This window comes from Ideonella lacteola (assembly GCF_038066555.1).
In the GTDB taxonomy this organism is placed as follows: Bacteria; Pseudomonadota; Gammaproteobacteria; order Burkholderiales; family Burkholderiaceae_C; genus Ideonella; species Ideonella lacteola.
The window spans coordinates 1-230686 of record NZ_JBBUTG010000006.1 but is presented as its reverse complement, the minus strand read 5'-3'; the positions used below and the strand labels follow the sequence as shown (position 1 = coordinate 230686).

Sequence of the window (230686 nt, the reverse complement as noted above, 5' to 3'; positions counted from 1 at the left end):
GATTGTCTGTCATACCATCATGGACATAAGAAGCCTCAGAACTAGCCTGTTAGGCTCGGCTACACTCAAAGACACCGGGGGGTTCAACAGCTGTATCGGGGAATCTCAATGAAATACCGCGAAGTCGTGATCTTCAACGGTGACAAGTACACCGTTCCGCAAAACATCCAGCGCATCGACCATCTGGCCACACACGGCTGGCAGTTGCGTTATGGCGGCACCAAGCTCTTCTCGGACCACACCAGTGATGGCAGCGGCGCGGCCGCCTCGCTGGAGGCGGCCACCAAAGAGCTGCTCAAACGCATCGCCAAGCTGCCCGCGCCATCGCGGCTGCAGCAAAAGCCCAACCACAACAAGTCCAGCGACCTGCCGGTGGGTATCTCCGGCCCGATCGTGCGGCAGCGCCGTGGCGGGCGGGTGCGTGATTGCAGCCTCGCCGTGCTGCTACCTCGTTATGGGCAACCGGCTCGGCGGGTGAACGTCTACATCGGCACCGAGAACACCTACACGGTCGAGCGCTTCCAGGAGGCCTTGAGCAAGGCGGTGGAGATGCGCCAGCAGGCGGTGGCGGCCTACGAGGCGGCGACCACCAAGGCCATGCGCGCCGCGGGCCGTGAGCTGAAAGCCGCACTGCGTTGACCGCCCCGGCTTCCAATGCGGCGGCGGCCTCGAAACGGCCGCCCGCCGTGAGACGGGCGCGGCCGGACGACTTCGAGGCGCTGGCTGACTTGTTCGACGCCTACCGCGTCTTTTACGAGCAGCCCTCCGACCCGGGCTTGGCCCGGCGCTTTCTCGCCGAGCGGCTCGAGCGTGGCGAGGCCATTGTCTTCGTCGCGCCCAGCGCCGAAGGCGAAGGCCTGGACGGCTTTTGCCTGATGTACCCGACCTTCTGCTCGGTGGTGGCGCGGCCGTTCCGCTGGTTCAATGACCTCTACGTTCGCCCACAGGCGCGCGACCGCGGCGTGGCTGATGCCTTGATGCAAGCGGCCGAAGACGATGCGCGCGACGCTGGTTGCGCCCGCCTGGACCTGCAGACGGCACACACCAACTTGAGGGCGCAAGGCCTGTACGAGTCGCGGGGCTGGAAGCTCGACGAGGTGTTCCGCGTCTACAGCCTGGCGTTGCCTTGAGGCCGCTGAACGCCCTCAAGTCGGTTCAACGCTGAGGGGTTGAAAGGCGGCCGCTGAGGCGTGCCGCCCCCTTGTGGCGGCAGCGGCAGCTGAGAGGCATGCCGCCCTTCCTTTTGTGACGTCAGCGGCCGAGGTCGCGCGCGGGCAGCACCGTGCCTCGGCATTCCCCAAAGCCAATTCGGCGGGCACCCGCCCGTTCGCAGTAGGCTTTCAAGATCACGGTGTCGCCGTCTTCAAGGAAGCTGCGTTGCTCGCCGTTGGACAGCGTCAACGCCTGCTTGCCCCCTTGGCTCAGTTCGAGCAACGAGCCGCCCTGCTCCGGCTTCGGCCCGCTGAGGGTGCCGCTGCCCAGCAGGTCGCCCGACTGCAGATTGCAGCCATTGACGGTGTGGTGCGCCACCAACTGGGCCACCGTCCAGTACGCGTCGGCATAGTTCGAGGTGGACAGGCGGTCGCCTGCATGGCCGGCCTCGCGCATGGCCGCCGTCTGAAGCCACACCTCGAGCGTGATGTCGATCGCGCCCTGGTCTCGATTGGCGGACGAATCCAGGTAGGGCAGCGGGGCGGGGTCGCCTTCCGGGCGGCGGAAGGGCAGCCGGAACGGCGCCAGCGCATCGAGGGTGACGATCCACGGCGACACCGTGCTGGCGAAGTTCTTGGCCAGAAACGGCCCGAGCGGCTGGTATTCCCAACCCTGGATGTCGCGGGCACTCCAATCGTTGAACAGCGAAAGGCCAAAGACGTGCTCTTCGGCTTGTTCCACGCTGACGGGCTCGCCCAGCGCATTGGGCTGTCCCATGAAGATGCCCAGCTCCAGCTCATAGTCCAGCCGGCGCGACGGGCCGAAATTCGGTGCGCTGCCTTCGGGCGCGGTCGCCGGTCTCGTCTGTCCCCAGGGGCGGTGAAAGTGCTGGCCACTGACGCCGATCGACGACGCTCGCCCGTGGTAGCCGATCGGCACCCACTTGTAGTTCGGCAGCAGCGGGTTGTCGGGCCGGAACTGCCTGCCTACCGTCGTGGCGTGGTGAATCGAGGTGTAGAAATCGGTGTAGTCGCCAATCGTGCAGGGCAAGCCCATCTCGACCGCCGCCTGCGACACCAGTGCGTCGCGCCATGTCGCGGCCTGGGTCGACCCCGCCCGCAGGCCTTCCGACAGCGCTGCGCGAAGGGCCCGGCGTACCTGCGCGGGCTGGCCCATCAGCCGGTTCATGTCGGCCGACTCCACCAAGCCAGCCGCCTGCAGGTCGAGGATCTGGTCGCCGATGGCCACCCCCAGGCGCCAATCGCCACCCGCGCGGCGAAAGCGGCCGAAGGGCAGGTTCTGGATGGGGAAGTCGGTGTCAGCCCGGTTGGCCGAATCCACCCAGCTGCGCAGCGCCGGATCGAGCGTGTCATCGATGCGGCTCATGACGCGGCCTTTCCATCGGCTGGCGACGCGCTGAACTCCTTGGCATGCAGGAAGGCCGCATGCTTGGGCGCACGGCGGGTCTTCGACCACTCTTCCAGCATCTCCCACTTGACCTTGTCCAGCTCTTTGAGCTGCGCCTCTTCATGGGGATCGGGACAAGCCAGTTCGACGCGGTGGCCGTTCGGATCGAAGAAGTAGATCGAGTGGAAGATGCCGTGATCGGTGACGCCCAGCACCTCGACGCCCTGGGCCTCCAGATGGGCCTTGAACGCCAGCAGCTCGGCCCGATCCTTGACCTTGAAGGCGATGTGCTGCACCCACTCCGGCGTGTTGGGATCCCGCCCCATCGGGGGCTGCGTCGGCAGCTCGAAAAAGGCGAGCACATTGCCTTGCCCCGCGTCGAGGAAGACGTGCATGTACGGATCCGGCGCCTTGGTTGAGGGCACGAAGTCTTCGGCGATGGCGAGCACGAAGTCCATCTTCAGCATCTTCTGATACCAAAGCACGGTCTCCTTCGCATCTTTGCAGCGGTAGGCGACGTGGTGAATTCGATCGATTTTCATGAGAGCCCTTCTTTCGATGGGTTCGTCGGCAACGGCCTGGCGCGGCCCGCTGCCGGAAGGAACAAGCGGCCCGCCGCGGCGGCGGGCTTACAGCGGTCGGTGTGGCGAGATCAGGCCGTCTGCAGCACGCCGCGGCGGATCTGGTCGCGCTCCATCGATTCGAACAGCGCCTTGAAGTTGCCTTCGCCGAAACCGTCGTCACCCTTGCGCTGGATGAACTCGAAGAACACCGGGCCCAGCAGCGTCTGCGAGAAGATCTGCAGCAGCAGGCGCGGCTTGCCGTTGGTGGTCGTGCCATCCATCAGGATGCCGCGCGTCTGCAGGCTGGAGACGTCTTCGCCGTGGCCGGGCAGGCGTTCGCCGAGCATCTCGTAGTAGATGTCGTTGGGCGCCGTCATCAGCGGCACGCCAGCCATCGCGAGCTTGTCGATCGTGCTGCGCAGGTCGTCGGTGAGCAGCGCCACGTGCTGGATGCCCTCGCCGTTGAACTGCATCAGGAACTCTTCGATCTGCCCTGAGCCCTTCTTCGACTCTTCGTTCAGCGGGATGCGGATCTTGCCGTCCGGCGCGGTCATCGCCTTGCTGGTCAGCCCGGTGTATTCGCCCTGGATGTCGAAGTAGCGGATTTCACGGAAGTTGAACAGCCGCTCGTAGAACGACGCCCAGAAGGCCATGCGCCCGCGGTAGACGTTGTGCGTCAGGTGATCGATGACCTTCAAGCCGTGTCCCACCGGGTGACGGTCGACGCCCTCGATGAACTCGAAATCGATGTCGTAGATGGACTTGCCGTCTTCGAATCGGTCGATCAGGTACAGCGGCGCCCCACCGATGCCCTTGATCGCCGGCAGGCGCAGCTCCATCGGGCCGGTCGGGATCTCGATCGGCTGCGCGCCCAGTTCCAGCGCGCGGGCATAAGCCTTGTGGGCATCGCGGACACGGAACGCCATACCGCAGGCCGACGGGCCATGCTCGGCCGTGAAATAGGCCGCCTGGCTCTTGGGCTCGTTGTTGACGATGAAATTGATGCCGCCCTGGCGGTAAAGCAGCACGTTCTTCGACCGGTGCTGGGCCACCAGCGTGAAGCCCAGACTCTCGAAGAGGGGCTCGAGCTGGCCAGGCTGGGGCGAGGCGAATTCGACGAACTCGAAGCCCATCAACCCCATCGGGTTGTCGAACAGGTCAGTGCTGGCCGCGTGAACGGGGGTGGCGGCGATGGAGGCTGCGCTCATGGGAATGCTCCTGCAAAAGGTGACGGTCGATGACGAAAAGCGGGTCATGGACCGCACGTGGCGGAGCACCGGGCACCCCCCGCACACTGCGCGCCAAATGGTCGCCAATGACAACCTGAAAGACCGGTGTGCTCATGGGCGAGTGGCGTTGGAGGGGTGGAGCGGCGGGAAACCGTCAGTGTACGGTCGAATTGTCGGACTGCCAAGGGCACCATCGCAGTGCGTCACGGCCAGGCCGAGCGATCACTGTGAAACCAGCGCCCTAGCCTGAGACCGCGCCGGCCGCGCGTCAAGGCAGAAAAAACCATCGCTGCGAGCCGCCCGGCCCGCCGGGCGACTATTCGCTGGCCGCCTGCTCCCGCAGGTAACGGTGCATCAGCGAGAAAAACCGGTCGTAGAACGGGCCGGCCGGGATGGTTTCGCTGGCGACCTTGACCAGCGAATCGTCGCTGGACATGAACGGGATCGACACCGAACCGATCGCCGACACCCCCACGCTGGCGGAGTTGGGGCTCTTCTTCAGCGCGTAGCGATCCTGCAGCGCGCTCACATAGGCCGTGGCGATCTTGCCGTTGGCGCCGTCGGAGGCACACACCACATGGAACTCGATCTGCACGTGCACGTCGCCTTCCGGCTGGAAGCTCTTGGTGCCGTTGATGGCGTCCGGCTTGATCACCGAGACGACGTAGCCCTGGCTCAGCAGCGCACGGCGGGCCGCCTCGCAGGTTTGCTCGACCGGTGCGTCGAACAAGCGCGAGTACGTTTCGGCCGCCTCGAAGCCTTCGCTCTGGTAGACCTTGATCTTGGCCGGCGGGGTGTTGCAGGCGCTCAGCAGCGCCAGCGAGGCGAGCGCCACCCACCGGGGCAGGAAGGACGAGAGATGGGGTCGATGCATCACGACAGGGATTATCCGGGCTGAAATGGACCGCCCGCGTGACGATCGGTTCCCCGGCGCTGGTGGCCTTGGCATCGGCCTTGCTGACAAGTGACACCGCAGGTGGCATGGGCCGCCGCGCCACCGACCAGCGATGGACCTGACCCCGCGCGAAAAAGACAAGCTGCTGATCTTCACCGCCGCGCTGCTCGCCGAGCGCCGCCGCGCCCGTGGCCTGAAGCTGAACCACCCCGAAGCCGTGGCCCTGCTGAGCGCGGCCATCATGGAAGGCGCCCGCGACGGCAAGACCGTGGCCCAGCTCATGAGCGAAGGCAAGACGGTGCTGAGCCGCGCCGACGTCATGGACGGCGTGGCCGAGTTGATCCCCGAGATCCAGGTCGAGGCCACCTTCCCCGATGGCACCAAGTTGGTGACTGTGCACCAGCCCATCGCATGACGCACCCTGATCGTGAACCGCACCACCGAGGTGGCCGATGATTCCCGGTGAACTGTTGACCGACGAGGGCGAGCTCGCCCTGAACCCCGGCCGCCGCACTGCCACCTTGGTGGTCGAGAACGCCTCGGACCGGCCGATCCAGGTCGGCTCCCACTATCACTTCGCCGAAACCAATGCCGGCCTGCGCTTCGACCGCGAGGCCGCCCACGGCATGCGGCTGAACATCGCTTCGGGCACCGCCGTGCGCTTCGAGCCGGGGCAGCAACGCACCGTCGAGCTGGTGGAACTGGCCGGCGAGCGGGTGGTCTTCGGTTTCCGCGGCCTCACTCAAGGGAAGCTCTGATGGCGATGATCGGCCGGCGTGCCTACGCCGAGATGTACGGCCCCACGGTCGGTGACCGGCTGCGGCTGGCGGACACCGGCCTGGTGATCGAGGTCGAGCAAGACCTGACCCTGCGTGCCGGCGGCTACGGCGAAGAAGTGAAATTCGGCGGGGGCAAGACCATCCGCGACGGCATGGGCCAAAGCCAGGTGCCCAACGGGCCGGGCGCGCACGAGGCGATGGACTGCGTGGTGACCAACGCGCTCATCCTCGACCACTGGGGCATCGTCAAGGCGGACATCGGCATCAAAGGGTCGCGCATCGCCGCCATCGGCAAGGCAGGCAACCCGGATGTCCAACCGGGCGTGGACATCGTCATCGGGCCAGGCACCGAAATCATCGCGGGCGAGGGGATGATCGTCACCGCAGGCGGGATCGACAGCCACATCCACTTCATCTGCCCCCAGCAGATCGACGAAGCGCTGGCCAGCGGCGTGACCACGATGCTCGGCGGGGGCACCGGCCCGGCCACCGGCACCTTCGCCACCACCTGCACCCCGGGCCCCGAGAACATCGCACGCATGCTGCTCGCGGCCGATGCCTTCCCGATGAACCTGGGCTTTCTGGGCAAGGGCAACGCCAGCCGGCCTGAAGCACTGCGGCAGCAGGTCGAGGCCGGCGCCATCGGCATGAAGCTGCACGAGGACTGGGGCACCACCCCTTCGGCGATCGACTGCTGCCTGAGCGTGGCGGAAGAGACGGACACGCAGGTCTCCATCCACAGCGACACGCTGAACGAATCCGGCTTCGTCGAAGACACGATCGCGGCCACCCAGGGCCGCACCCTGTGCGCCTTCCACACCGAAGGCGCGGGCGGCGGCCACGCGCCGGACATCCTGAAGGTGGTCGGCGAAGCGAACTTCCTGCCCTCGTCGACCAACCCGACGATGCCCTACACCGTCAACACCGTCGACGAACACCTCGACATGCTGATGGTGTGCCACCACCTGGACGCGAGCATCGCCGAGGACCTCGCTTTCGCCGAGAGCCGCATCCGGCGGGAGACGATCGCCGCCGAAGACGTGCTGCACGACCTGGGCGCGATCAGCATGATGTCGTCGGACAGCCAGGCCATGGGCCGGGTGGGCGAGGTGATCATCCGCACCTGGCAGACCGCGCACAAGATGAAGGCCCAGCGCGGCCCGCTGCCGGGCGACAGCGAGCGCCACGACAACCACCGCGCCAAGCGCTACGTCGCCAAGTACACCATCAACCCCGCCATCGCCAACGGCATCGCGCACGAGGTCGGATCGATCGAGCCCGGCAAATGGGCGGATCTGGTCTTCTGGCGCCCCGGCTTCTTCGGTGTCAAGCCCAGCCTGGTGCTCAAAGGCGGTTTCATCGCGCTGGCCGCGATGGGCGACCCGAACGCCAGCATCCCCACGCCCCAGCCGGTGCACATGCGGCCCATGTTCGGCGCCTTCGGTGGGGCCCTGGCCAGGGGCTCACTGAGCTTTGTCAGCCAGGCGGCGCTGGCCTCCGGCGTCGCCGAAAGCTACGGCGTGCACAAGCGACTGGCGGCCGTTCGCGGCTGCCGCACCGCCACCAAGCGCGACATGATCCACAACGCCTACACCCCGGCGATGCAGATCGACCCCCAGACCTACGAAGTGCGTGCCGACGGGGTGCTGCTCAGCTGCGAGCCGGCCACCGTGCTGCCCATGGCGCAGCGCTACTTCCTCTTCTGAGCTGGCGGGGCGTCGCGGTCGCAGTGGGCACGGCCACGCCCGTGCACCCGCACGCCCGCGCGAAACGCGACTTGCGTCACATCCGAACCGGCCTCGTGCCCGAGACCGCGCGCTCAATTCACCCTCCCGCCGGTCGATAGCTCTGACAGGGGCCGCTGTCTGGCCCATGACGCCCGAGGAGAGTGAGATGTCGTCGTTCAAGAAGATCCTGGTGTCGACCGACCGCTCCGAGCTGTCGGATCGGGCCATCCACGCCGCCATCGAGCTGGCCCAGGAATCGGGCGCCAAGCTGATCGCCGTGACGGTGGTCAAACCCGATCCCTACGCAGGCATGGCCGGCCGCCAGAGCGAAGCCATCGACAGCCACTTCGCCCGCCAGCGGATCGAGGCCGAGGCCTGCCTGCACGACCTGCGAGCCGCGGCCGAAAGCGCCCACATCGAATGCGATGTGCTGACCAAGGAAACCGACACCCCGTGGGAAGGCATCGTCGAAGCGGCCGAAGAAGAGGACTGCGACCTGATCGTCATGGCCACCCGGGCGCGCGGCCTGTGGTCCACCCTTTGGCGGCGCAGCCAGATGCAGGCGGTGCTGGCCAACTCCAAGCGCCCGGTACTCGTCTACCGCTGAGGGCATCCCCGCACGGCTACCATCGGGGATTGTTGATATCCCCCGGGTTCGCCGCATGTTGAACGTCACCAAACTGATGCCGCAAGGTCGAGGCCTGGCCGCCGCGCTGATCAAGCGAGCCGCCACCGTGGAACTCGACTGGGATGTCCGCCAGAAGAGCCGCTTCGAAGCCACCGACAGCCAGGGCCGCACCCTGGGCGTGTTCCTCGGCCGGGGCCAGGTGGTTCGCGGCGGCGATGTGCTGGTGGCCGAAGACGGCAGCCTCATCGCCGTGCGGGCTGCGCCCCAGCCGGTGCTCGAAGTGCGCGCCTGCGCCGAACACGGCAGCCCGCTGGACCTGCTGCGCGCCGCCTATCATCTCGGCAACCGCCATGTGACGCTGGAGGTGCAGCCAGATCACCTGAAGCTCGAACCTGACCACGTGCTGGCGGACATGCTGCGCCAGCGACACCTCATCGTCACCGAGACGCTTGCCGCTTTCGAGCCTGAGGGCGGTGCGTACGCGGCCAGCGGCGCCCACGGCCACGATCATGGTCACGATCACGCACATGGCCATTCGCACGGTCATGGACACGATCACAACCATGGCCACGCCCACGCATCGGCGCCAAGCCAGGCCCGCGGCACGCGCGTGGTGCCGGTGGTCGCGGCAGCGCCCGCCGCCCACGTCCATGGCCCGGGCTGCCAACACGGCCACGAACACGGGCACGACCACAGCCACGCCCATGGGCACAACCAGGACACCGGCCATCAGCACGGGCCCGGCTGCAACCACGGTCACGATCACGACCACGGTGGCCACCGACACTGACACCCCGCCTCCGGCGCCCCTGCCCGCATCCACGCTGATGCGGCTGATGTGGCTGGCCTCGCCGGCACTGCCGGTGGGCGGTTTCAGCTACTCCGAAGGGCTGGAGGCGGCCGTTGAAGCGGGCCTGGTGCGCGACGAAGCCAGCGCCGACGCCTGGTTGCGTGACCAATTGGCCCTGGGGCTGGGCCGTGCCGATCTGCCGCTGCTGGCGCACGCCCACGCCGCTTGGCTCGCCAGCGACTTGCAGCGCGTCGAGACGCTGAACGACTGGCTGCGCACCACCCGCGAGAGCAGCGAATTCCGCCAGCAAGCCGAACAGATGGGCCGCTCGCTGCACGACTGGTTGCGCCAGCGTGCCCCCGACGATCCACGTGTGGCCTTCCTCGGCCAGTTGCGACCCGCGCCGACCTGGCCGGTGGCCTTCGCGCTGGCCGCGTGCCATGCCGGCGCACCGGCGCGGGAAACCCTTTGGGCCTACGCCTTCGGCTGGGCCGAGAACATCGTGCAAGCCGCCTTGAAGGCCGTGCCGCTGGGTCAGAGCGCGGGGCAGCGCATGCTCGACCAGGCGATCGACGCGATCGTCTCGGCGGTCGACACCGCACTGGCCACGCCAGATGCAGAACGCCAGGCGTTCACGCCCATGCTGGCCATCCTGTCGGCGCAGCACGAAGCGCAGTACTCACGGCTGTTTCGTTCTTGAGTGCATCGCCCTCGCCGGCCTTCGGTAAAGCCGCGGCAAGAAGGCAGCAACACGAGGGAAACACCACCGCGGGAACATGCTCTCTGCGCGGGGTGCCTGGCCGCCCCTGGTGCCCCCTCCCTCAACCCTGAGGCGGCCTGGCCCTCCGCGCACCCTTCCGGCCGGCATGCAATCTGCATGCATCATCGGAGCGGCGAATTGCCCGCCTCTTCACTTTGATGCTGCCATGCCCCCATCGCCCACCCGCCGCACCAAACCCCTGCCCGCCTTGCGCGTGGGCGTCGGTGGCCCTGTCGGCTCCGGCAAGACCACCTTGGTGGAGATGCTGTGCAAGACGATGCGTGAGCGCTGGGACTTGGTGGTCGTCACCAACGACATCTACACCAAGGAAGACCAGCGCCTGCTCACCGTGGCCGGCGCGCTGGAACCCGACCGCATCATGGGCGTGGAGACCGGCGGTTGCCCGCACACGGCCATCCGCGAAGACGCCTCGATCAACCTCGAGGCGGTCGACCGGATGCTTGACCGCTACCCCAACGCCGACATCGTGTTCATCGAATCCGGCGGCGACAACCTGGCCGCGACCTTCAGCCCCGAGCTGTCCGATCTGACGATCTACGTGATCGACGTGGCCGCGGGCGAGAAAATTCCGCGCAAAGGCGGGCCGGGCATCACCAAGAGCGACCTCTTCGTGATCAACAAGACCGACCTGGCGCCGCATGTGGGCGCCGACCTGTCGGTGATGGAAGCCGACACGCAGCGCATGCGCGGCACCAAGCCCTATGTGATGACCAATCTGAAAACCCGGGCGGGTCTGGACCAGGTCATTGCGTTCATCGAGCGCAAGGGACTGCTGACCGCTTGATCGGCGGCGCAGGAGGCCAGGGCCACCCCTGCAGTTATGCCGAACACGGATAGCTGGTAGTCCACCCCCAACCTAGCCGGCATGACGGCGGGTTCCGAGAATGGGTCATCCCTCTCGGAACGCTGCGCCCATGCCTTTGACCGCCATTCCCTGCCTGCTGATGCGAGGCGGCACCTCCAAAGGGCCGTTCTTCCGGGCAGATGATTTGCCGGCCGACGTGGCCACCCGCGACCAGGTGCTGCTGGCGGCGCTGGGCTCACCCGACAAACGCCAGATCGACGGCCTGGGCGGCGCCCACCCACTCACCAGCAAGGTGGGCATCGTCAGCCGTGGCACCCAGCCGGGCATCGACCTTGACTTCCTGTTCGCCCAACTGCAGCCGGACAAGGACACGGTCGACACCACGCCCAATTGCGGCAACATGCTGGCCGCCGTCGTGCCCTTTGCCATCGAGACCGGCATGGTCACCGCACAGGGCGACACCAGCACCTACCGCGTGCTGACGCTGAACACCGGCATGGCCTGCGACATCACCGTGCAGACGCCCGACGGCCACGTCGAATACGAAGGCGACGCGCGCATCGATGGCTCGCCCGGCAGTTCGGCACCGATCACCATCAATTTTCTCGACACCGCCGGCTCGGTCTGCCCGGGTCTGTTGCCCACCGGCCAGGTGCGCGACACCGTCACCGTCGAGGCCGATGGCTTGGCGCCGTTCACGCTCGACGTGACCTGTATCGACAACGGCATGCCGCTGGTGATCTTCAACGCCCGCGACCTGGGCCGCACCGGCTACGAAAGCGTGGCCGAGCTGAACGCCGACACCGAGCTGAAGGCCAAGATCGAAGCGCTGCGGCTGGCCATCGCGCCGCGCATGGGCCTGGGCGATGTGAGCCAGAAGCCCTACCCCAAGATGACGCTGATCGCGCCGCCGCAAGCCGGCGGAACTTTGACGACGCGCAGCTTTATTCCTCATGTCTGCCATGACGCCATTGGCGTGCTGGCGGCCGTCACCGTGGGCACCGCCTGTGTTCTGAAGGGCTCGGTATGCGACGGGGTGGCCCAGGTACCCGACGGTGCGGTGAAGAAGGTGTCGGTCGAGCACCCGACCGGTGAGTTCAGTGTCGAGCTGGAAACCGATCCCGTCGGCCCTCAGACCGTGACCCGCGCCGCCCTGCTGCGCACCGCACGGTTGCTGATGCGCGGCGAAGCGATGGTGCCGGCCTCCGTATGGAAAGGAAAACAAGCATGAGCCTGGTCATCGACGTACATGGCCACTACACCACCGCGCCCGCCGCCCTGGGTGCCTGGCGTGATCTGCAGATCGCCGGCCTGAAGGACCCGGGCAACGCCCCCCAGCCCTCGGACCTGCGCATCAGCGACGACGACATCCGCGAGACGATCGAGACCAACCAGCTCAAGCTGATGAAGCAGCGCGGCTCGGACCTGACGATCTTTTCGCCGCGCGCCAGCTTCATGGCCCACCACATCGGCGACTTCCAGACCTCGTCGGCCTGGGCGGCGATCTGCAACGAGCTGTGCTTCCGCGTGTCGCAGCTGTTCCCGGATCACTTCATCCCGGCCGCCATGCTGCCGCAGTCGCCTGGCGTCGATCCGAAGACCTGCATCCCCGAGCTGGTCAAGTGCGTCGAGCAGTACGGCAACGTCGGCATCAATCTGAACCCCGATCCCTCCGGGGGCCACTGGACCTCGCCGCCGCTGAGCGACCGTCACTGGTACCCCATCTACGAAAAGATGGTCGAGTACGACATCCCAGCCATGATCCACGTGAGCACGAGCTGCAACGCGTGCTTTCACACCACCGGGGCGCACTACCTGAACGCAGACACCACCGCCTTCATGCAGTGCCTCACCTCCGACCTGTTCAAAGACTTCCCGACGCTGAAGTTCCTGATTCCCCACGGCGGCGGTGCGGTGCCCTACCACTGGGGCCGTTTCCGCGGCCTGGCGCAAGAGCTGAAGAAGCCACTGCTGCAAGAGCACCTGCTGAAGAACATCTTCTTCGACACCTGCGTCTACCACCAGCCCGGCATCGACCTGCTGACCACCGTGATCCCGGTGGACAACATCCTCTTCGCCAGCGAGATGATCGGCGCGGTGCGCGGCGTGGATCCGCAGACCGGCTTCAACTACGACGACACCAAGCGCTACATCGAAGCGTCGACCCAGTTGAGCGCCGAGCAGAAGCACCAGATCTATGAAGCCAATGCCCGCCGCGTGTTCCCGCGGCTCGATGCGGCGCTGGAGCGCCAGGGCCGCTGAGCCGCCGGCGACAAGCGCCTTCGGGCCCCTCCCCTTTCCATTCATTCGCTGCCTTTGCGGGTGGCCGGGGCCAGTGCCGCGCACCGGCCCATCGACAGGAGATTGAAGATGTACGAGCTGGGTGTGGTCTACCGGAACATTGCGCGTACCGAAGCCAGCGTGGCCGATGGCCTCGCCCGATTCGGCAGCGCGACGGTGCACGAAGCCATGGGCCGCGTCGGCCTGCTCAAGCCCTGCATGCGGCCCATCTACGCGGGGGCGCAGGTCTCGGGCACCGCGGTCACCGTGCTGCTGCACCCGGGCGACAACTGGATGATGCATGTGGTGGCAGAGCAGATCCGGCCCGGCGACATCGTCGTCGCGGCCATCACCGCCGAATGCACCGACGGCTACTTCGGCGATCTGCTCGCCACCTCGTTCGAGGCCCGCGGCGCGCGCGCGCTGGTGATCGACGCAGGCGTTCGCGACGTGAAGACGCTCACCGAAATGGGCTTTCCCGTCTGGAGCAAGGCGATCAGCAGCAAGGGCACGATCAAGGCCACGCTGGGCTCGGTGAACATCCCCGTCGTCTGCGCTGGCCAGCTGGTGCACCCCGGCGACGTGATCGTGGCCGACGACGACGGCGTCGTCTGCGTGCCCCGCGCGATCGCTTCTAAGACGCTGGAAGCCGCCGCCGCGCGCGAAGCCAACGAAGGTGAAAAGCGCGCCAAGCTCGCCAGCGGCGTGCTGGGGCTGGACATGTACAAGATGCGCGAGCCCCTGGAAAAGGCCGGCCTGCGCTACATCGACTGAGCCGATCGACCCTGTTGTGGATGGAGACGACAACAATGACCCGCCTGACCTGCCCCCCTCACCCCACCTCGGCGCGCCGCGCCTGGATGCTGTCGGCCGCGATCGCGGCCCTGGCCACCTCCGTTCCGCTGCACGCGCTGGCCCAAGCGACCGAATGGCCCACCAAGCCGGTGCGCATCATCACCCCCTTTCCAACCGGCGGCGGCCCTGAGGCGGTGGTGCGCGTACTGGCCGAGAAGCTGCAGAAGAAGTGGGGGCAGCCGGTGGTGGTGGAGAACAAGCCCGGCGCCAACGGTTTCATCGCGATCGACGCCTTCAAGCGCGGCGCCACCGACGGTACCGACCTGATCCAGCTGGACAACGTGCACCTGGTGGCCTACCCGCACCTGTTCAAGAAGCTGCCTTACGACCCGGTGAAAGACTTCGAGCCGATCGCGCCGCTGTTTCGCACCTACTTCTTCGTGGGCGTGTCGGCCACCAGCAAGTACAAGACGGTCGGCGACATCCTGGCCGATGCAAAGGCCCACCCGGGCGCACTGAACTACGGCTCTTGGTCGGTGGGCAACCCGGTGCACCTCGGCTCCGCACTGCTCGAATCGATGACCTCGACCGAGATGCAGCACGTGATCTACAAGGAAACGTCGATGCTCTACACCGGGGTGGCCAATGGGGAGCTGAACTTCGCACTCGGCTCGCTTGCCACGGCAGGCCCGCTGCAACGCTCGGGCAAGATCAAGTTCATCGCCGTCACGGCACCGAAGCGTCACCCTGCCTTCCCGGATGTGCCGACGGTGGCCGAGTCGGGCGGCCCCGCCGGCTATGAAATGACGGGCTGGACGACGATCGCCGCGCCGAAGGGTTTGCCCAAGGCCGTGGCCGACAAGATCCAGCGCGATGTCGAAGCGGCACTGGCCGAGCCGGATATCAAGGAGCGCTACGCCACATTCGGCTACGAGATCTTCCCGGCCACGCGCGATCAGTTTCACGGCTTCATTGCCAGCGAATCGACCAAGTACGCCGATGTGATCAAGCGGGCCAAGGCCTCTCTGGATTGACGACCACCCCAAGGAAAGGCCCCCGCATGAACGCGAAGCAATGGCAGGTCGGGCTCGTCGGCTACGGCGAGGTCGGCCGCATCCTGGCCGAAGACCTGCGCGCGCAGGGCCTGGCCGTCAGCGCCTACGACGTCAAGCTCGACCGTGCGGCAAGCTCTGCGGCGATGCGCACCCATGCGCAAACCCACGGCGTGCAGTTGGCGGCCTCTCACACCGCGCTGGCCGCCGGCAGCGACTTCATCGTCAGCGCGGTGACCGCGAGCCAGGCGGTGCCCGTGGCGCAGGCCTGCGCCACGGCACTGCGTCGAGGCGCCTACTTCCTCGACTTCAATTCCGCCTCGCCGGGCGCCAAGCAACGGGCGTCTGACATCGTCGCCGGCGCCGGCGGCCGGTATGTGGAAGGCGCGGTGATGACGAGCGTGCCGCCTTACCGCATCAAGGTACCGCTGCTGTTGGGCGGGCCGCACGCCGCGGCGCTCGCCCCGCTGCTGGCCGAACTGGGGTTCGCACCGCAGGTGGCGAGCGAGCGGCTGGGCGTCGCGTCTGCCACCAAGATGTGTCGCAGCGTGATGATCAAGGGCCTGGAAGCCATGGTCATCGAAAGCTTCACCGCCGCGCGCCACTACGGCGTGGAAGACGCGGTCATCGCCTCGTTGAAAGAGACCTTCCCCGGCATCGACTGGGAGAAGCAGGCCGCGTATTTCTTCCAGCGTGTCATCGAGCACGGCCGGCGCCGCAGTGAAGAGGTGCGCGAAGTGGCCGAGACGGTTCGCGAGGCCGGCCTGGAACCCTGGAGCGCCAGTGGCACCGCCGAGCGCCAGGCCTGGGTGGCCGATCTGGCCGACACCGGCCTCTTCGGCGAACGGGGCCACCCCGGCTTCGCCCGACAAGCCGATTGGCGGGTGGAAGCCGATCGCATCCTGAACCGCCTGCAGAAAGACTGACATGGCCTTCGACAAGACGCCCGGCTGGCTCGACTGGTACGCGAGCCCCTCCACACCCCAGTTTCGCCTGCCGCCCGGCGCGGTGGATGCGCACTGCCATGTCTTCGGGCCCGGCGACGAATTTCCATTCGCCCCGGAGCGCAAGTACACGCCTTGCGATGCCAGCAAGCAGCAGCTGTTCGCGCTGCGCGACCACCTGGGCTTCGCCCGCAACGTCATCGTGCAGGCCACCTGCCACGGGGCAGACAACCGCGCGATGGTCGATGCCTGCCTGGCCTCCCAAGGCCGGGCCCGCGGCGTGGCCACAGTGCGCCGCGACATCACCGACGACGAGCTCCAGCGCCTGCATGCCGCCGGGGTGCGTGGCGTGCGCTTCAACTTCGTCAAGCGCCTGGTCGATTTCACCCCCAAGGACGAGTTGATGGAGATCGCCGGCCGCATCGCGACGCTGGGCTGGCATGTGGTCATCTACTTCGAGGCGCAGGACCTTCCCGAACTCTGGGACTTCTTCACCGCGCTGCCGACCACGGTGGTGGTGGATCACATGGGCCGCCCCGATGTGACGAAGCCGGTGGACGGCGCCCAGTTCGAGCTCTTCGTGCGGCTGATGCGCGAGCACCCGAACATCTGGAGCAAGGTGAGCTGCCCCGAGCGGCTGTCTGTCAGCGGGCCGCGGGCACTGGACGGTGAACGCGCGGCCTACCGCGATGTGGTGCCCTTCGCGCGGCGCATCGTCGAGACCTTCCCAGACCGGGTGTTGTGGGGCACCGATTGGCCGCATCCGAACCTGAAGGACCACATGCCCGACGACGGGCTGCTGGTCGACTTCATCCCGCACATCGCGCCCACCGCGGCCTTGCAGCGCCAACTGCTCGTCGACAACCCGATGCGCCTGTACTGGCCCGAAGAAGCGTAGGGCGTCGCACCCAGGAGTCTTTCCATGCCACTTCACAAACCCTACCTGGACATCCCAGGCACCACGATCTTTGATGCGGAGCAGTCCCGCAAGGGCTACTGGCTGAACCAGTTCTGCATGTCGCTGATGAAGGCGGAGAACCGCGAGCGCTTCAAGGCCGACGAGCGCGCGTACCTGGCCGAATGGCCGATGACCGACGAGCAGCGAGAAGCCGTGCTGGCGCGCGACCTGAACCGCTGCATCGCCGCGGGCGGCAACATCTACTTTCTCGCCAAGATCGGCGCCACCGATGGCAAGAGCTTCCAGTACATGGCGGCCACGATGACCGGCATGACCCAGGACGAGTACGCCGCGATGATGCTGGCCGGTGGCCGCTCGCCGCAAGGCAATCGCGTCATTGGTGAAGACGGTGATGCCCAGCCGCACCGCCAAGGCCGCGCCCCCCACACTCCTTCGTCGAGCACCTGATGGCCAAGATCACCGCCTCCGTCTACACCTCGCACGTGCCGGCCATCGGCGCGGCCCTGGATCTGGGCAAGTCCCACGAACCGTACTGGCAACCCGTCTTCGCGGGTTACGACAACTCACGTCAATGGCTGCGCGAGAACCGGCCCGACGTGATCTTCCTCGTCTACAACGACCACGCCACGGCCTTCAGCCTGGAGCTGATCCCCACCTTCGCGATCGGCTGCGCCGCCGAGTTCAAGCCGGCCGACGAAGGCTGGGGCCCGCGCCCCGTGCCCACGGTCGTAGGCCATCCGGAGCTTGCTGCGCACATCGCGCAAAGCGTGATCCAGGACGACTTCGACCTCACCATCGTCAACAAGATGGACGTCGACCATGGCCTGACCGTGCCGCTGAGCCTGATGTGCGGCGCCCTCGACCCCGCGCGCGACCGCTGGCCCTGCGCCATCATCCCCTTTGCGGTGAACGTGGTGCAGTACCCGGTGCCCTCGGGCCGGCGCTGCTTCATGCTCGGCCAGGCCATTCGCCGCGCGGTCGAGTCCTTCGACCAGCCGTTGAATGTGCAGATCTGGGGCACCGGTGGCATGAGCCACCAGCTTCAAGGCGCCCGTGCCGGCCTGATCAATCGTGAGTGGGACAACGCTTTCCTCGAACGGCTGATCGCCGATCCCGAGGGCTTGTCGAAGATGCCGCATGTGGACTACGTGCGCGAAGCAGGCTCCGAAGGCATCGAGCTGGTCATGTGGCTGATCGCCCGGGGCGCGATGGCCGACGTGGCCGGCGGTCCGGCGCCCACCGTGCGACACCGCTTCTACCATGTGCCGGCGTCGAACACCGCCGTCGGCCACCTGATTCTGGAGAACCACTGATGAAGACACTCAAGGTCGCGCTGGCAGGTGCGGGCGCCTTTGGTATCAAGCACCTCGACGGCATCCGCCAGATCGACGGCGTGGAGGTGGTGTCGCTGATCAGCCGCGACATCGACAAAACGAAGGAAGTGGCGGCGAAGTACGGCATCGCCCACGTGACCACCGAGCTGGACGACAGCCTGGCGCTCAAGGAGGTCGATGCGGTCATCCTGTGCACGCCGACACAGATGCACGCGTCCCAGGCCATTGCCTGCCTGCGCGCCGGCAAACATGTGCAGGTGGAGATTCCGCTGTGCGACAAACTCAGCGACGGCCAGGAAGTGGTGCAGGTCCAGCGCGAAACCGGGCTGGTGGCGATGTGCGGTCACACCCGCCGCTTCAACCCCAGCCACCAGTACGTGCATCGCCGCATCACCGCGGGTGAATTCAACATCCAGCAAATGGATGTGCAGACCTACTTCTTCCGCCGGACCAACATGAACGCGCTGGGCCAGCCGCGCAGTTGGACCGACCACCTGCTCTGGCACCACGCCGCGCACACGGTGGATCTGTTCGCCTGGCAATGCGGCAGCCCGGTGGTGCAGGCCCATGCCATCCAGGGCCCGATTCACCCGACGCTCGGCATCGCGATGGACATGTCGATCCAGCTGAAGGCCGCCAACGGCGCGATCTGCACGCTCTCGTTGAGCTTCAACAACGACGGGCCACTGGGCACCTTTTTCCGCTACATCGGCGACAGCGCCACCTACATCGCCCGCTACGACGATCTGTTCAACGGCAAGGACGAGAAGATCGACGTGTCGAAGGTCGATGTCTCGATGAACGGCATCGAGCTGCAGGACCGCGAATTCTTCGCCGCCATCCGCGAGGGCCGCGAACCCAACGGCAGCGTCGCTCAAGTGCTGCCTTGCTACGAGGTGCTGCATCGGCTGGAGCAACAGTTGAACGCGGGCTGACAAGCTCGATCGGGCGGGCCTGGCCCGCATCGATCAACTACTGTCAATACCGCGAGCCGGGTGGGCGACGGAATGTCGCCCCGGGTGCAACATGCCAGATGGAGGGCGCCGGGCCGGTCACGGCCACGACGCCCCTGGTGTCGCCCCAAGGGATGCGACGAGACGGTTCTGTTGACTGGGAAGCCCGACTCATGACTGGATACCGCAGCACCCCGCGCCGCACTGCCGCGCGCACGATCATCTGGACGCGCACGGCCCTGGCCGCTGGCGTCGCCCTCGCCTGCCTGGGCACAGCCCAGGCCCGGCCGCAGCCGCAAGGCAACCTGGGTCTTGGCCTGCGCGAGCTGGTCGAGCAGCAATCCATGCAGCCCGCGGCCCGCGCCGAAGCCGCCGAGCGTTCACGCGCTCGCACTGCGCTCGCAGTGACCGACAAGCAAGGCCGCGTGCGCGTCAATGTGCACCTGGACGGCAAGTTCTCCCTCGCGCAGGTTCAATCCACCGCCCGCAAGATGGGCATCGAATCGGTGGTGACCAACGCGCACTATCGCCACGGCGTCTTCACCGCCTTCGTGCCGGTGGCCAAGGCCAAGGATCTGGCCAAGCTGCCGGGCGTGAAGTCCGTGCTGCTGTCGACGGCGCCCATCGCGGATGTCGGCCAGGTCACGTCGCAAGGTGCCGCCACGGTGCGTGCCGACCAGGTGAATGCGCTGGGCATCAAGGGTGCTGGCGTCACGGTGGGCGTGATGTCCGACAGCTATGACGCCGCCGCCGGTGCGCGCACCCATGCGGCACAGGACATCGTCAATGGCGATCTGCCCGGCCCCGGCAACCCGGATGGCCACACCGAGCCGGTGGTGGTGATCGAAGACATCGCCAGCGGCACCGACGAAGGCCGCGCGATGATGCAGATCGTGCACGACCTGGCCCCGGCGGCGAAGCTGTGTTTTGCCACCGCCTTCAACGGCGAAGTGGGCTTTGCCGACAACATCCGCAAGCTGGCCGACAAGACGGGCCCCTGCAAGGCCGACGTGGTGGTCGACGACGTCATCTACTTCACCGAGCCGATGTTCTCGGACGGCATCATTGCGCAGGCGGCCGACGAGGTGGTCGCGCAAGGCGTGTCGTACTTCTCCTCGGCCGGCAACCGTGGCTCGACGATGGGCTACCTGGCCGGCTACAACAAGGTCGACGACGCCACCGCCCGCGCCAGCTCGCAAACGGTGAACTTGGGCCTGATCACCCCGGGCAGCTCGGACGGCGGCTTCCACAACCTGGCCACCGACGGGCAGACGATCGATGTCTCACGCACCATCACCTTCGGCGCCACGTCGACGCTGGTGCTGCAGTGGAACGACCCGTTCGACTCGGGCAAGGTGACGACCGACTACGACCTCTACCTCTACAACGCGGCCGGTGACCAACTGGTGGCCGTGTCGGCCGACGACAACTTCTCGACTGACCAGCCGATCGAGGCGGTGCAGGTGCCGGCCGGCACCTACCAGATCGTCGTCGTGCGTTCGGACACGACCACGCCGTCGCCCACCGCCGACCAGGTGCGCTTCGTCACCTTCGGCAGCGTGGTCAACGGCGAGTACATGAACTACACGACGCCGATCACCTTCGGCCACAACTCGGCCGCCGGCGCCAACGGCACCGCCGCGTTCGCGTGGTACCAGGACTACCTGCCCGAGTCGTTCTCGTCGCCTGGCCCGTCGATCATGTACTTCAGCAAGGACGGCACGCGCCTGCCCACGCCGGAGATCCGCCGCAAGCCGGACCTGGGCGCGCCGGACGGCGTGAACACCAGCTTCTTCAGCGGTGACTCGGCCGAAGACAGCGACACCTTCCCCAACTTCTTCGGCACCAGCGCTGCAGCACCGCACGCCGCCGCGGTCGCCGCCCTGGTGGTGGAGAAGGCCGGCGGCCCCGGCTCGATCTCGCCGGCCAAGCTGAGCCAGGTGCTGAAGAAGACGGCCCGCGCGCACGACTCGAAGCCCAACTTCGCCGCCGCGCAGGCCTCGTTCGGCGTCGGGACCGTGCACGTCACCGCCACCGGCGACGGCCAGTCGCGCAGCCAGTTCGACACCGAAGTCTTCCGCGTCGGCCTGAGCGCCCCCGAGGGCTACACGCTGAAGTCAGTGACGCTGGACCTGTCGACCGCCAACGGCCAACGCAAGCTGCTGGGCAACCCGGCGCCTGGCATCCAGCTGGATCCGCGTGTGGGCCCGGGCCTGCCCATCACCCTGGGTACGCTGAAAGACATCAACGCCGCCGACGTGAGCTTCTCGGCGCTAAGCGACGTGGTGCCGTTCAGCAAGACGCTGACCGTCAGCTTCGCGCCGGGCAGCTTCGGCCGCAAGTCGGTGGTGCACTTCGGCGTGGACCGTGACGAGGTCGCCACCGGTGGTGGTGGCAACTCGGCCGACCTGTTGGTCGGCGGCACGATCAGCGGCGTGGTGGCAGGCCCCTCGGGCGACATCCCGTTCACCGGCACCTTCAGCCAGGCGCTGCGCCGGGGCCACTCGACCTCCGAAGGCATGGGCCTGGTCGACGCGCTGTCGGCGGTGCAGTCGCTGCCCTGACGAGACTCCAGCGCCCCATCACCGGAGCGCCCGCATGTGAAGCATGACGAAGGCCGCGACAGTCACCTGTCGCGGCTTTTTTCATCCGAGGTCACCTGGGCGACGTCATCGGACGTCGCCGACGCCGGGCTCAGCGCAACGCGGCCTGGTCATCCAGCGGCAGGGTCACGTCCAGCGACAGGCGCAGGAACTCGGTCGGATCCGGCTCGCCATCGACGCGGCTGCTGCCGGGGTAGTTGTTGTCGTTGATCACCAGCAGCGTGCGCGCGTCCAGCACCAGCACGTCTTCGATCGTGACGAACGGGAAGGTGAAGGTCGTGGCGCCGTCACGGTTGAGGTCGTGCGGGTCCGCAACGTTCATCAGGTCGACCACCTCGGTCTTCGAGACAAAGCCATCGCTGCCCACCTGGTTCAGGTCGATCAGATAGATCTTCTTGAAGCGCGGCGTTTCGGTACCGTTGCGCTCGATGACCAGGAACTGGTGCTCGTTGACCGCCGTCATATCGCCGATGTTGGTGCCCTGCGGCTCCAGCTTGTACAGCCATTGCTCGCCGGTGTAGCGGCCCGCGCGGATGTCGAAACGGTTGATCCGCAGGCTGCCCGCCGCGTCACCGGTGACCGTGCCTTCGAGCAAGGTGAACAGGTGACGGCCAGCGGCGTCGATGGCCATGCCCTCGAAACCCCGTGAGCGGCCCAGGTTCGGCGTGCCACCATTCAAGTGGGGGTTGTCGGGCGACATCACGCCCGGCATCGGCACCTCGGCACGCAGCACCTTGCCCTTGGCGTTGGTCTCGATCAGGAACGGGCCGAGTTCGTCACCGAACCAGAGGTGGCCGCGGCGGTCGACGCGCACCGACTCGATGTCGAAATCGGCGCCGGTCAGCAGGCGCCGCTCTCGGATCTGCGGCGCCACGGGAATGTCGGCGCTGCCCGGCCCCGTGCCGGCATAGGGGTAGTGGTCGCCCTCTGCAACGATGGGGAACCCCAGCAGACGGTCGCTGTCGTTCAGCGTCACATAGCTGCGCTTGTCGAACGCCGTCAGCGACTCACCCGTGTCGCGATCGACGGGCTGCACCGTGCCACTGCCCTGCTCGCCCTGGTCGGCCCAGCGGCGGAAGTCGGGACGCACGGTGTAAAGGCGCAGCAGCGTGTCCGGCGAGTTGGCCTTGGTGCCGAAGCCGTTGTCCGGCATCACTCGGAAGGTGCCCGCCGCCGGACCGGGCAGCACGGCGGAGAAGCCCTGGACAGGCTGGCGATCCACCAGCGGGAGCGTGCGCCCGTTGGCGCTGCTCGCGAACTGGCCCGAGGTCGGGCCAGGGGCAAAGGTGTCAGCCGGCATCGTGGCGAAGCCGTCGAGCATGGCGCCGGCTTGGGCCGCCGTCGAAGCGGAAACAACGAGGGCCGCGGCGATGGCCAGGCGAGCGGGACGGAACATGCGGTACATCGGTAAGTGCCTCGGGTGGGAAAGAGGAATGGGCGGAAGGCACGGATGCTTTCAAGCCACGATGACAGGGCCATGAATCGACGCGATGGCCCGCCACTGCCGCCATCGCCACGCAGCCAGCAGGCGCCTATCATCGAAAACATTCCGACACCCTGGAGACCTTCCCCGCCGTGCCCTCCGCCCTCATCCCGTGGATCAGCTTCGGCGCCAGCATCCTGCTGGTGATCGCCTACGAATGGCGCATTCACCACATCGGCAAGCGCCAGCCCGAGCGTCTCGCCCGCTACGCCAATGCCAAACTGCGGATGCACTGGGTCACATCGTTGGCCGATCGCCCAGGCGCCGAGATCGTCGCCGTGCAGGCGCTGCGCAATTCGCTGATGGCCGCCTCGATCTCGGCCTCGACCGCAGCGCTGGCAGTGATGGGCGCGCTGAGCATGTCAGGCGCCTCGCTGGCGGCCAATCTCGCGCGCTGGTCGGGAGAAAACGCCTTGCACACCGTGCTGCAGGGGATGCTGGTCGGTATCTTGTTCGCCTCGTACGTGTGCTCGGCGATGTCCACCCGCCACTACAGCCACGCGAGCTTCATCATGTCGATCCCGGTGGATCGGCCGGAACGCAACGAGCTGAACACCGCCGCCGCCACCCACGTGCGCCGCGCGGGGCTGATGTACAGCTGGGGCCTGCGTCTGTTCTTGATGGTGCTGCCGGTCGTGGCCGGTGTGGTGCACCCGTTGGCCATGCTGCCGGCGACGCTGCTGCTGATCGGCGGTCTGGTGTTGTTCGACCAGCCAGCGAACGACGTCGAAGTCGATTGAACACCGCGATGCCCCGCCCCCGCCCTTGTTCGGCATCGGTCGCGGCTTGAGGCCTTGTTCTGCCAGGCGTGCGCCGTGCAGATTCAGCGACGCAGAAACGACCAGCCTGCCGACGCTTCACCATGGAAAACGGGGCCCGAAGGCCCCGTTCTCGTTCAGTGCCGAAGCCCTGATCAGTTGCCGCAGCCCAGGCTGGTGATGCGCTTGTGCGCGGCCTTGGCTTGCACCAAGCCGTAGCCGGTCTTGGCGTCGCGGCCGGCCACATCCAGATCCTTGGCCGACTTGTTCAGCGACTGGCGGATCTGCTCGCCCGTGCACTCGGTGTGGTAGCTCCACACCAGCGCGGCGACAGCCGACACGTGCGGGGTGGCCATCGAGGTGCCGTCGAAGTAGGCGTAGTTGGTGGCGTCGACCGACACGGTGGCCGATTGACCCAGCTGGCCCTTCATGGCAGCGCCTTCGGTGTCCGAAGCGGTGACCGACGGGATGGTGGTGGCCACGCCACCCAGCGTGCCAGCGAAGCCGCCGGCGACGTTGTTGTACACCACCGCGCCCACGCCACCCGAGTTCTGGCAGTTCAGCACCTTCTCCGAGAAGGCGATGTTGCCGCGCTGGATCAGGCAGACCTTGCCCGACACCGAGGTATCGACGGCGTCGCCCAAACCGAAGTCAGCCAGTGCCGCCGTGGCGGTCGCCTTGGGCGAGCCGTCCATCGCGCCCGGCGCGTAGTCGGTGCCGCCCACTTGCAGCGACGGCTCCGAGCCCGAACCCATCGGCACGGTCGACAGCACGCCCACGCCCGGAGCGGAGATTTCGACGTCCTTGTTGCGCTGCGAGAAGCTCGCCCAGGCTTCGTTCTCGTCCACCGCGGCCACCGACATCACCGGCACATAGCCAGCGGGGTAAGAGGTCTGGGTGTTGCCACCGTTGCCGGCCGCGGCGATCGACAGGATGCCGGCCGTCTGCAGGGCGGTGAAGGTGTTCTTCTCAGCGGTGTTGGGCAGCGGGCCGCCCAGCGACATGCTGATCACGTTGGCGCCGGCGGCCTGGCACTTCTTGGCTGCGGCCGACAGGGTCGACGAATAGGCCCAAGCGCCGTCATCACCGAACACCTTGACGATGTGCAGCTTGATCTTCTGGTTCGGCAGAACGCCCACCACGCCGACGTCGGCCTGGTTGATGGCGGAGATCGTGCCGGCCACGTGCGTGCCGTGGTGCGAGCCGTCCACGGACCACAGGCCAGCGCCGCCGATGTCGTCGTCACCCGTGACGTTGGCGTTGTTCTGCAGGTCTTCATGACCCTTGCCGTAGCCGGAGTCGATGATGCAGATCATGCGGTTGCCAGCGTTGGTGTCCTTCAGCTGGTCGGCCTGGACCATCTTGATGCCGTAAGGGACCAACTGGCCGAGCTTGTAGGGCTTGCCGGTCGACGGCGTGGTCAGCGACATCGGATAGCGCGGAGCATCCTGCTCGACGCGGGCGATGGACGTGTGCTTGGCCAGGGCCATGGCGGCGGCCTTGGGCAGCTCGACCGCGACGTTTTCGCCGTCGATTTCGAGCTTGATCTTGCCGCCCATCTGGGCAACGGCAGCGCGGGCCAGCTTGGCCGCTTGGCTACCAGGCTTGAAAGTCACGACCACGCGGGTGGTTTCAGCCGCATGGGCCGCACCCATCATGGCAAAGGCCAGGCCCAGGCCGACGCACAGGCGGGACACCGGGAAGCTCGTCTTGGTCATCGTCAACTACTCCAGTAGGGAAGATCATTCTGGGATTCAGCAAAACGTAAGTGCTTGAATCCGAGGTGTGCAGTGTGTATGGCACAGCCCGGTGTGCCCACTACAAAAGCTTCAACGATCCTCATGACATTCGCAGCGGTCGCGGGGAAACCCGGACGACATTCACCGCAACTGGGCGATCGGCCGTGAATAGTTCACGTAGCCAATCACAGCTCATCGCTCCTACAATCCGGCTCAGCAGGAGAGCGCCGGTTTCGACAGGGTCGAGCCGGCCACCGAAGGCGCAAACTCCCATGCACGCTCAGGTACCGTACTGCTGTCATCAATCGCCGTCTGGAGAGCCGCTGAACTGACGATGCCGTCAGGGCCAGCGCACCGAAGGAGCAAGGCCACGCGAGACACGCGCAGGCCGAATCTCTCAGGTACCGAGGACAGGGGGAGCGGCAGGCACGAAGCACTCATTCGTTCGCTTCGTGCCGCTCGCCTCTGGAGAGAACCATGCATGTGGTCGTTCTCGGCGCCGGCCTGCTCGGCGTCACCTCAGCCTATTTCCTTCGCCAGCTCGGTCACGAAGTCACCGTCATCGATCGGCAGGCCACTCCCGCGGCCGAAACCAGCTACGCCAACGGCGGCCAGATCTCAGTGAGCCACGCCGAGCCTTGGGCCAACCCGAGCGCGCCGCTCAAGGTGCTGAAGTGGCTCGCCAAAGAAGACGCGCCCTTGCTGTTCCGCCTGCGCGCCGATGCGCGCCAATGGGCCTGGGTGTTTCGCTTCCTGCGCGAATGCACGCCAGGGCGCACCCGCCACAACATCGAGCAGATCGTGCGACTGGGCACCTACAGCCGCGAGACGCTGCAGCAACTGCGCCGCGAGATCGGCCTCGAGTACGACCAGCGCACCCAGGGCATTCTTCACTTCTACACCAACCCGAAAGAGTTCGACGCGGCAGAAGCCCCCGCCGCGCAGATGCGAGAGCTCGGCTGCGACCGTCGCGTGATCTCGGCCGATGAGGCCGTGCGCATCGAGCCGGCGCTCGCGCACATCCGCCCACAGTTGGCCGGTGCGACCTTCACGGCAGAAGACGAATCCGGCGACGCGAACCGCTTCGTGCATGAACTCTCCCAGCGCTGCGAAGCGGATGGGGTCACGTTCCTGATGAGCCACACCGTCACCGCGCTGCGGGAGGTGGGGGGCCGTATCGACCACGTCGAGGTGACGGATCCCAACGGCCGCTACCAGCGGCTGCGCGGCGAGGCCTATGTGCTGGCCATGGGATCGCTCAGCCCGCTGTATGTGAAGCCGCTGGGCATCGACCTGCCCATCTACCCCGCCAAAGGCTACTCGGTGACGATGCCGGTGAAAGACGCCACCAAGGCGCACCAAGTCTCGTTGACCGATGACGAGTACAAGCTCGTCTTCTCCAGGCTGGGCGACCGGCTGCGTATTGCCGGCACCGCCGAGCTGAACGGCTACGACCGTGACCTGAACCGCGTGCGCTGCGAAGCGATCGTGCGGCGCGTGGAAGAGCTCTTCCCCGGCGCCGGGGACACCGACCGGGCCCAGTTCTGGACCGGCCTGCGTCCGGCCACACCGAGCAACCTGCCGATCGTGGGCCGCTCGAGACTGCCCAACCTTTTCCTGAACACCGGCCACGGCACGCTGGGGTGGACGCACGCGTGTGGCTCGGGCAAGAGCGTGGCGCGCATCGCGAGTGGGCTGAAGCCTGAGGTCGATTTCGCGTTCGCGACCTAACGTCCAGGCTGAACGAAGGAGGACACCGCCGAGATCACCCGCTCCGGTTGATCGCGGTGCGGCGAATGCCCGCACTCGGGCAGGGGCAGCACGGTGGTGGCCTTCACGCGCGCGGCGATGCGGCGGACTTGCGCGAGCGTGCCGTACTCGTCGTCTTCACCTTGGATGGCGAGCACCGGGCACGCGATGGTGCCCAGTTCGTCGCTGATGTCCCACGGGCGAAATGCCGGTGAGAGCCAGGCGTTGTTCCAGCCCCAGAACGCCGAGTTGACGTCGGCGTGGTGCTTTGCCAACCCCTGGCGCAGGGCACCGTGGAGGTAGGCCTCGCGAGCACGGGCGATGCTGGCGAGCGACAGCTCTTCGACGAACAGATGCGGGGCCATCGCCACCACGCCGGCCACCTGGGCCGGAAAGGCAGCCGCATGAAGAAGGGCGATCGACCCGCCGTCGCTGTGGCCCAACAGCCAGGGGGGGTCTCGATGGGCGTCGATGCCGAGCGCCTGCAGCAGCGCGGGCAACACCTGTTGCGCCTGGCGGTGCATGAAGTCGGGCCCCCACGCCTCGTCGCTCGGACGAGGAGTGGAGCGGCCGTAGCCGGGCCGCGAGTAGACCAGGCCACGCCATCCCAGCGCGTCGACCGCCTTCGCAGGAAAGTCCCGCCACATCGACACCGAGCCCAGGCCCTCGTGCAGGAACACCATGAGCGGTTGGTCGCGGCGCTCGGGGCTCAGCCACTCGTGCTCGATCGTGAGCCGCCGAGCATCCACCACGATGTCGACGAACTCGATGGTCATCCCGCGTTGGCTTCGCGCTCACGCAGGCGAAAGCGCTGGATCTTGCCGGTGGCCGTCTTCGGCAGTTCGTCGATGAATTCGATCTGGCGTGGGTACTTGTAGGGGGCGAGGCGATCCTTGACGAAACCCTTGAGCATGTCGACATCGACCTGCTGGCCCGCCTTCAGCACCACAAAGGCCTTGGTTCGAGTCAAGCCATCTGCGTCGGGCACCCCGATCACCGCCGCCTCGAGCACCGCCGGATGCTGCACCAGGGTCGATTCCACTTCGAAGGGCGAGACGTAGATGCCACTGACCTTCAGCATGTCATCGCTGCGGCCCGCATAGGTGTAGCTGCCATCTGCGTTGCGCAGGTATTTGTCGCCACTCTTGGTCCAGGCGCCCTGGAATGTCTCGCGTGACTTGTCTCGCTGGCCCCAGTACATCAAGGCCGCGCTCGGCCCGCGGATGTAGAGGTCGCCGGTTTCGCCGTCAGGCACGGGCCGGCCGTCGTCGCCGCGCAGTTCGATCTCGTAGCCTTCCACCGGCCAGCCCGTGGTGCCATACCGGACGTGACCGGGGCGGTTGCTCAAGTAGATGTGGAGCATCTCGGTCGAGCCGATGCCATCGACAATCTCGCAGCCGAAATGGCTGGTGAAGCGCTGGCCCACCTCGGCCGGCAGCGCCTCACCAGCCGACGAGCACAGGCGCAGGCTCACCTGCTCGCGCGCGGGCAGCTGAGGGGACGCGAGCATGCCGGCGTACCCGGTTGGCGCCCCGAAGAAGACGGTCGGCTTCGCACCACCCACCTCGCCGCGCCAGCGGCGGAACGTGGCGTCGGGCGTGGGGCGCTCGGCCATCAGCACGGTGGTGGCGCCCACGCTGAGCGGAAAGGTCAGCGCATTGCCCAGTCCGTAGGCGAAGAACAGCTTGGCGGCGGAGAAGCACACATCGCGTTCCGTGAGGCCCAGCACACGCTTACCGTACAGCTCGGCGGTCCAGTAGAGGTTGGCGTGGGTGTGCAAGGTGCCCTTGGGTCGGCCGGTCGAGCCCGAGGAGTAGAGCCAGAACCCCGGGTCGTCTGCCCCGGTGGGTGCCGGCAGCGCGAGCGGCGGGTGCGCCTCCAGCACATTCTCGAAGGCGTGGTGCTGCCGCGCCATCTCGCCGCCGGGCGCACTGCGCGAGACCAGCACCGCTCGCAGCTCATGGCCGCCTTCGCATTCAGCCTGCGCAACCGCCGCCTGGAAGGTGGGCAACAGCGCGGCCGACACGAGCGCCGCCTGTGCCCGGCTGTGCCGAAGCATGTAGGCGTAGTCGTCGGCCGTCAGCAGCGTGTTCACCGCCACCGGCACCACACCGGCATAAAGCGCGCCGAGAAATGCCACCGGCCAGTCGATGCCATCGTGCATCAGCAGCAGCACGCGCTCTTCTCGCCGCACTCCGTGGGCGATCAGGCCGGCAGCGAGGCGGCGCACCCGTTCAGACATGGCGGCATAGCTCAGAGATCCGTGATCGTCGACATAGGCCAGCTTGGCGCCCCGGTGGGCATTGGCCTCGATCAGGTGCTGCGCAAAATTGAAGCGCGCGGCAGGCGATGCTGGGAATTCGGCAGAGCGCATCGGAATGCTCCTCATGAACGGCGCGACAAGACTCGCGCGCACATGCACCGGCCGGCGCCGCCCTTTGCCTTTGACCAAAGGCACAGTCCTTGCGAACTCGGCTTGCGGACCCCGTGAGGATGAACTATTGTGCGCGCCGGGACTCTAGGTCCGCCCTTTGAGCATGTCAAGCACTATATTGCATCCCAAGAAGCCATCTGACGATCTGGACGGCCACCACGCCGCCGACGCCGATCCTGCCGACGAGAAGAACCCGTTCCTCGTGGCGCTCGGCGAGCGCGTTCGCTCATTGCGGTCACGCCGCGGCATGACGCGCAAGGCGGTCGCGCTGGCCGCCGATGTCTCCGAGCGGCACCTGGCCAATCTCGAATACGGCATCGGCAACGCATCGATCCTGGTGCTGTTGCAGGTGGCGGGCGCACTGCAGTGCTCGCTGGCGGAGTTGATCGGCGACGTGACGACCTCGTCGCCCGAGTGGCTGATGATCCGCGAGCTGCTCGAGGGCCGCGACGAGAGCACGCTGCACCGCGTGCGCCTGGCGGTGGGCGAGATGCTCGGCACCGGCGGCAGCCACGCCCAGCGCAGCTCGCGCATCGCGCTGGTCGGCCTGCGAGGCGCCGGCAAGTCCACCCTCGGCCACATGCTGGCGGAAGACCTGGGGTTCCCCTTTGTGGAGCTGAGCCGCGAGATTGAGAAATTTGCTGGCTGCAGCATCTCCGAGATCCAGGCGCTGTACGGCATGAATGCCTACCGTCGCTACGAACGGCGCGCGCTGGAAGAAGCCATCCAGATCTACCCCGAGGCCGTGATCGCCACGCCCGGCGGGCTGGTGTCGGATGCAGCCACCTTCAACCAGTTGCTGGCGCATTGCACCACCGTGTGGCTGCAGGCCGACGCAGAAGACCACATGAAGCGCGTCACTGCCCAGGGTGACCTGCGCCCGATGGCCGCCAGCCGTGAGGCGATGGACGACCTGAAGCGCATCCTCGCCGGTCGGGCCGCCTTCTACTCGAAGGCCGACCTCACGCTGGACACCAGCGCCCAGCCGCTGGACGCCACCTTCGCCGCGCTGCGCCGGCTCGTCCGCGACACGCTGCAACTGCCGGCCTGACCGAACAGGCAACATAATTCATTTCATGGCTTGCATGCAAACCAATGCATGCACTATGATTCTTCTACCGCGCGGCTGGTGGTCGCGCCTTAGAGGAGATCGGCCATGAGCAACCCGGATCGCGTCGACTATCAGACCGACCCTTCACGCTATCGGCACTGGCGCCTGAGCGTCGACGGCGCCGTCGCCACGCTGTGGTGCGACATCGATGAGAGCGCCGGCCTGCGCCCCGGCTACAAGCTCAAACTGAACAGCTACGACCTCGGTGTCGACATCGAGCTGGCCGACGCGGTCAACCGCATCCGTTTCGAGCACCCTGGCGTGCGCACCGTCGTGGTCACGAGCGCGAAGGACAAGGTCTTCTGCTCGGGCGCCAACATCTTCATGCTGGGCCTGTCGAGCCACGCCTGGAAGGTGAACTTCTGCAAGTTCACCAACGAGACGCGCAACGGCCTGGAAGATTCGTCTGCCCATTCAGGCCTGAAGTTCCTCGCCGCCGTCAACGGCGCCTGCGCGGGCGGCGGCTATGAGCTGGCGCTGGCGTGCGACGAAATCATCCTGGTGGACGATCGCTCCAGCGCGGTCAGCCTGCCCGAAGTGCCGCTGCTCGGCGTGCTGCCTGGCACGGGTGGGCTCACCCGCGTCACCGACAAGCGCAAGGTGCGGCACGACCTGGCGGACATTTTCTGCACGACCACCGAAGGGGTGCGCGGCCAGAAGGCCAAGGCCTGGCGCCTGGTCGACGACATCGCCAAACCGGCCCAGTTCGCCGCGAAGGTGCAGGAACGCGCGCTGCAACTCGCCGCATCGAGCGATCGCCCCGCTGGCGCACGCGGCGTCTCACTCGGGCCCCTCGAACGGCAGATCGAGCCCGACGCGCTGCGCTATCCGCATGTGCAGGTCGAGATCGATCGGGCGCGCCGTACGGCAACCTTCACCGTTCGTGCGCCGCAAGGCGTTCAGCCGACCGACATCGCCGCCATTGAAGCGGCGGGCGCGGCCTGGTACCCGCTCGCGCTGGCCCGGCAGCTGGACGACGCGATCCTGTCGATGCGCACCAACGAGTTGGACATCGGCACCTGGCTCATCAAGACCGAAGGCGATGCCGCGGCCGTGCTGGCGATGGACAACACCCTCTGCGCACACCAGGGCCACTGGCTGGTGCGCGAGACCATCGGCTACCTGCGGCGCACCTTCAGCCGACTCGATGTGTCTTCGCGCAGCCTCTTCGCGTTGATCGAGCCCGGCTCGTGCTTCGCCGGCAGCTTCCTCGAACTGGCGCTGGCTTGCGATCGCAGCTACCACCTCGCCCTGCCCGACGATGCGGCCCGTGCGCCGAAGATCGTGGTGGGCGAAGCCAACTGGGGCCGCTACCCGATGGTCACCGGCCAAAGCCGCCTTGAGCGGCGCTTCTACGGCGAAGCCGCGCCCTTGGACGAGATCCGCGGGCGGCTGAACCAACCGCTCGATGCCGACGCTGCCTTCGCGCTGGGCCTGGTCACCAGCAACCCGGACGACATCGACTGGCCCGACGAAACCCGCATCGCGATCGAGGAGCGCGTGTCGATGAGCCCGGATGCGCTCACCGGCATGGAAGCCAATCTGCGCTTCAATGGCCTCGAGAACATGCTGACCCGCATCTTCGGCCGGCTGACCGCCTGGCAGAACTGGATCTTCCAGCGCCCCAACGCCGTCGGCGAGAAGGGCGCACTCAAGGTCTATGGCAAGGGCGACAAGGCCGCCTTCGACTGGAACAGAGTCTGACGAATCGAGGAGACACCCATGAGCAGCTTCGACTACAGCGAGAAGATTCCCAACAACGTCAACCTCGCAGACGACCGCACCCTCAAGCGCGCGCTGGAGCAATGGCAGCCCAACTTCCTGAGCTGGTGGGACGACATGGGCCCCGATGGCTCGCAGAACTTCGACGTCTACCTGCGAACGGCCGTCAGCGTCGATCCTCAAGGCTGGGCGCAGTTCGCTCATGTGAAGATGCCCGACTACCGCTGGGGCATCTTCCTGAACCCGGCCGAGCAGAACCGCAAGATCCACTTCGGTGACCACCAGGGCGAAGACGCCTGGCAGGACGTGCCCGGCGAATACCGCGCCAATCTGCGCCGCATCATCGTCACACAGGGCGACACCGAGCCGGCGTCGGTCGAGCAGCAGCGCCACCTCGGCCTCACCGCACCGAGCATGTACGACCTGCGCAACCTCTTCCAGGTCAATGTCGAGGAGGGCCGGCACCTGTGGGCCATGGTCTATCTGCTGCACAAGTACTTCGGCCGCGACGGTCGTGAAGAGGGCGAGGCCCTGCTCGAGCGCCGCAGCGGCCAACAGGACAACCCACGCATCCTGCAGGCCTTCAACGAGCCGACGCCCGACTGGCTCAGCTTCTTCATGTTCACCTACTTCACCGACCGAGACGGGAAGTTCCAGCTCTGCGCGCTGGCCGAGAGCTCGTTCGACCCGCTCGCGCGAACCACGAAGTTCATGCTCACCGAAGAGGCGCACCACATGTTCGTCGGCGAGTCCGGCGTCTCACGGGTGATCCAGCGCACCGTGCAGGTGATGAACGAACTGAAGACCGACGATCCGGCCCGCCTGCGCGCCGCTGGCGTGATCGATCTGCCCACGGTCCAGCGCTATCTGAACTTCCACTTCTCGGTGACGATCGACCTCTTCGGTGCCGACGAATCCAGCAATGCCGCCACCTTCTACTCCACCGGCCTGAAGGGACGCTTCGAGGAGGGCAAGCGGCAGGACGACCATCTGCTCAAAGGCCAGACCTACCGCGTGATGCAGGCGCACGGCGGAGCCTTGGTCGAGAAAGACGTGCCGATGCTCAATGCGCTGAACGAGGTGCTGCGCGACGACTACATCAAGGATTCGGTGGCCGGGGTCGAACGCTGGAACAAGGTCATCGAGAAGGCCGGGATCCCCTTCCGGCTGAAGACGCCGCACAAGGCCTTCCACCGCAACATCGGGGGTCTGGCCGGCCTCAAGGTGTCGCCCGAGGGCCGCGTGCTCAACGAGGCCGAATGGGCGGCGGGCGTGAACCAATGGCTGCCAAGCGCGGAAGACCGCGCCTTCGTGGCCAGCCTGATGGGCCGGGTCGTCGAACCCGGTAAATTCGCCCACTGGATCGCGCCGCCGGTGATGGGCATCAACCGCCAGCCGGTGGACTTCGAATACATCCGCTTCAACTGAGACCATGGCTTCCGCTGCAATGGACCAAGGGATGGGCGTGGATCCGGTTTTGCCGGGCCATGGCCCCCACCCCCTCGGGGGGCAGCGACCTGAAGGAGCGTCGGGGCTCCAGATCGTCAAGCAGCATCTGATCGATCCGGAGATCTGCATCCGCTGCAACACCTGCGAAACGATGTGCCCGGTGGGCGCCATCGCCCACGACGCACGCAACTACGTGGTCGATGCGAGCAAGTGCAACTGGTGCAATGACTGCATCTCACCCTGCCCCACCGGCAGCATCGACAACTACCGCCGGATGCCGAAGGCTCGGGCCTACAGCCTGGACGAGCAGTTAGGCTGGGACACCCTGCCCGCCGAGCTGAGCCGCGAGCAGCTCGCCGAGCTGGCCGGCGGCGACCCCGGGGCCACGCCTGCCGCCCCGTCGGCCGAGGTGGCCACCGCGGCCAGCGCGGCGCAACACAGCACCATCGAAACGCCGGCATTCCAGGCCGCGCGCTACGGTGCCACCACCCCACCGTGGTCGGCCGCGCATCCCTACACCCACCTGTACGGCCCCAAGTCGGCGAGCGCAGTGGTCTTGGCCACGGTGACCGGCAACGTGCGGGTGACGGAGGTTGGCACCGACTACGACACGCACCACATCGTGCTCGATTTCGGAGCCATGCCCTTCCCCGTGCTGGAGGGCCAGTCGATCGGCATCGTGCCGCCGGGTGCCGATGCCAACGGCCGGCCACACCATGCACGGCAGTACTCCATCGCCAGCCCGCGCAATGGCGAACGACCCGGCTACAACAACGTGTCGCTCACCATCAAGCGCGTGCTCGAAGACCACCAAGGTCGTCCGGTGCGCGGCGTGGCCAGCAACTACATGTGCGATCTGAAGGTCGGTGACACGGTGCAGGTGATCGGGCCGTTCGGCACCAGCTTCCTGATGCCCAACCACCCCAAGAGCCACATCGTGATGATCTGCACCGGCACCGGCTCGGCGCCGATGCGGGCGATGACCGAGTGGCGGCGCCGGCTGCGGCAGTCGGGCAAGTTCGAGGGCGGCAAGCTGATGCTCTTCTTTGGCGCCCGCAGTGCACAAGAGTTGCCCTACTTCGGCCCGTTGCAGAACCTGCCCAAAGACTTCATCGACATCAACCTCGCCTTCAGCCGCACCGCTGGAAGCCCCAAGCGCTATGTGCAGGATCTGATGCGCGAACGCGCCGCCGATCTGGCCCCGCTGCTGGCCGACCCGAATGCCTACTTCTATGTGTGCGGGCTGAAGGCCATGGAAGAAGGCGTGGTGCTGGCACTGCGCGATATCGCCACGCAGGCCGGCCAGGCCTGGGATGAGATCGCCGAAGCCCTGAAACAGCAGGGCCGGCTGCACCTGGAAACGTACTGACGGCGACTAGGGCAGCCACGCGCCCTGGGCGCCGCACACCGTCACGGGTGCGTGGCGGAACGGGACGAGTTCCACGCTTGCACGTAGGCCTCAGCGCGCCGGCGGAGTTCGTCCAGCGCCACGCCCGGCTTGTAGAGCGCGCCGCCGATGCCGAAGCCGGTGGCCCCCACCCGCTGCCAAGCCGACAAGCTCTCGGCGGTGACGCCCCCGACTGGCCACAGTGCGGTACCAGCCGGCAACACGCTGGCCAGGGCCTGCAAACCGGCCGGCGGCATGGCTTCGGCGGGGAAGATCTTGAGGGCGTCGGCCCCGGCGCGCAGCGCGGCAAAGGCTTCGCTGGCGGTGAACACGCCAGGCACGCTCAGCATCCCCAGCGCCTTGGTGTGACGAACGACGGCCTCATCGAAGTGCGGCGACACGATCAGCGTGGCACCCGTGGCCGCCACAGCGTCAACCTGCGCGGTGGTCGTGACCGTGCCGGCGCCCACGGCCACCTGCCGGGGCGCCAACGCCACCAGCCTGGCGATGCTGGCGAGCGCACCGTCGCGGTTGAGCGGCACTTCCAGCGCACCGAAGCCTGCATCCAGCAGCACGCGGCCCACATCGTCGGCCTCGCCGGGCGGCAAGCCGCGCAAGATCGCCACCAGGGGCGGCTGAGGTGGCCAGTTCGGCGATGACGACAGGGGGCTCATGGCGTGGTTTCCAACGATCGTTGCAGTGTTCTCCAGGCGGCATGCTGGACAGCGCGCACGTCCAGCACCTCGGCCCGGCACCCCAGCAGCTCCGCGCAATGCACATGAAGCTGCGCGAGAGCCGGCTCACCAATGAGGCGGACCATGTCGCCGCGGTGCTTGCTGCGCGCATGCTCGTGCCATTCGCTGCCGATCAGCAGGCCGCTGACGTAGGCGGAAGCGGCTTCAGCCGGCATCTGCCCGGTGACCACCCGAGCGCGTGCGCCGAACAGCGTGTGGCTGAGCGCGCCGTGGGTCGCGTCTGCCACACCGCGTGCGAAAGCCGGGCGGTCCAACGCGGATTCGGCCGGGGTGGACTTCATGGCGGCCGACAAGGTGCCGCGCTCGCGCAGCAGCGCAAACAGCTCGCCGCTCATGAAGGTGCGCAGGCTCTGCACCACGCCAGCTTCCAGCCGCACCCATTTGCTGTGGGTGCCCGGGAGCACGTAGCCGCCAGTTTCACCGGCCGCGCCCAGCATCTGCGAGGCGCCCAGCAGTTGGGTCTCTTCCCCGCGCATCACATCCACCTGGCCCGAGGCGGCCTCCACCCAGCGCATGCCGGGCACGATCCACCAGCGCGCGCCGGCGGGGGCGTCGCGCACGGGCGCCAGTTGGCGCGCCAGGTCGCGCAGCGGCGTTCGGGCCTCTGCGTAAGGCACCTCTTGCCAGCCCATGGCCGAGCCGACCATCCCGGCCATCACAATCGGCACGTCGCTCGGCAAGCGGCCCAGGCGTTGCAGCAGCGTGCGCAGCGATTCGGCGAACCGGCCGGTGCAGGCCAGCGCGCCGTCGTCATCGTGCTCTTCATGCACGACCTGGCCATCGCCATCCAGCAGGCAGGCACGGCGGTGGGTGGTGCCCCAATCGATGCCGATGAACGACACCGCGTTGTCGAGGGAGAGGGTCATGTCGGGTCAGCGCCCCGCGCGGCGGGAGCTCGTCTCAAACACGCGTTGAAGCAGGCAAAAGATGAACAGCAGACCGCCGATCACGATGCGGGTCCACCAGGAGCTGAGCGTGCCGTCGAAGCTGATCAGCGTCTGGATCACGCCGAGGATCAGCACGCCGAAGAGCGTGCCCGCAACGTGACCGACGCCACCGGTGAGCAGCGTGCCGCCGATCACCACCGCAGCGATGGTGTCGAGCTCGAGGCCCATCGCGTGCAAGCCGTAGCCAGACAGCATGTAGAACGCAAACACGATACCGGCCAGCGAAGAACAAAGCCCGCTGAGCGCATAGATGAGCACCGTGGTTCGCGCCACGGGCAGGCCCATCAACAGCGCCGAGGCCTCATGCCCGCCGATGGCATACACCGTGCGGCCGAAGCTGGTGCCGTGGGCGAGCCACAGCCCGATCACCACGACGGTGAGCGCCAGGCAGGCCCCGATCGACAGCGACGCCCCTTCCCACAACTCAAGCCGCCACTGAGCGAGCTGCGAAAAGCCCTCGTGGCCGATGCTGATCGAATCGATGCTGATGAGGTAGCACAACCCACGGGCGAGAAACATCCCGGCCAGCGTCACGATGAAGGGCTGGAGCCTGAAGCGCTGGATCAGCCATCCCTGCATCAGGCCGAACAGCGTGCCCATGATCAGCACCAGCGCCATCGCGCCTGCCGGTGGCCATCCGTGCCGCTCCATCAGCGTGGCCAGCACCATGGTGGTCAGCGCAATGACCGAGCCCACGGAAAGATCGATGCCGCCGGACAGGATCACGAAGGTCATGCCGACCGCCACGATCAGCAAGAAGGCGTTGTCGATCAGCAGGTTCAGAAAGACCTGGGCCGAAAAGAAGCCCTCGTAGGCGACGCTGCCGTAACCGGCCATCAGCCCGAACAGCGCCACCGTGAGGATCAACGGCCAATGCGCGGCATTGGACACCGTCGCCAACGCGCGCTGTAACAACGTCGGCTCGGCTGAGGCGGAAGACACCATGGGCTCGTCGGGCATGGCGATGATTTTGGCGGGGGTCATGCGGCCCCCTTGGGCGCACCAGGCGCGGCCCGAAACACCCAGGCGTGCGCCTGGCGCCGGAACTCGGGCGATTGCAGCAGCATCACCACGAACACCACCGCCGCCTTCACGACCAGATTCACCTCAGGCGGGACCCCGATCGAGTAGATGGTGGAGGTGAGCGTCTGGATCACCAGTGCGCCGATGACACTGCCCGCCAAGCTGAAGCGGCCGCCATTGAGCAGCGTGCCGCCGAGCGTGACGGCGAGGATGGCATCCAGCTCCATCAACAGCCCGGCGTTGTTGCCGTCGGCGCTCTTGACGTTGGAGCTCAGCAGCAGGCCCGCCACTCCGGCCGCCAGGCCGCAGGCTGCATAGACGCAAACGGTGATCAGGCGCTGCTGCACCCCTGCCATGCGGGCCGCCGACGGATTGATGCCGATTGCCTGGATGAACAGGCCGAGGGCCGTGCGCGTCAACAGCAGGTGCATCGTCAGCCACAGCAGGCCAACGATGAACAGAGAAAACGGCAGCCCCAGCAAAAAGCCGCCGCCCAGGTAGAAGAAGGGCGGGTAGTACACGGTGATGATCTGCCCCTCGGTGATCAGCTGCGCAATGCCGCGCCCCGCCACCATCAAGATCAGCGTGGCGATGATCGGCTGGATGCCGACCCAGGCCACGAGCAGGCCATTCCACAGGCCGGCGATGAGTGCCACGCCCAGCGCGCAGCCCAGCGCCAGTGGCATGGGAAAGCGGCTCACGTAGATCTGCACGCCGTCTTTCATGACCAGTTGCCCGCCGATCATCCAGGCCGCCACGGCGGCGCTGATGGCCACCACCGCACCCACCGAAATGTCGATGCCGCGGGTGGCGATCACCAGCGTCATGCCCAGGGCCACGATGGCCAGCGGGGCCGCGCGGTTGAGGATGTCGATCACGCTGCCGTAGAGGTGGCCATCGCGCCAGTGCAGTTGCCAGAAGCCGGGGTTGAAGCTGGCGTTGACGGCCAGCATCAACACCAGCGTGACCAGGGGCCAGAAGAGCCCATGACGGCTCCAACGTCGAAGGTCGATCACGCTATGCCCCCGCGATCATGTCAAGGATGGCGGCCTCGCTGCTGCCGCCCGGCAATTCGCCAGCCTTGCGGCGCTCGCGCATCACCGCGATGCGGTCGGACAGGCGGGCGATTTCGTCCAGCTCGGACGAGATGAACAGGACCGACAGCCCCTCGCGGGCCAGGTGGCGGATCTGATCCATGATGTCTTGCTTGGCGGCCACGTCGATGCCGCGCGTCGGCTCATCGAGGATGAGCACTTCGGGCTCGGTGGCAAGCCAGCGGGCCAGCAAGGCCTTCTGCTGGTTGCCACCGGAGAGTTGGCCGATCGGCACCTCGGCGTCGGTGGCCTTGATGCCCAGCTGCGCGATGAAGCGATCAGCCAGCGCCTGCTGCCGCGCGCGGCTCAGGCAGCGCCAGATGCCCAGGCGGGCTTGCAGCGCCAGCACCACGTTCTCGCGAATCGACAGCTCTCCCACGATGCCTTCGACCTTGCGGTCTTCAGGACACATCGCCAGCCCTCGCCGGACCGCCTGCGTCGGCGTGGCGAGCGTGCAGCGCTCGCCACGGATCAGCGTCTCGCCCTGGTCGGCGCGGTCCAGCCCGAAGAGCAGGCGTGCCAGCTCGGTACGCCCCGAGCCCAGCAAGCCGGCCAGTCCCAGCACTTCACCCCGGTTCAGTTCGATGTCGACCGGCTGGATGGCCCCGCGCCGCGCCAAGCCCCGAGCCCGCAACACCGGCGCGCCCTCGTGCTGCCCCGCGACGGCCAAGGCCGCAGGCGCCGAGACCTTGAACTCGCGGCCGATCATGGCGGAAATGAGTGCCGGCGCATCCAGCTCACCGGTGAGGTACTCGCCGACGCCTTCGCCATTGCGCAGCACGGTGATTCGATCCGAGATGTCGTAGACCTCGTCCAGGAAGTGGGTCACGAAGAGGATGGCGAGGCCCTCGCTGCGCAGCTGGCGCAACAGGGCGAACAGCCGCGCCACCTCGTCCGCATCCAGGCTCGAGGTGGGCTCATCCAGGATCAGCACCTTCGATTCGCCACGAAGCGCACGGGCGATCGCCACCATCTGCTGTACCGCCACGGGGTAGCTGCCGAGCAGGCGGCCCACATCAATTTGCAGATTCAGGCGCCGCAGCAATGCCTCGGCTTCGCGGTGCACGCGCTTCCAATCGATGCGCCATGCCCCAGCCAGCCCATGGCGAGGGAACTGGCCGGCGAAGATGTTCTCGGCCACCGACAGATTCGGGCAGAGATTCACCTCCTGGTACACGGTGGACAGGCCGATGGCCTGCGCCTCACGCGGGGATGCCGGCCGGATCGCCTGGCCGCCCAGGTGCATTTCGCCGGCATCGGCGGTGTGGACACCGGTCAACACCTTGATGAGCGTCGACTTGCCGGCGCCGTTCTGGCCCATCAGCGCATGCACTTCACCCGCACGCAGGGTCAACGACACGCCACGCAGCGCCTGCACGCCTGCGAAGCGCTTGCTGAGCCCGCGCAGTTCCAGCACCGGAGCGCCATCCATCGTCAGGCCTATTTGTTCTTGTTGTAGACGTCGACGCAGACGGCCGCCAACAGCACCAGTCCCTTGATCACCTGCTGGTAGTCGATGCCGATGCCAAGGATGGACATGCCGTTGTTCATCACACCCATCACAAAGGCGCCGATCACCGCGCCCATCACCCGACCGACCCCGCCCGACGCCGAGGCGCCACCGATGAAGCAGGCGGCGATCACGTCCAGCTCGAAACCGAGCCCCGCCTTGGGGGTGGCCGTGTTGAGCCGCGCGGCGAACACCAGGCCCGCCAGCGCCGCCAGCACGCCCATGTTGACGAAGGTGGCGAAGGCCAGCCGCTCGGTCTTGATGCCCGACAGGCGCGCCGCCTTTTCATTGCCCCCCAGGGCGTAGATGCGGCGGCCGATCGTCATGCGGGTGGTGACGAACTCGTAGCCCACCATCAGCACGAACATCACGATCAGGACATTCGGCAAGCCCTTGTAAGACGCCATCAGCCAGCCCAGCGCCACAATGACCGCCGAGAAGACCACCTGCCGGGCCGAGAACAGCCCCAGCGGCTCGACATCCATGCCGTAGCGCAGTTGCCGGGTGCGTTCGCGCCAACCCACCAGCACCATCACCAGCGCCACCGCCACGCACAGCATCAACGAGGTCACCCGAAGCTCGCTGCCGGCGAACACATCGGGAACGAAGCCGGAGCTCAGCTTCTGGAACTCTTCGGGGAACGGGCCGACGGATTGGCCCTTGAGCAAGGCCAAGGCCAAGCCCTTGAACACCAACATGCCCGCCAGCGTAACGATGAACGACGGGATCTTGAAGTACGCCACGAACCAGCCCTGGGCCGCGCCGATCAACGCGCCGACCACCAGGCACACGAGGGCCGCGGGCAGAAAGTGCCAGCCCATCTCCACCATCAGCACCGCCGCCAGCGCCCCGACGAAGCCGCACACCGAGCCCACCGACAGATCGATGTGACCCGAGACGATGACCAGCAGCATGCCCAGCGCCATGATGACGATGTAGCTGTTCTGCAGCACGAGGTTGGTCAGGTTCAGCGGCTGCAGCAGCGTGCCGTCGGTCATGACCTGGAAGAAGGCCATGATCGCGACGAGCGACAGCAGCATGCCGTACTCGCGCAGGTGGTGCTTCAAGAACCGCATCGCAGAGGGCGAGGCGGCGGCCGATCGGCCGGAGGGCTCGGCGTCAGACACGGCTGTACTCATGGTTCCCGGCATTCACGATGGCATGCATGATCTTTTGCTGCGTTGCGTCGGCCGCGTCGAACTCGGCGACGAACTCTCCTTCATTCATCACATAGAGCCGATCGCACATGCCGAGCAACTCGGGCATTTCTGAGGAAATCATCAGAATGCCGCGCCCCTCTTCCGCCAGGCGGGCGATCAGCGAATAGATCTCGAACTTCGCACCCACGTCAATGCCACGGGTGGGTTCGTCGAGGATCAGCAGGCTCGGGTTGGCGAACAGCCACTTGGCCAGCACCACCTTCTGCTGGTTGCCGCCGGACAGGTTCACCACCGCCTGCTGCACACCCGAGCAGCGGGTGGCCAGCTTGCGCCGGAAGTCGTTGGCCACCGCGTGTTCGCGACCCTCGTCGATCACGCCGGCCTGCGCCACGCCGGGCAGGTTGGCGAGCGTCGTGTTGCGGGTGATGGTGTCACCCAGCACCAAGCCGAGCGACTTGCGATCTTCGGTCACGTAGGCCAGCCCGTTGGCCACGGCCTTCTGCACGCTGCTCAGATCCACATCCCGGCCGTTCATCCGGGCACGGCCGGTGATTCGGCGGCCCCACGAGCGGCCGAAGACGCTCATCGCCAACTCCGTGCGACCGGCACCCATCAGGCCCGCGATGCCGACGATCTCACCCCGGCGCACCGTCAGATCGATGCCCTTGATGACCTCACGATCGGCGTGCACCGGGTGGCGCACCCGCCAGTCGTTCAGCTCAAAGAGTGTGTCGCCAATCTTGGGCGTGCGGCGTGGGTAGCGATCCGCCATCTCACGCCCGACCATGTGGTTGATGATGACGTTCTGGGCCGGCGGGCCGTCACGGCAATCCATGCTGGCCACGGTGGAACCATCCCGCAGCACCGTCACGGCATCGGCCACGTCGGCGATCTCGTTGAGCTTGTGCGAGATCAGGATGCAGGCGATGCCCTGACGCTTCAGCTCGATCAGCAGCCTCAGCAGTGCCTCGCTGTCGGTCTCGTTCAGGCTGGCGGTCGGCTCATCGAGGATCAGCAACCGCACTTGCTTCGCGAGGGCCTTGGCGATCTCGACCAGCTGCTGTTTGCCCACGCCGATGTCACCGACGAGCGTCGAGGTCGATTCTTTCAGCCCCACCTTGGCCAGCAGCTCGCGGGCCCGTTGGTGCGCCTGGCCCCAATCGATCACGCCATGGCGCGCCGGCTCGTTGCCGAGAAAGATGTTCTCGGCGATCGAGAGGCCGGGCACCAGCGCGAGCTCCTGGTGGATGATGATGATGCCCTGGCGCTCGCTGTCGGCAATGCCGGAGAAGCGGCGCTCGGCGCCATCGAAATGGATCTCACCCTCGTAGCTCCCGTGCGGATAGACGCCCGACAGCACTTTCATCAGGGTGGACTTGCCGGCGCCGTTCTCGCCCACCACCGCATGGATCTCACCGGCGCAGACCGCAAGGTTGACGTTGTCCAGCGCGACCACACCCGGAAAGGTCTTCCGGATGTGGCGCATCTGCAGCAGCAAGGGCGGATTCATCGGTGATCACGCGGGGGGGCGGTGACGATCATGCACTCAGCGCAGCTGGCTTTCCTTGTAGTAGCCGCTGTCGACGAGGACGCCCTTCCAGTTGCTCGCATCGACAGAGACCGGCTTGAGCAGGTAGGAAGGCACGACCTTCACGCCATTGTTGTAGGTCTTGGTGTCGTTGATTTCGGGCGTCTTGCCGCTGAGCATGGCGTCGACCATCCCCACGGTCACCTTGGCCAGTTCGCGTGTGTCCTTGAACACGGTGGAGAACTGTTCGCCCTTGATCATGGATTTGACCGAGGGGACTTCCGCATCCTGGCCTGAAACCACCGGACACGGCTGCTGCGGGGTGCAGTACCCCACGCCCTTGAGCGAGCTCAGAATGCCAATCGAGATGCCGTCGTACGGCGAGAGCACGGCATGCACCTTGTCCTTGCCGTAGTAGGCCGACAGCAGGTTGTCCATGCGTGCCTGGGCGGTGGCGCCGTCCCAACGCAGGGTGCCGACCTTGTCCATGCCCATCTGCTTGCTGCGAACGACGAGCTTGCCCGAATCGATGTAGGGCTTGAGCACACTCATCGCGCCGTCGTAGAAGAAGAAGGCGTTGTTGTCGTCGGGCGAGCCGCCGAACAATTCGATGTTGAACGGGCCCTTGCCTTGCTTCAAGCCGAGCTTGTCGACAATCGAGGTCGCCTGCAGTACGCCGACCTGGAAGTTGTCGAAGGTGGCGTAGTAGTCGACGTTCTTCGAGCCGCGGATCAGGCGGTCGTATGCGATGACCTTGATACCCTTGTCGGCGGCCTTTTGGAGCGCGTTGGACAGCGTGGTGCCATCAATGGCGGCAATCACCAGCACCTTGGCGCCCTTGGTGATCATGTTCTCGACCTGCGCCAACTGGTTGGGAATATCGTCTTCGGCGTACTGCAGGTCGGTCTTGTAGCCCTTGTCCTTGAAGTACTTGACCATGTTGTCGCCATCGGCGATCCAGCGGGCCGACGACTTGGTGGGCATCGAGATGCCGACGGGGCCCTTGTCCTGCGCGAACGCGCTGGGCACCGACACGGCAAAGGCCAGCGCAAAGCCGGTCAGCAGCTGGTTGATCGTCGTCTTCAATTCATGTCTCCTGGGTAATGCAAATGCGTGTCGGCTTCCGACTTCTCTCGTGAATGTGCGGGGGCTCTGGAAGGGGTCTCGCAAGCGGGCGGCGCCGGGTGACCGGCTTCGTTCATGTCCCCCGGGACCGGGCCTGAGCCCGCTCCCTCCTCCTTGACTTCACTTCGCCAGTCACCCGCCCCCGCCCGCAGGCACCGTTTGTGGCCCGTCGAGCGTTGAGAAGGCCGTGCCTGACCGGGTGGGTGGGGTGGTCTGCGCAGCGAAGTCAAGGAGGAGCCGACAGCCGGCAGGCTGTCGGCGGGGGACATGAGCGGAGCAGAGCACCCCGCCCACCCGGTCCCGCTGAGCGCCCTATCAGTACTTGCGGTTCGGGAATTCCTTGGCCGCCACCTCCATCGGGAAAACCGATTCTTCGGTGACGATGCGCTTGGGCAGCGTCTTGCCGGCCTTCAGGTCCTTCACGGCCTGCATCAGCTGCGGCCCCAGCAGCGGGCTGCATTCCACGGTGACGTTGAGCTTGCCGGCGATCATGGCCTCGAAGGCGCCCTTGACGGCATCGATCGAGATGATGGTGATGTCCTTCGCCGGCTTCAGGCCGGCTTCCTCGATCGCCTGGATCGCACCGATGGCCATGTCGTCGTTGTGCGCGTAGAGCACATTGATTTTCTTGCCCTCGGCCTTCAAGAAGGCTTCCATCACCTCCTTGCCCTTGGCACGGGTGAAGTCACCGGTCTGCGAACGGATGATCTTGAACTTCGCGTCGGCCTTGATGACCTCCTCGAAGCCCTTCTTGCGATCAATCGCCGGCGCCGAACCCACGGTGCCCTGAAGCTCGACGATGTTGACGTCACCCTTGACGTCCTTCATCTTGTCGACCAGCCAGCGCCCGGCGCGGCGACCTTCTTCCAGGAAGTCCGACCCCATGAAGGAGACCCACAGCGAGTCGTCCTTCACATTGACGGCGCGGTCGGTGAGGATCACCGGGATCTTGGCTGCCTTGGCCTCACGCAGCACCGGCTCCCAGCCTGACTCGACCACCGGCGAGAAGGCGATCACGTCGACCTTCTGCGCGATGAAAGAACGGATCGCCTTGATCTGGTTCTCCTGCTTCTGCTGGGCATCCGAGAACTTCAGCTCGATGCCCGCGGCCGCCGCGGCGGATTTGATCGATTCGCTGTTGGCCGTTCGCCATTCGCTCTCGGCGCCGATCTGGGAAAACCCCAGCACGATCTTCTTCTGAGCCAGGGCGCTCAACGGGAACGTGGCCATCAGCGCGGCACCCCCGAGGGTGGCAAGCGCGGTGCGGCGGCGTGATGTGGTCATGCATGTCTCCTCTATCCGGTCGGTATCGGTGTGTGGCGTGCTCTGTGGCAGCGCTTCGAGGCAGCGAGTCGGCGCCATGCCGCTCACGGTGCCAGGATGGTACGGAGGCGAAGGATAACGATCTAATAGATTATTGGCCGCAATCCATATACGATTTTGGATATGTCTACCCCACCCACCCATTGGTCGATCCGCGCCCGCCTCAAGACGCGCCAACTGCTGCTGCTGGTGACTCTCCAGGACGAGGGCAACATCAACCGCGCTTCGCAGGTGCTGAGCATGACGCAGCCTGCCGCGTCCAAGCTGCTGAAGGACCTGGAGGAGACCCTCGGCGTGCAGCTGTTCGAGCGGCTGCCTCGGGGCATGCGGCCCACCTGGTACGGCGAGGCGATGATTCGCCATGCCCGCATGGCGCTGGCCAGTTTGTCCGAGGCTTATGAGGAGATCGAGTCGCTCAAGGCCGGGCACTTCGGCCAGGTGAGCGTCGGGGCGATCACGGCGCCGGGTTTGACGCTGCTGCCCGCAGCGGTATCGCAGGTGAAGGAAGAGCATCCCAGCCTGCGGGTGTCATTGCAGATCGAGACCAGCGACGTGCTGATGGAGCGCCTGGCCCAGGGCAAGCTGGACATGGTGATCGGCCGCCTCTTCGAGCGGCACGACAAGAGCGCGTTGCGCTACGAGGCCTTGGTCGAGGAGCCCGTTTCCGCCATCAGCCGGCCCGGACACCCCCTGCTCGCCTCACCCAAGCTGGCCCTGAAAGACCTGGCTTCGGGCGGCTGGATCGTGCCCGCCGCCGGCAGCGTGCTGCGGCACCGCTTCGAGCTGATGTTCCAGGAAGAAGGGCTGGACACGCCGGCCAACCTGGTCGAGACGAGCGCCCTCCTGTTCATGACCAAGATGCTGCAGCAAAGCGACCTGATCGGCGTGGTGGCGAGCGATGTGGCGCGCTACTACGCCGAGCACGGCATGGTGGCGATGCTGCCCATCCAGCTGCCCTGCAAGATGGACGCTTTCGGCCTCATCACCCGCAGCGACAAGCTGCTCTCACCGGCGGCCAAGGTGATGCTGCGGGCGGTGAAGAACGCCGCGCTGGCCATCTACGGCACCGCACTCGACATGGCCGATCTCGCCTGAGCCTTCGCTGCCGCGATGCGCGCGCCGGGTGTAGGCAGTGGCGGATCAGCGCCAGCCCGCGTCCACGACGAACTCTTGCGCGGTGCAGGCGCGCGCTTCGTCGGAAGCGAGGAACAGCACCATCGCCGCAATGTCTTCCGGCTGCAATTTGTCGGGCAGGCACTGGTTGCGCCCGATGGCGGCCTCGCCTTCGGCATCGAGCCAGAGCTTCTGCTGCCGCTCGGTCATCACCCACCCCGGTGAGACCGTGTTGACGCGAATGCGGTGCTTGCCCAGGCTGGCGGCCAGACCGCGGGTGAGCCCGTTGACCGAGGACTTCGCGATCGCGTAGCAGGGGTACTCGCTGGCCTTCGTCTGCCAGCCGGTCGAGCCCAGGTTGATGATCGACCCGCCCCCCGCGCGCTGCATGCCCGGCACCACCGCCTGGATGGCGAAAAAGGCGGGCCGCTCGTTGATCGCCATGCGGTCGTCCCAGTAGGCGGTGGTGACGGATTCCAGGCTGTGCCGGTCGTCACTCGCGACGTTGTTGACGAGCACGACAAAGTCGCCCAACTCAGCCGCGGCATCACGGATGGCGGCCTGCAGCGCGTCGATGTCCCGCACGTCGCAGCGGCGCCACCACGGCGCGGGATGGCCGCTGGCGCCGACCGCCTCGGCCAGCGCCCGGCTCGGCGCCTCGGCGACATCGACGAAGGCGACGCGCGCGCCTTGCGCCGCAAAGGCCTGGACCATGGCGGCGCCGATGCCGCTGCCACCCCCGGTGATGAAGACGCTTCGACCCTGCAGGCTGGGGTATCGGGCCAGGCCCGGGCTGAGATGTGATGGGTTTGACATATCGATTTGAAGATATAAGAGAGCGATTTTTCTATTTTTCTTGCATCAGTGTGCGGGGATAGCATCCGCCGCGTCAAGAGCAAGGAGACACGCATGGCGACCAAAAAGCCGGCCCTTCGAAGCCAGGCTTGGTTCGGCCGAACCGACCGAGACGGCTTCGTCCACCGCAGTTGGATGAAAGGCCAGGGCTACCCTGAGGACATGTTCGACGGGCGGCCGATCATCGGCATCTGCAACACCTGGAGCGAGCTCACGCCTTGCAACGGGCACTTCCGCGAACTCGCGGAATTCGTCAAGCGCGGCGTCTACGAAGCGGGCGGCTTCCCACTGGAGTTCCCGGTGATGTCCCTCGGCGAGACGCAGCTGCGCCCGACGGCGATGTTGTTTCGCAACCTGGCGAGCATGGATGTGGAAGAGTCCATCCGCGGCAACCCCATCGATGGGGTGGTGCTGTTGATGGGCTGTGACAAGACCACGCCGGCGCTGCTGATGGGTGCATCGAGCTGCGATTTGCCGACGATCGGCATCTCGGGCGGGCCGATGCTCAATGGCAAGTTCCGCGGCCAGGACATCGGCTCGGGCACGGGCGTGTGGCAGATGAGCGAGGCGGTGCGCGCCGGCGAAATGTCGCAGGCCGATTTCACCGCGGCAGAAAGCTGCATGCACCGCTCCAAAGGCAGCTGCATGACGATGGGCACCGCCTCCACGATGGCCTCGATGGTCGAGGCGCTGGGCATGGCGCTGCCTGAGAACGCGGCCATCCCGGCGGTGGACGCCCGGCGGCACCGGCTCGCGCAAATGAGCGGCCGGCGCATCGTGGAGATGGTGCGCGAAGACCTGCGCATGTCCAAGATCCTCACGCGGCAAGCCTTCGAGAACGCCATCCGCACCAATGCCGCCATCGGCGGCTCGACCAATGCGGTGATCCACCTGCTGGCTGTGGCCGGCCGGATCGGCATCGAGCTGAACCTGCAGGATTGGGACCGCCTGGGCGCCGAAGTGCCCTGCCTGGTTGACCTGCAGCCCTCGGGCCGGCACCTGATGGAAGACTTCTTCTATGCCGGCGGCGTGCCCGTGGTGATGAACCGCATCCAGCATCTGCTGCACCGCGATGCGATGACGGTCAATGGCCGCACCATCGGCCAGAACATTGAAGGCGCCCGCTGCTGGAACGAGCAGGTCATCCGCACCTACGACCAGCCGTTCAAGCCCGCCGCCGGCATTGCGGTGCTGCGCGGCAACCTGGCCCCGGACGGCGCCGTGATCAAACCCTCGGCCGCCTCGCCTCATCTGCTGAAGCACCGAGGGCGCGCGGTGGTGTTCGACAACATCGAAGACTTCCACGCCCGCATCGACGACGAGTCGCTCGACATCGACGAGCACTGCGTGATGGTGCTCAAGAACTGCGGACCGCGTGGCTACCCCGGCATGGCCGAAGTGGGGAACATGCCGCTGCCGCCCAAGGTGCTGCGCAAAGGCATCACTGACATGGTGCGCATCTCGGACGCGCGCATGAGTGGCACCGCCTACGGCACGGTGGTGCTGCACACCTCGCCCGAGGCGGCAGCCGGTGGCCCGCTGGCGCTCGTGCGTGATGGCGACATGATCGAGTTGGACGTGCCCGGGCGCCGCCTGCACCTGGAAGTGAGTGACGAGGAGCTGGCCCAGCGACGCGCACAATGGGCGCCGCCGGGTCCGCCTCAGCGAGGCTGGTACAAGCTGTATGTCGAGCACGTGCAACAAGCGCACCTCGGCGCCGACCTGGATTTCCTCGTCGGCAGCAGCGGTGCCCCGGTGCCCCGCGACTCCCACTGAACCCCGACCGCCATGAGCCTGCCCGCCCCTGCCCTGTTGTCTGAACCGCGTTGCGTGTGGGCCGCCGGCGCCACCCTGGGCGAGGGCACCTGCTGGTCGGAACGCGAGCAGGCGCTGTACTGGGTGGACATCCTGGAGCACCGGCTGTATCGCCTGCAGCTGGGAAAGGGCGCTGCCGATGGCCTCACCGATGCCCGCGACAGCTGGCAGTTCGAAGAAACCATCAGCGCCGTGGCGGAGCGGGCGACGGGCGCCGGGCTGGCGGTCACGCTGCGCCGGGGGCTCGCGCTGTTCGACCCCGCCACCGGCGCACTGCAACGCCTGCATGAGCCCGAGCCCGAGCGCGAAGGCAACCGCTTCAACGACGGCAAGTGCGACGTCGCTGGCCGATTCTGGGCCGGCACGATGGACTTCGCCTGCCAGGCGCCCACCGGAGCGCTCTACTGCTTCGACGCTTCGGGCCGCGCCACGCGCGCCTTCGATGCCCGGTTCCCGGTGACGAACGGCCCCACCTGGTCGCTCGACCAGAAGACGATGTACTTCAACGACACGGCGAACCAGCAGATCCACGCGTTCGACGTCGATCCCGAGACCGGCACGCTGAGCGGCCAGCGGCCCTGGCTGCGATTCGCCCCTGGTGACGGCTACCCCGACGGCATGACCACCGACGCCGATGGCCGCCTGTGGATCGCGCACTGGGGCGCCGCCTGCGTCACTTGCCATGACCCCATCACGGCCGACGAGCTGCTGAGGGTGCCCCTGCCCACCGACCACATCACCAACGTCGCCTTCGGTGGGCCCGATCTGCGCACCCTGTTCATCACCAGCGCCCGCTTCGACCTGAGCGACGATCAGCTTCGCCGCCAACCCTTGGCGGGCGGCCTGTTCGCCGTTGAAACGACGGCTCGCGGGCGCCCGGCCCACCGCTTCGCCGGCTGACGTTCGACCCCGCCTCGCGCACCGGCAGGTGGCGGTGGGGCGGCGTCCTACACGCATCAGCGCCGCCCGCTGACGGCCCCGGCCGGCCGCACCGGCTACCTTGGCAACATCGTTGTCAATGCCGGAGGGCCACCATGCTGTACACCATCGCTGCCATATTGCTGGCGTTGTGGATCGTGGGTTCACTGACCGCGTTCACCGCGGGCGGGCTGATCCACCTGCTGTTGGTCGGCGCCATCATCGTATTGATCTACCAGTTGGTCACGGGACGGCGCGTGCCGTGAGCCGCGGTGCCGATCGGCCGGGTGTCGGCACCACACCCGCACCCCAGCGGCCGCTGTGGAGCGTGGCCCTGCAACTGGCCGCATGGTGCGGCTTGGCGGCGCTCGCGGCGGTGAGCACCGACCAGGTCCTTCGCGTCAAACGCGCCCGCCGCGACGCTGAGGCAACGCGTCTGCGACGCCCGTACCAGTACCGGGCCCTGCGCGCTCAGCGCCGCGTTCTGGTGATGGGAGACAGCACGGGCGTGGGCATCGGAGCCGACTGTGGCACCCAGTCGATCGCCGGTCTGCTGGCCGCGGACTACCGGGGCGCTGAGGTGGTGAACCTCAGTGTGTCCGGCTCGACATTGGCTGACGTGCCAGCGCAGTTGCGACAGTTGCCGTCGGCACCTGACGCCGCCAGCCGTTTCGATGTGCTGCTGCTGCATGTGGGCGGCAACGACATCCTGCACAGCCCGAATCTCGCCGCGATGCGTCGGGCGGCCGAAACACTGTTGCCGATGCTGCACCGGGTGGCGCGCCGCGTGATCTGGCTCGGCCCGGGCGACGTGGGACTGGCCCCATTGTTCCGGCCGCCCTTCAGTTGGTGGATCTCCCGCCGCACCCGACAGGCCTGCGCCATGTTTGCGCAAATCGCCCGGGAGCATGGCACCGAGTTCGTCGGCTTTCATGATGGCGAACACCGCCTCGCCTTGGTGCGAGAGCGGGCTCAATACTTCGCGGGTGACGGTTTTCATCCCAACAGCCACGGCTACCGCTATTGCTACCAGTGGCTCAGCCGCCAGATGGCGATGCCCCCGGCGACGGCCCGCCGGCAACGGGCGCTGAGCCATGCGGAGCACCCACCCCCCATCGAACGCTGGCCGAATGCCCCGTTGCGCGGGAGGGCGGGCACCACGTTGGAGCAGGCCCCGGCACGCGCCAGCCCTGGGCCCGCCCCGGGCGGCCTACTCCCCTAGAACAAGGCAGCCATACCAGGGCCCCTCCCCCGATCGAGGGAGTTACGGGCTGTGTCCCACTCCGCAGAATCCGGCCCTCCTGCAGTACCCCCTATGGTTTTCCGTCCATGCGCACGCTCTTCATCGACAAGTCACGCCCCACCTCGCGCAAGTGGGTGTGGATCGTCGCGGGGCTCGCGGTGATTGAAGCCACCGCGCTCGCGGCTTACGTGTTGCGGCCGGCGCCCAAGGGCATCGAGGTCGACCTGTCCAGCCCGCGGGAGCTGTGCGTCTCCCGAGGTTCAGCGATTTTCGAAGCGCGCGGCGAATGGCCGCAAACGAACGACGGCCGCGATGCCGCCACGCTCGTGGGCGCCCGCTGCACGCTCGACCCCGAGTCGTTCCGCTGACCGCCTGGGTGGCCTGTGCCACCGAGGCAGGTCTGCCTCAGTTCGCAGTGGCGTCGCCGTGACGCGGCATCAGCGTGACGAGCAGTGCCGAATCGAGGCGGGCACTCAACGCATGCCGCTGCTTCGCCGGCAGCACCACCAAGTCGCCGGCTTGCAGGTGCCGGGTGCCACCGGGCATCACCACATCGACCGCTCCCTCCAGGCAATGGAGGCAGCACTCGTCGTCGACATGGTGCTCCGGCATGTCCTGCCGCGCCGGCAACACCAAGTGCAGCAGTTGCAACCGCTCTGTCTTGATCAAGCTGGTGCTGAACGCATCCACCAAGGCCGCCCCCAGCGGGCGGACCCCGATCACGTCCAGCAATTGAGCATGGGGCAGTGCCATCGCTTCGTCCTCCTCATCGGATGGGGCGCCTGATGCCATTGACGGCAATCGGCAAGCCCGGTAGCCGATCACGCGGACAACCACCCGTGAGGCGACGGCGAGGCCCGCGTGGAGATCTGGTAGGCCGTGCTGGGCTCGAACCAGCGACCAAAGGATTATGAGTCCTCTGCTCTAACCAACTGAGCTAACGGCCCGAAGGGTGGCGATTCTAGGCGGTTGGCGAGGCCAGCCCTCAGCGCTGCGAAAGTGCGTGGCCGACCAGGCGGGAGGTGATGTCCACGATCTGGATCATGCGGTCGTAGGCCATGCGCGTCGGGCCGATGACGCCGAGCGTGCCTACCACTTGGCCATCTACCTCGTATGGGGCCGACACGACGGACAACTCTTCGTAGGGCACGACACGGCTTTCACCGCCGATGAAGATGCGCACGCCTTCGGCGCGGCTGGAGGTGTCCAGCAGACGCATCAACTGCGTTTTTTGCTCGAACAGGTCGAACAGCTTGCGCAGCGAGCCCAGGTCGCCAAAGTCTTGCACACCCAGCAGGTTGCGCTCTCCGCTGACGATGACCTGTTCCTGGCTCTCGGTGGCTTCCGTGCCCACCTGGACGGCCGCCTGCATCAGACCGGCGATTTCGCCACGCAGCGCGTCGATCTCGCCCTTCAACCTTTCACGAACCTCTTCGATCGTCAGGCCGGCGTAGTGTGCATTGAGGTAGTTGCTCGCCTCGACCAACTCGGATTGCGACGGATCGTGCGCGGTGAAGATGACGCGGTTCTGCACGTCGCCGTCCGGTGCGACCAGGATCACCAGCACCCGCTTCTCACCCAGGCGAAGAAATTCGATGTGCCGGAACACGCTCTGCTTCTTGGGCGCGGTGACCACGCCGACAAAGCTCGACAGGCTGGACAGCAGCTGGGCCGCCTGCGCAATCACGCGTTGGGGCTGATCGGGGTGCAGTTGTTCGCGGGCCGCAGCCAGCTCAGGCGGCGCCTGGCTCAAATCCATCGGCCGGGTCGTCAGCATCGTGTCGACGAACAAGCGATAGCCCCGCGGTGTGGGGATGCGGCCTGCCGAGGTGTGGGGGCTGACGATCAGACCCAGTTCTTCCAGGTCGGCCATCACATTGCGGATGGTCGCGGGGGACAGTTCCAGCCCCGACGCCTTCGACAGCGTGCGCGAGCCGACCGGCTGTCCGTCCGCGATGTAGCGTTCGACCAGGGTCTTCAAGAGGGATTTGGCACGCTCGTCGAGCATGAATTCATTGTAAGGACACACCCGAAGGCCATCCTTTGCGTGAAAGCCCCTGTGGTGTAATTCCTCGCACCCTTTTGAACCATTGCAGGGCCATGCCCCATCGCTTTCGCCACGCTGCGTTGATAGGCAAGTACCAGGCCCAAGGCATCCGGCCCATGCTGCAAAGCATTGCCGAGTTCCTGATCGGGCAAGGGCTGGATGTGTCGGTCGAGCGAGAAACCGCACTGAACACCGGCTGGAGCGATCACGGTGCCTACACCTCGGCCGAACTGGGCCAGCGCTGCGACATCGCCGTGGTGGTGGGCGGCGACGGCACGATGCTGGGCATCGCCCGCGAGCTGGCACCCCACAATCTGCCGCTGGTGGGCATCAACCAGGGCCGCCTGGGCTTCATCACCGACATCCGCGCCTCCGACTGGGCCGAGGCGCTCGGCCCGATGATGCAGGGCGACTTCGAAGAAGAGCGCCGCGCGATGATCGAGGGCGATGTGCGCCGCGACGGCGAGATCATCTTCGAGGGCCTGTCGCTCAACGACGTGGTCGTCAGCCGGGGCAACACCGCCAGCATGGTCGAGCTGCGCATCGACGTGGGCGACGAATTCGTCGCCAACATCCGCGCCGATGGCCTGATCATCTCTTCGCCCACTGGTTCGACCGCCTATGCGCTGTCAGCCGGCGGGCCGATCCTGCACCCCGCCATCGCCGGCTGGGTGATGGTGCCGATCGCGTCGCACACCCTGTCGAACCGGCCCATCGTGCTGCCCGACGGGCAAGACGTGATGGTCACCATCGTGGCCGGGCGCGATTCGAGCGCCAATTTCGACATGCATCGGCTGGCCAGCCTGCTGCACGGCGACCAGGTGCGGGTGCGCCGCTCGGCGCAGACGGTGCGCTTCCTGCACCCGCGCGGTTGGAGCTACTACGCCACATTGCGGCGCAAGCTGCGCTGGTACGAGGGCGTTTGATGGCAAGCTTGGGGTCGTGCTGCGCCGGGCACTTGCCCGCGCGCCTTGCCGCGCCAGGCCGCGGCGGCCTCTGACTTTCGCGTTTTCCATGCTCAAGAGCCTCACTCTCAAGGACTTTGTCATCGTCAGCGCGCTGGACGTCGAGTTCGACTCTGGCTTCTCGGTGTTGACCGGCGAAACCGGCGCGGGCAAGTCGATCCTGATCGACGCCCTGCAACTGGCGCTGGGTGCCCGCGCCGAAGCCCATGTGGTGCGTGAGGGCGCTTCGCGCGCTGAAATCACGGCAGCCTTTGACCTGCCCCCGTCGCTGTCGGGCTGGCTGGAAGAAGCCGGCTTCGACGCTGGCGACAGCACCTTGCTGCTTCGCCGCATCGTCGATGCCAAGGGCGGCAGCCGCGGCTTCATCAACGGCAGTGCCGCCACCGTGGCGCAACTTCGCGAGGTGGCAGATCACCTGATCGACATCCACGGCCAGCACGCCTGGCAGGGCCTGACACGACCCGCCTCGGTTCGCGCGCTGCTCGATGAGCAGGCGGGCGTCGACATCCGGCCGATGGCCGAGGCCTACGACCATTGGCGTGCGGCCAGCTTGGCGCTGGAATCGGCCCGCACCCGGCAGGGCGAGCTGGCCAGCGAGCGCGAGCGCCTGCAGTGGCAGATCGGCGAGCTGGAAAAGCTCTCGCCCGGCGATGAAGAATGGCCCGAGCTGAATGCCGAGCATCAGCGGCTGGCCCACGCACAGGCGTTGCTCGACGGCGCCAGCCAAGCCGTGCGCTCCGTCTCGGGCGACGATGACGACAACGCGTCGCGCCTGGTCGCGCGGGCGCTGGCCGCGCTGGAAGACGTGGCCGAGTTCGACACGCGCTTGGCGCCGGTGGTCGAGGTGCTGCACGGCGCGCAAGCTCAACTCGAGGATGCCGCGCACACGCTGAACGCCTACCTGTCGCGCACAGAGCTGGATCCGGCACGGCTGGCCGAGGTGGACCAGCGCATGTCGGCCTGGATGAGCCTGGCACGCCGCTACCGCCGCCCGCCGGAAGAGCTGGCCGCGCTGCTGGCCGAATGGCGTACCCATTTGAAGGCGCTGGATGACGCGGCCGACCTCGACGGGCTGGAACAACGTGTCGCTGAGGCGCGCGCGGCCTGGCAGAAGGAGGCCAAGTCAGTCAGCAGCGCTCGGCACAAAACCGCCAAACCGCTGGCGCAGCGGGTGACCGAGGCGATGCAGCAACTCGGCATGGCTGGCGGGCGCTTCGAGGTCGAGCTCACGCCCGCCAATGAGCCGCAGTCCTATGGCCTGGAAACGGTGGAGTTCCTGGTCGCGGGCCATGCCGGCAGCGCGCCGCGCACCCTGGGCAAGGTGGCGTCGGGCGGCGAGTTGTCTCGCCTGGCGCTGGCCATCGCGGTGACGACGGCACAACAGCGGCAGGCCAGCAGCCAAGCGGGCAACCGGCGCGCCGCAGCCGCCGCATCGAGCCCGGCCACCTTGATCTTCGACGAGATCGACTCGGGCGTGGGCGGCACGGTCGCCGATTCGGTCGGCCGGCTGATGAAACAACTCGGCCGAAGCGCGCAGGTGCTGGCGGTGACACATCTGCCCCAGGTGGCTGCCTGCGCAGACTGCCATTTCGTGGTCGCCAAGGCGACCGAGAAGGGCCAGACGCTCAGCCAGATCGCCCCGGTGCACGGGGAAGCGCGCGTCGCCGAGGTCGCCCGCATGCTGGGCGGCGATCGGCAGTCCGGCACGAGCCTGGCGCATGCGCAAGAGCTGATCCAGCGCGCCGTGCATGAAACGCCGCGTGCGGCCCGCGCGAAGCCTTCGACATGAACGATCCCGCCCCGCCCTTGCCCGGCACACCGGCCGACGCCACGCAGCCGCTCACCGACACCGGCGTGGCAGGCCGCGAAGTGGTGGTCGTCACCGGCATCTCAGGCTCGGGCAAATCGGTGGCGTTGCACGCGCTGGAAGACGCCGGCTACTTCTGCGTCGACAACCTGCCGCCCGAATTGCTGCGCGACTTCATCCGTGTGGAGAGCAGCCACGGCGTGCGCAAGATGGCGATCGCTGTTGACGTGCGCACCGCCGGCTCGCTGCCCCACCTGTTGCCGCTGATCGATCAGTTGCGCGCCGAGGGGGTCGACGTGCGCAGCGTCTTCCTCAATGCCACCACCGGCGCGCTGGTCAAGCGCTTCTCGGAAACGCGGCGGCCACACCCCTTGAGCAGCCCGCTCGACGATGGCGATTCGCATCGCGCGCTGGTCGAGGCCATCGAGCTCGAACGAACGCTGCTCGCCGACCTGCACGACCGCTCGACCGTGCTCGACACCTCGCAGCTGCGGCCCGCGCAATTGCGGCTGTGGCTGCGCGAGCTCGTCAATGCGACCGACAGCCGCCTGACCCTGGTCTTCGAATCGTTCGCCTTCAAGTACGGTGTTCCGCTCGACGCGGACATGGTGTTCGATGTGCGGGTGCTGCCCAACCCCTTCTACATCCGCGAGCTGCGGCCGCTCACCGGCCGTGACGAGCCGGTGGCCGCCTACCTGCAGGAGCAGCCCGAGGTGGGCGAGATGATCACCCAGATCGAGAGCTTCTTGCGGCGCTGGCTGCCATCGTTCGAAGACGATCAACGGAGCTACCTGACGGTGTGCATCGGCTGCACTGGTGGGCAGCACCGCTCGGTATATTTCGTCGAACAACTCGCCAAGCGGTTCTCAGGCCGCGTGGCCACCTTGCGCCGTCACCGCGAACTGGATGGCCGCGCATGACGACCGCCGCCCTCACCGTGGACAGCACCAAGCCTTTGCCGCTGTTCCCGCTGCGCACGGTGCTGTTTCCGGGTGGCCGAGTGACCCTGAAGGTCTTCGAAGCGCGGTACCTCGATCTGATCTCCAGCTGCTTGCGCGAACGGCAGCCTTTTGGGGTGGTGTGCCTGCTGCAAGGCAGCGAGGTGCGACAGGCCGGGGCCGCCACGCGCTTCGAATCCACCGGCGTGCTGGCCCAACTGGTGGAGGTGGATGCGATCGGCGCCGGGGTGCTGAAAGTACGGTGCACCGGCGGCCAGCGCTTCCAGTGGGCGTCGGTGCACGAGGGCAGCGACGGGCTGTGGAGCGCCCAAGGGCTGGTGCTGTTGCCGAACGATGAAGCCCAGGCCCCGGGAGAACGCTTCGATGATGCGGTGCAAGCCCTGCAGCGCGCCTACGCGGCAATCTCCCAGCGCCCGGACGCCGACCTGCCTGATGAACACCACTTCGACGATGCGGGTTGGGTGGCCAACCGCTGGTGCGAGCTGCTGCCCGTGCCGATGGCCGCGCGCCAGCAACTGATGGCGTTGCCCGATCCGCTACAGCGGCTCGCCCTGGTCGACGAATTCCTGCGCGGCAAACAGCTCATCTGAGCGCCCCAGCAGCTTAGCGATCGGCGCGGGCAAGCCATGGCGCGCCAGGTCGCGGTAAGCCACCCATTGCCCTTCGGGCCAGCGCGAGCCCAGCTCGGCATCGGCGTTGGCATTGGCATTGGCACCATCGGCCAGTTGATGGCGCACGGGTTCGAGCGACAGATCCAGGTGGGTCAGCACATGGGTGAAGGTGGGCAAGGCCTGGGTCGAACCGGGCCATCCCGCCACCGCATCTTCCAGTGCCTCGACCGAATCAAATTCAGGCAGCGACCACAGGCCAGCCCAGATGCCCGTCGTCGGCCGGCGCACCAGCCAGATGAAGTCGCCGCGCGCCAGCCACAGCAAAACGAGCTGGCGCCGACTGCGCTTGAGCTTGCGGGTCTTCACCGGATAGTCTTCCGGCCTGCCCTGCTGCTTTGCCACGCACTCGCCACCCAGCGGACAGGCGTTGCAGCGCGGTGACCGTTGCGAGCACAGCGTGGCACCCAGGTCCATCAAACCTTGGGTGTAGGCCACCATGCCCTCGCTGTCGGGCAGCAAGCCTTCAGCCAGGGCCCACAGCTGCTTCTCGTGGCGAGCCACCGCGAGGTCATCGCCAAAGCCCAGCGCCCGCGTCAACACCCGCTTCACGTTGCCATCCAGAATGGCCACGCGTTCATCGAAACAGAAGGCAGCGATCGCCGCCGCCGTCGAGCGGCCGATACCCGGCAAGGTGGCCAGCGTCTGCGCGTTGTGCGGAAACGCGCCGCCGTGATCGGCGACCACCGCCTGTGCACAGCGGTGCAAGTTGCGCGCGCGGCTGTAGTAGCCCAATCCGGCCCACAAGGCCAGCACGTCGTCGATCGGTGCGGCGGCCAACGCCGCCACGTCGGGGAATCGTTCGAGGAATCGCTCGTAGTAGCCGAGAACGGTGCTGACCTGGGTCTGCTGCAGCATGATCTCGGACAGCCAGACGCGGTATGGGTCGCGTGTCTGCTGCCAGGGCAGCGCGTGTCGGCCGTGCTGGCGCTGCCAAGCGACAACCCGCTCGGCCAGCGACGGGCCACCGGCCGCGAGGCCGGTGTACTCAGCCACCATGGTCAGGGCAGCGCCAGACCGTCGCCTTGCAGCAACACCGCCGCGCCGCCGGATTCCGTGTCCACCGCGTCGGGCGAGGCGGAAGGCGCATCCGGGCCACGCTCGGCGCGCTGACGCAGCTCGGTGGCCTGCGCATAGGCCCGCTCGATCAGCTCCATCAGCTTGGCGTCTTGCGTTTCGACCTCGGACAGGCGTTGCTCCAGCTCACCGGTGGCCTGCTGGATGCGCTCCAGCGCCTCGCGACGGCGCTTCAGGCTCTTGCGGCGATCGCGGAACTGGCCGTCGATCTGCTGCGAGGCCATCTGGTTCCAGGTCTCGACCTCGGAGCAGGCGTTGTCGAACACCACCCGCAACTTGGACATCAGCATGCGCTGGAACTGCTCGGAGAACGCCGAGCCATTCATGCGAATCGCGCGTGTGACGCTGAAGTAGCGGCTGTAGCCCCGTTCGATGAGCTGCAGCTCTTCACGGAAGTTGCCCAGATCCGGGGGAGGCGTCAAGGCCAGCGAAAAACCGAACTCGGTGTTGAGCTGGTTGAACGATGCCTGCAGCATCTGGTTGATCTCGGCGCACTGATGGGCAGCCTTGTCGACCTGCGCGATCAAGCCGTCACACAGTGCCTGAAAGGCCGCGCGCGCCCGCAGGTTGAACCAGCTCGAGCCGAGTGTGGCCTGCAGGCTGGCCACTGCCTCACGCAGGCGATCGGAAGACAGCGCATGCAAGGCGTCGCGCAGCATGCGCAGGTGCACCGAGCGCAGTGCGGCCAGGCGGGCCGCGCAGCGTTCGAACTCGGCCGAATCGGCTTGCACGCGGGCCAGCATCTGGGCCACGCGGCCCCCGCTCTTGCCGCGCAGGCTGCGCAGTTCGAGCATCTGCTCGGCATTCGAGCGGCGCTGGTCACGCAGCCGGCGCGTCGCGTGCTCGATCAGCGATTGCACGCCGCTGATCACCGCCTTGGCCAGCACCAGTTGGCGCTGCGGCAGCAGATCGGCGTTCAAAGCGGCCTCGAGCGCCGGCAGGCGGCTTTCCTGCAGGCCGGCTTCGTCGCCCGCGAGCCGTGCCGCCAGAGCCTGACGTGCCGACACCGGGAACACACGCTCGCGGCCGATGCCCAGCGTGCTGGCCGTTTCGACACATTGGCGTTCGATGGCCCGTTCGCGTTCGGCCGGCGTGGCCAACGGGTCGGCCAGGGTATCGACCTTGTTCAGCACCACGAAGCTGGCCATGCCTTGACCGCCGAGGTGGTCGTTCCAGATGTCCAGATCGGAACGGGTCACGCCGGTGTCGGCACCCAGCACGAACAAAGCGGCATGGGCGCTGGGCAGCAGGCCGAGCGTCAACTCAGGCTCGGCACCGATCGCGTTCAACCCCGGGGTGTCGACGACGACCAGCCCGCGCTGCAGCAGCGGATGAGGATAGTTGATGATCGCGTGGCGCCAAGCCGGCACTTCGACCCGTCCATCGGCCTGGACCGGGGGGTTGTCGGAGGCATTCGTGTCCGACCACAGTCCCAGAGCGCGGGCTTCGTCGATCGTCACGTGCTGCGTCGCCGTGACTTCGTTGAGTGCGCGCGCCAGGCCCGGCATGTCACTCGGATCCAGCGACAGCCGCTTCCAACGCTCACGCTGCAGACGCCAGTCGGCCAACGACGCTGCTTCGCGACGCGTGCTGATCGGCAGCAGATCGAGCGTGGGCAACTCATGCGCATCCCACGACAGCTCGACCGGACACATCGTCGTCCGGCCCGGCGTGGCGGGCAACACGCGGCGGCCTGCGTCGGCAAAGAAGATCGCGTTGATCAGCTCGCTCTTGCCGCGAGAGAATTCCGCCACGAAGGCGATGACCAGCTTGTCGCTGGCCAGCCGTTGACGCAAGGCCTGCGAAGCGCCGGCAGCAACGGGATCGAGCAGATCGCTGCCATCGAGAAAGCCCTCGAGGGTGGCGAGATCGCGTTCGAGGGCCATCCGCCAGTCCGCGAGCGCGTCGAGCCCGGGCACCAGGAAAGGCTGCATCGCGAGCTGGCGCTCGGCCGCGTTGGTCAGGTGCATGGTGGTCGCGTTCAGGTCGGGCGGTACATGTAAGTGAATGTGCCGTCGCAGCCTGAGCGGCGGCGCACGGCGGACGGGAATCCTAGCAAAGCCCTTCGACCGCTTCGGCGCGGAGTTCAGCGATGCTGACAGCCGGGGCAGAAATATGTCGCACGCTGCCCTTGGACAATGCGACGAATCGTGACACCGCAGCGGGAGCAGGCTTCCCCCGCGCGCCCATAGACCCGCGCCTGGCCCTGGTACTGGCCGACTTCCCCGTGTGCGTTGCGGAAATCACGCAGGGTCGAGCCGCCGGCATCGATCGCCTCGGCCAGCACCTGCCGCACTGCCGCATGCAGGCGCGCGGCTCGCGCCGGGCCGATGCGCGCGCACGGCGTGCGCGGGTCGATGCCCGCTTGCCACAGCGCGTCGCTGGCGTAGATGTTTCCGGCGCCCACAACGAGGTCGCCCGAGAGCAGCGCCTGCTTGATGGCCATGCGCCGGCCCTGCAGCGCCGCATGCAGCGCCTCAGGCGTCCACGTCGGATCGAAAGGCTCAGGGCCGAGGCTCGCAAGCAGCTTCGACGCCGGCAGCTCACCGAGGCCGGGCGACCAGACCACCGCCCCGAAACGGCGCGGGTCGGTGAGGCGCAGCTGGCCACGATCAGTCACAAGTTCAGCATGATCGTGACCACCTCGCGGGCCCAGGTGTGCCGAAAACGCCAATGAGCCGGACATGCCCAGGTGCCACAAGAGGCCGCCGCCGTCATGCCCTGGGGTCTGGTGCAAGAGCGGCAACCAAAGGTACTTGCCGCGCCGGCCAACCGGGCCCACCTGCAGGCCAACCAGCGCCTCCGGCTCGATCCCCAACGGCCAGCGCAGCGGCTTGCCCATGTGCAACGCGAGCACGCGGGCCCCTTCGATGCCACCCACACTGCGGCGTGTGACTTCAACCTCGGGTAGTTCCGGCATTGGGGAATTATCTGGGCGAGCCGCACTCCTAGAATCGACCTGCTCTGCCGGAGATTCGATGCTGCCTCGCCTTGCCCGTGCCCTGACGGGCCAACCCACCCGCCTTTCAACCCGCCGCCGCGCCGCGACCCCCATCAGGCTGGCGTGCGCGGCAGCCCTGGCGAGCTGCCTGAGCCTGCCGGCCTGGGCCGACGAGCCGCCCGCCTCTGCCGATTCGAAGGAAGCCGAAGGCCCCATCGCGAACTCGGCCATGGACGGTTCGGTGTTTTTCGACGTGCTGGCCGCCGAAATGGAAGCCCAGAACGGCGACCTCGGCGAAGCCTTCGGGCGCATGCTGGCCACGGCACGCCGCACCCGCGACGAGGGCCTGTTCCAACGGTCGATCGAGATCGCGTCCCAGGCTCGCGCCGGGGACAAGGCGCTGGCCGCCATCAAGCTCTGGCGAGCCACCGTGCCCGAGTCGACCACCGCCCTGCTGATCCAGCTGCGGGTGCTGGTGCAACTGGACCGCACCAGCGAGTTGTCCGAGCCCATCCGCACCCTCATTGAGCGGGAACCGGCGAACGAGCGGTCGGCGACGATCGCCGCGCTGCCACGGTTCCTCAGCACGATGGCCGACAAACGCAAGGTGCTGACAGTCACCGAGCAAGCGCTCGCCCCCTATGCGAAAGCCGAGGCCACGCGCACCGCCGTTCGGACGGCGCTGGGCCGGCTGGCCATGGCGGCCGACATGCCGGAGACCGCGCTGTCACAGGCACGCCGCGGGATGGCTGAAGACCCTTCGGCACCGGGGCCGGTGTTGCTGGCACTCGAGATGATGCCCAAGGAGCCCGCTGCGGAAGCGCTGGTTCAGGGCTACCTGGCCCGCCCAGATGCATTGACCCCCATTCGACTGGCCTATGCCCGTTCGCTCGACCAGCAGCAGCGCATCGGTGAGGCCGCTGTTCAGCTGCGGGAAGTGCTGGCCAAACAGCCGGACCAGACCGCCGCCTGGCTCAGCATGGGCGCCTACATGGTCGACCTGCGAGAGCCCGCCGAGGCGATCCGATCGCTGGAGCAGTTTCTCAAGCAGGCCAACAACCTCAAATCAGACGCCAACGACGGTGGCGAAGGCGACGACCCGGATGGCAAGCATGACGTCCGCGGCATGGTCGAACTGACGTACCTGCTGATGTCGCAGGCCTACGAACAACGAGGTGACCTGCGCACCGCGGGCCAGTGGCTGGACAAGATCGAGCCCGCACGCGTGGACATGCCCACCTTGACCCGGCGCGCCAGTCTGCTGGCCCAATCCGGCCAGCTCGCACAAGCCCGGGCCTTGGTGCGCGAAGGCGCGGCGCGTGACGAGCCGGACGCGCGCGCCCGCCTGCTGGCCGAAGCGCAGCTCTTGCGCGACCAGCGGCATTGGACCGAAGCGTATGAGCTGATGCTCGGCGGCCTGAGGCAGGACCCCAACGACACCACCTTGATGTACGAGCTGGCGATGGTGGCGGACCGCCTGAACCGCTACGACGACATGGAAGCGCTGCTGCGCCGCGTGATCGCGCTGAAGCCCGACGACCACCATGCGCACAACGCGCTGGGGTATTCGCTGGCTGATCGCAACATCCGCCTGGATGAGGCGTTGGCGCTGGTGAAGAAGGCCTCGGCGTTGGCGCCGCACGACCCGTTCATCGTCGACAGCCTCGGATGGGTCGAGTTCCGCCTGGGCCACCATGACGAAGCGCTGAAGCTCTTGCGCCGGTCGCACCTGGCGCGCCCCCACGTGGAAGTGGCCGCCCATCTGGGCGAAGTGCTGTGGGTGATGGGCCAGAAAGACGAGGCGCTGAAGATCTGGCGCGAAGGCCAAGCCCGCGAGGCCGACAACGATGTGCTGCAGGAAACGCTCACCCGCCTGAAGGTCAAGCTGTGATCCGACGCGGGGCCCTCCTCGCCCTCGCCGGGATGGTCTTGGTCGGCTGCGCCACGGCGCCGCGGCCAGCTGCCGACACACCGACCCTGTCCGGCCGCCTGTTGGTCAAGGTCTCCGCCAGCGCGACCCAACCCGCTCAGAGCCACAGCGGCAGCTTCGAGCTGAGTGGCGATGAACGGCGGGGCCAGATGCGGCTGCTGGGGCCGCTGGGCACCCAGGTGGCACTGGCGCGCTGGGACGAACGCGGTGCGTCGCTGCAAGACGGCCAAGGCAGCCGAGAGTTTCCTGATGTGCCGACCATGACCGGCGAAGCCCTGGGCGAGGCGGTTCCGCTGGGCGCCCTCATCCGGTGGATGCAGGGCCAGCCGTGGGCCGGTGCGCCGCACCAGCCGCTGGCGAGCGCCACGCCCGGCTTCGTGCAACTGGGCTGGTCGGTCGACCTGGGGCGCTGGGCGGACGAAGCCCTGGTCGAAGCCACCCGAGTCGACCCGCCGGGCGTCAGCGTACGCGCCAAGCTCGATCGCCAACCCTGAATCCATGTCTCTGAACGCGCTCTACGACCTGCCCGCGCCGGCCAAGCTGAACCTGTACCTCCACGTCGTGGGCCGGCGCCACGATGGCTACCACCTGCTGCAATCGGTGTTCACGTTCATCGATTGGGCCGATCGGCTGCACCTGGAGCGGCGAAGCGACGGCGCCATCGTGCGACACGACCTGGGGGCGGCGCTTCCCGCGGATGACTTGTGCCTGAAGGCAGCACGCGCATTGCGAGATGCCAGCGGGTGCGCTTTCGGGGTCGACATCTCGATCGACAAGCAGGTCCCATGGGGCGCTGGCCTGGGCGGCGGCAGCTCAGACGCCGCCACGGTGCTGATCGGCCTGAACCGCCTCTGGGGATTAGGCTGGTCACGGCACCAGCTGCTGGCACTCGGTGAGACACTCGGTGCCGACGTCCCGTTTTTCATCGGCGGCCACACCGCATTTGTCGAAGGCATCGGTGAGAAATTGACGCCGGTGAGCCTGGCCGAACAGCACTACGCTGTGCTCAAACCAGGCACCGCCATCCCGACCGCAGGAATTTTTTCGAGCGCGCTGCTGACAAGGGACACAACGCCTGCTATAGTCACAGGCTTTCTTGCACACGCTGAAGCGTTGGTTCAGAAAGAGCAGGCAGGGGTTGATCGACTCGCCGCTTTTTCCGGCCACAACGATCTGCAGCGCGCCGCCGAAGCCTTGTGCCCGGAGGTCGCCGAAGTAGGTCGATGGCTTCAGGCTCGGTTCGGCAACAGCCGGATGACCGGGTCGGGCAGCGCGGTGTATGCAAGAGCCGGCGCAGGCGAGCGGCCTGTGGCGACCATGCAAGATGGCCAGCTGGAAGGTTGGCCTGAAGGCTGGGTCGGTCGAATGTGCCGGGGCCTCAATGTTCACCCGCTGGCCGGGTGGCTGGGCTGAAAGGTTTCAAGGGGGTGGTCTCCATGACCGCTTCCTGTGTAGGGGAGTCGCCAAGTTGGTCAAGGCATCGGATTTTGATTCCGACATGCGAGGGTTCGAGTCCTTCCTCCCCTGCCAAATTTCTTCAGAGACGGCGTGACACACACGCCGTCCTCGTCTTTGTAGACCGCACACGCAGTCCTTCTCCCCAGCCGCCTGCTCACCGGAGTCCCCCGTGCTGTTCAACACCGTGCTCTTCACCGGCAATGCCAACCCGGTGCTGGCCCAGGAAATCGCCACCCACCTGGGCACTGAGCTCGGCAAGGCCACGGTGGGTCGCTTCTCCGACGGCGAAGTCACCGTCGAGATCCAGCAGAACGTTCGCGCCCGCGACGTGTTCGTCGTGCAGTCCACCTGCGCGCCGACGAACGAGAACCTGATGGAGCTGCTGATCATGGTCGATGCGCTGAAGCGCGCCAGCGCGCGCCGCATCACCGCCGTGATCCCCTACTTCGGCTACGCCCGCCAGGACCGCCGCCCCCGCTCGACGCGGGTGCCGATCTCGGCCAAGGTGGTCGCCAATCTGCTGGAAACCGTCGGCGTCGAGCGCGTGCTGACGATGGACCTGCACGCCGACCAGATCCAGGGCTTCTTCGACATCCCGGTCGACAACATCTACGCATCGCCGGTGTTGCTGACCGACCTGAAGGCCAAGGCCTACCGCGATCTCGTGGTGGTGAGCCCGGACGTCGGCGGCGTCGTGCGCGCCCGCGCCCTCGCCAAGCAGCTCGGCTGCGACCTGGCGATCATCGACAAGCGCCGCCCGAAGGCGAATGTCTCCGAAGTGATGCACGTCATCGGCGACATCGACGGCCGCAACTGCGTGATCATGGACGACATGATCGACACCGCCGGCACACTGGTGAAGGCGGCCGAGGTGCTGAAGGACCGTGGCGCCAAGAGCGTCTACGCCTACTGCACGCACGCGGTGTTCTCGGGCCCGGCCATCGAGCGCATCAAGAGCTCGCACCTCGACGAAGTCGTCATCACCAACACCATTCCGCTGTCGGACGCGGGCAAAGCGTGCTCGAAGATCCGCCAGCTGTCGGTGGCCTTCCTGTTCGCCGAAACCATCCGCCGCATCTCAGACGGTGAATCGGTGACCTCGATGTTCGCCGAGCAGAACAACAACTTCTGATTTTTCGCAGACCGCTGCGCCGGACAGGCTCGGCGGTCTTCTTTCGTTGACGGCGCAAGCTGTCATTTCACCAGGGGCGCATCTGGTCGCGGACGCCCCGACTCATTGGAGAGTGCCATGGAATTCGTCGCTTTCGAGCGCAGCAAGCAGGGGACCGGAGCGAGCCGCCGCCTGCGCAACTCGGGCAAGGTGCCCGGCATCGTTTTCGGTGCTGGCGAGCCCGCGATGATCGAACTCGATCACAACGCGCTTTACTTCGCCCTGAAGAAGGAAGCGTTCCACTCGTCCATCCTCGAGATGGAACTGGGCGGCAAGAAGCAGAAGGTGCTGCTGCGTGATTTCCAGATGCACCCCTGGAAGCAGCAAGTGCTGCACGTGGACTTCCAGCGCGTCGACGAGACGACCAAGCTGCGCAAGAAGGTGCCGCTGCACTTCTCCGGCGAAGAAAACTCGGTCGCGGTGAAGACCGACAAGTGCCTGGTGAGCCACGTGGCCACCGAGATCGAAATCGAATGCCTGGCCGTTCAACTGCCTGAGTTCATCAGCGTCGATCTCTCCGGCCTGGTCAAGGGCAAGAGCCTGCACGTGTCGGACCTGTCGCTGCCGGCCGGCATCAAGGCTGTCAAGCACGGCACCCTGAACCCGGTGGTCGTGGCCGTCACCGAGCCGAAGCCGGAAGAAGAAGTCGTGGCGCCGGTGGCCGCTCCCGCCGACGACAAGAAAAAGGGCAAGGGCAAGAAGTAAAGCCCGGCCGGGCCGCGTCCCAGCGGTCTGTGGCGCGGCGCGTGCGTGCCGATGCCCCACCCCACAAAACCCCGCTCCGGCGGGGTTTTTTCATGGGCCCATATGACTTACGGCTGTTGCGATTTCAAGCAATTTACCGGGTGAGCGTGCATCGCATTTCGGTCCCATCTCGATAGCATGACCCTCCCTTTTGAGAGGAGCACACATGCCACGATTCACCCTTCGCGCTGCCGCCGCCGCGACCGTCCTCGCCTTCGTCAGCGCCCCTGCGCTGTCCCAAACCGAACGCGCGGCCTTCCCGGAAATGCGGCTGGCCGAAGCCGGCGCATCGGGCCAGCGCGCGATCGATCTGCTGGGCGACAAGCTCGAGGCCGTCGCCAAGTTCTACAAGCGCAGCCCCGAGGCCCTGCGCGAGATGCTGTTGCGCGATCCGCTGATGCGCCTGGACCGCAACGGCCGCCTGTACGTGGTCGAAGAAATGGACCACCCCCTGCCGTCAGACGGCAAGGACTTCGTCGAAGGCACCGCACCGGCGCCGCTGGACAACACCTTCCTGCTGCACAGCCGCCCGGGCGCCAAGCGCACCATCTATCTGGACTTCAACGGCGCGGTCATCCAGAACACGGCCTGGAACAGCGGTGGCAACACCATCAACGCCCAGGCGTTCGACTTCGATGGCAACGTCAATTCGTTCTCTGCCGCTGAGCTGGAGCGCATCCAGTACATCTGGCAGCGCGTTGCCGAAGACTACGCCCCCTTCGACATCGACGTCACCACCGAGCAACCGTCAGCCGACAAGCTGACCCGCTCGAGCGACACCGACGACGTCTACGGCACCACGGCTGTCATCACCAACCACAACGGCGTCTACAACTGCTCTTGCGGTGGCGTGGCCTATGTGGGCGTCTACGACAACGTGGGCGACTACTACAAGCCCGCCCTGGTCTTCTGGGACATGCTGGGCACCGGCAATGAGAAGTACGTGGCCGAAGCGACCTCGCACGAAGTTGGCCACAACCTCGGCCTGGGCCATGACGGCACCTCGCAAGTTGGCTACTACGGTGGCCACGGCGATGGCGTGACCGGCTGGGCGCCGATCATGGGCGTGGGCTACTACAAGGAAACCGCCCAGTGGAGCCAAGGCGAGTACGCTGACGCCAACAACAAGGAAGACGACTTCGCGGTGATGGTCAGCAACGGCGGCCCGCTGCGCAAGGACGACCACGGCAACGGCATCTCCAAGGCCTCAGCCCTGAGCACTTCACCTGCCGGCTCGAACGTGAACCTGTCGGGCAAGGGCGTGATCGAGACCCGCAAGGACAAGGACGTCTTCTCGTTCTCGGCCAAGGCGGGCTCGGGCACCATCACCGTCACCCCGGATACCCGTTCGGCCAATCTCGACGTGTTGGTGAAGATCATGAAGGCCGACGGCAAGGTCATCGCCAAGGGCAAGCCTGCCGACCAGTTGGGCGCCACGGTGACCTTCACCCTGCCTGCGGCCGGCAAGTACTACGTCGCCATCGACGGCATCGGCTTCAAGACCCCGACCGATGGCTACAGCGACTACGGCAGCCTCGGCCAATACAGCATCACCGGCACCGTTCCGGCACCTTGATGTGAAAGAGATGGGGAGGCATCCGCTTCCCCTCTCTGAAAAGCACAAAGCCCCGCCGCTGCGGCCAGCAGCGCGGGGCTTTCTTGCTCAGGGGCCTACCGGCCCCGCGCCGCGAAAAGCTCAGCCGAGCATCGAGTCAGCCGGCACGTAGGCGTAGCCCAGGTCGCGGGCCACAGCGTCGTAGGTCACCTTGCCGGCGGCCACGTTCAAGCCCGCCTTGAGGTGCGGGTTGTCCTTCATCGCCTGCTTCCAGCCCTTGTCGGCCAGCGCCAAGCCGTGGGCGAGCGTTGCGTTGTTCAACGCGAACGTCGACGTGCGAGCCACCGCGCCCGGCATGTTGGCCACACAGTAGTGCACGACGTCATCGATCACGTAGGTTGGCTCAGCGTGGGTGGTGGCGCGTGAGGTCTCGAAACAGCCGCCTTGGTCGATGGCCACATCCACCAGCACGGCGCCCTTCTTCATGCAGCGGACCATCGAGCGCGTGACCAGCTTCGGCGCAGCGGCACCGGGCACCAACACGCCACCGATGACCAGATCGGACTCCAGCACCTTCTCTTCCAGGGTCTGGGCGTTGGAGTACAGCGTCTTCACGCGGTTGCCGTAGATCGCATCGATCTGGCGCAGGCGGTCGACGTTCTTGTCGAGCACCGTCACGCGCGCCCCGAGGCCGATCGCCATCTGCATCGCATGGGTACCGACGACACCCGCACCGATGACCAGCACGTGAGCCGGCTCGACACCCGGCACGCCACCCAGCAGCACCCCCATGCCGCCCTTGCTCTTCTCCAAATGGGCAGCGCCGGCCTGGATGCTCATTCGGCCGGCCACCTCGCTCATGGGCGCCAGCAGGGGCAAGCCGCCACCCGGGCCGGTGATGGTTTCGTAGGCGACGCAGATGGCGCCGGACTTGACCAGCGCGGCGGTCTGCTCCGGGTCCGGTGCCAGGTGCAGATAGGTGTAGAGGATCTGGCCTTCGCGCAGCATCGCGCATTCCTGCGGCTGAGGCTCTTTCACCTTGACGACCATGTCGGCCTTGGCGAACACCTCGGCGGCATCCTTGACCAGCACGGCGCCAGATGCAGCGTATTGCTCGTCAGCCAGGCCGATGGACGCGCCTGCCCCGCTTTGTACGAACACCTCATGGCCTCGCGAGGTGAATTCGCGGACGCTCGCCGGCGTCAGGCCGACGCGGTACTCATGGTTCTTGATTTCCTTGGGCAGACCGATGCGCATGGTTGTCTCCGTTCGGCAGTTTTGTGATGGAGCGCCGATGTTGAAACGGCCCGCGGCGCCGGCCAAGGCGCATCGACATCTCAGCGGCTACATTAGCCGCTCTGATGGATTTCATTAGCGTTTACCCATGAATGCCTTGGATCCTGCCGGCCTGGATTGCCTGGCGGCGCTCGCCGAAGCGGGCAGCTTCGAGCGCGCCGCGCAGCTGCTGTCCATCACCCAATCGGCCGTGTCGCAAAGGCTGCGTTCGCTGGAAGCCAGCGCCGGCCACCTGCTGGTGGTGCGGGCTCGCCCGCTTCGGCTGACCGAGCCCGGCAAGGTGCTGCTGCGCTATGCACGCCAGATGCAGGCCCTGCGGGCCGACGCCGCCCGTGAGCTGGGCACGACTCTCGCGCGAGACGAGCGGCTGCCGATTGCTGTCAATGCCGACAGCCTCGCAACCTGGGTACTGCCGGCACTCGATCCCCTGGTGCGTGCGGGCCAGCGTGACGGCTACGGCTTGGAACTGATCGTCGATGACCAGGACTTCACCCACGACTGGATGCGCCAGGGCGAAGTGCTGGGCTGTGTGAGCACGGTGTCGCAGGCGCTGCGCGGCTGTTCATGCCAGGCGCTGGGTCACATGCGCTATGTCGCCGTGGCCAGCCCCGCATTCATCGAGCGGGCGATGCCCGACGGGCTGACGCCGTTGAACTTCCCACAGCTACCCTTCATCGTCTTCAACCGCAAGGACGACATGCAGGCGCAATGGGTCGCCAAGGCCTTCGGTGTGCGATCGCCGCGGCTGAAGGAACGCTTCGTGCCCAGCAGTGAAGCCGGCGCCCGGGCCGCGGCCATGGGCTGGGGCGTGGCCGTCCTGCCGGAACTGCTGGCGCGAGCCGACATCGCCCAGGGCACGCTCGTGCCGCTGAAGGCCGACATCACCATCGACGTGGCGCTGTACTGGCACCAGTGGAAGCTCAGCATGGACGAGCCGCGCCCGGCGCCGCCGGCCGCCGGCAACCGTGCGGTGACACCCGCGCACACCGGCCTGATGGAGCAGATCGGTCAGGCGGTGATTGCAGGCGCTCGCGCAGCTCTCGGCTCGGATCAAGCCGCCAAGTCGGCGGCTCGATAATTCCGGCCATGATTCGATTGATCGTCGGCCTGGGCAACCCCGGCCCTGAATACGAGGCCACGCGCCACAACGCCGGCTTCTGGTGGGTGGACGGCGCGGCGCGCCAGCTCAAGGTGTCGCTGCTGCCCGACCGCGCCTACCACGGGCTGGTGGCCCGCATGAATCGCCCTCAGGATTCGGGTGGCCCAGTGTGGTTGTTGCAGCCGATGACCTACATGAATCTGTCGGGCAAGTCGGTCGCCCCCCTGGTGCGCTTTTTCAAGCTGGCGCCGGCAGAGATCCTGGTGGTGCACGACGAGCTCGATCTGCCGCCCGGGCAGATGAAACTCAAGCTCGGTGGCGGCAATGGCGGCCACAACGGCCTGAAGGACATCCAGGCCCAACTCGGTACCGGAGATTTCTGGCGCCTGCGATTGGGCATCGGCCACCCTGGCGTCAAAGCCGAGGTGGCCAACTATGTGCTGCGCAAGCCCCCCGCCGACGAGCGCGACGCGATCGAACGAAACATCGAAGACTCCCTCAAGCTGCTGGATTTGATGTTGGCGGGCGAGATGGAACGCGCCATCATGAAGCTCCACGCCAAGCCGGCGAGGCCCAAGCCCCCCCGCCCGGCCGAGGCCCCCCCTTCACCCTCATCACCCGCCTCCCCACCGCCTGGGCCGCAGACCGGACCGGGGGGACCGACCGGTACCTGACAGGAGACACCACCATGACCACCCTCGATCGCCGCCACCGTTGGGCCATCGCAGGGTTCGTCATCGTCATGGCCGGTGGATGGGCGGCGCCGGGTCAGGCTGCTGACAAGACCGTCTACCGCTGCGGGCAAACCTACCAGCAAGTGCCCTGTGGGCCTGCGACGGCGGCCAGCGCCTCGGCGATCAACACCCAGGACACCCGCACCGCCGACCAGCGCGCCGATGCGAAAGCCGCGGTCACCGCCGACAAACGGCGAGCCCAATCGCTCGCCGCGGAACGACGCGAGCGCAACAAGGCGCTGCAACCCCAGCAAGCGCCGATGGGGCTGGGGGCGCGGGTGGCCGACGAACCGAGCCACCACGCGGCCAGCAGCCCCACATCGGGCCACAGCAAAAAGCGCAAGAAGAAAAAAGAGCCGGAGCCCGAGCGCTACGTCCCACCACCCAAACCGCCGGCAGGGTGAGTCGGCCGCGCCCAGGTCCGCACAGGTCGAAGCGGGGCCGTTGTTCGGCCCTTGACCTGGTCCAGTGACGGACGGTGGGCTCAGTCCGCCGCGTCTTGGGAATCGCCGCCCTGATGCCCGGCTGAGTGCGGCTCGACGCCTCGCTTTTCGGCCATCAGCGCGTGGTACTTGCGCTGCAGTTGCTCGCGAGTCTCGACCACCTCGGGGTTCAGCGGAATGCACTCCACCGGACACACCTGCACGCACTGCGGCTCGGGGAAGTGCCCCACACATTCGGTGCAGCGCTTCGGATCGATGACGTAGTACTCATCGCCCATCGAGATCGCGTCGTTCGGGCACTCAGGCTCGCACACGTCGCAATTGATGCACTGGTCGGTGATCATCAGGGCCATCGCGGCACCTACCCTTTTTGCACTGCCAGAAGCGTCACTCGCGCGGTTGCGCGACACGCTCCTTCAATCGATCGAGCACCGAGGGTGACACGAACTTGGAAACATCACCGCCGAGCATGGCAATTTCGCGAACGAACGTGCTGCTGACGAACTGGAACTGATCGCTCGGCGTGAGGAACAGGGTCTCGACATCCGGCATCAGCTGGCGGTTCATGCCCGCCATCTGGAACTCGTATTCGAAGTCGCTGACGGCACGCAGACCACGCACCACCACCTTGCCACCGTGGTCGACGACAAAGTCGCGCAGCAGGCCGCGAAACGCGATGACCTCGACGTTGCCCATGGGTTTGGCCAACTCGGCCGCCATCTCCAGCCGCTCGGCGATCGTGAACATCGTGCGCTTGTGGTGACCGGCGGCCACCGCGACGATGAGTCGGTCGAACAGGCGGCTGGCGCGCCGCACCAGATCCTCATGACCCTGCGTCATCGGGTCGAACGTCCCCGGATAGACGGCGGTCAGCGGCTGGGCAGTGGTCATCAGAGAACTCCTCGGTGGGGCCTGGACAGGGCGCGTCCGTCGTCAATCAGGGCGGCCAGTGTAGGACGGCGCCGAAGCTGCCTCGTCGTCGGCGCGGAACAGCGTGAAATGGACCGCGCCCGCCCGCCCCTCGCGGTAGCGCAGCAGACCGGGTGCGGCCGTGTCGGGTAAAGGCTCACCCGCTTCGAGGTAGACCCAGCCGCCAGCAACGACCGCCCGGGCCGCCGCGACCAGCGCAGTGGGGCCCAGCCCCGCGCCAAAGGGTGGATCGAGCAGCACCAGGTCATATCGCGCTGGCGAAGCACGCAGGTGCGCCAACCCGTCGCCGCGCTGAACCCGCACCGAGCTGGCCTTCAGCCGCTCTCGTGAGGCGTTCAGCGAGCGCACGAGGTCGCCGTCCTGCTCCATCAGCAAGACCTCGGCGGCGCCGCGCGATGCGGCCTCGAAGCCCAGCGCGCCCGAGCCGGCGAAGGCATCGAGAACGCGCCAACCCGACAAGTCCTGCCCGAGCCAGTTGAACAGCGTTTCGCGCACCCGATCGGGCGTGGGGCGCAGGCCAGGCTTGTCGGCCACCGGCAGCAGGCTGCGGCGCCACTGGCCACCGATGATGCGCACCTGATGGCGTTGCGCGCCGGGAGAGCGGGGGCTCACGCGACGGCGCTCACTGGCGGACGGCGACGCCGGCCTGGGCCATCAGCGCCTTGGCCTGCGCCACCGTGTATTCGCCGTAGTGGAAGATGCTGGCGGCCAGCACCGCATCGGCCCCGCCGATCTGAATGCCGTCGACCAGGTGCTGCAGGTTGCCGACCCCACCCGACGCGATCACCGGTACCGGCACCGCATCGCTGACGGCCCGGGTGAGCTCCAGATCGAAGCCGCTCTTGGTGCCATCACGGTCCATGCTGGTCAGCAGGATTTCACCAGCGCCCGCATCGGCCATCTGCCGCGCCCAGGCCACCGCATCCAGCCCGACGTTCTTGCGCCCGCCATGCGTGTAGACATCCCAGCCGGCCCCCCGAGCAGCGAGATCGTCACCGTGTCGGCGCTTGGCATCGATCGCCACCACGATGGCTTGTGCGCCGTATTTGTCCGACGCATCGCGGATCACCTGCGGATTGGCCACCGCCGCCGAGTTGAAGCTCACCTTGTCAGCCCCCGCATTCAGCAAACGACGCACATCTTCCACCGTGCGCACGCCGCCACCGACAGTGAGCGGGATGAACACCTGCGAAGCCACCGCCTCGATGATGTGCAGGATCAGGTCGCGGCCATCGCTGGTGGCGGTGATGTCGAGGAAGGTCAGCTCGTCGGCACCCTGTTCGTTGTAGCGCGCCGCGATCTCGACCGGATCGCCAGCGTCCCGCAACTCGACGAAGTTGACACCTTTGACGACGCGGCCGCCGGTGACATCCAGACAGGGAATGATGCGTTTGGCGAGCATGGGGCTGGGCGGCAGGCACCGATTGAAGCAACGGTCTGGATTGTCGCAGGCCGCCCTGGTGCAGTGTTTGGCACCGCGGCCACGGCCACGAACCTGCCCCCATCACAGCCGGCTGTTACCACCGTGCGGGCACCCGTTCCCACAATGCACTCAGCCCGCGTCGAGGGCACGCGGGCCCATCCACATTGAAGGAGACGGGCGATGGCCAAGCGAATCTTGATGCTGTGCGGCGACTACGGCGAAGACTACGAAACGATGGTCCCCTTCCAGGCCCTGCTGGCCGTGGGGCACCAGGTGGACGCGGTGGCACCGGACAAGAAGGCCGGCGACTTCGTGCTGACGGCGATCCACGACTTCGAGGGCGCGCAGACCTACAGCGAGAAGCCGGGGCACCGCTTCACGCTGAACGCGAGCTTCGCGGACGTGAAGCCGGAAAGCTACGACGCACTCGTCATCCCGGGCGGCCGCGCGCCCGAGTACCTGCGCATGAACAGCCGGGTGGTCGAGATCACGCGCCACTTCCTGAAGGCTGACAAGCCGGTGGCCGCCATCTGCCACGGTGCGCAGCTGCTGGCGGCCACGGGCCTGATCAAGGGCCGGCGGATATCGGCCTACCCCGCCTGCCAGGTGGAAGTGGAGCTGGCCGGCGCCGAGTACTGCGGCATCGCGGTCGACGCCGCCGTGACCGATGGCAAGCTGGTCACCGCCCCCGCCTGGCCGGCCCACCCCGCCTGGATCGCCCAGTTCCTCACCGTGTTGGGCACCCGCATCGAGACTTGAACCCGACACACGCCGAGCCTACGATCACAGCTTGAACAGCGGCGCGCCACAGGCGCCGCCGCCCACCAAAGGCGTGCGCGGGCCCGGCTTGGCCGGCCCGCCGCGCGAGCCCCCTCGGGGGGCAGCGACCGGCAGGGAGCGTGGGGGCCCCAACATGTGCGAAATTTTCATCAGCGCCGACCCCGCCAGCTACGACAGCCGGACACGGTCGGTGCGCCTGCACGGCGTGGTGACCAGCATCAGGCTCGAGAACCTGTTCTGGACGGTGCTCGAAGAAGTGGCCGAACGGGACGGGCTCACGGTGGTCCAGCTGATCGAGCGGCTGTACGACGAGCTGGTCGAGGCCCGCGGGGGTGTAGGCAATTTCGCCTCGTTCCTGCGCGTCACCGCACTGCGCTATGAGGCGCTGGTGGCGGCGCAGCGCATCCCGGCTGATCGGCAGGTGCCGATCCGGTCGCTCGATGCGCGACAGGTGTTGCGCGAGCTGCCACCCGGCTGGGGGCCAAGCCCTCTGGCGTCATGACGCCATGGGCGCAAGCCGCCTGCCTCTCGTGAACGCTGCTCAGCTGCTGGTTTCGGCCAGCTCGTCGGCCCGTGCCTGAGCCAGTGCGAAATCGAGAGCCCCTGTGTAGATCGAGCGGCCACAGATCACGCCCTCGACGCCTTCGCTTTCGACCGCACACAAGGCCTCGATGTCGGCCATGTTGGACAAGCCACCAGACGCAATCACCGGAATCGTGAGCGCCTGGGCCAGCTTGACCGTGGCCTCGATGTTGATGCCTGTCAGCATGCCGTCGCGGCCGATGTCGGTGTAGATGACGCCTTCGACGCCGTAGTCCTCGAACTTCTTCGCCAGATCAACCACCTCGTGGCCGGTCAGCTTGCTCCAGCCGTCCGTGGCCACCTTGCCGTCCTTGGCGTCGAGGCCGACGATGATGTGGCCGCCAAACGCCGAGCAGGCATCTTTCAGGAAGCCCGGGTTCTTCACCGCCGCGGTACCGATGATGACGTAGCTCAGCCCGTCGTCGAGATAGCGCTCGATGGTGTCGAGGTCTCGGATGCCCCCCCCGAGCTGGACCGGGATCTCGTCGCCCACGGCGCGCAGGATCGCCTTGATGGCGGGCTCGTTCACCGGTTTCCCGGCGAATGCGCCGTTCAGATCCACCAGATGCAGCCGCCTCGCGCCCGCATCGACCCATCGGCGCGCCATGGCCGCCGGGTCTTCACTGAAGGTGGTGGAGGCCTGCATGTCGCCTTGTTGCAGGCGAACGCAATGACCGTCTTTCAAATCGATCGCAGGGATCAGCAGCATGGCTCGACGAGCACGAGTGGACGGGATGGGAGGAATGGATGGACGCGGGGCGAAGAGGGCGGTCGGTCAGCACGGGCGGGTGCGGCGGACGGCAACGTGGCGGATCACGGTTTCCAGTTCAGGAAGTTGCGATACAGCGCCAAGCCATGTGCAGCGCTCTTCTCGGGGTGAAACTGCGTCGCGAAAATATTATCCCGGGCCACCGCGCAGGTAAAGCGCAGGCCGTATTCGGTGCTTCCGGCGGTGTGGCGCTCGTCTGACGGGGCAGCGTAGTAACTGTGCACGAAATAGAAGCTGGCGTCATCCGGCACACCGGCCCAGAGGGGGTGGGCTTGGCCTCCGTGCCGGTGCTGGCGAACCTGGTTCCAGCCCATCTGGGGCACCTTGTAGCGGCTGCCATCCGGCTGAAACTGGCCGTCGAGCTGGAAACGTTTCACCCGGCCCGGGATCAGGCCGAGGCCAGGGGTGTCCTGCTCTTCCGAATGGTCGAGCAGCATCTGCATGCCCACGCACACGCCCATCAGCGGCTTGGCGGCCGCCGCCTCGAGCACGGCGTCTTGAAGGCCGGAATCGCGCAACTCACGCATGCAATCGCGCATCGCGCCCTGGCCCGGCAATACCACCCGCTCAGCCGACCGCACCTCTTCGGGGCGCGAGGTGACCACCACCTCCACGCCCGAGCCCTGCGCCACATGCATCACCGCCTGCGACACCGACCGCAGGTTGCCCATGCCGTAGTCGACCACCGCCACCGTGCGCGTCACAACGAGCCTTTCGTCGAGGGAATCACACCGGCCGAGCGCGGGTCCAGCGTCATCGCCATGCGCAGGGCCCGACCGAACGCCTTGAAGATCGTCTCGCACTGGTGGTGCGCGTTGTGGCCCTTCAGGTTGTCGATGTGCAGCGTCACCAGGGCGTGATTCGAGAAGCCTTGAAAGAATTCATAGGCCAGTTGGGTGTCGAACGCCCCGACCATGCCGGCCTTGAAATCCACCGCCATCTCCAGGCCCGGACGGCCAGAAAAGTCGACCACCACGCGCGACAACGCCTCGTCCAGCGGCACGTAGGCATGGCCGTAGCGCGTCAGGCCCTTCTTGTCGCCCACGGCCCGGGCGATGGCCATACCCAGCGTGATGCCGACGTCCTCGACGGTGTGGTGGCCGTCGATGTGAAGGTCGCCGTGGGCCTCGATGTCCAGATCGATCAACCCATGGCGGGCAATCTGGTCGAGCATGTGGTCGAAGAAACCGATGCCAGTGGCAAGGCGGGCTTCGCCGGTGCCGTCGAGGTTGACGCGCACACGGATCTGAGTTTCCTTGGTGTCGCGCCGAACTTCGGCGATGCGGGGCTCGGTGGTCATGCGTGCAGCTCTTCGAGGGCGCCGCGCAACGCGGCCAGGATTTGCGGGTTCTCTTCGGGTGTGCCGACGGTGATGCGAAGGCAGTTGGCAATCAGCGGATGCAGGCCAGAGACGTTTTTCACCAGCACACCGCGCGCCTTCATGCCCGCGAACAGGCGAGCGGCATCGGGCACCCGCACGAGGATCATGTTGGCTTCGCTCGGGAAGGGATGCACGCCCGGCAGCGCCGCCAGCGCGTCGAACAGCTTGGCACGCTCGGCCCGGATCGTGGCCGCCTGCTTCGCGTACTCCTGCACATGCTCCAGCGCAAACAGCGCCGCTTCGCAATTCAGCACACTCACGTTGAACGGCGGGCGCAGCTTGTCCAACTCTCGGATCAACGCGGTGCGCCCGATCAGGTAGCCGATGCGCACACCGGCCAGGCCGAACTTGCTCATCGTGCGCATCAGCAGCACATGTTCGTGGCGCTTGAGCCGATCGAGCGAATCGCGCGATGCAAAGGGCTGGTAGGCCTCGTCCATCACCACCAGGCCCGGAGCGGCCTCGATGATGGCGTCGATGACGCCATCGTCCCAGAGGTTGGCGGTGGGGTTGTTCGGATAGGCGAGGTAGATGATGGCGGGCCGGTGCTCACGCACGGCCGCCAGCATCGCGGGGCCATCGAGCTGGAAATCGGCCGTGGTGGGCACGCCGACGAAGCCCAGCCCCTGCAGCTTCGCCGACATCTCGTACATCACGAAGCCGGGCACGGGCGCGAGCACCACGTTGCCAGGCAAGTCGGCGGCCAAGGTGAGCAGGCTGATCAGTTCGTCCGAGCCGTTGCCGAGCATCAGGCTGCAACCCTCGGGCATCTGCGCGTGGCGCGCCAGCGCGTCGCGCAGCAGGTCCCCGCGCTCGGCGGGATAGCGATTCAGCGCCACCTCGGCCAGCCGCTCGCCCAGAGCACGCCGAAGCTCAGGCGGCAGGCGGAACGGGTTCTCCATCGTGTCCACCTTCACCAAGCCAGCGCTCGGCTGCACGGCGTATCCATGCATGCCTTGCACGTCGGCACGCAGGTAGCGGTTCATGCGGTCTGAGAGGTTGGACGTCATGGGGCGGATGAATCGATGGTGAGGCTCAAGTCAAAGGCGTATCGGTGTCCAGGATCTCGGGGCCGGCGATGAACGGATTCACCACCTGCACGCTGTCGATCTGCTGACCGTGGGCCAGGCTTTCAGTCAGCACGTAACGGCACCCTTGATGCTGGGCCGCGGCCACGATCAAGGCGCTCCACCAGGGCACTTGAAAGCGGGCCTCGACCGCCCAGGCGGTCTCGACCGTCTGGTGGTCAATCTGCCAGGGCTTCCAGTGCTGGTAGCGGCGCACTTCGGCGCGGGCATCGCCCTGCGGCATCGCAGGCGCCAGCCGCTGGGTGGCGATCGCGTAGTACTCCGTCAGCACCTGGCTGGACAAACGACCCAGACGCCGCGTCCACAGCGCGCGCAGCCAATCGCGGGCACGCTGGTAGCGCACGGGGTCGGCACCGTCGTCGGCGCTGAGCAGCACCCCAGCGTCAACGAAGACCGTCGAGCCGCTCGCCATAGACCTGCTCACGCGTGGGATAGGGGTCGCCGTTCGATGCGAACAACGCGGGTCGCTGGAGCCACTCGTTCATCGCCCGTTCGTAGGCATCGTCATGCCGCATCTTCTCGGCCAGCATCTCGCCGATCAGGCGCGACACGCTGGTGTTTCGCCGCGCGGCCTCCAGCCTCGCCCACTCGGCGACGCTGTCTTCCATCGTGACGGTGACGTTTTTCATCGTGAATCGGATCGAACCAACACGAACTTCGTGTTGCACGATTCTCGTGTTCCACGAAGTTCGTGTCAACGGCGGGGGTTTTTCAACCTCATCTCGGCCGCCCGGGCATGGCCCTGCAATCCTTCGCCGTAGGCCAGCTCCGCGGCGATCACGCCGAGCTTGTTGGCGCCCACTTCGCTCACTTCGATCAGGCTGCTGCGCTTCTGGAAGTCGTAAACGCCCAGCGGTGACGAAAAGCGGGCGGTGCCGGAAGTGGGCAGCACATGGTTCGGGCCGGCGCAATAGTCGCCCAGGCTCTCGCTGGTGAAGGCGCCGAGGAAGATGGCCCCGGCATGCCTGAGCAGAGGCTCCCAGCGATGCGGCTCGGACGACGACACTTCGAGGTGCTCTGGGGCGATGCGGTTGCTGATGTTGCAGGCTTCTTCCATCGAGCGGGTGAGGACCAGCGCCCCCCGGCCTTCGAGCGACGCCCGGATCACCTCGCGCCGAGGCATTTCGGGCAGCAGGCGTTCGATCTCCGCGCGCACGCGGGCGATGTAGCTCGCATCGGGGCACAGCAGGATCGATTGCGCCAGTTCGTCGTGCTCAGCCTGGCTGAACAGGTCCATCGCCACCCAATCGGGCGGTGTGCTGCCGTCGGCCAGCACCAGGATCTCGCTGGGCCCCGCGATCATGTCGATGCCGACTTGGCCGAAGACGCGGCGCTTGGCGCTGGCCACGTAGGCGTTGCCCGGGCCCGTGATCTTGTCGACGCCAGGGATGGTCGCCGTGCCGAAGGCGAGCGCCGCCACGGCCTGTGCGCCGCCGACGGTGAAGGCCCGGGTGACACCCGCCACGTAGGCAGCGGCCAGCACCAACGGGTTCTTTTCGCCGCGCGGCGTGGGCACCACCATGATGATCTCGCCCACCCCGGCCACGTGCGCAGGCACGGCGTTCATCAGCACCGACGACGGGTACGCGGCCTTGCCGCCAGGAACGTAGATGCCGACACGGTCCAGCGGCGTGACCTTCTGGCCCAGCAACGTGCCGTCTTCGTCGCGATAGCTCCAGCCGCGGCCGCAGGCCTCGAGCTGGCGCTCGTGGTACTGGCGCACCCGGGCCGACGCGGCTTCGAGCGCATGGCGCTGCGCCGGTGTGATGGCGTCGAAGGCAGACTTCAACTCATCGCGCGACAGCTCCAAGGCCGCGACCGAATCCACCTGCAAGCCATCGAAGCGCGCGGTGTAGTCGAGCACCGCCGCGTCACCGCGCGCCCGCACGTCGGCCAGGATGGCCGCCACGCGCTCTTCGATGGCGCCGTCGGTCTCGGCCGACCAATGCCGCAGCCGCTCGAACTCGGCTTCAAAGTCTGAATGCGTGGTGTCGAGCTGGCGCAGGTTCAGCATGGCAGGAACAGGAAAACGCTATTGAGGGATGGCAGAGGCGAAAGCGTCGATCAGCGGACGCAGCGTTTCGCGCTTGAGCTTGAGCGCGGCCTGGTTGACGACCAGGCGCGAAGAGATGTCCATGATGTGCTCGACTTCGACCAGGTGGTTGGCCTTGAGCGTGGAGCCGGTGGACACCAGGTCGACGATGGCATCGGCCAGGCCGGTCAAGGGCGCCAGCTCCATCGAGCCATAGAGCTTGATCAGATCGACGTGCACGCCCTTGTCGGCGAAGTGCTGGCGCGCCATCGCGGTGTACTTGGTGGCCACGCGGATGCGAGAGCCCTGCTTCACCGCCGCGGCGTAGTCGAAATCGGCACGCACCGCGACGCTGAGCCGGCACTTGGCGATGTTCAGGTCGAGCGGCTGATAGAGGCCCTCGCCGCCATGCTCGATCAGGATGTCCTTGCCGGCCACGCCCAGGTCGGCGCCGCCGTACTGCACGTAGGTCGGCACGTCGGTCGCGCGCACGAGCACCACGCGCACATCGTCACGATTGGTCGGCAGGATCAGCTTGCGGCTTTTCTCGGGATCTTCGGTCACCGTGATGCCGGCGGCCGCCAGCAAGGGCAAGGTCTCTTCGAAGATGCGGCCCTTGGAGAGTGCGAGGGTGATCATGCGCTGGCCCGTTCGCTGACGCGCTCGATGTCCGCACCAATGGAGCGCAACTTGGCTTCCATGCGGTCGTAGCCTCGATCGAGGTGGTAGATGCGATCGACGGTCGTGGTGCCGTCGGCCACCAGCCCCGCGATCACGAGGCTGGCGGAAGCGCGCAGATCGGTGGCCATCACCGTGGCGCCAGAGAGGCGCTCGACGCCGGTGACCATCGCCGAGTGGCCATCCACTTCGATCTTGGCCCCCAGGCGAATCAGCTCGTTGACGTGCATGAAGCGGTTTTCGAAGATCGTCTCGCTGATCTTCGCAGCGCCTTCGGCGACGCAGTTCACGGCCATGAACTGGGCCTGCATGTCGGTCGGGAAAGCCGGGTACTCGCTGGTGCGAAAGCTCACCGCCGTCGGACGTCGTTCGGCTTGCACGCGGATCCAGTCGTCGCCGGTGGTGATGGTGACGCCGGCCTCGCGCAGCTTGTCGATCACCGCGTCCAGGTGGCGGGCCTGCGCCTGCCGCAACACGACATCGCCGCCAGCCGCCGCCACGGCGCACAGGAAGGTGCCGGTCTCGATGCGGTCGGGGATGATGCGGTGCCCACCCGCCGGCGCGTGCAGGCGATCGACGCCCTGGATCACGATGCGGTGGGTGCCATGGCCCTCGATGCGGGCGCCCATGGCGATGAGCAACTCGGCGAGGTCGGGAATCTCGGGCTCCTGGGCGGCGTTCTCGAGCACCGTCTCGCCCTCGGCCAGCACCGCGGCCATCATCAGGTTTTCGGTGCCCGTCACGGTCACCATGTCGGTGGTGATGCGCGCGCCGCGCAACCGCCGCTGGCCCTGCGCGTTCAACGGCGCCTTGGCCTCGATGTAGCCATGCTCGACGACGATCTCGGCGCCCATCGCCTGCAGGCCCTTGATGTGCTGGTCTACCGGCCGAGAGCCGATGGCGCAACCGCCCGGCAGCGACACGGTGGCGGTGCCGAACCGAGCCAACAGCGGCCCCAGCACCAGGATCGAGGCCCGCATCGTCTTGACCAGCTCGTAGGGTGCCTTGGTGCTGGAGATGTGGCTCGCATCGAGCGTCACCGTGTGCGGATCGGCCTCGGTGCGCTCGACCTGCACGCCCAGGTGGCGCAGCAGTTTCAGGGTGGTGGCCACATCCTGAAGTTTCGGCACGTTGCGCAAGATGGTGGGCTCGGCCGTGAGCAGCGACGCGCACAGCTCCGGCAGCGCGGCATTCTTGGCGCCGGCGATCGTCAGTTCACCGGCGAGGCGGCGACCGCCGCGAATCAGAAGTTTGTCCATGGGATCGGAAAAGGGTGTGCGGGGGCGAGGCGGATGGCGCGCGGGGCCACGGGCGGCGGCAGGCGCGCGTCACGCCGGCCACCCAAGCGGCGTTCGTCAATGGTGCGGTTTGGGCTCGCCGGCGGCCGGCGCGGCAGACTGCTCACGGGCCCATTCGGCCGGCGTCAGTGTCTTCATCGACAGCGCGTGGATCTCTTCGCGCATCCGATCGCCCAGCGCCGCGTAGACCACCTGATGGCGGCGCACCCGCGGCAAGCCCTCGAACTGGGCCGAGACGATGGTGGCGAAGAAGTGCCGGCCGTCGCCATCGACCTCCAGATGGCTGCAGGTCAACCCGGCAGCCAGGTAAGCGTGGACGTCTTGCGGGGTGGGACTGGCCATGGTGCAGCGGTCGGTCGGGGGTGGAGACTCAGCGAAAGCGAGGGGCTATTGTCCGTCAGACCGCCCACCCGCGGGCCGGACGGGGCACCCGGACTGCAGTGGGGGAAGACCACGCGGGGACGGTGGCCCCTCCCCCGAGCCCGGGTTTGACCGCCCCGGACAGCTGCGCCGGCACGTCACTACGGCATCACCGCCGCCATCCGGGCGCAACTGCGCTCGCGCACGCTGGCGCGCAGCACGCCCGGGCTCGCCACCCAGGGCGAATCGTGCAACGCGCCCAATGCGGCCTGTCGGCCCGCGGGGCTGGCGTCCAGGCTGATGACCGTGCCCAGGTCCCAGATCGCGTCCTCCGCGATCTCATTGGAAGAGGCTCGCATCGTGTAGGCCACGACCTTCGAAAAGTCCACGCCGTCGTCGTCCGGGTAAGCCTGCTGGCTCAAGACCCCAAACTCACCCCTCGGCTGGAAGCTGGGCACGCTGGCCGACACGAACGCGTCGGTGCGAATGCGGACGGTTGCCCCCCAGCCACGCCCTGGCATGTAGCGCGACGACTCGACGCGCTGCGCCGTGCCCATCTCTTCCACACGCCACGACACCATCGCCTCGCCTTGCGGGTTGACAGCGACCGACGGCTGGTGGCCGCCGTAGCTGGCACCGCTGAGGCGCGCCGTGGGCTCCCAGCCCTGGCCCGCGAGGTAGTGCGCAGCCAGGACGCGCATCTTGCTGTCGCCCTTGGGCTGCTCCGCCCACACGGCGAAAAGGTCGCCGGCTGGCGTGAGCGCCAGGTCGGGAGACGCCCCTTCCCTGACCTTGCCGGCGTCGAGCAACGGTGTCGTTGGTTGCCAGCCGCCGGCGCTGCGGTCATAGCGGGCCACCTTCGGCTGCGGGCTCATCCAGCTCACCGCGGCATCGCCGACGTCGTTGATCACCGGACGCGGAGCACTGCCGGGTTGAGTGCGCGTATCGCCCACACGGACCACAGCCGACCAGCCCTTGCCGGGCGAGAAGAAGCGCGTCAACACCTGGCCCGGTTCGGCCCAACTGACCAGGCCCTGCCCGGCTCCGTTCACGGCAACGGCGGCAGCCGTCGCCCCCGCGCTCTTCACCGGCAGAGTGGTGGGCTGGGTCCAACCCGCCACTGGGTCGAAGTAGACGACCCGCGGTCCGGCCGGGTCACGCTGGCTCTGGCGCCGCCAAGTCAGCAAGGCATGGCCTGACGCGCCCACCGCGAGATCCAGGTCCGACGAATCGTTCTGGCCGGCGCCGGGGTTGACGCCCACCTGCCAGGGCGCTTGCCAGTGGCCACCCGGCGCTCGCCGGCTGACCAGGATGCGCTCGGTGTTGTCAGGCCCCATTTCGGCCCAGGCCGCCAGCGCCGTGCCGGCGTCATCCATGCGGATCAACGGGTTGCGGCCCAGGAATGGGCCCGGCACATTCAGCTGCTCGACGGGCGACCAGACCCAAGGGCATTCCGCCGTCGCCGCCGAGACGCCTGAAACAGGCATCCAGCCCGCCATCGCCATGGCCACCAGCACCGCAGGCTTCAGCCTCGAAGCCCCCCTCCAAGAACGCTGCTTGGTATGCGTCACGGTCTCTCTCCGGTGTATGTGAATCGAAGGCCGGCCCCGCTCGTTGGCAGGGCTCGGCACTGCATTCCATCACACCGTCAGGGCTGTGCCGTCAATGGCGCAGCTTGTAGCCCGTCTGCAGCAGCCGCAAAGTCACCCCGGCGATCACGATGAAGCTGGCGCCGACGACGGCCAGGCTGACCCACGGGGAGACATCGCTCACGCCGAAGAAGCCGTGACGCAAACCGTCGACCATGTAGAAGAACGGGTTCAGCTGGCTGACGCCTTGCCAGAAGGCAGGCAGCGAATGCACCGAATAGAACACGCCGGCCAGGAAGGTCATGGGCATGACGATGAAGTTCTGGAAGGCGGCCATCTGGTCGAACTTCTCCGCCCACAGCCCTGCAATCAAGCCCAGCGAGCCCATCAGCGCCGCACCCATCAGCGCAAAGACGAGGATCCACACCGGCTGTGCAAAACCTGGCCAGCCGAACCACACGGTCGCGGCCAGCACACCCGCCCCCACCGCCAGCCCGCGCACCATCGACGCGCTGACGTAGGCCACGTACCAGGCCAGCGGGGAGAGCGGTGTCACCAGCAGGAACACCAGGTTGCCGGTGATCTTGCTCTGGATCAGGCTCGACGAGGTGTTGGCAAACGCGTTCTGCAACACACTCATCATCACCAAGCCTGGGATGAGGAAGCGGGTGTAAGCGATCTGGTCGTAGACCTTCACATGGTCTTCGAGCACATGGCCGAAGATCAGCAGGTACAGCACCGCGGTGAGCACCGGCGCCGCCACCGTCTGGAACGAGACCTTCCAGAAGCGCAGCACCTCCTTGTAGAACAAGGTTCGGGCACCCGCCAGCGGGCGTGCGCCCTCGCGGGTCGACGACGAGGTGTTCGACGGGGTCGGTGTCATGCGTGGGCCTCCGCGGTGGTAGCGGCCGCAGCGCCGCCCTGCATGATGCTGAGGAACACGTCTTCCAGATCGGCTCGGCCGATCTCCAGGTCTTCCACCCTCACCTGGCTGGCCCGCAGCCGCGCGAGTATCTGCTCCACCTCGGCGGCGTCGTGGGCCGACACCTGGGCGATTCGGCCGGTCACGCGGGCACGGGCCGCCAGATCGGCGGGCAGCACGTCATCGGTCTTGAATCGCAGCACGCTGCCCGCGGTGGCGGCGAGCAGGTTCGCGGTGCGGTCCAACGCGACGATGCGTCCTTGCTTCAGCATGGCGATGCGGCCGCACAGGGCCTCGGCCTCTTCGAGGTAGTGGGTGGTCAGCAGCACCGTGTGCCCTTGCTTGTTCAGCCGGGCGATGAACTGCCAGAGCGTCTGGCGCAGCTCGACATCCACGCCCGCCGTCGGCTCGTCCAGCACGATCACCGGCGGCCGGTGCACCAGCGCCTGGGCCACCAGCACGCGGCGTTTCATGCCCCCCGACAGCTGCCGCATGTTGGCGCTCGCCTTGTCAGCCAGCCCGAGGCCTTCCAGCAATTCGTCGATCCAGGCATCGTTGCCGCGAACACCGAAATAGCCGCTCTGGATGCGCAGCGCCTCACGCACCGAGAAGAAGGGGTCGAACACCAGTTCCTGGGGCACGATGCCCAGTGCGCGTCTCGCGTCGGCGTAGTGTTCGACCACGTCGTGCCCCATCACCGACACATGGCCCTCGGTCGCCCGCGCCAGCCCCGCCAGGATGCTGATCAAGGTGGTCTTGCCCGCCCCATTGGGGCCGAGCAAACCGAAGAACTCGCCCCGCTCGATGTCGAAACTCACCCCGTCAAGGGCACGCAGCGTACCGCGCGCACCGGTGAAGGTCTTGGCGACCCCCTGGAAGGAAACAGCTGGCATGAAAGATCCTGTTCGGCCGGCGGCGCCAGCGTCAGACCGCGCGAAAGGCCGGGCCCGAGGCCTGGCGGCAGCTGCGGCGGCGGGATTGTAGGGAGCGCCCCCAAGGCCGCGCCCGCGTGGGGATGCTAGTGTCCAGCTTCCGCCATGCGAGCCGTTTCGGCCCGCCGAACAGGTCGGACCGACGGAGTGGTCAAATCCCGGCGGCCCGTATTGCCGAACAGGACATCCACCGTCGCCCATGCCGACCAAGAAGCCCCGCCGCACCGCCGAGCGCATCCTCGAAGTCACGCTCGACCTGTTCAACCGCTTCGGGGAGCCGAATGTGTCGACGACGCTGATTTCGGCCGAGCTGGGCATCAGCCCGGGCAACCTCTACTACCACTACCCGGCGAAAGACGAGCTCATCAACGCGCTGTTCGGCCGCTACGAGACGGCGCTGAACGAGTTGCTCAACGCCGCCGATGGCGTGCGCAACGTCGAAGATGCGTGGTTGTTCTTCCACATGCTCTTCGAGCTGATCTGGAACCACCGCTTTCTCTACCGCGACTTGAACGACCTGCTGAGCAAGAACCGCCGGCTGGAGACTCACTTTCAGTTCGTGCTGAAGAACAAGACCCGCGCGGTCGAAGCGGTGCTGGCCGGCCTGACCCGCGGCAGCGCGATGCGCCTGGCACGCCCGGATGCGGCCGTGGTGGCCACCTCGATGGTGGTGGTGCTGACCTACTGGCTGAGCTACGAGTACGTGCGCGAACCGCGCAAGGCCCTCGAGCCGGACAACGCCGCAGCCACCCTGGCCCGTGGCGCCTGGCATGTGCTGGGCCTGCTCGGGCCCTACCTCGAACCCGCCGCGCGAGAGCATCTGAACGAACTGGCCGGGCCATACCGCAACATGGCCTGACGACAACGCGACAACCCACCCGCTGCAAGGAGACAAATATGGCCAAGTGGACCGCCTTCCCGTACGACGCCGACGACTACACCTACGACGCCGCGGCGTTGAAGAAGCACTGGGCCCGGCTGCATGCCGGCGATGCCGAGCCCTGGCCGAAAGACGAGGCGGTGCAGGCCGCCTGGGCGCTGTTCCACGCCGGCCAGTTTCAAAAGGCAGCGGAAGCGGGCCTGAGGGCCGGGGGTGCCGGCCTCACGGTGGCCAACAAGGCCCAGGCCATCTACGCGAACTACCTGGAAAAGAGCGAGAAGAACAAGCTCGCGCTGTTCCTCGAGGTGGCCGAGCGCGCCGAAGCCCAGGCGCAGGCCGAGCCGAAGAATCCGAACGCCTGGTACTTCATGGCCTATGCCCTGGGCCGCTACAGCCAGGGCATCAGCGTGGCCAAGGCACTGGCGCAGGGGCTGGGCAGCAAGGTCAAGGGCGCACTGGAGACCACCATCAAGCTGCAGCCCAAGCATGCCGACGCGCACATCGCGCTGGGTGCCTTCCATGCCGAGGTGATCGACAAGGTGGGCAAGCTGCTCGGCAAGACCCAGGGTGCCGATGCGGCCACGGGCCTGAAGATGTTCAAGGAAGCCTTGAAGCTGAACCCCACCAGCGCCATCGCGATGGTCGAATACGCCAACGGCTTGGTGATGCTGGAGGGCGACAAGAAGATGGCCGAGGCCGAGAAGCTTTACGCCGATGCGGCCGCCAGCGCCCCACAAGACGCGATGGAGCGGCTGGACGTCGAGATGGCCAAGGCCGAGTTGGAAGACTGAGCCTCGCTGCCGCACCTGCGGCACGCCTCACTTTGCGTGGCCCGCGCATCCGCCTGTTAGGCTCGGCGGATGCCGGCCGATCCGCCTTCTTCCCGCCCCGTGCTCACCCCTGCCCTCGCCGCCTTGGCGATGGCGCTGCTGCTGGGCCTGCAACCCGTCACCACCGACCTGTACCTGCCGGCGCTGCCGCTGCTGACCGTCGAGCTGCACGCCCCCATGTCGGCCGCACAGTTGACGATGTCGCTGGTGCTGCTGGCCTTCGGTATCGGCCAGTTGGTGATGGGCCCGTTGTCTGACCGCTTCGGCCGCAAGCCGGTGTTGCTTGGCGGATTGGGCCTGCATGGCGCGGCCAGCATAGGGTGCGCGCTGGCGCCGTCAATCGACACGCTCATCGCCTGCCGCGCCTTCCAGGGGCTGGGGTTGGCGGCCTCGATCGTCTGCGCCCGCGCGATGCTGCGCGACCTGTACGAACCCCGGCAAGGCGCCCATGTGATGAGCTGGGCACTCTCCGGCCTGGGCGTGCTGGCCCTCGCTTCGCCGCTGCTGGGCGGCTGGTTGACCGCCCACCTGGGGTGGCGCGCGCCCCTGGCGGCGGTGGCCGTCATCGCCGTGGCGACCTGGGCGATCGTCGCGGCGCTCGTGCCCGAAACCAGCGCACAGCGCGATGCGCAGGCGTTGCAGCCCAGATCGCTGGCGCGCAGCCTGGCCTCGGTCGTGTCCCACCCGACCTTCCGAGCCTGGACGGCCCTCAGCAGCCTGACCTATGGCGGCCTGTTCCTGCTCTTGGCCGCGTCATCGTTCGTCTACATCGGCGTCCTTGGCCTGACGCCGTGGGGCTACGGAATGGCCATGGCGTCGAGCTCGTTCTCGTACATGGCGGCCACCTTCTACTGCCGGCGCCTGTTGCCTCGGCACGGCCTGGCGGGCACCGTGAAGCGCGGCGCGGTGTTCACGGTGGCGGGCGGCCTTGGGATGGCAGCGATGTCGCTGTCGGATTCGCCGGCACTGCCCGGCGTGTTGCTCGCGCATTGGCTCTACAACTTCGGGCATGGCATTCACCAGCCCTGCGGGCAGGCGGGCACGGTGGGGCCGTTTCCGCGCAGCGCGGGCGTGGCCTCGGCCCTGGCCGGCTTCTTCCTCGCGATCGTGGCCTTCTTCGTCGGCCTGTGGCTCGGCCAGGCGCTGAACGGCACGCTTCGGCCGATGGGCATGGGCCTCGCCTTCTTCGCCTTGGGCACCGCCGGGATCGCGCTGACGCTGGTGCAACGCCACGGCGAGCACTTCGAGGCCGTGCCGACGTGACCGCCGAGACTTCGATCGACTGGATCGGCATCGCCGGCCCGACCGCCTCGGGCAAGACCGGTCTGGCGCTGCAACTGGCCACCGACGGGCCGGTGGAGATCATCAGTGTCGACTCGGCGCTGGTCTACCGGGACATGGACATCGGGACCGCCAAACCCACGCCCGCCGAACTCGCCAGCACACCGCACCACCTGATCGACATCCTTGATCCGCTCGAGGCCTACTCGGCGGCCCAGTTCGTCCAAGACGCCCAGCGACTCATCCGCGACATCCGGGCACGGGGCCGCGTGCCCTTGCTGGTGGGCGGCACGATGCTCTACTTCAAGGCACTGATCGACGGCATCGACGCGCTTCCCGCCGCCGACGCCGAGGTTCGCGCCCAACTCGACGCCGAGGCTGCCGATCGTGGCTGGCCAGCGATGCATGCCGAGCTTGCGCTGGTCGACCCCCTCACGGCGGCCCGGCTGGCCCCCAACGACGCCCAGCGCATCCAACGCGCGCTGGAGGTCTTCCGGCTCACCGGCCAGCCGCTGTCGGCTTTTCATACCCGCGAGAAGTCTCCATCCGCTCCCGCTCGGCACCGCTTGCTGGCGTTGGAGCCCCGCGACCGGGCCTGGCTGCACGCCCGCATCGGCCTGCGCTTCGAGCAGATGCTCGCGCAAGGCTTTCTCGACGAGGTGGTGCGATTGCGCGCACGAGGCGATCTGCACACCGGCCTGCCCAGCATGCGCTGCGTGGGCTACCGCCAGGCATGGGAGGCGCTGGATGCCGGGCTCGGCGGCCCAGCGCTTCGTGCCGATGTGCAGGAACGCGGTGCCGCCGCCACCCGGCAACTGGCTAAGCGCCAGCTCACCTGGCTGCGGGGCATGGAACGCACGGTGCTGTCGGCAGAAGCGCCAGACGAGGCACTGGCCGCAGCCCGACCGATGCTGGCGGAGGCTGCCGCCGAGTTCACTCGTTAGGCCCCTGCATCGGCCGAAAGTCATACCGAGCCGAGGCGGGCCGCCAGCTCATGGTTCTAGCTTGACAGCGGTCAAGTTATGGCGCGAGCGCGCTTCCTACAGTCGCGCATGCCTGAGATTCTCTACGACCACGACGGGCACCGTTGCCTGATGTTCACCGACTTGGGGACGGCTGGTCCGGACCACCCCGGTGACGAGGCGGTGCAGGCCAACCAGTTCCTGATCGTTGATCAGGACACCGGCGCGATCATCGATCCCGGAGGCAACCTCGCCTACAGCGAGTTGTACCTGTCGATGACGCGTCATTTCTCGCCGCATCGCCTGTCGGCGATTCTGGCGTCGCATGCCGACCCGGACATCATCGCGTCGCTGGACCGGTGGATGACATCGACCCAGGCCACGGTGTATGTATCGACGGTGTGGGAGCGGTTCATCCCACACTTCTGCAAACCGGGCAAAACGGTCGGCCGCATCAAGGCGATCCCCGACCCCGGCATGCGCATCCGAGTGGGCCGCCGTGACCTGATCGCCCTGCCCGCGCACTTCATGCATGCCGAGGGCAACTTCCAGTTCTACGATCCGGTGAGCCAGATCCTCTTCTCAGGCGACCTGGGGGTCTCGTTCGTCGGCGGCGAGCTCGCCAAGCGGCCGGTGGAGGACCTGTCCACCCTGCTGCCGACGATGGAGCGCTTCCATCGCCGCTACATGGTCTCGAACAAGGTGCTGCGGCTGTGGGCCGATATGGTCAGCGATCTGCCGATCCGCCTGATGGTGCCGCAGCATGGCGCGCCACTCAAAGGTGCCGCCATCGGCGACTTCATCCGCTGGATCCGAGAACTGCCCTGCGGCATCGATCTGATGGAGCAGAAGAACTACCGCGTGCCGACCTGACCCAGCCTGGCAGGAGGCTTCAGAAAAAAGGCCGCTCAAGGCGGCCTGTGTGGCTCATGAGAGGGACGGGCTCTGCCCGGCTTCTCGGGCCCCAGCGCTCAGGATGTGACGGAGCGCGTCTCGCCGCTGCGGCGTGGCTGGATGGGCGTGGCGCGCACGCAGTTGCGGCCGGCATCCTTGGCAGCCTGCAGGGCCGATTCGGCGTCCTGCACCAAGCCATCGAGTGAAGCCTGGCCCATGTGAACATGGGCCACGCCGACACTGACCGTCGCCACCACATGGGCGTTTTCCCAGCGGAATGGCGCCGAGGCCACCTGCTGGCGAATACGTTCAGCGGCATCCAGCGCACCGAGTGGATCAGTGTGCGGCAGGAAGACCGCCAACTCGGCGCCACCGAAGCGTGCCAGCAGGTCGGACTGGCGCAGCGTGGCGTTCACGCGGCGGGTCACTTCCAGCAAGATCGCATCGCCACAACGCTGCCCCATGCTGTCGTTGATGCGGCGCAGATGGTCGGCATCGATCAGCAACAGCGCGCCGTCGTCGCCATAGCGGCGGCAGCGCGACCATTCACGCTCGGACAGGCGCAAGAACTGGCGGCGGTTGCAAACCCCGGTCAACTCGTCGTCGACCATCAGCAACTCGCGTTGCACCGACGACTGCGCCAGCGCCCGGGCCAGATGCAGTGCTGCGCCGCCCGCAACGAGCGCCGGCAGCAGCGCGATGGCACCCGCACCGATCGCCACAGGCCACGAACTGCCGTCGAGCCAGACCAGCATCGTGGCCACCGTCATCGCGACGATGAACGCCACGCCGATCTGGAATGCCCACGCCGAGCCAAGGCTGGCACGGCTGGCCCACTGGGTCAGGGTCTGAACCCAGCCTGGATGCGCATCGCGGGTCTCGCGTGCCTCGCTAGAAGCCACCATCGGTTTCCTGTGATTCGGTGAAGGAATTCGAACACAAATCGGCCTTTTTGGGGCCGAGTTGAGGGTTGTTTACAAGCCCCGGCGTGACGGATTCGGAGGCCGGGATCTCCACCGTTGGAGATCTCCGGCACAACCCCAGGTTGGGCGATGAATCGCATCGGCGCCGAGGCTTGGCAGCGCACGACCCCGGAGGATGCCGCCAAGCCTTGACGGCGCCCACAACGATTTGTAAAGTGATATCACTTTGATTTCATCGGAGACACACCATGAGCCGCCCCCTGCGTGCTGAACAGCCCCACCATTCAGCCAACGGCTATGCGATGACGTTGGTGGGCGTGGGGCTGATCGCCTTCGGCCTGTTCTCACTGGTGCGAGGCGTGGCGGGCATCGCCGGGCTGCTGATCGCCCTGGCGCTCATCGGCGCGGGCGTGTTCATGCTGGCCGGGCTCTACATGCTGCAGCCCAACACCGCCGCCATCCTGCTGTTGTTCGGCCAGTACCGAGGCACCGACCGCAGCGAGGGCCTGCGCTGGGCAAACCCCTTCCTGGTGGGTCGCAAGATGTCTCTGCGGGCCCGCAACCTGAACATGCCGACGCTGAAGGTCAACGATCGGCGGGGCAACCCGGTGGAGATCGCGGCGGCGGTGGTGTGGCGGGTGAGAGATACCGCGCAGGCGATGTTCGAAGTCGATGACTACGAGATGTTCGTCAAGGTGCAGGCCGAGGCCGCGCTGCGCCATGTGGCTTCGCAATACGCGTACGACCACGGCGAGGCGGCCGAAGGCAGCGAGATCACGCTTCGCGGCAGCATCGACGAAGTGGCCGCAGCCCTGAAGGCCGAGCTGCAGGCCCGCTTCAACGACGCCGGGGTCGAGGTACTGGATGCCAAACTGACGCACCTCGCCTACGCGCCGGAAATTGCCCAGGTGATGCTGCGCCGCCAGCAGGCCGAGGCGATCATCAGCGCCCGGCAGAAGATCGTCCAAGGGGCGGTCAGCATGGTCGAGGCGGCGCTGAAAGGCCTGTCGGAACGCGAGATCGTCAATCTGGACGACGAGCGCAAGGCGGCGATGGTCAGCAACCTGCTGGTGGTGCTGTGTTCAGACAAGGACACCCAGCCCATCCTGAACGCGGGCACGCTCTACAACTGACCGCACGCAGCGCGTCGCATGGCCAGTCCCGGCAAGAAGAGCTATCCGCTGCGCATCGATCCGGCGCTGTGGGCCGAGATCGAGCGGCTCGCGGCCCAGGAGCTGCGCAGCGCCAACGCGCAGGTCGAGTTCCTGCTGCGTGAAGCCCTGGCCCGGCGCGGCCGCCTGCCCAACCCGCCCGACTCTCCCGCCGGGGAAGACACCGTTGCCGATTGAGGCGAACGCGCCCGCCGCGCCTTTCGGGACGCGCGGTCTGCGGCCTACCTAGGGCGTGTTCACACTACGGAGCCCCGATGCGTTGCCACCAGAACGGGTCGAGCGCAAGGCGCAAAACGAAGCCGGGGTGCGGCCCCGGCGAGGCTTTGCAACGCCGCGGGCGGCTGGTTCTGGTGGCAACCCTTCGGGAACGGGCCGTCCAGGGCGCATGGCGGCGTTGCCCACCTTGCCCAGGCACCAGCCTGGGCGGCGTCGGGCGCCTTGCCCTGCATCCCTGGACAACCCGTTCGCACGGGGCTGCGTAATGTGAACACGCCCTAATGCGCCCCGCCCGCATCCGCCGGCCCAGCCCCACCGATGCGCGGCGGACGCTTGGTGAACCAGATGAGGCCGATCAGCGCCAGGAACAGCAGGGCCGACCCGTAGAAGATGTCGTCGGCCGCGCGGGTGAACGCCTGCTGGTCGATCATCCGGTTGACCTGCGCCATGGCCTGGGATGCGCTGAGGCCGGCCGCCTGCAGCGACGCCAGCACATTCGCCAGCGCGCCTTGCCCATTCGCCAGCGGTTCGGTCAGGTGCGCATGGTGCATCGCAGCGCGGTCGTCCCACAGGGTGGTCGCGATCGAGGTGCCCATCGCGCCCGCCGTGATCCGAACGAAATTCGACAGGCCTGCCGCGGCCGGCATGCGTTCTGGGGCCAGGCCGGACATCGTCAGCGTCGTCAGCGGGATGAAGAAGAAGGCCATCGCCGCGCCCTGGATCAAGGTGGGCACCAGGATGTGGGCCATGTCGGTCTGGGTGGTGAACTGCGATCGCATCCACAACACCAGCGCAAAGACGATGAAAGCCCCGGTGGCCATGCGGCGCGGGTCCCACACGCTCACCTTGCGCCCGACCAGCGGCGACAGCAGGATCGCGAACAACCCCACCGGCGCCAGCGCCATACCGGCCGCCGTGGCGGTGTAGCCCATCCATTGCTGCAGCCACAGCGGCATCAACACCACATTGCCGAAGAACAACCCATAGGCCACGGACAGGGCGAGTGCACCGAAGGCGAAATTGCGGCCCTTGAACAGGCGCAGATCGACCACCGGGTGCGCATCGGTCAGCTCCCACACCACGAACACCGCGAAGGCCACCACGGCCACCACCGCCAGCAGCACGATCTGCGGCGACGAGAACCAGTCCAGCTCCTTGCCCTTGTCGAGCATCAGCTGCAGCGACGCCACCCAGGTGACCAGCAGGCCCAGGCCCACGGTGTCGATCGGCAGCTTGCGACGCGGCGTTTCACGATCGCGGTAGATACCCCAGGTGACCGCCGCGGCGGCCAGGCCGATGGGGATGTTGATGTAGAAGATCCACGGCCAGCTGACGTTGTCGGTGATCCAGCCGCCGAGCAGCGGCCCGGCCACCGGCGCCACCAGCGTGGTGACACCCCACAAGGCCAATGCGGTGCCCGCCTTGGCGCGTGGATAGCTGGCCAGCAGCAGGGTCTGCGACAACGGAATCATTGGCCCGGCCACCAAGCCCTGGAACACGCGGAACACCACCAGCGTCTCGAGCGAGGGGGCAAAGCCGCACAGCCACGATGCGAGCACAAACAGCAGCACACTCATCGTGAACAGCCGCACCGCGCCGAAGCGCTGGGTCAACCAGCCGGTGAGCGGCACGGAGATCGCGTTCGCGACACCGAAGCTGGTGATCACCCAGGTGCCCTGCCCCGGGCTGACCCCCAGGTCGCCCGCGATGGCCGGCAAGGAGACGTTGGCGATCGACGAATCGAGCACGTTCATGAACGTGGCCAGCGACAGCGACACCGTGCCCAGCGCCAGCGCGGTGCCGGTCAGGGGCGGCGGCGGCGCTGCCGGAGCGGGCGCCGCTGGTGGCGGTGCTTCGCTCGACGGCGCGTCCGGCAGGCTGGCGGTAGAGGCTGCGCTCATGACGGCTGGTGCGCGCTCACGGTGCGCCCTTGGGCCAGACTGCTGCGCACGATGCGACGGATGCGCTCGTCCACCTCACGATCGGCCGCGTCGTACACCCCCGTGGCTGCCACGGCTTGGGCGCGCGGCGCATCAGCCAGCGTCTTGCCGCCCTGCTCACCCGTGTCCACATTCACTTCCATCGACAGGCCCACGCGCAGCGGGTTGGCGGCGAGCTCTTGGGGATCGAGCGCGATGCGCACCGGCACGCGCTGAACGATCTTGATCCAGTTGCCGGTCGCGTTCTGGGCGGGCAGCAACGAGAACGCGGCGCCCGTGCCCGCACCCAGGCCAGCCACCTTGCCGTGGTAGGTGACCTTGGTGCCGTAGACATCGGCCGTCAGCTCGGCCGGTTGGCCAATGCGCAGGTCGGCGAGCTGGCCTTCCTTGAAGTTGGCATCGACCCAGAGCTTGTCGAGCGCCACCACGGTCATCAGCGGGGCCCCCGCCTGCACGCGCTGGCCGACTTGCACGGCACGCTTGGCCACGTGGCCTTCGATGGGCGATGGCAGCTCGGCACGCTTGAGCGCCAGCGCCGCTTCGCGGACACGGGCCGCAGCACGCTGCACGTTCGGGTGCTGCTCGACGGTGGTGCCTTCGGTCATCACCTGTCCAGTGGCCAACTGCTCCCTGGCCGCGAGCGCCGCCGATTGCGCCGCCGCCAGGGCACTCTTGGCCGCGGCGAGTTGGGCGGTGGTGTGCTGGTACTCCTCTTTGCCGACGGCGCCGCTGCCCACCAGCGGCGCGCGGCGGTTGACGTCATCCTGCGCCCGCGCCAGATCGGCCTGCACGCGTGCCAGGTCGGCCTCGCGCAGGGCCACTTGCGCCTTCAGCGTGGCGTTGCCCGCGTACAGCGCGCGCACCTCGCGCACGGTCTGCGCGAGCTGGGCCTCGGCCTGTTCCAGGGCCACCTTGGCGTCGGCGGTGTCCAGCTTGACCAAGGCCTGGCCAGACTTCACCGCGTCGTTGTCATCGGCCAAGATGGCGACGACCGTGCCACTCACCTGAGGGGTGATCTGCACCACGTTGCCTGCCACATAGGCGTTGTCCGTCACCTGGTGGTGCCGGCCGTGGAACCAGTGCCAACCTCCCCAGCCGGCAGCGGCCAGGGCCACGGCGGTGGCGATGATCGTCAAGCCACGGCGGCGGCCAGCGGGGTTGGCGGCGGGAGCGGAAGCTGCATTGTTCATGGTGTTCTCTCGATTCGTCTGGTCTGGCGGGGGCTCAATGGGCGGCGGCGATGACAGGCGCGTCGTCCATCCAGCCGCCCCCGAGCGCCTTCATCAGCGCCACGCCGGTGTCCATCTCGCGGGCGCGCAGGTCCACGGCCTGGCGCCTTTGCGCGAGCCACTGGCTTTCGGTGTTGAGCACGATCAGGTAGCTGCCCAGGCCCGCGCGGTAGCGCTGCATCGCCAGTTCATGCGCCTTTTGCGCGCCGGCCAGCGCTTCACCCTGTGCCTGCCGTTGACGCGCCAACGATTGCAGCGAGCTGATCGCGTCACTGGATTCGCGCACGGCGTCGATCACCGCGGCGTTGTACTGGGCGACCGCGGCGTTCACGTCCGCCTCGCGCCCTTTGAACTGGGCACGCAGTCGGCCGCCGTCGAACAGCGGCAGGCGCAGCGCCGGTGCGACGCCGTACTGGCGGCTGCCGCCGTCCAGCACCTGGTCCAACCCGATCGCATTCAGGCCCACGAAGGCCGTGAGGTTGATGTTGGGATAGAACTGCGTGCGCGCCACCTTCGCCTCCTGGGTGGCGGCTTCGACGCGCCAGCGCGCTGCCACCACGTCGGGACGCCGGCCCAGGAGGTCGGCCCCGAGGGATGTGGGCAGCATGGGCATGGCCAGCCGGTCCATCGACGGTGAGAGCGTGTCCAACGCATTCGGCGCTTGGCCACTGAGCGCGGCCAGCTGGTGGCGCGCCAGCGCGATCTGCTCGTCCAGCGCCTCGATCTGGGCCCGGGTGTCTGGCAAGGCGCTGTCGGCCTGCACCAGCTCGACCTGAGTGTCGAGGCCGGCGCTCACGCGCTGCTGGGTGAGCTGGCGCAGTTCCTCGCGCTGGGCCAGCGTGCGCTCGGCCACATCGCGCTGGGCCAGCAGGCGTGTGAGGGCCACATAGCCGCGCGTGACCTGAGTCGCCAGCGCGTTGGCAGCCAAGGCAGCATCAGCTTGCGCGGCGCGCGCCTGCCCCAACGAAGCCTGCAGGGCCGCAGCCTGTTGGCCATACCAGTCAGGGCTCCAGCTGAAGCCCGCCTGGATCGTGCCGGTATTGCGGATCGAACCGGCGATGGGCGGCGGCACCAGGCCATTTTCGGTATAGCGCTGGCGTGCGGCGTCGACGCTGAGTTGCGCCTGAGGCCCGTCGGCCGCTTCGGTGATCTGGGCCGCCGATTGCGCCCGTGCCACGCGGGCTTGGGCGAGCGCGAGGCTGGGTTGGTCGCGCAGGGCCTGGTCGACCAGCCGGGTGAGTTGCTCATCGCCCAGCTGCGCCCACCAGCGCGCCGACACGGCCGCGGTGGCGGAATCGGCCAGCCCCACAGCGGCCGGCGTGGTCTCGGACAGGCGCGGGGTGGGCTCGCCGGGGGTGGCGCAACCGGTGAGCAGCACGGCGGCCGACGCCAGCGCCACCAGCAGGGTCAGGCCGGTCTGGCCCAAGCCTGGCCAGGGCAGGCGCGGCAGGCGCAACATCGAGGGCATGGCCCACTGCGGCATCGATGCCAAGGTCAGCTTCTTCATGAGCGGTTCTTTCAGCTGGAGGACGAGGTCGATGACTGCTGCATCGCCTCGCCGTTGGCCACCATGCGGGTCAGCAATGACACCAACTGCTGCCATTCGGCCTCGGTGAAACCCTTCAGGTGGTTGTTCAGCACCTCGGCCATCACCGGCGGCACCTTCATGGCCGCGGCCCGGCCCTCGTCGGTGAGCACCAGGTTGACGACCCGACGGTCCTCGGTGGAGCGTTCACGGCGCACCAGGCCCTTGGCTTCCAGCCGGTCCAGCGAGCGGGTCATCGCCCCGGGGTCGAGCTCCACCTCGCGGGCGAGCGCCGCCACCGTGTGGCAGTCCTTGACCGCCAGCTTGAACAGCGGCAGCCACTGGGCATGGGTGAGATCCAGCGAGGCCAGGCGTTCGTCGGCCTGCGCCAGCACCGATGACAGCACCCGTTTCATCAGGTAGCCCACGCTTTGCTCGGGCCGGTATTGGCCCGGCACATAGAAGCCTGGACAGGGGTTCTCTGCTTGATTCATGCCCACACTATAATTGCCCATGCAATGATTGTTTTGGCAGTCATTGAATAGCCAGCTATTTCACAGGGGCTTCCGGGAAAGTGTCACGGCCCGCATCCGGCTCGGGCACCGCCCCCGGTTGCCTACACTTGCCCGCCATGTCGTCTGCCACTTCCGAACGGCCCAAGGCCGCCTCGCCCCGCTCCCTGTCCGGACTCGGCCCGTTCCTCAGGCCCTACCGCGTCCGAATCGCCATGGCCCTGGCCTTCATGGTGCTGGCGGCCGTCGCCACACTGGTGTTGCCAATCGCACTGAAATCGTTGATCGACCAGGGCCTGGTGGCCGCCGATCCGGGCGACCGGCTGATGGCGCTGCGCGAACACTTCGGCGCCTTGTTCGCCGTGGGCGCGGCGCTCGGCCTGTTCTCTGCCGCCCGCTTCTACATGGTCACGTGGTTGGGCGAGCGGGTCACCGCGGACCTGCGCAATGCGGTCTACGCCCATGTGGTGAAGCAAAGCCCGGAGTTCTTCGAGACCACCGCCACCGGCGAGGTCATCAGCCGCCTGACCACCGACACCACGCTGGTCCAAACCGTCGTCGGCTCCAGCCTGAGCATGGGCTTGCGCAACACCGTGATGGGCATCGGCGCACTGATCATGCTGATCGCCACCAACCCCTACGTGATGACGCAGGTGCTGGGCGTGCTGGTGTTGGTGGTGCTGCCCACCATCCTGTTCGGACGCCGGGTGCGCAAGCTCAGCCGCGCCAGCCAGGACCGCGTCGCCGATTCCAGCGCCATCGCCGCGGAGGTGCTGAACGCCATCCCCGTGGTGCAAAGCTACACCCAAGAGCAGCGCGAAGCCGGCCGCTTCTCGGCAGCGACCGAAGCCGCCTTCGACACCGCCAAGAAGCGCACCCGAATCCGCTCGGTGCTGGTGGCGTTCATCATCACCTCCACCTTCGCCGGCCTGCTGTGGGGCCTGTACCAGGGCACCCAGGCCGTGCTGCATGGCCAGATGACCGCGGGCCACCTGGGGCAGACGGTGCTGTATGTGATCGTGCTGATCAGCTCGGTGGCGGTGCTGTCGGAGGTCTATGGCGATCTGCTGCGCGCCGCCGGTGCCACCGAGCGGCTGATGGAGCTGCTGGCGGCCCGCTCACCGGTGGCAGAGCCGACTTCACCACGCCCGCTGCCGCCCACCGAGCGTGGCTCGCGCGTGGCCTTCAACGGCTTGCGCTTCCACTACCCCTCGCGCCCGCAGACCGCCGCGCTGGCCGACATCGACCTGGAGGTGAAGCCTGGCGAAACGGTGGCGCTGGTGGGCCCGAGCGGCGCGGGCAAGAGCACCGTTTTCCAGCTGTTGCTGCGCTTTTACGACGCTGAGGCCGGCAGCGTGCGGGTCGATGGCGTGGACGTGCGCGAAGCCTCGTTGCAGTCGCTGCGCGAGCGCATCGGCATCGTGCCGCAAGACAGCGTGATCTTCTCGACCAGCGCGCTCGAGAACATCCGTTACGGCCGGCCCGGCGCCACCGACGACGAAGTGATCGCGGCCGCCAAGGCGGCCTTCGCCCACGAGTTCATCATGGCGCTGCCCCAGGGCTACCAGAGCTTCCTCGGTGAGCGTGGCGTGCGCTTGTCAGGCGGACAACGCCAGCGCATCAGCATCGCCCGCGCGATCTTGAAGAACCCGCCGCTGCTGCTGCTCGACGAAGCCACCAGCGCACTGGACGCCGAGAGCGAGCGCATGGTGCAAGCGGCGCTCGAAGCGGCGATGGCCCACCGCACCACGCTGGTCATCGCCCACCGCCTGGCGACCGTGCAACAGGCCGACCGCATCGTCGTGATGGAGTCCGGACGCATCGTCGACCAGGGCACCCACGCCGAGCTGATCGAACGAGGTGGCCTCTACGCCCGACTGGCAGCGATGCAGTTCGGGCTCGAGAGCCCTGCCTGAACTCGTTTGAGACGGCTTCCCGGCCGCGCCCGTCGGTTGCATCTTGAATCGCGGCCGGCAGGGCCCGGCATAGGCTTTGCCCCTTTCAGTCGTTGGCCAGAAATGGAGCAAAAGCCATGAAACATCTACACCACTTGTCCTGGATCGTCGCGGCCGCCGTGTTGAGCAGCGGCTGCAGCAACATGGGTGCCCGCGAAAAGGGCACCGCCGCGGGCGCAGGCATCGGCGCGGCGGCCGGCGCCATCATCAGCACCACCACCGGCGGCAAGGCGGGCACGGGCGCGGTCGTTGGCGGCGCGCTGGGCGCCGTGGCGGGCAACCTGTGGTCCAAGCGCATGGAAGACAAGCGCAAGGCCATGGAGAAGGCCACTCAGGGCACCGGGGTCACGGTCGATCGCACGGCCGACAACCAGCTGAAGGTGAACGTGCCGAGCGACATCTCGTTCGACACCGGCCGCGCGGACATCAAGCCCGAGCTGCGCCCCGTGCTCGATCAATTCGCTCAGGGCCTGGACCAAACGATGAATGTGCGCATCGTCGGCCACACCGACGCCACCGGCAGCGACGCGATCAACGACCCGCTGTCGGTGGACCGGGCCCGCAGCGTGCGCGAGTACCTGGAAGCGCGAGGTGTCGGCGAGCAGCGCATCGACGTCTCGGGCGTGGGCTCGCGCCAACCGATCGCCGACAACGCCACACCCGATGGACGCGCACGCAACCGCCGCGTCGAGATCTTCCTGCGCGAGCCGCAGAAGGCGTCCTGAGCCCACGGCGCCGACGGGGCGCTCACCCGCCTCATAAAATCGCTCGATGAGCCAGCGCCCCGTCCGTTCCCAGTACGAAGATTTCATGCGCCACGTCTTTGAGACGGGCGCCCTCAAGGCCGATCGCACGGGCACCGGCACGCGCAGCGTATTCGGCTACCAGATGCGCTTCGACCTGAACGAAGGGTTTCCGTTGGTGACCACGAAAAAGGTCCACCTGAAATCCATCATCCTCGAACTGCTGTGGTTCCTGCGCGGTGACTCGAACGTGAAGTGGCTGCAAGAGCGCGGCTGCACCATCTGGGACGAGTGGGCCAAGGACGACGGCGATCTCGGGCCGGTGTATGGCGTGCAGTGGCGCAACTGGCCCACGCCCGACGGTGGCCACATCGATCAGATCGCCGAGGTGGTGAAGCAGCTCAAGGGGAACCCCGATTCGCGCCGCATCATCGTCAGCGCGTGGAACGTGGCCGATCTGCCCAAGATGGCGTTGATGCCGTGCCACGCGTTCTTCCAGTTCTATGTGGCCGACGGCAAGCTCAGCTGTCAGCTGTACCAGCGCAGCGCCGACATCTTCCTCGGCGTGCCGTTCAACATCGCCAGCTATGCGCTGCTGACGCACATGCTGGCGCAGCAGTGCGACCTCGCCGTGGGCGACTTCATCTGGACGGGCGGCGACTGCCACATCTACGACAACCATGTCGAGCAGGTGCGCACGCAGCTGGCCCGCGAGCCCTTCGCCTACCCGGTGCTGAACATCCGCCGCCGACCCGCGTCGATCTTCGACTACGAATACGACGACTTCGAGGTGCTCGACTACCAACACCACGCGCCCATCAAGGCGCCGGTGGCTGTCTGACGATCGCCAACCATGTTGCTCACCCTCATTGCGGGCGTGGCCCGCAACGGCGTCATCGGCCGTGACAACGCCTTGCTGTGGCAGTTGCCGGAAGACATGAAGCACTTCCGGGCCACCACCATGGGCGCGCCGGTCATCATGGGCCGTAAGACCTGGGAATCGCTGCCAGAACGATTTCGCCCCCTGCCCGGCCGACACAACATCGTGATGACTCGCCAAGGCGGTTTCAGCGCCCCGGGCGCCACGGTGGTGACCGATCTCGACGCGGCCTTGGCGGCCGCGCGAGGCGACGGTGCGTCGCGCGCCTTCGTGATCGGCGGCGAGCAGATCTACCGCGAGGCCCTGCCGCTGGCCGACGAGCTGATGCTGACCGAAATCGAACGCGATTTCGAAGGCGACGCGCACTTCCCCGATTTCGGACGCGACGCGTTCGCCGAGGTCTCGCGCGAACGGCATGCGGCCGCCGCCCCCAACGATTTCCACTTCGCCTTTGTCACCTACCGGCGCCGCGCGCCGAGGAGTTGAACCCCGCCATGTCAGGACACGGTTTCCACGTTCACGGCCCGCACGATCACGAACTCGAGCACGCCGCCCAGCACAACCCCGAGGGGATGGCCGGCCAGTTGGCGGTGATCACCGCCATCCTGGCCACCGTGGGAGCGCTCTTCTCGTACGAGGGTGGCGCCACCCAGGCCCAGGCCGGCCTGCTGAAGAACGAAGCGGCGATCAAGAAGACCGAGGCGGCCAACCAGTGGTCGTACTTCCAGTCCAAGAGCACCAAGCAATCGCTGGCAGAGTTCGCTCGCGACCTGGCGCCCGAAGACAAGCGTGCCGCCTACCAGGCGAAGATCGATCGCTACGAAACCGAGAAGAACGAGATCAAGCAAAAGGCCGAAGCGCTGGACGCCGAATCGCACGAGAAAGATCAGGCCAGCGAGGCGCAGATGCATCAGCACCATCGCTGGGCCCAGGCGACGACCGCACTGCAGATCTCGATCGCCATGGCGGCCATCGCGCTGCTGACCAAGCGCCGTTGGCTCGAATGGGCCACGCTGGGGCTGGGTGGCCTGGGGGTCGCGATTGGCATCGCGGCCTGGTTTCATCTCTGACCGGCATCGATCCTGGCACGCGCCGTGAACTGATGCACGACGGCGCTCACGTCGCCAAGCGGGCGGCGTAAGGTCACGCGCCCGCGCCCGACGAATCCAGCACGGCCGACTCCACGGCCGCTGGATTCACCATGCTGATCAAGACCCTCCACACCCTCGCCGCTGCCCTGCTATTGAGCGCATTGGCCCACGGCGCACCGAGCGACGCGGCCACCGCCGGCACCCCGCCGACGCTGAACGGCCGCACGTCCGTCGGCGAGGCCGTGGACCTGGCGAGCTGGCGCGGGCAGGTGGTGCTCGTCTACCTTTGGTCGACCGACTGCCCGGTCTGCCTGGACCGCCTGCCCGAACTGCGGCGCAACCTGGCAGGCTGGAAAGGCCGGCCGTTCGTGGTGCTTGCGGTCAACCAAGACGCGCGCGACACCGACTTCCGCGCCTACGAAAAATCGTTGGACGCGGTGATGCCGCCGTCGGCGCAGATGAAGCTGGTGTGGCGCCGCGACCCGGCGCACCGCGACAACCTGGGTGAGCTGCCGCTGCGCAGCCCCACCACCCTGCTGATCAATCGCCGCGGCGAGCTCGTCAAGGAGATTCGCGGCAGCTGGTCGCCCGAGATCTGGGACGACATCGCCGAACAGGTCTTGAACTGATCTCGTGGCGGCCCTGTCAGGGGGGCGCCTCTTGTAGCATCGGGCCGACCAACCAAGCCCGAGGGCCGACCTTGAAATTCGCCACCTGGAATGTGAACTCGCTGGCCGTGCGCCTGCCGCAACTGCTGGACTGGCTCGCCGCCAACCCGGTCGACGCGGTGGTGTTGCAGGAGACCAAGCTCTCCGACGACAAGTTTCCGCAAGCCGAGATCGAGGCCGCCGGTTACCACGTGGCCTTCCATGGCCAGAAGACCTACAACGGCGTGGCGCTGCTGACCCGCGGCCACCTCGCCGAGAAGGTGGTCAAGAACATCCCGAACCACGGCGATGACCAGGCCCGCCTGATCGCCGGGACGCTGGGCAACATCCGCATCATCGGCGGCTACTTCCCCAATGGGCAAGCGCCAGACAGCGACAAGTTCGTCTACAAGATGAAGTGGCTCGATGCGCTGCGCGAGTGGTTGCGGGCCGAGCTGGCCGAGCACCCGCAACTGGTGTTGATGGGCGACTTCAACATCGCGCCCGAGGACCGTGATGTCTACGACCCGGTCGCCTGGGCCGGGCAGATCCATTGCACGCCCGAAGAGCGGGCACATTTCCAGGGCCTGCTGGGATTGGGGCTGCATGACGCGTTCCGCCTGTTCGAGCAGCCGCCGAAGAGCTGGAGTTGGTGGGACTACCGCGAGCTGCGCTTCCGGAAGAACCAAGGCCTGCGCATCGATCACATCCTCGTGAGCGATGCGCTGAAATCACGCGTCACCGCGTGCACGATCGACAAGCTGCCCCGCAAGAACGAGCGTCCCAGCGATCACGCGCCGGTGGTGGTCGAGCTCGCCTTGGCCTGATTCGCTGGCGGCACGGCCACGGGCCCGGCCCCCGCTCGCGGCTGCCACAGGGCGATCACGTTGCCCGCGAGGGCCAGGGCCACGCCGGCCAGCGTTTCGCCAGTCCACACGAAGCCTTCGAGCCACCACGAGACCAGCAGTGCCACGATCGGCGTCATCACGCCCACATAGCCGGCGCGCGCCGGGCCGATGCGGTGGACCAGGCCGTAGAACGCGCCGAACGCGACGATGGAGCCTGCCAACGTCAAGTAACCCAGCGAGGCCACGAAAGGCACGCTCCATTCGATGGCGAACGATCGCCGGGCCAGCCACGCCGACACCAGCGAGCCGAGCGCGCCGTACAGCATCGCCCACGCCAGCGGCGCCCAGCCCTTGACGCCATCGCGCTGGTAACGCGTGGCGGCTATGGTGGCCACGCCTGACAGCAGCACCGCCGAAGCCGCCAGCACGGCACCGAGCGCTGCGTTCTCCGAGGCCCCCAGGCGCGCGAACTCGTGCGAAAAGATCAGCGCCACGCCGGCCAAGCCCAGCGCGCCGCCTGCCGCCACGCGGCGGGACATCGGCGTGCCGTTGAACAGGCGCGCCATCACCATCACGACCAGCGGTGAGGCCGCGTAGCCCACCGCCACCACGCCACTGACGATGAAGCGCTCGGCATGGTAGATGAAGACATAGCTGATCGAGAACCCGGCCAGCCCCTGCAGGGCGAACCAGCGGTGGTGACGCCATCCGAAACCGAGCGGCAAGGCACGCACGGCACACCAGCCCAGCAAGATGGCAGCCGCCAGCCCGAAGCGCAGTGCCACCCCCACCTCCGGTGCGATGGCGGCGAGTTGGGCGGTGATGGCAAACCAGGTCGTGCCCCAGACGAGCACGCACACAGCAAACAAGAGCAACGTGGGCATCACGCCAGTGTGTCACGCGGCCATCGCCGAACCGGGGCCAGGCTGGTCGGTGCGGTGGCGACGGGCGCCCGCTCGATCTCTTAGGCGAGCGCCGCAGCAGGGTTAATCGGGATGCCACGCAAAGAGTAGTCATCACTATATTTGCGCCACTGACGGCCGGCCGCCGCTTCGCGTGACCTGCCGCCCCACGGTTTGCCCACGACGTCAAGGAGACACGCGATGAGCGCAGACAGGCAGCAGCAGACAAGCCCCCGCGCGCGGACCACCGGCCGCTCGGATCAACCCCGGCGTCGATGGCGCAGCCTCGCTGCGTGCGTGGCCTTGGCGGCAAGTGCCGCAGCGACCACCGCGCAAGCGGGCGAGTTCGAGATCGGCAGTGGCATTTACGACATCACCGGGCCGGTCGCCGAGATCGGCATGTTCGGCTACGCCGCGCAGCAGGAGGTCGATGGCCTGCACCAACGCATGCGGTCGCACGCCTACATCATCAAGGACCCCGCCAGCGCCCGGCGCGTGGTTTTCGTGAGCGCCGACCTGGGCGCCATGTTCCAGTCGGTGAAGCTGGAGGTGGTGAAGGAGCTGCAGAAGAAATACGGCAACCTCTACACCCACGCCAACGTGATGCTGACCGCCACGCACACCCACGTGGGTGTGGGCATGCTGTCGCACTACCCGCTGTACATCCTGGCATCGGCCGACAAGTCGGGTTTCGGCTACGACGATCAGTCGTACTGGGCCGTCGTCAACGGGATCGTCAAATCGATCGAGCGCGCCCACAACAACCTGGGCCCGGGCAGCATCGACCTGGTCGAAGGCGACCTGCTGGGCGCCAGCCGCAACCGCTCGCTGGACGCCTACCGCAACAACCCCGATCACGCGAACTACGCCTACGACACCAACAAGAAGATGACCTTGCTCAAGCTGCGCAAGGACAACGGGCGCGAGATCGGGCTGATCAACTGGTTCTCTGTGCACCCGACGAGCTTCAGCCTGAATTTCACCAAGGTGAGCGCGGACAACAAGGGTTACGCGCAGATGCGCTTCGAGAAGCTCAAGGGCACCGACCATGCGGCTGGCGAAACCTTCGTGGCGGCCTTTGCGAACAGCGACGAAGGCGACTCGGTGCCCACCGATGGCAATGCCTATTCGGCCCCGGGCTACGAAGGCAGCGCCAATGAATACGCGAACGCCGAGGCCGCCGGCAAGCGCCAGTTCGACCGGGCGCTGCAGCTGTACGGGAACACCGGCAAGCGCCTGAACGGCACGTTGGACTATCGGCACCAGTGGGTGAACCACGCCAACTTCACCGTGACACCAGAGTTCACCGGCGATGGCTATCGCACGCTGTGCGCCGCCTCACGGGGCTTCTCGTTCGCCGCGGGCGGCGAGAACGGGCCGTCGAACATCCCGGGCATCTACGAGGGGATGACGAAGGACAACTTCGACTTCGACTACGCCGTGAGCCAGTTCAACCAGTCGCCGCTGGCTGGCTCCATCCTGTTCCTGTTCGGCGCGATCAACCTGTTCGTCGACGATTCATGCCAGTGGCCCAAGCCCAACTTGCTGCCCACCGGCGCGCTGGACTGGGTGCCCGAGGTGCTGCCCTTCCAGATCTTCACCATCGGCCAGCTTGCGATCGTGGCGGTGCCGTATGAGACGACCACGATGGCCGGCCGGCGAGTGCGCGATCGCGTGCAGTCGGTGCTGGCATCGCGAGGCATCACCCACGTCGTGATCGCCGGCCTGGCCAACACCTATTCGGGCTACCTGACCACCAACGCCGAGTTCCAGAAGCAACACTACGAGGGTGCCTCGACCGAGTTCGGGCCCTATGCGCTGGCAGCCACCGAGCAGATCCTCAACGGGCTGTCGCGGGCGCTGGTCGATGGCAAGTCGGTGGCCGACACCGGCACGCCGCCTTACAAGACGAATGAACTGCGCCTGCAACGGCCCGACGTGGTCTTCGACGACAAGTACCTGTGGGAGAGCTTCGGCCAGGTGCTGACCGACGCGAAGGCCAGCTATTCGCGCGGCGGCGAGGTCACTGTGAGCTTCCGCGGGGGCCACCCGAAAAACAACCTGCGCACGCAAGACACCTTCCTGAAGGTGGAACGACTGGTCGACGGCCAGTGGACCTCCGTGGCCAACGACTGGGACTGGGACACCACCTACCGCTGGCGGCGCGAAGGCATCGCCTTCTCGGTGGTGGATGTCACCTGGCGCATTCCCGCAGACGCGACGCCCGGCAAGTACCGCATCCGTCAGTTCGGCGACTGGAAGAGCGGCTGGGACATGAAGGTACGGCCTTACAGCGGCAGCTCGCGGACGTTCACCGTGAACTGACCTTCGCTCCGCGGCATCGCTGTCTGGCCGACGCGAGGGCCTTTCGCAGAGCCCCTCGCCTCGGCCAGGGGCTCAATCGTCGAGCCCCAGCTCCTGGATCTTGCGTGTGATGGTGTTGCGGCCAATGCCCAGCTTCTGCGCGGCTTCGATGCGGCGGCCACGGGTGAGGCCCAGCGCCGTGCGGATCATGCGGGCCTCGAACTCGCGGGTCAGGCCGTCCCAGACATCGTGTTCGCCCGCCTGCAGCCGGCGTCGTGCCTCAGTCTCCAGGTCATTGAGCCAGCGCACATCGGCTGCCGCCACGGGCACCGCGGGGGACAAGGGTTCACTGTCTGCAGGTGCCGCCGGCAACCGGGTCGGCTCGGCAGGCAGGCTGGGGTACGCGACGGGCGCGGTGCGCTCGGGCTGCGGCGCATCTGCAGCAGGCGGCTTGGCGTTGAGCAACTCGGCCGGAAGGTCTTTCGGCTCGATAAGCTGCGCCGGCGCCATCACCGTGAGCCAGTGGCACACGTTCTCCAACTGGCGCACGTTGCCCGGGAACTCGCAGCTTTTCAGCAGCGTCAGCGCCTCGTCGCTGATGCGCTTGGGCTCGACGCCCAACTCCTTGGCGCTCTTCTGCAGGAAGAAGCGCGCCAACGCCGGGATGTCATCGGCGCGCTCACGCAGGGGCGGCAGGCGCAGGCGAATCACGTTCAGGCGGTGGAACAGGTCTTCACGGAACGCCCCTTGGCGCACCCGCTCTTCCAGGTTCTGGTGGGTGGCCGCGATCACCCGCACATTCGCCTTCAGGGGCTGGTGCCCACCGACACGGTAGAACTGCCCGTCGCTCAGCACCCGCAGCAGGCGCGTCTGCAGATCGAACGGCATGTCGCCGATCTCGTCGAGGAACAGGGTGCCACCATCGGCCTGTTCGAAGCGGCCGCGGCGCATCGTCTGGGCGCCGGTGAAGGCGCCGCGCTCGTGGCCGAAGAGCTCACTTTCCAACAGGTCTTTCGGGATCGCCGCGGTGTTGATCGCGATGAAGGGGCCGTTGGTGCCGCCGTCACCTCGCGGGCTGTGGCGATGCAGCGCGTGGGCCACCAGCTCTTTGCCGGTGCCGGATTCGCCGGTGATCAGCACCGTGACATTGCTTTGCGACAAGCGGCCGATGGCGCGGAACACGTCCTGCATCGCCGGAGCCTGGCCGAGGATCTCGGGCGCCGGTTGGTGGCGCTCGTCGTTGATCTCTTCGCGCAGGCTCTCGTCGACAGCCCGCCGGATCAGCTCGACCGCTTTGGTGAGGTCGAAGGGCTTGGGCAGGTATTCGAAGGCGCCGCCCTGGAAGGCCGAGACGGCACTGTCCAGATCGGAGTACGCCGTCATGATGATCACGGGCAAGCCAGGCAGGCGCTCCTTGACCTTGGACAGCAGCTCCAAGCCGGAGCCGCCTGGCATTCGGATATCGCTGACCAGGACCTGCGGCTCGTCGTCGACGAGCGCGGCCAACACCTCGCGGGGGTTGGCGAAACTGCGGACCGGCAGTTGTTCGCGGGCCAGTGCCTTTTCAAGCACGAAGCGGATGGATTGGTCGTCGTCAACAATCCAGATGGGTTTCATCAATGTGTCTTGCCGGTGAGTCAGCGAAGATTCCGCGCCTGGGCTGACTCGTCCCCTTTTGGGGGAGGCCTCCGCAAGCGGAGACCCTGGGTCGAACTCAGGGCAACGGAATCACGATCTTGAAGACCGTGCGTCCCGGCTCGCTGTCGCATTCGATCGTGCCCTGGTGTTGCTGCACGAAGGTCTGCGCCAGTGTGAGCCCGAGCCCCGAGCCGCCGTCCCGCCCCGACACAAGCGGATAGAAGATGCGTTCTCTCAGGTGCTCGGGGACGCCCGGCCCGTTGTCCTGGATATGCAATTCCAATGCCAGTCGATAGCGCTGCTTGCCGATGGTCACCTGCCGCGCGATGCGGGTGCGCAGCGTGATCGTCGCGTCGCCCTGCTCGATCCGCTCGGACAAGGCCTGGGCGGCGTTCTGGACGATGTTGAGCACCGCCTGGATCAGCTGCTCGCGGTCGCCGCGGAACTCGGGGATCGAGGCGTCGTAGTCACGGACCACCTTCAGGCCGCGGGGGTGCTCGACCAGCACCAGTGAGCGCACCCGCTCGCACACCTCGTGGATGTTGACGTCGCCCACCATGTGGGGCTTGCGGTGGGGCGCCAAGAGCCGATCGACCAGCGTCTGCAGCCGGTCGGCCTCATGGATGATCACCTGGGTGTATTCGGTCAGCTCGGGCGAAGGCAGATCGAGGGCCAGCAGCTGCGCCGCGCCACGGATGCCACCCAGCGGGTTCTTGATCTCATGGGCCAGGTTGCGGATCAGCTCCTTGGTGACCTCCGCCTGCCCCATCACCCGTTCTTCCCGCTCCTGCCGCGTCTGCTGCTCGATCTCGATCATCTCGATCAGGATGCGGCCGCCGATGCGCTCGGTCTGGCTGACGATGATGTGCACCGGCAGGGGTTCGGCGTGGCCGACGCCGGCACGCCTGAGGGCGCCTTCGAAGCGGCGGGTGCTGAATTCGTTGCGGGCCACGGCATCGATGGCCTCACGCATCGCTGCCGGTTCACGCAGCCACTCGTGCAGCGGCCGCTTGACCAGGTTGCGTCGCGACTGGCCGATCACCGATTCGAGCTGGGTGTTGGCAAAGAGGCAATCGCCATTCGGGCCCACCACGGCGACCATGGTGGCGAGCAGGTCCAGGGCTTCCAAGCCCTTGGTCTCCGAGCGACGAGCCGCCGATGCGGCACCCAGCAGCTTCACGCCGGCAGCTTGGCGAGTTCGCGCTTGATGGCGGCGATGTCCGCTTCCTGGCGCAGGATCGCGGCCTTCATCTCGGCAACGCGATCCAGGTAGCGTTGGGCATTGCGAGCCTCATCGCCGCGGCGCTCGGGCTCGCCGTTGTTGTAGTCACGCTTGAGGGCTTCGAGCTGTTCTTCGGCGCGCCTCAACTCGGCTTCGAGGATGCGGCGCGCATCGCTGTCACGCGCCCGCTGCTCGGCCGAATCCACCCGGTCGCCCTTGGGGCCAGAAGCCGGGGTACCGCCTGCCACCGGACGCGGCTTCGGGCCGGCGATCGTGGTGGGCTGCTGTGCTTCTCGGGCCTTGCAGCCCTTCGCCTCGGCCTCCTTGGCGCTGAGCGTGTTGGTGAACACGTTGCCAGGGCAGATGTAGTAGACCGACGCGGACTGTGCCCACGCGCCGGCAGCAGCCAACGCGAGCGTACAGCCTGCGATCAGAGGGCGGGAGATGGCCAGAGTCATCATCGGGCGATTGTGACGCTAAACCCGTGCAACGCCCCAGCCCCCTGCGCCGCCGACCGTTGCAGGAATGAAAAAGGCGGCCGAGGCCGCCTTTGCTGTCGTCGATCGCCGAAACCGATCAGAGGGCGTAGTACATGTCGTACTCGACCGGGTGCGTGGCCATGCGGAAGCGGGTCACTTCCTGCATCTTCAGCTCGATGTAGGCGTCGATGTAAGCATCGGTGAACACGCCACCCTTGGTCAGGAAGGCGCGGTCCTTGTCCAGATAGTCCAGCGCCTGGTCCAGGCTGTGGCAGACGGTCGGGATCTTCGCGTCTTCTTCCGGCGGCAGGTGGTACAGGTCCTTGGTGGCGGCTTCGCCCGGATGGATCTTGTTTTCCACGCCGTCCAGGCCGGCCATCAGCAGCGCCGAGAAGGCCAAGTACGGGTTGGCGGAAGGATCCGGGAAGCGCGCCTCGATGCGGCGGCCCTTCGGGTTGGCCACATACGGGATGCGGATCGAGGCCGAGCGGTTCTTGGCCGAATAGGCCAGCTTCACCGGGGCTTCGAAGCCAGGCACCAGGCGCTTGTAGCTGTTCGTGCCGGGGTTGGTGATGGCGTTCAGCGCACGGGCGTGCTTGATGATGCCGCCGATGTAGTACAGCGCGAATTCGCTCAGGCCAGCATAGCCGTCACCCGCGAACAGGTTCTTGCCGTCCTTCCAGACCGACTGGTGGACGTGCATGCCGGAGCCGTTGTCGCCCACGATGGGCTTGGGCATGAAGGTCGCCGTCTTGCCGTAGGCATGCGCCACGTTGACGATGATGTACTTCTGCAGCTGCAGCCAGTCAGCGCGCTGGACCAGCGAGCTGAACTTGGTGCCGATTTCCATCTGGCCGGCGTTCGCCACTTCGTGGTGATGCACTTCGACCGGGATGCCCATCTGCTCGAGCAGCAGGCACATCTCCGAGCGCATGTCCTGGCCGCTGTCGACCGGAGGCACCGGGAAGTAGCCACCCTTGACGGTGGGGCGGTAGCCGGTGTTGCCGTGCTCGTATTCCTTGGAGCTGTTCCAGGCGGCTTCTTCCGACTCGATCTTGAAGAACGAGCCACCCATTTCGTTGCCCCAGCGCACGCTGTCGAACACGAAGAACTCGGGCTCGGGGCCGAAGTAGGCGGTGTCACCCAGGCCCGACGACTTCATGTAGGCCTCGGCACGCTTGGCCAGCGAACGCGGGTCGCGCTCGTAGGGCTTGCCGTCGCCCGGCTCGATCACGTCACAGGTGAGGATCAGCGTGGGCTCTTCGAAGAACGGGTCGATGTTGGCCGTGTTCGGGTCCGGCATCAGCAGCATGTCGGAGGCCTCGATGCCCTTCCAGCCGGCGATCGAGGAACCGTCGAAGGCATGGCCCGCGGTGAACTTGTCTTCGTCAAAAGCAGACACCGGAACGGAGACGTGCTGCTCCTTGCCACGGGTGTCGGTGAAGCGGAAGTCAACGAACTTGACTTCGTTGTCGCTCACCATCTGCATCACATCGGCGACGGTCTTGGCCATCAAAAAGGCTCCTGGCGGATGAATTGTGTCAACGGAAAACGGGCAGTCGATGCCGCGCGCGAGACACCCGCCAGACCCGCCGGTGAGCGCCCCGTGGCGACCACGGCGCGGGCAATGTAGCAGAAACCATGCCCACAAATGGGGAACACCTGCGCCCGCCAGCGGGGCAGCGCGGCGGCGAGGCCGACGGGCGAATCAAGCCGGCGCAGCAGTCCAGGCCAGCAGGCGCAAGGTCTCGTTGTCAGGCGGCATCTGCACCGTGCCTTCGTCCGTGAAGCCCAACGATGCCAGCAGCCTCAGTGAAGCAAAATTGGCAGGCGTGACGATAGCGACCACTCGCTTCAGACCGAACTCATGGCGGCCCCACCGCACCACTGCGGCCGCAGCTTCCCGCGCCAGACCCTGGCCTCTCGCCGAAGGCAAAAAGGCATAGCCGAGATCGACATCAGGCAAGGTGTCGCGCTGAATCAGCCCACACATCCCCATGGGCGTGGCGTCGTCTCGCCGCTCGACCATGAAGAGGCCGAAGCCCAGCCTCTGGCACATCGCCACCGGACCGTCGCGCATGAAAGCCTCGGCCTGCTCGCAAGTGCTCACATTGCGCCGGCCGATATGGGCGATCCAGTCCGGATCGTTGACGAGTTCGATGATGAATCGCTGGTCGACTTCCGAATTCGGTTGGAGCCAGCGCAGACGCAGCCGGGGGGTGAGCAGAACCTCGTTTTGCACCGTCATGGGGCTCAAGCATGCACCAAAAGTGTTCTATCGGTGCGCACCTACTCGGTGCCGAACTCCACCCCCGGCAAGGCGGCCAAGCCGGCTTGCAACGCCGCAAACGCCTGTTCGACCCGCGCCGGCTCGCCTTTGACGCCCAGTTCGATGTGCCGGCCTCGTTGGGGGTGGTCGACGCTGGGCAGGCTGAAGATGCGCACGCCATCGAATTGGGCTTCGATCTGCTCCATCAAGGGCGTCAAGGTCGCTTCCATGCTGCCGCGGACGTACACCGCCCGCTCCGCATGAGCCACGGGGCGAAGGTGGCCGTAGCGATGGTCCAGCAGCCACTCGATCATCGGGTGGGCCATCACCGGGAACCCAGGCACGAAATGCACGTCGCCGAGGCTGAAGCCGGGGATCTTGTTGTAAGGGTTCGGAATGATCGCCGCCCCTTCGGGAAACACGCCCATGTTGAGGCGGTGGATGTTGTCGGGCCGGTCAGGCTCGAAAGGCACCCCTTGTTCCACGGCCACGTCGCGCATGCGCTCTTCGATCAGGCGCTGGGCTTCTGGGTGCAGCGCCAGGGGCAGGCCCGCCGCCGCAGCAGCGCACTGGCGGGTGTGGTCATCCGGCGTGGCACCGATGCCGCCGCAACTGAAGACCACATCACCGCTGTCCATCGCCTCTTTGAGCGCCGCGGTGATCAGTGGGCGATCGTCACCGATGTAACGCGCCCAGGCGAGCTGTTGGCCGCGAGCCGCCAGCAACTCGATCACCTTGACCATGTGCTTGTCCTGGCGACGCCCGGAAAGGATCTCGTCGCCGATGATGATCACGCCGAATTTCATGGATGACCTGAGACGTCAGGGAGTTGCGGGGGAACAGGCGCGGCCGGAGGCATCTCGACCACCGGCGCCGGCGCAGCGGCGCGATGGGCCTGCAGCGCCGCGAGCAGGTAGTGGGTGAACCACAGCGATGAGAACGCGAAGACCAGCGTGTACAGCCACACCGAGACCGCGATGAGCACGGGCGCGAATACCAGCGCCATGGCACTGACCGCCCAGATCATCGAAGGCGCAGCACCAAGGAAGCCGGTGATGATGCCCAGCAACAGCAGTTGCCAGCCGTGCAGCCCCATCAGGGCGCGCCGCTCCTCGCGAGACGCATGCTCGGCCAGCACATCGAAACTCATCACCCGCGTGGTCAACCACCCCCAGATCAGCGGCGGCACGATGAGCACGACGCCAGGGATCAGCCAGAACGGCATCGTGACGAAGGTAGCCACAAGGGCCAGCGCGGTGCAACCGAGCCCCCAGACCGCCCCCTGCCAGAACGAGGCGCCGCGTTTGCGCTCCAGGGTGGAAAAGCGCCGCTCCGCCACCAGGCTGACGATGGAAGGCGTCATCAGCAGCGCGACCAGCAGCAACGAGGCCACGACGGCCACCGGCACCACCGCGGCGACCACGATCAGCGCAGCCAGCGCCACACGGAACTGCGGCCCGAGCCCGCCGTCGATCCACTTCAGCAAAGGCTCGACCAGCGACCAGCTCTCGATCTGGTCACGCACCGCGGCCAGCGCAGGCTCCCAGAAGAACCAGCCCAGCGCAAACAGCGATCCCCCCGCCAGCAACAACGGCAGCAGGGACAGGCCGATCACCCGCGGCATCAACAGATAGGCCAGGGCGCGCCAAAACGAATCGAGCAGCAAACTCATTCGTCGAGCATACCGCCTGGGGATAGGGCCCCCGGCCCGCCCGCCGCATCGCCCGCTGCGCGAACAGGGCGAGCAGCGGCCCCGCCTCAGCGCAGGTTGCCGGTGTGGCCCAGTGAATAGCGTCCAGGTTGCGGCCAGACGGTCAGCCCATGAGGTTCGGCGCCGACCTTCACCTGCGCCACCTCACCGGTGCTGGTGTCGAACCGGTAGATGACATCGTCATAGCGGGCCGCGAGCCACAACCACTTGCCGTCGGCGCTGACATTGCCCATGTCGGGGCTGCCGCCGCCGGGCACGGGCCAGCGGGCGATGACCTTGTCGGTGGCGAAATCGATCACCGTGACACCGCCATCACCCAGACGCGGGCCGTGGATCTTGTGCGAGCCCCGGTTGGCCACGTACAGGTGGCGGCCATCTCGGCTGGGGTACAGCCCATGCGCACCGATGCTCGTCTGGATGAAACCGATCTGCTTGAACGACGCACCATCCACGATGTGCACGCCATCGGCATGCATGTCGGCGATGTAGAACTTCGAACCATCCGGCGAGCTGCGGATGTCCTGCGGCATGCCCTTGGTGACGGTGCAGATCTCAGTCTCGCCCGGCTCCCAGATCTTGCCGGCGGGGGTTCGCGGTTTGCGGGTTTCCTTGAACCGCGTCTCGGGCATCTGCAGCTTCAGGTAGCCCAGCACGGCCCGATCGACCAGGTCGATCTTGGCCAGCGTGCCGCTGAATTCGCAGGTGAAATAGGCGTAGCGGCCGTCGATCGAGAAATCGGCGTGATTGATGCCTGGGCAGCCGGGCACTTCGATCGAGTACTGCAGCGCCATCGTCCGCGGGTCGCGGAAGTCCAGGCGCTTGCGGGCTTCGGCCACCACGATGGCCGACTTGCCATCGGGCGTGGCGTACATGTTGTACGGGTCATCCACCGGCACTTCCGGGCCGGGCTTGCCCGTCTTCGGGTCGATCGGCGTGAGGCTGCCGTCGGTGCGGCCTTCGGCATTGTTGGTGACCCACAGCGTGCGCAGATCCCACGACGGCACGATGTGCTGCGGGCTGCGGCCGACCTTGAACCGATCGACCACCTTCATCTCGCGCGGATCGACCACATAGACGTCATTCGATCGCAGGTTGGGCACGTAGATGCGCTCCAGGTCGCCTGCGATCGCCGGCTGGATCTTGCCCGACGCCGTTTCGCTGTAGAGGTTGCGCGGGTCCACCACCGGTGGCATGCCCGGGACGGTGGCCACCGCCGGCACCGCGGCCGATGCCGCCGATGCCGGAGCACCGGCCACGGCCGGCGCGGCACCGACCGCCACCGACGACTCGCCATGCACCTGATGAACCAGCAGCGCACCGGCACCCGCCAACACTGCCAAACCTAAGCCGAGCGCGCGGCCAGACGTGCGCTTCTTCGTCATGAGAGAAATTCCAAACGAGGATCGAGGGGACCAGAGAACTGAACGTTGCTAGTCCAGTGAAACGGAGAAATCGGAAGTTCGTGGACACCTGCCAGCGATGCAATCAAGGCGCCAAGCGCAGCCGGGTTGGACACCCGGCGAGCATTGGCAACGCCGAGTGCGCCGCTGGCAGGTGCCCACCCTGTGGGCCGGTGTTTGGCAGGGCGCGCCGCGGCGTTGCGACCCTTGCCCAGGCGTACAGCCTGGGCTGCGCGCCTCGCCTTGCCGCGCACCCTGCCAAACACCGGCGAACATTCGATTTCTCCGTTTCACTGGACTAGCGCGGCGGCGGTTGAACGTGGGACGGGTCGGCGGGCAGGCGAGACAGTGACGGAATTCGCTGCTGCAGCACCGACACGGTAGTGTCCACGATGAGCTTGACACCGATCTGTCCCAGATCAGCGCTTGCACGCCTCGGATCGCCATCCACCCCGTCGACTGACGCGCCCGCGCCACGAACCAGCTTGTCGGCACGGACCAGGCCTGGGTTGAGGGCCATCGACAACGCGGTGTCGGCCAAGCCGGCGTGGTTGCCGATTTCGCCTGCGGCAAAGCCTCGCGCGCGCAAGGCATCGCCAAAGTCTGCCTGCGCGGCCCGGTAGTACTCGACCAAGGCGTGCACGCGGCAGGAGGCTAGTCCCTTGCGAAGCGGCTGCCGCTCCAAACGGGCGGCCACCTGCTGCAGGTTGCGCTGGTAGCCCCCGTGGTCACCCAGCAGCACCACATCGCGGAATCCGTGACGGCACAGGCTCTGGGCCGCGGAAGCCACCACCGACTCGAACGCCGCCTCTGGCACCGAGATGGTCCCGGCAAACCGCATGTGCGCCGCCGGCGGGTCGATCGAGCCCTCGGGCACGTAGGCCATCACCGGCGCCACCAGCGTCCGCCCCAGGCGCTGGGCGATCTGCTGCGACAGCGCAGCCACCCTCTGGTTGTGCTTGCCCAGGGCGAGATGGGGGCCGCTCTGCTCGGTGCCACCGATCGGCAGCAGCACGGTCGTCCAGCCATGCTCGATCCGCTCACGCACCTCTGTGGAGGTCAAGGCATCGAGCTCCACGCTGTCGCTGGCGGCCCCGGCACCGCCAGCGCTGGCCGCGCAGCCCCAAACAACAAGGCCAGCCCGAAGGCCGGCCCTCAACGCTCGTCCGAGCACGGCGCTGCGACGATCAGTCGTCGTCGCCACCCAGCACCGCCCCCAGCAAGCCGCCGGCACCAAAGCCGCCCAGCACGGAGCCTTCTTCACGCGATCCGCCGGCCTGCGGCGCCGCCGCGAACACCCGGCTGGCCAGGCGAGAGAACGGCAGGCTTTGCAGCCAGACGGTGCCCGGGCCGCTCATCTTGGCGAAAAACAGGCCTTCGCCGCCGAACAGCGCCGTCTTGATCTTGCCAACGTACTGGATCTCAAAGTTCACGTTCGGGGTGTAGGCCACCACGCAGCCGGTGTCGATCATCAGCGTCTGGCCGGGCACCAGCTCGCGCTTGACGACTGTGCCGCCGGCGTGCACGAAGGCGAGCCCGTCGCCCTCGAGCTTCTGCATGATGAAGCCTTCGCCGCCGAAGAAGCCCACCGACAGCTTCTGCTGAAGGTGCAACCCGATCGACACGCCCCGTGCCGCACACAGGAAGGCATCTTTCTGGCAGATCAAGGTGCCGCCCAGCTGGCGCAGGTCCATCGGCAGGATCTTGCCGGGATACGGGGCCGCAAACGCCACCCGCTGCTTGCCGCTGCCTTGGTTGGTGTAGACGGTGGTGAACAGCGATTCACCCGTGATCAGACGCTTGCCCGCCCCCAGCAGCTTGCCGAACAGGCCGCCGCCTTGCTTGCCACCATCGCCGAAGACCGTGTCCATGGCGATCGAGCCGTCCATGTAGAACAAGCTGCCGGCCTCGCCGACGGCCGCCTCGCCCGGGTCGAGTTCGACCTCGACGAACTGCATCTCCGAGCCTTTGATCTCGTAGTCCACCACATCCATGGCCATCGCGAATTCCCCTGTTGGCGTCGTGCGGCACTTGCCGCGAAGGCGCGAATGGTACTGAAATTCGCAACTTGTGCTGGTCATCGCCAGCGCCCCAGGCGAATGCTGACCACCTGATCCGGCCGTCATGCCCTCCACGCCCCCCGCCTCACGCCGCTGGCCCAAGATGGCTCTGCTGATGGGTGGCGCGCTGGGGGCGTTGGGCCTCGGGGCCGGTTACGCCAGTTGGACGACGCCCGCGGAAGCGGACGCCACCGCGGCACCGCCTCCCGTCGCCGCAGCAGCAGCGCCCAGCGCGGGCACGGCACCCGCGCCAACGATCCCCGCCGCGCGCCCCGACTTGCTCGATGCCGAGCAGTGGGCCCGCCTGCAGGAGGCCGTGGCCCATCAACCCGACCCCGACGGCGAAACCGCCCGGATCCTGGATTTCCTGGCCTACCAGCACACCGTGCAGCGGTTCCGTGCCGAGCGTACCGCCCACCCCGGCGCCCCCACGCCTGAGCTGCTGGCACTGGCGCGCGACATCGACGCCGGGCTGGACGGCCGGTGGGCCCGCGGTGAAGTGAGCGGCCCCGAGGCGCAGCACATCAAGGCCGGCTTGCTTGAGCTTCTGCAGCCCGACCCCGACCGGCGCGCACGCGATCTGGCGGCATGGCGAGAGGCACAAACGGCCACCCGCCCTCGGCAGGTGGATCCACGCGACGCGCAATTGCTGCAGGCGCAACGGGCCCTGGTTACCCGTTGGCGCCAAGAGGCTCCACCGGGCGCCTCGCCGGACGAGCTCGTGGCGCAACTCGACAGCCTGCGCCAACGCATCTACGCCTCCCCCACCACCCCTCAGGGAAACCCGCCATGACAGACCGTACCGTGTCTTCGTTGTTGCGCCGCCTGTTCGCGGCCATGGCCCTGATGCTGCTCGCGCCGATGGCGCAGGCGGCCTGGTTCATTTGGGAAACGATCGAGCTGCCGATGTCCACCGGAGCCTCGTGCGGCAACGGCACGCCGTACCGCTTCTTCGTCAACCGAACGCCGCTGAACAGCCATCTGGCCATCACCTTCGAAGGCGGCGGCGCCTGTTGGGACCAGGATGCGTGTGAAGGGGTGGGCGCCTACAGCGCCACCAACCCGGACGGCATTCCGGGCGACTACATGAGCCAACCCAACTCGGCCGCGGGCGGCTTGGTCACCCCCTTCTCGGCCCGGCTCGACCCGTTCCAGGGTGTGCGCACGCAGGACTGGACGCTGGTCTACATGCCCTACTGCACAGGCGACGTGCACACCGGCAACCTGGTTCGTGTCTACAACGACCAGCGCCCCGATCAGCCGCGGGTGCAGTACCACCGCGGCCAAGCCAACGTGAAGGCCGCCGCCGACTGGATGCGCCGCAACCTGGGCCGACCCGGCCACCTGCTGCTGACGGGCTTCTCGGCGGGCGGGGTGGGCTCGACCGCCAACTACGCGATTGTTCGGGACGCACTCGCGCCCCGGGGCCGGGCCACCTTGATGGCGGATTCTGGGCCCCTGATGAATGCCCCACGCGGCCAGACGAAAGAGCAATCGCCTTCGCTGCCGTTGCAAGAGCTGATCCGGGTCAGCTGGGGCCTCGATTTGCCGGGCGGCATGATCCCGACGCTGCAAGCCAAGCTGCCCACACTGAATGTCGACAACATGGGCAGCCTGAGCGGCGCATTGGCGAGGCAATACCCGAAGGACCGGTTCGGCTACCTGCTGTTCCAGGAGGACGCCATCTTCGCCGGCTTCAGCTACCTGGATTTCTTCCCCGACATCGCCAACGAACCGAATCCGGACAAGCAGAAGCGGATGCTGAATGCACTGTGGCGGCAGGACATTGCCGCCTGGCTGCCGCTGCTGGACGCAGAGCCGAACATCTCGTACCACGTGCCCTTCTTCCGGGATTTCAACGAGTCGCACTGCCTGACGATCGTGGACTTCTCAGGCACCGGCATCCAGGAAAAAGGCATCGCGGACGCTGAGCCCTTCATCAACAACGCGCTCGACCGGAAACCGCCGATGCGCAATGTCGAGCACGATCAGGTCACCGATCTCACCCAGCCCTTGTCGGTGGCGCTGGAGATCCTGGCGATCGTGCTGGACATCTTCGGCTGACGCCCACCCGCCTGCCGCGAATCGGGGGGCGCAGGGGCGCCCCCCCACGGGCAGCATCACGCCACGTCGTGCGCCACCCGGGGCGCCTCGGACGCCGCTTTCGCAGGCTCCGGCGCCGCCGCGGCACGAGGCTGAAGGCCGCCGAAGGTCGTGGCCAGCAGCAGCTCGGTGATTCGCTCGTCGGTGTACGCACCAGACGACTTCAAGACCGCGAGCACTGGATCGCAAGCACGTGCGTACAGGGTGTAGAGGATCAACTCCGGCGGAAACGCCGGATCCAGTTCACCTTGCTCCTGCGCCTGGGTGATCCATTCGCCAAGCTGGTCACTCACTTCCATCAGCTTGCCGAGATAGGCCTGGTCTGACATCAGTGCCGAGCGCAGCGACGAGTTCTGCGCGGGCAGCGCCGGCATCTCGCCGGCCAGCTGTTGCCGCATCGTCCAGCGCACCACCTCTTTGAGCCGCTCCAACGCGCCCAGCGACGTCGCCGCCAGCTCGTCGAGCCTGGCCTGCGCGCGCTCCAGCAACTTGACCATGGCTGCCGCGGCCAGCAGCTCCTTCGAGCTGAAGTGCTTGTACAGCACGGCCTTGGCAATGCCGACGTCGGCCGCCACGGCGTCGATCGTCATGCCCTCATAGCCCCGCTGCGCGAGCAGGCGGTTGACGGAGGAAACGATCGCGTCCTCCCGTGCGCGGAGCACTTGCTCTCGAAATGACACCCTCGACATGCCTGGAGTGTAACCAGCGGTCCGCATGATGACCAACGACTCCAGAAAACATACTAAGTAGTTCCGTTAACGACCACACAGTTGACATCGTGAACTCTGTAGTTCACATTTCGCACCGTCAATTCGCGATCTGTGGATTCACACGGGTCATCCACCCACCTTGACCTCACCGAAGGAGACCTTTCATGCTTGTTTGGATTCAACGCGCCGGCCTGGCCGCTGCCCTGGCCGCCAGCGCCCTGTTGGCGGGCTGCTGGGATGACAACGATTCGGCAGACCCGAAGAACATCGTCGAGATCGCCCAGAGCGACCCGAACCTGAGCACCCTGGTCGAAGCCGTCGTCGCCGCCGGCCTGACCGAAACCCTGAGCGACGAGAACGCCACGCTCACCGTCTTCGCTCCGACCAACACCGCCTTCGCCGCGCTGTTGACCGAGCTGGGCATCACCAAGGAAGCGCTGTTCGCCGACAAGGAGCTGCTCACCGCCGTCTTGACCTACCACGTGCTCGACTCCGAGGTGAAGGCGGCCGGCATCCCGGTGGGCAAGCCGATCACCACCTTGCAAGGCGGCTACTTCAAGATCGACGGTTCACCGCTGGGCATCACCGACGGCCGAAACCGCGTCAGCAGCATCACGCAAACGGACATCGAGGCCTCGAACGGCGTGATTCATGTCGTCAACCAGGTCCTGCTGCCCGCCGACAAGACCGTTGTCGACACGGCGGCCGCGCTGGCTGCGGGTGACCCGGCCGAGTTCACGCTGCTGGTCGAAGCCCTGCAGACGACCGGCCTGGACGCCACGCTGAGCGGCACCGGCCCCTTCACCGTCTTTGCGCCGACCGACGCCGCCTTCGCCGCGCTGCTGGAAGAGCTGGGCGTGAGCAAGGAAGAGCTGTTCGCGGACACCGCGCTGCTGAGCAAGGTGCTGACCTACCACGTCGTTCCGGCTCTGGTGCTGAAGGCCGACGTGCCCGTAGGCACCGCGATCACCACCGTGGAAGGCGAAACCTTCACGGTCGACAGCACGCTGGCGATCACCGACACCCAAGCCCGCAAGGCGCAGATCACCGCGACCGACGTGCTGGCCAGCAACGGCGTGATCCACGTGATCGACAAAGTCATTCTCCCCACCCTCTGACCTTCACCCCTGACAAGGAACTCAAGATGAAAAAGTGGATTGCCGGCGCTGCCGTTTTCGCCGCCGCCTTCGCAGCCCAAGCCAAGGACATCGTGGACACCGCCGTCTCGGCCGGCCAATTCAAGACGCTGGCCACGGCCCTGCAGGCTGCAGGCCTGGTCGACACCCTGAAGGGCCCCGGCCCGTTCACGGTGTTCGCCCCCACCGATGAAGCATTCGCCAAGATCCCGAAGGCTCAGCTGGATGCACTGCTGGCCGACAAGGCGAAGCTGACGGCCGTGCTGACCTACCACGTGGTCGCCGGCAAGGTGATGGCCGCCGACGTGAAGGCCGGCGCGGTCAAGACCGTCCAAGGCAAGGACCTCACCGTCTCGACCAGCTCGGGCGTGATGGTCAACAACGCGAAGGTCGTGAAGACCGACATCACCGCGGACAACGGCGTGATCCACGTGATCGACACCGTCGTCCTGCCGCCGATGTAACGCCTCACCCCACCAAAGCAAACGGCCGCCCTCTCGGGCGGCCGTTTTTCCAAGTGGCGCGCGCGAATCCGGCTGCGCCGGTCCGCTGCGTGGTCTTGCAGACCGCGGCGGGCCACTGGACGTTTCATGTCCGGGCTCTGCCCCCTCGGGGGCAGCCCGCCGGAAAGGGCGTGGTGGCCTTACTTCAGCGCCTTGAAGCGCATGCGGTGCGGGCGAGCACCCTCTTCACCCAGGCGACGCTTCTTGTCCTCTTCGTACTCCTGGTAGTTGCCTTCGTAGAAGTACCACTGAGACTCGTCTTCCACCGCCAGGATGTGGGTGCAAATCCGGTCGAGGAACCAGCGATCGTGCGAGATCACCATCGCCGAGCCGGCGAACTCCAGCAGCGCCTCTTCCAGCGCACGCAGGGTTTCGACGTCCAGGTCGTTCGACGGTTCGTCCAGCATCAACACGTTGCCGCCCTGGGCCAGGGTCTTGGCCAGGTGCAAACGACCGCGCTCACCGCCCGAGAGCGAACCCACCAGCTTCTGCTGGTCGTTGCCCTTGAAGTTGAATCGGCCGATGTAGGCGCGGCTGGGCATCACGAACTTGCCCACCACGATGTTGTCGAGGCCGCCTGAGACGTCTTCCCAGACGGTCTTGTCGTTGGCCAGGCTGGCCCGGCTCTGGTCAACGAAGGCCAGCTTGGCGGTCTTGCCGACCTTCACCTCGCCAGAATCGGCCTGTTCGGTGCCCTGGATCATGCGGAACAGCGTCGACTTGCCCGCCCCGTTCGGGCCGATGATGCCGACGATCGCGCCGGCCGGCACCTTGAAGCTCAGGTTGTCGATCAGCACGCGGTCACCGAAGCTCTTAGTGACGTTGACGAACTCGATCACTTCATTGCCCAGGCGCTCGGCCACCGGGATGAAGATCTCGTTCGTCTCGTTGCGCTTCTGGTATTCGACGTCGGACAGCTCCTCGAAGCGGGCCAGGCGCGCCTTGCTCTTGGCCTGGCGGCCCTTGGCGTTCTTGCGCACCCATTCCAGTTCCTGCTTCATCGCCTTGGCGCGAGCATCTTCGGTCTTCTGCTCCTGCTCCAGGCGCTTTTCCTTCGCGTCCAGCCAGTCAGAGTAGTTGCCCTTGTACGGGTAGCCGTAGCCACGGTCCAGTTCCAGGATCCATTCGGCCGCGTTGTCGAGGAAGTAGCGATCGTGGGTGATGGCCACCACGGTGCCCGAGAAGCGCTTGAGGAACTGCTCCAGCCATTCCACCGATTCGGCGTCCAAGTGGTTGGTGGGTTCGTCGAGCAGCAGCATGTCGGGCTTGCTCAGCAGCAGGCGGCACAGCGCCACACGGCGCTTCTCGCCGCCAGAGAGCTGGCCGATCACGGCATCCCACGGCGGCAGGCGCAGCGCGTCGGCGGCGATGTCCAGCTGGTGTTCGGTGTTCTCGCTGCCGGCCGCCGCGATGATGGCCTCCAGCTCGGCCTGCTCGGCGGCGAGCTTGTCGAAATCGGCGTCCGGCTCGGCGTAGGCCGCGTAGACCTCGTCCAGACGCTTCTTGGCAGCGAGCACCCCGCCGATGCCTTCCTCGACCGCCTGGCGCACGTTCTGGTCGGGGTTCATCTGCGGCTCCTGGGGCAGGTAGCCGATCTTGATGCCGGGCATCGGTGTGGCTTCGCCTTCGATTTCCTTGTCGAGGCCGGCCATGATCTTCAGCAGCGTCGACTTGCCCGAGCCGTTCAGGCCCAGCACACCGATCTTGGCGCCAGGGAAGAAGGACAGCGAAATGTCCTTCAGGATCTGCCGCTTCGGCGGCACGATCTTGCCGACGCGGTTCATGGTAAAGACGTATTGCGCCATAGCGGAGATGTCCTCGAGGGTGCTGCGGATGTCGTGGTGAGCAGGGGCCGGCGCGATGCTGCTGCGGCGGCCCGGGGCTCGCGCGGCGCGCGCAGCACACGGGGTTCGTGGCGGCGCGACGGCGACGAAAGGGCGAATTATCGCCCGGCCAGCGCCTCGGCGCTGCGGCGGTCCAGCGGGACCTGCATCGTTTCGGGCAACTCACCCGGCTCGGGGCGGGAGATGCCCGCCCAGCCCTCGAGGAAGGGCAGGAGGCGCAACAACGGCATCGGCCGGGCAATCAGATAGCCCTGGATGGACTGACAGCCCGCGTGGTTGAGCACCTCGAGTTGCACGGGCTCCTCCACCCCTTCGGCGATGGTGTGCATGCCGAGCGTCGTCGCCAACTGGACGATGGTGCGCACGATCGCCCGCGCGTCGTGGTGGGTCATCAGCTCGCGCACGAACGCCCGATCGATCTTCAGGGTGTCAAAGGGGAACCGGCGCAAGTACTGGAAGGCCGAGTACCCGGTGCCGAAATCATCCAGCGCAATCCGCACGCCCAGCGCCTTCAGCGCATGCAGGTGCGACAGCGCGGCCGAGGGGTCGTCCATGAAGACGGATTCGGTGATCTCGATCTCCAGGCGCGAGGGCGGCAAGCCGCTTTGGCGCAGGGCCTGTTGGACGTGCTCGACAAACCCTTCCTGCATCAACTGCACCGGCGACACATTCACCGAGATGGCGAGTCCGGGCAACGCCGCTTGCGCCTCGGTGCAGGCACGGGCCATGGCCCAGTTGCCGATGTCGGCGATGAGGCCGCACCGCTCGGCCACGGGGATGAACTCGGAGGGCTCCACCGCCCCCAGCTCAGGATGGTTCCAGCGCAACAACGCCTCGGCACTGGCCACCTTCCAGGCACGAACCTCGACCTGCGGCTGCCACTCCAGGCTCATTTCGCCGCGCTCGATGGCCTCACGCAATGCCGCCTCCACCTGGCTGGCGCGGCGGTTGCGCGCGCCGAGCGACGGCACAAACACTTCGAAACGACCTCGCCCGTGCTCCTTGGCGGCGTACAAGGCCAAGTCAGCGTTGCCGAGGATCTCGTCCACCGTGCGCCCGTGCTCGGGGATCAAGGCCACGCCGATGCTGGCGCCCATCGCCACCAAGCGGCCCTGGATCACCGCCGGACGGTTCAAGACCTCGACCAGGCGCTGCGACAGCTGCAGCACTTCGCCATCACTGCGGATGTCGTCGAGCACCACCGCAAACTCATCGCCCCCCAGTCGGGCCAGCAAATCGCTGCTGCGCACCACGCTTTGCAGCCGCCGCGCCACCTGGCGCAGCACGGCGTCGCCGGCCGAGTGACCCAGCGAGTCGTTGATCGTCTTGAAGTTGTCGAGATCCAGGCACAGCAGCGCACTGCGGCGCGGCGGCTCGCCCGACGGCGACAGCGCTTCGTCGAGGCGCTCGCGCAGCTGGATGCGGTTGGCCAGGCCGGTCAGCGAGTCGAAATGCGCCAGGTAAGCCAGCCGCTGGTGCGCGACACGCTGCTTGGTGACATCGCTGATCACACCTCGCCAACCGGTGCTGCGGCCCGCCTCATCGAGCAATGGCTTGGCCGTGACGGACCACCAGGCCGAACCATCGCGCTGCTTGACCCGCAGCACCACGTCGCGGAACGGCTTGTCCATCAGCAACGCGCGTTTGAGCGCTGGCAAACCGCTCGCGTCATCGAGCGCCACGCCGGCACGGCGCTTGGGCGCCTTGGTGCGGGATTGCAGCACCTCGACCAGCGTGCTCTTTTGCAACTTCTCGCGCGGCCGGCCCAACAGCGCCACCAGCCTGTCGGACACGTGAGTGAAGCGTCCGCGCCGGTCGATCTCCCACAGCACGTCGACCGAATGCTCTTCAAAGTCGCGCAGCAACAGGCCCACCACCTGACTCTGCCGCTCAGCCTCTCGCTGCGACGCCAGGCGCGCGCTGAACAGGCGGCTGATCGTCACCACACCCGCCATGATGACGACGGCGTAGACCAGCACCATGGCCGCCAACCCCGTCATCACAGAGTCGCCGGTTCGCAGCAAAGAGATGATGGCGGCACTGCCCAGCACCATGATGTGGATCATGCTGGCCGGCAACAGCGTGGCGAGAACGAAGGCCCCCGCGCAGAGCACACCGCTGGTCAATACCGCCAGCATCATCTGCTGCGACGCCGAGGCTTGCGGCAACCACAGCAGGGGAACCGCGGCCCACACGCCACTGATGAACGCCGCTTGGGCCGTGGCGCGCACGACGGCGCGCGGCGGCATCTGCCGCACCACTCGAGTGCGCCAGCGCCACCAACTGTGCACGGCATAGGCGCACGCGGCCGTCAGCAGGCCCAACCAAATGGCCAACTGCAGCCATGGCACCGTACTGAACAGGAAGACAACCACCAGCACGGCGTTGAGCAGCGTGGCGGTCATCACCAGCGGCGTCATGCGCAACACCGCCTCGATGTGGCGAGCCCGCACCTCGCCGGCCGCGACCTCGGTCGAGTCGTACAGCCACTGTTCTTGTTGCCACAAAAGCCGCAATCGGCCGAGCATGGACGATTCGAGTTCCACGCCGTCCTTTCGTCTTCTGGGTCAGGTGGCCGGCCCCATGGGCCGGGTAGGCGAGCCCCAACGCTCGCCGGTCAACGGTATATCGGACACATCCCTCTCTGCTGTAGCCCCAGGCGGGCAACTTGTTCAACAACCCTCAATTCTGCGCCGACAGCCGGGCCCGCCCCACCCCAGTCGTTACCGTCCGTTGCTCACAATCAATGTGGAACACGGCGTGCTTACCAGACGCCGATTTCGTCACCGATCAACGATGGAGTCAACCCGGAACATGAAGAAGTTTTCTGCGCGCACCCTGATTGCGCTGGCAGCCGTGGCCGCCATGGGAAGTGCCGTGGCCAGCCCGGCCCAAGTCGACGCCGACCTGCAGCGCAGCGAGTTGCGCTATGTGGCCTCCGAGGTGCTGGTGCAATTCCGTGCCGGCCACGCCGAAGCTGCGCGTGATGCCGTGCTGAACTCGTTGGGTGCCAAGTCGGTTCAGCGTCTGCGCGCCGCAGCCGAGGGCGAACTGCACCGGGTGAGCCTGCCGCAAGGCGTGAGCGTGCAACAGGCGATCCGGCACTTGCGCGCCCAGGGCGCCGTGCGCTTCGTCGAGCCGAACTGGATCTACACCCACCAAGCCGGCCCGAACGACCCCTACTACCAGGACGGCAGCCTGTGGGGCGTGTACGGCGACGCGTCGCCGGGCCAGCAGAACCAGTACGGCAGCCAGGCCGCCGAAGCCTGGGCCGCGGGCAAGAAGTGCTCGGGCAAGGTCGTGGTCGCGATCATCGACGAAGGCGTGATGACCACGCACCCCGACACCCAGGCCAACATTTGGGTGAACCCGAAGGAAATCGCCGGCAATGGCATCGATGACGACGGCAACGGCTTCATCGACGACGTGAACGGCTGGGACTTCGAGAACAACGACAACAGCACCTTCGACGGTGTGGGCGACGATCACGGCACGCACGTTTCCGGAACGATCGGGGCGGTGCGCGGCAACGGCATCGGCACCGCCGGCATCTGCGGCAAGGTGAAGATGGTCAACGCCAAGTTCCTGGGCGCCAACGGCGGCACCACCGCCAACGCCATCCTGGCCATCGACTACATCACCGACCTGAAGACCCGCCAGGGCCTGAACCTGGTCGCTTCGAACAACTCGTGGGGCGGCGGCGGCTTCTCGCAGGCACTGAAAGACGCGATCGACCGCTCGGGCGCGGCGAACATCCTGTTCATCGCGGCCGCGGGCAACGGCAACATCTTCGGCGTCGGCCAGAACACCGACAACAAGCCGAACTACCCCTCGGCCTACACCAGCGAGAACATCATCGCCGTCGCGTCGCTCACGAAGACCGGCGCGAAGTCGGGCTTCTCGAACTACGGCCTGACCTCGGTCGACCTGGGCGCCCCTGGCTCAGGCATCTGGTCGACGGTGCCGAAGACCGTCAACGGCGTGCTGACCCCCAGCTACGCCTCGTACGACGGCACCTCGATGGCCACGCCGCACGTGACCGGCGCGGTGGCGCTGTACGCTTCGCTGCACCCGGGCCTGACGGCTGCCGAGATCAAGGCCGCCATCCTGGCCAAGACCGTGCCGACCGACTCGCTGGCCGGCAAGACGGTCACTGGCGGCCGCCTGGACGTCAGCGGCTACTGATCACCGACATCGGATGGCGCGTCACCACGCGCCATCACGTTGGCGATCCGATGTCAATCCGATGTCAATCGGGCCCGTCCTGGACGGGCCCTTTTTCATGGTGCATCCCTGTTCACCGTCCCCCAGGGAGAGCAATACCCCCTCCCTAGGCTGAAGGGTCGACAGCACCGCTGGCCTCCACCAGCATCCAGCTTCCCCGGGCCCGCCGCCGCCAGCGCCCGAGATGACAAGGCTGCCGGCCGCGGCGCACCGTCCGCACCGGCCCCACCTATTGACCGGTTTGAGGAGCTACACCATGCCCCGTTCCACTCCCCGTTTCTCTCGTACCCTGATCGCCACCGCGCTGGCCGCGCTGTCTGGCGTTGCACTGGCTGGCGGCCAGCCGGACAGGGTCGTCGCTGAACTGCAAGAAGCCCATCGCCAGCACGTGCCGGCGGAAATGCTGGTGCAGTTCAAGCCAGGCGTTGCGCAGGCTCTGCGCGAGGCGGCTCTGAACCGTGTCGGCGGCAAGTTCCTGGAGAAGATCCGCGGCGACCTGCACCGCATCAGCCTGCCCCAAGGCGCCAACCTGGCGGCGGCCGTGCGTGCGTTGCACGCCCAGGACGCGGTGGATTTCGCAGAGCCGAACTGGGTCTACCACCACACCGCCGTCTCCGACGACACCTACTACACCAATGGCACGCTGTGGGGCATGTACGGTGACAGCTCACCGCTGCAGACGAACCAGTACGGCAGCCAGGCCGGCGAGGCTTGGAACGCTGGTCACAACAAGTGCAAGGGCGTCCTGGTCGGTGTGATCGACGAGGGCGTGCAGTACACCCACCCGGATCTGAAGTCCAACCACTGGAAGAACCCGGCAGAAATCGACGGCAACGGCATCGATGACGACGGCAACGGCTATGTCGACGACACCCACGGCTGGGATTTCGACGGCAACAACAAGTCGGTGTACGACGGCACGGGCGATGACCATGGCACCCACGTGTCAGGCACCATCGGCGGCAAGGGTGGCAATGCCGCCGGCGTCGCGGGCATGTGCTGGGTCATCAAGATGGTCCACGCCAAGTTCCTAGGCGCGGGCGGCGGCACCACCGCCAACGCGATCAAGTCGGTCGACTACATCACCGACCTGAAGACACGCCACAACCTGAACCTGGTCGCGACCAACAACTCCTGGGGCGGCGGCGGCTTCTCGCAAGGCCTGAAGGACGCCATCGACCGGGGCGGCGCGGCTAACATCCTGTTCATCGCTGCGGCGGGCAACAACGCCAGCAACAACGACGTGTCGCCGTTCTACCCGGCCAGCTACACCAGCGACGCGCTGATCGCCGTGGCGGCGATCACCAGCACCGGCTCGCTGGCCAGCTTCTCGAACTATGGCGCCACCTCGGTGGACCTGTGCGCCCCGGGCCAGTCGATCACCTCGACCGTCCCGACCAACGCCTACGCCTCGTACAGCGGCACGTCGATGGCCACGCCGCACGTCACCGGTGCCGTCGCCCTGTACGCCAAGAACCACCCGGGCCTGACAGCAGCCCAATTGAAGTCGGCCATCCTCGGCACGACCACGGCGACGAGCTCGTGTGCCGGCAAGACGGTCACGGGCGGTCGTCTGAACGTGAGCACGTACTGATCCACACTGATCACGCGACACCCCAAGGGCCAGGGCAACCTGGCCCTTTTTCATTGCATCGATCGCGGCCGAGCCCAGCCGCTGGCGGCCGGCGCGTGGCGTCACCACCCGGCAATAGTCGGCTCGCCGATAGCCTCTTTCTTCGATTGGGGTAAACGCGCATGGCTACAATGCCTCCATCCCCCCGAGGTCCAGCCTCGGCGGCGGCTTGTCAGTCCTGACAGCAAGCTCGGCGTTACTGGCCGACTTGTCCTTTTCCCGGCCGGGCCCCTGGCTGGTGCCCCGAGCCTCATCCAGGCAACTCGCGGGCGGCGGGCCGGCGATTGCTCCCATAGAGCTCAATGACCTTTGAATCTCTCGGCTTGGCCGATCCGATTGTTCGTGCCGTTCGCGAACAAGGCTATTCACAACCCACCCCGATCCAGGCGCAAGCCATTCCCGCTGTTCTGAATGGCGGCGACCTGATGGCCGGTGCCCAGACCGGCACCGGCAAGACCGCCGGCTTCACGCTGCCGCTGCTGCACCGGCTGGCTGCACAGGGCCCCAAGCGCGACGCGAAAGGCCGCATAGCCATCCGCGCACTGATCCTCACGCCCACCCGTGAGCTCGCGGCGCAGGTCGAAGAAAGTGTTCGCCTGTATGGCAAGTTCCTGCCCCTCACCTCGATGGTGATGTTTGGCGGCGTCGGAATGCAACCGCAGATCGACCGCCTGCGCAAGGGCGTCGACATCCTCGTGGCCACCCCGGGCCGCCTGCTGGACCACCACCAGCAAGGCACGTTGGACCTGAGCCACGTGCAGATCTTCGTGCTCGACGAAGCCGACCGCATGCTCGACATGGGCTTCATCCACGACATCAAGAAGGTGCTGGCGATCCTGCCGGCGCAGAAGCAGAGCCTGCTGTTCTCCGCCACCTTCAGCGACGACATCAAGGCGCTGGCCGACCGCCTGCTGAACCAGCCGGCGCTGATCGAAGTCGCGCGTCGCAACGCCACGGCCGACACCATCGCGCAGAAGGTGCACCCGGTGGGCCGCGATCGAAAGAAGGAACTGCTGGCCCACCTGATCCGCCAAGGCAATTGGCACCAGGTGCTGGTGTTCACGCGCATGAAGCACGGTGCCAACCGGCTGGCCGAGTTCCTGAACAAGGAAGAAATCAGCGCGATGGCGATCCATGGCAACAAGAGCCAAGGCGCGCGGACCAAGGCACTGGCCGACTTCAAGAGCGGCGAGCTGCAGGTGCTGGTGGCCACCGATATCGCGGCACGTGGCATCGACATCGATCAACTGCCGCACGTCGTCAATTTCGAGCTGCCCAACGTGCCCGAAGACTATGTGCACCGTATCGGCCGCACCGGCCGCGCGGGCGCCCAGGGCGAGGCAGTGTCGCTCGTCTGCCTGGACGAAGAGATCTTCCTGCGAGACATCGAGAAGCTGATCAAGCGTGAAATCCCGCGCGAGGTCATTCCTGGCTTCGAAGCGCCTCCGGGCGAGCGCGCCGAACCCATCGTGCTGGGGCGGATGACCATCGGCATCGGCGGCACCCGTCGCGGTGGCGGCGGCGGTGGTGGCAACCACCCGCGCGGCGGCCGTCAAGGCGAGCGCAGCGGCGCACCGCGCCCCGAAAGCGCCGGCCGTCATGAGCCGCGTGGCGGCCAGAGCAAGCCGCAAGGCAAACCGGCGGCCGGCGGTCGCCCGGCGAACGGCCACGCACCGCACGGTGGACACAAGACGGCGCACAGCAATGCGCGGCCGGCGAGCCAAGGGGCAGGACACGCGCGCCCCGCTGGCGGCGGCAGCCAGAGCAACGGCTCGAACGCCAAGCCAGCCGCGGCACGGCTGCTGCGCGGCAAGCCCTGAAACACCACCCAGCCACCCCATGAATCCGCCGCCCTTCGGGGCGGTTTTTCATGGTGCCCGTGGTGCTCGCGCGGGCTTGTCGAGCAAGGGGCGATGGTGGAATACTGGGCCATGAACCGTACCGCCCTGATCGATCCCCAGTCCCTCACCTGGCTCGAGCTGGGAGAGGCCCAGCGTCTGCTCATCCAGCAGTTCCCGCGCCTGGCCTTTGGCCTCGACCTGGACGGCCGGGTGCTCTGGATCAATCCCGCGGGTGAGCGCGCCCTCGGCTTTGAGCCCGGCGAGCTGAAAGACAAGCCCCTGATCGGTACCGTGCTGCGGCGCGAAGAGATCGAGGCGCGCGCCGCCATGCTGGCGCGCGAGCTCGATGCTCGCGTCCCCGCCGACGCCAGCGTGTTCAGTGCGCGCTTAAGGCGTGGGCTGGTGGACGAACACGCCTGGGTGCTGCGCACCAAGGACGGCGAACCACGGACGGTTAACCTGTCGCTGGGCACCTTGCGGGCGGCCTCTGGCAGCGTCGTTGGCCTGTTGGCGGTTGAATGCGAAGGCCAACTGCCCCCCGATGCCCCCCTCGCGCTGACCCACCACGACAGTCTCACCGGGCTGCCCACACGCGCCGTGCTGCAAGACCGGGCCGAGATGGCCATGCAACGCGCTGCACGGGCCCAGACCAAAGTGGGCGTGCTGCTGGTTGAGCTGCACGGCTTTGAACAATTGTGCGAACAGCACGGCGCCAGCATCGGCGACGACCTGCTTCGTGCCACCGCAGGGCGCCTGCATTTCGAGTTGCGCAAGACCGACAGCGCCGCGCGTATGCCGGGTGGGCAGTTCGTCGCCATGCTGGTCGACCTGCACCAGGTCGACGAGGCCGAGCGGGTGGCCCACAAGATCGCGGCGGCACTCAGCAACCCGGTGAACACCGGCGTCGAAGTGATCAAGCCACGCTGCCGCGTGGGTGTGGCGGTCTACCCCGACCACGGTGACCAATTGCTGCCCCTGATGGAGGCGGCCAACCAGGCGCTGCGCACCACCGACGGCCAGAGCGAGCTCAGCGTGGCCGTGGCAGCCCCTGTCAGCCGCTGACATGCCCCCGCCGAAGCAGCCCAGGCGGCTGCTGCTCGCGGGAGCCACCGGCCTGGTGGGGCGTGCCGTCCTGCAGTGCCTGGCCGAACAGGCCCAGGCGGGGCATTCTCGCGGGCCCGTGGTGGCGTTGCTGCGCCGGCCCGCGGATGCTGCTCTCAGCGCGGCGCTGGCCCACGCGCGTGGAGAGGCATTGGTCCACCCCCGCCTCAGCGGCGCGATGGCGCTGCCACCCACGGATGATGTGCTGATCGCACTGGGCACCACCATCGCCGTGGCGGGCTCGCCCGACGCTTTCAGGGCCGTCGACTTCGACGCGGTGGTGGCGGTAGCACGTGCCGCCCGGGCCGCCGGTGCCGAGCGCATCGCCGTGGTCTCGGCACTGGGCGCCGACTCCCGATCGTCCGTCTTCTACAACCGCGTCAAGGGCGAGATGGAGGCCGCGGTCACCGCGGTGGGGTTCCCCAGCCTCGTGATCGGGCGGCCATCGCTGCTGGCAGGCAATCGGGCCGCATTGGGCCAACCCGTGCGGACGGGCGAGCAATGGGCCCTGCGTCTGATGCGGCCGATCCAGGGACTCATTCCCCCATCAGTGCGGCCGATCGAGGCTCGCCTGGTCGCGCGAGCGTTGCTCGGCGCCCTCGACGAAGGCGCGCCGGGCGTGCTGGTGCTGCCGTCGGCAGAGATGGCGAGGCGCGGCGCAGGCTGACCCCACGGCCCGCCTGCCCCTGCGGCGGCACACGCGTCAGAAGTGGATGCCTCGCATCATCTGCTGCAGGGCAATCGCCTCGGCCGACAGTTGGGGCTTGCTGCCCTTCTCGCCCTTGGCGGCATCCGAATCGGGGAACATCCGGAAGCTGGTGTTCATCGCGATCTGCGCGACGCGTGGCACCAATGCATGCAGCAGTTGCCCGGTGATGCCCAGCCGTGTGGCGATGCGCACCGGCTTGTAGACGCAGGCCTGGGCGATCATGTCGGCGGCCTCTTCCGGCGACAGCGTGGGCACGTTGTTGTAGATCTTGGTGGGCGCAATCATCGGCGTGCGCACCAGCGGCATGTTGATGGTGGTGAAGGTGACGCCCATGTCGCTGTACTCGCTGGAAGCGCAGCGCGTCCAGGCATCGAGTGCCGCCTTGCTGGCCACATAGGCTGAAAAGCGCGGGGCGTTGGTCAGCACGCCGATCGAGCTGATGTTCACCACGTGACCCTTGCGCTTTTTCACCATCCCCGGCAGCAAGCCCATGGTGACCCGCAGGCAGCCGAAGTAGTTCAACTGCATCGTGCGCTCGAAATCGTGGAAGCGGTCGTAGCTGTTCTCGATGGCGCGGCGGATCGATCGGCCCGCGTTGTTGATCAGGAAGTCGACGCCGCCGAAGGTTTCGGTGATCCAGGTGACCATCTCGTTGCAGCTCTGCTCATTGGCGATGTCGGCCGAGTAGATGTGCACCTGGGCCTCTTTGCCCGCCTTGCCGCGGATCTCAGCCTCTGCCTCCTTGAGCTTGACCTCGTCACGGGCACAGATGATCGTGATGGCCCCCGCTTCGGCGAACTTGATCGCTGCCGCCAGGCCGATGCCCGACGAGCCGCCCGTCACCAGCACGACCTTGCCGCCGACCGTGCCGCGCAGAGAGCGATCGATCATCAGATCGGGATCGAGGTGGCGCTCCCAGTAGTCCCACAGGCGCCAGGCGTAGTCATCCAGCTTCGGACACTCGATGCCCGAGCCCTTGAGCGCAGCCTGGGTGTCCCGGCAGTCGAACCGCGTCGGGTAGTTGATGAAGCTCATGATGTCCTCGGGCAGGCCGAGGTCCTTCATGACCGCATTGCGCACACGGCGCACCGGCGCCAGGGCCATCATCCCCTTCTTGACGCTCTTGGGGATGAAGCCGAGCAGCGCCGCATTGATGAACAGGTTCATCTTCGGCGCGTGGGCCGCCTTGGAGAAAATGTCCAGCACGTCGCCGACGCGGTAGCCCACCGGGTCAACCAGGTGGAAGCACGCGCCCTTGACCGCCGCCTTCGAGTGGCTGATGTGATCGAGCGCGTTCACGACGAAGTCAACCGGCACGATGTTGACGCGCCCACCCTCCAGGCCCACCGCCGGCATCCAGGGCGGCAGCACCTGCCGCATGCGCTGGATCAGCTTGAAGAAGTAGTAGGGACCATCGATCTTGTCCATCTCGCCGGTGGTGGAATCGCCAACGACCATCGCCGGCCGGTAGACCGTCCACGGCACCTTGCATTCCTTGCGGACGATCTTCTCGGACTCGTGCTTCGTCATGAAGTACGGGTGGTCAAGGCCTTCAGCCTCTTCGAACATGTCCTCGCGGAACACGCCCTCGTAGAGGCCCGCGGCCGCGATCGAGCTGACGTGATGCAGATGCCCGGCATCGATCGCCTTGGCGAACTCGACCACATTGCGGGTGCCTTCGATGTTGACCTGGACCTGGCTTTCCTCGTCGGCCGACAGATCGTAGACAGCCGCCAGGTGATAGACGGCATCGATCTGACCCTTGAGCTGCTTGATCACGTCCGTGGCGACGCCGAGCTTTTTCTCGGTGAGGTCGCCGCTGACCGCGATGGCCCGGGACTTGGACACGCCCCAGTCCTCGAGAAGGCCAGCGACCTTGCCCTCGCTGCCGGGGCGGATCAGGAAGTACACCGTCGAGCCACGGCGGCCGAGCAGCTTCTTGACGAGACGCTTGCCGATGAAGCCGGTTGCGCCGGTGACGAAATACTGCATGGGGCCTCCTGGGGTGAATGGGGTTCGGGACTCAGATGTTCGTGCCGATTTTGGCCCGCGCCGTGCGGACCTGGCCTTTCGCGCTTACCCGAGATAGGCGCGCGCACCTAGCGTTTTAGGATGCCGCCTCGAAATCCGGCTTCTACACTGGGTTTTATGAGGGTGGATGGTCCGCCCGCGTAGTCGCCAACCCCGAGCAAGGAAAGAGGATCCCACCATGGTCAAGAAGCTGAAGAAGATGGCTGAGCAGAAGTCGGCCTCCCCCGCGGGTCTGCTGGACAGCCAGCTGGCCGGTGCCGTGAAGGCTTCGGCGCAGCAGATCTGGCTGGCGGGCATGGGCGCCTTCGCGAAGGCCCAGGAAGAAGGCACCAAGGTCTTCGAAGCGCTGGTCAAGGAAGGCGTGACCCTGCAGCGCAAGACCCAGGCCGTGGCCGAAGAGCGGATCGGCGAAGTCACCGGCAAGATGAGCGCGATGGCCGGTGAAGTCACCAACAAGGCCGGCGCCTCGTGGGACAAGCTGGAATCGATCTTCGAAGCCCGCACCGCCAAGGCCCTGGGCAAGTTGGGTGTGCCCACCGCCAAGGACGTGGCCAACCTGACCGAGCGCGTCGATGCGCTGGCCAGCGCCGTTGCGAAGCTGGGCGGCAAGGTCGCCCCGGCCAAGAAGGCCGCCAAGGCTGAGAAGGTCGAGAAGGCCAACGGCACCGCGAAGAAGGCGGCCGCCAAGAAGCCGGTGGCCAAGAAGGCCGCCCCGGCGAAGAAGGCTGCTGCGCCTCGAAAGGCCGCCCCGCGCAAGAAGGCCGAGAAGCCCGCCGCCAGCGAAGCTCCCGCCGCTTGATCGCGCCTGCCTGCCGGGCGCTGGGCCACCCAGCGCTCCGGCCGGATAACGGATGCCACGCTTGAGTTCTCGCCGCCCCACGGTCGCGCCCCACCCGCCGACCGCCCCGCGGATCGCGCTGGCCCTGGCCGGTGGCGGCCCCTTGGGCGCCATCCATGAAATCGGCGCGTTGTGCGCGCTCGAAGAGGCCCTTCCCGGCCTCGATTTCACCCAACTGAACGCCTACATCGGCGTATCAGCCGGCGCCTTCATCGCCGCCGGTCTGGCCAACGGCATGACGCCGCGGCAGATGTGCGCCGCCTTCATCGAAAGCGACGGCGGCACCGACGACCTGATCGACCCCAAGCTCTTCACCCACCCGGCTTGGCGCGAACACCGCCGCCGGTTGCGCCGCTTGCCGCACCTGGCCAGCGAGGCCGCGTGGCAGGTCGCCGCCGGCAAGCTGCCGTGGGTGAATGCACTGGGCATGCTCGGCGGTGCACTGCCCAACGGCCTGTTCGACAACCAGGCGATGCAGGCCCAACTGGAACGGGTATTCGCCGCCCCGGGCCGCAGCAACGACTTTCGCCAATTGCGCCGGCAGTTGGTGGTCGTGGCCACCGACCTGGACACCGGTGAAGCCGCGCCTTTCGGCTTGCCGGGGTGGGACGACACCCCGATCGCCCGCGCGGTGATCGCCAGTGCCGCTCTGCCGGGGCTGTATCCGCCCGTGGCCATCAAGGGCCGCCATTACGTCGACGGCGCCCTGAAAAAGACCATCCATGCCTCGGTGCTGCTCGACCAGGGCCAGGACCTGCTGATCTGCTTGAACCCCCTGGTGCCCTTCGACGCATCGTCTCAAGCCGCCCGCAACAATGCCGCGGGCGGGCATGAGGGGACGATTCCGCACCTGGCCTCGGTCGGTCTACCGGCCGTGCTGAGCCAGACCTTCCGTTCGCTGATCCATTCGCGGCTGGAGCTCGGCCTGAAGGGGTATGCCCACAGCCACCCCGAATGCGACATCGTGCTGATCGAGCCGGACCGCCACGACCCGCAGATGTTCCGCGCCGGCACGTTCAGCTACACCTTGCGCCGGGAGCTGGCAGAACACGCCTACCAGCAGACCCGCCGCTGGCTGCGCACCCGTTGTGCGGAACTGGCGCCGGTCTTTGCCGAGCACGGCGTGCCGCTGGATCTGGATTCGCTGTTCCGCGACCGTCGCCTGCTGCCGAAACTGGCCCTGCGACGGTCTGGCAATCAGCTGACGGAACGCACCCATCAGGTGCTGGACCGGCTCGAAGCCGAGTTGCGACGGCTCAGCACGACCGCCCCATCGGCCTGACTGCCACCAACCTCGGAGGGCGACGGCGCGGCCCCGCCGTGTTGCTCCGGCGATCAGCGCGTCACCGCGCCAGCGCTACAACTTGACCAGCTCCACCCGCCGGTTCTTGGCACGCCCCTCTTCGAGCCGGTTGTCGGCGATCGGCATCTCCGAACCGCGGCCTGCCGCCTGCAGTCGCTTGGCGTCGATACCCTGGGCCACGATCGCTTTCATGACGGCCTGGGCACGCGCCTCGGACAATCTCTTGTTGTCTGCGCTCTGCCCAGCTTCCGGGCCACGCGCTCACAGATACCGTGATTCGAGGTGGGCCTTGAAGTGGGCCGGGTTCAGCGTCTCGCCGCTGGCGTGGAGGGCCAGCTCGTCGGTGGTCCAGCGGCTGCCCTGGCTCCAGATCTTCTGGTCGAGCCAGTCGAACACGGGGCTCAGTTCGCCCTCGTCCAGCCGGGTGTCGAGGTCAGGCATTTCGCGCCGCATGGCGGCGAACCACTGCGCGGCATACATCGCGCCCAGCGAGTAGCAGGGGAAGTAGCCGAACAGCCCCTCGGGCCAGTGCACATCCTGCATGGGGCCATCTTTGAAGTTGCCGCGGGTGTCGATGCCCAGCAACTCCATCATCGCGGCATCCCACAGCGCAGGGATGTCCTCCGCTTCGACCTCGCCTTCGACCAGCGCGCGCTCGATGTCGAATCGCAGCATCACATGCGCGGGGTAGGTCACTTCATCGGCATCGACACGGATGAACCCGGGCTTCACGCGGGTCAGCAAGCGATGCAGGTTGCCCGGCATGAAGGCGGCCTGGTCACCAAACGCCTCCACGAGCATCGGCGACAGCAGCCGCGCGACGCCGGGATGCCCGCCCAGCTGCATTTCGAAAGACAGGCTCTGGCTTTCGTGCAGCGCCATCGAACGGGCCTCGGCCACCGGCTGGCCCAGCCACTGCCGCGGCAGGCGCTGCTCGTAGCGGCCGTGCCCGGTCTCGTGCATCGTCCCCATCAGGCTTTGCAGGAAGTCGTCTTCGCGGAACCGTGTCGTCAGGCGCACGTCTTCGGGCACACCGCCCGAGAAGGGATGCGCGCTCACATCGAGACGGCCGGCACTGAAGTCGAACTGCAGCAATTGCATCACCCGCTCGCACAAGCCGCGCTGCGCCTCGATGGCAAACGGGCCATGCGGCTGGAGCACCATCTCGCGGGCCTGCTTTTCGGTCACGCGCCGAATCAGCCCGGGCAACCAGCTTCGCACCTCGCCGAACACCTGCCTCACCTTGGCGGTGGTCATGCCGGGCTCGTATTGGTCCATCAGCGCGTCGTAGGGCGTGAGGCCGGTGCGATCGGCCAGTCGCTGGGCCGTCTCGCGGGTCACGGCCAGCACCTCCTTCAGGTTGGGCAGGAAACCCACCCAGTCATTCGCCGGCCGCTGGGTACGCCATGCATGCTCGCAGCGCGAGGTGGCCAGCGAGCGGCGCTCGACCAGCGCCTCGGGCAAGGCGGTGTTCGCCTCCCATTGCCGCCGCATCTCGCGCAAGTTGGCGCGTTGCTGATCGCTCAGGGATTCATGCCCCGCCGCCTCCAGGCCGCCACCCAGCTCGGGGTCGGTGCGCAGGCGATGCAGCAAAGCAGCCATCTCCGCCAACGCTGCCGAGCGCGCCTCATTGCCACTGGGCGGCATGTTCGCCTGCTGGTCCCAATGGGCCATGTGTTGCAAATGCGCGAACCGGTGGATGCGCGTGAAGCGATCGGTGAGCGCGTCGTACTGCGGGGTGGCTGGTGACATCGGCTGTGCGTGCTCGTGGCGGGCACGGTCTCTCAAACAACAAGACTGACGGGAACGTGCCCGATTGTGGGCCGAACGGCCGCCCCTGGAGGCGCTTCAGCCCCCCCCCTCATGGGGGATGGCGGGGGAGCGACGGCCGTTGTTCTAGCCGAGATGCGCGCACCTCATTCAGGTACTCAAACTACACAAATACTACGAATGAGAATCCAGAAATTCGGCTGTCAGGTCCAGAGAATTGATCTTTTATCAGGGCAATCCGTCTTGCGTTGCGCGACGTGATGTACTGAAACTACTTAGGTTCGGTGCCAACGATGTGCCGGATCGCTCGCAAAAAGGCTGGCTGGCGACTTCCTGCTCCGGCAGGTTTTCTTCCCCCAACCCTGGCGCGTCTTTCGCGGCCAGCCCTCGGCGCGCCAATCGCACGAGTGAGAACGATATGAAGAACGATCGGAGACAAGGTCTGCTGACCACCCCGCTGCTCGCGGCCATCGCGGCCGGGCTGACCGCCACAGCCGCCCAGGCCGCGCTCAACCCACGCGACACCTCGGTGCAGATGTTCCAGTGGAGCTGGAACGACATCGCCACCGAATGCACGCAATGGCTGGGCCCGCAAGGCTACGGCGGGGTGCAGATCTCGCCCCCCGGCGCCTCGAAAGTGGCCAACGGTTGGTGGGGGGTGTACCAGCCCGTCAACTACGCCTCGCTCAGCAGTCGCATGGGCAATGCCTCGCAGCTGCAAACCATGATCGACACATGCCACGCCGCGGGCGTCCGCGTCTATGCCGACATCGTCGTCAACCAGATGGCGGACGGCTCGGGCACCGCCACCGACGGCTCCACCTGGAACGCCGACACGCTGAGCTACCCCTTCTTCAGCGCCTTCGACTTCCACAGCCGCTGCGACATCCAGCCCAGCGACTACAACCAGGCCAACACCCGCGACCGGGTGATGAACTGCCGCATGGGGGGTCTTCCGGATCTCGCCACCGAGAACAGCTACGTGCAAGGCCAGATCGTCAACTACCTGCGCACGCTGCTGAACATGGGCGTGGACGGCTTTCGCATCGATGCGGCCAAGCACATGCCGGCATCGGCGCTGCAAAGCATCATGAACGCCGTGAAGTCGACCAACCCGCTCACCAAGGCCGGTGAGCCGATCTGGGTGACACAAGAGATCATTCCGGACGGCGGTGTGACGCGTTCGGACTACTTCAGCATCGGCACGGTCAACGAATTCCAGTTCACCTACGCGATGCGCGATGTGTTCCGCGGCACCAACGGGCTGACGCTGTCCTCGATCCCGTCGATCATGGGCACCTGGGGCAACTGGGGCGGCAGCTGGGGCTTCATGCAGCCACAGTTCGCCACCATCTTCATCAACAACTGGGACACCGAGCGGCAGGACTCGCTGAACACCGCCAACTACACCGGCGCCATCAACGACACCGCCGGCACCAAGCGCTACGACCTGGCCAACATCTTCATGCTGGCCCAGGGCTACGGCGAGGCCCAGCTGCATTCCGGCTTCCGTTTCACCAACAAGGACGCCGACCGGCCGACTGCCAGCCCCTATCTGAACGGGGTGCCCCAGATCAACGTGGCCTGGGACTTTGTGCATCGGTGGGCCGACATCTCCAACATCGTCAAGTTCCGCTCGGCGATGAACGGCCAGCCCCAGCAGAACTGGATCGTCGGCAACAACGGCAACCAGGTCACCTTCAACCGGGGCACGACGGGCTTCGTCGCGCTGAACAACAGTGCCAGCGCGTGGACGCAGACCTTCAACACCCGGCTGCCGGCAGGCACCTACTGCAACATCGTCCAGGGCACCCTCGCCGCAGATGGACAGAGCTGCACCGGCGGCACCGTCACGGTGGACGCCAGCGGCAACGCGCCCATCACGGTGGCCGCCAACAACGGTGGCAGCACCGTGCCGGCCGTGGTGATCTACACCGGCCAGAAGGTTGCCGGCGGCGGTGGCGGCGATGGCACCTGCGCCGTGACCTTCAAGATCGCGAACGCGAACACGAGTTGGGGTGAAAACCTGTATGTCGTGGGCAACCAGACGGCGCTGGGCAACTGGACGCCCGCGAAGGGCTTTGCGCTGACGATCCAGGGCACCGGCGGCGCCAACGCCACTTGGAAGGGCACGGTGGCGCTTCCGGCCAAGACCGCCATTCAGTACAAGTACGTGAAGTGGAACGGAACAACCGCGGTGTGGGAAAGCAACCAGCCCACCCCCAGCGGCAACCGCGAAATCACCACCTGCGCCAAGGGCACCACCAAGGCACAGAACGACGGCAACTTCAAGTTCTGAGCCCGCTCGGGTGCGCCTCGCCTCGGCGAGCCGCACCCCGACGAGCCAGCCCGGGCGGGTGAGTCAGCCAATCGCCGGCCACCGCCCGGGGAACCACCACATCAGCGCAGCGGTCATCGTCACATAGCGGGCCAGCTTGCCGATCGCCATGTAGACCACACACGGCCAGAACGGCAGCCGCAACCAGCCGGCCACCGCGCACAGCGGATCACCGACGACCGGCAACCAGCTCAGCAGGCACGCTTTAGCCCCAAATCGCTGCAACCAGCCCAGGGCGCGCGCCTCACTCGGTGGGCGTTCGGCCAATCGCTCGTAGGCCCGCTCGGCACCATAGCCCATCCACCACGAGATCGCGCCGCCGATGGTGTTGCCTACCGTCGCCACCAGCACGGCGGGCCAGAACAGCGACTCGTCGAGCTTGACCAGGCCGATGACCGCGAACTCCGAGCCCAACGGCAGCAAGGTGGCCGAGACCACCGACACCACAAAGACGGCGGTGAGCCCCAGGCGCGGCACCGCCAGCGCAGCCAACAACCCGTTCACCCACGCCGCAATGCTCGCTTCCATGCCGGGCCATTATGGAAGGCCCGGGGGGCGCCACCGTCCAAGCCATGCAACAGTGGTTGTCCGCCAGGCGCACCGCTGCCATCATCCGACGGTTGAGGGCCCGGCGAAGCCGCCACGGCCGCCCCTTCACTCGAACCGACGCACCATGCCGCACATTGCCGCTTCCGTCCGTCACCCGAGAGCGAGTGCCCCGCATTGGGCGGCCGCCGTCTGGCTCGGTCTGATCTCCTGGCAAGCCCACGCCGCCGATGGGGCCTGCACGCAGATGACGGCCTCTGGCAACCCCGAGTACCCACCGTTTTTGTGGCGAGACCCCGACAACGACAACCGCCTGATCGGCGCCAATGCCGATCTGATGCAGTGGCTGGCCAAAGAGATCGGCGTGCCCATCGAAGTGCAGTACAGCGGGCCCTGGGGCCGGGTGCAGGAAGAAACGCGCCTGGGCCATGTCGACCTGATCGCCGGCGCGTTCTTCACCCTGCCGCGCACCGAGTACATGGACTACTTTCACCCCGCGTTCCACGAAACGCGCTCGGTGATCTGGACGCGTGAAGACAACAGCGCGTTGAAGTTCCGCCGCTGGTCCGACCTGATCGGCGTGCAGGGCGTGACCGTCATCAACAACAGCTTTGGCGAAGAGTTCGACCGCTACGCCCGAGAGAAGCTGAAGATCAACCAGGTGGCCAGCCTGGAGCAGGCCATCCAGATCGTGCAAAGCGGACGGGCCAGCTACCTGGTCTATGAAGACAGCCCCGGCCAGGCCTTTCTGGCCCGCCGAGGCATCACCGACGTGAAGATGCTGGGCGAGCCGGTCGCACGAGAGAACCTCTACCTCACGTTCTCGCACCGTTCGCCGTGCAACACGCCTGAGATGCGCGGCCGCATCGCGCGGGCCCTGTACAAGCTGAGCCGCGACAAGACCATGGGCGGCTTTGTCGACAAGGCCATCCAGCTCTGGCGTCGCCAGACCGCCAAGTAGCCCACGGCTCGCCAGCAGCATGCCCCGCGGCGCGCGGGTGACGGCAGGTAGAATCCTGCCTCCTTTTTGAGCACCCATGCCCCCGCCCGACCTCCTCCGCCCCTTGCGCATCGGCCCCTTCGATCTGGCGAACAACCTGTTCGTCGCCCCGATGGCCGGGGTGACGGATCGGCCGTTCCGGCAGTTGTGCAAGCGACTGGGCGCGGGCTACGCCGTCAGCGAAATGGTCACGTCGCGCAAAGACTTGTGGCAATCGCTGAAGACCTCGCGCCGCGCCAATCATGACGGCGAACCGGGCCCCATTGCGGTGCAGATCGCCGGCACAGACGCCGCGATGATGGCCGAGGCGGCGGCCTACAACATCGATCGCGGCGCGCAGATCATCGACATCAACATGGGCTGCCCGGCCAAGAAGGTGTGCAACAAATGGGCGGGCTCGGCGCTGATGCGCGATGAGCCGGGTGCGTTGGCCATCGTCGAGGCGGTGGTGGCGGCCTGTGCGCCGCGCGGCGTGCCCGTGACCCTGAAGATGCGCACCGGCTGGTGTGCCGAAGAGCGCAACGCCCTCACGCTGGCGCGCGCCGCCGAAAGTGCGGGCGTGGCCCTGGTCACCGTGCATGGCCGCACCCGCGAGCAAGGCTACAGCGGCCGGGCAGAGCACGACACCGTGGCCGCCATCAAGGCCGCGCTGCGCATCCCCGTGGTGGCCAATGGCGACATCAACTCCCCCGAGCGCGCCGCCGAGGTGCTGCGCGCCACCGGTGCCGATGCGGTGATGATCGGCCGCGCAGCCCAGGGCCGGCCCTGGATCTTCGACGACATCGCCCACTATCTGGCGCAAGGCACTCACCGCCCGGCACCCGCCACGCGCGACGTGCAGCGCTGGCTCACCGAACACCTGGCCGACCACTACGCGCTGTACGGTGAAGACACCGGCGTGCGCAGCGCGCGCAAGCACATCGGTTGGGCCGTGCGCACCTTGCCCGGCGGCGAGGCCTTCCGCGCCGTCATGAACACCCTCGACGACGCGGCGGCACAGCTGCGCGCCGTCACCACTTTTTTCGACCACCTGGCTGACAGCCACGAGCGCCTTCCCCACAGCGGCCTCGATGCGGCCGCCAACCAGGATCAGATCGCCCTGCTCGCCTGAGCCCCCATTGCCTGTCGCCCGCCCTCAGGGGCGGGCTTGCTGTATTTCGCATGAGCAAGAAAAACATCGAAGAGTGCGTCCGCGAGACGCTGACCCAGTACTTCAAAGACCTGAACGGCGAAGAGCCCCACTCGCTGCACGACATGGTCATCCTCGCGGCCGAAAAGCCCCTGCTCGACGTGGTAATGCGCCAGGCCGAAGGCAACCAGAGCAAGGCCGCCGAATGGCTGGGCATCAACCGCAACACGCTGCGCCGCAAACTGGTCGACCACAAGCTGATCAAATGAAGCCTCCAACGCCCCTCCCGGGGCAGCCCCCCACGGGGCAGCCCCCCACGGGGGCTGAGCCCGGACATGAACAGTCCTGAGGACTGTTCATGCCTGGCGAAGGGGCGAGCCTCTGGCTCGCCGCGGTCTGCAAGACCGCGCAGCGGCCCGGCCAAGCCGGATCCGCGCACGCCACCAGGCTGAACACTGAATACTCGTCTCACTACCACGCACCCACACCATGGCTGACCTCACCGCCCTGCTCTCGGTCTCCGACAAGACCGGCATCGTCGACTTCGCCCGCGCGCTGCACGCGCAAGGCATCAAGCTGCTGTCGACCGGCGGCACCGCCAAGCTGCTGGCCGACAGCGGGCTGCCGGTGACCGAGGTCTCCGAGATCACCGGTTTTCCAGAGATGCTCGATGGCCGGGTGAAGACCTTGCACCCGCGAGTGCACGGTGGCCTGCTGGCCCGCCGCGATGTGCCAGCCCACATGGCCGCGCTGAAAGAGCATGGCATCGGCACCATCGATCTGCTCATCATCAACCTCTATCCCTTCGCGCAGGCCACGGCCAAGGCAGACTGCACGCTCGAAGACGCGATCGAGAACATCGACATCGGCGGCCCGGCGATGCTGCGCGCCGCTGCCAAGAACTGGCAGGACGTGGGCGTCGTGATCGACCCCACCGACTACCCGCAGGTGCTGTCCGAGCTGCAAGCAGGCGGCCTGAAGCGCGCGACCAAGTTCATGCTCGCCAAGAAGGTGTTTGCCCACACGGCCGCCTACGACGGCATGATCACCAACTACCTCACAGCGCTGGAAGCTGGCGCGGAAGACAAGACCGCTGATGTGCCGGCCAAGGCCGAGTACCCGCAGGTCTTCAACCTGCAGTTGCACAAGGTGCAGGGCATGCGCTACGGCGAGAACCCGCACCAGTCGGCCGCCTTCTACCGAGAGGCCAAGCCCGCTGCCGGCACCCTGGCCCAGTGGACGCAGATCCAAGGCAAGGAACTCAGCTTCAACAACATCGCCGATGCCGATGCCGCCTGGGAGTGCGTCAAGGCCTTCGAACAACCGGCCTGCGTGATCGTCAAACACGCCAACCCCTGCGGCGTGGCCGTGGGAGCGACCTTGCTCGAAGCCTATGAGAAGGCCTTCAAGACCGATCCCACTTCGGCCTTTGGCGGCATCATCGCCTTCAACCGCCCGCTCGATGCTGACGTGGTCGAGGCGATCAACGCCCGCAAGCACTTCGTGGAAGTGGCCATCGCACCGGCCATCACCCCGGCCGCGCGCACGGCCTATGCCAGCAAGACCAACGTGCGCCTGCTGGAGGTGCCCATCAGCCAGCTGTCGAACCCGCTCGATTTCAAGCGCGTGGGCGGCGGCATGCTGCTGCAATCGGCCGACAACATCGACATCGTCGGCGAGTTGAAGGTGGTCACCAAGAAGCAGCCCACGCCGCAACAGCTGGCCGACCTGCGCTTTGCCTGGACAGTGGCCCGCTTCGTCAAGAGCAATGCCATCGTCTTCTGCAAGGACGGGATGACGATGGGCGTCGGCGCCGGCCAGATGAGCCGCCTCGATTCCGCCCGCATCGCCAGCATCAAGGCCGGCCATGCCGGGCTCACGCTGCAAGACACGGCCGTGGCCAGCGACGCCTTCTTCCCGTTCCGTGACGGGCTCGACGTGGTCGTCGACGCCGGCGCAAGCTGCGTGATCCACCCGGGCGGCTCGATGCGCGACGACGAGGTGATCGCCGCGGCCGACGAGCGCGGCATCGCGATGGTGCTCACCGGCACCCGGCACTTCAGGCACTGATTCAGGCACTGACGTAGGCCCCACCAGCCCCCTCCCAGGGGGCTGGTGGGGCCGGCTGGCAAAGCCGGACCGCGCACGCCACCCGGAGGGAACGGCGCTGCGCGCGCTCCGTGGGGCCTTTCCCTCCGCTCGGGTACTGTTTTTATGTACAGTATTCGAATGGAGCTGCTGGACAAACTCGCGGTACTGGCCGATGCGGCCAAATACGACGCCTCTTGCGCATCGAGTGGCAGCGTCAAGCGCGACTCGCGCGATGGCCAAGGCCTGGGCTCGACCGACGGCATGGGCATCTGCCACAGCTACACCCCCGATGGCCGCTGTGTCTCGCTGCTCAAGCTGCTGCTGACCAACCATTGCCAGTACGACTGCCTCTACTGCGTCAACCGTGTCAGCAGCAACGTGCCCCGGGCGCGCTTTCGCCCCGATGAGGTGGTGCAGCTCACGCTCGATTTCTACCGCCGCAACCTCATCGAGGGCCTGTTCCTGTCCAGCGGCATCATCCGCAGCCCCGACTACACGATGGAGCAGTTGGTCGAGGTGGCCCGGTCGCTGCGGGAAGACCATCACTTTCGCGGCTACATCCACCTCAAGACCATTCCCGATGCGGCGCCCGAGTTGCTCGCACGCGCTGGCCGCCATGCCGACCGCCTAAGCATCAACCTCGAACTGCCCACGCCCGCGGGCCTGCAGGCCCTGGCGCCGGAGAAAGACGCCACCGGCATTCGGCGCTCGATGGGCCGCATGCGACTGCTGATCGACGATGCGAAACAGGCCGGGGCCCCCACCGCACCACGGGCGGGCCGCGCGCTTCGGCCCACGCGCGCCACGCCACCGCGCTTCGCGCCGGCCGGCCAGAGCACCCAGATGATCGTGGGCGCCGACGGGGCCGACGACCGAACCATCCTGGCGACCAGCCACACCATGTACGCGAGCTATGGCCTCAAGCGCGTGTACTACTCGGCCTTCAGCCCCATCCCTGATGCATCGAGCCGCCTGCCGCTGCAAGCGCCCCCACTGGTGCGGGAACACCGGCTCTACCAGGCCGATTGGTTGATGCGCTTCTACGGCTTCGATGCCAGCGAGATCGTGCCCGCCACCAGCGGCCTGCTGGCACTGGAGATCGATCCCAAGCTGGCCTGGGCATTGGCGCACCGCGAGCGTTTTCCGGTGGACATCAACCGCGCTCCGCGCGAGCTGATGCTGCGCGTGCCGGGCCTCGGCGTTCGGACCGTGGACCAGTTGCTGCAGGTGCGCCGGCTTCGGCGCCTGCGCTGCGACGATCTGAAAAAGCTGCGTGTGTCGATGAAGAAGGTGCTGCCCTTCGTCGTGACGGCCGACTACACGCCTCGCCGCCAGCTCGATGACCCCGGCCTGGCCCAGCGGCTGGCCCCGACGCCGGTGCAGGCCTCGCTGTTCGACACGCCGGCGTGAGGGCCACAGCCCACTTGCTCTGACCGACGGCTTGCCGCATGCGAACCATCGAACTGCTCAGCGAGGTCGACGTCGCCGGTTGGCGCCGCCACGCCCGCGCACTGTGGCAGGCCGGCGTCTCACCCGATCAGGTGCAATGGCGCATGGCCCCGGCGCCGAGTGAACTGCCGCTCGCCATGGAGGCTCACGGCCCCGATGGCTACCTCATCGCCAGCGACCACGCTGCGCCCTACGCCGCCGCCGAGTCTGCGCCGCTTCATGGCACCAGCCCATGGCAGGCGCTCAGCCTGTTCGACGCGCTCGACAGCCCGGCGCCGACAGAGCCACCCGCGCCACCCACCGTGAGCGAAACCCCCGAGGTGCGCCGTGCGGCGACGCTGCCGCGGGTGCCCGCCGCCTTCGTGGCGCTGGCCGAGGCCGCGCTGCTGCACAGCGATCCGCAGCGCTTCAGCTTGCTCTACCGCTTGCTGTGGCGGCTGCAGCACGAGCCCTTGCTGCGCGGTGACACCCTCGACAGCGATTGGGTCGCTGCCAGCCGCATGGCGCGGGCCGTGCACCACTGCCAGCACAAGATGCGCGCGTTCGTACGCTTTCATGAGCGGCGTACACCGGAGGGCCCGCAGTTCGTTGCGTGGTTCGAGCCGCAGCACCACACGCTCGAATCGCAGGCCAGTTTTTTTCAACGCCGCTTCGCGAGCATGCGCTGGGCCATCTTCACGCCTCGCGTCAGCATCGCCTGGGATGGGGCACGCCTTCACCAGGGTGGCCCGGCTCGGCGCGACGACATCCCGCTGGATGACGACAAGCAAGCCTTGTGGCTCACCTACTACGCCAGCATCTTCAACCCCGCAAGGCTCAAGCTGGGCACCATGACCAACGAGATGCCGCGCCGGTATTGGCACAACCTGCCCGAAGCGCGCCTCATCGCCCCACTGGCAGCCCGCGCCGCTCAACGTGCCGAGGCCATGGTGGCGCAGCCCGCCACGGTGGCGCGACGGCGCCCGCGACCCGCACCCGAAGTGGCGATCTCCGGCCCGACCGAGCCGGCCCACGACATCAGCCAGATTCGCGCCGCGGCCTCCGCCTGCCAGGCCTGCCCCCTGGGCGCTCGTGCCACCCAGATGGTGTGGGGCGAAGGCCCGGCGCAGGCCCGCGTGATGCTGGTGGGCGAACAGCCGGGCGATCGCGAAGATCTGCAAGGCCAGCCCTTCGTGGGCCCAGCGGGCGAGCTGCTGGACCGGGCGTTGAAGGAAGCCGGCCTCGACCGTGGCGCGCTCTACCTCACCAACGCGGTCAAGCACTTCGGCTTCGATCTGCGGGGCCAGCGCCGGCTGCACAAAACGCCCGGGCAGTTGGAGATCCTCGCCTGCCGCGGCTGGCTGGAAGACGAGATCGCCGCGGTACAGCCCCAGCACATCGTGGCCCTGGGCGTCACGGCCGCGCAAGCGCTGCTGGGCGCGCGGGTGCGCATCGAAGCCTCGCGCGGCCAGTGGCAGCCTCGCCCCGATGGCCGCACGGTGCTCGTCACCTGGCACCCCGCTGCCCTGCTGCGCATGCCCGCCGAACAGCGCGAAGCCACCTGGCCGCGCTGGGTGGAAGACTTGGCCCGGGCGGCCTGCGCCAGTGGGCCTGTAACGCCTGAATCGTCAGCAGCTACCGACGCGATTCGGCACGCACTACGGCGTTGCACTAGTTGAATCGAGGCTCGCCCCACATCGCTATGTAGAGCTTCTTCAGGTGGGCGGGCATCCGTGCCCACGCCCAGCGCTGCCGATCGATCTTCAACCCTGACAACAGGGGCTCCACGTAAGCCACGTCAATGGCCGATCGAACAGATTCGCCGCCTCGGGCCCACTGTTGCGACATGAAGCCAAGGTGTGCATCGACCGTCTGCTCGTCCAGCGCGGAGATGGCCTTCGTCGTCGTCCGCCCGAACTCTTCAAGCCAGATGATGTGCGCGCTCTCGTCGAAACCGCATGACGCCAGCCGCTCGGTCGCCACCGAGGACTCCGTCGGAAATCTGCGCTCGATCGAGGCCCTTAACGTCCCCAAGGCCCCCAACTCCCCCCAAGCCGCCAAAGCATCCTCACTCATGACCCTGTGCCCTTCCAAGCGCGCAGTCTAGGGCGTGTTCACACGACGCAGCCCTGTGCGAACGGGTTGTCCAGGGATGCAGGGCAAGGCGCCCGACGCCGCCCAGGCTGGTGCCTGGGCAAGGTGGGCAACGCCGCCATGCGCCCTGGACGGCCCGTTCCCGAAGGGTTGCCACCAGAACCAGCCGCCCGCAGTGTTGCAAAGCCTCGCCGGGGCCGCACGCCGGCTTCGTTTTGCTCCTTGCGCTCGACCGGTTCTGGTGGCAACGCATCGGGGCTCCGTCGTGTGAACACGCCCTAGCCTCCCCCCGCCTCGTCGCACGCAGAATCACAGCCCATGAAGACGCCCGACGCATCCACGGCAGCAGCAGCCACCTTCTACCTGCACCTGCGGCCAGAAGCGCCGCCGCCCGTGCTGCACGTGCCGCGTCCCTTCAGATGTGTGCTGGTGCTGGAGACCAACGTCGGCGCGTTCTGGCAAGCCGCGGTCAGCGATTGGCTGGTCGCCTCAGGCTGCCTCTATGCGCTGGCTGTTGGCCCCGCCTGCAGCAGCTGGGACGATGCCATCGACATGGCCGTACTTGAACGATTCGATTTCGGCGACATCCCCGAAGAGAGCCTGGTCATGACGACCTGGCACGAGCACGACACCTTGGGTGAGGTGTTCGAGTTCGCCAAACTCTGGGCCCACCACAGCACCGAGCCCCTGGTCGCCACCCTGCTGCTTCACATCGCAGCCGACCCTCGCGAAGCCCAGATGCTCGAAGCCTTTGCAGCGGCCTGAGCCGTCGACCGCCGCACGGGCCCATGGGTGGCCGGCGCCGGCCGGTGCAGCTCGCTAACGAGCCTGCATCCATGCGTCTGGCAAGCGGGCCTGCCCCAGCGCATTCAGCCACTGCGACTGCAGCGCGTCCAGCGCGGCCTCGTCCGTGTCGCGCAGTGTCAGCTCGGCGCGCCACGGCATCCCCGATGCCCCCCAGGGCAGGCGGCGGATGGCGCGAAGCTCTCGGCAGGCCTGCACAGGCGCAGCGCCGCTGGCCCGTGCGTCTTGGCGCGAGCGACGAACCAGCAAGACCCCCGGCTGACCAGCCACGGTGGTGCGGCGCAGATCCACACCCAGCAGGGGGCCGTTGCCGCACCGGTCGCCGTCGTATACCTGCTCCAACAACCAGTTGTCGTCTTCCTGCACAGCGAGCGAGGCCATCGCGGGCGGCTGCGGGCCTGCGGGCGGCAGGTTGAACTCGGTGCTCATGCTCCACAAGCGACGGCGTTCGCGGGTGCTCTGCTCCAGACTCTGCCGCCAGGTCACCTGGTGCTCGCTGCCATCCAGCACCCATCGGTAGCCCGGCAGGCACAGCGCGTTCTCGGATGCCGCATCTGTCGGCGCCGCCCCGCCGGTCAACGGCACCAGCTTGGCCAGGCGCTGCTCGACCCACGCCCGCAGTCCCGCCGGCACGTCTTCTCTCAGCATGCGGTTCAGCACATGCTCACGGCCCTGCAGCCACCACGCCAGCGTGACGCGCGCATCGTCGATCTCGAGCAGCGCCGGAACCGGGCCACTGGGCGACTCCACGCTCAGCTCGAACACCCCCAGTTGCGGCAGCAAGCGCTGGCGGCTTTGCAGCATCGCCCGCACGCCCGCCGCAGCGTCGCGGCCCGCCGGGGGAGGGCGACGCGGGTTCTGCCCCGCCGCCTTCTCCTGCGCCTTCAGCGTGCGCTCCAGCTCCTGAATGTGGCGCTGCACACTTTGGCGCACATCGGTGGCCCGCCGCTGCATGGCGGCCTTTTCCTCGGCGCGCCGCGCGTCGTCGGCACCCTCGCTGGAGGCGATGGACAAATCCCAGCGGTACAGATCGGTGCTCACGCTCAACTCCACGCGCTCAGACGCGCCAGCGCCCACCACCGAGGAGGGCGCCAGTGGAACGCGCATCGGGCCTTCGCAGGCCCAGCTGGCCGATGGCGTCAGTTCAATGGGCGGTGCGGCCTCCACGGCGGCCTGGCGCGCCCGAAGCGCCGCCGGCAGGCCATCACGCAGCCAAGCCTGCAACCAGCTCGGCGGCCGGCCCAACCGCACCGGCTCGGCCGGCATCGCCACGTGTGGCTGCACGCCGTGCCCATGCACCGGCAAGCCGCCACCCGCGTGGATGACACCCACCGGCACTTCAAACCGCGCGCCCTCGAAGGCATCGAACGCCTGCCGCACCTGCGCGACCGCCGAACTCGGCTGGCCCACCAGCACGGCACCCACCTGCTGGCGCCAGGTCTCGGCCAGCCATTCGCTGCCACTGCCGGTGTCCTTGTCCACCAACACCACCAAGGGCAGATCAGCCAGGCGCTGCTGCGCCCGCTCTAGCGAAGAACGCGTGGCGTCGCCCAGGCGCCAATGGCCAGCGCCGTCTGGCACGGTGGCACCCACCGGACGCGCCCCCACGGTGTAGAGCGCCGGTGACGCACCGGGCGCCAACAACTGCGCCAGGTTCACGATCCACTGGGCGGTGCCACCGGTGTTGCCGCGCAAATCCACCACCAGCGCACCGCGCAGCGTGCCCGCCTGTTCGGCTTGTGCCAGCAACTCACTGGCGCGCTGCACCAGTTGATCGGTGTACGAATCCACCCGCAGGTAAAAGGCCCCTTCGAGGGGCACCGCATACACCGGCCCGCGCGCGCTCAACTGCCGCGTGACACTGACCTCGCGCGGCGCACCCTGCGCAGGCGCCACGCCCAATCGCACCGACGTATCCGGCTGCCCGCGCAGTTGGCCCACCAAGGCGTCCAGCGTCTGGCCCGCCACGCTGCGGCCATCGATCGCGGTGATGAGGTCACCCGGCTGAAGGCCCGCGCGCTCGCCCGGCGCACCGGGCACCACGTCCGTCAAGGCGAGGCGCCCCTCGTCCAACTTGACCACGATGCCCACCCCTGCGGGCCGCTGATCCCGCGGAAAGACACTTTCGCGGCGAAACACCGCGCCGTCTCCGTAGACCTTCACCGCGGCTTGCAGGCATCGGTCGACATTCGCATCCGTCAACCCCTCGTCTGGCAACACGGCCTGCCAGCAGCGGTCTTCCGCAGACGGCTCTTGCGGCGCCGGCACCATGCCCATGCCGCCGAAGTAACGCAAGTGGTGCAGCCCGTTGCTCACCGGCGCATGCTGCTCGAAGGTCTCGCGGTCCACCGCGGCGGCAATAGCCGCGACCGAGACGCCGGCTACCAGGCCAGCCAGAACCCGCGGCAAGACTGGCGCACGCAAGGTGTTTGTTCTCATGGCCTGACGCCCTCGTACTCCATCCGTGTTCTCGTGCATTGTGGTTCAGCGATGCTCGATGGCGACGGTTTGGTCAGCGGCTTGCCCGCCATCGGTACGGCCCAGCACCGCCGCGCTGAGGTGAGGGGCCGCCGCTGATGCACGGCGCCAACTTCGAAGCCGCCGAAGACGTATTTCAGACCACCTCGACGACATGGGTGCTTAGGGGTGCGCGCGCGCCTTCGAAGTCAATAGCATTTGTCCACTTCAATTCATCGTTATGTAACGCCTTTCGTGCGGTACCCGAAGGGTCGAAGCATCCCCCGTCCATCCAGCAAGAAGCCACCCATGCTCTATCTCGAACCCGACGACTTCTCCGACATCCCCGCCTTCCCGGAAAAGCATCTCGATTTCGTCCACGCGGCCGCTGAGACAGTCGATCTCCACGGCGACTGGACGGTGCCTGCGAAGGCCATCACGACGATGCGCATCAAGACCGGTCACTACACCCTCAATGTATCGATCAACACGATCCACCGGGCCGACAAACTGGTCACCACCTTGCACGGTGCCCGCGGCATCACGAAGGACGCGATCAACTTCACCCGGCCGATGCTGGTGCGTCGAAACTGGGAGGCGCTGTTTGAGTCCCCCATCCTCGCGATCTCCGACCCCCAGACCGAATCCGATTGGAACGTGAACGTGCCCCGTTGCGCGTTCTACATGGGCACAGTCGAGAACGACCTGGTGCCCGAAATCAATGCGCTGATCGACGTGTTCTGCGCCAAGCTGGGCATCCCGGTCGACAACGTTCTGATGTACGGCTCGTCTGCGGGGGGCACCTCGGCCATCCTGGTGGGCAGCCGCCGTACCACCAAGACGGGCATCGTCGCGGTCTGCCCCTTCTTGCGCACCGACCGCTACCACGACGGCGTGGTGGCCACCGCCGTGCGCTCCAGCGGCGCGACGATGGCGCAGTTCGAGCAGATGCAGCAGCACGCACCGTGGCGCTTCGACGCGCTGGTGGCGCTGAAGGAGGCCCATCGGCAAGGCCACGACATCCGCCTCTTCGTGGGCCAGAACGTGAAAGACAAGTCGACCGTCACCCGCCACTTTCCGGCGGTCTGGCGACGCTGGAACATCGACCCGGAGGGCGGAGTCTCGCCGGGCGGCCGCGTGATGACGGCGATGTACGACTCAACCGAGGCCGGCCACGGCCACGAGCCGGCCGAATACTCCGGTCCGCTGTGGCAAGAAGCCCTGAAGTTCTTTGGCACCCCGCTGCGCACCAGCACGCGAGGTGGCGCGATGCCGGAAGCCGCTGCGGTTGAGGTGGGTCAGCTCTGCAGCGCCGCTTGACGCAGTTCCTCGCTATGACGACCACTGGGCGTGATGTGAAGACAATCCTGTCATTCCATCGCAAGGTTAAACACCATGAAGCAACTTCTTGCCTTCGCCCTCGCCGCCGCCTGCTTGAACGGCACGGCGGCCGAGGAAGGCGCCGTGTGGTCGACGGCGGTTGCCACACGTCCTTCAGACGGTCACCGCATCATCCATCGGTATCGCAGTGAATTCGGCCCATCGTTCACCCGCTCCTCGTATCCCGAGCGCATCGTCATCACATGGAACTATCAGTCGGTCGAAGGAATGCCGTCTAGAGCCGAGCGCGAGTCGATGGATCGAATGGAAGACCTTCTTGCTCCCTATGTGGAGCAAGCTTCGATCTCCGTGCTGGTGTGGGTCTCCACTGGCGAAGGAGTACGCGAATGGGTGTACTACGCAAAATCAAAAGACGAGTTCATGAACAAGGTCGATGAGGCCCTCCGGGGCCACCATCGATTCCCGGTCCAGTTCAAGCTTTGGAAAGACCCGCAATGGACGCGATATGACGAATCCAAAGGCCAAGTTCGGAATTGAGGCAGCGCCTCGGTCAGACAGAGCGGCCTTCGGCAGCTCCCCTACGTCGAGACGTTAGGCCGCCCATGAAGATTCGCTCCTACACCGCTGGCGATTGGGATCGCGTCTGCCAGATCCATGACGCCGCGCGGCGTGACGAACTGGCCGCGTCGGGCCTGGACGCGGCGTACCTGAACCTGGAGCAAACCGCTGAGAACGAAGGCTTCCTTGAATACGCGATCCGCGTCGCGGAGGTGGCCGGAAGGGTCGTGGGCTTTGTGGCGTTCACGGACGATGAACTGGCTTGGCTCTACGTCGACCCTGCCGCCTACGGCCAGGGGATCGGAACGTCACTGATTCAGGCAGCGCTGTTGGAGGTAAAGGCGCCGATGACCGCCGAGGTATTGGATGGAAACCATGCCGCGATTGCCGTCTATCGGAAGGCTGGATTCGAGATCGTCGGCCACGAACGGGGCGTCATGCCCGGCAACGAGGGCTTTCGAGTGTCAGTCACCGTGCTGCGGCATCCGGGCGCGGGCTGATCCGTGGTTCAAGGCGACCCGTCAAAGCAGGCAGCGCCTGACCACGGTCACCTCCACCGAATAGCTCGCGGCCCGCCTCCCTCACCGACTGTGCGACGTCAGTTTAGAAAGCGGTGACGACGGTCCAGGGCCCGTGGCAGGCCGGTTGGCGGCGGCCTTGTCGGCCTCGGATGAAGCGGCGTCTGCATCACCGCCTCCGCTGTCGACCACGCCTTCGCCGTTGGACGTGGACAGCAGCTTGTCTTCGTCGAGCACCTGGCGGCGCATGGCCACGCCGACGGCGAGGATGTCGATCACCAGCAGGTGCAGGATGCGCGTGACCATCGGCAGGTGGGTGGTCACGTCTTCGGGGTAGTCGATGATCAGCGCCACGTCGGCGCGGCGCGCCAAGGGCGATTGGCTGGCGGTGATGGCGATCACCGAAGCACCGCGCGACTTGGCTTTGTCCACGGCGTCGAGCAGCTCGGGCAGGCGGCCGCTGGCGCTGATGACGATCACCACGTCATGGGGCCGCAGCACCGCGGCAGCCAGCGTCTGCAGGCGCGCGTCGGTGTAGGCCATGCTGGGCAGGCCGAAGCGCAAGAACTTGAACTGCGCGTCTTGTGCCACCACGCCGTAGTGGCCGAGGGCATAGAAATCCACCCGCTGCGCATCGAGCAGGATCTCGATGGCCCGGTTGATCATCTCGCGGTTGAGCTGGCTGCGTACCTGCAGAATGGCCGACGCGGTGTTGCCGAGCACCTTGCTGCCCAGCTCGAGCATCGAGTCGTCGGTGGTCACCTGGGTGTGGGTGATCGGCACCGTGCCGGTGAGGCTGGAAGCCAGCCGCAGCTTGAAATCGGACAGCCCCTCGCAGCCCAACGATCGGCAGAAGCGGATGACGGTGGGCTGGCTCACCTGCGCCGCCTTGGCGATTTCGGCAATGGGGTCGTTCAGCACCGAGCGAGGATGGGCCAGCACGTGGTCGGCCACGCGCAGCTCGGCGGGCGTGAGCTCGCCCCGGGCGCGGCGGATCTGCGTGAGCACCGCCGAAGCGGGCGCGTTGCTGATGGTGCGCAGCTGCGCTTCGAGGATGGCCGAGGCACCGAAAAAGGTGGCTTGCTCGGCGGTGATGACGAAGGTGGGGATCTCGGAGAGGTAGCGGCTGAAGCGCCCCTTGTCTTCAAACCGCGCGCGGAACGGCGAGCGCTCGAAGTACGCACCCAGCCGCGGCACGATGGCGCCACCAATGTAGATGCCGCCGAGCGCCCCGAGCGTGACGGCCAGATTGGCCGCGGCGGTGCCCAGCAGCGCGCAGAACACGTCGAGCGTGTCGGCGCACAGGCGGTCGGCCCCGTCGAGGGCGCCCTGGGTGATGTCGGGCGCGCTCAAATTCTCGGGTTTCGCGCCGGCGTGTTCGGCCAGGGCGCGGTACATCAGCTCGATGCCGGGACCCGAGAGCAAGCGCTCGAACGAGACATGGTCGTACTGCTTCCAGGCATGGCGCAGGATGGCGATCTCGCGCTCGTCGCGCGGCGAGAAGCTGGTGTGCCCGCCTTCCGAGCCGAGCGAGATCCAGCCGTCGCCGGCCGGGATCAGGCCCGACACGCCCAGGCCGCTGCCCGAGCCCAGCAGGCCGATCACGTTTTGCTTGCGGGCGTTGCCACCACCCACTTGGTGCAGGTCTTTCGGGCCCAGCCGCGGCAGGGCCATGGCCAGGGCGGTGAAATCATTGAGCACCACCAGGGTCTCGAGGCCCAGTCGCTGGCGCGTCTGTTCGATCGAGAACTGCCAGTGGTAGTTGGTCATCCGCACCTGGTCGCCCTCGACCGGGTTGGCGATCGCCACGGCGGCGTGCTGGATGCGGGTGCCAGGCGGCAGCGAGTCCATGTAGGCCCGCACGGTGGCCTGGAAGTCGGGGTGATCGGCGCAGCGCAGTGACGCGATCTGGGTGAATTCGCCCGACGCCACCTCGAGCGCGAAACGGGCGTAGGTGCCGCCGATGTCGGCGATCAGCCGGGGGCTGTCAAACGAAGCCATGGGGGTCGATTTGCGCGGGGCGCCGGGCGTGAGGTAGGCCATTATCGAGCGCTTCATGGCGGGCCCTGGCCTGCTGTCTGCCGCAGACCGTCAGTCGCGCACAAAGACCACCGCCGTCCGGGCGGGGATGCTGAAGCGCCCCCCCTCCGCCCGGGCCTCCCGCACGCGCGCATCGGCCGCGGAGGCGCGGGCCTGAACCGGGTGCAGGCGCCAGGGCCGGCCCGCCAGTTCCGGCAGCGTCAAGGTCTGCGCCTCGACAGCCACGTTGACGAAGTACACCAGCTCGCCGAAGCCCGCCGCCGGCCAGCCGCGGCCATCCAACCGACCGACCAGCACCGCCGGGTTCTGCTCGGGCCCGCTGTTCGGAAAGCTGAGCCGACGTTGGACCTCGACCGCGTCGCTCAGGCGAAACAGCGGGCTGCTCGCGCGGATGGCGAGCAGATCGCGAAAAGTGTCGCGCGTCCAGGCAATGTCACTCGGCCGCGGCCGGTTGGCGGGGTTGGCAAGCGCTGGCGCGAAGACGGGCCAACTGCTGCGGTTGTCACGTTCGGGCGGCAGGCCCGTGCCGAAATGGTTGCTGCGGTAGCTCCAGTCGAGCCGGTTGAACCAGTCGCCCGAATCGTAGGAATTGCGGTCCAGCGATTTGCTGCGCAGCGTGTCGATACCAGCATGGAAGTAGGCCACGCCCTGGCTGAAGAGATTGATCGCTGCCGCCAGCATCTGCACCCGCGCGCGTTCGGCCGGCGGGGTATCAGGCGGCAGCTTCAGGGCCAGCGTGTCGTAGAGCGTCTGGTTGTCGTGGTTCTCGACATAGTTCACCACCTCACCAGGTGCGCTGGCGTAGCCCGCGGGCTGGCCGGCGTAGTCGATCTCGTCCAGGCGCCGGCGCGGGCCTTGCCAGGTGGTCAGCTCGACATCTCGCAGCGTGCCAGCCAACCCCACCCGCACCAGATCCGCCAGGCGCATCGCCTCGTCGCGCGGCCCTTCGACGGCGCCGTTGATGTAGCCCTTGCGGCTCACGAGGGCCGCACCTTCGTCACCCGCCGAGCCGCCGCGCACGGCATCGCGAGCGCGGTCGCTGAAGGTGCCGATGCCGCTGCCATTCAGCGAGCGCTGCGAAGCCTGCACGAAGCGGCGGCCGTCGGCCACCTCGCCGAAGTTCCATCCCTCGCCGATCAGCGGCACATGGCGGCCGGTGGCGGCATTCACGGCGCGCTGCAGGTCTTCCATCACGGCGCGCGGCTGATGCGCCATCAGATCGAACCGAAATGAATCGATGCGGTATTGGGTCGCCCAGAGCACCACCGAGTCGATCATCAGCCGAGCCATCATCGCGTGCTCGGTGGCCGTGTTGTCGCAGCAGGTCGAGCGCTCGACCTGCCCGGCGGCATCGAGCCGGTGGTAGTAGCCCGGCACGATGCGGTCGAGCACGGCCTTGGCGTGCTGGCCCGCGGCGGCCGTGTGGTTGTAGACCACGTCCATGCCCACGCGCAGCCCCGCACGGTGCAGCGCCATCACCATCGAGCGGAACTCGCGGACACGCACCGCGCCATCGGCCGCATCGGTGGCGTAGCTGCCCTCGGGCGCGCTGTAGTGGAACGGGTCATAGCCCCAGTTGAAGCAGTCACGCGCGGCCTCGGCCATCACCGCCGCTTGCTGCGCCGGGCTGTCTGCGGCGGCTTGGGGCACCCGTGGCGTGACACAGCCCCGCTCCGGCACAGTGGCGAGGTCGAACACCGGCAGCAGGTGGATGTCGGTCAGGCCGGCCTGCGCCAGCGCCCGCAAGTGGCGCATGCCCTGCGAACCGGTGTCGGTGAAAGCCAGGTACTTGCCGCGGTGCCGGGGCGGCACGGTGGTGTCGTCGATCGAGAAGTCGCGCACATGCAACTCATAGACGACCATGTCGGTCGGCTTCGAGCCGCGAAGCGGTGCGGTGTGGGTGTCCCAACCCGCGGGCTTGAGGCGGCTGTCGGACAGATCGGCGATGTAGGCACGCTCTGAATCGGTGGTCAGGCTCACCGCGTACGGATCAGTCACCCGATTGCGGACCCAACCGGTGCCCGGCACGAACACCTCGACCAGATAGCGGTAGGTGCGCCCCCGCCAATCGGCCGGCTCGTCGTGGCGCCAGATGCCGGTGGCCGCGTCGCGCTGAAGTGGGCGAATCACTTCCGCCGGGCCCTCCGCGTTTCGGTAGATGCACACGGCCACGGCGCGTGCGGTGGGCGCCCACAGCGCCAGGTGCGTGGACTGCGCCCGCGGCTGCACGCCCAGCGGCCCGGCGGTCGATGCCGCGCGGTACACATCGTCGAGCCAGGCGGGCCATTGCAGGCCGGTGGCGTCCCGCACACGACCATCGGCCGATTCGCGCACCAGCAGCCACTGGCCGGTGTGTCTCCGCACCAGCGTTGCCACATCGGCCGCGGCCAAGCCCAGGCGAGGCCCGGCGGGCAGGTAGGCGAATCGCGCATCGCCCACGGCCGGTTCAGCCGGTGCCAGATCGAAGGCCGCCTCCATCCCGCGGGCGGCCTCACCGAGTTGCCACTGGATCGTGCCCGCCTCGCTGTGCAGCAGGCGATAGCGCGTACCGGGCTCATCCGGGTGCACCGCCCCGGCCCACAGAACGCGGCCGCGATCCAACCACACCGCTCGGGCCTCGGCCGAGCCGGTAGAGGCCTTCAGCACCGTTTGCCATGACGGGCCGTCGCAGTCGCGCAGCGCGGCCGGCATCGACAGCGGCTGCGGAGCAGCGACGGCCGCGGTGAAGCCCACCCCTGCCAGCAACGCGACCGCCGCCAGACGACCCCAAGCCGCCGCCCAGGCGCCACCGCGCCCCGCCATCGATCGCACCGTCAACCTCAACCCCTTGGTCAAACGCCCGAAGCGCCGAGATTGGCGCGGTCGATAAGGTAGCAAAACTACATTCTCATGGCACTCATGGATTCCACTGCCCGGCGTTTTCTTCTATCCTGGAACTCAAGCTTCTGCATCAGAGGCCATTGTCCAAAAGTATTTTTGCTACACATGTTGCCATTGCACCTGCTCCGGTCTGCCGCGCTCGCATGCGCCTGCGTGGGCCCCTTCGTCGCCGCCGCACAAGCCCAGCCGGTGGATCTCAGCCCGGTGCCGTTCGCGCCTACGCCCAGCGCGCTGCCACCGGGGTGGCACCACGGTGCCTTCATGGAGATCTTCGTTCGCGCGTACCAGGATTCAGATGGCGACGGCGTGGGCGATCTGCGCGGGCTGACCTCGCGGCTGGACTACCTGCAAGAGTTGGGGGTCAAAGGCCTGTGGTTGATGCCCATCCAGGCGAATGCAGATGGCGACCATGGCTACGCCACCCGCGAGTACCGCAGCATCGCGCCCGAGTACGGCACCTTGGCCGATTTCGACGAATTGATCCGCCAGGCGCACGCGCGTGGCATCGGCGTGGTGATGGACTACGTGATCAATCACAGCGCCGCGCAGCACCCGCTGTTCGTCGACGCGCAGGCCTCCCCCGCCAGCCCCTATCGCGACTGGTTCATCTGGAGCGACACCGCACCCCAGGGCTGGAGCATCTGGGACACCTACCCCTGGTACCACGCCGCCTCGAAGCCATGGCTTTTCCGCGGCCACCCGAAAGACCTGCCCGCCGCGCCCGCCGACGCGCGCGGCTTTTACTTCGGCACCTTCGGCCCGCACATGCCCGACTTCAACCTGCGCCACCCGCGCGTGCTGGCCTATCACCAGGACAGCCTGCGCTTCTGGCTCAACCGCGGGCTGGATGGCTACCGCCTCGATGCCGTGCCGCACATGATCGAGAACGACGCGGTGCACTGGAACGACCAGCCGGAAAGCCGCGCGTTGACCAAGCAGTGGCAGGACCTCATCAAGCAGTACCCGCAGCGCTACGTGGTGTGCGAAGCCACGGCCGAGCCCGCGGCGTATGGCGACCCCGCCGTCTGCGGCGGCGCCTTCGCCTTCGGCTACACCCAGCACTTCGTGGGCGCGGCGCGTGGCGAAGCGGCCTCGGTGCAGCGTCTGGCCGAGTACTACCGCAGCGCGTCGCCCACGATGGCGACCTTCATCTCCAACCACGATATCTTCGCGGGCCAGCGGCTGTGGGACCAGGTCGGTGGCGACCTCGCCCGCTACCGCCTCGCGGCGGCCGGCTACCTGTTGCAGCCGGGCACGCCATTCATCTACTTCGGCGAAGAGATCGGCCAGGCCGGCGTGACGCAACTGGAAGGTGATCTGCCGCTGCGCTCGCCGATGAGCTGGACGGCCGAGCCGGGCCGCGCTGGCTTCACCACCGGCCGCCCCTTCCGCCCGATCGCCCCCAACGCCAGCGCCTTCAACGCCAGCACGCAGCGCGCCGACCCGACCTCGTTGTTCGCCTTCTACAAGGCGCTGCTGGGGTTGCGCAACAGCCGGCCCTCGCTGGCCAGTGGCGCGTTCGAAGCGAGCTTCGCCGATGGCCTGGTGCTGGGCTTTCAGCGCCACGCGGCCCACGAACGCACGTTGGTGCTGATCAACTACGACACCCGCGCCGCCACGGTCGAGGTGCCTGGCCTCGGCGCTGGCGACCGATTGCAGCCCCTGTATCCCACGCCTTCGGCAGCGGTGGTCGACTCTGCACCGACGGCGGCCCGCCCCATGCTCACACTGGCGCCGCAATCCGTCCAGGTCTTCGACATTTCCACCGTCCGATGAAACGACTGCTCTGCCTGCTGGCGCTGCTCGCCGCACCGATCATCCACGCCCAATCGATCGACCGCGTGGAGCCGCCGTTCTGGTGGACCGGCATGAAGCACCGCCCCCTGCAGCTGATGCTGCACGGACGCGATCTGGCCGGCCTTGTCGCGCGGGTAAAGGCCCCGGGCGTGACGGTGAAACGCACCCTCACGCTGCCCAACCCGAATTACCTGGTCGTCGATCTGGACCTGGCCCCCGGCGCGCGGCCCGGCACCGTGATGATCGACCTGCTGCGCGGCAGCCAGGTGGCCCTGAGCACCCGCTACGAGCTGCGCCCGCGTGCGCCAGGCTCGGCCGAACGACAGGGCTTCGGCCCATCGGACGCGATCTACCTGGTCGTGCCCGATCGCTTTGCCAACGGTGACCCCACCAACGACAACCAGCCCGAACTGGGCGACCCGGTCGATCGCAGCAACCCCGGTGGGCGACACGGCGGCGATCTGGCCGGCATCAGCCAGAGGCTCGACTACATCGCCGGCCTGGGCTTCACCCAGCTCTGGCCCACACCCCTCATCGAGAACCGCCAGCCCAGCTACTCGTACCACGGCTACTCGGCCACCGACCTGTACCGGGTGGACCCGCGCTTCGGCACGAACGAAGACTATCGGCAACTGGTCGAGCAAGCCCGCGCGCGCGGGCTGGGCGTGATCATGGACCTGGCCCCGAACCACATCGGCTCTGGCCATTGGTGGTTGAACCCGCAGCCCAGCCGCCCCGCGGATGGATCTCCCACGGCCGCAGCGCCAGACGCGCCATCACGCGACCTGCCCACGCCAGACTGGCTCAACCACCCCGACCGCTATGTCGAGACCAACCACCGGCACGTGACGGTGCAAGACCCGTACGCCGCGCCCAGCGACAAGGCCGGCATGACCGACGGCTGGTTCGTGCCAACGATGCCCGACCTGAACCAGCGCCAACCGCTGCTGGCGACCTACCTGGTACAAAACGCGATCTGGTGGATCGAGTACGCCGGCCTCTCCGGCATCCGCGCCGACACCTACCCGTACTCGGACAAGGCCTTCCTCGCCCGCTGGTCGGGCGCGATCATGTCCGAGTACCCGCGGCTGTCGATCGTCGGTGAAGAGATGACCGACCACGTCTCGATGGTGGCCTACTGGCTGCGCGGTCACCGCAACCACGACGGCTATGTCTCGCACATGCCGAGCATGATGGATTTCCCGCTGCACGGAGCACTGCGGCAGGCCCTGGTCGAACCCGAAGGGCAAGGCTATGCCGTCGGCCTCGGCCGGCTGTACGAGGCCCTGGTCGAAGACATCCAATACCCGGAGCCCTCACGGCTCGTGCTCTTCGAGGGCAACCACGACACCAACCGCGTGTTCTCTGCGCTCGGCGAAGACGAGGGCCTGATGCGCTTGGCACTGGTCTACCTCGCCACCATCGCCCGCACACCTCAGATGTTCTACGGCACCGAGGTGCTGATGAAGAGCCCCATCGAGCGCAGCGACGGCATCGTCCGCAGCGACATGCCCGGCGGATGGGCCGGTGACAGCGTCAATGCCTTCACCGGCGCCGGGCTGACACCGACACAGCAGCAGATGCAGGGCTTCGTGCGCCAGCTGTTCAGTTGGCGCCGGTCCGCCACCGCCGTGCAACGGGGGCGCCTGACCCACTACGCCCCGGACCGCGGCACCTACACCTACTTCCGCACCGACGAGAAGACGGGCGCGCAGGTGATGGTGGTGCTGAGCAAAGCCACCGAGCCCGTCAACCTCGACACCCGCCGCTTTGCCGATGTGCTGAAAGCCGGCTCGACCGGACGCGAGCTGTTCAGCGGCGCGTCGCTCGATCTCGGCACCACGCTCGTCGTGCCGCCACGGACGGCGATGGTGATCGATGTGACGCCCCCTGCGGGCCAGCGCTGACGCCCCGCGGCCGATACGCCTCGACACGCGTGCGCGAGAGGTCCGCGGATGCAGCGGGTTAGCATCGCCGTTTTCTTTGGGGGGACAGCAACCATGAAAACACGCATCCGTCGATCCACTGCCTGCGCCGCAGCCGTCCTCGTCACCGCTGCCTTCCTGGCCGCTTGCGGCGGTGAGGACTCGCGCGAGGAAACCTGGGAGGTCCAGGCCAGCGAGCAGGAGTGCTATGGCGAATCGGCCATGTTGTGCCTGCAGACGCGCGCCAGCGCCAGCGACGCTTGGGGTGTGCACTACGGCGGCATCGAGGGCTTTTCGTACGCGATGGGCAACCGCTATCAGGTGCGTGTGCGCATCAGCGAAGTCAGCAACCCGCTGGCCGATGGGTCCAGCGAGCGCGTGGAGCTGGACGCCGTGCTCAGCCAGACCGCGGTGGCACGCAGCGAAACCTTCGAGATGTCGGTGACCGAGCCGCCATCGATCACGCCGGTCGACGACACCACCTACCGGCTGTTCAACCGCCGAAACCTCACCTGCAGCCCGTTGGACTGCGCGGTGATTGAAGCCGCACGCACCGGCGGCCTGGGGCTGTTGCTGGAGTTCGATCACCAGAACTCGCCCACCGGGCCCATGCACCTGCTGGGCATCACTTGCAGCGCACCGAGCGCCACCTTCCACGATATTTGCCTGAAGTGACGCGCCCCCCCCAGGCGGCCACGTTCAATGCGGCCGGGGGCTCCGGCGCACTTCCGGCATCGAGAACTCTCGCCCGATGACCGAACGGGCGTAGAGGTAGTTCAGCCGCGCCCGCGCGCTGAGCCGGTCGAGGTCGACGTGGCCCTGTGCGTCGCACTCGAAGGCATAGGCTCGGCCGGCATCGAACAGCGACGTGAATCGCAATTCGTAGTGCCGTCGATCCGGAAACTGCAGATGTCGATCGCTGTTCATGATCCATCCCTCGCAAGCTGGTCCGGCGGGGTGTCCCGCTGGTGGCTGGGCGTCATCAGACGCCTGAAGAGCCTCCATTGGCATCCCCATCCCGCGGGACGCCCATCCCCTGCTTGAGGGAAGCGGGGGCCGCACGGTGAAGATTCACCCTGCGGCTGCGACAAATTGCCGCTCAGCGCAGCGTGTGGCCATCGGCGGTGGTGATGCGCCAGCCCCATGCGGGCAGGCGCACGTCGCCCAGCACCGGATGGGCCGACAGCGACTGCTCGGCGCCAGACAGATTGACCACCACGGTGACGCGGTCACCCGCTTTTGCTCGCTGGAACGCGAACAGCGCCGGGTGCGCCAGATCGATCAGTTGCAAAGGCCCACCTTCGGTCCCCACCGCCAGCGCCGGATGCTCGTGCTTGAGCTTGAACAGGCGGGTGTAGAAGTCGCCCAGCGGGTAGTTCTTCCACTCGATCGGGTCTTTCTCGAAGAACTTCAGCCGCTTGTCGAGCCCACCCTCCTGGCCGCCGTAGAGCAGCGGCATGCCGGGCAAGGTGGCCGCAAGCACCGCGAAGGCCTGGAGCGAAGGCCCGAAGGCCTCGGCGTCGCTCGCTTGCCATGAGTTGCTGTCATGGTTGGCGGTGTAGCGCATGCGATAGGCGTCGGGCGGGAAGACCTGCTTGGGATGCTCGAGCACGTCGACCAGCGCGGTCTTGCCGACGCTGCCCTTGGCGATGGAGCGAAACACGTCGTACAGACCGAGGTCGTACGTCATGTCAAACGCCCGGTCATGCATCTCGGGCGAATCCCACTCCGCCAGCATGAAGACCGGCTTGATGCGATCGAGCGTGGCCCGGGCTTCGCGCCAGAACGGCATCGGCACCAGGCCGGCGACATCGCAGCGGAAACCGTCGACATCGACATCGCGCACCCAGAAGGCCATCGCTTCCAGCATGGCTTGGCGCAGACCCGGCTGGGTGTAGTCCAGCGCGACGACGTCGGACCACTCTTCCTTGTGCTCACCTTCGCCAAAGGTGACGGGGAAGATCTCGCCCCGCGCGTTTTTCTTGTACCAGTCGGGGTGCTGGGTCACCCAGGGGTGATCCCACGCGGTGTGGTTGGCGACCCAGTCGAGAATCACCTTCATGCCCAGGCCATGGGCCTGCTTCACCAGCTCGCGCAGATCGGCCACGGTGCCGAACTCTGGGTTGACGCCCCGGTAATCGCGCGAGGCGTAGTAGCTGCCCAGCGTGCCCTTGCGCTCTTTCACGCCGATCGGGTGCACTGGCATCAGCCAGAGGATGTCGACGCCCATCGCTTTCAGGCGAGGCAGATGCTGCGCAAAGGCCTGGATCGTGCCTTCGGGCGTGTACTGGCGCAGGTTGACCTCGTAGATCACGGCCTGGCGCGACCAGGGCACATGCGTCACGTTGTCCTGGGGCGGATCGTTGTTGGCGGCGAGAGATGGCATGGCGGAACTCAGGCAGAGCGCGGCCAGCAGGGCGCCAGCCAGCGAACATTGAACCGAGAGGTGGCGCATCGAAGGGCTCTCCCTGACAAGGGGTTGGAGAATCCCGCCGGAACAGAAGACAGAGGGTCTCACCGCATCAGCACGGCAGTTTCAGCAACTCGAAGGGGCCCCGGCCGCTGGCGGCGGTGATCAGCCCCAGCACGCGGGTGGTTTCGGGTTGCACCATCGGCCAGCTGAAACGCCAGCTCCAGTTGCCGCCCAGCACGCCCGGGATGTTCATGCGGTGGCTGCTCGGCAAGCCGAGCACATCCTGCATCGGGAACACCGCCATGTTGGCCACCGAATTGCAGCAGGCGCGGATCATGGCCCAGTGCACGTCGTGTTCGCCGCACGCGAGGTAGCTGCCTGCGTAGGCCCGTTCGCGCGGGCTGGCGTGGTCCCACCAGCCACGCACGGTGTCGTTGTCGTGCGTGCCGGTGTAGGCCACGCTGGCACGGCTCCAGTTGTGCGGCAGAAACTCATGCGAGCCATCGCCGCCAAATCCGAACTGCAGGATCTTCATGCCCGGGAAGCCGCAGCCGTCGCGCAGCTCGTGCACGTCCGGCGTGATGAAGCCCAGGTCTTCCGCCACGATGGGCAGCTTGCCGAGCGCGGCCTCGATGGCGTCGAACAGCGGCTTGCCCGGGCCCTTGAGCCATCGGCCCTGGCGGGCATCCGGGCTCTCGGCGGGGATCTCGAAGTAGCCGGCGAAGCCGCGGAAGTGGTCGATGCGGAACACATCCGCACTGGTCAGTGCCCGCTGGACACGGGCCGTCCACCAGGCGTAGTTCTCGTCGGCCATCTTGTCCCAGCGGTACAGCGGATTGCCCCAGCGCTGGCCGAGCGGGCCCAGGTCATCGGGCGGCACGCCGGCCACGACGGTCGTCTGGAAGTCATCGTCGAGCAGATACAGGTCGGGGCGAGACCAGCAATCGGCCGAATCGTGCGCCACGAAGATCGGCAGGTCGCCCATCAGCGAGACGCCCCGCTCATTCGCATAGCGCTTGAGCGCGCCACACTGGGTGTCGAAACACCACTGCACGAACTTCCAGAAGGTGATCTCGTCGGCGTGGTCGAGGCGGGCCGCCGCCAAGGCCGCCGCGTCGCGCCGGGCCAGGGGCGCGGGCCACTCCCACCACGGCTGGCCGCCGCGGGGCGAGCGGATCGCCATGAAGAGCGCGTAGTCGTCGAGCCAGCCGGCCTGCGATTCGCACCACGCCTGGTACGCAGCCCGGTCGGCCACGGTGGCCTTGGCGGCAAAGCCCGCCGCGGCCGCCCGCAGCTGCGCCTCGCGCCACGGCAGCACGCGGCCGTAGTCGACGCGAAGGGCGTCGAAGCCCCCCGGCGGCAAGCTCGGCGCGGCCAGCCAGCCGCGCTCGACCAAAGGCTCCAGCGCCACCATCCATTGGCTGCCGGCGAAGGCACTCACACCCTGGTAGGGCGAGTCGCCGGGCCCGATCGGCGTGCTGGGCAACCATTGCCACAGCCGCTGGCCGGCGGCCTGCAGCCAGTCGACGAAGCGGTACGCATCGGGGCCGAAATCGCCGATGCCGTGGGGGCCGGGCAACGACGTGATGTGCAGCAGCACACCGGCGCAGCGCTGGGTCAGGTCCATAGGTGCCAATCCTTCTCAGTGTTCAGCAGTCGCGGTTCGTTCGGGGCGCCCGGCGGGAGGTCGCGCGAGGCATGGCGGCGGCCAGGCGCCTGGGTTCATGTCATGCGCAGCAGCAGCACGCTGCGGGCGGGCGCGGTGAGGTGGCCGGTGGCCGCGGTGGCGTGGTTCTGCGGCAGGCTGCCGCTGCTGTCCAGGCGCAATCGCCACGCGCCGGGCGGCAGGGTGAACGGCTGCGGCGCGGCATCGGGGTTGAACAGCAGCAGCAGCGACGGCACGCGCGGGTCATGCGCACGGAGGCGGCAGGCGAAGGCGAGGCAACCGGGCTCGTGCCAATCGTGCACGTGCATCTCGCTGCCCACCGGCGTGAGCCAGGTGATCGAGGCGTCGCCCGGGCCACCGGGTGGCGGGCTGAACCAGCGCTGGTGGTGCAGCAGCGGCTCTTCGCGGCGCAACGCGGCCAACTCGCCAACGAAAGCCGCGAGGCTCGCGTCCGCCGAGTCCCAGCCCAGCCAGCCGGTGGGGTTGTCCTGGCAGTAGGCGTTGTTGTTGCCGTGCTGGCTGTTGGCCAGCTCGTCGCCCGCGTTGAGCATCGGCGTGCCCTGGGCCAGCATCAAGGTGGCGAGCATCGCGCGGCGGACACGCTCGCGGGTGTCGCGCACCTGCGCATCGCAGGTGGGCCCTTCTTCACCGAACGAGGCGCACAGCTCGCCATCGCGGCCATCGCGGTTGTCTTCACCGTTCGCGTGGTTGTGCTTGCGGGCGTAGCTGACGACATCGTTCAGCGTGAAGCCGTCGTGCACGGTGATGAAGTTGACCGAGGCCATGGGCGGGCGCTGGGCATGATGGAAGAGATCGCTCGATGCGGTGAACCGCCGGGCGAACTCGCCGCGGCTGACACCGGCGCCACCATCGCGCCCCAGCCAGTAGCCACGCACCGCGTCGCGGAACTTATCGTTCCACTCCAGGAAGCGGCCGGGGAAGCGGCCGACCTGGTAGCCGTCGTGCCCCGCATCCCAGGGCTCGGCGATCAGGTGCACCTGCGCCAGCACCGGGTCTTGACGCAGGGCCGTGAAGAAGGCGGCGTGCGGATCGAAACCATGGTGGGTGCGGCCCAGCACCGGCGCCAGGTCGAAGCGGAAGCCATCGACACCCATCTCCTGCACCCAGTAGCGCAGCGAGTCGAGCACGAACTGGGTGACCCGGGGGTGCGCCACATTCAGCGTGTTGCCGCAGCCGGTGAGGTTCTCGTTGCGACTGCGGTCGTCGGGCACCAAGCGGTACCAGCTGCGGTTGTCGAGGCCGCGAAAGCTCAGGGTCGGGCCGAACTCGTTGCCCTCGGGGGTGTGGTTGTAGACGACGTCGAGCACCACTTCCAGGCCGTTCGCATGCAGCGTCGCGACCATGTCTCGGAACTCGCGCGTGACCGCCGCGGGGTCGTCCGGCTGCGTGGCCCACCGCGGGTTCGGGCAGAAGAAGCCCAGCGTGTTGTAGCCCCAGTAGTTGGTGAGACCCTTGTCGGCCAGGTGGGGCTCGTCGATGGCGTAGTGCACCGGCAGCAGCGACAAGGTGGTGACACCCAGGGCCTTGAAGTGCGCCATGGCCGCCGGGTGTGCTAGCGCCGCGTAGGTGCCGCGCAGCTCCGCCGGGATGCCCGGGTGTGCCTTGGAAAAGCCTTTGACGTGCACCTCGTACAGCACCACGTCCGACGCCGCATGCCGGGGCGCCCCCAGCCGTGCGGAGGGCCCGCCCTGCGGCTCGGCCACACGGGCCTTCAGCGCCTGGACGGCGTTGTCGCGGGTGTCGAACGAGCGCGGCCCTTCGGGGTGGCCCAGCTCATAGCCATGGTGCTCGGGCAACCAGCGGAATGCGCCGACGATCTCCCTCGCGTACGGATCGAGCAGCAGCTTGTGCGGATTGAACCGATGGCCGTCTTCGGGCTGGTACGGGCCATGCGCACGGTAGCCATAGACCAGACCCGGCCCCACCTCGGGCAAGAAGCCGTGGAAGACGCCATCGCCAGGGCCGTGCAACGCGTAACGCTTGAGTTCGCGCACGCCGCTGCCATCGAACACGCACAGCTCGATGCGCTGCGCATGTTCTGAGAACACGGCGAAGTTGACACCACCGTCTCGGGGATGCGCGCCCAGCGGTTCATGGCGGCCTTCGAGCAGTTGCAGCGGCAGACAGTGGTGCATCGAGACAGGAACAATCAGACCGCCACGAGGTAGACCGTGGCGAGCGGCGGCAGCGTCATCACGATCGACAGATCGCGACCGTGGGCCGGCAGGTTCTCCACCGGCAGGGCCGCATCGCGGTTGCCGACGTTGCTGCCGCCGTAGTGGGAAGAATCGGTGTTCAGCACCTCGCGCCAGGCTGACGCGCCGGGCGGCACGCCCAGGCGGTAGCCTTCACGCGGCACCGGGGTGAAATTGCAGGCGACGATGACGGCATGGCCCTGGCCATCGCGGCGCACCCAGGCAAGCACCGAGGTGTCGGCCTCGTCGCGGGCGATCCACTCGAAGCCCTCGGCCTCGCAATCGAGCCGGTGCAGGGCCGGCTGGGTGCGGTAGACGCGGTTCAGGTCGCGCACCAGCGCCTGCACGCCCGCGTGGCGCGGATCGTCGAGCCGGCGCCACGGCAGGTGGGCATCGTGGTGCCATTCGTCGGGCTGCGCGAACTCCTGGCCCATGAAGAGCAGCTTCTTGCCCGGGTGGCCCCACATGAAGCCGTAGTAGGCGCGCAGGTTGGCAAAACGCTGCCAGTCGTCGCCCGGCATCTTCGCGATCATCGAGCCCTTGCCGTGCACCACCTCGTCGTGCGAGATGGGCAGCACGAAGTTTTCGTTGAACGCGTAGACGAGCCCGAAGGTCATCTTGTCGTGGTGCCAGCGGCGGTGCACGGGGTCTTCGCGCATGTAGGCCAGCGTGTCGTTCATCCAGCCCATGTTCCACTTGTAGTGGAAGCCCAGGCCGCCGACATCGGTGGGCGCCGACACCTTGGGGAACGCGGTCGACTCTTCGGCGATGGTCACCGAACCGGGCGCTTCGGTGCCCAGCACGCGGTTGACCTGCTGCAGCAGCGCGATCGCCTCCAGGTTCTCGCGCCCGCCGTGCACGTTGGGCACCCACTCGCCCGAGGGGCGCGAGTAGTCGCGGTAGAGCATCGACGCGACGGCGTCGACCCGCAGGCCGTCGACCGCGTAGCGCTCGGTCCAGAACAGCGCGCTGCCGACCAGGAACTCTCGCACCTCGTAGCGGCCGAAGTTGGGGATCAGCGTGTTCCAGTCGCGGTGCACGCCCTCGCGCGGGTCGCCGTACTCGTACAGCGCGGTGCCGTCGAACTGGGCCAGGCCGTGGCCATCGCTCGGGAAATGCGCCGGCACCCAATCGAGCAGCACGCCCAGGCCGCGGGCGTGGCAGGCATCGACGAAGCGCGCCAGCCCGTCGGGTGACCCGAAGCGCGCGCTGGCGGCGTACTGGCCCAGCGTCTGGTAGCCCCACGAGCCATCGTAGGGGTGCTCGGTGATCGGCAACAGCTCGACGTGCGTGAAGCCCATGTCAGCCACGTAGGCGGGCAAGGCTTCGGCAAGGTCATCCCAACTTGGGAACGGGCCACTGCCCAGGCGACGCCACGAGGGCGCATGCACCTCGTAGATCGAAATCGGCGCGTCGCGGCGGTTGGCGTCTGCACGCCCTTGCGGCAGCTTGCGCACCGGCGGCATGGGGGCGACCTTGCTGGCGTTGTCCGGGCGCAATTGCGCCGCGCGGGCATATGGATCGGCCTTCAGCGGCAGCAGTCGTCCGTCGCGCGACAGCACCTCGAACTTGTACAGGTCGCCTTCGATCACGTGGGGAACGAAGATCTCCCACACGCCCGCCTCGTGGCGGTAGCGCATCGGATGGCGCCGTCCGTCCCACTGGTTGAAATCGCCGACGACGCTCACCCGCTTGGCCGTGGGCGCCCACACCGCAAAGCGCACGCCGGGCACGCCCTGCTGCACCACCGCATGCGCGCCCAGCACCGTGTAGGGCCGCGGGTGCCGGCCGGCCTTGAGGGCCAGCAGCTCGGCCTCGGGCAATTGCGGCCCGAAGGCGTAGGCATCGGCCACCTCGCCGAAGACCAGGCCCTGCGGGTCATACAACTTCAGGCGGTAGGCAAAGCGCTGCTTGCGCCGCGGAATCGGGGCCTCGAAGAAACCGTCCGGGTCACGGTGGTTGAGGCCCACCAGCTTCTTGCCGGTCTTGGCATCCAGCACGTCGATCGCGGCCACGCTGGGCCAGACGACGCGCAGCCACATCTGACCGTCTTCCTCCGGGTGCAGGCCCAGCACCGAGAACGGATCAGGGTGGCGCGCCGCGAGAAGGGCCTGGACGTGCGAGTCTCCGAGCATCTTGTCTTCAGAATTTCTAGGGACAACCGGTCAGCTTACACCCCCTCTGGCACGGCCCAGACACGCTCGACGTAGTCGCGGATGGTGCGGTCGGCCGAGAACCAGCCCATGCCGGCTACGTTGCGCAATGCGCGCTCCGCCCAGGCCGCCGGCTGGCGGTACAGCGCGTCGACCTGCGCCTGCGTGGCCACGTAGTCGGCGAAATCGGCCAGCAGCAGGTAGCGGTCGATGCCCAGCAGGTGGTCGATCAGCGGGCGATAGCGCTCGGGCTCGGTGGGCGAGAACAGGCCCTTGTCGATGGCGTTGAGCACGCGCTGCAGCTGGGCGTTTTCGCGCTCGAAGCGCGCCGGCTGGTAGCCGCGGGCCACCAGCTGGGCGACCGCCTCGGTGCGCAGGCCGAAGACGAACATGTTCTCCACACCCATCGCCTCGGCCATCTCGATGTTGGCGCCGTCCCAGGTGCCGATGGTGATGGCGCCGTTGAGCGCGAACTTCATGTTGCCGGTGCCCGAGGCCTCGGTGCCAGCGGTGGAGATCTGCTCGGACAGGTCCGCTGCAGGCAGGATGGTTTCGGCCAGGCTCACGCTGTAGTTGGGCAGGAAGACGAGCTTCAGCCGGCCGGCGACGCGCGGGTCATGGTTGATGATGGCCGCAATGTCATGCGCCAGGCGGATGATCAGCTTGGCCGCCTGATAGGCCGACGCTGCCTTGCCCGCGATCACCACCGTGCGCGGCACCCAGTCTTTGCCATCGGGGCCTTGCGGGTTGTCGAGGATGGCCTGGTAGCGCGCCACCACGTGCAGCAGGTTCAGCAACTGGCGCTTGTATTCGTGGATGCGCTTGATCTGCACGTCGAACAGGCTGTCCACATTGACCGCCAGGCCCAGTTCGCGCTCGATGCGGGCCGCCAGCCGCTGCTTGTTGGCCCGCTTGACCGCCATGAACTCCTGGCCCAGCGCCGGATCCGCCGCCAGGGGCTTCAGCGCGGCGAGTTGGCCCAGGTCTTTGCGCCAGGCGGTGCCGATGCGCCCGTCCAGCAAGCCGGCCAGGCCCGGATTGGCCTGCGACAGCCAGCGGCGCGGCGTGACGCCGTTGGTCACGTTGTGAAAGCGTTCGGGCCACATCGCGGCGTAGTCGGCGAAGATGGTCTGCACCATCAGTTCACTGTGCAGGGCCGACACGCCGTTGACCTTGTGCGACGCGACGATCGCCAGCGCCGCCATCCGCACCCGGCGCTCGCTGTGGTCGCTGCCTTCGTCGATCAGCGACATGCGGGCAACGCGCGAATGGTCGTGCGGGAAGCGGCGGCGCACGTCGTCCAGGAAGCGGTGGTTGATCTCGTAGATGATGCCGAGGTGGCGCGGCAGCAGCTCTTCGAACAGCGAGACCGGCCAGGTCTCCAGCGCCTCGGGCATCAGCGTGTGGTTGGTGTACGAGACGGCCTGCGTCGTGATGGCCCACGCCTGGTGCCAGGGCAGCTGGTGCTCGTCGAGCAGCAGGCGCATCAGCTCGGCCGGCGCCAACGCCGGATGGGTGTCGTTCAGATGGATCGCGTTGCGCTGGCCCAGGGTGTCCAGCGACTGGCCCTCGCGCAGATGGCGCGCGATCAGGTCTTGCAGCGAGGCACTGACGAGGAAGGCCTCTTGCTTCAGACGCAACGCACGGCCCGCGGCGGTGGAGTCGTCCGGGTACAGCACCCAGTTGAGTGAATCGGCCGCCAGTTGATGACGCGAGGCGGCCGCGTAATCGCCATGGCAGAAGGCGTTGAAGTCGATCGGGTCGGCCGCCTTGGCCTGCCACTGCCGCAGGGTCGCCACGCGCTCGCTGTGGTGGGCCGGCACGATGAAGTCATAGCCCTCGGCCACCAGCCGCTCGGCAGGCGACCAGTGGTGGCGCAGGTCGGCACCGATGCTCACGTGGCCACCGAAGCCCACCGGGTAGCGCAGCTCGGGGCGCGGCAGCTCCCAGGGCTCGCCGTGCTTCATCCAATCGTCCGGGCGCTCGATCTGGCGGCCGCCCTCGATCCCTTGGGCGAACATGCCGTAGCGGTAGCGCAGCCCATAGCCGAAGGCAGGCAGGCCTTGCTCGGCGAAGGCATCCAGGAAGCAGGCCGCCAGGCGGCCCAAGCCACCGTTGCCGAGCGCCGCATCGCTCTCGCGCTCCAGCACATCGGGCAGCGAATGACCCAGTCGTGCCAGTTGGTCGCGCAACTCGTCTTCCAGCCCCAGGGCCGCCAGCGCATTGCCCAGTGCGCGGCCCATCAGGAACTCCATCGACAGGTAGTGCACTCGCCGCGAGACGCGCTGGCCATCCGGGCCCGCATCTTCAGCCTGGGTGCGCGTCCAACGCTGGGCCAGCAGATCGCGACAGGCGGCTGCGGCAGCCCGCAGCGCCGCATCGACGGTGGTGCCCTGCGTGGCCAGGCCCAGCTCGCGCTCGAACGCAGCCCGGAACGCGGCGCGCAGCGCGCCGTCGTCGGCGGCGGAGGGGGAGCGATTCGGGGCGGTCATGGTGGTGTTCACAGTCAAGCGTGTTCCGTGTTGGCAGCGGCGTCAGAGCCTCATTGAGGCGACGCCGGTGATGGGCCCGCTGGCGGGCGCGGAATGCCCACGCGCGGCCGAGCCGCACCGTTGGCGTTGTGAAAGTATCGTGGATTTGGAGTCTGTAGTGTAGTTTGACTACACATGGTAAACCCGGAGATCGAAATAAGTTATTGATTTCATTGATTACAGGCTCAGAACATCCGTGGAATACGCGTTGTCTTGATCACGTCATGAATGTATATTCTCTACATCAAGCCGAGACTTCACCGCCTCGGCGGTCTGGTGGTGCGCGCTCAAGAAATCAGATCGAATAGCGACGCATCCCCTGGCACAACCCAGCACCCAGCGAGACAAGCCGATGCGGCCCGGCCAAGGGCCGGCTGCACGGCGCGGAGGTAAGTAAGTGGCGGACGTGAAGCTGCAAGGCGTGGCCAAGGCCTATGGCGCCGCGAAGATCCTGCACAGCATCGATCTGGAGATTCGTGACGGCGAGTTCATGGTGTTCGTCGGCCCGTCGGGCTGCGGCAAGTCCACATTGCTGCGGGTCATCGCCGGGCTGGAAGACATCACCGGCGGCACGCTGGCGATCGGCGGCAAGGTGGTCAACGACATCCCACCGGCCGAGCGCGGCATCGCGATGGTCTTCCAGAGCTACGCGCTCTATCCGCACATGAACCTGTTCGACAACATGGCCTTCGGCTTGAAGCTGGCCAAGATGCCGAAAGACGAGATCGAGCGCTCGGTGCGGCAGGCCGCCAAGATCCTGAACATCGAACACCTGCTGGAGCGAAAGCCGAAGGATCTGTCCGGCGGGCAACGCCAGCGGGTGGCCATCGGCCGGGCCATCGTCCGCAAGCCCGAGGTGTTCCTGTTCGACGAGCCGCTGTCGAATCTGGACACCGCCTTGCGCGTGCGCATGCGCTACGAGTTCGCCAAGCTCCACCAGGAACTGAAGACCACGATGGTCTACGTGACGCACGATCAGGTCGAGGCGATGACGCTGGCCGATCGCATCGTCGTGCTCTCGGCTGGCCAGATCGAGCAGGTGGGCTCGCCACTGGGGCTGTACGAACACCCCTGCAACCTCTTCGTCGCCAAGTTCATCGGCTCGCCCGAAATGAACATCCTCGATGGCACGCTGGTCTCGGCGGACGCGCTGGGCGCCACCGTCAAGCTGGCCAGCGGCGCCACGCTGCGCTGCGCGGTGAACGCCACCCGTGCCCAACCCGGCGCCCCGGTCAAGCTCGGCATCCGGCCCGAGCATCTGAAAGAAGGCGGCCAAGGCAACACCATCGAGATGAAGGTGACCTTCGTCGAATCACTCGGCGGCACCACCTACGCCTACGGCGAGTACCCCGGCGCCGACGACACGCTCACCTGCGAGTTGGACGGGCACTCTCACCCTCAACCCGGCCACGCCTTGACCCTCACCGTGCCCGAAGACCGCGCCTACCTGTTCGACGCACAGGGCTTGGCTTTCGAGCGCCACACCAGCGCAGGCCGCGCATGAGCCGAGGCAACGAGTTCGGCATGCGGTCGATGCCGGGCCAGCGTCGGCGCACAGCCGCCGTGGTGGCCTGGCTGGTGTCGCTCGCCTGGCTGGGCGGCTGCGCGCCACGGCCGGCCGACGACACCTCGGCGCTCAAGCTGCTGGTCTGGATCAACGGCGACAAGGGCTACAACGGCCTGCAGAAGGTGGGCGACGCCTTCACCGCCGAGACGGGCGTGCAGGTCATCGTCCAGCACCCTGAAGGCGCGCCGGACAAGTTCCAGGCCGCCGCCGGTGCCGGCAAGGGGCCAGACATCTTCTGCTGGCCACACGACCGGGTGGGCGAATGGGCCAAATCGGGCCTGATCGTGCCGGTGCATCCGCCGCGGCGCCTGCGCGACGAGGTGGAAGATTCGGCCTGGCAGGCATTCACCTACCGGGGCAAGACCTGGGGCTATCCGCTGGCGATCGAGGCCATCGGCCTGGTCTACAACAAGGCCCTGGTCAAGACGCCGCCGGCCACCTTCGACGAGCTGATCGCGCTCGACAAGCAGTTGCAGAAGAACGGCAAGCACGCGGTGCTGTGGGACTACAACAAGTCGTTCTTCACCTGGCCGATGCTCGCAGGCCCGGGGGGCTATGTCTTCGGTCGAACGCCCTCAGGCGACTACGACCCGAAGCAGGTGGGCGTCAACACCGAGGGCGCGCTGCAAGGCGCGCAGATGCTGGACCGCCTCATCAAGGACGGCCACATGCCCAAGGGCGCCCGTTACTCTGAAATGGAAGCCAACTTCGCCCGGGGCGAGGTGGCCATGATGATCACCGGCCCCTGGGCGTGGGACAACGCGAAGAAGGCCGGCATCGATTTCGGCGTGGCGCCGGTGCCTGGCGTGGCAGGCCATCCGGCCAAGCCCTTCGTCGGCGTGCTGGGCTGCATGGTCACTGCGCCCAGCCCGATGAAGGACGTGGCGCGCGAGTTCATCGAGAACCATCTGCTGCGCATCGACAGCCTCAAGCGCATCTCCGCCGATGTGCCGCTGGGCACCCCGGCCAACAAGGCGTACTTCGCCGAGCTGGCGAACGACCCGGCGATCCGCGCCACGATGGACAACGCCCGCGCTGGCGAACCCATCCCGAACATCCCGGAAACCCAGCGCTTCTTCCCGGCGATGGATGCCGCGCTGGAAGCCATCACCAACGGGCGACAAGCCCCGAAGGACGCTCTGGACGGCGCCGCCGCGCGCATGTTGGTCAAATGATGCCCCCACACTCCCTTCCGGTCGTTGCCCCCCGAGGGGGCTCGCGCGGCGGACCGGCGAAGCCGGTTCCGCGCACGCCACTTGGTTTGTCGGTAGCGGCAGTGTCCATGTTTGCCGTGTTGTGGTTCGCGTGGCGGCTGGCGGCAAGCGGCCAGTTGCTCGTCAGCACGGCGACGCTCGCGCTCGGCATGCTGGGGGTCTACAGCTACGCCTCGGCCACCTCGCTCGCCTGGCGCTACCTGTTCCCCGGCGTGGCAGGCATGCTGGTGTTCGCGGCCCTGCCCCTGGCCTACACGGTGCAGCTCGGCTTCACCAACTACTCTTCGGCCCACCTGCTCAGCGAGACACGCGCACGCAGCTACCTGCTGGAACAAAGCGAGGTCGACGAGGCGCACGCGATGGCCAGCACGCTGCACGCCGAAGGCTCGGCGCTACGCATCCGGTTGATCAGTGCTGACGGCAGCGAGGTGCTGCTCTCGCCACCGATCTCAACCGCCACCGACGCGCCGCTGGCCTTGGCGGCCGCTGGCGACGCGCCACTGGGCCCGGCCCTCTCGCTGCGTGACGCGCTGTCGCGCCGCGACACGGTGCGTGCACTCGTGCTGAAGAAACCCGATGGCACGCTGCTGCACTACACCGGCGTGCGCGAGTTCGGCCCGCTCAAGCCCTTGTGGACAGCGGGTGACGACGGCGCGCTGGTGCAGCAGCCTTCAGGCGTGGTCTACCGGCCCAACCGAGAGACAGGCTATTTCGAGAACGCCCAGGGCGATCACATCCAACCCGGCTTCAAGGTGGGCATTGGTTGGGACAACTACACGCGGATGATGTTCGACGCCGACTTCCGCGGCCCCTTCGTCTCGATCTTCGGCTGGACGGTGGTCTTTTCGGCGCTCACGGTGCTGTTCGCCACGCTGATCGGCATGACCCTCGCGGTGCTGCTGAACTGGGAGGCGCTGAAGTACCGCACCCTCTACCGCACGCTGCTGTTTCTGCCGTATGCGGTGCCCGGCTTCATCTCGATCCTGGTGTTCAAGGGCCTGTTCAACCAGAACTTCGGCGAGATCAACGCCATCCTCGATGCGCTGTTCGGGGTGCGGCCCGCCTGGTTCGCCGACCCGACGCTGGCCCGCGCGATGCTGCTGATCGTCAACACCTGGCTCGGCTATCCATACATCATGGTGCTGTGCACCGGCCTGCTCAAGGCCATCCCGGCCGACCTGTATGAAGCCTCGGCCATCGCCGGTGCGGGGCCGTTGACCAACTTCTTCAAGATCACCGCCCCGCTGATCGCCAAGCCACTGACGCCGTTGCTGATCTCGGCATTCGCGTTCAACTTCAACAACTTCGTGTTGATCGCGCTGCTGACCGACGGCCGGCCCGACTACCTGAACACCAGGCTGCCGGCCGGCACCACCGACATTCTGGTCAGCTACACCTACCGCATCGCCTTCACCGATGCCGGCGCCAACTTCGGCCTGGCTGCCGCGATCTCGACGCTGATCTTCATCGTCGTGGCGCTGATGTCGCTGGTGAACCTGAAGCTGACCGGCGACGCGAAACACAGGAGCTGACCCCATGGCCATCGTCACCGGCAAGCGCCAGCGCTGGCGCATCCTCGCCGCCCACGCCGGCTTGTGGGCGCTGATCGCGATCACCCTGTTCCCGCTGCTCGCGGTGATCTCGATCTCGCTGCGCCCCGGCAACTTCGCCACCGGCTCGCTGATCCCGTCGCAGATCAGCCTGGAGCACTGGAAGCTGGCGCTCGGCATCGCCCACGTCACCGCCGACGGCACCCGGATCGAGCCGCCCTTCCCGGTGCTGCTGTGGCTGTGGAACTCGGTGAAGATCGCCACCGTGTCGGCCCTGCTGATCGTGGCGATCTCGACCACGGCCGCCTACGCCTTCGCACGGCTGCGCTTCACCGGCAAGCGCGCGCTGCTCAACAGCATGCTGGTGCTGCAGATGTTCCCGGTGGCGGTGGCACTGGTCGCGATCTATGCCATCTTCGAAGGCATCGGCCAGTACCTGCCGTGGATGGGCATCGAGACCCACACCGGCCTCATCGTGGCCTACCTGGGCGGCGTGGCCACCCACGTGTGGACGATCAAGGGCTACTTCGACACGATCCCGGTCGACATCGAAGAGAACGCCAAGGTCGATGGCGCCACGCACTGGCAGGCCTTCCGCCTGGTGCTGCTGCCCATGGCCGTGCCCATCCTGATGGTGGTGTTCGTGCTGGCCTTCATCGGCACGATCATCGAGTACCCGGTGGCTTCGGTGCTGCTGCGCGAGGAGCCCAACCTCACCTTGGCAGTGGGCTCGAAGTTCTATCTCTACGATCAGAAATACCTGTGGGGTGACTTCGCCGCCGCTGCGGTGCTGAGCGGCCTGCCGATCACGCTGGTCTTCCTGGCCGCACAGCGCTGGATCGTCTCGGGCCTCACCTCGGGCGGCGTCAAGGGTTGATCAGGACAACGTCGATCAGGCCCGGCCATCCAGCGATCATCGCGGCATGAACAAACGCCACTTCCTCACCCACCTGGCGCTGGCTGCGGCCGGCGCCGCCACCGCCGGGACGGGCGGCACCGCGCTGGCCGCCACCCCCGTGAAGCAGCGCGCCAACGCCTACGACGCGGCGCTGGCCGGCGCCTTTGAAGCGCGCGAGAAGGACTGGCGCAACGGCGCCGTGGTCTACCAGGTGCTCGTCGACCGCTTCGCGCCGAGCGCGACGCTGGATGCCAAGCGCTACCTGTACCCGGCGCCCAAGGTGCTGCGCGCGTGGGACGAGCTGCCCCGCGCCGGCAAGTACCTGCCCGACGCCAAGCTGTGGAGCCACGAGATCGATTTCTGGGGCGGCGACTTGCGCAGCCTGATGGGCCGGCTCGACCATGTGCAGCAGCTGGGTGCAGACGTGCTGTACCTCAACCCCATCCACCTCGCCTACACCAACCACAAATACGACGCGCTGGACTACCAGGTCGTCTCACCCGAGTACGGCACCCGAGAGGACGTGAAGGCGCTCGCGCAGGATCTGCACGGCCGTGGCATGAAGCTGGTGCTCGACGGCGTGTTCAACCACATGGGCCGCAACGCGCTGGTTTTCAAGCAAGCCGAAGGCAGCGCCCAGAACCCGTACCGCTCCTGGTTCGTTTTCGGGCCACAGTACGAGGGTGGCGCACGCACCTGGGCGCTGGCCCAGAACCTGCCCGAGCTGAACCTCGAGAACCCGGCGGTGCGCGACCACCTCTACGCCAAGCCGAATTCGGTGGTTCGCAGCTACCTGCGTGACGGCATCGATGGTTGGCGGCTGGATGTGGCCTTCGACATCGGGCCGGAGTTCCTGGCCGAGCTGACCCGTGCAGCACACCAGGAAAAGCCCGGCTCGTTGGTGGTGGGCGAGATCGCCAACTACCCGAAGGAGTGGTTCCCGGCTGTCGATGGCGTGCTCGGCTTCACCCTGCGGCAGATCATCCTGCGAACGGTCAACGGCCAGATCGACGCACCCGCCGCCGCCCGCATGCTGGACCGCATGGTCAGCGAGACGGGCATCGAGCCGATGCTGAAGTCGTGGGTCTATCTGGGCAATCACGACACCTCTCGCCTGGCCACCGCCATCCCGGACGAGCGGCAGCGCCGGCTGGCCCAGGTGCTGCAGTTCACCCTGCCCGGCTCACCCAACCTCTACTACGGCGACGAGCTGGGCATGCTCGGCGGGGAAGACCCCGAGATGCGCGCCCCCATGCGCTGGGACCTGGCCACGGCCGACAACGCCGCGCTCGACTGGACGCGGCGGCTGGTGAAACTGCACCGCGGCGAGCGCGCGCTGCGGGTGGGCAACTTCCGGCTGCTGGAAAGCCAGCGCCTGCTCGCCTTCGAACGCTTCACCGACCGCGCCCGAGATGCGGTGCTGGTGATCACGAACCCCAGCCTGCAGGACGTGACCGACACCGTGCTCATCCCTGATTCGAAGATCATGGACGGCACCCGCCTGGTCGACCAGCTCGGCACCTGGACCGGCGAGCCCTTGCGCGTGCAGGCGGCGTTGCTGCAGGTCACCCTGCCGCCTGGCGGCACGCTGGTACTCAAGCCCGATGTCTCCCCACCCGGCGGCTACACCAACTACAAGCGGGTGCAATGAGCGTCAGAGCACGGTGCCGGCTCGGCCGGCTGGTGGGCGTGGCGCTGCTTTGGACGGCCGCCTCCCACGCGCTCGCCGAGGGCGCCACACCGGCACCATGCTCTGCAGACCCCCTGGCCGGCCGCGCCCTCTATCTGCGCGGCAGCTTCAACGCCTGGGCCGCCAGCGACAGCCATCGCCTGCGCTGGGTGTGCGATCGCTACGTGCTGGTGACACGGCTGACCGGCGAGCAGCGCTTCAAGCTCGGCGACGAAGCCTGGTCGCCCGACGCCGACCTGGGCCAGGGAGCCGGTGCGCTGCTGCGGCGCCAAGGGCCTGACATCTCTCGCCGTTTCAACGGCCTTCACCGCATCACTTTGAAGATGACCGCCGACGCCTCCGCACCGCCCCGCCTCGACATCGAAGACTGCCCCAGCGCCGCGCCCCCCTTTGGCGACACCGTGCTGTACCTGCGCGGCACGATGAACAACTGGGCCGCGCTGGACGAGTACGCGCTTCAGTACAGCTGCGACGCCTACTACCTGAACACCCGACTGAAGGGTCGATACGAGTTCAAGCTGGCGGACGCGGCCTGGACGCCCGGGCTCACCTCTGAGGGGCACACGCTGGAGTTCGATGGCGAGCAGACACTGCGCGCCGTCATCGTGGCCGAGCGCCCCTTGATCAGCCTGGGGCCGAAGAGCTTTGCCGATCCGAACGCACGTCCGGTCGAGCACCCCGTGGCGCAGAGCCTGCGCTTCGATTCGCGCGCACTGGCCCACAAGACCCCCTTCGGCGCGGTGGTGGAACACACGCCGATCGACTGGGCCGTCGAGGCCCTGCCGGGCGTGAGCCGCCTGACGCTCGTGGTGGAGCAACGCCGCCTTGAAGGCAACCAGGAGGTGCTGGAGTACCTGCCAGTGGCCCGCGTGCCGATGCAACGCCATGCGGCAGGCAGCGGCGGCACCGAGCGCTGGACGGCCACCCACCGCTTCGGCACCAAGGCCGTTTACGGCTATTGGTTCGAGGCAGAGATCGATGGGCAGATCTTCGTGCTGCAGAACAACGCCGAATCGATCTTCTGGACGCGCGAGAAGGGCAGCCACGGTCTGGGCGAGGTGGCGCCCTTGCCGGCGCGCACCAGCTCGATCCGCCGCTTTCGGCAGACGGTGTACGACGCCGGCTTCCAGGTGCCCGACTACGCGGCGGACCTCGTCTACTACTACATCTTCCCCGAGCGCTTTCGCAACGGTGACAAGCGCAACGACCCCAAGCCGGGCCGCGACCACTACCAGGACCACACCGTGGAACTGCACAGCCGCTGGACCGACAAGCCCTGGAAGCCCGGCACTGGCGATGGCTCGGACGAGGTCTACAACAACGACTTCTTCGGCGGCGACCTGGCCGGCATCATCGACAAGCTCGACTACATCCGCGACCTCGGCGCCAACGCGATCTACATGACGCCGATCTTCAAGGCGGCGAGCAACCACAAATACGACACGGCCGACTACCACCAGGTCGATCCCGCCTTCGGAACCAACACCGATTTCGAACGCCTGTGCCGCGAGGCCGCACGTCGCGGCATCCGCGTGATTCCCGATGCCTCGCTGAACCATGTCGGCAGCGACTCCGTCTACTTCAACCGCTACGGCCACCACGGCGACCAGGGCGCTTTCCAGAACGGCCGCATCCATCCGGCCTCGCCCTATGCCGACTGGTTCAGCCTGGATCCGACCCCGTCGGACCCTGACCAGCAGTTCAAGGGATGGGTGGGCGTGCGCGATCTGCCCGAGCTGAACAAGGCTTCACCGGCCTGGCGGCGCTTTGCCTACGGCGACCGGCAATCGGTGATGAAGGTCTGGCTCGACCGGGGTGCGGCCGGCTGGCGCATGGACGTGGCGCCGTGGGTGCCCGATGACTTCTGGCGCGAATGGCGCGCCGCGATCAAAGCCCATCGGCCCGACGCACTGACGATCGCCGAGACCTGGTTCGACAGCTCGAAGTACTTCCTCGGCGATGCCTTCGACTCGACGATGAACTACGTCTTCCGCAACACGTTGCTCGAGTACGTGAATGGCGGGCACGCGGCGCTTCTGTACCGCAACCTCGAAGCCTTGCGCGAGGCCTATCCGCCGCAAGCCTTCCATGCCCTGATGAACCTGCTGTCCACCCATGACCAGGCGCGCTCGCTGCATGTCTTGGGGTGGACCGATGGCGCCGACGACGCTGCGATCACGCTGGCCAAGCGGCGCTACCGATTGGCCTTGCTGTTCCAGATGACCTACCCGGGAGCCCCGGCGGTGTACTACGGCGACGAGGTCGGCGTCACCGGCGGCGACGACCCGTACAACCGCGCCACCTACCCGTGGGCCGACGAAGGCGGCCAGCCGGACGAGGCGATGCGGGCGGAAGTCAAGCGCTTGATCGCGCTGCGACATCAGCACCCCGTGCTGCGACGCGGCAGCCTCGATGCACCGTTGTGGACCGACGCCCACGCCATCGTGCTCGCGCGGCGCCTGGGCGACCAGTGGGCCATCGCCGCCACCAACAATGCGGACGCGGCCCACGCCGTGACCGTCGAGCTGCCCCGGGGCGCGCCACGCCGCTGGGCTGACGCGCTGGCCCCGGCTGCGCACCCGATCGAGATGGACGAAAAGCGTCGCCTGACGCTGAACCTGCCCGCATTGGGTGGCACGGTGCTGCTATCGTCACCTGAATGACTCCAGCTCCGCCGCGGCCGCGGTTGTTCACCCTCACTTGGCCGCTGTTCGTCGAATTCCTGCTCGGCATTGGCGTCGGCATCGTGGGCACCGCGCTCGCGGCGCGCGTGTCCGACGCCACCGGTGCGGCCTTCGCGCTGTCGAACCAGATCTTCGCCACGCTGTTCATCGTCTTCCGCATCGTCGGCGCAGGCGTGGGCGTGGTGATCACCCAGAACCTCGGCGGCGGCCAGCGCGAAGGGGCCGACCGGGTGGCCCGCGCCGCGCTGGGCGCCAGCACCTGGATGGGCGGCGCCACAGCCCTGCTCGCCGGCTTCGGCGCGTTGCCGATGCTGCGGCTGATGAGCGCCCCGCCCGAGGTGCTGCCGCTGGCGGTGCCGTTCCTGACCACACTGGCGCCGGCCCTGCTGTTCGATGCCTGGAACGCCTCGATGGCCGGCGTGATGCGCGCGCACCTGCGCACCCGCGACACGCTGGCCGTCATCATCGCGATGCACGCCTGCCATCTGGGCCTGGCCATCCCGCTGATGACTGGTGCGGGCCCCCTGCCCGCACTCGGCCTGCCGGGCTACGCGCTGGCGCTGGGCGCCAGCCGGGTCATCGGCGTGGGCCTGCACCTGTGGCTGTGGCGTTTGCGTCTGGGGCTGGTGCCGCACTGGCCGGATTGGTGGCGGGCATCGCGGCGCGAGTTGGGCGCGATCCTGCACATCGGCGTGCCCGGCGCGGCCGAGAACATCGCCTACCGACTGGCCTTCATGGTGAGCGTGTCGGTGGCCGCCCACCTGGGCGCCCAGGCGTTGGCCACCCAGGCCTATGCGTCGCAACTGATGTACGGCGTGCTGCTGTTCGGCCTGGCCACCGGGTTGGGGGTGGAGATCCTCGTGGGCCACCAGATCGGGGCCGGCCATTGGCACGAAGCCCACAAGCTGGTACGGCGCGCGTTGGCCCGCGGCCTGCTCGTCAGCGTGTCGGTGGCCACCGTCGTGGCCCTCACCGCCCCCTGGCTGCTGCGCCTGTTCACGCAAGACCCCCAGATCCTCGCGGCTGGTCAGGTGGTGCTGTGGATCACCATCGTGCTGGAGCCCGGCCGCACCTTCAACCTCGTCGTGATCAACGCGCTGCGCGCCGCCGGCGACGCACGCTACCCCGTCGCCGTGGGCTCGATTTCGATGCTCATCGTGCTGGCCGGCGGCAGCTGGCTGCTGGGCATCCACTTCGGCTGGGGGCTGCCTGGCCTGTGGATCGCCTACGCCGCCGACGAATGGATACGCGGCCTGCTGATGTGGCGCCGCTGGGCCACGCTGGGCTGGCTGCCGCACGCACGGGCGGTGCGACGGCGGCTGAGGGCGGCCAAGTCAGGGGGCTGAGCCCGTCCCCCGCAGGCCGCGGGCCCTTCAGGGCCGTCAGCGCCGTCAGAGCCGCGAGGCCCTGCAGTGCTTGTCGATGTAGGCCTGGTGGTCGGGCATCACCTCGACGCACTTGGCGATCACCTCGCGCACCCCTTCGAGGTACTCGGCGATGGCGTCTTCCGGCTGCAGATCGACCAAGGGGTGGTAGCGCTCGGGCACGAGGTTCTGCCCCTCGAAGACCTGTAGCCAGCTGAACTCGGTGAACAGCTCGTTGTCGATGCGCACCATGCGCCCGTGCGTGCGGAACAGCTCGATCTTGTGCGCCAGGGAATCCGGGATGGGCATCTCCGCGCACGCCTTCCAGAATGGCGAATCGTCTCGCTGGTTCAGCTTGTAGTGCAGGATGATGAAGTCGCGGATGCGCTCGTATTCGAAGCGCGACTGTCGGTTGTATTCGGCCACGTCGACCGGATTGAAGCCGCGGTCCGGGAAGTAGTCGATCAACCGCTGGATCGACGATTGGATGAGGTGGATGCTGGTGGACTCCAGTGGCTCCATGAAGCCACTCGCCAGGCCGATCGCCACCACGTTCTTGTTCCACGCCTGGCGTCGCATGCCGGTGGTGAAGCGGATCGGCCGGGGATCGGCCAGGGGCTTGCCGTCGAGATTCGCCAGCAATGCGGCGGCCGCTTCATCGTCCGTGGTGAACTGACTGCAATAGACATGGCCGTTGCCCGTGCGGTGTTGCAGCGGAATGCGCCACTGCCAGCCGGCACGGTGCGCGGTCGAACGGGTGTAGGGCGTCAGGGTCGGGGCGGATTCGCAAGGCACCGCCAGTGCACGGTCGCATGGCAGCCAATGGGTCCAGTCTTCATAGCCGGTCTGCAGCGCCTGCTCGATCAGCAGCCCACGGAAGCCGGAGCAGTCGATGAACAGGTCGCCCTCGACACGCTGCCCGCCCGCCAGCACGACCGCGTCAACGTGGCCGTCGGTTGGCCGTTGCGACACGCTGTCGATGCGGCCTTCGAAGCGCCGCACGCCACGGCTCTCGGCCAGCCCGCGCAGGAAGCGCGCGTACAGACTCGCATCGAAGTGGTAGGCATAGGCGATGTCACCGAGCGGTGAGTTGGGCAGTTGAGGCTGCGGCGGCAAGAACTTGTTCTGCCGGCTGGCCATGCGGGTGATGCAGTACTGCTCCAGCGGCTGGGCCCGGCCCAGGGCGCGCATCTTCTGCCAGTACTGGTCGAATCGCACGGTCCACAGATCCTGTCCGATCTTGCCGAAGCCGTGCATGTAGCGGTCGCCCACCCGGCCCCAGTTGACGAACTCGATGCCCAGCTTGAAGCTGCCCTGCGTTGCCTTGATGAACTCGGCCTCGTCGATGCCGACGATCTTGTTGAACAGCTGGATCATCGGGATCGTGGCTTCGCCCACGCCCACGATGCCGATCTCATCGGATTCGACGAGTCGGATGTCGTAGCGGCCCTTCATCGTCGTGGCCAGGGCCGCGGCGGTCATCCAGCCGGCGGTTCCCCCACCGACGATCACGACGGTCTTCAACAGGTCGGTCTGCATCTTCTGCACTTCAAATGGAACGGGGGCCGATGGCCCCCGGGGTGATCCGCGCGGGGATGGACGGGGCTGACAGCAGCCACCCCTTCCACCGCGCCTCGCTCCGATCGATCAGAACTTGTAGTTCACACCGACCAGGAACGACTTGCCGAACTTCTTGCGGTTGGTGATGTTGCCGTTCTGCGCATCGTATTCCGCATACTCGGCGTTCGTCAGGTTGTTGCCCTGGGCAAGGATCGAGAAGCCCTTCAGGAAACCCCAGTCGAACTCGTAGGCGGCCTGGACATCGACCTGCGCTTCGCCCTTGACATAGACGAGCTGGGTTTTGTCCTGGTAGTCGGAGATCGAACCCAGATAGCTCGAGCGCTCACGACGGGCCACCGCCAATTGCAGACCGTACTTCTCGAAGTACAGGCGCAGGTTGGTGACCTCCTTCGACAGGCCGGGCAGCGGGATGCTCGGGGTGTTCACGTTCTGGCCCGAGAAGCCCGACGACGGCAGCTTCACCGAGCTGTCGGTGTTCGAGTAGTTGGCCATCACACCAAAGCCGTCGAGCCAGCTGCTGACCATCGAGAACGGCACGTTGACCGACAGCTCCACCCCGCTGATCGTGCCGCCCTTGCCGTTGGTGGGCAGGGTGATCAGACCCAAGGTTCCGCTGTCCGGCGTGCCGCTGCCCGGGGTGACGTACGACGCGAAGTCGAACACCTCGCGGGTCTTCAGGATGTAGGTGTCGAGGTCCTTGTAGAAGCCCGCGATCGAGACGTAGCCCTTCTTGCCGAAGTACTTCTCGTAGGAGAGGTCCAGCGCGTTGGCGCGGAAGGGTTCGAGGTTCGGGTTGCCACCTGAGCCGTTGAAGTAAGACGGGCCATCATCGGACTTGACGCTGAAGTCCACCGTGGCCTTCATGTCTTCCATGTTCGGCCGGGCGATCAAGCGGCCCAGGCCGAGGCGCAGGACGTTGTCGCCACCCAGATCGGCCGCGAGGTTCAAGCTCGGCAGCACGTCGGTGAAGCTGTGGCTGGCCGACACGGCCGAGTAATCGCAGCTGTGGGTGCCGCCATTGCAGCTCGCCTGGTCCACGCGGAAGCCAGTGGCAGATTGGCGGGTGCCGACCAGTTGAACGCCCACGTTGCCTCGCAGCGCAATGCCGCCGATCTCGCTCTCGATGTCGCCCTTCAGGAAGACGGTGCTGACGTTCTCCTTCACGCCCCAGGTCTTGCCGACGATGTCGTGGTCAGACCAGGGATTGAGCTGGAACACCGAGCCGAGCGAGCCCGACGGGTTCCAGTTCAGCGTGGGGATGCCGGTCAGGCCGCCGACGCCGACCGTGGGGTTCGGCATGTCGGCAAAGACGAGCCGGTCCACCACGTTGCCATTGGCGTCCAGCGCGCCGGGCAGCACCAACGCGCCTTCGCGGGTGACGCGGTCCTTGGTGCGGGAGGAGATGTTCAGGCCACCATTGAACGAGACGATCGGGCCCCAGCTGATTTCGCGGCCCAGCGCGAACTTCAGTGCATCGATCTTGTCGGTGGTGGTCGGGTTGGCGTAGTAGCCGTCCTGCACGCCATTGGCGCCGGCCCAGCCCTGCACGTCCGTCAGCTTGATGAGGTTCGGATCGGCGTAGTTCAGACCGGTGCTGTACTTCACGTCAGCCAGGTTGCTGCCATTGAAACCAGTCCAGGAGATCGTGTCTTCGGCGTTGTAGGCGTTGCCAGCGATGCCGGCGGTGGTCTCGAAACGCTCCGAGACCTTCTTGACCTTCGAGTGCGACAGGTCGAAGTTCAGCTTCCAGTCGCCGGCCTTGAAGGTGTTGCCCCAGCCGATGGAGGTGAGCTCGTCTGAGTAGTCCTCGTTGTGGTTGCGGATGACCCCCTTCCAGTTCTCGAAGCTGCCTGCCGTGACGACACCATTGCTGATAGTGGCATCGACCAGCCGGCCGCCCTGATCGTTGGCACCGGCCGACAGGCCGCCGACCGGGCCTTCCAGGCCGCGCTTCATGACCGAGAAGTTGCCCTTGGAATAGAGCACATCGAGCGTGGACTCGAACTCCTTGCTGGGCTTGAACTGCAGCACCGCCAGCGCGGCGTCGCGCTTGAAGTCGGTCGTCTCGATGTCGGTGGTGAAGCCGCCAGGCACCTTCGCGCAGGTGCCGGGTGGCGTCCACGAATCGGGCGCGCCATCCGGCTTGTTGCAGGCGCTGGTGGTGTTGGTCGCGGTGTCATACAGAGGCACCCAACCGCCCCAGGTGTTGAAGTTCGGCCGGCCGCCGCCCTTGTTCTCCTGGTGGGTGTAGCCCAGCGCAATGCCCAGCTTGCGGTCGGCGAACTGATCGATGTAGGACAGCGAGAGCCGGTCACCACTGCCCGTGCCGAAGCCTGGCTTGTTCTCGGCCTTGCTGGTCGATTCGTGGCGGTAGTTCACCACCACGGCGCGTTCGCCGAAGTTGAGTGGGCGCACCGTCTGCATGTCGGTGGTCGACGACAGGCCCTGGCCCATCAGCGAGGCGTCGGGCGTCTTGTAGATGACGATGCTGCCGAGCAGTTCGGCGGGGTATTGGTCGAATTCGACGCTGCGGCTCGACCCGGTCGATGCCTGCTCGCGGCCGTTCAGCAGGCCACCGTTGAAGTCCGGCGCCATGCCCCGCACGCTGATCTGCTGCGCACGGCCGGTCACGGTGCTGCGCTGCGTGGTGACGCCAGGCAGGCGGGAGATCGACTCGGCCACGCTCAGGTCGGGCAGCTTGCCGATGTCTTCGGCCGACACCGCTTCGACGATGGCGTCGGCGTTCTTCTTGATCGCGATCGCGGCCTCGATGCCTTTGCGGATGCCGGTCACGGTCACGGTCTGGACTTGGTCTTCGGCCGCCTTGTCGGCCTTGGCCGGCTCGCTTTGCGCGTAGGCGGCGCCGGTCGTCAGGACCAGCGCCGAGCACGCCGCTGCCACCGGGTGGATCTGGAAGGCGCTGCGCGGCGCATGGCCCTGCCGGCCAGCCTTGCGCTTCTTGTTGGTCATTGTCATGGGGGGACTCCTCAAGCTCTCTTGGAACACACACGCACCACAGCCAACCCGACGGTTCTTCCCTCTCAGACAGAAGCGCCGAATGTGCAGCTTGTAAGAAATTCTGTACTAAAACTAGATTCACACCACCTGAGGCAATCCCTTAGTGGTGCGATCACTGCCCACAAAACGCGCAGTCTCCTGGGAAATTACCTCGAAAACTCCCGCCGCACATCGCGCGCCACCGCCCCAATAGAGGGCGTAGTCGAGATATCACAGTCTTGTAGTGTGACTACATTTCAGCATTTTCGCGACACAAAACGGCGGGTTTTCCCGTGCGAGCGCTTTCAGCGCTTGCCAGGCAAGGGGGCTTGGATCAGGCGAAAAATGAGCGCAGCAGGAAGATCCACCGCGCGAGCCGGCCAGCGCGAGCCATGGGCGCGCGGCAAGAAGACGCGACAGCGCGATAGACGCCCACCGTTCGCGGTGCGCCGGGGATGCGACCACCTCCCGGTGCCCGCAGGGGTCAGCGCATCAGGCGGGCAGCAGCCACGACAGCGCCTGACCCAGGCGCGACCGCCAGGCTCGCTCGTGGTGAGCGGCCCGTGGGAACAGAAGACTGCGGAAGTCCACCCCGGGGCGATAGCCGCGGGCAAAGGCCAACTCGTCGACCCGATGCTGGAAGGGGCCATACAGGCCATCCAGATGGCGATCGCCATGGTCGAAGTACAGACGGTGACGGCCAGCCGCAGGCAGCGATTCGGCCAACCAGCCCAGGCCGGCGGCCGCGATGTCGCGCAAGCGCACGTCGCCCCCATGCCCCAACAGGGCGGGGTTGATCGTCAGCGGCCAATGGGTGGACAGACAACCCGCCGCGCCGAACACATCCGGACGGGCGACCAGGGCATGCAGCGAGGCCAGTGCCCCCATGCTGGCCCCCATCACCGCGGTATCGGCCGGGCCGCGGCGGGTGCGGTATCTCGCATCGATGACCGGCTTCAACTCATCGATCAGAAAGTGCAGATAGCCCTCGGACAGCGACTCGAACGGCCCGCCTGCGGGATGCCCGGCCTCGACGGTCAGGGCGTAGAGCGGCGCGGGCAGGCGCAGCAGCGCCGGCGCCGGCGCGTACTCGGCGTAGCGCAACGGTGTGTTCCAGACCCCGACGACGATCGTGGGCCGCATGCGGCCCGCGAGCATCTGCATCGTCACATGGTGGCCCACCGCCCAGGGATGGCCACCCGCAGCGGTGGCGGGATCGAACAGGTGCTGGCCATCGTGCATGTACAGCACCGCATGCGGCACGGCATCCGGCTCGTCGTAACCCGGCGGCAGCCACACATCGATGCGCCGCGGCGTCACATGGCGCGACGGCCAGGCCCCGAAGGATTCAAAGCGGCCGCTCGCATCGGGGGGTGCGGCCGACCAATCGGCAAACGGGTCGGCCACGCCGACCCATCGCTCACGCCAATCGAGCAGGCGGTCTCGAACTCGCGCCCGCCAGGGCCGCAATGCACCGCCCGCCATGGTGTTCAGCGACGCTGGCGCGCGCCGGCGCCATGGCGGCCAGGCTCCATCAGCAACCCGTTTGTTGCTCGATGGACGCCGCAGCGCCGATCAACGCCACGAGCGTGTCGGTGATCAGCGCCGTCGGGATGCCCTCGTTGTAGGCGCGGAACCGCCCCTTCGCTTCGAAGCGGGCGCGGAATGCGGACGAGAAGAAGCGCTCTTCCATGCGCGGAACGATACCGCCTCCGATGTAGATGCCGCCGCGCGCACCCAGGATCAGGGCCACGCTGCCGGCGAATCCGCCAAGAAGTGAACAGAAAGTGTCGAGGCTTCGGCTGGCCGCCTCGTCGCTGCGCGCCAGGCCACGCTCCATGATCTGCTCTGCCGTCCAGGGCTCGGCCACCGGATGACCCAGGACCGCCGCCACCGACCGATGCAGCACCGGCAGGCCGATACCGGAGAGCAGGCGCTCGGCCGAGACATGCTCAAACTCGCCGCGGGTGACACGCAGCACCTCGGATTCGAAGTCATCCCCTGGCGCCAGCGTGCTGTGGCCACCCTCCCCCGGCAAGGCCTGCCAGCCTTGCGGCGTCTGCACGACAGCGCCTACACCCAAGCCCGTACCCGGGCCGATGACGGCCAGCGTGCCGCGCGCCTGCGGCAGCTCGCCATGCGGCCGCAACTGGCCCGCGCCGAGGTGAGGCAGCGCGAGGGCCAGCGCTTCGAAATCGTTCAGCACCTGCAAGCCCTGCAATTCCAGATCGGCTTGCAGGGCCTGGCGCGAGAAGGCCCAGTGGCTGTTGGTGAACGAGATGCGATCACCCACCACCGCCGTGGCCACGGCAATGGCGGCATGCCGAGGACGGCGGTAAGCGTCGCCCAATGTCGCCGCCAAATCGCGCAGGTAGTCACGCGCCGCATCCACTGGGGCCGGGTACTCCGGCACCGCCAGCTTGCGAACATGCTGCACCGAGGCACCGGGCCCATCGATCCAGCCGAACCTGGCATTGGTGCCGCCGATATCGGCCACCAGACGCGGATAGGACGACGACGCGTCCGACGCGGCGATGCCGGCGCTCATGCGAGCACCCCCACCCGAGAGGCACCGCAGCGCGCACGGAGCGCGCGGCTCATCGAATCCTGGGCGTCACGGCCCGCACGAAGTTGTTTTTGCATGTTGAGGGCCTTCCAGCCAAGGTGTCACGACGATCGCCACAGCCCTCCCCGGGCCTGCGCATCGCCAAAAATTCAAAGGTAGCGAAACTACATTGTCTTCGCAAGCGAGAGATTCCGACTTCACCTATGAAAGATCAAAACTTGCGTAGTCAGAATACAGAACCACTTTCTCAGAATGTCGCCAATCGGCCAGCTGGGCGTCAATAGCAAAGCCGCTACCATGGCAAGTTATGACCCGAGCAGACTTGATGGGCAAGTTGCTGGCGTTCGTGGCGCGGTTGATCACCGGCGCCCAGGGACACTGGAAGGGCTGCCCGCCCGAGGCGCTGCAGCGCATCTATTTCGCCAACCACCAGAGCCACCTCGACTGGGTTCTGATCTGGGCGGCCTTGCCGAGCGAATTGCGTGCCCACACCCGGCCCATCGCCGCCAAAGACTACTGGACGGCCTCGCCGTTCAAGCATTGGCTGACGCGCGAGGTGTTCAACGCCGTCTACGTGAACCGACAGCGCACCGACGACCAGGACCCGCTGGAGCCGCTGGTGCAGGCACTGCAGTCAGGCGATTCGCTGGTGATCTTTCCCGAGGGCACCCGCAGCCATCGCGGTGAGCCGATGCCCTTCAAGAGCGGCCTCTATCACCTGGCACAGCAGTTCCCGAATGTGCAGCTCGTGCCGGCGTGGATCGACAACGTCCAGCGGGTGATGCCCAAGGGCGAGGTGGTGCCGGTGCCGATCCTGTGCACGGTGACGTTCGGCGCGCCCATCGCACTGCAGCCCGGCGAGGACAAGCGCGACTTTCTCGCCCGGGCACGCGATGCGGTGATCGCCTTGCGCCCGTTGGTGCTGTGAGGTCGCCATGTTGAAAACCTTGCGCAACCTCGATTCCGAGCAGCAGATCGGCCTGCTGTTCATCATCCTGTTCGGCGTGCTGATGGCCGTCACGCTGGGCTCCTTGCTGGTCAGCCTGCGTGATCGACCGTCGGCCTGGATCAAGCGCTACGAAAGCTTCACGCGCGATCTGCGCGCGGTGTGGATCGGCGCGGTGGTGTTCTGGCTCGCCTGGATCTCAGGCCCCATCGGCGCGACGCTGCTGTTCGGGACCTTCTCGTTCCTCGCGCTGCGCGAGTTCATCACGCTCAGCCCCACCCGGCGCAGCGACCACCGCAGTCTGCTCGTCGCCTTCTTCGTGGTGCTGCCGATGCAGTATGTGCTGGTGGGCAATCAGAACTTCGACCTGTTCTCGGTGTTCATCCCGGTCTATGTGTTCCTGGCCATCCCGGTGATCAGCGCACTGGCCGGCGACCCGGAGCGCTTCCTGGAACGCAACGCCACCATCCAGTGGGGCATCATGGTGTGCGTCTATGGGCTGTCGCATGCCCCGGCCCTGCTGCTGCTGAACTTCCCCCGCGTCGAAACAGGACGAGGTGCTTTCCTGGTGTTTTTTCTCGTGGTGGTGGCGGCGGTTGCACAGATCGTGCAAGAGGCGTCCAGTCGTTGGCTGCGGCACCGGCCGCTCGCGCGGCAGATCAGCCGGTCGTTCTCGGCCCGTGCGTGGGCCATCGGCACGGTGACGGGCGGCCTGGTGGGCGGCTTGCTGTTCTGGATCACGCCCTTCAAGCTGCCGCAGGCCATCGCCATGGCGCTGATCGCGGGCGGAGCCGGCACACTCGGCGAATTCGTGATGAAGGCGTTGAAGAAGGATGCTGGCGTGGCCTACTGGGGCAACCAGGCGGCCGTCACCGGCGCCGTCGGCCTGCTGGACCGTGTCGCCCCGCTGGCCTTCGCGGCCCCCGTGTTCTTTCACTCGGTGCGTTGGTACTTCAATCTGTCGCCATGACCCCCCTGCGCCGCCACGCACGCTGGGCCCGCGCGCCACGCCAGGGCCATCAGTCTTGACGCGCGTACTTGGCATCGACCCCGGCCTGCAATGCACCGGCTTCGGCGTGGTGGAACGTGAAGGCACGCGGCTGCACTACGTGGCCAGCGGCACCATCCGCACCACCGCTTCAGGCATCGCGCAGGGCGACCTGCCGGGCCGGCTGAAGATCATCTTCGATGGTGTGCGCGAAGTGGCCCAGCGCTACCAACCCACCGACGCCTCCGTCGAGATCGTCTTCGTCAACGTCAACCCGCAAAGCACGCTGCTGCTCGGCCAGGCCCGCGGGGCTGCGATCACGGCGCTGGTCACCTCAGGGCTGCCCGTGGCCGAATACACCGCGCTGCAGATGAAGAAGTCCGTGGTCGGCCACGGGCATGCCGCCAAGTCGCAAATCCAGGAGATGGTGATGCGCTTGCTGAATCTGCCGGGCCTGCCCGGCAAGGACGCGGCCGACGCGCTGGGCCTGGCCATCACCCATGCCCACGCGGGCGGATCGTTTGCCGCGATGGCGCAGGCCACTTCGCTGAACCGCCGCACCCATGCCCAGTTCCGCAAGGGCCGCACCTACTGAACCGCCACGAGGAGACCCCCATGCCCCATCCCGTCACCACCGAATGGATCGATCTGGACAGCGCCGACGGCCGCTTCTCCGGCTACCTGGCCCTGCCGCCGGCCCGGCGCGGGCCGGGCCTGCTTCTGCTGCAGGAGATCTTCGGCGTGAACGAGCACATCCGGGGCGTGGTCGAGCAGTACGCACTGGCCGGCTTCGTGGTGCTGGCGCCAGACCTGTTCTGGCGCAAAGGCGCCCGCATCGAACTGGGCTACGACGGCACCGACGCACAGCGCGCCTACCAGCTCATGGGCACGATCACGCACGAGCGTGTCGTGGGGGACATGCAAGCCGCGCTGACGGCGCTGCGCCAGCGCCCCGAATGCAGCGGACGCACGGGGGCGATCGGCTATTGCATGGGTGGTCGGCTGGCCTACACCGCGGCGGCCTGCTGCAGTGTGGACGCGGCCGTTGCCTACTACGGCGGGGGCATCCAGAACCAGTTGCACCTGGTCCCGCAGATCGAGTGCCCGATCCAGTTCCACTACGCCGAACGGGACGACCACATCCCGCTGGTGGCAGTGGACGCGGTGCGCCAGGCGTTGGTGGAGAAGGACGCCGAGGTCTATGTGTACCCCGACGCCTTGCACGGCTTCAACTGCTGGAGCCGGGCCAGCTACGGCCCCGGCCCCGCCGCACTGGCCCACGGCCGCAGCCTGGCCTTCCTCGCCGAGCGGCTGTTCTGACCGGCCGCACGGCGGCGCCTGCAATGTTGCGGAGCGCCGCGGCCGGCGCTCCGCCTCCTGAGGCCGCTCAGGGCGCCGGACGCAGCGACACCGAGTCGACGTTCATCAGGCCGTTGTCGCCGTCATCCCAGCGCAGCACGAGGTGCGAGGTCTTGCCGGACACCTCGAACGTGCCCGCAGGCAGATCGGCCCACTGGTTCCAGCCGCCGGTGGGGCTGAAGCGCAGTTGGCCAACCTTGGCGCCGCCCACATACAGGCTCAGCGTCCGCGCGTCGCCGTAGCCGTTGGCGTAGCGCACCGAGACCGCGTAGCGCTTGGCCGGCGCGTTGCGACGGTGGATGGTGAAGTCCATCGACGCGCCGGGAACGCGTGGCCCCTCGACGAAACCGCGACCGGAGTAGCCGGCGTGTTCATTGGCCACCATGGGGCCGTTGCTGTTGAAGGCGTCCTCGGCCTCGAGCAGACTGGGGCTCGGGCATCCGTTCACGTCGCTGGCACCGGCCTCATCGGCGCAGTCGTCCGCCGAATCGACCACGCCGTCGTCGTCGCGGTCACCATCGACACCCCCCTTGAGCTGGATCTCGACCGTGTGGTTGCCCTGCAGGCTGGTCGGCAGGCGGGCTTCGTGGGCGACGCCGTCGAGCTTGAACGAGGCGATCGTCTGGCCCGCGCCGCTCAACTTGATCGTCAGGTTGGCTTGGCGATAGCGCACGTTCGTGGCGGTGATGTTGCCCCAGCCCACCGGCAAGATGGGATCGAAGGCCAGGCCCTTGGTGTCAGGGCGCAGCCCGAAGACATTGGTGAAGAACATCCTCAGGTAAGCGCTGGCGGACCAGGTCTGATCGCGCTCGGATCCCCAATGGAATCCGCCCTGCCAACCGCCGTCGACGATCCCTGTGTGGCGGTTGTAGATCTCGAAGAAGCCGCTGTGGTTGCTGCCCAGCTTGGCCAGGCGGGCCACTTCTTTCGCGAACAGGTCCTGGCGCTTCACCCGCGCTGCGGCATCGGCCCAGTAGCCCTGGACCACCGGCCAAACGATGGCATTGTGGCGGCCGGGCTTCTGCGGCGAATAGCGCGGCAGGTCGGGCGACACGTCGACGATGCCCCAGGGATCGACCGTCGTGTGGCTGACGACTTGCGCGGCACGCTTGGCATTGGCGATGCCGAAGATCACCGCGAACGACACGCCCGTGCCTTCCTGGTGATCGTCGACGATGCCATCCAGGCCGTCGCCCTGGTGCAAGAGGAAGCCGTAGCTGGAACGGTGCGGTTGCCAGAGCCGATCGTTGATGTTCTTCTTCAAGGAATCGGCCATGGCGTCGTAGCCATCGATGTCCGCCTGCGGCGCCCCGGTGGCACGCGCCATCGCCGCCAGGCTTCGGTACGCGGAGTAGTAGACCGCGTTGGTGCTGAGCACCATCTCCTCGGACGTGGCCGGGTAGTCGCCGGCACCGACGCCGCGCGACTCGTTGTCGTCGGCCGGCGGGCTGGGGTAGGCCGAGATGCCGTCGTTGAAGAACGAGGGGCCCTTGAACAGGCCAAGCCGGCTGTCGTAGTTGGCCGCACGCCGTGCTGCCATCGTGTTGACCGCCGCCTGGTAGGCATGGGCAAGAAAGCCTTCGTCACCCCGCAACAGGTAGTGGTTCCAGGCGGCGCTGATCCAGATCACCTGATCCCACCATTGGCCGTCCTGCTGCACGATGAGCTGGCCATCGGGGCGGCGGTCGACCACCGCCCACAGCGTGTTGCTCGCGAGTTCAGGCTCCATCAGGCTGATCGCGTTCCAGCTGTTGACGGACGCATCGCGGGTCCAGACATCCGGGTAGCCACCGCCGGCGCGGATGCGCATCGGCGGCGAGCCGGTCAGCAGGCCCGAGTCCAGGTCCTGCGGCAACGCCGGCTTCTGGTTGATGGTGAACACGTTCTCGAGCGCGCGTTGGTACGCGCGGCCGAAAAGCAGCTCGCTCTTGGGGTTGGCAAACTGCAGTTGGGGTTGGGCCGCGTGGGCCGATGTGGCTGCAGCGGCCACTGCCGCCAGACAGACGTGGACGAGCCGCGCGCGGCTCAGGCATGCGCGATGGATCATGATGGCCTCTCTCTCCTCGGTTGGATCTCGGTTATGCGCAAATTGTGATGCGCGAGAGATCACGGCACCCGCGGTGGCCCTGCGTGGAAAAAGGGGAAGCTGCACCTGTTTGGCAACGAGCTGATTCAGGGTGCAACTGAACCCCTCTTCGGCGCGCTCGATCGCGGCCATGCTGCCGCCCTGCCTATCGGAAAGCGCCTCGGACAGCACGGCATGCCAGCACGCGCGCGCCAGGTGCTGGCGGTATCGGCGGCCGTCGCCATGACCTCATGGCTGGCACCCACCGCGCGCCAGCCCGAGACCTCAACCTGGCGCGGTCACCGCGGCGGCGTGTCGCCCGGCCCGCGCGCCAGCACGGACTGGGGCGCGAGTTCAGCCTGCCACAACTCCAGGTGCAGGGATCGCCCGGGCGTCTGCTCGACCTCGGTCGATGCGAGTCGCCGGGGCGCGCCATCCAGCGCCTGCAGCAGCGGCCCTTCGAGCGGGCCTTCGCCGACGATCAGCACCGGCTGCGGATACTCCGAGGGGCGCAACGGCGACATCAGCTCGAAGTGGTTGTGTGGCGCACGGGGGTCTTGCCGGAAAGCCAGCCATTGCGGCGGTTTCGCGCGCCAGGCGTAGGCGCCGTTGGCCAGCACCGCGCGTTCGCTGCCGAGGACCGTGGGCGATTGGCCCTGGGCGGTCTGGTCACGCCAGTAGGCATCGGCCGCCGGGCGCAACTGGCTGAAGGCTTCTTCCCAGCCCCGCATCCGGGCCCACACGTCCAGCTGCCGTGGCAACGGCCGGTGCAGCGCCTGCGCCACGTCACTGGCCAAGGTGAGCGCGCCGATCAGCGCCGCCTGCAGCGCCAGCACCGCGTACCAGCCGCGCAGCCGACGGTGCGGCCGCTCGGCCTGCACCCACAGCGCGAGGGCCAGCACGCCGCCGATCAAGGCCGGTGCCGTCCAGTTGACCTGCGCGCGCGCATGCAGCGATTGGGCAGCGCCGATCAGCAGCAGCGGACCACTCAGCCAGGCCGCGGCCCACCAGGCTTCGCGGCGGGTGGCGACGCTTCGGCTGGTGCTCGCCGTCGGCGCGCTCGATGAATCCGTGGAAAGCGCAGCCTCGCCGCGTCGTGTCCAGGGCCATGCCAGCGCCCACACGGCCACCAGCGGCCCCAACAGCAGCAACAAGCCGCCGACATAGCTGGCCAGTGTCACGCCCATCGGCGTCGCTTGAGCACCCACGGTGATCTCGGCGGTGTGGCGCAAGGTCGGCCAATCGTGCGCCGCGTTCCACATCAGGTTGGGCGCCACGCACACCAAGGCCACGCTCGCGGCCATCGCCAGCCCGGGCACTGCGCCGATCGCGCGGGTGGCCCGACGCCGCACGGTGGCCATCAGGCCGATCGCCGATACGGCGAAGGCCGCCATCGTGTACTTGGACATCACACCCAGGCCCACCCACAGGCCCAGCAGCAACCAGTCACTCCAGCGGCCGTCCCGCCACGCACGCCACAAGGCCAGCGATGCCAGTGCCCAGGCGAGCAGAAGCGGCGCGTCGGTGGTGGCGGCCAGGCCCAGCAGCCCGGCCACCGGCGACGCGATGAACAGCAGGGCGGCCAGCCGGCCGGCGCGATAGGGCCGCGCGTGCTCGTGCGGGGTCACGTCGGCCAGCACCTCCGACACCCAGCGGTAGAGCACCCAAGCCGTGAGCGGGTAGCACACCATCGCCAGGGCCTTGACGCCCAGCAGACCATCGCCCAGCAACTGGGTCGAAGCGGCGATCAGCGCCGCGATCATGGGCGGCTTGGAGTAATAGCCCCAATCCAGCGCCTTGGACCAGGCCCAGTACTGCGCCTCGTCCACGTGCAGGCCTGCGTTCACATGCACCACCACCCAGGCGCGCGCGACGGTCAGGCCGATCAGCACCAGCACCAAGGCCAGGAAAGAGCTGTGTTCCTGCCCCCATTCGAACGCCCAGGGCGATCGATCGGATCGATGCGGGCAGCGGCCCGCCGTTGTGCAGCGTGACGGCATGAAAGTCGTTCCTTTCTTGTTCTCCCCGGCCGTGTCGCGTCACGACACGGCGCGCTCCTCGCCACCCAGCGCCTTGTAGAGCGCCAGGCGGTTCAGCAATTCCCCCAGGCGAGCCAACACCAGCGCCTGATCGGCGGCGGCCAACGAGCGCTCGCTGTCGAGCAGCTCGATCAGGTTGGCGGTGCCAGCCTCGTAGCGCATGCGCGTCAGGCGGGCCCGCTCCTTCTCGCCCGCCTGCAGGGCCTGCTGTGCGGTCACCTGATCACGCCAGGTGGCCTGCGACACCAGGGCGTCGGCGGTTTCGCGGAAAGCGGTCTGGATCGCCTTCTCGTACTGGGCCACCGCGATCTCGCGGGTCACCTCGGCTGCCTTGATGTTGGCCTGATTGCGGCCCGCATCGAAGATCGACATGGCGGCGCTGGCGCCCAAGGTCCAGGCGAAGGTGCCCGATTCGACGAGGCCACGCAGCGTGTCGCTGACCACACCGGCGCTGCCGCTGAGCGTGATCCGCGGGAACATCGCGGCGCGAGCGGCGCCGATGTTGGCGTTCGCAGCGATCAGGGCCTGCTCGGCCTGGATGACATCCGGCCGCGCCAGCAGCCAGTCGGACAAGGCACCCACCGGCACGGCGGCCAGCGCCTCCCCGTTCAACGGCGCCTCGGCGGACGGCAGCCATGACGCCGGCACGGCCTGACCAACGACCAAGGTCAGCGCGTTCGCGTCGACCGCGGTCTGCCGCTGCAGCTGCGCCACCGTGGCCTGCGCCTGGGCCAGCAGGCCCCGGGCCCCGTGCAGATCGACATCGGACGCGGCGCCGACACTCACTCGGAGCTCGGTCAGTTTGAGCGTCTGCTCGCGCCCGGCCAGCGTCTGGCGGGCGAGCGCAAGTTGCTCCTGATCGGCCGCGAGCGTGAACCAGGTGGACGCGACCTGGGTCACCAGCGCGAGCCGCGCCGCCCGGGCGCCCGCCTCGGTGCCCAGCAAGCTGGCGGCCGCACTGTCGCTCACGTTGCGCAGTCTTCCGAACAGATCGAGCTCATAGCTCGTCACCTGCAGACCGGCCTGGAAGGTGTTGGTCTGGTCGCCCGTGCTGGTGTTCGGCGCACGGGTGCCGTTGACCGCCGCGGCCACCGTCGGCCAGCGATCGGCGTCGGCCAGACGCAGTTGGGCGCGCGAGCGCTCGACGTTCAGCATCGCCACCCGCAGATCGCGGTTGTTGGCGAGCGCTTGGTCGACGATCTGGCGCAGGCGCTCGTCGCGCAGCAACTCACGCACCGCCGGCAGTGCCGCATCCGGGGTGGCGGCATCGGTCGGCAGGGCCGCCGGCACCGGGGAGGCGGGGCGTTGGTAGTCCGGCGCGAGGTTGATGCACCCGGCCAGTAGGCCCGCGCTCAGGAACAACGGCAGGGCGCCGACCAGTCGATTCACAACAGGCATGCGGGTCATCAATGGCCCTCCAGCTTCTTCTTCAGTTCTTCTTCATCGCCGGCCAAGGCCGTGGAGGAAATCGAGGTGGCGTGGTGCAGCACGTGGCCGCCCGGGAAGATGCGGCGGATCACGACGAAGAACACCGGCACCAGCAGCACAGCCAGCACCGTGGCAGTCACCATGCCGCCCATCACGCCGGTGCCGATCGCACGCTGGCTGGCCGAGCCGGCACCGCTGGCGATCGCCAACGGCAGCACGCCGAGGATGAAGGCGAACGAGGTCATCAAGATCGGCCGGAAGCGCAGGTGGCAAGCCTCCAGCGTCGCCAGCAGCAGGCTCTTGCCCTCGGCCTGCAGGTCTTTCGCGAACTCGATGATCAGGATCGCGTTCTTCGCCGACAGGCCGATGATGGTGATCAGGCCCACCTTGAAGTAGACGTCGTTGGGCATGTCGCGCAGCATCACGCCCGCCAACGAACCCACCACGCCCAAGGGCACCACCAGCAGCACCGCCACCGGAATGCTCCAGCTTTCGTACAGCGCAGACAGGCACAGGAACACGGCCAACATCGAGAACGCGAGCAGGATGGTCGCCTGCGCACCCGAGAGCTTCTCTTCACGCGACTGGCCGGTCCATTCGAAGCCGAAGCCAGGTGGCAGCTGGGCCGCGAGCCGCTCCATTTCGGCCATGGCTTCACCGGTCGACACGCCCTGCGGCGAATCGCCCGCGATCTTCATCGCCGGGTAGCCGTTGTAGCGAACCGTCTGCAGCGGCCCTTCGACCCAGCGTGTGGAGGCAAAGGCCGACACCGGCACCTGCTGACCCTTGCTGTTGGGCACGTAGAGCTTGAGGATGTCCTCCGGCTGCATGCGCGCCGCGGCCTCGGCCTGAACGATGACCCGTTGCAGGCGGCCTGCATTGGGGAAGTCGTTCACGTAGGTCGAGCCCAGCGAGGTGGCCAACACCGAACCGATGGTGTCGAAGCTCACGCCGAGCGCGGCAGCCTTTTCGCGGTCGATGTCCAGTTGCAGCTGCGGCGCGTCTTCCAGGCCGTCCGGACGCACGCCCTGCAGCAGCTTGCTCTGCGAGGCCATGCCGAGTAGTTGGTTGCGTGCAGCCAGCAGCGCCGCGTGGCCAAGGCCTGCACGGTCTTGCAGACGGAAGTTGAATCCGGTGGCTGTGCCGAGCTCAGGGATGGGCGGCGGCGAGAGCGGGAAGATGAACGCGTCGCGGATGCCCATCAGCGCCCCGAAGGCGCGGCCGGCGAGCGCCTGCGCGCTGTGCTCTTTGCCTTTGCGCTCCTCCCACGGCTTGAGCGGGACGAAGGCGAGGCCCGCGTTCTGGCCAGAGCCGGAGAACGAGAAGCCCAGCACGCCCACGACCTTGTCGACCTCGGGCTGCGCCAGGAAGAAGTTCTCCACCTGCTGCATCACCGATTCCGTCCGCGACTGCGACGCGCCAGGCGGCAACTGCACGTTGACGATCAGGTAACCCTGGTCTTCGTTCGGCAGGAACGACGTCGGCAGCTTCTGGTACATCAGGACCACCGCGCCGATGATCACGGCATACAGCGCCAGGAACCACGCGGCGCGCGGCAGGATCCGCGCGACGATCGATTCGTAGCCCTTGGCCGTGCGCTTGAAGCCGCGGTTGAACCAGCCGAAGAAGCCCTTCTTGTCGTGGTGCCCGGCAGGCACCGGCTTGAGCAGCGTGGCGCACAGCGCGGGGGTGAGCGACAGCGCCATCAGGGCTGAGAACAGCATCGAGGCCGCCATGGACAGCGAGAACTGGCGATAGATGTTGCCGACCGACCCGCTGAAGAAGGCCATCGGCACGAACACCGAGACCAGCACCACGGTGATGCCGATGATGGCCCCGGTGATCTGGCCCATCGCCTTGATCGTGGCTTCGCGGGGGCTTAAGCCCTCCTCGGCCATGATGCGTTCGACGTTCTCCACCACCACGATCGCGTCGTCCACCAAGATGCCGATGGCCAGCACCATGCCGAACAACGTGAGCACGTTGATCGAGAAGCCGAGGGTCAGCATCACCGCGAAGGTACCGGTGAGCGCGACCGGAACGACGATGGTCGGGATCAGGGTGTAGCGGATGTTTTGCAGGAACACCAGCATCACGACGAACACCAGCGCGATCGCCTCGATCAAGGTCTTGACCACCTCTTCGATCGAGATGCGGACGAACTTCGAGCTGTCGTACGGGATGTCGTAGCTCACGCCCTCGGGCATGTACTGCTGCAGCTCGGCCAGGCGCTTCTTGATCGCGTCGGCCGTGGCCAGGGCGTTTCCGCTGGGCGCCAGTTGAACGCCGATGCCGGTGGCCGTGGCGCCGTTGAGGCGGGCCGAGCTGGCATAGGCCTGGCCGCCGAGTTCCAGCCGCGCCACGTCTTTCAGCCGCACGGTCGAGCCGTCGGTGTTGCTGCGGACGATGATGTTGCCGAACTGCTCGATCGAGCCCAGCTGGCCGTTGACGGTGATCGTGGCGTACATCGTCTGGCCGGCAGCGGCGGGCAGGCCGCCGATGGTGCCGGCCGAGATCTGCAGGTTCTGCGCGCGGATGGCGTTGTTGACGTCCGCCGTCGAGAGCCCATAGCCCACCAGCTTGGCCGGATCGACCCAGACGCGCATGGCGCGCTCGGTGCCGAACAGCTGCGCCTGGCCCACGCCGGACACCCGCAGCAACTCGGGCACGATGTTGCGCGCCGCATAGTCGCCCAGCGCCACCGGGTCGTAGGCGGGGTTCTTCGACGTCATCATCACGAACAGCAGGAAGTTCGAGCGCGACTTGTCGATGCGCACGCCCTGCTGCGTCACCGCCGCCGGCAATCTTGGCGTGGCGCGGCTCAGGCGGTTCTGCACCTCGATCTGGGCGATCGAGACATCGGTGCCTGGTTCGAAGGTGACGGTGATGCTGCCGGTGCCGCTGGCATCGGCGCTCGACTCCATGTAGATGAGGTTCGGCGCGCCATTGAGCTCTTGCTCGATGACCGACAACACCGAGTCCTCGAGCACCTTGGCCGAGGCACCGGGGTACGCGGTGGTGATGACGATGGCGGGGGGGGCGACGCTCGGGTACTGCGCCACCGGCAGCCGCGTGATCGCAGCGGCCCCGATGACGACGATGAACATCGCAATGACCCACGCAAAGATGGGTCGATCAATGAAGAAACGCGAATTCATGGGGTGATGCGCTCCGGCTTCAACGGCTGGCGGCCGAGGCTGCGGCGGCCGGCGCGGCGGAGGCGGGTGCCGACGCAGGCGACCACGGCACCGGTTGCACCGGCGCCTTGGGCCGGATCTTCTGGAAGCCGTCCACGACCACCTGCTCGCCCGACTTCAGCCCACCGAGCACCACCCACTGGCTGCCCTGGGTGCCGCCCAGCTGCACCGTGCGCTGGGCCACCTGGTGGTCAGCGCCGACCACCAGCACCGTGTCGCCCGCCGCTCCGCGGGTGACGGCCTGCTGAGGCAGCAGCATGGCGCCGCCCGCTTGTGCCTGATCGAGCTTGACCTTGACGTACAGGCCCGGCAGCAATTCGCCCTTCGGATTGGGAACCTCGGCACGCAGCAGCACCTGGCCGCTGGTCGGGTCGACACTCAGGTCGGCGAACAGCAGTTTTGCCGGCAGCGGATATTCGGTGCCGTCGTCGAGAACGACACGTGCCTGCGCGCCCTTCGCCGATTGAAGCTTGCCCTCGTCGAAGGCGCGCTTGAGCCGCATCGCCTCGGACGCCGATTGGGTGATGTTCACGTACAGCTTGTCGGTCTGCTGGATCGTGGCCAGCAAGGTCGCTTCGGCCTGGCTGACCAGCGCCCCTTCGGTGACCTGGGCTCGTCCGATGCGACCGGCGATGGGCGCGAGCACCGCGGCGTATTCCACGTTCAGCCGGGCCTGCGCCACAGCCGCCTTGGCGGCCGCGGTGTCGGCCAGCGCCTGCTTGTGGGCGGCCTGCGTGGCAACCCAATCCTGTTGGCTGATGGCCTTGGCCTCGGCCAGCGGCCGGTTGCGCTCCAACAGCGCGGCCGCCTGGGCCAGCCCCGCCTCGGCCCTGGCTTGGGTGGCGAGGGCGCTCTCGAGAGCGGCACGGTAGACCGAATCGTCGATCTGGAACAGGCTTTGCCCGGCCTTCACGACGCTGCCCTCTTCGAACGCGCGCTTCTTGACCACGCCCGTCACCCGCGCGCGGACTTGGGCCGTGCGCCACGCCTCAAGCCGCCCCGGCAGCTCGCTGGCGATGGTGACCGCGGTGGGCTGCACGGTGACCACACCGACCGGCGTGGGTGGCATTTGTCCGCCCGGCCCGCCCTGGCCCTCCGCATTGCCGCACGCGGCCAGAAAAGCGGCTGAGGCGACGGCCAGCACAGCGGGAAGGCGACCAGAGGTGGCGGAGCGAACGAGCTGCTTGGGAAGGTCCATTTGATTCCTGGGGCGACGAGGCCGGGATGACGTTGTTCTGGAGGACGACGAACTGCGGGAGCGGGGTTCGACAGCGGCCGAAGTCATCGACGCGCGCGCGACGACCCCACGGACCCACAACGCCCGTAGGGCGGAGGCAGAGCCCCATCGACAGGTGGCGCAGTATACATACAATCATGTATGTATGTTGCTTGGAGCCACCGCCAGCGGTTCCTCCCTCAATGCTGGCCCAGGCGAAATTTGCCTGGGCAAGCAATTCCCCGCTTGGCCAGGGTTATTCCTGAGACTGGCGGCCACCGACAATCGAGGCCTCTCATGGTTCGACGCACCAAGGCCGACGCACAGGCCACCCGACATCAGATCCTGGACGCAGCCGAGGCCGAATTCCTCGCGCGTGGCGTGGCGCACACGCGCCTGCAAGACGTGGCCGCCGCCGCAGGCGTGACCCGCGGCGCCATCTACTGGCACTTCCAGGACAAGGCCGAGTTGTTCAACGCGATGATGGATCGCGCCTTTCTGCCATGCGAGTGCGCCGCAGAGCGGGCGCAGCAGGTGGCGGGCGATGACCCGATGGCCCTGCTGACAGAGATGGCAATGAGCCCGCTGCGGGCGTTGGCGGAGAGCGAACAGGTGCAGCGCGTGTTCCGCATCGCGATGCACCAGACGGAATACACCGCCGAGCTGGCCCCGGTGCAGGCGCGCTACATGGAAGGCACGTCAGAGTTCCAGCAACAGCTGGTGGATGCGATGACCCGCGCCGAAGCGCAAGGCCAGCTGCGCCCCGGCCTGCCCCTGCCCCTCATCGCTACGGGCCTGTTCGCGCTGGTCGACGGCCTGATGCACCACTGGACCTTGCGGCCCGGCGGCTTCGATCTGGTCGCGTGCGGCGAGGTCGCGGTGCGAAGCTACATCCTGGGCTTGCGAGCCGTGGCCACGGAAACGACCTCGGCATCGCGCCCGGCGGCCGCTCCCAGCCCCGCGGGCTGAGCGGCGTCGCCCGGCGCCCTGCGCCTACAGCAGCAGGGCCAGCCGCTCCAGCACCACCACAGCCAAAGCACCCAGCCCCGCGAGGATCGTCCACTTGACGATCACCAGGCCGCGGCGTCGCCACACCGGATCGCGGGTGGCCACATACGTGGCCAGACACAGGATGCCGGCGAGCAGCAGCAGGCCAAACAGCAATCGGAAGATCATCATGCGCCAGCGGCCGGCCGGCCGCCCTCAGAAGCTGATGCGCATTATGTCGAGCACCCCATCACCAGGCCGGCGCCAGCTCGGTGAAGCCCGACGGGGCCCGGGTCTCGTCTTCGAAGGTGACGTACTCGTAGGCACCGGCATCGGACAGCAGGGCCCGCAGAAGCTTGTTGTTCAGCGCATGACCCCCGCGGAACGAGGTGTAGGCCGCCAGCAGCGGCGCCCCGGCGATGTAGAGATCGCCGATCGCATCGAGGATCTTGTGCTTGGCGATCTCATCGTCATAGCGCAGGCCGTCGCTGTTGAGCACCCGGTAGTCGTCAATGACGATGGCGTTGTCCATGCTGCCGCCCAGCGTCAGGCCACGCGAGCGCATCGCCTCGACATCCTTGGTGAAACCGAAGGTGCGGGCACGGGCGATCTCCTGCTTGTAGCGGCCCGAGCCCATGTCGAAGGTGACTTCCTGGCCCGTGGCATCGACCGCCGGGTGGTTGAAGTCAATCTGGAAGGTGAGCTTGAAGCCATGGTGCGGCTCCAGCCGGGCCCAGATCAGCCGAGCGCCCTCGCCTTCGCGCACCTCCACCGTCTTGGTGACCTTGAGGAAGCGCTTGGGGGCGTTCTGCAGCTCGATGCCTGCGCTTTGCAGCAGGAAGACAAAACTGGCGGACGAGCCATCGAGGATGGGCACCTCGTCGGCGGTGATGTCCACGTACAGGTTGTCCAACCCCAGGCCGGCACAGGCCGACATCAGGTGCTCGATCGTCTGCACCTTGGGCCCGCCAGGCTGCCCGCCGGGCGAGATGGTCGAGGCCATGCGGGTTTCGCTGACCGAGTCGAAACGCACCGGGATGTCGACCGGCACCGGCAAGTCGACGCGGCGAAAGACGATGCCGGTGTTCGGCGCGGCAGGCCGCAGCGTCATTTCGACGCGCTGGCCACTGTGCAGGCCCACGCCGACGGCGCGCGTGAGGGACTTCAGGGTGCGTTGCTTGAGCATGGGAACAGCCTTCCCCTTCGGGAAGCAGCCTGTCCGGGATGGGGCCTGATTGTCCGTCAGGGTCGGGAGCCCCGCTGTAAAGGAAGGTCAAGCGTGACGCGGGTGCCACGGCCGGCCGCGCTGTCGATCGTCACCCGGCCGTCCAGACGAGCGGCGCGCTGCACCAGGTGCCGCAGGCCGCGGCCCGAATCACGGTCGATCAGGTCGGCGTCGAAGCCGCACCCGTCGTCCTCGATCTGAACCTGCACATGGTCGCCCGCCAGCCGGGTGGCGATGCGCACGGTGCGGGCCTGCGCATGCTTGAGCACGTTGGTCAGCACCTCTTGAACGATGCGCAAGACCTGCAGCGCATCAGGCGGGTTCAGCCAGGGCACCGGCGGCAGGTCGTCGACCTCCCATTGCATGCGCAGCCCCGCCCCTTCCAGCCGACGCCCCAGACGGTGGCGCAGCGAGGCCAGCAAGGTCACGAGGTCGTTTTCGATCGGCTCCAGCGAATCGATCACCAGGCGCAGGTCGTCCACGCATTCGCGCAGCAGCGCGGCCACGGCATCCTGTTGCAGGTTGCCCTGCTCGGCCAGCACCAGGGTCGACATCAGTGTGGAGCCCAGGCCATCGTGCATGTCGCGCATCAAGCGCTGGCGTTCCAGCAAGAGCGCCTGCTCGCGCTCGACGAGTCGCAGCCGTTCGTGGTTCGCACGCAGCTCGGCCTCGCGCGCGGCCAGGCGCGCTTCGAGGCTCTGGTTGATGCGCTCGGCCCGCTCGATGGCCTCGGCATAGCGCTGCTGCACCGCGAAGAGAAACGACAGCAGCACCAGCACGGTGGCAAACGGCAGCAGGTACACGGATTCGATCGGCACGAGGCCCGCGATCATCAGCAGGTCGTGTGCGCCCAGCAGATCCGAGAGCCACAGTGTCACCACGATCACCCGGAACTCGATCGCCCCGCCGCGCCAGGCCACTGTCGTCAGCCAGGCGGTGACCATCAACGCGACCACGCCGTTGACGACGTGCTGCTGGACGAGCGAGGTCAGCGGTGACCAGTCGAACGGCATCGTCAAGGCCGACATCGCCACGACGAAGACCACCAGCGCCCGCTCGACGCGCGGGTAGCGCCGCGAATCGAAACGGAAGGCGAACAGGTAGATCAGCATCATCACCCACGACAGCGAGGCGTTCGTGGCCCACCAGAACCAGGTGTAGGCGACCGGATCGGCCGGCATGTCGATGAAGTAGTGCAGGCTGCGAAGCGTCCACACCACCGAGCTGAAGAAGAACAGCAGGTAGGCGCGCGCGCGGCGCCGCCTCAGCCAATAGACCAGCGCAAACAGGCCGAGCGCCAAGAAGGTGAGCGAGCCAACCTCCGGCACCGTGAGCTGCAGCGCGCGGCGCCAGCTGTCGCGGGTGGCCAGCGCCTCGCGCGGGCCGACATCGATGTGCGAGACGCGGTGCTGGCCGGTGTCGTAACGCACCAGGCCGATGGCCACCGACACGGTGGTGCCGGCCGGCGGCGCAGCGCCCAGGTCGACGAAGACCGGGCGGTTCCACTGCTCGCGCCAGCGGTCCGAGCCGTCCCACCACAGCTTCCACTGGCCCTCTTCAAAGCGGATGACCTGGGCCGCCCCGCCGGTGATGCGCGGCACGTACAGCGCCAACGCCCCCTCGACCCCCTGGGGCACCACATAGTCGACGCGGTACCACCAGACCCGCATCGGCCGCGGCTGCGCCTGGGCCGGCAGATCGCGACGGCGGGCCTCCACCAGCGGCAGCATCACCGTGCTCCAGGCCCCGGCGTCGGTGGGCAGCGGCGCGTCGATCTGCGGTCGCGGGCGGCCATCGGCACGCATCTGGCCCTCGGTGAAAGCGCGTGAATGCAGCCAGGCTTGATCGAAGTGCTGCACCGTGGTCGCCGGCATCGGCAGGCTGGACCGGGCCAGCAGCCCCAGCCCCGCGGCCAGCAAGGCGACCACGACCACCAGCCAGGACAGCCGCATGCGCCAGCTGCGTGTCTGCTCGGCCCGGACATCGGCCTCGCCCGACACGCCGCCGGCACCCAGTTCAGTCACGCACCAGCCCGAGTTTGCGGGCTTCGTAGATCGCCTCGGTCTTCGAGTGCACCTGCAGCTTGCGGTAGCTGCGCTTGACGTAAGTCATCACCGTGTGGCGAGACACGCCGAGCATGCGGGCGATCTCCTCGAAGCTGAAGCCCTTGGCCGAATAGGTGAGCACCTGCCGCTCTTGCGGCGAGAGCAGCGCATCACCGTCCAGCGCGGGCGCCGGCTCCGGCGCCAGGCGCTGGAGCAGTCGCCGCGCGATGACGGGGCTGATCGGGCTGCCGCCGGCGTGCAGCGTGCGCACCTGGTCGGCCAGGTCGGCCGGTTGGGCGTCTTTCAGCAGGTAGCCCGTGGCGCCGGCCTCGAGCGAGGCCATCACATGCGGCTCGTCGCCGAAGACGGTGACCACCATCACATCGGTGTTCGGCAACTGGCCGTGCGCGTAGCGGATGAGTTCGATGCCGCTGCCGCTCGGCAGGCCCAGGTCGACCAGCAGCACATCGGGTTTCAATTCACGCAGCAGCAGCAGACCCTGCGGCAGGTCGGAAGCGGTGCCGACGAGCCGCAGGTCGGGCGCGCTGCCGACCATCGCCGCAAATGCGGCGCGGAATCGCTCGTCGTCTTCCACGATCAGGACAGAGACCGGGTCCATCGTGGCGGGGTACTCGGTGAACTACAGAGAACCGGAGCTTACTCGCCCCACGGCAGCATCAGCGCCAGGTACAGCAGTTGGTCGAACTCAGGCCGGAAGCGCTGCACGATGTCGTCCGGATCCGGGCACAGGACATCGTCGGTGATCAGGCCGAACTGGACCCCACCCGCGTACGAGAGGATGCTCACGCCCACGCCGATGTCGCCGCTCTGCGGCACCCAGAACATCACCTGCTTGACGGTGCGGCCGCAGAACTGCAGCGGCTCGCGCGGGCCCGGCACGTTGGTCATCACCGCCGTGGCCTTCTTGGCGAACAGGTTCAGCAGCGCCGCCTGCATCGGCTTGATGAGCAGACCGGCCACGGCCAGCAGCGCGAACGCCATCACCGGTTGGTAGCCGCCCTTGAGCTCGTTCATCCGGGCACGCACGGCCGCCAGACGCTCGATCGGGTTGGCGATGCCCACCGGCAACACCAGGGGTACCAGGCCGAAGCGGTTGCCCAGCTTCCAGGCCTGGTCCAGCGGCCGCAGGTTCACCGGCACCATCGCCCGGATCTCCTTGCCGGCCGGGTCGTCGCCATGGGCGCGCAGGTAGTCGCCGATGGCGCCAGCCACGCAGGTGAGCAAGATGTCGTTGATCGAGGCGCCGAAGGCCTGGCCGATGGCCTTCACCTCCTCCAGCGGCAAGGGCTCGCCCCAGGCGACACGCTTGCCCGGGGTGGCCTTGCCCTTGAGCAGGGTGTGCGAGTCGTCGGGCATCAGCGCCATCGCCGCCGCGTCGCTGATGAGCTGATAGCCGGCTCGGGCGACGTCCATGCCACCGGCCAGCGGCTGCACCGGGTTGGCCATCAGCTCGACGGACTTCGCCATGCCGTCACCGTACAGGCCGATCGCCTTGATGGTGAGGTCGGTCACCGGCTTGAGCAGCACATCGGCGAACCAGTCGAACTCGGCGTCGGGATCGTCGTCGCGCTTCTTGTGGCGCTCGGGCGGCGGCTTGCCGCCGTCGGTGATCGAGAGCATCACCGAAATCAGCGAAATGCCATCGCCAATGCAGTGGTGGATGCGGGTGATGAGGGCGCTGCGGCCGGTCTCAATCTCTTCGATCAGGCGGATTTCCCACAGCGGGCGGGAAGGATCCAAGGCTTGGCCGGTCAGCTCGCCCACCCGCTCTTTCAGCGCATCCAGCGGCGCCTGGCCGGGACGGGGCTGCAGCGTGTCCGCCACCACATGCTGCGTCAGATCGAAGCTGCCGTCTTCCACCCAGCTGGCACCCATGGCGTCTTCGACGACCTTTTGCCGGAACCGGTCGTACTTGAGCAGGCTGCCCTCGATGCGGTCGCGCAGGTCCTGGAGGCTGAGGGCCGGCTCGACGATCCAGACGCCGACGATCATCATCAGGTTGGCGTCGGTGTCCATCCGCAGCCAGGCGGTGTCGACTCGCGACATGCGTTCGGTGGTCACCGTCGGGCTGGCAGACATGGGAAGCTCCCTCTAACTGATGGACTGAGGCTTGTCGCAGACACGATGCTGGTTAACATCCCAGCCCGTCAATTCTGCTTTACCTTTACCCCAGGAGGCATCGCCATGGCAGACCTGAAAGCGCGGTTCGAGACCGCTGTCGCCGAGAGCAAACAGTTGCCGGAAAAGCCGGACAACATGACCCTGCTGAAGATCTATTCGTTGTACAAGCAGGCCACCGCGGGCGACGTCGAAGGCAAGCGCCCCGGCTTCACCGACATGGTCGGCCGCGCCAAGTGGGACGCCTGGAACGAGCTGAAAGGCAAGTCGGCCGACGAGGCGATGCAGGACTACATCGACCTGATCGAGTCCCTGAAGTAAGAACAAAGCCGGGCGAATGCCCGGCTTTGTCATTCAGCCGGCCTGGAAAGGCCGGCTTCAAGGCGCTCCGAAGGAGCCGCCGTAACGCCAGTGGCGTGCGCGGATCCGGCTTTGCCGGTCCGCTGCGCGAGCCCCCTCGGGGGGCGTGGGCGCTAAAGCTTCGTGATCTTCAACCAGTTGAGGTTCCAGCCGCCCGCCAAGGCCTTGATGGCGATCTGCTGCTGCCCCGCCTGCAGCGTCACGTTGTGCGAGATGGTGGTCCAGGTCTGCCAGCCGCCGGTCCGGGGCACGCCCAGCGAACCGTAGACCTGCGTGCCACCGGCGCGTTCCAACTGCAACGTGCCCCCGCCGTTGAGGCTCGACACGCGGTACTCGACCTTGTAGGTGCCGGAGCTCGGCAGGTTGACATCCCAGACGATCCAGTCGTTCGGGTCGATCCAGCCCACATTCAGGCCGCCTTCCGAGCAGGCTTCAGTGGCCACGCCCATCATGTTGGCCCAGCTCTCGGCCTGGATGGTGGTCGAGAACGCGCCCGAAGTCTTCTGGTAGACCCGCACATAGTCGACATACATCTTGGCGGGCAGTTTCGACTCGTCGATGTTGAAGCCGGGCCAGTTGCCGCCCACCGCCATGTTCAGCAGGATGAAGAAGTCCTTGTGGAACTCGTCAGTGCCGCCGGCGTTGTTGGTGATGTCGATGACGTGGTACTGGCGACCATCGATGAACCAGCGGATGAAGTTGGCGTCCCACTCGACCGAATAGACGTGGTAGTTGGTCACGCCACCCGCGTTGGTGTGACCGCCATACGAGGCGTAGCTGCCGTTGTCGGCCTGCCAGTGCACGGTGCCGTAGATGTCGGCCTCGGTGTTGACGTGCTCCATGATGTCGATCTCACCAGAGGCGGGCCAGCCCACCTGGGTGATGTTGCTGCCCAGCATCCAGAAGGCTGGCCAAGTGCCCATCGACGAAGGCATCGCGATGCGGGCTTCGATGCGGCCGTACTTCCAGCTTTTCTTGCCCTGGGTCTTCATCCGCGTCGAGGTGTAGCGGAAGCCACCGTAGTCCTGGCGCTTGGCGGTGATGACCAAGGCACCGTTCTCGATGGTCGCGTTCTCTCGGCGGTAGTACTGCAGCTCGTTGTTGCCCCAGCCACCCGAGCCGTTGCCGGTCTCGAAGACCCAATCGGGGCCGATGCTGCCGTTGAACTCGTCCTGCCACACCAGTTGCCAGCTCTGGGCCAAGGCGAATGGTGCGGCGCACAGGCCCCACAGCAACAGGAATAGCGCTCTGACTCTCCTCATCTCTGTCTCCATGTGTCGTCTTTCGCGAAAGCCCGCCGTGGGGCCACCCGGCCGAGATGACTGGCGCCCATCCCTCATGTTGTTCAGTCCCGGCCGCGCGACGATCCTAGCGCTGAGAGGCGTGATGTGAAAGCGCTTTCCCCCTAGGCAAACCACGTAAGGGTGAGCCATGAAAAACGGGCGCCTGAGGCGCCCGTTCGGTGTGCAGTGAGCTCAAAAAGGCCGGCGGTCACCGGCCACGGGGCTCACTGGCTGATCTTCAGCCAATTGAGGTTCCAGCCCCCCGAGATCGCCTTGATGGCGATCTGCTGCGGCCCGGCGGGCAGCGCGACGGTGTGGCTGATGGTGCTCCACGTCTGCCAGCCGCCCGTGCTGGGCACATCGAGCGCGCCGTAGATCGGCGAACCGCCGGCCTTTTCCAGCTGCAGCTTGCCGCCTCCGGCCTGGCTGGCGACCCGGTACTCGACCTTGTAGTTGCCCGCAGCCGGCAGATCCACGTTCCAGACGATCCAGTCGGCCGCATCGATCCAGCCCACGTCCTGGCCACCTTCGGCACAGGTTTCGGTGGCGATGCCCGACATGTCGGCATACGACTCCGCCTCGATGGTGGTCGAGAACGCGCCTTGCAGTGCGCCGCCCATCTTGAAGGTGGCCGCCTTCTTGGCACTGTTGGTGCCTGCCTTCTTCACGAAGAGCAGGCCGTCCTTCTGGCGGATGTACTGCCCCGGCAGGCTGTAGGCCTCGAACGAGTTGGAGGTGGCATTGGACAGGCCGTTGCGCTTGTAGAAGGTCGCCGTCTCCTTGAACGATTGCGAGCCGTCGCTCGCATCGAGCCAGAGTTCGCCATTGCGCTGGTGCAGGTAGCGATCCGGGAAGTTCTGCGACTGGAACGACACGCCGGCACCGGCCAGGCCGGGCACCAGCTTCCAGTTGCCGTCCTGGTAGGGCGAAACGTTGCTGGCCTTGTCGACTTGTCCGCGGCTGTTCTGGTGGCGAATCACCTTGCTCGTGCCTTCGAGGGCCCACGAGTTGTAGCTGCCGGTGTCGTCACCCTTTTGGTAGACGCGGACATAGTCCACGTACATCTTGGCCGGCAGCTTCGACTCATCGATGTTGAAGCCGGGCCAGTTGCCGCCCACGGCCATGTTCAGCAGGATGAAGAAGTCCTTGTGGAACTCTTCTGTGCTACCGGTGCCGTTGGTGATGTCCATCACGTGGTACTGCACGCCATCGAGGAACCAGCGGATCGCATTGGCATCCCACTCGACGGAGTAGACGTGGTAGTTCTGCGGCGTGGTGTTGGTGCTGCCGCCATACGAGGCGTGGCTGCCATCGGCCGCGGCCCAGTGCGGGGTGCCGTAGATCGTGGCCTCGGAGTTGATGTGCTCCATGACGTCGATCTCACCCGAGGCGGGCCAGCCCACCTGCGTGATGTTGCTGCCCAGCATCCAGAACGCCGGCCACAGACCCGAGCCGAGCGGCACCGATATGCGGGCTTCGATGCGGCCGTACTTCCAGCTCTTCTTGCCCTGGGTCTTCATCCGCGTCGAGGTGTAGCGGGCGCCGCCAAAGTCTTCCCGCTTGGCGGTGATGACCAGGGCGCCGTTCTCGACGGTGGCGTTCTCGCGCCGGTAGTACTCCAGCTCGTTGTTGCCCCAGCCCCCCGCGCCGGTCTCGAAGACCCAATCCGGGCCGATGCTGCCCTCGAACTCGTCCTGCCACACGAGATTCCAGCCCTGCGCGAAGCCGAGCGTGGAGGTGAACAGGAAGGCGAAGAACAGGAAAAGGTGTCGAACTCTCCTCACGATGATGCTCCTTGGTCTTGTGGGAAACCGCCTCGGCCTGGCCGCGGCATGCCGGGCAGCGTAGCCGCCCCGGCGAACAAAGGTGTTGCTGAACGTTTGCCGCGCGTCCAGCCGCACCGGAAGCAAAAAGGGGCGCCGTGCGGCGCCCGTTCGAACCGACCCTCAGGCCGCCTGCCGGCGGTCAGTACTTGCGGCTGATCTTGAACCAGTTCAGGCTGGAGCTGCCGCTCTGCCCCTTGACGCCGATGTACTGCTCGCCAGCGTCCAGCGCCACGCTGTGCGACACCGTCGTCCACACCTGGCCGCCGCCCGTGTTCGGCACGTCGACCTGCCCGTAGACCGGGTTGCCGCCACCCTTTTCGAGCTGCAGCTTGCCGCCATCGACCGAGCTGGCCACCCGGTATTCGACCAGGTAGGTACCCGCGCTCGGCAGGTTGATCTTCCAGGCCATCCAATCGCCCGCATCGATCGAGCTGACATCCTGCCCGCCTTCGGAGCAGGGCTCGTCGACGATGCCCGAGAAATACTCGCGGGTCTCGGCCTCGACCGTGGTGGCGAAGGCCGCTGCCAGTGGCGCACCGGGCAGGAAGGTGGACGCCTTCTTCGCCGCGTCGTTGCCGGCCTTCTTCACGTAGAGCAGGCCATCTTTCTGGCGGATGTACTGGCCAGGAAGGTCGAACGACTCGAAGGACTTGCCCCACTCATCGCTGAGGCCCGGTCGCTTGTAGAAGGTGGCGGCGCTCTTGAACGCGGCGCTGTTGTCGCTCTGCTCGAGCACCAGCTCGCCATCGCGGTGGCGCAGGAAGTAGCCGGGCTGATTCTCAGACTGGAACGAAACGCCCGCGCCGGCCAGGCCGGGGATCATCGTCCAGTTGGCATCGGCATAGGGCTTCACCTTGGCTGGCTTGGCCAACTCGGCACGCCCCTTCTTGTGGCGGATGACCTTGGTGCTGTCGTCGAGCGCCCAGCTGTTGGTCAGGCCACTTTCGTCGCCGGGCTTCTGGTAGACGCGGACATAGTCGACATACATCTTCGCCGGCAGCTTGGATTCGTCGATGACGAAGCCGGGCCAATTGCCGCCCACCGCCAGGTTGAGCAGCAGGAAGAAGTCTTCATGGAACTCGGCCGTGCCGCCCACGCCATCGGTGATATCAATGACGTGGTACTGCGTGCCGTCGACGAACCAGCGGATCGCGGTGGGATCCCACTCGATCGAGTAGACGTGGTAATCCTGCGGCGTGGTGGTGGTGTTGCCGCCGTAGGAGGCGTAGCTGCCATCCGGCGCCGACCAGTGCACCGTCCCGTAGACCTTGTCTTCGGTGTTCACGTGCTCGAGGATGTCGATCTCGCCAGAAGCCGGCCAGCCCACGCGGGTGATGTTGCTGCCCAGCGCCCAGAAGGCCGGCCACAGGCCGGACCCCAGCGGTACCTTGATGCGCGCCTCGATGCGGCCGTACTTGAAGCTTTGCTTGCCCTGCGTCTTCATCCGCGACGAGGTATAGCGATAGCCGTTGAAATCCTCGCGCTTGGCGGTGATGACGAGGTTGCCCCCTTCGACGGTGGCGTTCTCTCGGCGGTAGTACTCCAGCTCGTTGTTGCCCCATCCGCCGGCACCGTTGCCGATCTCGAACACCCAATCGGGGTTGATGCTGCCCTCGAATTCGTCCTGCCAGACCAGTTGCCAATCGGCGGCCCAGCCCACCTGGGCGGCCACCAGGCCGGCCGCCAGGGCCAGCATGTTCCGAAGCTTCTTCATAGATCGACCCACACCTTGCTCCTCGTCGATGGATGCCCCGAACGGCAAACGGCGCCATCGAGGCGCAACCCGTGATGGACGACGGCCTCTTCGGGCTGCCCGGGGTGCGGTCGCATCCTAGATTGAAAGCGCTTTCACTCTCAACCTCGGGACTGCCCTAGAACTTGCAAGCAAATGTGACCACCCAAGTGGCAAGCGGCCTCCCATGGCAGGAGGCCCGGTGCGGGTGCCAGAGGCGCGTGCCGAGCCGTCAGAGGCTGCGCGTTTTTCGGCGGTGCGCGAACGCGGCACCCAGGCGACCCGGATCGAGGCGCAAAGCACAGCCACAGCGCGGGCTATGGCGAGCATTTGCAACCGAGAGCGAGGGCATATCGAGGTTCAGACGGGTATCGGCAAAAGTCTCAGTCGCTCAGGCCTTCTTGGCCTTGGCCTCTTCCTTGGCCAGCGCATCATCGAGCTGGCGGCCCACCTCGGCCTGGATCTGCCCGGCGAAGGCGGCCATCAACAGGCCCAGCTTGGCGTGCACTTCGAAGTGCTCGCCGGTGACGATCATCGACCCCGACACACCCGACCGCTTGAAATGCACCGTGTCGCTGGTTTCGCCCTCGAGCACGCTGCACTCCATCTCGAACTTCTTCTCGACGTGCTCAGCCCACTTCCAGGCGACCTTGCGCGCTTTATCGAGGCCCAGGGTGTGGTCGCGGCGAATCTTGATATCTGGCATGGTTGGTTTGATTCAATGCCCCAGTGGCCGGCTTGTGGCGGCCTCGGCGGCGGGGCTCAGATTGTGCAGCGCCGCGTCGCGCTCGGCACGCGGCAGTGCCGCCAATCGCTGGACAGCGGCATAGAAACGGGGAAAGTCACGCCCTTCCCGCTCGAACAGTGCGACGAACGCCGGCACCCCATCGAGGTAGGCGCCCTGCATGCTCAGCGAGGCATTGTTGGCGTTGGAAAAAAACGCGTCGTAGCCGGCGTAGCCATTCCAAGCCTCGGCCTTCAAGCGGGCATGGTCCGCCCGCATCTGCGCCATCAACTGTGCCTTGCGCTCGCGCTTGGTGGACTCGTCCAGCTCGGAGCGATACAGCGCATCCAGCGCCGCGCGGGTGGCCTGCGTGAGCTGCCGGAAACCTTGGCGACGCTGCTCGACTTGCCGCACCTGGGCGCGCATCGCGTCGCTGCCGTGGGCGTCCAGCCAGCGATCACCCCCCAGGCGCTCGACGGCGGTGGCGAACGACTCGTTGAACGCGGTGTCGCCCTCGGCATAGGCCACCTGGTGGGCCAGCTCATGAAAGATGAGGCGGGCCAGTTCGGCCTCATGCCATTGAATGAAGGTGTTGAGCAGCGGATCGCCGCCCAACCATTCCATCTTTCCCAGCGTCGAATACGCCGGGACCGGGTAGACGGTGACTTCGAGCCCCTGGGCCCTCAGCGCCTCGCCCTCGGCGTTGGCCGCCCCCTCGTCGTAGTAGCCCCGGTAGCCCACACAGCCCACCACCGGGTAGCACCAGGTCTGCAACTTGAGCGAGAGCTCGGGGGCGGCTGCCACGTTCCACACCGCCGCGGTGCGGTGCAGATCCGCGTAGCTGCGGTAGCTGCGGTTGTCCGGCAGGTGCAGCTCGCTGACGGCGAAGTCGCGTATGCGCTGGGTGAGCGCCAGTTTGGCCTTGACGGGCTCGGCCGTCGTGGGCTCGTTCAGCCAGTCGGCCACGGGCCGCGCGCTGTTGAGCACGCTGAGGTGCCCGGCCACCGATTGGCTGAGGTAGCCGATCGAGCTGCAACCACTGGTCAGGCACAAGGTACCGGCCGCCAAGGCCAGCAGACCTGCCACACCCGCCGCTCCAGCCATCAACCAGCTCCGCAGGCGCATGGCCTCACAGCGCCGCCACCTCGACGAGGCAGTCGTAGAAGGCCGGCGCCTCGCCCAGGTCGGTGAGCTGCTGATGCGTCAGTTCGTTGACGTTGGTGCCATTGCGCCCCAGCTTGCGCCACCACACGCCCAGGCCGTTCACCACCCCCGGGCGGGCGCGCTGGTTGACGCGCAAGGTGCAGTGGTAGAGGCCCCGATCGTTGAACACCTTCACCACCTGGCCATCGGACAGTTGACGCGCCGCGGCATCGTCGGGGTGGATCTCGACAATCGGCTCGGCCTCGATGTCGCGCAGACTCTTGACGTTGACGAAGGTTGAATTGAGGAAGTGGCGCGCCGGTGGCGAGATCATCGCCAGCGGATAACGCGCCGCCAACGCGGGTGCGGTGACACGGCTCTCATAGTTGGGCACGTGATCGGGCAAGGGCACGCCCGGGGCCTGGGCGATGGCACGGCCGCTCGGCGTGGGAAAGCCGCCCTCGGCAAACGGCGCCTCGGGAAGCGGCAGCTTGAACCAGCCGTGGCGGCGCAGTTGCTCGCGATCCACGCTGTCGTCGAAGGCGGCGCGGGCCATGGCCTCGTCGCTGTCGGCAAAGCACGGCTCGGTGAAGCCCATGCGAGCGGCCAGGAGGCGGAAGATTTCGCTGTTCGATTTGGCCTGCCCGCGGGGCGCGACCGCCGGCTCGTTGAGCAGCACGTAGGTGTGACCGTAGCTGGTGTGCGCATCCCAGTGTTCCAGCTGGGTGGTGGCCGGCAGCACGTAGTCGGCATGGTCAGCCGTGTCAGTGAGGAAATGCTCGAGGACGACGGTGAACAGGTCTTCACGCCGGAAGCCCGCGGTCACCTTGGGCGATTCCGGCGCCACGGCAACCGGGTTGCTGTTGTAGACCACCACCGCCTCGATCTTCGGACCGAAGGCGGGCGACGACTCGCGCAGCAGATCGTCCCCGATGGTGCTCATGTTGATGGTGCGCGGGCGACGGCCGCCGAGCAAATCCGGGCGCTCCAGCGCCGCGGTGTTCTTGACCGCCTTGTTCCAGCCCGAAGCCGACAGCAACATGCCGCCAGCTCGGTGACGCCAGGCCCCCGTCAGGCAAGGCAGCAGCGCGATCAGGCGTACCGCATTGCCGCCGCCGCGCACGCGCTGCATGCCGTAGTTCAGCCGAATGGCGGCAGGCCGTGTGGTGCCGTAGTCGCGCGCCAGGCCGCGCACCTCGTCGGCGGTGATGCCGCACTCGGCCGCCACCCGCTCGGGCGCCCACTGCAGCGCTCGCTCGCGCAGCGCGGGCCAACCCTCGACATGCCGCTCGAGGTAATCGTGATCCAGCCAATCATTCGCGATCAGCTCGTGCATCACACCGAGCGCCAACGCGCCATCGGTACCCGGCATCAGCGCGATGTGCTGGTGGCACTTCTCCGCCGTCTCGGTCTTGCGCGGGTCGATGGCGATGAGCTTCGCCCCGTTGCGCTTGGCGGCCTGCGCGAACGTCCAGAAGTGCAGGTTCGAGGCAATGGAATTGCTACCCCATATGACGATCAGCTGGCTCTCGGCGAAATGCTCCAGGTGCATACCTACTTTGCCGCCGTAGGTCATTTGCAGCGCCTCTCCACCCGCCGCGGCGCAGATCGTGCGATTGAGCAGCGAAGCACCCAGGCGGTGGAAGAAGCGTGCCGCCATGCCCTCGCCCTGCACCAAACCCATCGTGCCGGCATAGCTGTAAGGCAGCACCGCCTCGGGGTGGCGAGCGGCGATCTCAGCCAACTTCTTGGCGATGTCGTCGAGCGCCTCGTCCCAGCCCACGGGCTGGAACTGCCCTGCGCCCTTCGGCCCCACGCGCTTCAACGGTGTCAGCACCCGTTCCGGGTGGTCAACCCGCTCAGCGTAGCGGGAGACCTTGGTGCACAGGGCCCCGTGGGTGGGCGGATGCTCGGGATCACCTTGGACCCGGACGATCTTGTCACCCTCCACGGTGACGCGCATGGCACAGGTATCGGGGCAATCGTGCGGACAGGCGGCGCGGACGATGCGGACGGCGGGGCTGGCGACGGCGGACATCCGAGCATGATGGCACAGCGCCCCTGCCCCTGGCGGGGCTGCGCCCATGCGCGCCGACGGCCCGGAAATGCCGCGGGTAACATCCGCCGCACCCCAGTCTCGCGACGCTCGGCCGCGCCGGCGTCGCGCCGTACCTTCTCCGCCGCCATGTCCCTCATCGACACCCTGCAGGCCGACGCCGACAGCATCGCCACCCTGCGCCGCGACATCCACGCCCACCCGGAACTGTGCTTCCAGGAAGTGCGCACCGCCGATCTGATCGCCCGCCAACTGAGCGACTGGGGCATTCCCATCCACCGCGGCTTCGGCAAGACCGGCGTCGTGGGCATCATCCAGAACGGCAACAGCCAACGGTCGATCGGCTTGCGGGCCGACATGGACGCCCTGCCGATGACCGAGCACAACCGTTTCGCGCACGCCAGCAAGCATCCCGGCAAGATGCACGCGTGCGGCCACGACGGCCATGTCGCGATGCTGCTGGGCGCCGCACGACACCTGGCCCAACACCGCGACTTCGACGGCACGGTCTACCTCATCTTCCAGCCCGCCGAGGAAGGCGGCGGCGGCGCGCGCGAGATGATCAAAGACGGTCTGTTCGACAAATTCCCGATGGACGCCGTGTTCGGCATGCACAACTGGCCAGGCTTTGAAGCGGGCCAGTTCGCCGTCTGCGACGGGCCGGCGATGGCATCCAGCAACGAGTTCAAAGTGACGATCAAGGGCAAAGGCGCGCATGCCGCCCTGCCCCACCTCGGGCTCGACCCCGTGCCGGTGGCCTGCCAGATGGTCCAGGCCTTCCAGACCATCATCACCCGCAACAAGAAGCCGATCGACACCGCCGTGATCTCGGTGACGATGATCCACACCGGCGAAGCCACCAACGTCATACCCGACACCTGCGTGGTCGAAGGCACCGTGCGCACCTTCACCCTCGATGTGCTCGACATGATCGAGCAGCGCATGAAGGACATCGCCGAACACACCGCCGCCGCCTTCGGCTGCGCCGCTGCTTTCGAGTTCCACCGCAACTACCCGCCCACAGTGAACCACGCCCGGGAAGCCCAGTTCCTGCGCAGCGTGATGCGCGAACTCGTTGGCGAAGCCAACACACTCGAGTTCGAACCGGCCATGACCGCCGAGGATTTCAGCTACTTCCTTCTCGAAAAACCAGGTGCCTACTTCGTCATCGGCAACGGCGACGGCAGCCACCGCATCAGCGGCCACGGCATGGGCCCGTGCACCTTGCACAACCCGAACTACGACTTCAACGACGCGCTGATCACGCCGGGGGCGGCGTTGTGGGTGAGGCTAGCCGAGAAGTGGCTGGCGTGAAGGGCCCGGCGAGCGGACTCCGCTCTGCCTGAGCCTCATCGTCAAAAAGCCTGAGCCTCATCGTCAAAAAACTTCACGCTTTGCTCGTTCCAGGCGTAGCCGTCTCTTGTTATGGCCCCCGACTGAACAATTCGAGGAGTTGCATTGGCCGAACTGTGCGTAGACTAGCGCTCACGGCGCGTTTTCCAAAGAGCGTCCGACAAGTGGAGGGAACGATCGGGCTTGAGCTTCGGTGCGGCGCCAGTCTGCGTTGTCGGTCATCGACGGCATGGCGCACATGTCCAGCGTCAGCCTGTCCCACCGATGACCACGTTTCTATATTCCTCGATTGTCGACGGCCAGGACATCGCCTTCGACCCGTCCACCGACCACCTGAACTTCAACGACGCTGGCCTCTCGGCGTCGGCGTTCGTCCCGACGATCGATGAGACGGGCACCCGGGTCACTTTTGTCGGCGAGACGAAGAGTTTTACGTTGATCGGCTGTTCGCTCTCGTCGCTGAACACCACCAACGTCCAGTTCGCCGACGGTTCGATGCTGGTCAATGCGAGCCTGGCCAACCAGTACAGCAGTGCCTTGATCGCGTCGGTCCATGATGACTTGATGGTGGGCAGCCATGCCTACATGAGCTTGCAATTCGTCAATGCCGATGCCGACGGACAGCAATACGACGCACCGGCGAGCGAGCCGAGCGTCTCAGCTGACGGGCGTTTCGTCGTCTTCAATGCGCAGAACGACCTGTTGGGCGATGGCGGTCCCACGGGTTTCGACCTGATCTACGTGAAGGACCTTGTCGATGGCTCGGTCTCGTTGGTGTCGAGCAGGCCGGACGGCAGCCTGGGCGGCGGCTACAACGCGGAGATATCGGCGAACGGGCGGTACGTGGTGTTCGAAAGCGGCGACTCCCACCTCGTCGCCAACGACACCAACGGGGTCCGGGACGTTTTCGTGAAAGACCTGCACACCGGCTTGGTGACTCGGGTTAGCACCAGCAGCAGTGGGGCCCAGGCGACGGGCGAAGACCCGTACACGCCGATCAACGCCTCCATCTCGGCCGATGGCCGCTACGTCGTGTTTACTAGCGGTGCCACCAACCTGGTGAGCAACGACACGAACGGCGTGAATGACGTGTTCCTGAAGGACACGCTGACTGGCCAGCTCACGCGCATATCGACGACGAGCAGTGGGAGCCAGGCCACCGGCGGCTACAACAAGAAAGGCTTCTTCGACGCAGAGATCTCCGCGGACGGTCGCTTCGTCGTCTTTGCCAGCGACACTCAGGACCTGGTGGGCGGTGACACCGACGGCTATTTCGACATCTACCTGAAGAACCTGCAGACCGGCGCCGTCACCTGCGTCAGCGATGACTGGCAGGGCGAAGCGCAGGCCTACGACCAGTTGCACCCCACCATCTCCGCCGATGGCCGGTATGTCGCCTTCGGTGGCGCTTCGAACCTGCTGCCCGACGACGTCATGGGGGATGTCGTCTATGTCCGCGACATGACGACCGGCACATTGAGCTCCGCCGGCACGTTCTTCCAGAACTACGTCCAGTACATCTCCCTCTCAGGCGATGGCCGCTATGTCGTGTTCCAGTCTGACGCGGTGCTGACCGAAGACGACACGAACGATCACGAAGACATCTACGTCAAGGACATGGTCTCCGGCACCACGGCGCTCGTGTCGAAGAACGCCGCGGGCGTCGCATCGAATGGGATGAACATGATGTGTTCGCTCTCGGATGACGGCAGCACGATCGTTTTCCGCGGCGACGGTTCGAACCTCGTGCCGGGTGATGAGAACAGCACGGCATCCAGCTTCGTGGTCAGCAATCCGCTCTTCTCGCGCGAGCTCAGCGGCGGTGCCGGCAATGACACCTACCTGATCGACAACGCTAATGACCAAGTCGTCGAGCTCGCGGATCAAGGGCTGGACACGGTCCGCAGCACGGTGTCGCTGACCTTGGCGGCAAATGTGGAGCAGCTCGTCCTCGTCGGCAACGGTAGCGTCGACGGCACCGGCAATTCGCTGGGCAACCGCATCACTGGCAACGCGGCCGTCAACGTCCTCGACGGCGGCACCGGAGCGGACACGCTGGCCGGCGGCCTGGGCAATGACATCTACGTAGTCGACGACATAGGCGATCGGGTCGTCGAATCGACCGATGGCGCCACTGACACCACCTACTCGACGGCAGCCACCCACACGATGGGTGACAACGTCGAGGTGCTCGAGTTGCTCGGCAGCGCCAACATCGCTGGCATCGGCAACGCCGGCGACAACACCATCATCGGCAACGCCGGCGACAACGTTCTCGATGGCGGCAGCGGCGTGGACGCCGTGAGCTACGCGGGCGCGACCACGGGTGTCACCGTCGACCTGGACCAGTCTACGGCGCAGGCCACAGGCGGTGCGGGGCAGGACACGCTTAGCCGGTTCGAAGCCGTGATCGGAAGCGCACAAGCCGATTCACTGGCAGGCACCGCCGGGGCGAACACGCTCGACGGAGGTGCAGGCGCGGACACGCTTGAAGGCCGTGGCGGCAATGACATCTATATCGTGGACGCCGCGGGCGACCTGACCATCGAGGTCGCCAACGGGGGCCACGATCGTGTCGTGTCGTCTGTCGAGTTCACGCTACAGGACGAAGTCGAGGACCTCACCCTCATCGGCTCGGCGGCCATCAACGGCACGGGCAATGCTTTGGCCAATGCCATCGTGGGCAACGTCGGACAGAACGTGATCAACGGCGGCGCCGGCTTGGACACCATGACGGGCGGCGCGGGCAGCGACACCTACATCGTCGACAACGTCGGTGACAGCGTGATCGAACTGGCAGGCGGTGGCCTGGATGCTGTGCAGGCGTCCGTCACCTTCGCGCTGCAAGGCGAATTGGAGAGGCTGACGCTGACCGGCTCGGGCGCCATCGACGGCATCGGCAACGCGCTGGCCAATGCCATCACCGGCAATTCGGCCGCCAATGTCATCGACGGCGCCGCCGGGGTGGACACGATGACCGGAGGCGCGGGCAATGACACCTATATCGCCGACAACACCAGCGACAAAACGATCGAAGTGGCCGACGGTGGCACGGATCTCGTGCAATCCTTCGCCAGCTTCGTGCTGCAAGCCGAGATCGAGAACCTCACCCTGCTCGGCGCGGTCGCCATCAACGGCACCGGCAATTCACTGGCCAACGCCATAGTCGGCAACATGGCCGGCAACGTGCTCGACGGCGGCGCAGGTGCCGACACGATGACTGGCGGCGCCGGCAACGACACCTACCTCGTCGACGCCGGCGACAAGACGATCGAAGTCGTTGGCGGCGGCACTGATTCGGTTAGGTCGTCCATCAGCTGGTCCCTGGTTGCCGAGGTCGAGAACCTCACCCTCACCGGCTTGGCCACCATCAACGGCACCGGCAACTCGCTGGCCAACGCCATCGCAGGGAACGCGGCCGGCAACGTGCTCGACGGCGGCGCAGGCGCCGACACGATGACCGGCGGCGCCGGCAACGACACCTACGTCGTCGACAACGCCGGCGACAAGACGATCGAGGTCGCGGGGGGCGACACCGACTCAGTTCAATCGTCCATTAGCTGGGCACTGGCCGCCGAGGTCGAGAACCTCACCCTCACCGGCAGCGCCACCATCAACGCCACCGGCAACTTGCTGGCCAACGCGCTCACCGGCAACTCGGCCAACAACTACCTCAATGGCGCAGGCGGCGCCGACACGATGTCCGGCGGCGCCGGCAACGACACCTACATCGTCGACAACTTAGGTGACAGGACGATCGAGGTAGCTGGCGGCGGCACCGATTCGGTTCAGTCGTCCGTCAGTTGGTCGCTGGCCGCCGAGGTCGAGAAGCTCACGCTCACCGGCTCGTCCGCCATCAACGCCATCGGCAACTCGCTGGCCAACACACTCACCGGCAACTCGGCCATCAACGTCCTCAATGGCAGCACCGGCGCCGACACCATGGCCGGCGGCAACGGCAACGACACCTACGTCGTCGACAACGCCGGCGACGAGACCATCGAGTTCGCCGACGGCGGCACCGACTCGGTCAAGTCGTCCGTCAGCTGGTCGCTAGCCGCCGAGGTCGAGAACCTCACCCTCACCGGCACGTCGGGCATCAACGGCACGGGCAACTCGCTGGCGAACACGCTCACCGGCAACTCGGCCAGCAACGTCCTCAATGGCAGCACCGGCGCTGACGCCATGACCGGCGACGCCGGCAACGACACCTACGTCGTCGACAACACCGGCGACAAGACCATCGAAGTCGCTGGCGGTGGCAATGACCTCGTCGAATCGTCCATCAGCTTCACGCTGCAGGCCGAGGTAGAAAACCTCACGCTGACCGGAACCTCCACCATCAACGGCACCGGCAACGCTCTGGTCAACACCATCCTCGGCAACTCAGCCGCCAACGTGCTCAACGGCGGCGCCGGTGCCGACTCATTGACCGGTGGGGCGGGCAACGACACCTACATCATCGACATCAGCGGCGACCGCGTCGTCGAACTGGCCAACGGGGGCCACGACCTGGTGAGGTCGTCGGTGTCCTGCGCGCTGGCCACAGAGGTGGAAGACCTGACACTGACGGGCACCGCGACCTCGGCCACCGGCAACACGAGCGCCAACGTGCTGGTGGGCAACGGGTCTGCCAACGTGATCGACGGCAAGGCCGGCGCCGACCGGATGACCGGCGGCGCAGGCGCCGACATCTTCGCATTCACCACCGCCCTCGCCTCAGACCTGATCACCGACTTCACCAG

General features: G+C 67.0%; 195 protein-coding genes, 2 tRNA genes, 2 pseudogenes and 1 riboswitch. Of the genes and pseudogenes, 103 read left to right on the top strand and 96 right to left on the bottom strand.

The annotated features are described in order from the left end of the window. Nucleotides 1-108: 108 nt before the first annotated feature. Together AACH06_RS13030 and AACH06_RS13025 are read left to right on the top strand one after the other, a co-directional pair. A complete protein-coding gene (locus AACH06_RS13030; protein WP_341426127.1) occupies nt 109-639 on the top strand; it encodes a hypothetical protein in 531 nt (176 codons plus the stop codon). Beyond that, nucleotides 636-1130 (top strand): GNAT family N-acetyltransferase, encoded by a 495-nt coding sequence (locus AACH06_RS13025; protein WP_341426126.1) that lies wholly within the window; start codon nt 636-638, stop codon nt 1128-1130. Before AACH06_RS13030 ends, AACH06_RS13025 begins: the two co-directional genes overlap by 4 nt. Before the next feature lie 121 nt (nt 1131-1251). Here the strand turns inward: AACH06_RS13025 and fahA are convergent, their stop codons facing one another. The 4 genes from fahA to AACH06_RS13005 all read right to left on the bottom strand — a co-directional run bounded on the left by fahA (nt 1252) and on the right by AACH06_RS13005 (nt 5225). Next, nucleotides 1252-2538: a fumarylacetoacetase gene (gene fahA, locus AACH06_RS13020; protein WP_341426125.1), complete on the bottom strand. Its 1287-nt coding sequence runs from the start codon at nt 2536-2538 to the stop codon at nt 1252-1254. Then, nucleotides 2535-3101: a VOC family protein gene (locus tag AACH06_RS13015; protein ID WP_341426124.1), complete on the bottom strand. Its 567-nt coding sequence runs from the start codon at nt 3099-3101 to the stop codon at nt 2535-2537. Before AACH06_RS13015 ends, fahA begins: the two co-directional genes overlap by 4 nt. A gap of 110 nt (nt 3102-3211) precedes the next feature. Beyond that, nucleotides 3212-4330: a 4-hydroxyphenylpyruvate dioxygenase gene (gene hppD / locus AACH06_RS13010; RefSeq protein WP_341426123.1), complete on the bottom strand. Its 1119-nt coding sequence runs from the start codon at nt 4328-4330 to the stop codon at nt 3212-3214. Between the two features lie 337 nt (nt 4331-4667). Continuing rightward, nucleotides 4668-5225, bottom strand: a complete 558-nt coding sequence (locus tag AACH06_RS13005; protein WP_341426208.1) for a DUF2242 domain-containing protein — start codon at nt 5223-5225, stop codon at nt 4668-4670. A 133-nt stretch (nt 5226-5358) separates the two neighbouring features. Between AACH06_RS13005 and AACH06_RS13000 the strand changes: the two genes are divergently transcribed. From AACH06_RS13000 to AACH06_RS12920, 17 genes are all read left to right on the top strand, one after another. Continuing rightward, nucleotides 5359-5661 carry an urease subunit gamma gene (locus AACH06_RS13000; RefSeq protein ID WP_341426121.1) on the top strand — a complete coding sequence of 101 codons (303 nt, stop codon included), beginning with the start codon at nt 5359-5361 and terminating at the stop codon, nt 5659-5661. Between the two features lie 37 nt (nt 5662-5698). Next, a complete protein-coding gene (locus AACH06_RS12995) occupies nt 5699-6004 on the top strand; it encodes an urease subunit beta (RefSeq protein ID WP_341426119.1) in 306 nt (101 codons plus the stop codon). Beyond that, nucleotides 6004-7731 carry an urease subunit alpha gene (gene ureC, locus AACH06_RS12990; protein ID WP_341426118.1) on the top strand — a complete coding sequence of 576 codons (1728 nt, stop codon included), beginning with the start codon at nt 6004-6006 and terminating at the stop codon, nt 7729-7731. Before AACH06_RS12995 ends, ureC begins: the two co-directional genes overlap by 1 nt. A gap of 187 nt (nt 7732-7918) precedes the next feature. Further along, nucleotides 7919-8359: a universal stress protein gene (locus AACH06_RS12985; RefSeq protein ID WP_341426117.1), complete on the top strand. Its 441-nt coding sequence runs from the start codon at nt 7919-7921 to the stop codon at nt 8357-8359. Between the two features lie 55 nt (nt 8360-8414). Further along, nucleotides 8415-9170: an urease accessory protein UreE gene (ureE, locus tag AACH06_RS12980; protein ID WP_341426116.1), complete on the top strand. Its 756-nt coding sequence runs from the start codon at nt 8415-8417 to the stop codon at nt 9168-9170. A gap of 37 nt (nt 9171-9207) precedes the next feature. Continuing rightward, entirely contained in the window at nt 9208-9870 is a 663-nt protein-coding gene (locus AACH06_RS12975; protein ID WP_341426207.1) for an urease accessory protein UreF, read from the top strand. Nucleotides 9871-10096: 226 nt separating this feature from the next. Next, nucleotides 10097-10735, top strand: a complete 639-nt coding sequence (ureG, locus tag AACH06_RS12970; RefSeq protein ID WP_341426115.1) for an urease accessory protein UreG — start codon at nt 10097-10099, stop codon at nt 10733-10735. A gap of 130 nt (nt 10736-10865) precedes the next feature. Continuing rightward, on the top strand, nt 10866-11987 hold the full coding sequence (locus tag AACH06_RS12965; protein ID WP_341426114.1) for a 4-oxalomesaconate tautomerase: 1122 nt from the start codon (nt 10866-10868) through the stop codon (nt 11985-11987). A 2-nt stretch (nt 11988-11989) separates the two neighbouring features. Continuing rightward, a complete protein-coding gene (locus AACH06_RS12960) occupies nt 11990-13018 on the top strand; it encodes an amidohydrolase family protein (RefSeq protein ID WP_341426206.1) in 1029 nt (342 codons plus the stop codon). A gap of 108 nt (nt 13019-13126) precedes the next feature. Then, a complete protein-coding gene (gene ligK, locus AACH06_RS12955; protein WP_341426113.1) occupies nt 13127-13810 on the top strand; it encodes a 4-carboxy-4-hydroxy-2-oxoadipate aldolase/oxaloacetate decarboxylase in 684 nt (227 codons plus the stop codon). A gap of 86 nt (nt 13811-13896) precedes the next feature. Further along, nucleotides 13897-14865 carry a Bug family tripartite tricarboxylate transporter substrate binding protein gene (locus tag AACH06_RS12950; protein ID WP_341426205.1) on the top strand — a complete coding sequence of 323 codons (969 nt, stop codon included), beginning with the start codon at nt 13897-13899 and terminating at the stop codon, nt 14863-14865. Then, the gene (locus tag AACH06_RS12945) at nt 14862-15809 is read left to right on the top strand and encodes a DUF1932 domain-containing protein (RefSeq protein WP_423222024.1); all 948 of its coding nucleotides are present in this window, start codon (nt 14862-14864) and stop codon (nt 15807-15809) included. The genes AACH06_RS12950 and AACH06_RS12945 overlap by 4 nt, the downstream gene beginning before the upstream one ends. Nucleotide 15810: 1 nt before the next feature. Continuing rightward, nucleotides 15811-16725 (top strand): amidohydrolase family protein, encoded by a 915-nt coding sequence (locus tag AACH06_RS12940; protein WP_341426111.1) that lies wholly within the window; start codon nt 15811-15813, stop codon nt 16723-16725. Nucleotides 16726-16749: 24 nt separating this feature from the next. Further along, a complete protein-coding gene (gene ligA / locus AACH06_RS12935) occupies nt 16750-17193 on the top strand; it encodes a protocatechuate 4,5-dioxygenase subunit alpha (RefSeq protein ID WP_341426110.1) in 444 nt (147 codons plus the stop codon). Beyond that, entirely contained in the window at nt 17193-18059 is an 867-nt protein-coding gene (locus AACH06_RS12930) for a class III extradiol dioxygenase subunit beta (protein ID WP_341426109.1), read from the top strand. The genes ligA and AACH06_RS12930 overlap by 1 nt, the downstream gene beginning before the upstream one ends. Beyond that, on the top strand, nt 18059-19015 hold the full coding sequence (locus tag AACH06_RS12925; protein ID WP_341426108.1) for a Gfo/Idh/MocA family oxidoreductase: 957 nt from the start codon (nt 18059-18061) through the stop codon (nt 19013-19015). The genes AACH06_RS12930 and AACH06_RS12925 overlap by 1 nt, the downstream gene beginning before the upstream one ends. 191 nt (nt 19016-19206) lie before the next feature. Continuing rightward, nucleotides 19207-21597, top strand: a complete 2391-nt coding sequence (locus tag AACH06_RS12920) for a S8 family peptidase (RefSeq protein WP_341426107.1) — start codon at nt 19207-19209, stop codon at nt 21595-21597. Nucleotides 21598-21727: 130 nt separating this feature from the next. On the opposite strand, the gene AACH06_RS12915 is transcribed toward AACH06_RS12920, so the two are convergent. Further along, nucleotides 21728-23041 carry an esterase-like activity of phytase family protein gene (locus tag AACH06_RS12915; protein ID WP_341426105.1) on the bottom strand — a complete coding sequence of 438 codons (1314 nt, stop codon included), beginning with the start codon at nt 23039-23041 and terminating at the stop codon, nt 21728-21730. A 170-nt stretch (nt 23042-23211) separates the two neighbouring features. On the opposite strand from AACH06_RS12915, the gene AACH06_RS12910 reads away from it, so the two are divergent. Further along, nucleotides 23212-23859, top strand: a complete 648-nt coding sequence (locus AACH06_RS12910) for a DUF599 domain-containing protein (RefSeq protein ID WP_341426104.1) — start codon at nt 23212-23214, stop codon at nt 23857-23859. Nucleotides 23860-24032: 173 nt separating this feature from the next. Here AACH06_RS12910 and AACH06_RS12905 read toward each other — a convergent pair whose 3' ends face one another. After that, nucleotides 24033-25595, bottom strand: coding sequence for a S8 family serine peptidase (locus AACH06_RS12905; RefSeq protein ID WP_341426103.1), 1563 nt, complete (start codon nt 25593-25595; stop codon nt 24033-24035). 323 nt (nt 25596-25918) lie between these two features. After that, a riboswitch (glycine riboswitch) is annotated at nt 25919-26040 on the top strand. 53 nt (nt 26041-26093) lie between these two features. Between AACH06_RS12905 and AACH06_RS12900 the strand changes: the two genes are divergently transcribed. Further along, entirely contained in the window at nt 26094-27347 is a 1254-nt protein-coding gene (locus AACH06_RS12900) for a D-amino acid dehydrogenase (RefSeq protein ID WP_341426102.1), read from the top strand. On the opposite strand, the gene AACH06_RS12895 is transcribed toward AACH06_RS12900, so the two are convergent. Both AACH06_RS12895 and AACH06_RS12890 read right to left on the bottom strand, forming a co-directional pair. Continuing rightward, the gene (locus tag AACH06_RS12895; RefSeq protein ID WP_341426101.1) at nt 27344-28141 is read right to left on the bottom strand and encodes an alpha/beta fold hydrolase; all 798 of its coding nucleotides are present in this window, start codon (nt 28139-28141) and stop codon (nt 27344-27346) included. The two genes, AACH06_RS12900 and AACH06_RS12895, sit on opposite strands and share 4 nt — an antisense overlap. Continuing rightward, nucleotides 28138-29739: a benzoate-CoA ligase family protein gene (locus AACH06_RS12890; protein WP_341426100.1), complete on the bottom strand. Its 1602-nt coding sequence runs from the start codon at nt 29737-29739 to the stop codon at nt 28138-28140. Before AACH06_RS12890 ends, AACH06_RS12895 begins: the two co-directional genes overlap by 4 nt. A 163-nt stretch (nt 29740-29902) precedes the next feature. Between AACH06_RS12890 and AACH06_RS12885 the strand changes: the two genes are divergently transcribed. From AACH06_RS12885 to boxA, 4 genes are all read left to right on the top strand, one after another. Continuing rightward, nucleotides 29903-30850: a helix-turn-helix transcriptional regulator gene (locus AACH06_RS12885; RefSeq protein ID WP_341426099.1), complete on the top strand. Its 948-nt coding sequence runs from the start codon at nt 29903-29905 to the stop codon at nt 30848-30850. Nucleotides 30851-30955: 105 nt separating this feature from the next. Beyond that, on the top strand, nt 30956-32614 hold the full coding sequence (gene boxC, locus AACH06_RS12880) for a 2,3-epoxybenzoyl-CoA dihydrolase (RefSeq protein WP_341426098.1): 1659 nt from the start codon (nt 30956-30958) through the stop codon (nt 32612-32614). An 18-nt stretch (nt 32615-32632) separates the two neighbouring features. After that, a complete protein-coding gene (boxB, locus tag AACH06_RS12875) occupies nt 32633-34060 on the top strand; it encodes a benzoyl-CoA 2,3-epoxidase subunit BoxB (protein ID WP_341426097.1) in 1428 nt (475 codons plus the stop codon). A gap of 4 nt (nt 34061-34064) precedes the next feature. Then, nucleotides 34065-35450, top strand: coding sequence for a benzoyl-CoA 2,3-epoxidase subunit BoxA (boxA, locus tag AACH06_RS12870; RefSeq protein ID WP_341426096.1), 1386 nt, complete (start codon nt 34065-34067; stop codon nt 35448-35450). 41 nt (nt 35451-35491) lie between these two features. Here boxA and AACH06_RS12865 read toward each other — a convergent pair whose 3' ends face one another. The 9 genes from AACH06_RS12865 to AACH06_RS12825 all read right to left on the bottom strand — a co-directional run bounded on the left by AACH06_RS12865 (nt 35492) and on the right by AACH06_RS12825 (nt 45894). Then, nucleotides 35492-36142, bottom strand: a complete 651-nt coding sequence (locus tag AACH06_RS12865) for a 2-dehydro-3-deoxy-6-phosphogalactonate aldolase (RefSeq protein WP_341426095.1) — start codon at nt 36140-36142, stop codon at nt 35492-35494. Then, nucleotides 36139-37089, bottom strand: coding sequence for a 2-dehydro-3-deoxygalactonokinase (locus AACH06_RS12860; protein WP_341426094.1), 951 nt, complete (start codon nt 37087-37089; stop codon nt 36139-36141). The genes AACH06_RS12865 and AACH06_RS12860 overlap by 4 nt, the downstream gene beginning before the upstream one ends. A 6-nt stretch (nt 37090-37095) precedes the next feature. Next, nucleotides 37096-38115, bottom strand: coding sequence for a galactofuranose ABC transporter, permease protein YjfF (gene yjfF, locus AACH06_RS12855; RefSeq protein WP_341426204.1), 1020 nt, complete (start codon nt 38113-38115; stop codon nt 37096-37098). Between the two features lie 35 nt (nt 38116-38150). Continuing rightward, entirely contained in the window at nt 38151-39146 is a 996-nt protein-coding gene (locus tag AACH06_RS12850) for an ABC transporter permease (RefSeq protein WP_341426203.1), read from the bottom strand. A gap of 64 nt (nt 39147-39210) precedes the next feature. After that, entirely contained in the window at nt 39211-40719 is a 1509-nt protein-coding gene (locus AACH06_RS12845; protein ID WP_341426093.1) for a sugar ABC transporter ATP-binding protein, read from the bottom strand. Between the two features lie 8 nt (nt 40720-40727). Further along, the gene (mmsB, locus tag AACH06_RS12840; protein WP_423222023.1) at nt 40728-41936 is read right to left on the bottom strand and encodes a multiple monosaccharide ABC transporter permease; all 1209 of its coding nucleotides are present in this window, start codon (nt 41934-41936) and stop codon (nt 40728-40730) included. Further along, the gene (gene mmsA, locus AACH06_RS12835) at nt 41917-43467 is read right to left on the bottom strand and encodes a multiple monosaccharide ABC transporter ATP-binding protein (RefSeq protein ID WP_341426092.1); all 1551 of its coding nucleotides are present in this window, start codon (nt 43465-43467) and stop codon (nt 41917-41919) included. The genes mmsB and mmsA overlap by 20 nt, the downstream gene beginning before the upstream one ends. 36 nt (nt 43468-43503) lie before the next feature. Further along, nucleotides 43504-44571, bottom strand: coding sequence for a multiple monosaccharide ABC transporter substrate-binding protein (gene chvE / locus AACH06_RS12830; protein WP_423222022.1), 1068 nt, complete (start codon nt 44569-44571; stop codon nt 43504-43506). Between the two features lie 354 nt (nt 44572-44925). Then, nucleotides 44926-45894, bottom strand: a complete 969-nt coding sequence (locus AACH06_RS12825) for an ABC transporter substrate-binding protein (RefSeq protein WP_423222028.1) — start codon at nt 45892-45894, stop codon at nt 44926-44928. A gap of 162 nt (nt 45895-46056) precedes the next feature. Here AACH06_RS12825 and AACH06_RS12820 point away from each other — a divergent pair, with 162 nt between their 5' ends. After that, nucleotides 46057-47028, top strand: coding sequence for a LysR family transcriptional regulator (locus AACH06_RS12820; protein WP_341426091.1), 972 nt, complete (start codon nt 46057-46059; stop codon nt 47026-47028). A 45-nt stretch (nt 47029-47073) separates the two neighbouring features. Here the strand turns inward: AACH06_RS12820 and AACH06_RS12815 are convergent, their stop codons facing one another. Further along, entirely contained in the window at nt 47074-47862 is a 789-nt protein-coding gene (locus tag AACH06_RS12815; protein ID WP_341426090.1) for an SDR family NAD(P)-dependent oxidoreductase, read from the bottom strand. 93 nt (nt 47863-47955) lie between these two features. On the opposite strand from AACH06_RS12815, the gene araD reads away from it, so the two are divergent. The 5 genes from araD (at nt 47956) to AACH06_RS12790 (ending at nt 52245) form a co-directional block, all read left to right on the top strand. Next, entirely contained in the window at nt 47956-49677 is a 1722-nt protein-coding gene (gene araD / locus AACH06_RS12810) for an L-arabinonate dehydratase (protein WP_341426089.1), read from the top strand. Nucleotides 49678-49689: 12 nt separating this feature from the next. After that, nucleotides 49690-50616 (top strand): SMP-30/gluconolactonase/LRE family protein, encoded by a 927-nt coding sequence (locus AACH06_RS12805; RefSeq protein WP_341426088.1) that lies wholly within the window; start codon nt 49690-49692, stop codon nt 50614-50616. A gap of 134 nt (nt 50617-50750) precedes the next feature. Continuing rightward, on the top strand, nt 50751-50900 hold the full coding sequence (locus AACH06_RS12800; protein ID WP_341426087.1) for a lmo0937 family membrane protein: 150 nt from the start codon (nt 50751-50753) through the stop codon (nt 50898-50900). Beyond that, nucleotides 50897-51856, top strand: a complete 960-nt coding sequence (locus tag AACH06_RS12795) for a GDSL-type esterase/lipase family protein (protein ID WP_341426086.1) — start codon at nt 50897-50899, stop codon at nt 51854-51856. Before AACH06_RS12800 ends, AACH06_RS12795 begins: the two co-directional genes overlap by 4 nt. Before the next feature lie 107 nt (nt 51857-51963). Next, nucleotides 51964-52245 carry a hypothetical protein gene (locus AACH06_RS12790; protein ID WP_341426085.1) on the top strand — a complete coding sequence of 94 codons (282 nt, stop codon included), beginning with the start codon at nt 51964-51966 and terminating at the stop codon, nt 52243-52245. Between the two features lie 37 nt (nt 52246-52282). Here AACH06_RS12790 and AACH06_RS12785 read toward each other — a convergent pair whose 3' ends face one another. The 3 genes from AACH06_RS12785 to hrcA form a co-directional block, all read right to left on the bottom strand. Beyond that, a complete protein-coding gene (locus AACH06_RS12785; RefSeq protein WP_341426084.1) occupies nt 52283-52630 on the bottom strand; it encodes a cupin domain-containing protein in 348 nt (115 codons plus the stop codon). A 117-nt stretch (nt 52631-52747) separates the two neighbouring features. After that, nucleotides 52748-52824: transfer RNA gene (locus tag AACH06_RS12780), tRNA-Ile, on the bottom strand. 38 nt (nt 52825-52862) lie between these two features. Continuing rightward, nucleotides 52863-53885 (bottom strand): heat-inducible transcriptional repressor HrcA, encoded by a 1023-nt coding sequence (gene hrcA / locus AACH06_RS12775; protein ID WP_341426083.1) that lies wholly within the window; start codon nt 53883-53885, stop codon nt 52863-52865. A gap of 92 nt (nt 53886-53977) precedes the next feature. Here hrcA and AACH06_RS12770 point away from each other — a divergent pair, with 92 nt between their 5' ends. From AACH06_RS12770 to AACH06_RS12755, 4 genes are all read left to right on the top strand, one after another. Next, nucleotides 53978-54850 carry an NAD kinase gene (locus AACH06_RS12770; protein WP_341426082.1) on the top strand — a complete coding sequence of 291 codons (873 nt, stop codon included), beginning with the start codon at nt 53978-53980 and terminating at the stop codon, nt 54848-54850. Nucleotides 54851-54938: 88 nt separating this feature from the next. Further along, complete coding sequence (gene recN / locus AACH06_RS12765; protein ID WP_341426081.1) at nt 54939-56678, top strand: DNA repair protein RecN; 1740 nt, start codon at nt 54939-54941, stop codon at nt 56676-56678. Next, nucleotides 56675-57616 (top strand): RNase adapter RapZ, encoded by a 942-nt coding sequence (gene rapZ / locus AACH06_RS12760; RefSeq protein ID WP_341426080.1) that lies wholly within the window; start codon nt 56675-56677, stop codon nt 57614-57616. The genes recN and rapZ overlap by 4 nt, the downstream gene beginning before the upstream one ends. Further along, a complete protein-coding gene (locus AACH06_RS12755) occupies nt 57613-58245 on the top strand; it encodes an LON peptidase substrate-binding domain-containing protein (RefSeq protein ID WP_341426079.1) in 633 nt (210 codons plus the stop codon). Before rapZ ends, AACH06_RS12755 begins: the two co-directional genes overlap by 4 nt. Here the strand turns inward: AACH06_RS12755 and mutY are convergent. The 3 genes from mutY to mutM form a co-directional block, all read right to left on the bottom strand. Beyond that, the gene (gene mutY / locus AACH06_RS12750) at nt 58192-59322 is read right to left on the bottom strand and encodes an A/G-specific adenine glycosylase (RefSeq protein ID WP_341426078.1); all 1131 of its coding nucleotides are present in this window, start codon (nt 59320-59322) and stop codon (nt 58192-58194) included. The two genes, AACH06_RS12755 and mutY, sit on opposite strands and share 54 nt — an antisense overlap. A 2-nt stretch (nt 59323-59324) precedes the next feature. Then, complete coding sequence (locus AACH06_RS12745) at nt 59325-61370, bottom strand: dynamin family protein (RefSeq protein WP_341426077.1); 2046 nt, start codon at nt 61368-61370, stop codon at nt 59325-59327. 116 nt (nt 61371-61486) lie between these two features. Then, on the bottom strand, nt 61487-62320 hold the full coding sequence (mutM, locus tag AACH06_RS12740) for a bifunctional DNA-formamidopyrimidine glycosylase/DNA-(apurinic or apyrimidinic site) lyase (RefSeq protein WP_341426076.1): 834 nt from the start codon (nt 62318-62320) through the stop codon (nt 61487-61489). 58 nt (nt 62321-62378) lie between these two features. On the opposite strand from mutM, the gene AACH06_RS12735 reads away from it, so the two are divergent. The 7 genes from AACH06_RS12735 to AACH06_RS12705 all read left to right on the top strand — a co-directional run bounded on the left by AACH06_RS12735 (nt 62379) and on the right by AACH06_RS12705 (nt 69220). Next, on the top strand, nt 62379-64232 hold the full coding sequence (locus tag AACH06_RS12735; protein WP_341426075.1) for a tetratricopeptide repeat protein: 1854 nt from the start codon (nt 62379-62381) through the stop codon (nt 64230-64232). After that, a complete protein-coding gene (locus tag AACH06_RS12730; protein WP_341426074.1) occupies nt 64229-64765 on the top strand; it encodes a lipoprotein insertase outer membrane protein LolB in 537 nt (178 codons plus the stop codon). Before AACH06_RS12735 ends, AACH06_RS12730 begins: the two co-directional genes overlap by 4 nt. A 4-nt stretch (nt 64766-64769) precedes the next feature. Then, nucleotides 64770-65684, top strand: coding sequence for a 4-(cytidine 5'-diphospho)-2-C-methyl-D-erythritol kinase (gene ispE / locus AACH06_RS12725; protein ID WP_341426072.1), 915 nt, complete (start codon nt 64770-64772; stop codon nt 65682-65684). 40 nt (nt 65685-65724) lie between these two features. After that, nucleotides 65725-65801, top strand: a tRNA-Gln gene (locus AACH06_RS12720). A gap of 97 nt (nt 65802-65898) precedes the next feature. Then, nucleotides 65899-66861, top strand: coding sequence for a ribose-phosphate pyrophosphokinase (locus AACH06_RS12715; protein ID WP_341426070.1), 963 nt, complete (start codon nt 65899-65901; stop codon nt 66859-66861). A 117-nt stretch (nt 66862-66978) separates the two neighbouring features. Then, nucleotides 66979-67605: a 50S ribosomal protein L25/general stress protein Ctc gene (locus tag AACH06_RS12710; protein ID WP_341426069.1), complete on the top strand. Its 627-nt coding sequence runs from the start codon at nt 66979-66981 to the stop codon at nt 67603-67605. A 205-nt stretch (nt 67606-67810) separates the two neighbouring features. Beyond that, complete coding sequence (locus AACH06_RS12705) at nt 67811-69220, top strand: pre-peptidase C-terminal domain-containing protein (protein ID WP_341426068.1); 1410 nt, start codon at nt 67811-67813, stop codon at nt 69218-69220. 120 nt (nt 69221-69340) lie between these two features. Here the strand turns inward: AACH06_RS12705 and ald are convergent, their stop codons facing one another. Further along, nucleotides 69341-70456, bottom strand: coding sequence for an alanine dehydrogenase (gene ald, locus AACH06_RS12700; RefSeq protein WP_341426067.1), 1116 nt, complete (start codon nt 70454-70456; stop codon nt 69341-69343). A gap of 127 nt (nt 70457-70583) precedes the next feature. Between ald and AACH06_RS12695 the strand changes: the two genes are divergently transcribed. From AACH06_RS12695 to AACH06_RS12685, 3 genes are read left to right on the top strand one after another with little or no spacing between them, the layout of a single operon-like run. Then, on the top strand, nt 70584-71573 hold the full coding sequence (locus tag AACH06_RS12695) for a LysR family transcriptional regulator ArgP (RefSeq protein ID WP_341426066.1): 990 nt from the start codon (nt 70584-70586) through the stop codon (nt 71571-71573). A gap of 8 nt (nt 71574-71581) precedes the next feature. Beyond that, nucleotides 71582-72268, top strand: coding sequence for an aminoacyl-tRNA hydrolase (pth, locus tag AACH06_RS12690; protein ID WP_341426065.1), 687 nt, complete (start codon nt 71582-71584; stop codon nt 72266-72268). Between the two features lie 14 nt (nt 72269-72282). Further along, nucleotides 72283-72732, top strand: coding sequence for a hypothetical protein (locus AACH06_RS12685; protein WP_341426064.1), 450 nt, complete (start codon nt 72283-72285; stop codon nt 72730-72732). Nucleotides 72733-72812: 80 nt separating this feature from the next. On the opposite strand, the gene AACH06_RS12680 is transcribed toward AACH06_RS12685, so the two are convergent. From AACH06_RS12680 to hisF, 4 genes are read right to left on the bottom strand one after another with little or no spacing between them, the layout of a single operon-like run. Further along, nucleotides 72813-73124: a YfhL family 4Fe-4S dicluster ferredoxin gene (locus AACH06_RS12680; protein ID WP_341426063.1), complete on the bottom strand. Its 312-nt coding sequence runs from the start codon at nt 73122-73124 to the stop codon at nt 72813-72815. 34 nt (nt 73125-73158) lie between these two features. Next, nucleotides 73159-73662, bottom strand: a complete 504-nt coding sequence (gene coaD / locus AACH06_RS12675; RefSeq protein WP_341426062.1) for a pantetheine-phosphate adenylyltransferase — start codon at nt 73660-73662, stop codon at nt 73159-73161. Between the two features lie 42 nt (nt 73663-73704). Next, complete coding sequence (rsmD, locus tag AACH06_RS12670; RefSeq protein ID WP_341426061.1) at nt 73705-74313, bottom strand: 16S rRNA (guanine(966)-N(2))-methyltransferase RsmD; 609 nt, start codon at nt 74311-74313, stop codon at nt 73705-73707. Between the two features lie 10 nt (nt 74314-74323). Continuing rightward, nucleotides 74324-75103, bottom strand: a complete 780-nt coding sequence (hisF, locus tag AACH06_RS12665) for an imidazole glycerol phosphate synthase subunit HisF (protein ID WP_341426060.1) — start codon at nt 75101-75103, stop codon at nt 74324-74326. A gap of 201 nt (nt 75104-75304) precedes the next feature. Between hisF and AACH06_RS12660 the strand changes: the two genes are divergently transcribed. Beyond that, nucleotides 75305-75883 (top strand): DJ-1/PfpI family protein, encoded by a 579-nt coding sequence (locus AACH06_RS12660; RefSeq protein ID WP_341426059.1) that lies wholly within the window; start codon nt 75305-75307, stop codon nt 75881-75883. 154 nt (nt 75884-76037) lie between these two features. Continuing rightward, complete coding sequence (locus AACH06_RS12655; protein ID WP_341426058.1) at nt 76038-76406, top strand: ribbon-helix-helix domain-containing protein; 369 nt, start codon at nt 76038-76040, stop codon at nt 76404-76406. 39 nt (nt 76407-76445) lie between these two features. Here AACH06_RS12655 and hisA read toward each other — a convergent pair whose 3' ends face one another. The 13 genes from hisA to AACH06_RS12590 form a co-directional block, all read right to left on the bottom strand. Continuing rightward, nucleotides 76446-77195, bottom strand: coding sequence for a 1-(5-phosphoribosyl)-5-[(5-phosphoribosylamino)methylideneamino]imidazole-4-carboxamide isomerase (gene hisA, locus AACH06_RS12650; protein ID WP_341426057.1), 750 nt, complete (start codon nt 77193-77195; stop codon nt 76446-76448). Between the two features lie 104 nt (nt 77196-77299). Next, nucleotides 77300-77959 carry an imidazole glycerol phosphate synthase subunit HisH gene (hisH, locus tag AACH06_RS12645; protein ID WP_341426056.1) on the bottom strand — a complete coding sequence of 220 codons (660 nt, stop codon included), beginning with the start codon at nt 77957-77959 and terminating at the stop codon, nt 77300-77302. Beyond that, nucleotides 77956-78555, bottom strand: coding sequence for an imidazoleglycerol-phosphate dehydratase HisB (gene hisB / locus AACH06_RS12640; protein ID WP_341426055.1), 600 nt, complete (start codon nt 78553-78555; stop codon nt 77956-77958). Before hisB ends, hisH begins: the two co-directional genes overlap by 4 nt. Further along, complete coding sequence (hisC, locus tag AACH06_RS12635) at nt 78552-79646, bottom strand: histidinol-phosphate transaminase (RefSeq protein ID WP_341426054.1); 1095 nt, start codon at nt 79644-79646, stop codon at nt 78552-78554. Before hisC ends, hisB begins: the two co-directional genes overlap by 4 nt. 25 nt (nt 79647-79671) lie before the next feature. Then, on the bottom strand, nt 79672-80136 hold the full coding sequence (locus AACH06_RS12630) for a PIN domain-containing protein (RefSeq protein ID WP_341426053.1): 465 nt from the start codon (nt 80134-80136) through the stop codon (nt 79672-79674). Then, on the bottom strand, nt 80108-80353 hold the full coding sequence (locus AACH06_RS12625; protein WP_341426052.1) for a CopG family transcriptional regulator: 246 nt from the start codon (nt 80351-80353) through the stop codon (nt 80108-80110). Before AACH06_RS12625 ends, AACH06_RS12630 begins: the two co-directional genes overlap by 29 nt. Before the next feature lie 65 nt (nt 80354-80418). After that, entirely contained in the window at nt 80419-81738 is a 1320-nt protein-coding gene (gene hisD, locus AACH06_RS12620; protein ID WP_341426051.1) for a histidinol dehydrogenase, read from the bottom strand. An 18-nt stretch (nt 81739-81756) separates the two neighbouring features. Next, nucleotides 81757-82395 (bottom strand): ATP phosphoribosyltransferase, encoded by a 639-nt coding sequence (hisG, locus tag AACH06_RS12615; protein WP_341426050.1) that lies wholly within the window; start codon nt 82393-82395, stop codon nt 81757-81759. Further along, nucleotides 82392-83693, bottom strand: a complete 1302-nt coding sequence (gene murA / locus AACH06_RS12610) for a UDP-N-acetylglucosamine 1-carboxyvinyltransferase (protein ID WP_341426049.1) — start codon at nt 83691-83693, stop codon at nt 82392-82394. The genes hisG and murA overlap by 4 nt, the downstream gene beginning before the upstream one ends. A 96-nt stretch (nt 83694-83789) precedes the next feature. After that, the gene (locus tag AACH06_RS12605; protein ID WP_341426048.1) at nt 83790-84074 is read right to left on the bottom strand and encodes a BolA family protein; all 285 of its coding nucleotides are present in this window, start codon (nt 84072-84074) and stop codon (nt 83790-83792) included. A gap of 179 nt (nt 84075-84253) precedes the next feature. Beyond that, nucleotides 84254-85663, bottom strand: a complete 1410-nt coding sequence (locus AACH06_RS12600) for a hypothetical protein (protein WP_341426047.1) — start codon at nt 85661-85663, stop codon at nt 84254-84256. Between the two features lie 91 nt (nt 85664-85754). Further along, nucleotides 85755-86564 carry an ABC transporter permease gene (locus AACH06_RS12595; RefSeq protein WP_423222021.1) on the bottom strand — a complete coding sequence of 270 codons (810 nt, stop codon included), beginning with the start codon at nt 86562-86564 and terminating at the stop codon, nt 85755-85757. Next, the gene (locus AACH06_RS12590) at nt 86561-87496 is read right to left on the bottom strand and encodes an ABC transporter ATP-binding protein (RefSeq protein ID WP_341426046.1); all 936 of its coding nucleotides are present in this window, start codon (nt 87494-87496) and stop codon (nt 86561-86563) included. Before AACH06_RS12590 ends, AACH06_RS12595 begins: the two co-directional genes overlap by 4 nt. Before the next feature lie 238 nt (nt 87497-87734). Here AACH06_RS12590 and AACH06_RS12585 point away from each other — a divergent pair, with 238 nt between their 5' ends. The 5 genes from AACH06_RS12585 (at nt 87735) to AACH06_RS12565 (ending at nt 92361) form a co-directional block, all read left to right on the top strand. After that, a complete protein-coding gene (locus AACH06_RS12585) occupies nt 87735-88394 on the top strand; it encodes a TetR/AcrR family transcriptional regulator (RefSeq protein WP_341426045.1) in 660 nt (219 codons plus the stop codon). Nucleotides 88395-88432: 38 nt separating this feature from the next. Continuing rightward, complete coding sequence (locus tag AACH06_RS12580) at nt 88433-89206, top strand: tetratricopeptide repeat protein (protein ID WP_341426044.1); 774 nt, start codon at nt 88433-88435, stop codon at nt 89204-89206. A gap of 99 nt (nt 89207-89305) precedes the next feature. Then, nucleotides 89306-90508, top strand: a complete 1203-nt coding sequence (locus AACH06_RS12575) for a multidrug effflux MFS transporter (RefSeq protein ID WP_341426043.1) — start codon at nt 89306-89308, stop codon at nt 90506-90508. Further along, nucleotides 90505-91470: a tRNA (adenosine(37)-N6)-dimethylallyltransferase MiaA gene (miaA, locus tag AACH06_RS12570; protein ID WP_341426042.1), complete on the top strand. Its 966-nt coding sequence runs from the start codon at nt 90505-90507 to the stop codon at nt 91468-91470. The genes AACH06_RS12575 and miaA overlap by 4 nt, the downstream gene beginning before the upstream one ends. A gap of 108 nt (nt 91471-91578) precedes the next feature. After that, nucleotides 91579-92361 (top strand): oxygen-binding di-iron domain-containing protein, encoded by a 783-nt coding sequence (locus tag AACH06_RS12565; protein WP_341426041.1) that lies wholly within the window; start codon nt 91579-91581, stop codon nt 92359-92361. A gap of 98 nt (nt 92362-92459) precedes the next feature. Here AACH06_RS12565 and AACH06_RS12560 read toward each other — a convergent pair whose 3' ends face one another. After that, nucleotides 92460-93287: a GGDEF domain-containing protein gene (locus AACH06_RS12560; protein ID WP_341426040.1), complete on the bottom strand. Its 828-nt coding sequence runs from the start codon at nt 93285-93287 to the stop codon at nt 92460-92462. A 266-nt stretch (nt 93288-93553) separates the two neighbouring features. Between AACH06_RS12560 and AACH06_RS12555 the strand changes: the two genes are divergently transcribed. Both AACH06_RS12555 and AACH06_RS12550 read left to right on the top strand, forming a co-directional pair. Next, a complete protein-coding gene (locus AACH06_RS12555) occupies nt 93554-94438 on the top strand; it encodes an SPFH domain-containing protein (RefSeq protein WP_341426039.1) in 885 nt (294 codons plus the stop codon). A gap of 18 nt (nt 94439-94456) precedes the next feature. Then, on the top strand, nt 94457-94654 hold the full coding sequence (locus AACH06_RS12550) for a type II toxin-antitoxin system antitoxin (RefSeq protein ID WP_341426038.1): 198 nt from the start codon (nt 94457-94459) through the stop codon (nt 94652-94654). Between the two features lie 317 nt (nt 94655-94971). Here AACH06_RS12550 and AACH06_RS12545 read toward each other — a convergent pair whose 3' ends face one another. The 4 genes from AACH06_RS12545 to AACH06_RS12530 are packed head-to-tail and all read right to left on the bottom strand — an operon-like array spanning nt 94972 to nt 99881. Continuing rightward, entirely contained in the window at nt 94972-96594 is a 1623-nt protein-coding gene (locus AACH06_RS12545; protein ID WP_341426037.1) for a DHA2 family efflux MFS transporter permease subunit, read from the bottom strand. Beyond that, nucleotides 96591-97823 carry an HlyD family secretion protein gene (locus AACH06_RS12540; protein WP_341426036.1) on the bottom strand — a complete coding sequence of 411 codons (1233 nt, stop codon included), beginning with the start codon at nt 97821-97823 and terminating at the stop codon, nt 96591-96593. The genes AACH06_RS12545 and AACH06_RS12540 overlap by 4 nt, the downstream gene beginning before the upstream one ends. Before the next feature lie 34 nt (nt 97824-97857). Continuing rightward, nucleotides 97858-99369, bottom strand: coding sequence for an efflux transporter outer membrane subunit (locus tag AACH06_RS12535; RefSeq protein WP_423222020.1), 1512 nt, complete (start codon nt 99367-99369; stop codon nt 97858-97860). A gap of 11 nt (nt 99370-99380) precedes the next feature. Further along, nucleotides 99381-99881, bottom strand: coding sequence for a MarR family winged helix-turn-helix transcriptional regulator (locus tag AACH06_RS12530; protein WP_341426034.1), 501 nt, complete (start codon nt 99879-99881; stop codon nt 99381-99383). Nucleotides 99882-100018: 137 nt separating this feature from the next. Between AACH06_RS12530 and AACH06_RS12525 the strand changes: the two genes are divergently transcribed. The 7 genes from AACH06_RS12525 (at nt 100019) to xth (ending at nt 106042) form a co-directional block, all read left to right on the top strand. After that, nucleotides 100019-101815 (top strand): ABC transporter transmembrane domain-containing protein, encoded by a 1797-nt coding sequence (locus AACH06_RS12525; RefSeq protein WP_341426033.1) that lies wholly within the window; start codon nt 100019-100021, stop codon nt 101813-101815. 116 nt (nt 101816-101931) lie between these two features. Further along, nucleotides 101932-102579 (top strand): YiaD family glycine zipper/OmpA-like lipoprotein, encoded by a 648-nt coding sequence (locus tag AACH06_RS12520; RefSeq protein ID WP_341426032.1) that lies wholly within the window; start codon nt 101932-101934, stop codon nt 102577-102579. Between the two features lie 46 nt (nt 102580-102625). Further along, a complete protein-coding gene (locus AACH06_RS12515) occupies nt 102626-103438 on the top strand; it encodes a thymidylate synthase (RefSeq protein WP_341426031.1) in 813 nt (270 codons plus the stop codon). 12 nt (nt 103439-103450) lie between these two features. Next, nucleotides 103451-103963, top strand: coding sequence for a dihydrofolate reductase (locus AACH06_RS12510; protein WP_341426030.1), 513 nt, complete (start codon nt 103451-103453; stop codon nt 103961-103963). A gap of 8 nt (nt 103964-103971) precedes the next feature. Continuing rightward, complete coding sequence (locus AACH06_RS12505) at nt 103972-104547, top strand: DUF4337 domain-containing protein (protein ID WP_341426029.1); 576 nt, start codon at nt 103972-103974, stop codon at nt 104545-104547. A gap of 131 nt (nt 104548-104678) precedes the next feature. After that, complete coding sequence (locus AACH06_RS12500; RefSeq protein WP_341426028.1) at nt 104679-105197, top strand: TlpA family protein disulfide reductase; 519 nt, start codon at nt 104679-104681, stop codon at nt 105195-105197. A gap of 71 nt (nt 105198-105268) precedes the next feature. Further along, a complete protein-coding gene (gene xth, locus AACH06_RS12495) occupies nt 105269-106042 on the top strand; it encodes an exodeoxyribonuclease III (RefSeq protein ID WP_341426027.1) in 774 nt (257 codons plus the stop codon). Here the strand turns inward: xth and AACH06_RS12490 are convergent. After that, entirely contained in the window at nt 106006-106947 is a 942-nt protein-coding gene (locus AACH06_RS12490) for a DMT family transporter (RefSeq protein WP_341426026.1), read from the bottom strand. The two genes, xth and AACH06_RS12490, sit on opposite strands and share 37 nt — an antisense overlap. A gap of 219 nt (nt 106948-107166) precedes the next feature. Between AACH06_RS12490 and AACH06_RS12485 the strand changes: the two genes are divergently transcribed. Continuing rightward, complete coding sequence (locus tag AACH06_RS12485; RefSeq protein WP_341426025.1) at nt 107167-109290, top strand: neutral/alkaline non-lysosomal ceramidase N-terminal domain-containing protein; 2124 nt, start codon at nt 107167-107169, stop codon at nt 109288-109290. Nucleotides 109291-109362: 72 nt separating this feature from the next. On the opposite strand, the gene ntrC is transcribed toward AACH06_RS12485, so the two are convergent. The 10 genes from ntrC to AACH06_RS12435 form a co-directional block, all read right to left on the bottom strand. Beyond that, entirely contained in the window at nt 109363-110886 is a 1524-nt protein-coding gene (ntrC, locus tag AACH06_RS12480; protein WP_341426024.1) for a nitrogen regulation protein NR(I), read from the bottom strand. A 97-nt stretch (nt 110887-110983) separates the two neighbouring features. Then, on the bottom strand, nt 110984-112087 hold the full coding sequence (glnL, locus tag AACH06_RS12475; RefSeq protein WP_341426023.1) for a nitrogen regulation protein NR(II): 1104 nt from the start codon (nt 112085-112087) through the stop codon (nt 110984-110986). Next, the gene (locus AACH06_RS12470; RefSeq protein WP_341426022.1) at nt 112084-112590 is read right to left on the bottom strand and encodes a hypothetical protein; all 507 of its coding nucleotides are present in this window, start codon (nt 112588-112590) and stop codon (nt 112084-112086) included. The genes glnL and AACH06_RS12470 overlap by 4 nt, the downstream gene beginning before the upstream one ends. Before the next feature lie 115 nt (nt 112591-112705). Next, nucleotides 112706-114121: a type I glutamate--ammonia ligase gene (gene glnA, locus AACH06_RS12465; RefSeq protein ID WP_341426021.1), complete on the bottom strand. Its 1416-nt coding sequence runs from the start codon at nt 114119-114121 to the stop codon at nt 112706-112708. 195 nt (nt 114122-114316) lie between these two features. Further along, nucleotides 114317-114856 carry a GNAT family N-acetyltransferase gene (locus tag AACH06_RS12460; RefSeq protein WP_341426020.1) on the bottom strand — a complete coding sequence of 180 codons (540 nt, stop codon included), beginning with the start codon at nt 114854-114856 and terminating at the stop codon, nt 114317-114319. Between the two features lie 41 nt (nt 114857-114897). Beyond that, on the bottom strand, nt 114898-115683 hold the full coding sequence (locus AACH06_RS12455; RefSeq protein WP_341426019.1) for a competence/damage-inducible protein A: 786 nt from the start codon (nt 115681-115683) through the stop codon (nt 114898-114900). Beyond that, complete coding sequence (locus AACH06_RS12450) at nt 115680-116549, bottom strand: EI24 domain-containing protein (protein WP_341426018.1); 870 nt, start codon at nt 116547-116549, stop codon at nt 115680-115682. Before AACH06_RS12450 ends, AACH06_RS12455 begins: the two co-directional genes overlap by 4 nt. Before the next feature lie 86 nt (nt 116550-116635). After that, nucleotides 116636-117970 (bottom strand): YncE family protein, encoded by a 1335-nt coding sequence (locus AACH06_RS12445; protein WP_341426017.1) that lies wholly within the window; start codon nt 117968-117970, stop codon nt 116636-116638. A 316-nt stretch (nt 117971-118286) separates the two neighbouring features. Then, entirely contained in the window at nt 118287-119051 is a 765-nt protein-coding gene (locus tag AACH06_RS12440; RefSeq protein WP_341426016.1) for a creatininase family protein, read from the bottom strand. Between the two features lie 124 nt (nt 119052-119175). Continuing rightward, nucleotides 119176-119988, bottom strand: coding sequence for a TIGR00266 family protein (locus AACH06_RS12435; RefSeq protein ID WP_341426015.1), 813 nt, complete (start codon nt 119986-119988; stop codon nt 119176-119178). A 124-nt stretch (nt 119989-120112) separates the two neighbouring features. Here AACH06_RS12435 and AACH06_RS12430 point away from each other — a divergent pair, with 124 nt between their 5' ends. Continuing rightward, entirely contained in the window at nt 120113-120841 is a 729-nt protein-coding gene (locus AACH06_RS12430; RefSeq protein WP_341426014.1) for a hypothetical protein, read from the top strand. After that, nucleotides 120838-122112, top strand: a complete 1275-nt coding sequence (locus AACH06_RS12425; RefSeq protein WP_341426013.1) for a pectin acetylesterase-family hydrolase — start codon at nt 120838-120840, stop codon at nt 122110-122112. The genes AACH06_RS12430 and AACH06_RS12425 overlap by 4 nt, the downstream gene beginning before the upstream one ends. Before the next feature lie 56 nt (nt 122113-122168). Here the strand turns inward: AACH06_RS12425 and AACH06_RS12420 are convergent, their stop codons facing one another. Beyond that, nucleotides 122169-122840 (bottom strand): TetR/AcrR family transcriptional regulator, encoded by a 672-nt coding sequence (locus AACH06_RS12420; protein ID WP_341426012.1) that lies wholly within the window; start codon nt 122838-122840, stop codon nt 122169-122171. A 185-nt stretch (nt 122841-123025) separates the two neighbouring features. On the opposite strand from AACH06_RS12420, the gene AACH06_RS12415 reads away from it, so the two are divergent. After that, on the top strand, nt 123026-123979 hold the full coding sequence (locus tag AACH06_RS12415; RefSeq protein WP_341426011.1) for a fasciclin domain-containing protein: 954 nt from the start codon (nt 123026-123028) through the stop codon (nt 123977-123979). A gap of 26 nt (nt 123980-124005) precedes the next feature. Continuing rightward, entirely contained in the window at nt 124006-124461 is a 456-nt protein-coding gene (locus tag AACH06_RS12410; RefSeq protein ID WP_341426010.1) for a fasciclin domain-containing protein, read from the top strand. A 179-nt stretch (nt 124462-124640) separates the two neighbouring features. Here AACH06_RS12410 and ettA read toward each other — a convergent pair whose 3' ends face one another. Both ettA and AACH06_RS12400 read right to left on the bottom strand, forming a co-directional pair. Continuing rightward, on the bottom strand, nt 124641-126305 hold the full coding sequence (gene ettA / locus AACH06_RS12405) for an energy-dependent translational throttle protein EttA (protein ID WP_341426009.1): 1665 nt from the start codon (nt 126303-126305) through the stop codon (nt 124641-124643). Between the two features lie 137 nt (nt 126306-126442). Further along, nucleotides 126443-128890, bottom strand: coding sequence for a putative bifunctional diguanylate cyclase/phosphodiesterase (locus AACH06_RS12400; protein WP_341426008.1), 2448 nt, complete (start codon nt 128888-128890; stop codon nt 126443-126445). Between the two features lie 268 nt (nt 128891-129158). Here AACH06_RS12400 and AACH06_RS12395 point away from each other — a divergent pair, with 268 nt between their 5' ends. The 5 genes from AACH06_RS12395 to AACH06_RS12375 all read left to right on the top strand — a co-directional run bounded on the left by AACH06_RS12395 (nt 129159) and on the right by AACH06_RS12375 (nt 135810). After that, nucleotides 129159-130529 carry a S8 family peptidase gene (locus AACH06_RS12395; protein ID WP_341426007.1) on the top strand — a complete coding sequence of 457 codons (1371 nt, stop codon included), beginning with the start codon at nt 129159-129161 and terminating at the stop codon, nt 130527-130529. A gap of 295 nt (nt 130530-130824) precedes the next feature. Beyond that, complete coding sequence (locus AACH06_RS12390; RefSeq protein ID WP_341426006.1) at nt 130825-132162, top strand: S8 family peptidase; 1338 nt, start codon at nt 130825-130827, stop codon at nt 132160-132162. Nucleotides 132163-132503: 341 nt separating this feature from the next. Further along, nucleotides 132504-134021 (top strand): DEAD/DEAH box helicase, encoded by a 1518-nt coding sequence (locus AACH06_RS12385; RefSeq protein WP_341426005.1) that lies wholly within the window; start codon nt 132504-132506, stop codon nt 134019-134021. A gap of 111 nt (nt 134022-134132) precedes the next feature. Next, the gene (locus tag AACH06_RS12380) at nt 134133-135104 is read left to right on the top strand and encodes a diguanylate cyclase domain-containing protein (RefSeq protein ID WP_341426004.1); all 972 of its coding nucleotides are present in this window, start codon (nt 134133-134135) and stop codon (nt 135102-135104) included. Between the two features lies 1 nt (nt 135105). After that, nucleotides 135106-135810, top strand: a complete 705-nt coding sequence (locus tag AACH06_RS12375) for an NAD(P)H-binding protein (RefSeq protein WP_341426003.1) — start codon at nt 135106-135108, stop codon at nt 135808-135810. A gap of 36 nt (nt 135811-135846) precedes the next feature. Here AACH06_RS12375 and AACH06_RS12370 read toward each other — a convergent pair whose 3' ends face one another. Next, nucleotides 135847-137844, bottom strand: a complete 1998-nt coding sequence (locus tag AACH06_RS12370; RefSeq protein WP_341426002.1) for an SDR family oxidoreductase — start codon at nt 137842-137844, stop codon at nt 135847-135849. A gap of 217 nt (nt 137845-138061) precedes the next feature. Between AACH06_RS12370 and AACH06_RS12365 the strand changes: the two genes are divergently transcribed. Further along, nucleotides 138062-138682, top strand: a complete 621-nt coding sequence (locus AACH06_RS12365) for a phasin family protein (RefSeq protein WP_341426001.1) — start codon at nt 138062-138064, stop codon at nt 138680-138682. 61 nt (nt 138683-138743) lie between these two features. After that, nucleotides 138744-140003 carry a patatin-like phospholipase family protein gene (locus AACH06_RS12360; RefSeq protein ID WP_341425999.1) on the top strand — a complete coding sequence of 420 codons (1260 nt, stop codon included), beginning with the start codon at nt 138744-138746 and terminating at the stop codon, nt 140001-140003. Nucleotides 140004-140078: 75 nt separating this feature from the next. Here AACH06_RS12360 and AACH06_RS12355 read toward each other — a convergent pair. Continuing rightward, nucleotides 140079-140258: pseudogene (locus tag AACH06_RS12355) on the bottom strand (OmpA family protein); the annotation flags it as partial. A 27-nt stretch (nt 140259-140285) separates the two neighbouring features. Beyond that, on the bottom strand, nt 140286-141776 hold the full coding sequence (locus tag AACH06_RS12350) for a carboxypeptidase M32 (protein WP_341425998.1): 1491 nt from the start codon (nt 141774-141776) through the stop codon (nt 140286-140288). A gap of 436 nt (nt 141777-142212) precedes the next feature. Between AACH06_RS12350 and AACH06_RS12345 the strand changes: the two genes are divergently transcribed. After that, entirely contained in the window at nt 142213-144093 is a 1881-nt protein-coding gene (locus tag AACH06_RS12345; RefSeq protein WP_341425997.1) for a carbohydrate-binding module family 20 domain-containing protein, read from the top strand. Nucleotides 144094-144156: 63 nt separating this feature from the next. Here AACH06_RS12345 and AACH06_RS12340 read toward each other — a convergent pair whose 3' ends face one another. After that, nucleotides 144157-144660 (bottom strand): YqaA family protein, encoded by a 504-nt coding sequence (locus tag AACH06_RS12340; protein ID WP_341425996.1) that lies wholly within the window; start codon nt 144658-144660, stop codon nt 144157-144159. Between the two features lie 145 nt (nt 144661-144805). Between AACH06_RS12340 and AACH06_RS12335 the strand changes: the two genes are divergently transcribed. From AACH06_RS12335 to AACH06_RS12310, 6 genes are all read left to right on the top strand, one after another. Beyond that, a complete protein-coding gene (locus AACH06_RS12335) occupies nt 144806-145639 on the top strand; it encodes a substrate-binding periplasmic protein (protein ID WP_341425995.1) in 834 nt (277 codons plus the stop codon). Between the two features lie 103 nt (nt 145640-145742). Further along, nucleotides 145743-146789: a tRNA dihydrouridine synthase DusB gene (gene dusB, locus AACH06_RS12330; protein ID WP_341426197.1), complete on the top strand. Its 1047-nt coding sequence runs from the start codon at nt 145743-145745 to the stop codon at nt 146787-146789. A 50-nt stretch (nt 146790-146839) separates the two neighbouring features. Continuing rightward, a complete protein-coding gene (locus AACH06_RS12325) occupies nt 146840-147076 on the top strand; it encodes a Fis family transcriptional regulator (protein WP_341425994.1) in 237 nt (78 codons plus the stop codon). A 220-nt stretch (nt 147077-147296) separates the two neighbouring features. Next, on the top strand, nt 147297-148877 hold the full coding sequence (purH, locus tag AACH06_RS12320) for a bifunctional phosphoribosylaminoimidazolecarboxamide formyltransferase/IMP cyclohydrolase (protein WP_341425993.1): 1581 nt from the start codon (nt 147297-147299) through the stop codon (nt 148875-148877). 159 nt (nt 148878-149036) lie between these two features. Then, nucleotides 149037-150308, top strand: a complete 1272-nt coding sequence (locus AACH06_RS12315; RefSeq protein WP_341426196.1) for a putative DNA modification/repair radical SAM protein — start codon at nt 149037-149039, stop codon at nt 150306-150308. A gap of 38 nt (nt 150309-150346) precedes the next feature. Next, complete coding sequence (locus tag AACH06_RS12310; RefSeq protein WP_341425992.1) at nt 150347-152005, top strand: UdgX family uracil-DNA binding protein; 1659 nt, start codon at nt 150347-150349, stop codon at nt 152003-152005. Here the strand turns inward: AACH06_RS12310 and AACH06_RS12305 are convergent. Continuing rightward, nucleotides 151998-152402 (bottom strand): DUF7674 family protein, encoded by a 405-nt coding sequence (locus AACH06_RS12305; protein ID WP_423222019.1) that lies wholly within the window; start codon nt 152400-152402, stop codon nt 151998-152000. The genes AACH06_RS12310 and AACH06_RS12305 overlap by 8 nt on opposite strands. A 336-nt stretch (nt 152403-152738) precedes the next feature. Between AACH06_RS12305 and AACH06_RS12300 the strand changes: the two genes are divergently transcribed. Then, a complete protein-coding gene (locus AACH06_RS12300) occupies nt 152739-153185 on the top strand; it encodes a DUF7684 family protein (RefSeq protein WP_341425990.1) in 447 nt (148 codons plus the stop codon). A gap of 54 nt (nt 153186-153239) precedes the next feature. Here the strand turns inward: AACH06_RS12300 and AACH06_RS12295 are convergent, their stop codons facing one another. Continuing rightward, nucleotides 153240-155663, bottom strand: a complete 2424-nt coding sequence (locus AACH06_RS12295; RefSeq protein WP_341425989.1) for a S41 family peptidase — start codon at nt 155661-155663, stop codon at nt 153240-153242. A 327-nt stretch (nt 155664-155990) separates the two neighbouring features. Here AACH06_RS12295 and AACH06_RS12290 point away from each other — a divergent pair, with 327 nt between their 5' ends. The 3 genes from AACH06_RS12290 (at nt 155991) to AACH06_RS12280 (ending at nt 158080) form a co-directional block, all read left to right on the top strand. After that, nucleotides 155991-157001, top strand: a complete 1011-nt coding sequence (locus tag AACH06_RS12290; RefSeq protein ID WP_341425988.1) for a hypothetical protein — start codon at nt 155991-155993, stop codon at nt 156999-157001. 75 nt (nt 157002-157076) lie between these two features. Then, entirely contained in the window at nt 157077-157559 is a 483-nt protein-coding gene (locus AACH06_RS12285) for a DUF695 domain-containing protein (RefSeq protein WP_341425987.1), read from the top strand. 65 nt (nt 157560-157624) lie between these two features. Next, the gene (locus AACH06_RS12280) at nt 157625-158080 is read left to right on the top strand and encodes a GNAT family N-acetyltransferase (RefSeq protein ID WP_341425986.1); all 456 of its coding nucleotides are present in this window, start codon (nt 157625-157627) and stop codon (nt 158078-158080) included. 81 nt (nt 158081-158161) lie between these two features. Here the strand turns inward: AACH06_RS12280 and AACH06_RS12275 are convergent, their stop codons facing one another. Both AACH06_RS12275 and AACH06_RS12270 read right to left on the bottom strand, forming a co-directional pair. Continuing rightward, a complete protein-coding gene (locus AACH06_RS12275; protein WP_341425985.1) occupies nt 158162-160099 on the bottom strand; it encodes a glucokinase in 1938 nt (645 codons plus the stop codon). Nucleotides 160100-160189: 90 nt separating this feature from the next. After that, a complete protein-coding gene (locus AACH06_RS12270; protein ID WP_341426195.1) occupies nt 160190-162949 on the bottom strand; it encodes an alpha-1,6-glucosidase domain-containing protein in 2760 nt (919 codons plus the stop codon). A gap of 174 nt (nt 162950-163123) precedes the next feature. Between AACH06_RS12270 and AACH06_RS12265 the strand changes: the two genes are divergently transcribed. From AACH06_RS12265 to AACH06_RS12255, 3 genes are all read left to right on the top strand, one after another. Then, nucleotides 163124-164794 carry an alpha-amylase family glycosyl hydrolase gene (locus AACH06_RS12265; RefSeq protein ID WP_341425984.1) on the top strand — a complete coding sequence of 557 codons (1671 nt, stop codon included), beginning with the start codon at nt 163124-163126 and terminating at the stop codon, nt 164792-164794. Then, entirely contained in the window at nt 164791-166722 is a 1932-nt protein-coding gene (locus AACH06_RS12260) for a glycoside hydrolase family 13 protein (protein ID WP_341425983.1), read from the top strand. Before AACH06_RS12265 ends, AACH06_RS12260 begins: the two co-directional genes overlap by 4 nt. A 93-nt stretch (nt 166723-166815) precedes the next feature. After that, the gene (locus tag AACH06_RS12255) at nt 166816-167415 is read left to right on the top strand and encodes a DUF4377 domain-containing protein (RefSeq protein WP_341425982.1); all 600 of its coding nucleotides are present in this window, start codon (nt 166816-166818) and stop codon (nt 167413-167415) included. Between the two features lie 24 nt (nt 167416-167439). Here the strand turns inward: AACH06_RS12255 and AACH06_RS12250 are convergent, their stop codons facing one another. From AACH06_RS12250 to AACH06_RS12225, 6 genes are all read right to left on the bottom strand, one after another. Then, nucleotides 167440-167667, bottom strand: coding sequence for a hypothetical protein (locus tag AACH06_RS12250; RefSeq protein WP_341425981.1), 228 nt, complete (start codon nt 167665-167667; stop codon nt 167440-167442). Between the two features lie 172 nt (nt 167668-167839). Beyond that, nucleotides 167840-169126 (bottom strand): alpha-amylase family glycosyl hydrolase, encoded by a 1287-nt coding sequence (locus AACH06_RS12245; protein WP_341425980.1) that lies wholly within the window; start codon nt 169124-169126, stop codon nt 167840-167842. A gap of 136 nt (nt 169127-169262) precedes the next feature. Next, nucleotides 169263-170780 (bottom strand): 4-alpha-glucanotransferase, encoded by a 1518-nt coding sequence (gene malQ / locus AACH06_RS12240; RefSeq protein ID WP_341425979.1) that lies wholly within the window; start codon nt 170778-170780, stop codon nt 169263-169265. A gap of 95 nt (nt 170781-170875) precedes the next feature. After that, the gene (glgX, locus tag AACH06_RS12235; protein ID WP_341425978.1) at nt 170876-172975 is read right to left on the bottom strand and encodes a glycogen debranching protein GlgX; all 2100 of its coding nucleotides are present in this window, start codon (nt 172973-172975) and stop codon (nt 170876-170878) included. A gap of 14 nt (nt 172976-172989) precedes the next feature. Beyond that, nucleotides 172990-175170 (bottom strand): 1,4-alpha-glucan branching protein GlgB, encoded by a 2181-nt coding sequence (glgB, locus tag AACH06_RS12230; RefSeq protein WP_341425977.1) that lies wholly within the window; start codon nt 175168-175170, stop codon nt 172990-172992. Nucleotides 175171-175205: 35 nt separating this feature from the next. Further along, nucleotides 175206-177680 carry a glycogen/starch/alpha-glucan phosphorylase gene (locus AACH06_RS12225; RefSeq protein ID WP_341425976.1) on the bottom strand — a complete coding sequence of 825 codons (2475 nt, stop codon included), beginning with the start codon at nt 177678-177680 and terminating at the stop codon, nt 175206-175208. A gap of 436 nt (nt 177681-178116) precedes the next feature. Between AACH06_RS12225 and AACH06_RS12220 the strand changes: the two genes are divergently transcribed. The 7 genes from AACH06_RS12220 (at nt 178117) to AACH06_RS12190 (ending at nt 188668) form a co-directional block, all read left to right on the top strand. Continuing rightward, nucleotides 178117-179223, top strand: coding sequence for an ABC transporter ATP-binding protein (locus AACH06_RS12220; RefSeq protein WP_341425975.1), 1107 nt, complete (start codon nt 178117-178119; stop codon nt 179221-179223). Then, a complete protein-coding gene (malE, locus tag AACH06_RS12215) occupies nt 179220-180461 on the top strand; it encodes a maltose/maltodextrin ABC transporter substrate-binding protein MalE (RefSeq protein ID WP_341425974.1) in 1242 nt (413 codons plus the stop codon). The genes AACH06_RS12220 and malE overlap by 4 nt, the downstream gene beginning before the upstream one ends. An 86-nt stretch (nt 180462-180547) precedes the next feature. Further along, the gene (gene malF, locus AACH06_RS12210) at nt 180548-182032 is read left to right on the top strand and encodes a maltose ABC transporter permease MalF (RefSeq protein WP_341425973.1); all 1485 of its coding nucleotides are present in this window, start codon (nt 180548-180550) and stop codon (nt 182030-182032) included. 4 nt (nt 182033-182036) lie between these two features. Then, nucleotides 182037-182927, top strand: a complete 891-nt coding sequence (gene malG / locus AACH06_RS12205) for a maltose ABC transporter permease MalG (RefSeq protein ID WP_341425972.1) — start codon at nt 182037-182039, stop codon at nt 182925-182927. Between the two features lie 46 nt (nt 182928-182973). Continuing rightward, entirely contained in the window at nt 182974-184599 is a 1626-nt protein-coding gene (locus tag AACH06_RS12200; RefSeq protein ID WP_341425971.1) for an alpha-amylase family glycosyl hydrolase, read from the top strand. Further along, nucleotides 184596-187301 (top strand): glycoside hydrolase family 13 protein, encoded by a 2706-nt coding sequence (locus AACH06_RS12195; RefSeq protein ID WP_341425970.1) that lies wholly within the window; start codon nt 184596-184598, stop codon nt 187299-187301. The genes AACH06_RS12200 and AACH06_RS12195 overlap by 4 nt, the downstream gene beginning before the upstream one ends. Further along, a complete protein-coding gene (locus AACH06_RS12190; RefSeq protein WP_341425969.1) occupies nt 187298-188668 on the top strand; it encodes an MATE family efflux transporter in 1371 nt (456 codons plus the stop codon). The genes AACH06_RS12195 and AACH06_RS12190 overlap by 4 nt, the downstream gene beginning before the upstream one ends. Nucleotides 188669-188713: 45 nt before the next feature. Here AACH06_RS12190 and AACH06_RS12185 read toward each other — a convergent pair whose 3' ends face one another. The 4 genes from AACH06_RS12185 to glk all read right to left on the bottom strand — a co-directional run bounded on the left by AACH06_RS12185 (nt 188714) and on the right by glk (nt 195812). Then, nucleotides 188714-190225 (bottom strand): tryptophan halogenase family protein, encoded by a 1512-nt coding sequence (locus tag AACH06_RS12185; RefSeq protein ID WP_341425968.1) that lies wholly within the window; start codon nt 190223-190225, stop codon nt 188714-188716. 108 nt (nt 190226-190333) lie between these two features. Then, nucleotides 190334-193243 carry a TonB-dependent receptor gene (locus tag AACH06_RS12180; protein ID WP_341425967.1) on the bottom strand — a complete coding sequence of 970 codons (2910 nt, stop codon included), beginning with the start codon at nt 193241-193243 and terminating at the stop codon, nt 190334-190336. A gap of 513 nt (nt 193244-193756) precedes the next feature. Beyond that, nucleotides 193757-194749 carry an alpha/beta hydrolase gene (locus AACH06_RS12175; protein WP_341425966.1) on the bottom strand — a complete coding sequence of 331 codons (993 nt, stop codon included), beginning with the start codon at nt 194747-194749 and terminating at the stop codon, nt 193757-193759. 49 nt (nt 194750-194798) lie between these two features. Next, a complete protein-coding gene (gene glk / locus AACH06_RS12170) occupies nt 194799-195812 on the bottom strand; it encodes a glucokinase (RefSeq protein WP_341425965.1) in 1014 nt (337 codons plus the stop codon). Between the two features lie 325 nt (nt 195813-196137). Here glk and AACH06_RS12165 point away from each other — a divergent pair, with 325 nt between their 5' ends. From AACH06_RS12165 to AACH06_RS12150, 4 genes are read left to right on the top strand one after another with little or no spacing between them, the layout of a single operon-like run. Beyond that, nucleotides 196138-196758 (top strand): lysophospholipid acyltransferase family protein, encoded by a 621-nt coding sequence (locus AACH06_RS12165; protein WP_341425964.1) that lies wholly within the window; start codon nt 196138-196140, stop codon nt 196756-196758. 7 nt (nt 196759-196765) lie between these two features. Next, the gene (locus AACH06_RS12160) at nt 196766-197746 is read left to right on the top strand and encodes a phosphatidate cytidylyltransferase (protein ID WP_341425963.1); all 981 of its coding nucleotides are present in this window, start codon (nt 196766-196768) and stop codon (nt 197744-197746) included. Between the two features lie 55 nt (nt 197747-197801). Next, nucleotides 197802-198359: a crossover junction endodeoxyribonuclease RuvC gene (ruvC, locus tag AACH06_RS12155; RefSeq protein WP_341425962.1), complete on the top strand. Its 558-nt coding sequence runs from the start codon at nt 197802-197804 to the stop codon at nt 198357-198359. Between the two features lie 20 nt (nt 198360-198379). Beyond that, nucleotides 198380-199084 carry a dienelactone hydrolase family protein gene (locus AACH06_RS12150; RefSeq protein WP_341425961.1) on the top strand — a complete coding sequence of 235 codons (705 nt, stop codon included), beginning with the start codon at nt 198380-198382 and terminating at the stop codon, nt 199082-199084. A 67-nt stretch (nt 199085-199151) separates the two neighbouring features. Here the strand turns inward: AACH06_RS12150 and AACH06_RS12145 are convergent, their stop codons facing one another. The 5 genes from AACH06_RS12145 to AACH06_RS12125 form a co-directional block, all read right to left on the bottom strand. Further along, nucleotides 199152-201170, bottom strand: a complete 2019-nt coding sequence (locus AACH06_RS12145) for an MGH1-like glycoside hydrolase domain-containing protein (protein WP_341425960.1) — start codon at nt 201168-201170, stop codon at nt 199152-199154. A gap of 317 nt (nt 201171-201487) precedes the next feature. Further along, nucleotides 201488-203188 carry a glycosyltransferase family 39 protein gene (locus tag AACH06_RS12140; protein WP_341425959.1) on the bottom strand — a complete coding sequence of 567 codons (1701 nt, stop codon included), beginning with the start codon at nt 203186-203188 and terminating at the stop codon, nt 201488-201490. Between the two features lie 39 nt (nt 203189-203227). Next, nucleotides 203228-204634: an efflux transporter outer membrane subunit gene (locus AACH06_RS12135; protein WP_341425958.1), complete on the bottom strand. Its 1407-nt coding sequence runs from the start codon at nt 204632-204634 to the stop codon at nt 203228-203230. After that, a complete protein-coding gene (locus tag AACH06_RS12130) occupies nt 204634-207813 on the bottom strand; it encodes an efflux RND transporter permease subunit (RefSeq protein ID WP_341425957.1) in 3180 nt (1059 codons plus the stop codon). Before AACH06_RS12130 ends, AACH06_RS12135 begins: the two co-directional genes overlap by 1 nt. 19 nt (nt 207814-207832) lie before the next feature. After that, on the bottom strand, nt 207833-209050 hold the full coding sequence (locus AACH06_RS12125) for an efflux RND transporter periplasmic adaptor subunit (protein WP_341425956.1): 1218 nt from the start codon (nt 209048-209050) through the stop codon (nt 207833-207835). Between the two features lie 315 nt (nt 209051-209365). Between AACH06_RS12125 and AACH06_RS12120 the strand changes: the two genes are divergently transcribed. Then, a complete protein-coding gene (locus tag AACH06_RS12120; protein WP_341425955.1) occupies nt 209366-210037 on the top strand; it encodes a TetR family transcriptional regulator in 672 nt (223 codons plus the stop codon). 24 nt (nt 210038-210061) lie between these two features. On the opposite strand, the gene AACH06_RS12115 is transcribed toward AACH06_RS12120, so the two are convergent. Genes AACH06_RS12115 through AACH06_RS12095 form a run of 5 tightly spaced genes read right to left on the bottom strand, consistent with a single transcriptional unit; the run spans nt 210062 to nt 215425 of the window. Further along, nucleotides 210062-210247, bottom strand: coding sequence for a hypothetical protein (locus AACH06_RS12115; RefSeq protein WP_341425954.1), 186 nt, complete (start codon nt 210245-210247; stop codon nt 210062-210064). A gap of 58 nt (nt 210248-210305) precedes the next feature. Then, the gene (gene lpxC / locus AACH06_RS12110; RefSeq protein WP_341425953.1) at nt 210306-211241 is read right to left on the bottom strand and encodes a UDP-3-O-acyl-N-acetylglucosamine deacetylase; all 936 of its coding nucleotides are present in this window, start codon (nt 211239-211241) and stop codon (nt 210306-210308) included. A 56-nt stretch (nt 211242-211297) separates the two neighbouring features. Continuing rightward, nucleotides 211298-213304 carry a sensor histidine kinase gene (locus AACH06_RS12105; protein ID WP_341425952.1) on the bottom strand — a complete coding sequence of 669 codons (2007 nt, stop codon included), beginning with the start codon at nt 213302-213304 and terminating at the stop codon, nt 211298-211300. After that, on the bottom strand, nt 213297-213944 hold the full coding sequence (locus AACH06_RS12100; RefSeq protein ID WP_341425951.1) for a response regulator: 648 nt from the start codon (nt 213942-213944) through the stop codon (nt 213297-213299). The genes AACH06_RS12105 and AACH06_RS12100 overlap by 8 nt, the downstream gene beginning before the upstream one ends. A 38-nt stretch (nt 213945-213982) precedes the next feature. Beyond that, nucleotides 213983-215425: a wax ester/triacylglycerol synthase family O-acyltransferase gene (locus tag AACH06_RS12095; RefSeq protein ID WP_341425950.1), complete on the bottom strand. Its 1443-nt coding sequence runs from the start codon at nt 215423-215425 to the stop codon at nt 213983-213985. A 105-nt stretch (nt 215426-215530) separates the two neighbouring features. Here AACH06_RS12095 and AACH06_RS12090 point away from each other — a divergent pair, with 105 nt between their 5' ends. Next, a complete protein-coding gene (locus tag AACH06_RS12090; RefSeq protein WP_341425949.1) occupies nt 215531-215785 on the top strand; it encodes an acyl-CoA-binding protein in 255 nt (84 codons plus the stop codon). A gap of 152 nt (nt 215786-215937) precedes the next feature. Here the strand turns inward: AACH06_RS12090 and AACH06_RS12085 are convergent, their stop codons facing one another. The 6 genes from AACH06_RS12085 to AACH06_RS12060 all read right to left on the bottom strand — a co-directional run bounded on the left by AACH06_RS12085 (nt 215938) and on the right by AACH06_RS12060 (nt 224570). After that, nucleotides 215938-217086, bottom strand: a complete 1149-nt coding sequence (locus tag AACH06_RS12085; protein WP_341425948.1) for a carbohydrate-binding protein — start codon at nt 217084-217086, stop codon at nt 215938-215940. A 245-nt stretch (nt 217087-217331) separates the two neighbouring features. Next, nucleotides 217332-218891, bottom strand: a complete 1560-nt coding sequence (locus AACH06_RS12080; RefSeq protein ID WP_341425947.1) for a carbohydrate-binding protein — start codon at nt 218889-218891, stop codon at nt 217332-217334. 181 nt (nt 218892-219072) lie between these two features. Beyond that, on the bottom strand, nt 219073-220647 hold the full coding sequence (locus AACH06_RS12075) for an AbfB domain-containing protein (RefSeq protein ID WP_341425946.1): 1575 nt from the start codon (nt 220645-220647) through the stop codon (nt 219073-219075). Nucleotides 220648-221056: 409 nt separating this feature from the next. Beyond that, nucleotides 221057-221371, bottom strand: a complete 315-nt coding sequence (locus AACH06_RS12070) for a polyhydroxyalkanoic acid system family protein (RefSeq protein WP_341425945.1) — start codon at nt 221369-221371, stop codon at nt 221057-221059. A gap of 12 nt (nt 221372-221383) precedes the next feature. Then, nucleotides 221384-222493, bottom strand: a complete 1110-nt coding sequence (locus tag AACH06_RS12065; RefSeq protein ID WP_341425944.1) for an aminopeptidase — start codon at nt 222491-222493, stop codon at nt 221384-221386. Nucleotides 222494-222518: 25 nt separating this feature from the next. Further along, nucleotides 222519-224570, bottom strand: a complete 2052-nt coding sequence (locus AACH06_RS12060) for a molybdopterin-containing oxidoreductase family protein (RefSeq protein ID WP_341425943.1) — start codon at nt 224568-224570, stop codon at nt 222519-222521. 147 nt (nt 224571-224717) lie between these two features. Between AACH06_RS12060 and AACH06_RS12055 the strand changes: the two genes are divergently transcribed. Both AACH06_RS12055 and AACH06_RS30185 read left to right on the top strand, forming a co-directional pair. After that, nucleotides 224718-225902: a M20 aminoacylase family protein gene (locus tag AACH06_RS12055; protein WP_341425942.1), complete on the top strand. Its 1185-nt coding sequence runs from the start codon at nt 224718-224720 to the stop codon at nt 225900-225902. A 303-nt stretch (nt 225903-226205) separates the two neighbouring features. Next, nucleotides 226206-228650: pseudogene (locus AACH06_RS30185) on the top strand (hypothetical protein); the annotation flags it as partial. On the opposite strand, the gene AACH06_RS30180 reads toward AACH06_RS30185, so the two are convergent. Further along, a complete protein-coding gene (locus AACH06_RS30180; RefSeq protein ID WP_423222027.1) occupies nt 228540-228788 on the bottom strand; it encodes a DUF5812 family protein in 249 nt (82 codons plus the stop codon). The pseudogene AACH06_RS30185 and the gene AACH06_RS30180 overlap by 111 nt on opposite strands. Here AACH06_RS30180 and AACH06_RS30175 point away from each other — a divergent pair. Then, nucleotides 228672-230686, top strand: a 2015-nt coding sequence (locus AACH06_RS30175; RefSeq protein ID WP_423222026.1) for a beta strand repeat-containing protein, incomplete at its 3' end; no start/stop codon positions are given. The genes AACH06_RS30180 and AACH06_RS30175 overlap by 117 nt on opposite strands.

Coding starts and splice junctions, on each gene's coding strand:
- AACH06_RS13030 (WP_341426127.1), top strand. CDS start 109: ATGAAATACCGCGAAGTCGTGATCTTCAACGGTGACAAGTACACCGTT.
- fahA (WP_341426125.1), bottom strand. CDS start 2,538: ATGAGCCGCATCGATGACACGCTCGATCCGGCGCTGCGCAGCTGGGTG.
- AACH06_RS13015 (WP_341426124.1), bottom strand. CDS start 3,101: ATGAAAATCGATCGAATTCACCACGTCGCCTACCGCTGCAAAGATGCG.
- hppD (WP_341426123.1), bottom strand. CDS start 4,330: ATGAGCGCAGCCTCCATCGCCGCCACCCCCGTTCACGCGGCCAGCACT.
- AACH06_RS13005 (WP_341426208.1), bottom strand. CDS start 5,225: ATGCATCGACCCCATCTCTCGTCCTTCCTGCCCCGGTGGGTGGCGCTC.
- AACH06_RS13000 (WP_341426121.1), top strand. CDS start 5,359: ATGGACCTGACCCCGCGCGAAAAAGACAAGCTGCTGATCTTCACCGCC.
- AACH06_RS12995 (WP_341426119.1), top strand. CDS start 5,699: ATGATTCCCGGTGAACTGTTGACCGACGAGGGCGAGCTCGCCCTGAAC.
- ureC (WP_341426118.1), top strand. CDS start 6,004: ATGGCGATGATCGGCCGGCGTGCCTACGCCGAGATGTACGGCCCCACG.
- AACH06_RS12985 (WP_341426117.1), top strand. CDS start 7,919: ATGTCGTCGTTCAAGAAGATCCTGGTGTCGACCGACCGCTCCGAGCTG.
- ureE (WP_341426116.1), top strand. CDS start 8,415: ATGTTGAACGTCACCAAACTGATGCCGCAAGGTCGAGGCCTGGCCGCC.
- AACH06_RS12975 (WP_341426207.1), top strand. CDS start 9,208: ATGCGGCTGATGTGGCTGGCCTCGCCGGCACTGCCGGTGGGCGGTTTC.
- ureG (WP_341426115.1), top strand. CDS start 10,097: ATGCCCCCATCGCCCACCCGCCGCACCAAACCCCTGCCCGCCTTGCGC.
- AACH06_RS12965 (WP_341426114.1), top strand. CDS start 10,866: ATGCCTTTGACCGCCATTCCCTGCCTGCTGATGCGAGGCGGCACCTCC.
- ligK (WP_341426113.1), top strand. CDS start 13,127: ATGTACGAGCTGGGTGTGGTCTACCGGAACATTGCGCGTACCGAAGCC.
- AACH06_RS12950 (WP_341426205.1), top strand. CDS start 13,897: ATGCTGTCGGCCGCGATCGCGGCCCTGGCCACCTCCGTTCCGCTGCAC.
- AACH06_RS12940 (WP_341426111.1), top strand. CDS start 15,811: ATGGCCTTCGACAAGACGCCCGGCTGGCTCGACTGGTACGCGAGCCCC.
- ligA (WP_341426110.1), top strand. CDS start 16,750: ATGCCACTTCACAAACCCTACCTGGACATCCCAGGCACCACGATCTTT.
- AACH06_RS12930 (WP_341426109.1), top strand. CDS start 17,193: ATGGCCAAGATCACCGCCTCCGTCTACACCTCGCACGTGCCGGCCATC.
- AACH06_RS12925 (WP_341426108.1), top strand. CDS start 18,059: ATGAAGACACTCAAGGTCGCGCTGGCAGGTGCGGGCGCCTTTGGTATC.
- AACH06_RS12920 (WP_341426107.1), top strand. CDS start 19,207: ATGACTGGATACCGCAGCACCCCGCGCCGCACTGCCGCGCGCACGATC.
- AACH06_RS12915 (WP_341426105.1), bottom strand. CDS start 23,041: ATGTACCGCATGTTCCGTCCCGCTCGCCTGGCCATCGCCGCGGCCCTC.
- AACH06_RS12905 (WP_341426103.1), bottom strand. CDS start 25,595: ATGACCAAGACGAGCTTCCCGGTGTCCCGCCTGTGCGTCGGCCTGGGC.
- AACH06_RS12900 (WP_341426102.1), top strand. CDS start 26,094: ATGCATGTGGTCGTTCTCGGCGCCGGCCTGCTCGGCGTCACCTCAGCC.
- AACH06_RS12895 (WP_341426101.1), bottom strand. CDS start 28,141: ATGACCATCGAGTTCGTCGACATCGTGGTGGATGCTCGGCGGCTCACG.
- AACH06_RS12890 (WP_341426100.1), bottom strand. CDS start 29,739: ATGCGCTCTGCCGAATTCCCAGCATCGCCTGCCGCGCGCTTCAATTTT.
- AACH06_RS12885 (WP_341426099.1), top strand. CDS start 29,903: ATGTCAAGCACTATATTGCATCCCAAGAAGCCATCTGACGATCTGGAC.
- boxC (WP_341426098.1), top strand. CDS start 30,956: ATGAGCAACCCGGATCGCGTCGACTATCAGACCGACCCTTCACGCTAT.
- boxB (WP_341426097.1), top strand. CDS start 32,633: ATGAGCAGCTTCGACTACAGCGAGAAGATTCCCAACAACGTCAACCTC.
- boxA (WP_341426096.1), top strand. CDS start 34,065: ATGGCTTCCGCTGCAATGGACCAAGGGATGGGCGTGGATCCGGTTTTG.
- AACH06_RS12865 (WP_341426095.1), bottom strand. CDS start 36,142: ATGAGCCCCCTGTCGTCATCGCCGAACTGGCCACCTCAGCCGCCCCTG.
- AACH06_RS12860 (WP_341426094.1), bottom strand. CDS start 37,089: ATGACCCTCTCCCTCGACAACGCGGTGTCGTTCATCGGCATCGATTGG.
- yjfF (WP_341426204.1), bottom strand. CDS start 38,115: ATGGTGTCTTCCGCCTCAGCCGAGCCGACGTTGTTACAGCGCGCGTTG.
- AACH06_RS12850 (WP_341426203.1), bottom strand. CDS start 39,146: ATGCTGGCCGTCAACGCCAGCTTCAACCCCGGCTTCTGGCAACTGCAC.
- AACH06_RS12845 (WP_341426093.1), bottom strand. CDS start 40,719: ATGGATGGCGCTCCGGTGCTGGAACTGCGCGGGCTCAGCAAGCGCTTC.
- mmsB (WP_423222023.1), bottom strand. CDS start 41,936: ATGAGTACAGCCGTGTCTGACGCCGAGCCCTCCGGCCGATCGGCCGCC.
- mmsA (WP_341426092.1), bottom strand. CDS start 43,467: ATGAATCCGCCCTTGCTGCTGCAGATGCGCCACATCCGGAAGACCTTT.
- AACH06_RS12825 (WP_423222028.1), bottom strand. CDS start 45,894: ATGACCACATCACGCCGCCGCACCGCGCTTGCCACCCTCGGGGGTGCC.
- AACH06_RS12820 (WP_341426091.1), top strand. CDS start 46,057: ATGTCTACCCCACCCACCCATTGGTCGATCCGCGCCCGCCTCAAGACG.
- AACH06_RS12815 (WP_341426090.1), bottom strand. CDS start 47,862: ATGTCAAACCCATCACATCTCAGCCCGGGCCTGGCCCGATACCCCAGC.
- araD (WP_341426089.1), top strand. CDS start 47,956: ATGGCGACCAAAAAGCCGGCCCTTCGAAGCCAGGCTTGGTTCGGCCGA.
- AACH06_RS12805 (WP_341426088.1), top strand. CDS start 49,690: ATGAGCCTGCCCGCCCCTGCCCTGTTGTCTGAACCGCGTTGCGTGTGG.
- AACH06_RS12800 (WP_341426087.1), top strand. CDS start 50,751: ATGCTGTACACCATCGCTGCCATATTGCTGGCGTTGTGGATCGTGGGT.
- AACH06_RS12790 (WP_341426085.1), top strand. CDS start 51,964: ATGCGCACGCTCTTCATCGACAAGTCACGCCCCACCTCGCGCAAGTGG.
- AACH06_RS12785 (WP_341426084.1), bottom strand. CDS start 52,630: ATGGCACTGCCCCATGCTCAATTGCTGGACGTGATCGGGGTCCGCCCG.
- hrcA (WP_341426083.1), bottom strand. CDS start 53,885: ATGCTCGACGAGCGTGCCAAATCCCTCTTGAAGACCCTGGTCGAACGC.
- AACH06_RS12770 (WP_341426082.1), top strand. CDS start 53,978: ATGCCCCATCGCTTTCGCCACGCTGCGTTGATAGGCAAGTACCAGGCC.
- recN (WP_341426081.1), top strand. CDS start 54,939: ATGCTCAAGAGCCTCACTCTCAAGGACTTTGTCATCGTCAGCGCGCTG.
- rapZ (WP_341426080.1), top strand. CDS start 56,675: ATGAACGATCCCGCCCCGCCCTTGCCCGGCACACCGGCCGACGCCACG.
- AACH06_RS12755 (WP_341426079.1), top strand. CDS start 57,613: ATGACGACCGCCGCCCTCACCGTGGACAGCACCAAGCCTTTGCCGCTG.
- mutY (WP_341426078.1), bottom strand. CDS start 59,322: ATGGTGGCTGAGTACACCGGCCTCGCGGCCGGTGGCCCGTCGCTGGCC.
- AACH06_RS12745 (WP_341426077.1), bottom strand. CDS start 61,370: ATGCACCTGACCAACGCGGCCGAGCGCCAGCTCGCGATGCAGCCTTTC.
- mutM (WP_341426076.1), bottom strand. CDS start 62,320: ATGCCGGAACTACCCGAGGTTGAAGTCACACGCCGCAGTGTGGGTGGC.
- AACH06_RS12735 (WP_341426075.1), top strand. CDS start 62,379: ATGCTGCCTCGCCTTGCCCGTGCCCTGACGGGCCAACCCACCCGCCTT.
- ispE (WP_341426072.1), top strand. CDS start 64,770: ATGTCTCTGAACGCGCTCTACGACCTGCCCGCGCCGGCCAAGCTGAAC.
- AACH06_RS12710 (WP_341426069.1), top strand. CDS start 66,979: ATGGAATTCGTCGCTTTCGAGCGCAGCAAGCAGGGGACCGGAGCGAGC.
- AACH06_RS12705 (WP_341426068.1), top strand. CDS start 67,811: ATGCCACGATTCACCCTTCGCGCTGCCGCCGCCGCGACCGTCCTCGCC.
- ald (WP_341426067.1), bottom strand. CDS start 70,456: ATGCGCATCGGTCTGCCCAAGGAAATCAAGAACCATGAGTACCGCGTC.
- AACH06_RS12695 (WP_341426066.1), top strand. CDS start 70,584: ATGAATGCCTTGGATCCTGCCGGCCTGGATTGCCTGGCGGCGCTCGCC.
- pth (WP_341426065.1), top strand. CDS start 71,582: ATGATTCGATTGATCGTCGGCCTGGGCAACCCCGGCCCTGAATACGAG.
- AACH06_RS12685 (WP_341426064.1), top strand. CDS start 72,283: ATGACCACCCTCGATCGCCGCCACCGTTGGGCCATCGCAGGGTTCGTC.
- AACH06_RS12680 (WP_341426063.1), bottom strand. CDS start 73,124: ATGGCCCTGATGATCACCGACCAGTGCATCAATTGCGACGTGTGCGAG.
- coaD (WP_341426062.1), bottom strand. CDS start 73,662: ATGACCACTGCCCAGCCGCTGACCGCCGTCTATCCGGGGACGTTCGAC.
- hisF (WP_341426060.1), bottom strand. CDS start 75,103: ATGCTCGCCAAACGCATCATTCCCTGTCTGGATGTCACCGGCGGCCGC.
- AACH06_RS12660 (WP_341426059.1), top strand. CDS start 75,305: ATGGCCAAGCGAATCTTGATGCTGTGCGGCGACTACGGCGAAGACTAC.
- AACH06_RS12655 (WP_341426058.1), top strand. CDS start 76,038: ATGTGCGAAATTTTCATCAGCGCCGACCCCGCCAGCTACGACAGCCGG.
- hisA (WP_341426057.1), bottom strand. CDS start 77,195: ATGCTGCTGATCCCTGCGATCGATTTGAAAGACGGTCATTGCGTTCGC.
- hisB (WP_341426055.1), bottom strand. CDS start 78,555: ATGACCACCGAGCCCCGCATCGCCGAAGTTCGGCGCGACACCAAGGAA.
- hisC (WP_341426054.1), bottom strand. CDS start 79,646: ATGACGTCCAACCTCTCAGACCGCATGAACCGCTACCTGCGTGCCGAC.
- AACH06_RS12630 (WP_341426053.1), bottom strand. CDS start 80,136: ATGGCGAGCGGCTCGACGGTCTTCGTTGACGCTGGGGTGCTGCTCAGC.
- AACH06_RS12625 (WP_341426052.1), bottom strand. CDS start 80,353: ATGAAAAACGTCACCGTCACGATGGAAGACAGCGTCGCCGAGTGGGCG.
- hisD (WP_341426051.1), bottom strand. CDS start 81,738: ATGCTGAACCTGCGCCAGCTCGACACCACGCATTCAGACTTTGAAGCC.
- hisG (WP_341426050.1), bottom strand. CDS start 82,395: ATGATCACCCTCGCACTCTCCAAGGGCCGCATCTTCGAAGAGACCTTG.
- murA (WP_341426049.1), bottom strand. CDS start 83,693: ATGGACAAACTTCTGATTCGCGGCGGTCGCCGCCTCGCCGGTGAACTG.
- AACH06_RS12605 (WP_341426048.1), bottom strand. CDS start 84,074: ATGGCCAGTCCCACCCCGCAAGACGTCCACGCTTACCTGGCTGCCGGG.
- AACH06_RS12595 (WP_423222021.1), bottom strand. CDS start 86,564: ATGACACCGACCCCGTCGAACACCTCGTCGTCGACCCGCGAGGGCGCA.
- AACH06_RS12590 (WP_341426046.1), bottom strand. CDS start 87,496: ATGCCAGCTGTTTCCTTCCAGGGGGTCGCCAAGACCTTCACCGGTGCG.
- AACH06_RS12585 (WP_341426045.1), top strand. CDS start 87,735: ATGCCGACCAAGAAGCCCCGCCGCACCGCCGAGCGCATCCTCGAAGTC.
- AACH06_RS12580 (WP_341426044.1), top strand. CDS start 88,433: ATGGCCAAGTGGACCGCCTTCCCGTACGACGCCGACGACTACACCTAC.
- AACH06_RS12565 (WP_341426041.1), top strand. CDS start 91,579: ATGCCTGAGATTCTCTACGACCACGACGGGCACCGTTGCCTGATGTTC.
- AACH06_RS12560 (WP_341426040.1), bottom strand. CDS start 93,287: ATGGTGGCTTCTAGCGAGGCACGCGAGACCCGCGATGCGCATCCAGGC.
- AACH06_RS12555 (WP_341426039.1), top strand. CDS start 93,554: ATGAGCCGCCCCCTGCGTGCTGAACAGCCCCACCATTCAGCCAACGGC.
- AACH06_RS12550 (WP_341426038.1), top strand. CDS start 94,457: ATGGCCAGTCCCGGCAAGAAGAGCTATCCGCTGCGCATCGATCCGGCG.
- AACH06_RS12545 (WP_341426037.1), bottom strand. CDS start 96,594: ATGAGCGCAGCCTCTACCGCCAGCCTGCCGGACGCGCCGTCGAGCGAA.
- AACH06_RS12540 (WP_341426036.1), bottom strand. CDS start 97,823: ATGAACAATGCAGCTTCCGCTCCCGCCGCCAACCCCGCTGGCCGCCGC.
- AACH06_RS12535 (WP_423222020.1), bottom strand. CDS start 99,369: ATGAAGAAGCTGACCTTGGCATCGATGCCGCAGTGGGCCATGCCCTCG.
- AACH06_RS12530 (WP_341426034.1), bottom strand. CDS start 99,881: ATGAATCAAGCAGAGAACCCCTGTCCAGGCTTCTATGTGCCGGGCCAA.
- AACH06_RS12525 (WP_341426033.1), top strand. CDS start 100,019: ATGTCGTCTGCCACTTCCGAACGGCCCAAGGCCGCCTCGCCCCGCTCC.
- AACH06_RS12520 (WP_341426032.1), top strand. CDS start 101,932: ATGAAACATCTACACCACTTGTCCTGGATCGTCGCGGCCGCCGTGTTG.
- AACH06_RS12515 (WP_341426031.1), top strand. CDS start 102,626: ATGAGCCAGCGCCCCGTCCGTTCCCAGTACGAAGATTTCATGCGCCAC.
- AACH06_RS12510 (WP_341426030.1), top strand. CDS start 103,451: ATGTTGCTCACCCTCATTGCGGGCGTGGCCCGCAACGGCGTCATCGGC.
- AACH06_RS12505 (WP_341426029.1), top strand. CDS start 103,972: ATGTCAGGACACGGTTTCCACGTTCACGGCCCGCACGATCACGAACTC.
- AACH06_RS12500 (WP_341426028.1), top strand. CDS start 104,679: ATGCTGATCAAGACCCTCCACACCCTCGCCGCTGCCCTGCTATTGAGC.
- AACH06_RS12490 (WP_341426026.1), bottom strand. CDS start 106,947: ATGCCCACGTTGCTCTTGTTTGCTGTGTGCGTGCTCGTCTGGGGCACG.
- AACH06_RS12485 (WP_341426025.1), top strand. CDS start 107,167: ATGAGCGCAGACAGGCAGCAGCAGACAAGCCCCCGCGCGCGGACCACC.
- ntrC (WP_341426024.1), bottom strand. CDS start 110,886: ATGAAACCCATCTGGATTGTTGACGACGACCAATCCATCCGCTTCGTG.
- AACH06_RS12470 (WP_341426022.1), bottom strand. CDS start 112,590: ATGATGACTCTGGCCATCTCCCGCCCTCTGATCGCAGGCTGTACGCTC.
- glnA (WP_341426021.1), bottom strand. CDS start 114,121: ATGGCCAAGACCGTCGCCGATGTGATGCAGATGGTGAGCGACAACGAA.
- AACH06_RS12460 (WP_341426020.1), bottom strand. CDS start 114,856: ATGACGGTGCAAAACGAGGTTCTGCTCACCCCCCGGCTGCGTCTGCGC.
- AACH06_RS12455 (WP_341426019.1), bottom strand. CDS start 115,683: ATGAAATTCGGCGTGATCATCATCGGCGACGAGATCCTTTCCGGGCGT.
- AACH06_RS12450 (WP_341426018.1), bottom strand. CDS start 116,549: ATGAGTTTGCTGCTCGATTCGTTTTGGCGCGCCCTGGCCTATCTGTTG.
- AACH06_RS12445 (WP_341426017.1), bottom strand. CDS start 117,970: ATGACGAAGAAGCGCACGTCTGGCCGCGCGCTCGGCTTAGGTTTGGCA.
- AACH06_RS12435 (WP_341426015.1), bottom strand. CDS start 119,988: ATGGCCATGGATGTGGTGGACTACGAGATCAAAGGCTCGGAGATGCAG.
- AACH06_RS12430 (WP_341426014.1), top strand. CDS start 120,113: ATGCCCTCCACGCCCCCCGCCTCACGCCGCTGGCCCAAGATGGCTCTG.
- AACH06_RS12425 (WP_341426013.1), top strand. CDS start 120,838: ATGACAGACCGTACCGTGTCTTCGTTGTTGCGCCGCCTGTTCGCGGCC.
- AACH06_RS12420 (WP_341426012.1), bottom strand. CDS start 122,840: ATGTCGAGGGTGTCATTTCGAGAGCAAGTGCTCCGCGCACGGGAGGAC.
- AACH06_RS12415 (WP_341426011.1), top strand. CDS start 123,026: ATGCTTGTTTGGATTCAACGCGCCGGCCTGGCCGCTGCCCTGGCCGCC.
- AACH06_RS12410 (WP_341426010.1), top strand. CDS start 124,006: ATGAAAAAGTGGATTGCCGGCGCTGCCGTTTTCGCCGCCGCCTTCGCA.
- ettA (WP_341426009.1), bottom strand. CDS start 126,305: ATGGCGCAATACGTCTTTACCATGAACCGCGTCGGCAAGATCGTGCCG.
- AACH06_RS12395 (WP_341426007.1), top strand. CDS start 129,159: ATGAAGAAGTTTTCTGCGCGCACCCTGATTGCGCTGGCAGCCGTGGCC.
- AACH06_RS12390 (WP_341426006.1), top strand. CDS start 130,825: ATGCCCCGTTCCACTCCCCGTTTCTCTCGTACCCTGATCGCCACCGCG.
- AACH06_RS12385 (WP_341426005.1), top strand. CDS start 132,504: ATGACCTTTGAATCTCTCGGCTTGGCCGATCCGATTGTTCGTGCCGTT.
- AACH06_RS12380 (WP_341426004.1), top strand. CDS start 134,133: ATGAACCGTACCGCCCTGATCGATCCCCAGTCCCTCACCTGGCTCGAG.
- AACH06_RS12375 (WP_341426003.1), top strand. CDS start 135,106: ATGCCCCCGCCGAAGCAGCCCAGGCGGCTGCTGCTCGCGGGAGCCACC.
- AACH06_RS12370 (WP_341426002.1), bottom strand. CDS start 137,844: ATGCAGTATTTCGTCACCGGCGCAACCGGCTTCATCGGCAAGCGTCTC.
- AACH06_RS12365 (WP_341426001.1), top strand. CDS start 138,062: ATGGTCAAGAAGCTGAAGAAGATGGCTGAGCAGAAGTCGGCCTCCCCC.
- AACH06_RS12350 (WP_341425998.1), bottom strand. CDS start 141,776: ATGTCACCAGCCACCCCGCAGTACGACGCGCTCACCGATCGCTTCACG.
- AACH06_RS12345 (WP_341425997.1), top strand. CDS start 142,213: ATGAAGAACGATCGGAGACAAGGTCTGCTGACCACCCCGCTGCTCGCG.
- AACH06_RS12340 (WP_341425996.1), bottom strand. CDS start 144,660: ATGGAAGCGAGCATTGCGGCGTGGGTGAACGGGTTGTTGGCTGCGCTG.
- AACH06_RS12335 (WP_341425995.1), top strand. CDS start 144,806: ATGCCGCACATTGCCGCTTCCGTCCGTCACCCGAGAGCGAGTGCCCCG.
- AACH06_RS12325 (WP_341425994.1), top strand. CDS start 146,840: ATGAGCAAGAAAAACATCGAAGAGTGCGTCCGCGAGACGCTGACCCAG.
- purH (WP_341425993.1), top strand. CDS start 147,297: ATGGCTGACCTCACCGCCCTGCTCTCGGTCTCCGACAAGACCGGCATC.
- AACH06_RS12315 (WP_341426196.1), top strand. CDS start 149,037: ATGGAGCTGCTGGACAAACTCGCGGTACTGGCCGATGCGGCCAAATAC.
- AACH06_RS12310 (WP_341425992.1), top strand. CDS start 150,347: ATGCGAACCATCGAACTGCTCAGCGAGGTCGACGTCGCCGGTTGGCGC.
- AACH06_RS12305 (WP_423222019.1), bottom strand. CDS start 152,402: ATGAGTGAGGATGCTTTGGCGGCTTGGGGGGAGTTGGGGGCCTTGGGG.
- AACH06_RS12300 (WP_341425990.1), top strand. CDS start 152,739: ATGAAGACGCCCGACGCATCCACGGCAGCAGCAGCCACCTTCTACCTG.
- AACH06_RS12295 (WP_341425989.1), bottom strand. CDS start 155,663: ATGAGAACAAACACCTTGCGTGCGCCAGTCTTGCCGCGGGTTCTGGCT.
- AACH06_RS12290 (WP_341425988.1), top strand. CDS start 155,991: ATGCTCTATCTCGAACCCGACGACTTCTCCGACATCCCCGCCTTCCCG.
- AACH06_RS12285 (WP_341425987.1), top strand. CDS start 157,077: ATGAAGCAACTTCTTGCCTTCGCCCTCGCCGCCGCCTGCTTGAACGGC.
- AACH06_RS12280 (WP_341425986.1), top strand. CDS start 157,625: ATGAAGATTCGCTCCTACACCGCTGGCGATTGGGATCGCGTCTGCCAG.
- AACH06_RS12275 (WP_341425985.1), bottom strand. CDS start 160,099: ATGGCTTCGTTTGACAGCCCCCGGCTGATCGCCGACATCGGCGGCACC.
- AACH06_RS12265 (WP_341425984.1), top strand. CDS start 163,124: ATGTTGCCATTGCACCTGCTCCGGTCTGCCGCGCTCGCATGCGCCTGC.
- AACH06_RS12260 (WP_341425983.1), top strand. CDS start 164,791: ATGAAACGACTGCTCTGCCTGCTGGCGCTGCTCGCCGCACCGATCATC.
- AACH06_RS12255 (WP_341425982.1), top strand. CDS start 166,816: ATGAAAACACGCATCCGTCGATCCACTGCCTGCGCCGCAGCCGTCCTC.
- AACH06_RS12250 (WP_341425981.1), bottom strand. CDS start 167,667: ATGAACAGCGATCGACATCTGCAGTTTCCGGATCGACGGCACTACGAA.
- AACH06_RS12245 (WP_341425980.1), bottom strand. CDS start 169,126: ATGCCATCTCTCGCCGCCAACAACGATCCGCCCCAGGACAACGTGACG.
- malQ (WP_341425979.1), bottom strand. CDS start 170,780: ATGGACCTGACCCAGCGCTGCGCCGGTGTGCTGCTGCACATCACGTCG.
- glgX (WP_341425978.1), bottom strand. CDS start 172,975: ATGCACCACTGTCTGCCGCTGCAACTGCTCGAAGGCCGCCATGAACCG.
- glgB (WP_341425977.1), bottom strand. CDS start 175,170: ATGCTCGGAGACTCGCACGTCCAGGCCCTTCTCGCGGCGCGCCACCCT.
- AACH06_RS12225 (WP_341425976.1), bottom strand. CDS start 177,680: ATGACCGCCCCGAATCGCTCCCCCTCCGCCGCCGACGACGGCGCGCTG.
- malE (WP_341425974.1), top strand. CDS start 179,220: ATGAGCCGAGGCAACGAGTTCGGCATGCGGTCGATGCCGGGCCAGCGT.
- malG (WP_341425972.1), top strand. CDS start 182,037: ATGGCCATCGTCACCGGCAAGCGCCAGCGCTGGCGCATCCTCGCCGCC.
- AACH06_RS12200 (WP_341425971.1), top strand. CDS start 182,974: ATGAACAAACGCCACTTCCTCACCCACCTGGCGCTGGCTGCGGCCGGC.
- AACH06_RS12195 (WP_341425970.1), top strand. CDS start 184,596: ATGAGCGTCAGAGCACGGTGCCGGCTCGGCCGGCTGGTGGGCGTGGCG.
- AACH06_RS12190 (WP_341425969.1), top strand. CDS start 187,298: ATGACTCCAGCTCCGCCGCGGCCGCGGTTGTTCACCCTCACTTGGCCG.
- AACH06_RS12185 (WP_341425968.1), bottom strand. CDS start 190,225: ATGCAGACCGACCTGTTGAAGACCGTCGTGATCGTCGGTGGGGGAACC.
- AACH06_RS12180 (WP_341425967.1), bottom strand. CDS start 193,243: ATGACAATGACCAACAAGAAGCGCAAGGCTGGCCGGCAGGGCCATGCG.
- AACH06_RS12175 (WP_341425966.1), bottom strand. CDS start 194,749: ATGGCGGGCGGTGCATTGCGGCCCTGGCGGGCGCGAGTTCGAGACCGC.
- glk (WP_341425965.1), bottom strand. CDS start 195,812: ATGAGCGCCGGCATCGCCGCGTCGGACGCGTCGTCGTCCTATCCGCGT.
- AACH06_RS12165 (WP_341425964.1), top strand. CDS start 196,138: ATGACCCGAGCAGACTTGATGGGCAAGTTGCTGGCGTTCGTGGCGCGG.
- AACH06_RS12160 (WP_341425963.1), top strand. CDS start 196,766: ATGTTGAAAACCTTGCGCAACCTCGATTCCGAGCAGCAGATCGGCCTG.
- AACH06_RS12150 (WP_341425961.1), top strand. CDS start 198,380: ATGCCCCATCCCGTCACCACCGAATGGATCGATCTGGACAGCGCCGAC.
- AACH06_RS12145 (WP_341425960.1), bottom strand. CDS start 201,170: ATGATCCATCGCGCATGCCTGAGCCGCGCGCGGCTCGTCCACGTCTGT.
- AACH06_RS12140 (WP_341425959.1), bottom strand. CDS start 203,188: ATGCCGTCACGCTGCACAACGGCGGGCCGCTGCCCGCATCGATCCGAT.
- AACH06_RS12135 (WP_341425958.1), bottom strand. CDS start 204,634: ATGACCCGCATGCCTGTTGTGAATCGACTGGTCGGCGCCCTGCCGTTG.
- AACH06_RS12130 (WP_341425957.1), bottom strand. CDS start 207,813: ATGAATTCGCGTTTCTTCATTGATCGACCCATCTTTGCGTGGGTCATT.
- AACH06_RS12125 (WP_341425956.1), bottom strand. CDS start 209,050: ATGGACCTTCCCAAGCAGCTCGTTCGCTCCGCCACCTCTGGTCGCCTT.
- AACH06_RS12120 (WP_341425955.1), top strand. CDS start 209,366: ATGGTTCGACGCACCAAGGCCGACGCACAGGCCACCCGACATCAGATC.
- AACH06_RS12115 (WP_341425954.1), bottom strand. CDS start 210,247: ATGATGATCTTCCGATTGCTGTTTGGCCTGCTGCTGCTCGCCGGCATC.
- lpxC (WP_341425953.1), bottom strand. CDS start 211,241: ATGCTCAAGCAACGCACCCTGAAGTCCCTCACGCGCGCCGTCGGCGTG.
- AACH06_RS12100 (WP_341425951.1), bottom strand. CDS start 213,944: ATGGACCCGGTCTCTGTCCTGATCGTGGAAGACGACGAGCGATTCCGC.
- AACH06_RS12095 (WP_341425950.1), bottom strand. CDS start 215,425: ATGTCTGCCAGCCCGACGGTGACCACCGAACGCATGTCGCGAGTCGAC.
- AACH06_RS12090 (WP_341425949.1), top strand. CDS start 215,531: ATGGCAGACCTGAAAGCGCGGTTCGAGACCGCTGTCGCCGAGAGCAAA.
- AACH06_RS12085 (WP_341425948.1), bottom strand. CDS start 217,086: ATGAGGAGAGTCAGAGCGCTATTCCTGTTGCTGTGGGGCCTGTGCGCC.
- AACH06_RS12075 (WP_341425946.1), bottom strand. CDS start 220,647: ATGAAGAAGCTTCGGAACATGCTGGCCCTGGCGGCCGGCCTGGTGGCC.
- AACH06_RS12070 (WP_341425945.1), bottom strand. CDS start 221,371: ATGCCAGATATCAAGATTCGCCGCGACCACACCCTGGGCCTCGATAAA.
- AACH06_RS12065 (WP_341425944.1), bottom strand. CDS start 222,493: ATGGCTGGAGCGGCGGGTGTGGCAGGTCTGCTGGCCTTGGCGGCCGGT.
- AACH06_RS12060 (WP_341425943.1), bottom strand. CDS start 224,570: ATGTCCGCCGTCGCCAGCCCCGCCGTCCGCATCGTCCGCGCCGCCTGT.
- AACH06_RS12055 (WP_341425942.1), top strand. CDS start 224,718: ATGTCCCTCATCGACACCCTGCAGGCCGACGCCGACAGCATCGCCACC.